250 protein-coding genes, 1 other RNA gene, 4 pseudogenes and 3 riboswitches (2 of these 258 only partly in view) are annotated in these 230,686 nt (G+C 40.1%); of the genes and pseudogenes, 44 read left to right on the top strand and 211 right to left on the bottom strand.

All coding sequences use genetic code 11. The features are described from left to right. The 16 genes from Q7A53_RS03020 to Q7A53_RS02945 all read right to left on the bottom strand — a co-directional run. Positions 1-315: the start of an aminotransferase class III-fold pyridoxal phosphate-dependent enzyme gene (locus Q7A53_RS03020; protein WP_411787625.1), read on the bottom strand. The gene continues 975 nt to the left of window position 1, outside the view; 315 of the gene's 1,290 nt are visible here — the first part of the coding sequence; its start codon is at positions 313-315; its stop codon lies beyond the left edge, outside the window. 18 nt (positions 316-333) lie between these two features. After that, positions 334-1,095 carry a cytidylyltransferase domain-containing protein gene (locus Q7A53_RS03015; RefSeq protein ID WP_411787624.1) on the bottom strand — a complete coding sequence of 254 codons (762 nt, stop codon included), beginning with the start codon at positions 1,093-1,095 and terminating at the stop codon, positions 334-336. A 3-nt stretch (positions 1,096-1,098) separates the two neighbouring features. Further along, positions 1,099-1,995 (bottom strand): aldo/keto reductase, encoded by an 897-nt coding sequence (locus Q7A53_RS03010; protein WP_411787623.1) that lies wholly within the window; start codon positions 1,993-1,995, stop codon positions 1,099-1,101. A 9-nt stretch (positions 1,996-2,004) separates the two neighbouring features. Continuing rightward, on the bottom strand, positions 2,005-2,526 hold the full coding sequence (locus tag Q7A53_RS03005; protein WP_411787622.1) for a GNAT family N-acetyltransferase: 522 nt from the start codon (positions 2,524-2,526) through the stop codon (positions 2,005-2,007). Positions 2,527-2,886: 360 nt separating this feature from the next. After that, positions 2,887-3,621, bottom strand: coding sequence for an amino acid ABC transporter ATP-binding protein (locus Q7A53_RS03000; protein WP_411787621.1), 735 nt, complete (start codon positions 3,619-3,621; stop codon positions 2,887-2,889). Positions 3,622-3,635: 14 nt separating this feature from the next. Continuing rightward, positions 3,636-4,334: an amino acid ABC transporter permease gene (locus tag Q7A53_RS02995; RefSeq protein ID WP_411787620.1), complete on the bottom strand. Its 699-nt coding sequence runs from the start codon at positions 4,332-4,334 to the stop codon at positions 3,636-3,638. Continuing rightward, positions 4,321-5,148: an amino acid ABC transporter substrate-binding protein gene (locus tag Q7A53_RS02990; protein WP_411787619.1), complete on the bottom strand. Its 828-nt coding sequence runs from the start codon at positions 5,146-5,148 to the stop codon at positions 4,321-4,323. The genes Q7A53_RS02995 and Q7A53_RS02990 overlap by 14 nt, the downstream gene beginning before the upstream one ends. Before the next feature lie 135 nt (positions 5,149-5,283). Further along, a complete protein-coding gene (locus Q7A53_RS02985) occupies positions 5,284-6,777 on the bottom strand; it encodes a carboxypeptidase M32 (protein ID WP_411787618.1) in 1,494 nt (497 codons plus the stop codon). Positions 6,778-7,013: 236 nt separating this feature from the next. Continuing rightward, on the bottom strand, positions 7,014-8,153 hold the full coding sequence (locus tag Q7A53_RS02980; protein ID WP_411787617.1) for a THUMP domain-containing class I SAM-dependent RNA methyltransferase: 1,140 nt from the start codon (positions 8,151-8,153) through the stop codon (positions 7,014-7,016). Between the two features lie 94 nt (positions 8,154-8,247). Then, an RNA gene (gene rnpB / locus Q7A53_RS02975) (RNase P RNA component class B) lies at positions 8,248-8,626 on the bottom strand. A gap of 90 nt (positions 8,627-8,716) precedes the next feature. Beyond that, positions 8,717-9,025: a cell division regulator GpsB gene (gpsB, locus tag Q7A53_RS02970; protein ID WP_411787616.1), complete on the bottom strand. Its 309-nt coding sequence runs from the start codon at positions 9,023-9,025 to the stop codon at positions 8,717-8,719. A 91-nt stretch (positions 9,026-9,116) separates the two neighbouring features. Beyond that, positions 9,117-9,674, bottom strand: coding sequence for an SLOG family protein (locus Q7A53_RS02965; protein WP_411787615.1), 558 nt, complete (start codon positions 9,672-9,674; stop codon positions 9,117-9,119). 97 nt (positions 9,675-9,771) lie between these two features. Continuing rightward, positions 9,772-10,359, bottom strand: coding sequence for a CotD family spore coat protein (locus Q7A53_RS02960; RefSeq protein WP_411787614.1), 588 nt, complete (start codon positions 10,357-10,359; stop codon positions 9,772-9,774). 460 nt (positions 10,360-10,819) lie between these two features. After that, a complete protein-coding gene (locus tag Q7A53_RS02955; protein ID WP_411787613.1) occupies positions 10,820-11,227 on the bottom strand; it encodes a cytidine deaminase in 408 nt (135 codons plus the stop codon). Positions 11,228-11,330: 103 nt separating this feature from the next. Further along, positions 11,331-11,696 (bottom strand): DUF1798 family protein, encoded by a 366-nt coding sequence (locus Q7A53_RS02950; RefSeq protein ID WP_411787612.1) that lies wholly within the window; start codon positions 11,694-11,696, stop codon positions 11,331-11,333. A gap of 53 nt (positions 11,697-11,749) precedes the next feature. Continuing rightward, a complete protein-coding gene (locus tag Q7A53_RS02945) occupies positions 11,750-12,016 on the bottom strand; it encodes a hypothetical protein (RefSeq protein ID WP_411787611.1) in 267 nt (88 codons plus the stop codon). 481 nt (positions 12,017-12,497) lie between these two features. Between Q7A53_RS02945 and recU the strand changes: the two genes are divergently transcribed. Beyond that, the gene (recU, locus tag Q7A53_RS02940) at positions 12,498-13,088 is read left to right on the top strand and encodes a Holliday junction resolvase RecU (RefSeq protein ID WP_411787610.1); all 591 of its coding nucleotides are present in this window, start codon (positions 12,498-12,500) and stop codon (positions 13,086-13,088) included. 16 nt (positions 13,089-13,104) lie between these two features. Beyond that, positions 13,105-15,792: a PBP1A family penicillin-binding protein gene (locus Q7A53_RS02935; protein ID WP_411787609.1), complete on the top strand. Its 2,688-nt coding sequence runs from the start codon at positions 13,105-13,107 to the stop codon at positions 15,790-15,792. Between the two features lie 98 nt (positions 15,793-15,890). Here Q7A53_RS02935 and nth read toward each other — a convergent pair whose 3' ends face one another. The 16 genes from nth to Q7A53_RS02855 all read right to left on the bottom strand — a co-directional run bounded on the left by nth (position 15,891) and on the right by Q7A53_RS02855 (position 30,527). Beyond that, positions 15,891-16,553: an endonuclease III gene (gene nth, locus Q7A53_RS02930; RefSeq protein WP_411787608.1), complete on the bottom strand. Its 663-nt coding sequence runs from the start codon at positions 16,551-16,553 to the stop codon at positions 15,891-15,893. Between the two features lie 17 nt (positions 16,554-16,570). Then, entirely contained in the window at positions 16,571-17,263 is a 693-nt protein-coding gene (locus Q7A53_RS02925) for a DnaD domain-containing protein (RefSeq protein ID WP_411787607.1), read from the bottom strand. Positions 17,264-17,366: 103 nt separating this feature from the next. Continuing rightward, positions 17,367-18,659: an asparagine--tRNA ligase gene (gene asnS / locus Q7A53_RS02920; RefSeq protein ID WP_411787606.1), complete on the bottom strand. Its 1,293-nt coding sequence runs from the start codon at positions 18,657-18,659 to the stop codon at positions 17,367-17,369. Positions 18,660-18,673: 14 nt separating this feature from the next. Further along, entirely contained in the window at positions 18,674-19,864 is a 1,191-nt protein-coding gene (locus Q7A53_RS02915) for a pyridoxal phosphate-dependent aminotransferase (RefSeq protein ID WP_411787605.1), read from the bottom strand. Positions 19,865-19,884: 20 nt separating this feature from the next. Then, positions 19,885-20,421, bottom strand: coding sequence for a cell wall elongation regulator TseB-like domain-containing protein (locus tag Q7A53_RS02910; protein ID WP_411787604.1), 537 nt, complete (start codon positions 20,419-20,421; stop codon positions 19,885-19,887). Beyond that, positions 20,375-20,545, bottom strand: coding sequence for a YpmA family protein (locus tag Q7A53_RS02905; RefSeq protein WP_411787603.1), 171 nt, complete (start codon positions 20,543-20,545; stop codon positions 20,375-20,377). Before Q7A53_RS02905 ends, Q7A53_RS02910 begins: the two co-directional genes overlap by 47 nt. A 115-nt stretch (positions 20,546-20,660) precedes the next feature. Further along, positions 20,661-23,456 (bottom strand): ATP-dependent DNA helicase DinG, encoded by a 2,796-nt coding sequence (gene dinG / locus Q7A53_RS02900; RefSeq protein ID WP_411787602.1) that lies wholly within the window; start codon positions 23,454-23,456, stop codon positions 20,661-20,663. Positions 23,457-23,552: 96 nt separating this feature from the next. After that, positions 23,553-23,942 carry an aspartate 1-decarboxylase gene (gene panD / locus Q7A53_RS02895; protein WP_411787601.1) on the bottom strand — a complete coding sequence of 130 codons (390 nt, stop codon included), beginning with the start codon at positions 23,940-23,942 and terminating at the stop codon, positions 23,553-23,555. 20 nt (positions 23,943-23,962) lie between these two features. Next, positions 23,963-24,829: a pantoate--beta-alanine ligase gene (panC, locus tag Q7A53_RS02890; RefSeq protein ID WP_411787600.1), complete on the bottom strand. Its 867-nt coding sequence runs from the start codon at positions 24,827-24,829 to the stop codon at positions 23,963-23,965. Between the two features lie 2 nt (positions 24,830-24,831). After that, positions 24,832-25,662 (bottom strand): 3-methyl-2-oxobutanoate hydroxymethyltransferase, encoded by an 831-nt coding sequence (panB, locus tag Q7A53_RS02885; protein ID WP_411787599.1) that lies wholly within the window; start codon positions 25,660-25,662, stop codon positions 24,832-24,834. Then, a complete protein-coding gene (locus Q7A53_RS02880) occupies positions 25,655-26,647 on the bottom strand; it encodes a biotin--[acetyl-CoA-carboxylase] ligase (RefSeq protein ID WP_411787598.1) in 993 nt (330 codons plus the stop codon). Before Q7A53_RS02880 ends, panB begins: the two co-directional genes overlap by 8 nt. Next, on the bottom strand, positions 26,623-27,834 hold the full coding sequence (locus Q7A53_RS02875; protein WP_411787597.1) for a CCA tRNA nucleotidyltransferase: 1,212 nt from the start codon (positions 27,832-27,834) through the stop codon (positions 26,623-26,625). Before Q7A53_RS02875 ends, Q7A53_RS02880 begins: the two co-directional genes overlap by 25 nt. After that, complete coding sequence (gene bshA / locus Q7A53_RS02870; protein WP_411787596.1) at positions 27,815-28,954, bottom strand: N-acetyl-alpha-D-glucosaminyl L-malate synthase BshA; 1,140 nt, start codon at positions 28,952-28,954, stop codon at positions 27,815-27,817. Before bshA ends, Q7A53_RS02875 begins: the two co-directional genes overlap by 20 nt. 4 nt (positions 28,955-28,958) lie before the next feature. Further along, positions 28,959-29,375 carry a methylglyoxal synthase gene (mgsA, locus tag Q7A53_RS02865; RefSeq protein ID WP_411787595.1) on the bottom strand — a complete coding sequence of 139 codons (417 nt, stop codon included), beginning with the start codon at positions 29,373-29,375 and terminating at the stop codon, positions 28,959-28,961. A gap of 14 nt (positions 29,376-29,389) precedes the next feature. Then, positions 29,390-30,190, bottom strand: a complete 801-nt coding sequence (dapB, locus tag Q7A53_RS02860; RefSeq protein ID WP_411787594.1) for a 4-hydroxy-tetrahydrodipicolinate reductase — start codon at positions 30,188-30,190, stop codon at positions 29,390-29,392. After that, positions 30,177-30,527, bottom strand: a complete 351-nt coding sequence (locus Q7A53_RS02855; RefSeq protein ID WP_411787593.1) for a nucleotide pyrophosphohydrolase — start codon at positions 30,525-30,527, stop codon at positions 30,177-30,179. Before Q7A53_RS02855 ends, dapB begins: the two co-directional genes overlap by 14 nt. Positions 30,528-30,680: 153 nt before the next feature. Between Q7A53_RS02855 and Q7A53_RS02850 the strand changes: the two genes are divergently transcribed. Continuing rightward, positions 30,681-31,556, top strand: coding sequence for a YitT family protein (locus tag Q7A53_RS02850; RefSeq protein ID WP_411787853.1), 876 nt, complete (start codon positions 30,681-30,683; stop codon positions 31,554-31,556). Between the two features lie 143 nt (positions 31,557-31,699). Here Q7A53_RS02850 and Q7A53_RS02845 read toward each other — a convergent pair whose 3' ends face one another. The 40 genes and pseudogenes from Q7A53_RS02845 to prsW all read right to left on the bottom strand — a co-directional run bounded on the left by Q7A53_RS02845 (position 31,700) and on the right by prsW (position 66,401). Then, the gene (locus Q7A53_RS02845; protein ID WP_411787592.1) at positions 31,700-32,374 is read right to left on the bottom strand and encodes a zinc metallopeptidase; all 675 of its coding nucleotides are present in this window, start codon (positions 32,372-32,374) and stop codon (positions 31,700-31,702) included. A 70-nt stretch (positions 32,375-32,444) separates the two neighbouring features. Beyond that, the gene (locus Q7A53_RS02840; RefSeq protein WP_411787591.1) at positions 32,445-33,158 is read right to left on the bottom strand and encodes a sporulation protein YpjB; all 714 of its coding nucleotides are present in this window, start codon (positions 33,156-33,158) and stop codon (positions 32,445-32,447) included. Positions 33,159-33,216: 58 nt separating this feature from the next. Continuing rightward, a complete protein-coding gene (gene lhaT, locus Q7A53_RS02835) occupies positions 33,217-33,804 on the bottom strand; it encodes a lipoprotein heptaprenylglyceryl N-acetyltransferase LhaT (protein WP_411787590.1) in 588 nt (195 codons plus the stop codon). Between the two features lie 209 nt (positions 33,805-34,013). After that, positions 34,014-34,772, bottom strand: a pseudogene (locus Q7A53_RS02830) (c-type cytochrome); the annotation flags it as partial. Positions 34,773-34,802: 30 nt separating this feature from the next. Beyond that, the gene (gene qcrB / locus Q7A53_RS02825) at positions 34,803-35,477 is read right to left on the bottom strand and encodes a menaquinol-cytochrome c reductase cytochrome b subunit (protein ID WP_411787589.1); all 675 of its coding nucleotides are present in this window, start codon (positions 35,475-35,477) and stop codon (positions 34,803-34,805) included. 3 nt (positions 35,478-35,480) lie between these two features. Then, positions 35,481-35,996, bottom strand: a complete 516-nt coding sequence (locus Q7A53_RS02820; RefSeq protein WP_411787588.1) for a QcrA and Rieske domain-containing protein — start codon at positions 35,994-35,996, stop codon at positions 35,481-35,483. A gap of 132 nt (positions 35,997-36,128) precedes the next feature. Beyond that, positions 36,129-36,584: a DUF2487 family protein gene (locus Q7A53_RS02815; RefSeq protein ID WP_411787587.1), complete on the bottom strand. Its 456-nt coding sequence runs from the start codon at positions 36,582-36,584 to the stop codon at positions 36,129-36,131. 88 nt (positions 36,585-36,672) lie between these two features. Then, on the bottom strand, positions 36,673-37,233 hold the full coding sequence (locus Q7A53_RS02810; RefSeq protein WP_411787586.1) for a ReoY family proteolytic degradation factor: 561 nt from the start codon (positions 37,231-37,233) through the stop codon (positions 36,673-36,675). Between the two features lie 30 nt (positions 37,234-37,263). Continuing rightward, positions 37,264-38,520, bottom strand: a complete 1,257-nt coding sequence (locus Q7A53_RS02805) for a tetratricopeptide repeat protein (protein ID WP_411787585.1) — start codon at positions 38,518-38,520, stop codon at positions 37,264-37,266. 19 nt (positions 38,521-38,539) lie between these two features. Continuing rightward, complete coding sequence (locus Q7A53_RS02800) at positions 38,540-39,412, bottom strand: hypothetical protein (protein WP_411787584.1); 873 nt, start codon at positions 39,410-39,412, stop codon at positions 38,540-38,542. 63 nt (positions 39,413-39,475) lie between these two features. Further along, on the bottom strand, positions 39,476-40,762 hold the full coding sequence (aroA, locus tag Q7A53_RS02795) for a 3-phosphoshikimate 1-carboxyvinyltransferase (protein ID WP_411787583.1): 1,287 nt from the start codon (positions 40,760-40,762) through the stop codon (positions 39,476-39,478). A gap of 18 nt (positions 40,763-40,780) precedes the next feature. Beyond that, positions 40,781-41,881, bottom strand: coding sequence for a prephenate dehydrogenase (locus tag Q7A53_RS02790; protein WP_411787582.1), 1,101 nt, complete (start codon positions 41,879-41,881; stop codon positions 40,781-40,783). Next, positions 41,881-42,984 carry a histidinol-phosphate transaminase gene (gene hisC, locus Q7A53_RS02785; RefSeq protein ID WP_411787581.1) on the bottom strand — a complete coding sequence of 368 codons (1,104 nt, stop codon included), beginning with the start codon at positions 42,982-42,984 and terminating at the stop codon, positions 41,881-41,883. Before hisC ends, Q7A53_RS02790 begins: the two co-directional genes overlap by 1 nt. 4 nt (positions 42,985-42,988) lie before the next feature. Next, positions 42,989-43,360 carry a chorismate mutase gene (aroH, locus tag Q7A53_RS02780; RefSeq protein WP_411787580.1) on the bottom strand — a complete coding sequence of 124 codons (372 nt, stop codon included), beginning with the start codon at positions 43,358-43,360 and terminating at the stop codon, positions 42,989-42,991. Next, positions 43,353-44,435 (bottom strand): 3-dehydroquinate synthase, encoded by a 1,083-nt coding sequence (aroB, locus tag Q7A53_RS02775; RefSeq protein ID WP_411787579.1) that lies wholly within the window; start codon positions 44,433-44,435, stop codon positions 43,353-43,355. The genes aroH and aroB overlap by 8 nt, the downstream gene beginning before the upstream one ends. Continuing rightward, complete coding sequence (aroC, locus tag Q7A53_RS02770; protein ID WP_411787578.1) at positions 44,435-45,601, bottom strand: chorismate synthase; 1,167 nt, start codon at positions 45,599-45,601, stop codon at positions 44,435-44,437. Before aroC ends, aroB begins: the two co-directional genes overlap by 1 nt. A gap of 98 nt (positions 45,602-45,699) precedes the next feature. Then, on the bottom strand, positions 45,700-46,476 hold the full coding sequence (locus Q7A53_RS02765) for a CheR family methyltransferase (RefSeq protein WP_411787577.1): 777 nt from the start codon (positions 46,474-46,476) through the stop codon (positions 45,700-45,702). 269 nt (positions 46,477-46,745) lie between these two features. Further along, positions 46,746-47,192, bottom strand: coding sequence for a nucleoside-diphosphate kinase (ndk, locus tag Q7A53_RS02760; RefSeq protein ID WP_411787576.1), 447 nt, complete (start codon positions 47,190-47,192; stop codon positions 46,746-46,748). 89 nt (positions 47,193-47,281) lie between these two features. After that, positions 47,282-48,253, bottom strand: coding sequence for a heptaprenyl diphosphate synthase component II (gene hepT / locus Q7A53_RS02755; protein ID WP_411787575.1), 972 nt, complete (start codon positions 48,251-48,253; stop codon positions 47,282-47,284). 16 nt (positions 48,254-48,269) lie between these two features. Further along, positions 48,270-48,977, bottom strand: a complete 708-nt coding sequence (locus tag Q7A53_RS02750) for a demethylmenaquinone methyltransferase (RefSeq protein ID WP_411787574.1) — start codon at positions 48,975-48,977, stop codon at positions 48,270-48,272. 3 nt (positions 48,978-48,980) lie between these two features. Next, entirely contained in the window at positions 48,981-49,784 is an 804-nt protein-coding gene (locus Q7A53_RS02745; protein WP_411787573.1) for a heptaprenyl diphosphate synthase component 1, read from the bottom strand. Positions 49,785-49,879: 95 nt separating this feature from the next. After that, on the bottom strand, positions 49,880-50,104 hold the full coding sequence (gene mtrB / locus Q7A53_RS02740; protein ID WP_411787572.1) for a trp RNA-binding attenuation protein MtrB: 225 nt from the start codon (positions 50,102-50,104) through the stop codon (positions 49,880-49,882). Positions 50,105-50,238: 134 nt separating this feature from the next. After that, entirely contained in the window at positions 50,239-50,511 is a 273-nt protein-coding gene (locus Q7A53_RS02735; protein WP_128539557.1) for an HU family DNA-binding protein, read from the bottom strand. 359 nt (positions 50,512-50,870) lie between these two features. Continuing rightward, positions 50,871-52,349, bottom strand: coding sequence for a stage IV sporulation protein A (spoIVA, locus tag Q7A53_RS02730; protein ID WP_411787571.1), 1,479 nt, complete (start codon positions 52,347-52,349; stop codon positions 50,871-50,873). A gap of 468 nt (positions 52,350-52,817) precedes the next feature. Beyond that, positions 52,818-53,540, bottom strand: a complete 723-nt coding sequence (locus Q7A53_RS02725) for a hypothetical protein (RefSeq protein WP_411787570.1) — start codon at positions 53,538-53,540, stop codon at positions 52,818-52,820. Positions 53,541-53,557: 17 nt separating this feature from the next. Continuing rightward, entirely contained in the window at positions 53,558-53,755 is a 198-nt protein-coding gene (locus Q7A53_RS02720) for a DUF2768 family protein (protein ID WP_411787569.1), read from the bottom strand. 201 nt (positions 53,756-53,956) lie between these two features. Continuing rightward, positions 53,957-54,217, bottom strand: a complete 261-nt coding sequence (locus Q7A53_RS02715; protein ID WP_411787568.1) for a stage VI sporulation protein F — start codon at positions 54,215-54,217, stop codon at positions 53,957-53,959. 59 nt (positions 54,218-54,276) lie between these two features. Continuing rightward, positions 54,277-55,317, bottom strand: coding sequence for an NAD(P)H-dependent glycerol-3-phosphate dehydrogenase (locus Q7A53_RS02710; protein WP_411787567.1), 1,041 nt, complete (start codon positions 55,315-55,317; stop codon positions 54,277-54,279). A 28-nt stretch (positions 55,318-55,345) separates the two neighbouring features. Further along, on the bottom strand, positions 55,346-56,656 hold the full coding sequence (gene der, locus Q7A53_RS02705; RefSeq protein WP_411787566.1) for a ribosome biogenesis GTPase Der: 1,311 nt from the start codon (positions 56,654-56,656) through the stop codon (positions 55,346-55,348). A gap of 190 nt (positions 56,657-56,846) precedes the next feature. Next, positions 56,847-57,032 (bottom strand): capping complex subunit for YIEGIA, encoded by a 186-nt coding sequence (locus tag Q7A53_RS02700; RefSeq protein ID WP_411787852.1) that lies wholly within the window; start codon positions 57,030-57,032, stop codon positions 56,847-56,849. Beyond that, positions 57,032-57,922 carry a YIEGIA family protein gene (locus Q7A53_RS02695; protein WP_411787565.1) on the bottom strand — a complete coding sequence of 297 codons (891 nt, stop codon included), beginning with the start codon at positions 57,920-57,922 and terminating at the stop codon, positions 57,032-57,034. Before Q7A53_RS02695 ends, Q7A53_RS02700 begins: the two co-directional genes overlap by 1 nt. After that, the gene (locus tag Q7A53_RS02690; protein WP_411787564.1) at positions 57,919-58,509 is read right to left on the bottom strand and encodes a YphA family membrane protein; all 591 of its coding nucleotides are present in this window, start codon (positions 58,507-58,509) and stop codon (positions 57,919-57,921) included. Before Q7A53_RS02690 ends, Q7A53_RS02695 begins: the two co-directional genes overlap by 4 nt. Before the next feature lie 359 nt (positions 58,510-58,868). Further along, positions 58,869-59,891, bottom strand: coding sequence for a type 2 isopentenyl-diphosphate Delta-isomerase (fni, locus tag Q7A53_RS02685; protein ID WP_411787563.1), 1,023 nt, complete (start codon positions 59,889-59,891; stop codon positions 58,869-58,871). A 15-nt stretch (positions 59,892-59,906) separates the two neighbouring features. Then, on the bottom strand, positions 59,907-61,049 hold the full coding sequence (gene rpsA / locus Q7A53_RS02680; RefSeq protein WP_411787562.1) for a 30S ribosomal protein S1: 1,143 nt from the start codon (positions 61,047-61,049) through the stop codon (positions 59,907-59,909). Positions 61,050-61,150: 101 nt separating this feature from the next. Next, a complete protein-coding gene (locus tag Q7A53_RS02675) occupies positions 61,151-61,732 on the bottom strand; it encodes a lysophospholipid acyltransferase family protein (RefSeq protein WP_411787561.1) in 582 nt (193 codons plus the stop codon). A 13-nt stretch (positions 61,733-61,745) separates the two neighbouring features. Beyond that, positions 61,746-62,423: a (d)CMP kinase gene (gene cmk, locus Q7A53_RS02670; RefSeq protein WP_411787560.1), complete on the bottom strand. Its 678-nt coding sequence runs from the start codon at positions 62,421-62,423 to the stop codon at positions 61,746-61,748. 152 nt (positions 62,424-62,575) lie between these two features. Then, positions 62,576-63,238 carry a flagellar brake protein gene (locus Q7A53_RS02665; protein ID WP_411787559.1) on the bottom strand — a complete coding sequence of 221 codons (663 nt, stop codon included), beginning with the start codon at positions 63,236-63,238 and terminating at the stop codon, positions 62,576-62,578. Between the two features lie 162 nt (positions 63,239-63,400). Then, a complete protein-coding gene (ypeB, locus tag Q7A53_RS02660) occupies positions 63,401-64,747 on the bottom strand; it encodes a germination protein YpeB (RefSeq protein ID WP_411787558.1) in 1,347 nt (448 codons plus the stop codon). A gap of 11 nt (positions 64,748-64,758) precedes the next feature. Further along, the gene (gene sleB / locus Q7A53_RS02655; protein ID WP_411787557.1) at positions 64,759-65,577 is read right to left on the bottom strand and encodes a spore cortex-lytic enzyme; all 819 of its coding nucleotides are present in this window, start codon (positions 65,575-65,577) and stop codon (positions 64,759-64,761) included. 173 nt (positions 65,578-65,750) lie between these two features. Further along, on the bottom strand, positions 65,751-66,401 hold the full coding sequence (gene prsW / locus Q7A53_RS02650; protein WP_411787556.1) for a glutamic-type intramembrane protease PrsW: 651 nt from the start codon (positions 66,399-66,401) through the stop codon (positions 65,751-65,753). A 95-nt stretch (positions 66,402-66,496) separates the two neighbouring features. Here prsW and Q7A53_RS02645 point away from each other — a divergent pair, with 95 nt between their 5' ends. Further along, the gene (locus tag Q7A53_RS02645; protein ID WP_411787555.1) at positions 66,497-67,468 is read left to right on the top strand and encodes an asparaginase; all 972 of its coding nucleotides are present in this window, start codon (positions 66,497-66,499) and stop codon (positions 67,466-67,468) included. 57 nt (positions 67,469-67,525) lie between these two features. Here the strand turns inward: Q7A53_RS02645 and Q7A53_RS02640 are convergent, their stop codons facing one another. The 7 genes from Q7A53_RS02640 to Q7A53_RS02610 all read right to left on the bottom strand — a co-directional run bounded on the left by Q7A53_RS02640 (position 67,526) and on the right by Q7A53_RS02610 (position 74,309). Then, positions 67,526-68,476, bottom strand: a complete 951-nt coding sequence (locus Q7A53_RS02640; RefSeq protein WP_411787851.1) for a YpdA family putative bacillithiol disulfide reductase — start codon at positions 68,474-68,476, stop codon at positions 67,526-67,528. A 141-nt stretch (positions 68,477-68,617) separates the two neighbouring features. After that, complete coding sequence (locus tag Q7A53_RS02635; RefSeq protein WP_411787554.1) at positions 68,618-69,898, bottom strand: Glu/Leu/Phe/Val family dehydrogenase; 1,281 nt, start codon at positions 69,896-69,898, stop codon at positions 68,618-68,620. A gap of 129 nt (positions 69,899-70,027) precedes the next feature. Then, positions 70,028-70,972 carry a D-alanine--D-alanine ligase gene (locus tag Q7A53_RS02630; RefSeq protein ID WP_411787553.1) on the bottom strand — a complete coding sequence of 315 codons (945 nt, stop codon included), beginning with the start codon at positions 70,970-70,972 and terminating at the stop codon, positions 70,028-70,030. A 135-nt stretch (positions 70,973-71,107) separates the two neighbouring features. Then, on the bottom strand, positions 71,108-71,692 hold the full coding sequence (locus Q7A53_RS02625; protein ID WP_411787552.1) for a genetic competence negative regulator: 585 nt from the start codon (positions 71,690-71,692) through the stop codon (positions 71,108-71,110). Positions 71,693-71,820: 128 nt separating this feature from the next. Then, complete coding sequence (locus Q7A53_RS02620) at positions 71,821-72,720, bottom strand: MerR family transcriptional regulator (protein WP_411787551.1); 900 nt, start codon at positions 72,718-72,720, stop codon at positions 71,821-71,823. A 99-nt stretch (positions 72,721-72,819) separates the two neighbouring features. Continuing rightward, on the bottom strand, positions 72,820-73,593 hold the full coding sequence (locus Q7A53_RS02615; protein WP_411787550.1) for a metallophosphoesterase: 774 nt from the start codon (positions 73,591-73,593) through the stop codon (positions 72,820-72,822). A gap of 83 nt (positions 73,594-73,676) precedes the next feature. After that, the gene (locus Q7A53_RS02610) at positions 73,677-74,309 is read right to left on the bottom strand and encodes a CBS domain-containing protein (RefSeq protein WP_411787549.1); all 633 of its coding nucleotides are present in this window, start codon (positions 74,307-74,309) and stop codon (positions 73,677-73,679) included. A 132-nt stretch (positions 74,310-74,441) separates the two neighbouring features. Between Q7A53_RS02610 and Q7A53_RS02605 the strand changes: the two genes are divergently transcribed. From Q7A53_RS02605 to Q7A53_RS02595, 3 genes are read left to right on the top strand one after another with little or no spacing between them, the layout of a single operon-like run. After that, the gene (locus Q7A53_RS02605; protein ID WP_411787548.1) at positions 74,442-74,654 is read left to right on the top strand and encodes a spore coat associated protein CotJA; all 213 of its coding nucleotides are present in this window, start codon (positions 74,442-74,444) and stop codon (positions 74,652-74,654) included. Next, the gene (locus tag Q7A53_RS02600) at positions 74,654-74,923 is read left to right on the top strand and encodes a spore coat protein CotJB (protein WP_411787547.1); all 270 of its coding nucleotides are present in this window, start codon (positions 74,654-74,656) and stop codon (positions 74,921-74,923) included. The genes Q7A53_RS02605 and Q7A53_RS02600 overlap by 1 nt, the downstream gene beginning before the upstream one ends. Positions 74,924-74,953: 30 nt before the next feature. Next, positions 74,954-75,523, top strand: a complete 570-nt coding sequence (locus Q7A53_RS02595; protein WP_411787546.1) for a manganese catalase family protein — start codon at positions 74,954-74,956, stop codon at positions 75,521-75,523. 98 nt (positions 75,524-75,621) lie between these two features. Here Q7A53_RS02595 and Q7A53_RS02590 read toward each other — a convergent pair whose 3' ends face one another. From Q7A53_RS02590 to Q7A53_RS02575, 4 genes are read right to left on the bottom strand one after another with little or no spacing between them, the layout of a single operon-like run. Continuing rightward, a complete protein-coding gene (locus Q7A53_RS02590; protein WP_411787545.1) occupies positions 75,622-75,876 on the bottom strand; it encodes a hypothetical protein in 255 nt (84 codons plus the stop codon). Positions 75,877-75,886: 10 nt separating this feature from the next. After that, entirely contained in the window at positions 75,887-76,465 is a 579-nt protein-coding gene (locus Q7A53_RS02585; protein WP_411787544.1) for a CPBP family intramembrane glutamic endopeptidase, read from the bottom strand. Continuing rightward, positions 76,452-77,987, bottom strand: a complete 1,536-nt coding sequence (locus Q7A53_RS02580) for a RecQ family ATP-dependent DNA helicase (RefSeq protein ID WP_411787543.1) — start codon at positions 77,985-77,987, stop codon at positions 76,452-76,454. Before Q7A53_RS02580 ends, Q7A53_RS02585 begins: the two co-directional genes overlap by 14 nt. Then, positions 77,974-79,044, bottom strand: a complete 1,071-nt coding sequence (locus tag Q7A53_RS02575) for a YpbB family protein (RefSeq protein ID WP_411787542.1) — start codon at positions 79,042-79,044, stop codon at positions 77,974-77,976. The genes Q7A53_RS02580 and Q7A53_RS02575 overlap by 14 nt, the downstream gene beginning before the upstream one ends. 138 nt (positions 79,045-79,182) lie before the next feature. Between Q7A53_RS02575 and Q7A53_RS02570 the strand changes: the two genes are divergently transcribed. After that, a complete protein-coding gene (locus Q7A53_RS02570; RefSeq protein WP_411787541.1) occupies positions 79,183-79,434 on the top strand; it encodes a ferredoxin in 252 nt (83 codons plus the stop codon). Positions 79,435-79,466: 32 nt separating this feature from the next. Here the strand turns inward: Q7A53_RS02570 and Q7A53_RS02565 are convergent, their stop codons facing one another. From Q7A53_RS02565 to Q7A53_RS02490, 16 genes are all read right to left on the bottom strand, one after another. Then, positions 79,467-79,919 (bottom strand): helix-turn-helix transcriptional regulator, encoded by a 453-nt coding sequence (locus Q7A53_RS02565; protein ID WP_411787850.1) that lies wholly within the window; start codon positions 79,917-79,919, stop codon positions 79,467-79,469. 102 nt (positions 79,920-80,021) lie between these two features. Further along, on the bottom strand, positions 80,022-81,185 hold the full coding sequence (locus Q7A53_RS02560; RefSeq protein ID WP_411787540.1) for a hypothetical protein: 1,164 nt from the start codon (positions 81,183-81,185) through the stop codon (positions 80,022-80,024). Beyond that, positions 81,175-81,714 carry an RNA polymerase sigma factor SigX gene (sigX, locus tag Q7A53_RS02555; protein ID WP_411787539.1) on the bottom strand — a complete coding sequence of 180 codons (540 nt, stop codon included), beginning with the start codon at positions 81,712-81,714 and terminating at the stop codon, positions 81,175-81,177. The genes Q7A53_RS02560 and sigX overlap by 11 nt, the downstream gene beginning before the upstream one ends. A 122-nt stretch (positions 81,715-81,836) precedes the next feature. Next, positions 81,837-82,346 carry an ECF transporter S component gene (locus tag Q7A53_RS02550; RefSeq protein WP_411787538.1) on the bottom strand — a complete coding sequence of 170 codons (510 nt, stop codon included), beginning with the start codon at positions 82,344-82,346 and terminating at the stop codon, positions 81,837-81,839. Between the two features lie 5 nt (positions 82,347-82,351). Continuing rightward, entirely contained in the window at positions 82,352-82,759 is a 408-nt protein-coding gene (locus Q7A53_RS02545; protein WP_411787537.1) for a DUF4430 domain-containing protein, read from the bottom strand. 195 nt (positions 82,760-82,954) lie between these two features. After that, a riboswitch (cobalamin riboswitch) is annotated at positions 82,955-83,135 on the bottom strand. Between the two features lie 42 nt (positions 83,136-83,177). After that, the gene (locus Q7A53_RS02540) at positions 83,178-84,956 is read right to left on the bottom strand and encodes an ATP-binding protein (RefSeq protein ID WP_411787536.1); all 1,779 of its coding nucleotides are present in this window, start codon (positions 84,954-84,956) and stop codon (positions 83,178-83,180) included. After that, positions 84,956-85,672 (bottom strand): response regulator transcription factor, encoded by a 717-nt coding sequence (locus Q7A53_RS02535; RefSeq protein ID WP_411787535.1) that lies wholly within the window; start codon positions 85,670-85,672, stop codon positions 84,956-84,958. Before Q7A53_RS02535 ends, Q7A53_RS02540 begins: the two co-directional genes overlap by 1 nt. 100 nt (positions 85,673-85,772) lie before the next feature. Next, positions 85,773-86,960, bottom strand: coding sequence for a c-type cytochrome biogenesis protein CcsB (gene ccsB, locus Q7A53_RS02530; RefSeq protein ID WP_411787534.1), 1,188 nt, complete (start codon positions 86,958-86,960; stop codon positions 85,773-85,775). Positions 86,961-86,986: 26 nt separating this feature from the next. Then, positions 86,987-88,615: a cytochrome c biogenesis protein ResB gene (resB, locus tag Q7A53_RS02525; RefSeq protein WP_411787533.1), complete on the bottom strand. Its 1,629-nt coding sequence runs from the start codon at positions 88,613-88,615 to the stop codon at positions 86,987-86,989. Between the two features lie 28 nt (positions 88,616-88,643). Further along, complete coding sequence (gene resA / locus Q7A53_RS02520) at positions 88,644-89,198, bottom strand: thiol-disulfide oxidoreductase ResA (RefSeq protein WP_411787532.1); 555 nt, start codon at positions 89,196-89,198, stop codon at positions 88,644-88,646. Positions 89,199-89,252: 54 nt separating this feature from the next. Continuing rightward, complete coding sequence (locus Q7A53_RS02515; protein ID WP_411787531.1) at positions 89,253-89,990, bottom strand: pseudouridine synthase; 738 nt, start codon at positions 89,988-89,990, stop codon at positions 89,253-89,255. 139 nt (positions 89,991-90,129) lie between these two features. After that, entirely contained in the window at positions 90,130-90,645 is a 516-nt protein-coding gene (locus tag Q7A53_RS02510; protein ID WP_411787530.1) for a spore maturation protein, read from the bottom strand. Further along, positions 90,642-91,232 (bottom strand): nucleoside recognition domain-containing protein, encoded by a 591-nt coding sequence (locus tag Q7A53_RS02505; RefSeq protein WP_411787529.1) that lies wholly within the window; start codon positions 91,230-91,232, stop codon positions 90,642-90,644. The genes Q7A53_RS02510 and Q7A53_RS02505 overlap by 4 nt, the downstream gene beginning before the upstream one ends. Further along, on the bottom strand, positions 91,220-92,296 hold the full coding sequence (locus Q7A53_RS02500) for a D-alanyl-D-alanine carboxypeptidase family protein (RefSeq protein ID WP_411787849.1): 1,077 nt from the start codon (positions 92,294-92,296) through the stop codon (positions 91,220-91,222). Before Q7A53_RS02500 ends, Q7A53_RS02505 begins: the two co-directional genes overlap by 13 nt. A gap of 284 nt (positions 92,297-92,580) precedes the next feature. After that, complete coding sequence (gene scpB, locus Q7A53_RS02495) at positions 92,581-93,189, bottom strand: SMC-Scp complex subunit ScpB (RefSeq protein WP_411787528.1); 609 nt, start codon at positions 93,187-93,189, stop codon at positions 92,581-92,583. Further along, positions 93,180-93,932 (bottom strand): segregation/condensation protein A, encoded by a 753-nt coding sequence (locus tag Q7A53_RS02490; RefSeq protein ID WP_411787527.1) that lies wholly within the window; start codon positions 93,930-93,932, stop codon positions 93,180-93,182. Before Q7A53_RS02490 ends, scpB begins: the two co-directional genes overlap by 10 nt. Positions 93,933-94,158: 226 nt before the next feature. Here Q7A53_RS02490 and Q7A53_RS02485 point away from each other — a divergent pair, with 226 nt between their 5' ends. Beyond that, positions 94,159-94,626 carry a DUF309 domain-containing protein gene (locus tag Q7A53_RS02485; protein WP_411787526.1) on the top strand — a complete coding sequence of 156 codons (468 nt, stop codon included), beginning with the start codon at positions 94,159-94,161 and terminating at the stop codon, positions 94,624-94,626. Between the two features lie 55 nt (positions 94,627-94,681). On the opposite strand, the gene Q7A53_RS02480 is transcribed toward Q7A53_RS02485, so the two are convergent. The 20 genes from Q7A53_RS02480 to Q7A53_RS02385 all read right to left on the bottom strand — a co-directional run bounded on the left by Q7A53_RS02480 (position 94,682) and on the right by Q7A53_RS02385 (position 110,291). Continuing rightward, complete coding sequence (locus Q7A53_RS02480) at positions 94,682-95,044, bottom strand: GNAT family N-acetyltransferase (protein ID WP_411787525.1); 363 nt, start codon at positions 95,042-95,044, stop codon at positions 94,682-94,684. 305 nt (positions 95,045-95,349) lie between these two features. Continuing rightward, a complete protein-coding gene (locus tag Q7A53_RS02475; RefSeq protein ID WP_411787524.1) occupies positions 95,350-95,796 on the bottom strand; it encodes a site-2 protease family protein in 447 nt (148 codons plus the stop codon). A gap of 10 nt (positions 95,797-95,806) precedes the next feature. Further along, on the bottom strand, positions 95,807-96,238 hold the full coding sequence (locus tag Q7A53_RS02470) for a peptidylprolyl isomerase (protein ID WP_411787523.1): 432 nt from the start codon (positions 96,236-96,238) through the stop codon (positions 95,807-95,809). Beyond that, positions 96,235-97,548: a diaminopimelate decarboxylase gene (gene lysA / locus Q7A53_RS02465; RefSeq protein ID WP_411787522.1), complete on the bottom strand. Its 1,314-nt coding sequence runs from the start codon at positions 97,546-97,548 to the stop codon at positions 96,235-96,237. The genes Q7A53_RS02470 and lysA overlap by 4 nt, the downstream gene beginning before the upstream one ends. Before the next feature lie 301 nt (positions 97,549-97,849). Beyond that, positions 97,850-99,286 carry a spore germination protein gene (locus Q7A53_RS02460; protein WP_411787848.1) on the bottom strand — a complete coding sequence of 479 codons (1,437 nt, stop codon included), beginning with the start codon at positions 99,284-99,286 and terminating at the stop codon, positions 97,850-97,852. 124 nt (positions 99,287-99,410) lie between these two features. Beyond that, a complete protein-coding gene (spoVAE, locus tag Q7A53_RS02455; RefSeq protein WP_411787521.1) occupies positions 99,411-99,761 on the bottom strand; it encodes a stage V sporulation protein AE in 351 nt (116 codons plus the stop codon). 2 nt (positions 99,762-99,763) lie between these two features. Beyond that, positions 99,764-100,774: a stage V sporulation protein AD gene (spoVAD, locus tag Q7A53_RS02450; RefSeq protein ID WP_411787520.1), complete on the bottom strand. Its 1,011-nt coding sequence runs from the start codon at positions 100,772-100,774 to the stop codon at positions 99,764-99,766. Between the two features lie 11 nt (positions 100,775-100,785). Then, positions 100,786-101,244: a stage V sporulation protein AC gene (spoVAC, locus tag Q7A53_RS02445; protein WP_411787519.1), complete on the bottom strand. Its 459-nt coding sequence runs from the start codon at positions 101,242-101,244 to the stop codon at positions 100,786-100,788. 12 nt (positions 101,245-101,256) lie between these two features. Beyond that, positions 101,257-101,667 (bottom strand): stage V sporulation protein AB, encoded by a 411-nt coding sequence (locus tag Q7A53_RS02440; RefSeq protein WP_411787518.1) that lies wholly within the window; start codon positions 101,665-101,667, stop codon positions 101,257-101,259. Beyond that, the gene (locus tag Q7A53_RS02435; RefSeq protein ID WP_411787517.1) at positions 101,654-102,271 is read right to left on the bottom strand and encodes a stage V sporulation protein AA; all 618 of its coding nucleotides are present in this window, start codon (positions 102,269-102,271) and stop codon (positions 101,654-101,656) included. Before Q7A53_RS02435 ends, Q7A53_RS02440 begins: the two co-directional genes overlap by 14 nt. A 98-nt stretch (positions 102,272-102,369) precedes the next feature. Next, complete coding sequence (gene sigF / locus Q7A53_RS02430; protein ID WP_411787516.1) at positions 102,370-103,119, bottom strand: RNA polymerase sporulation sigma factor SigF; 750 nt, start codon at positions 103,117-103,119, stop codon at positions 102,370-102,372. 10 nt (positions 103,120-103,129) lie between these two features. Next, a complete protein-coding gene (spoIIAB, locus tag Q7A53_RS02425) occupies positions 103,130-103,570 on the bottom strand; it encodes an anti-sigma F factor (RefSeq protein WP_411787515.1) in 441 nt (146 codons plus the stop codon). Then, entirely contained in the window at positions 103,555-103,920 is a 366-nt protein-coding gene (gene spoIIAA / locus Q7A53_RS02420) for an anti-sigma F factor antagonist (protein WP_411787514.1), read from the bottom strand. Before spoIIAA ends, spoIIAB begins: the two co-directional genes overlap by 16 nt. A 91-nt stretch (positions 103,921-104,011) precedes the next feature. Continuing rightward, positions 104,012-105,184 carry a D-alanyl-D-alanine carboxypeptidase family protein gene (locus Q7A53_RS02415; RefSeq protein WP_411787513.1) on the bottom strand — a complete coding sequence of 391 codons (1,173 nt, stop codon included), beginning with the start codon at positions 105,182-105,184 and terminating at the stop codon, positions 104,012-104,014. A gap of 109 nt (positions 105,185-105,293) precedes the next feature. Continuing rightward, on the bottom strand, positions 105,294-105,677 hold the full coding sequence (locus tag Q7A53_RS02410) for an HIT family protein (RefSeq protein ID WP_411787512.1): 384 nt from the start codon (positions 105,675-105,677) through the stop codon (positions 105,294-105,296). Positions 105,678-105,737: 60 nt separating this feature from the next. Beyond that, on the bottom strand, positions 105,738-107,039 hold the full coding sequence (locus Q7A53_RS02405) for a pyrimidine-nucleoside phosphorylase (protein WP_411787511.1): 1,302 nt from the start codon (positions 107,037-107,039) through the stop codon (positions 105,738-105,740). Between the two features lie 25 nt (positions 107,040-107,064). Then, positions 107,065-107,886, bottom strand: a complete 822-nt coding sequence (locus Q7A53_RS02400; RefSeq protein ID WP_411787510.1) for a purine-nucleoside phosphorylase — start codon at positions 107,884-107,886, stop codon at positions 107,065-107,067. Positions 107,887-107,904: 18 nt separating this feature from the next. Further along, positions 107,905-109,086 (bottom strand): phosphopentomutase, encoded by a 1,182-nt coding sequence (gene deoB / locus Q7A53_RS02395; protein WP_411787509.1) that lies wholly within the window; start codon positions 109,084-109,086, stop codon positions 107,905-107,907. A gap of 97 nt (positions 109,087-109,183) precedes the next feature. Then, positions 109,184-110,071 carry a site-specific tyrosine recombinase XerD gene (gene xerD, locus Q7A53_RS02390; RefSeq protein ID WP_411787847.1) on the bottom strand — a complete coding sequence of 296 codons (888 nt, stop codon included), beginning with the start codon at positions 110,069-110,071 and terminating at the stop codon, positions 109,184-109,186. Positions 110,072-110,078: 7 nt separating this feature from the next. Continuing rightward, a complete protein-coding gene (locus Q7A53_RS02385; RefSeq protein WP_411787508.1) occupies positions 110,079-110,291 on the bottom strand; it encodes a YqzK family protein in 213 nt (70 codons plus the stop codon). Between the two features lie 297 nt (positions 110,292-110,588). Between Q7A53_RS02385 and Q7A53_RS02380 the strand changes: the two genes are divergently transcribed. After that, a complete protein-coding gene (locus tag Q7A53_RS02380; RefSeq protein WP_411787507.1) occupies positions 110,589-111,311 on the top strand; it encodes a 3-ketoacyl-ACP reductase in 723 nt (240 codons plus the stop codon). Positions 111,312-111,476: 165 nt separating this feature from the next. On the opposite strand, the gene fur is transcribed toward Q7A53_RS02380, so the two are convergent. The 3 genes from fur to Q7A53_RS02365 all read right to left on the bottom strand — a co-directional run bounded on the left by fur (position 111,477) and on the right by Q7A53_RS02365 (position 113,425). Further along, positions 111,477-111,953, bottom strand: a complete 477-nt coding sequence (fur, locus tag Q7A53_RS02375; protein ID WP_411787506.1) for a ferric iron uptake transcriptional regulator — start codon at positions 111,951-111,953, stop codon at positions 111,477-111,479. A gap of 117 nt (positions 111,954-112,070) precedes the next feature. Then, positions 112,071-112,709, bottom strand: coding sequence for a stage II sporulation protein M (spoIIM, locus tag Q7A53_RS02370; RefSeq protein WP_411787505.1), 639 nt, complete (start codon positions 112,707-112,709; stop codon positions 112,071-112,073). Positions 112,710-112,876: 167 nt separating this feature from the next. Then, positions 112,877-113,425, bottom strand: a complete 549-nt coding sequence (locus Q7A53_RS02365; RefSeq protein ID WP_411787504.1) for an NUDIX domain-containing protein — start codon at positions 113,423-113,425, stop codon at positions 112,877-112,879. Between the two features lie 103 nt (positions 113,426-113,528). On the opposite strand from Q7A53_RS02365, the gene Q7A53_RS02360 reads away from it, so the two are divergent. After that, positions 113,529-114,449, top strand: coding sequence for an aldo/keto reductase (locus Q7A53_RS02360; protein ID WP_411787503.1), 921 nt, complete (start codon positions 113,529-113,531; stop codon positions 114,447-114,449). A 161-nt stretch (positions 114,450-114,610) separates the two neighbouring features. Here Q7A53_RS02360 and Q7A53_RS02355 read toward each other — a convergent pair whose 3' ends face one another. The 6 genes from Q7A53_RS02355 to Q7A53_RS02330 all read right to left on the bottom strand — a co-directional run bounded on the left by Q7A53_RS02355 (position 114,611) and on the right by Q7A53_RS02330 (position 120,780). Then, positions 114,611-114,835, bottom strand: coding sequence for a YqkE family protein (locus Q7A53_RS02355; RefSeq protein WP_411787502.1), 225 nt, complete (start codon positions 114,833-114,835; stop codon positions 114,611-114,613). Next, positions 114,835-115,167: an iron-sulfur cluster biosynthesis family protein gene (locus tag Q7A53_RS02350; protein ID WP_411787501.1), complete on the bottom strand. Its 333-nt coding sequence runs from the start codon at positions 115,165-115,167 to the stop codon at positions 114,835-114,837. Before Q7A53_RS02350 ends, Q7A53_RS02355 begins: the two co-directional genes overlap by 1 nt. Positions 115,168-115,256: 89 nt before the next feature. Then, entirely contained in the window at positions 115,257-116,852 is a 1,596-nt protein-coding gene (locus tag Q7A53_RS02345; RefSeq protein WP_411787500.1) for an FAD-dependent monooxygenase, read from the bottom strand. Positions 116,853-117,065: 213 nt separating this feature from the next. Then, complete coding sequence (locus Q7A53_RS02340) at positions 117,066-117,860, bottom strand: SDR family NAD(P)-dependent oxidoreductase (protein WP_411787499.1); 795 nt, start codon at positions 117,858-117,860, stop codon at positions 117,066-117,068. Further along, positions 117,857-118,834, bottom strand: coding sequence for an MBL fold metallo-hydrolase (locus Q7A53_RS02335; RefSeq protein WP_411787498.1), 978 nt, complete (start codon positions 118,832-118,834; stop codon positions 117,857-117,859). The genes Q7A53_RS02340 and Q7A53_RS02335 overlap by 4 nt, the downstream gene beginning before the upstream one ends. 329 nt (positions 118,835-119,163) lie before the next feature. Further along, a complete protein-coding gene (locus Q7A53_RS02330; RefSeq protein WP_411787497.1) occupies positions 119,164-120,780 on the bottom strand; it encodes a M20/M25/M40 family metallo-hydrolase in 1,617 nt (538 codons plus the stop codon). Positions 120,781-120,867: 87 nt separating this feature from the next. Here Q7A53_RS02330 and Q7A53_RS02325 point away from each other — a divergent pair, with 87 nt between their 5' ends. The 6 genes from Q7A53_RS02325 (at position 120,868) to Q7A53_RS02300 (ending at position 126,259) form a co-directional block, all read left to right on the top strand. Beyond that, on the top strand, positions 120,868-121,614 hold the full coding sequence (locus Q7A53_RS02325) for a glycerophosphodiester phosphodiesterase (protein ID WP_411787496.1): 747 nt from the start codon (positions 120,868-120,870) through the stop codon (positions 121,612-121,614). 4 nt (positions 121,615-121,618) lie between these two features. Next, positions 121,619-121,843 carry a glycosyltransferase family 2 protein gene (locus tag Q7A53_RS02320; RefSeq protein WP_411787495.1) on the top strand — a complete coding sequence of 75 codons (225 nt, stop codon included), beginning with the start codon at positions 121,619-121,621 and terminating at the stop codon, positions 121,841-121,843. Next, on the top strand, positions 121,789-122,775 hold the full coding sequence (locus Q7A53_RS02315) for a glycosyltransferase family 2 protein (protein WP_411787494.1): 987 nt from the start codon (positions 121,789-121,791) through the stop codon (positions 122,773-122,775). Before Q7A53_RS02320 ends, Q7A53_RS02315 begins: the two co-directional genes overlap by 55 nt. A gap of 3 nt (positions 122,776-122,778) precedes the next feature. Next, positions 122,779-123,795 (top strand): NADPH dehydrogenase NamA, encoded by a 1,017-nt coding sequence (gene namA, locus Q7A53_RS02310; protein ID WP_411787493.1) that lies wholly within the window; start codon positions 122,779-122,781, stop codon positions 123,793-123,795. A gap of 161 nt (positions 123,796-123,956) precedes the next feature. Next, positions 123,957-124,883 carry a ribonuclease Z gene (gene rnz / locus Q7A53_RS02305; RefSeq protein ID WP_411787492.1) on the top strand — a complete coding sequence of 309 codons (927 nt, stop codon included), beginning with the start codon at positions 123,957-123,959 and terminating at the stop codon, positions 124,881-124,883. A 14-nt stretch (positions 124,884-124,897) separates the two neighbouring features. After that, positions 124,898-126,259, top strand: coding sequence for an aldehyde dehydrogenase (locus Q7A53_RS02300; protein WP_411787491.1), 1,362 nt, complete (start codon positions 124,898-124,900; stop codon positions 126,257-126,259). A 48-nt stretch (positions 126,260-126,307) separates the two neighbouring features. Here the strand turns inward: Q7A53_RS02300 and Q7A53_RS02295 are convergent, their stop codons facing one another. From Q7A53_RS02295 to Q7A53_RS02280, 4 genes are all read right to left on the bottom strand, one after another. Further along, positions 126,308-128,560 (bottom strand): ABC transporter permease, encoded by a 2,253-nt coding sequence (locus tag Q7A53_RS02295; protein ID WP_411787490.1) that lies wholly within the window; start codon positions 128,558-128,560, stop codon positions 126,308-126,310. Continuing rightward, positions 128,557-129,258 (bottom strand): ABC transporter ATP-binding protein, encoded by a 702-nt coding sequence (locus tag Q7A53_RS02290; protein ID WP_411787489.1) that lies wholly within the window; start codon positions 129,256-129,258, stop codon positions 128,557-128,559. Before Q7A53_RS02290 ends, Q7A53_RS02295 begins: the two co-directional genes overlap by 4 nt. Positions 129,259-129,535: 277 nt before the next feature. Then, the gene (locus Q7A53_RS02285; protein WP_411787488.1) at positions 129,536-130,780 is read right to left on the bottom strand and encodes a DNA polymerase IV; all 1,245 of its coding nucleotides are present in this window, start codon (positions 130,778-130,780) and stop codon (positions 129,536-129,538) included. A 13-nt stretch (positions 130,781-130,793) separates the two neighbouring features. Next, complete coding sequence (locus Q7A53_RS02280; protein WP_411787487.1) at positions 130,794-131,597, bottom strand: alpha/beta hydrolase family protein; 804 nt, start codon at positions 131,595-131,597, stop codon at positions 130,794-130,796. A 434-nt stretch (positions 131,598-132,031) separates the two neighbouring features. Here Q7A53_RS02280 and Q7A53_RS02275 point away from each other — a divergent pair, with 434 nt between their 5' ends. Further along, positions 132,032-133,486 (top strand): MDR family MFS transporter, encoded by a 1,455-nt coding sequence (locus Q7A53_RS02275; protein WP_411787486.1) that lies wholly within the window; start codon positions 132,032-132,034, stop codon positions 133,484-133,486. 221 nt (positions 133,487-133,707) lie between these two features. Here the strand turns inward: Q7A53_RS02275 and Q7A53_RS02270 are convergent, their stop codons facing one another. The 4 genes from Q7A53_RS02270 to Q7A53_RS02255 form a co-directional block, all read right to left on the bottom strand. Next, positions 133,708-134,835, bottom strand: coding sequence for a M20/M25/M40 family metallo-hydrolase (locus Q7A53_RS02270; protein ID WP_411787485.1), 1,128 nt, complete (start codon positions 134,833-134,835; stop codon positions 133,708-133,710). Positions 134,836-134,907: 72 nt separating this feature from the next. Beyond that, positions 134,908-136,449 carry an acyl-CoA carboxylase subunit beta gene (locus Q7A53_RS02265; protein WP_411787484.1) on the bottom strand — a complete coding sequence of 514 codons (1,542 nt, stop codon included), beginning with the start codon at positions 136,447-136,449 and terminating at the stop codon, positions 134,908-134,910. 7 nt (positions 136,450-136,456) lie between these two features. Further along, on the bottom strand, positions 136,457-137,269 hold the full coding sequence (gene mce, locus Q7A53_RS02260) for a methylmalonyl-CoA epimerase (RefSeq protein ID WP_411787483.1): 813 nt from the start codon (positions 137,267-137,269) through the stop codon (positions 136,457-136,459). Between the two features lie 17 nt (positions 137,270-137,286). Beyond that, entirely contained in the window at positions 137,287-138,942 is a 1,656-nt protein-coding gene (locus Q7A53_RS02255; protein ID WP_411787482.1) for an acyl-CoA mutase large subunit family protein, read from the bottom strand. Positions 138,943-139,126: 184 nt separating this feature from the next. Between Q7A53_RS02255 and prli42 the strand changes: the two genes are divergently transcribed. After that, positions 139,127-139,270 (top strand): stressosome-associated protein Prli42, encoded by a 144-nt coding sequence (prli42, locus tag Q7A53_RS02250; protein ID WP_411787481.1) that lies wholly within the window; start codon positions 139,127-139,129, stop codon positions 139,268-139,270. Between the two features lie 54 nt (positions 139,271-139,324). Here prli42 and Q7A53_RS02245 read toward each other — a convergent pair whose 3' ends face one another. The 6 genes from Q7A53_RS02245 to Q7A53_RS02220 all read right to left on the bottom strand — a co-directional run bounded on the left by Q7A53_RS02245 (position 139,325) and on the right by Q7A53_RS02220 (position 144,649). Beyond that, a complete protein-coding gene (locus Q7A53_RS02245; RefSeq protein ID WP_411787480.1) occupies positions 139,325-139,840 on the bottom strand; it encodes a L,D-transpeptidase in 516 nt (171 codons plus the stop codon). 46 nt (positions 139,841-139,886) lie between these two features. Further along, the gene (locus Q7A53_RS02240; protein WP_411787479.1) at positions 139,887-140,837 is read right to left on the bottom strand and encodes an aromatic acid exporter family protein; all 951 of its coding nucleotides are present in this window, start codon (positions 140,835-140,837) and stop codon (positions 139,887-139,889) included. Between the two features lie 80 nt (positions 140,838-140,917). Further along, complete coding sequence (locus Q7A53_RS02235) at positions 140,918-141,349, bottom strand: BrxA/BrxB family bacilliredoxin (RefSeq protein ID WP_411787478.1); 432 nt, start codon at positions 141,347-141,349, stop codon at positions 140,918-140,920. 139 nt (positions 141,350-141,488) lie between these two features. Then, on the bottom strand, positions 141,489-141,899 hold the full coding sequence (locus Q7A53_RS02230; RefSeq protein ID WP_411787477.1) for a GNAT family N-acetyltransferase: 411 nt from the start codon (positions 141,897-141,899) through the stop codon (positions 141,489-141,491). Between the two features lie 11 nt (positions 141,900-141,910). Further along, the gene (locus Q7A53_RS02225; protein ID WP_411787476.1) at positions 141,911-142,978 is read right to left on the bottom strand and encodes an NAD(P)H-dependent flavin oxidoreductase; all 1,068 of its coding nucleotides are present in this window, start codon (positions 142,976-142,978) and stop codon (positions 141,911-141,913) included. A gap of 252 nt (positions 142,979-143,230) precedes the next feature. Next, on the bottom strand, positions 143,231-144,649 hold the full coding sequence (locus Q7A53_RS02220; protein WP_411787475.1) for a Na+/H+ antiporter NhaC family protein: 1,419 nt from the start codon (positions 144,647-144,649) through the stop codon (positions 143,231-143,233). A 217-nt stretch (positions 144,650-144,866) separates the two neighbouring features. Here Q7A53_RS02220 and Q7A53_RS02215 point away from each other — a divergent pair, with 217 nt between their 5' ends. Then, the gene (locus Q7A53_RS02215) at positions 144,867-145,820 is read left to right on the top strand and encodes a cation diffusion facilitator family transporter (protein WP_411787474.1); all 954 of its coding nucleotides are present in this window, start codon (positions 144,867-144,869) and stop codon (positions 145,818-145,820) included. A gap of 179 nt (positions 145,821-145,999) precedes the next feature. Here Q7A53_RS02215 and Q7A53_RS02210 read toward each other — a convergent pair whose 3' ends face one another. Both Q7A53_RS02210 and Q7A53_RS02205 read right to left on the bottom strand, forming a co-directional pair. Next, on the bottom strand, positions 146,000-146,404 hold the full coding sequence (locus Q7A53_RS02210) for a DUF1259 domain-containing protein (RefSeq protein ID WP_411787473.1): 405 nt from the start codon (positions 146,402-146,404) through the stop codon (positions 146,000-146,002). A gap of 237 nt (positions 146,405-146,641) precedes the next feature. Continuing rightward, positions 146,642-147,418 carry an alpha/beta hydrolase gene (locus Q7A53_RS02205; RefSeq protein WP_411787472.1) on the bottom strand — a complete coding sequence of 259 codons (777 nt, stop codon included), beginning with the start codon at positions 147,416-147,418 and terminating at the stop codon, positions 146,642-146,644. A gap of 181 nt (positions 147,419-147,599) precedes the next feature. Between Q7A53_RS02205 and Q7A53_RS02200 the strand changes: the two genes are divergently transcribed. Next, the gene (locus Q7A53_RS02200; RefSeq protein WP_411787471.1) at positions 147,600-148,583 is read left to right on the top strand and encodes a ring-cleaving dioxygenase; all 984 of its coding nucleotides are present in this window, start codon (positions 147,600-147,602) and stop codon (positions 148,581-148,583) included. A gap of 58 nt (positions 148,584-148,641) precedes the next feature. Here Q7A53_RS02200 and Q7A53_RS02195 read toward each other — a convergent pair whose 3' ends face one another. From Q7A53_RS02195 to Q7A53_RS02180, 4 genes are read right to left on the bottom strand one after another with little or no spacing between them, the layout of a single operon-like run. Beyond that, positions 148,642-149,154: a GrpB family protein gene (locus Q7A53_RS02195; protein ID WP_411787470.1), complete on the bottom strand. Its 513-nt coding sequence runs from the start codon at positions 149,152-149,154 to the stop codon at positions 148,642-148,644. A gap of 57 nt (positions 149,155-149,211) precedes the next feature. Further along, positions 149,212-150,423 carry a DUF4129 domain-containing protein gene (locus Q7A53_RS02190; RefSeq protein WP_411787469.1) on the bottom strand — a complete coding sequence of 404 codons (1,212 nt, stop codon included), beginning with the start codon at positions 150,421-150,423 and terminating at the stop codon, positions 149,212-149,214. Beyond that, on the bottom strand, positions 150,420-151,631 hold the full coding sequence (locus Q7A53_RS02185) for a DUF58 domain-containing protein (RefSeq protein WP_411787468.1): 1,212 nt from the start codon (positions 151,629-151,631) through the stop codon (positions 150,420-150,422). Before Q7A53_RS02185 ends, Q7A53_RS02190 begins: the two co-directional genes overlap by 4 nt. Further along, complete coding sequence (locus Q7A53_RS02180) at positions 151,628-152,584, bottom strand: AAA family ATPase (RefSeq protein WP_411787467.1); 957 nt, start codon at positions 152,582-152,584, stop codon at positions 151,628-151,630. Before Q7A53_RS02180 ends, Q7A53_RS02185 begins: the two co-directional genes overlap by 4 nt. A 383-nt stretch (positions 152,585-152,967) precedes the next feature. Here Q7A53_RS02180 and Q7A53_RS02175 point away from each other — a divergent pair, with 383 nt between their 5' ends. Both Q7A53_RS02175 and Q7A53_RS02170 read left to right on the top strand, forming a co-directional pair. After that, on the top strand, positions 152,968-153,447 hold the full coding sequence (locus tag Q7A53_RS02175; protein WP_411787466.1) for a site-2 protease family protein: 480 nt from the start codon (positions 152,968-152,970) through the stop codon (positions 153,445-153,447). A gap of 90 nt (positions 153,448-153,537) precedes the next feature. Continuing rightward, positions 153,538-154,416: an NAD(P)-dependent oxidoreductase gene (locus tag Q7A53_RS02170; RefSeq protein ID WP_411787465.1), complete on the top strand. Its 879-nt coding sequence runs from the start codon at positions 153,538-153,540 to the stop codon at positions 154,414-154,416. A 160-nt stretch (positions 154,417-154,576) separates the two neighbouring features. Here Q7A53_RS02170 and Q7A53_RS02165 read toward each other — a convergent pair whose 3' ends face one another. The 8 genes from Q7A53_RS02165 to Q7A53_RS02130 all read right to left on the bottom strand — a co-directional run bounded on the left by Q7A53_RS02165 (position 154,577) and on the right by Q7A53_RS02130 (position 164,671). Next, positions 154,577-155,905 carry a dihydrolipoamide acetyltransferase family protein gene (locus Q7A53_RS02165; protein ID WP_411787464.1) on the bottom strand — a complete coding sequence of 443 codons (1,329 nt, stop codon included), beginning with the start codon at positions 155,903-155,905 and terminating at the stop codon, positions 154,577-154,579. Positions 155,906-155,922: 17 nt separating this feature from the next. Further along, a complete protein-coding gene (locus tag Q7A53_RS02160) occupies positions 155,923-156,906 on the bottom strand; it encodes an alpha-ketoacid dehydrogenase subunit beta (protein ID WP_411787463.1) in 984 nt (327 codons plus the stop codon). 15 nt (positions 156,907-156,921) lie between these two features. Beyond that, a complete protein-coding gene (locus Q7A53_RS02155; protein WP_411787462.1) occupies positions 156,922-157,914 on the bottom strand; it encodes a thiamine pyrophosphate-dependent dehydrogenase E1 component subunit alpha in 993 nt (330 codons plus the stop codon). Positions 157,915-157,935: 21 nt separating this feature from the next. Beyond that, complete coding sequence (lpdA, locus tag Q7A53_RS02150) at positions 157,936-159,357, bottom strand: dihydrolipoyl dehydrogenase (protein ID WP_411787461.1); 1,422 nt, start codon at positions 159,355-159,357, stop codon at positions 157,936-157,938. Between the two features lie 14 nt (positions 159,358-159,371). Further along, entirely contained in the window at positions 159,372-160,457 is a 1,086-nt protein-coding gene (gene buk, locus Q7A53_RS02145; protein WP_411787460.1) for a butyrate kinase, read from the bottom strand. 25 nt (positions 160,458-160,482) lie between these two features. Next, positions 160,483-161,577 (bottom strand): branched-chain amino acid dehydrogenase, encoded by a 1,095-nt coding sequence (gene bcd / locus Q7A53_RS02140; RefSeq protein ID WP_411787459.1) that lies wholly within the window; start codon positions 161,575-161,577, stop codon positions 160,483-160,485. Between the two features lie 12 nt (positions 161,578-161,589). Beyond that, the gene (yqiS, locus tag Q7A53_RS02135) at positions 161,590-162,492 is read right to left on the bottom strand and encodes a phosphate butyryltransferase (RefSeq protein WP_411787458.1); all 903 of its coding nucleotides are present in this window, start codon (positions 162,490-162,492) and stop codon (positions 161,590-161,592) included. Positions 162,493-162,592: 100 nt separating this feature from the next. Next, positions 162,593-164,671 carry a sigma 54-interacting transcriptional regulator gene (locus Q7A53_RS02130; RefSeq protein WP_411787457.1) on the bottom strand — a complete coding sequence of 693 codons (2,079 nt, stop codon included), beginning with the start codon at positions 164,669-164,671 and terminating at the stop codon, positions 162,593-162,595. A gap of 137 nt (positions 164,672-164,808) precedes the next feature. On the opposite strand from Q7A53_RS02130, the gene Q7A53_RS02125 reads away from it, so the two are divergent. From Q7A53_RS02125 to Q7A53_RS02115, 3 genes are all read left to right on the top strand, one after another. Continuing rightward, on the top strand, positions 164,809-165,042 hold the full coding sequence (locus Q7A53_RS02125; RefSeq protein WP_411787456.1) for a DUF2627 domain-containing protein: 234 nt from the start codon (positions 164,809-164,811) through the stop codon (positions 165,040-165,042). A gap of 72 nt (positions 165,043-165,114) precedes the next feature. Then, positions 165,115-167,025, top strand: a complete 1,911-nt coding sequence (locus Q7A53_RS02120) for a DUF294 nucleotidyltransferase-like domain-containing protein (protein WP_411787455.1) — start codon at positions 165,115-165,117, stop codon at positions 167,023-167,025. Then, a complete protein-coding gene (locus Q7A53_RS02115; RefSeq protein ID WP_411787454.1) occupies positions 167,025-167,783 on the top strand; it encodes a 3'-5' exonuclease in 759 nt (252 codons plus the stop codon). The genes Q7A53_RS02120 and Q7A53_RS02115 overlap by 1 nt, the downstream gene beginning before the upstream one ends. 119 nt (positions 167,784-167,902) lie before the next feature. On the opposite strand, the gene Q7A53_RS02110 is transcribed toward Q7A53_RS02115, so the two are convergent. The 5 genes and pseudogenes from Q7A53_RS02110 to Q7A53_RS02090 form a co-directional block, all read right to left on the bottom strand. After that, positions 167,903-169,258, bottom strand: coding sequence for an aspartate kinase (locus Q7A53_RS02110; RefSeq protein WP_411787453.1), 1,356 nt, complete (start codon positions 169,256-169,258; stop codon positions 167,903-167,905). Between the two features lie 196 nt (positions 169,259-169,454). After that, positions 169,455-169,622 (bottom strand): annotated as a pseudogene (locus Q7A53_RS02105) (sporulation initiation factor Spo0A C-terminal domain-containing protein); the annotation flags it as partial. A gap of 160 nt (positions 169,623-169,782) precedes the next feature. Next, positions 169,783-170,085 carry a hypothetical protein gene (locus Q7A53_RS02100; RefSeq protein ID WP_411787452.1) on the bottom strand — a complete coding sequence of 101 codons (303 nt, stop codon included), beginning with the start codon at positions 170,083-170,085 and terminating at the stop codon, positions 169,783-169,785. Between the two features lie 37 nt (positions 170,086-170,122). Then, positions 170,123-171,301, bottom strand: a complete 1,179-nt coding sequence (locus Q7A53_RS02095) for a thermonuclease family protein (protein ID WP_411787451.1) — start codon at positions 171,299-171,301, stop codon at positions 170,123-170,125. Between the two features lie 12 nt (positions 171,302-171,313). After that, on the bottom strand, positions 171,314-172,021 hold the full coding sequence (locus tag Q7A53_RS02090) for an SHOCT domain-containing protein (protein WP_411787450.1): 708 nt from the start codon (positions 172,019-172,021) through the stop codon (positions 171,314-171,316). Between the two features lie 222 nt (positions 172,022-172,243). Between Q7A53_RS02090 and Q7A53_RS02085 the strand changes: the two genes are divergently transcribed. Beyond that, positions 172,244-172,879, top strand: coding sequence for a Fic family protein (locus tag Q7A53_RS02085; RefSeq protein ID WP_411787449.1), 636 nt, complete (start codon positions 172,244-172,246; stop codon positions 172,877-172,879). A gap of 69 nt (positions 172,880-172,948) precedes the next feature. Here Q7A53_RS02085 and Q7A53_RS02080 read toward each other — a convergent pair whose 3' ends face one another. From Q7A53_RS02080 to Q7A53_RS02045, 8 genes are all read right to left on the bottom strand, one after another. Then, positions 172,949-173,125, bottom strand: coding sequence for a hypothetical protein (locus Q7A53_RS02080; RefSeq protein WP_411787448.1), 177 nt, complete (start codon positions 173,123-173,125; stop codon positions 172,949-172,951). A 110-nt stretch (positions 173,126-173,235) separates the two neighbouring features. Beyond that, positions 173,236-173,631, bottom strand: a complete 396-nt coding sequence (locus tag Q7A53_RS02075; RefSeq protein ID WP_411787447.1) for an FxLYD domain-containing protein — start codon at positions 173,629-173,631, stop codon at positions 173,236-173,238. Between the two features lie 137 nt (positions 173,632-173,768). Next, positions 173,769-174,068, bottom strand: coding sequence for a hypothetical protein (locus Q7A53_RS02070; RefSeq protein WP_411787446.1), 300 nt, complete (start codon positions 174,066-174,068; stop codon positions 173,769-173,771). Positions 174,069-174,194: 126 nt separating this feature from the next. Further along, positions 174,195-174,929, bottom strand: coding sequence for a DUF4435 domain-containing protein (locus Q7A53_RS02065; RefSeq protein ID WP_411787445.1), 735 nt, complete (start codon positions 174,927-174,929; stop codon positions 174,195-174,197). Further along, positions 174,910-176,118: an AAA family ATPase gene (locus tag Q7A53_RS02060; protein WP_411787444.1), complete on the bottom strand. Its 1,209-nt coding sequence runs from the start codon at positions 176,116-176,118 to the stop codon at positions 174,910-174,912. The genes Q7A53_RS02065 and Q7A53_RS02060 overlap by 20 nt, the downstream gene beginning before the upstream one ends. Before the next feature lie 207 nt (positions 176,119-176,325). Further along, positions 176,326-176,841, bottom strand: a complete 516-nt coding sequence (locus Q7A53_RS02055) for a hypothetical protein (protein WP_411787443.1) — start codon at positions 176,839-176,841, stop codon at positions 176,326-176,328. Between the two features lie 45 nt (positions 176,842-176,886). Further along, positions 176,887-177,894 (bottom strand): hypothetical protein, encoded by a 1,008-nt coding sequence (locus tag Q7A53_RS02050; protein ID WP_411787442.1) that lies wholly within the window; start codon positions 177,892-177,894, stop codon positions 176,887-176,889. 362 nt (positions 177,895-178,256) lie between these two features. Then, a complete protein-coding gene (locus Q7A53_RS02045) occupies positions 178,257-178,763 on the bottom strand; it encodes a hypothetical protein (RefSeq protein WP_411787441.1) in 507 nt (168 codons plus the stop codon). A gap of 389 nt (positions 178,764-179,152) precedes the next feature. Here Q7A53_RS02045 and Q7A53_RS02040 point away from each other — a divergent pair, with 389 nt between their 5' ends. Continuing rightward, positions 179,153-179,377: a hypothetical protein gene (locus Q7A53_RS02040; protein WP_411787440.1), complete on the top strand. Its 225-nt coding sequence runs from the start codon at positions 179,153-179,155 to the stop codon at positions 179,375-179,377. Positions 179,378-179,733: 356 nt separating this feature from the next. Then, positions 179,734-180,795 (top strand): hypothetical protein, encoded by a 1,062-nt coding sequence (locus Q7A53_RS02035; protein WP_411787439.1) that lies wholly within the window; start codon positions 179,734-179,736, stop codon positions 180,793-180,795. A gap of 104 nt (positions 180,796-180,899) precedes the next feature. Here the strand turns inward: Q7A53_RS02035 and Q7A53_RS02030 are convergent, their stop codons facing one another. After that, positions 180,900-181,475, bottom strand: coding sequence for a recombinase family protein (locus tag Q7A53_RS02030; protein ID WP_411787438.1), 576 nt, complete (start codon positions 181,473-181,475; stop codon positions 180,900-180,902). Between the two features lie 217 nt (positions 181,476-181,692). Between Q7A53_RS02030 and Q7A53_RS02025 the strand changes: the two genes are divergently transcribed. From Q7A53_RS02025 to Q7A53_RS02015, 3 genes are read left to right on the top strand one after another with little or no spacing between them, the layout of a single operon-like run. Next, positions 181,693-182,379 carry a hypothetical protein gene (locus Q7A53_RS02025; protein WP_411787437.1) on the top strand — a complete coding sequence of 229 codons (687 nt, stop codon included), beginning with the start codon at positions 181,693-181,695 and terminating at the stop codon, positions 182,377-182,379. 9 nt (positions 182,380-182,388) lie between these two features. Beyond that, the gene (locus Q7A53_RS02020) at positions 182,389-183,360 is read left to right on the top strand and encodes a hypothetical protein (protein WP_411787436.1); all 972 of its coding nucleotides are present in this window, start codon (positions 182,389-182,391) and stop codon (positions 183,358-183,360) included. 1 nt (position 183,361) lies between these two features. Beyond that, the gene (locus tag Q7A53_RS02015; protein ID WP_411787435.1) at positions 183,362-184,444 is read left to right on the top strand and encodes a hypothetical protein; all 1,083 of its coding nucleotides are present in this window, start codon (positions 183,362-183,364) and stop codon (positions 184,442-184,444) included. 145 nt (positions 184,445-184,589) lie between these two features. On the opposite strand, the gene Q7A53_RS02010 is transcribed toward Q7A53_RS02015, so the two are convergent. The 27 genes from Q7A53_RS02010 to Q7A53_RS01880 form a co-directional block, all read right to left on the bottom strand. Further along, positions 184,590-185,561: a tyrosine-type recombinase/integrase gene (locus Q7A53_RS02010; RefSeq protein WP_411787434.1), complete on the bottom strand. Its 972-nt coding sequence runs from the start codon at positions 185,559-185,561 to the stop codon at positions 184,590-184,592. 169 nt (positions 185,562-185,730) lie between these two features. After that, positions 185,731-186,510, bottom strand: a complete 780-nt coding sequence (gene spo0A / locus Q7A53_RS02005) for a sporulation transcription factor Spo0A (protein WP_411787433.1) — start codon at positions 186,508-186,510, stop codon at positions 185,731-185,733. A gap of 304 nt (positions 186,511-186,814) precedes the next feature. Beyond that, entirely contained in the window at positions 186,815-188,071 is a 1,257-nt protein-coding gene (spoIVB, locus tag Q7A53_RS02000; RefSeq protein ID WP_411787432.1) for a SpoIVB peptidase, read from the bottom strand. A gap of 219 nt (positions 188,072-188,290) precedes the next feature. After that, on the bottom strand, positions 188,291-190,012 hold the full coding sequence (gene recN / locus Q7A53_RS01995) for a DNA repair protein RecN (protein ID WP_411787431.1): 1,722 nt from the start codon (positions 190,010-190,012) through the stop codon (positions 188,291-188,293). A gap of 17 nt (positions 190,013-190,029) precedes the next feature. Continuing rightward, positions 190,030-190,479, bottom strand: a complete 450-nt coding sequence (ahrC, locus tag Q7A53_RS01990; protein WP_411787430.1) for a transcriptional regulator AhrC/ArgR — start codon at positions 190,477-190,479, stop codon at positions 190,030-190,032. Positions 190,480-190,629: 150 nt separating this feature from the next. Then, a complete protein-coding gene (locus Q7A53_RS01985) occupies positions 190,630-191,454 on the bottom strand; it encodes a TlyA family RNA methyltransferase (protein WP_411787429.1) in 825 nt (274 codons plus the stop codon). A gap of 4 nt (positions 191,455-191,458) precedes the next feature. Beyond that, positions 191,459-193,351, bottom strand: a complete 1,893-nt coding sequence (gene dxs, locus Q7A53_RS01980; protein ID WP_411787428.1) for a 1-deoxy-D-xylulose-5-phosphate synthase — start codon at positions 193,349-193,351, stop codon at positions 191,459-191,461. Between the two features lie 18 nt (positions 193,352-193,369). Next, entirely contained in the window at positions 193,370-193,969 is a 600-nt protein-coding gene (locus Q7A53_RS01975) for a hypothetical protein (RefSeq protein ID WP_411787427.1), read from the bottom strand. Between the two features lie 709 nt (positions 193,970-194,678). Then, the gene (locus tag Q7A53_RS01970) at positions 194,679-195,560 is read right to left on the bottom strand and encodes a polyprenyl synthetase family protein (RefSeq protein WP_411787426.1); all 882 of its coding nucleotides are present in this window, start codon (positions 195,558-195,560) and stop codon (positions 194,679-194,681) included. Next, positions 195,560-195,796 carry an exodeoxyribonuclease VII small subunit gene (locus Q7A53_RS01965; RefSeq protein WP_411787425.1) on the bottom strand — a complete coding sequence of 79 codons (237 nt, stop codon included), beginning with the start codon at positions 195,794-195,796 and terminating at the stop codon, positions 195,560-195,562. The genes Q7A53_RS01970 and Q7A53_RS01965 overlap by 1 nt, the downstream gene beginning before the upstream one ends. After that, the gene (xseA, locus tag Q7A53_RS01960; protein ID WP_411787424.1) at positions 195,783-197,138 is read right to left on the bottom strand and encodes an exodeoxyribonuclease VII large subunit; all 1,356 of its coding nucleotides are present in this window, start codon (positions 197,136-197,138) and stop codon (positions 195,783-195,785) included. Before xseA ends, Q7A53_RS01965 begins: the two co-directional genes overlap by 14 nt. A 109-nt stretch (positions 197,139-197,247) precedes the next feature. Beyond that, a complete protein-coding gene (gene nusB, locus Q7A53_RS01955) occupies positions 197,248-197,625 on the bottom strand; it encodes a transcription antitermination factor NusB (RefSeq protein WP_411787423.1) in 378 nt (125 codons plus the stop codon). A 289-nt stretch (positions 197,626-197,914) separates the two neighbouring features. Next, a complete protein-coding gene (locus tag Q7A53_RS01950; RefSeq protein ID WP_411787422.1) occupies positions 197,915-198,316 on the bottom strand; it encodes an Asp23/Gls24 family envelope stress response protein in 402 nt (133 codons plus the stop codon). Between the two features lie 12 nt (positions 198,317-198,328). Beyond that, a complete protein-coding gene (gene accC / locus Q7A53_RS01945; protein WP_411787421.1) occupies positions 198,329-199,687 on the bottom strand; it encodes an acetyl-CoA carboxylase biotin carboxylase subunit in 1,359 nt (452 codons plus the stop codon). Between the two features lie 14 nt (positions 199,688-199,701). Continuing rightward, complete coding sequence (gene accB / locus Q7A53_RS01940) at positions 199,702-200,205, bottom strand: acetyl-CoA carboxylase biotin carboxyl carrier protein (RefSeq protein ID WP_411787420.1); 504 nt, start codon at positions 200,203-200,205, stop codon at positions 199,702-199,704. A gap of 368 nt (positions 200,206-200,573) precedes the next feature. After that, entirely contained in the window at positions 200,574-201,125 is a 552-nt protein-coding gene (locus Q7A53_RS01935; protein ID WP_411787419.1) for a SpoIIIAH-like family protein, read from the bottom strand. Positions 201,126-201,140: 15 nt separating this feature from the next. Beyond that, complete coding sequence (spoIIIAG, locus tag Q7A53_RS01930; protein ID WP_411787418.1) at positions 201,141-201,758, bottom strand: stage III sporulation protein AG; 618 nt, start codon at positions 201,756-201,758, stop codon at positions 201,141-201,143. Further along, positions 201,751-202,356: a stage III sporulation protein AF gene (gene spoIIIAF / locus Q7A53_RS01925; RefSeq protein ID WP_411787417.1), complete on the bottom strand. Its 606-nt coding sequence runs from the start codon at positions 202,354-202,356 to the stop codon at positions 201,751-201,753. Before spoIIIAF ends, spoIIIAG begins: the two co-directional genes overlap by 8 nt. An 11-nt stretch (positions 202,357-202,367) precedes the next feature. After that, complete coding sequence (spoIIIAE, locus tag Q7A53_RS01920; protein ID WP_411787416.1) at positions 202,368-203,531, bottom strand: stage III sporulation protein AE; 1,164 nt, start codon at positions 203,529-203,531, stop codon at positions 202,368-202,370. A 16-nt stretch (positions 203,532-203,547) separates the two neighbouring features. Then, positions 203,548-203,946, bottom strand: coding sequence for a stage III sporulation protein AD (spoIIIAD, locus tag Q7A53_RS01915; RefSeq protein WP_411787415.1), 399 nt, complete (start codon positions 203,944-203,946; stop codon positions 203,548-203,550). Between the two features lie 6 nt (positions 203,947-203,952). Next, positions 203,953-204,159, bottom strand: coding sequence for a stage III sporulation protein AC (gene spoIIIAC, locus Q7A53_RS01910; protein WP_411787414.1), 207 nt, complete (start codon positions 204,157-204,159; stop codon positions 203,953-203,955). A 17-nt stretch (positions 204,160-204,176) separates the two neighbouring features. Beyond that, positions 204,177-204,686, bottom strand: coding sequence for a stage III sporulation protein SpoIIIAB (gene spoIIIAB, locus Q7A53_RS01905; RefSeq protein WP_411787413.1), 510 nt, complete (start codon positions 204,684-204,686; stop codon positions 204,177-204,179). Further along, on the bottom strand, positions 204,631-205,608 hold the full coding sequence (gene spoIIIAA, locus Q7A53_RS01900; RefSeq protein ID WP_411787412.1) for a stage III sporulation protein AA: 978 nt from the start codon (positions 205,606-205,608) through the stop codon (positions 204,631-204,633). Before spoIIIAA ends, spoIIIAB begins: the two co-directional genes overlap by 56 nt. 437 nt (positions 205,609-206,045) lie before the next feature. Beyond that, a complete protein-coding gene (gene efp / locus Q7A53_RS01895; RefSeq protein WP_411787411.1) occupies positions 206,046-206,603 on the bottom strand; it encodes an elongation factor P in 558 nt (185 codons plus the stop codon). Positions 206,604-206,621: 18 nt separating this feature from the next. Beyond that, positions 206,622-207,683 (bottom strand): M24 family metallopeptidase, encoded by a 1,062-nt coding sequence (locus Q7A53_RS01890; protein ID WP_411787410.1) that lies wholly within the window; start codon positions 207,681-207,683, stop codon positions 206,622-206,624. Positions 207,684-207,687: 4 nt separating this feature from the next. Then, positions 207,688-208,134, bottom strand: coding sequence for a type II 3-dehydroquinate dehydratase (gene aroQ, locus Q7A53_RS01885; RefSeq protein ID WP_411787409.1), 447 nt, complete (start codon positions 208,132-208,134; stop codon positions 207,688-207,690). Positions 208,135-208,188: 54 nt separating this feature from the next. Next, positions 208,189-208,698, bottom strand: coding sequence for a YqhR family membrane protein (locus Q7A53_RS01880; protein WP_411787408.1), 510 nt, complete (start codon positions 208,696-208,698; stop codon positions 208,189-208,191). A gap of 510 nt (positions 208,699-209,208) precedes the next feature. Here Q7A53_RS01880 and Q7A53_RS01875 point away from each other — a divergent pair. After that, complete coding sequence (locus Q7A53_RS01875; RefSeq protein ID WP_411787407.1) at positions 209,209-209,607, top strand: SA1362 family protein; 399 nt, start codon at positions 209,209-209,211, stop codon at positions 209,605-209,607. Positions 209,608-209,622: 15 nt separating this feature from the next. Here Q7A53_RS01875 and Q7A53_RS01870 read toward each other — a convergent pair whose 3' ends face one another. From Q7A53_RS01870 to Q7A53_RS01855, 4 genes and pseudogenes are all read right to left on the bottom strand, one after another. Then, a complete protein-coding gene (locus tag Q7A53_RS01870) occupies positions 209,623-210,504 on the bottom strand; it encodes a patatin-like phospholipase family protein (protein WP_411787406.1) in 882 nt (293 codons plus the stop codon). 192 nt (positions 210,505-210,696) lie between these two features. Further along, a complete protein-coding gene (gene mntR / locus Q7A53_RS01865) occupies positions 210,697-211,128 on the bottom strand; it encodes a transcriptional regulator MntR (RefSeq protein ID WP_411787405.1) in 432 nt (143 codons plus the stop codon). A gap of 144 nt (positions 211,129-211,272) precedes the next feature. Continuing rightward, positions 211,273-213,051 (bottom strand): annotated as a pseudogene (locus Q7A53_RS01860) (vitamin B12-dependent ribonucleotide reductase); the annotation flags it as partial. Positions 213,052-213,406: 355 nt separating this feature from the next. Further along, positions 213,407-214,201: pseudogene (locus tag Q7A53_RS01855) on the bottom strand (ribonucleotide reductase N-terminal alpha domain-containing protein); the annotation flags it as partial. Between the two features lie 392 nt (positions 214,202-214,593). On the opposite strand from Q7A53_RS01855, the gene Q7A53_RS01850 reads away from it, so the two are divergent. After that, positions 214,594-214,980 (top strand): rhodanese-like domain-containing protein, encoded by a 387-nt coding sequence (locus Q7A53_RS01850; RefSeq protein WP_411787404.1) that lies wholly within the window; start codon positions 214,594-214,596, stop codon positions 214,978-214,980. A 151-nt stretch (positions 214,981-215,131) separates the two neighbouring features. Here the strand turns inward: Q7A53_RS01850 and gcvPB are convergent, their stop codons facing one another. From gcvPB to gcvT, 3 genes are read right to left on the bottom strand one after another with little or no spacing between them, the layout of a single operon-like run. Further along, complete coding sequence (gene gcvPB / locus Q7A53_RS01845) at positions 215,132-216,592, bottom strand: aminomethyl-transferring glycine dehydrogenase subunit GcvPB (protein ID WP_411787403.1); 1,461 nt, start codon at positions 216,590-216,592, stop codon at positions 215,132-215,134. Beyond that, positions 216,585-217,937, bottom strand: a complete 1,353-nt coding sequence (gene gcvPA / locus Q7A53_RS01840) for an aminomethyl-transferring glycine dehydrogenase subunit GcvPA (RefSeq protein WP_411787402.1) — start codon at positions 217,935-217,937, stop codon at positions 216,585-216,587. The genes gcvPB and gcvPA overlap by 8 nt, the downstream gene beginning before the upstream one ends. Positions 217,938-217,957: 20 nt before the next feature. Continuing rightward, positions 217,958-219,058, bottom strand: coding sequence for a glycine cleavage system aminomethyltransferase GcvT (gene gcvT / locus Q7A53_RS01835; RefSeq protein WP_411787401.1), 1,101 nt, complete (start codon positions 219,056-219,058; stop codon positions 217,958-217,960). 64 nt (positions 219,059-219,122) lie between these two features. Continuing rightward, a riboswitch (glycine riboswitch) is annotated at positions 219,123-219,215 on the bottom strand. 3 nt (positions 219,216-219,218) lie between these two features. After that, positions 219,219-219,307, bottom strand: a riboswitch (glycine riboswitch). Between the two features lie 166 nt (positions 219,308-219,473). On the opposite strand from gcvT, the gene Q7A53_RS01830 reads away from it, so the two are divergent. Beyond that, positions 219,474-221,117 (top strand): DEAD/DEAH box helicase, encoded by a 1,644-nt coding sequence (locus tag Q7A53_RS01830; protein WP_411787400.1) that lies wholly within the window; start codon positions 219,474-219,476, stop codon positions 221,115-221,117. Continuing rightward, the gene (locus Q7A53_RS01825) at positions 221,114-221,920 is read left to right on the top strand and encodes a YqhG family protein (RefSeq protein ID WP_411787399.1); all 807 of its coding nucleotides are present in this window, start codon (positions 221,114-221,116) and stop codon (positions 221,918-221,920) included. The genes Q7A53_RS01830 and Q7A53_RS01825 overlap by 4 nt, the downstream gene beginning before the upstream one ends. 32 nt (positions 221,921-221,952) lie before the next feature. Here the strand turns inward: Q7A53_RS01825 and Q7A53_RS01820 are convergent, their stop codons facing one another. Both Q7A53_RS01820 and Q7A53_RS01815 read right to left on the bottom strand, forming a co-directional pair. Next, the gene (locus Q7A53_RS01820) at positions 221,953-222,123 is read right to left on the bottom strand and encodes a YqzE family protein (protein WP_411787398.1); all 171 of its coding nucleotides are present in this window, start codon (positions 222,121-222,123) and stop codon (positions 221,953-221,955) included. A gap of 19 nt (positions 222,124-222,142) precedes the next feature. Next, positions 222,143-222,661 carry a shikimate kinase gene (locus Q7A53_RS01815; RefSeq protein ID WP_411787397.1) on the bottom strand — a complete coding sequence of 173 codons (519 nt, stop codon included), beginning with the start codon at positions 222,659-222,661 and terminating at the stop codon, positions 222,143-222,145. Between the two features lie 97 nt (positions 222,662-222,758). Here Q7A53_RS01815 and comGA point away from each other — a divergent pair, with 97 nt between their 5' ends. From comGA to Q7A53_RS01785, 6 genes are all read left to right on the top strand, one after another. Further along, positions 222,759-223,766 carry a competence type IV pilus ATPase ComGA gene (gene comGA, locus Q7A53_RS01810; protein WP_411787396.1) on the top strand — a complete coding sequence of 336 codons (1,008 nt, stop codon included), beginning with the start codon at positions 222,759-222,761 and terminating at the stop codon, positions 223,764-223,766. Then, positions 223,726-224,787: a type II secretion system F family protein gene (locus Q7A53_RS01805; protein WP_411787395.1), complete on the top strand. Its 1,062-nt coding sequence runs from the start codon at positions 223,726-223,728 to the stop codon at positions 224,785-224,787. Before comGA ends, Q7A53_RS01805 begins: the two co-directional genes overlap by 41 nt. Before the next feature lie 18 nt (positions 224,788-224,805). Continuing rightward, the gene (gene comGC, locus Q7A53_RS01800) at positions 224,806-225,123 is read left to right on the top strand and encodes a competence type IV pilus major pilin ComGC (protein WP_411787394.1); all 318 of its coding nucleotides are present in this window, start codon (positions 224,806-224,808) and stop codon (positions 225,121-225,123) included. Beyond that, positions 225,107-225,556 carry a competence type IV pilus minor pilin ComGD gene (gene comGD / locus Q7A53_RS01795; protein WP_411787393.1) on the top strand — a complete coding sequence of 150 codons (450 nt, stop codon included), beginning with the start codon at positions 225,107-225,109 and terminating at the stop codon, positions 225,554-225,556. The genes comGC and comGD overlap by 17 nt, the downstream gene beginning before the upstream one ends. A gap of 302 nt (positions 225,557-225,858) precedes the next feature. Next, positions 225,859-226,266, top strand: coding sequence for a competence type IV pilus minor pilin ComGF (locus Q7A53_RS01790; RefSeq protein WP_411787392.1), 408 nt, complete (start codon positions 225,859-225,861; stop codon positions 226,264-226,266). Beyond that, entirely contained in the window at positions 226,235-226,624 is a 390-nt protein-coding gene (locus Q7A53_RS01785; protein WP_411787391.1) for a hypothetical protein, read from the top strand. The genes Q7A53_RS01790 and Q7A53_RS01785 overlap by 32 nt, the downstream gene beginning before the upstream one ends. 165 nt (positions 226,625-226,789) lie before the next feature. Here the strand turns inward: Q7A53_RS01785 and Q7A53_RS01780 are convergent, their stop codons facing one another. Next, positions 226,790-227,173 carry a Spx/MgsR family RNA polymerase-binding regulatory protein gene (locus tag Q7A53_RS01780; protein WP_411787390.1) on the bottom strand — a complete coding sequence of 128 codons (384 nt, stop codon included), beginning with the start codon at positions 227,171-227,173 and terminating at the stop codon, positions 226,790-226,792. A 260-nt stretch (positions 227,174-227,433) separates the two neighbouring features. Here Q7A53_RS01780 and Q7A53_RS01775 point away from each other — a divergent pair, with 260 nt between their 5' ends. Next, positions 227,434-227,673, top strand: coding sequence for a DUF2626 domain-containing protein (locus Q7A53_RS01775; RefSeq protein WP_411787389.1), 240 nt, complete (start codon positions 227,434-227,436; stop codon positions 227,671-227,673). A 72-nt stretch (positions 227,674-227,745) separates the two neighbouring features. On the opposite strand, the gene Q7A53_RS01770 is transcribed toward Q7A53_RS01775, so the two are convergent. Continuing rightward, positions 227,746-228,369: an MBL fold metallo-hydrolase gene (locus Q7A53_RS01770; RefSeq protein ID WP_411787388.1), complete on the bottom strand. Its 624-nt coding sequence runs from the start codon at positions 228,367-228,369 to the stop codon at positions 227,746-227,748. A 158-nt stretch (positions 228,370-228,527) separates the two neighbouring features. On the opposite strand from Q7A53_RS01770, the gene Q7A53_RS01765 reads away from it, so the two are divergent. Next, positions 228,528-228,692, top strand: a complete 165-nt coding sequence (locus Q7A53_RS01765) for a DUF2759 domain-containing protein (RefSeq protein ID WP_411787387.1) — start codon at positions 228,528-228,530, stop codon at positions 228,690-228,692. A gap of 48 nt (positions 228,693-228,740) precedes the next feature. Here Q7A53_RS01765 and Q7A53_RS01760 read toward each other — a convergent pair whose 3' ends face one another. The 3 genes from Q7A53_RS01760 to Q7A53_RS01750 all read right to left on the bottom strand — a co-directional run. After that, positions 228,741-229,529 carry an ABC transporter permease gene (locus tag Q7A53_RS01760; RefSeq protein ID WP_411787386.1) on the bottom strand — a complete coding sequence of 263 codons (789 nt, stop codon included), beginning with the start codon at positions 229,527-229,529 and terminating at the stop codon, positions 228,741-228,743. A 13-nt stretch (positions 229,530-229,542) separates the two neighbouring features. Then, positions 229,543-230,235: an ABC transporter ATP-binding protein gene (locus Q7A53_RS01755; RefSeq protein ID WP_411787385.1), complete on the bottom strand. Its 693-nt coding sequence runs from the start codon at positions 230,233-230,235 to the stop codon at positions 229,543-229,545. 223 nt (positions 230,236-230,458) lie between these two features. Next, positions 230,459-230,686, bottom strand: the 3' portion of a protein-coding gene (locus tag Q7A53_RS01750; protein ID WP_411787384.1) for an LTA synthase family protein. Its footprint extends 1,647 nt past the window's final position; only the last 228 of its 1,875 coding nucleotides appear in the window; the start codon falls outside the window, past its right edge; its stop codon occupies positions 230,459-230,461.

The raw sequence follows: 230,686 nt of genomic DNA, 5'->3' as shown, positions 1-230,686 counted from the left end.
AATTTTTTCAGCTACTTTAATTTCTAATTCATGAGGCAAGGAAAAAATAGTTCCAAGTTCCAGCTGTTCCTTCACTGCACTTTTTACATCCGGATCATTATATCCTAACAATATAGCCAGGAGTGAATTTACAAAATCAATATATTCATTATTATCCGCATCCCAAACTCTGCTTCCCTGCCCTTTTTTTATAAAATAGGGCGACGCACCAAATGGATAATGTGTATAACTTTTACTATAGGTTTGACTTCCTAATGGGATGGATTTTAAAGCCCGTTCTAACAACTCTTCAGATTTGAAATATCGGTGGGACATTTATTTTAACCCCCCTTTCTAATTTTCAGAATCTTTGTCCTGCTCTAATGATTTTGCGTGCCCTTCATTACGAGTGTATTGATTGTTATATTCTAATAAATCTGGATGATCCCCTAAGAATCTCAGTATATCGGCCGTTGTGAATTTTTCATTGATTGGATGCAAGGCTTCATATATTTTCACAACAAGCTTCAAATCTTCTATTTGATCCACCGTCCACCGATAGTTAGATAAATCTTTGGCACCTTCAAAAGACCCGAGGTGAAACCTGTTGGGCTGTGAATGGATAAACGGCGTCACATGCTCCCTGTGTGAGGGGAGGCTAGCTTCAAAATGAGCGGTTGATAATGCAGAGAATGTAAACACCTCTACGTCTAACCCATCGGGGTAAGTAGGAACGAGGGTGTTACTGGTATAATCAAATTCATTCAGTTCATGATAAGTGACTATTTGATCGATTAGCTCTTCGTCGATTAACGGGCAATCCGCGGTCAGCCGAATAATATGACTCGGTTTGTAGAGAGCCGCACATTCATAAAATCTTAAAAGAACATCCTCTAAAGAACCCCGGAAATAGTCTACCTGGTATTTCTTGCACTCGTTTACTATTTGATCATCTGAAGGATTTACACTCGTGGCCACCACGATTTTGTCTAAAGTATTCGCTCTTTTCACTCTCTCCACTTGTCTAATGAACATGGGTTTTCCAAGAATGTCAGCCAAGACTTTTCCCGGCAGCCTGGTTGACGTGTAACGGGCTTGGATAATAGCTAAATTCATGTATCATTTCCCCCCTTTTAATGTCCATTTCGAAGGATTTAAATACCGCTCATCATCAACCGAAAAGTGTTTAAATGCATCCATCCCTTGAAAAGGAGACATCTCGGCAGTAAGCAGTTGATTAAACTGGGTAAGATTTTCAATACCAATGATTAAATGATCAACTTCTGCCACGTGTTGAACAAAACTCATCGCTGACTGCAGCGGTGTTAGTTTAATGGATTCAATATATTGATGATATTTTTTTAAAATCGGTCGAACAGGATTAAAAAAAGGATCTAATTCTTCAGGACTTTTTAATAAAAGTCCTTGTAGAAAAATAGACCTTGCATGAATTTCGATTTTTTTCTTTTTTAAGTCCTTCAAGGTGCCAGATGTTAAAAGACGCTGATCCAATACGTTTAAAGGTAATTGAATTAGATCAATATCAAATCCCATCGCGAAAACCTTTTCAATTTCATGGCTGTTGTACACGGAAACCCCAATTTTATCCACTAATTTATTCCTTTTAAATTCAGTTAAGACCTTCAAAATCCGCTCCCCATTTTCACAAAATAAATCCGCCGGTCTGTGGACCAATAATGCATAAATGGATGACTGTTTCAACTTTTTCAAGGAGGATGTAAAGGTCTTTTTTAACAGTAATATGTCCTCATTGGTTATTTTTTTAGTTTCAAATACAGGTGTCTTCGTAACAATTCGAAAAGAATGATCAGCAGGTAAGCTCAAGCCAATATTTTCTTCGCTATCCTTGTAGGCAGGAGCTGTGTCGAGAATCGCAACCCCTGCCTCTTCCGCTTGGGATAGAATTTTTTGGATCTCACTTAAGTCTGGCTGTCCATTTACGTTAAAATTTCCATATTCCATTCCAAATTGAACTGTACCTAAACCTAGTTTCATTTAGACACCTCAATTGTTAAATATCGCCATAAGCACCTTATTGGTAAATTTACCGTTATTATATAAATGATTTACTAATACTCCTTCTATTTGAAAACCTACATCCTGATAAGCTTTAATAGCCGGCTTATTCTCTTCTATCACACCTAAATGGATTTTATTTATATTAAGTTTGTTAAAAGCATATTTGGTAATCAGAGAGATGGTTTCCTTGGCGTATCCTTTACCCCAGCACTGCTTATCGCCGATCATAATCCCAAGTTCCGCTGTTCGGTGAATCCAATTAATATTGGAAAGCTTAACATTACCCATATGCAAGTTCTTCTTTATATCATAAATTGCGAGAAACAAATCATTGTTATCTTCCGTTGATCTCACGAATTCAAGCAATTGCTTCTCTGAGGTGGGAAAGAAACCTGTCTCCAAATACTTGGTAACCTCTTGATCATTAATCCAACCCAAATACTCCTGAGTGACCTCTAATTCTGTAACTTTTTTCAATCCGATCCGATCAGTGGTCAAAAAATACACGTTTACACCTCATCTTATAAAGAATTAAATCCCGGTTGAAAGCAAGAAACAAGCAGATACATCAGTCAAGCGTTCTAAATAGCATAATCTACCCCGATTCCATTTAGTAATCATGTGCGCTATTCCATTCACTACTCCAAAATTTCAGTATGTATTATCTATATGACAATTTCTAATGGAATTAGAACTTATTCCCTCTTTCGCTTGTACGGTAAAACAAATAGGACAATTATTAAGTAAAACCTGGAGATGGCGGACGAACCAGTCCTTAATAAAAATACAAAAAACCCGAACCTTGTAATAAACAAAGTTCGGGTTTCTAGTAGATCCAGACGCTATCTGGTATTGTTTTCTGAACCATTACCTCAGGCGGTTAAGAAATTGATTGGTTCGTTCCATCTTGGTGAATGTAAAAACTTGGTCTGGAGTACCTTGTTCAATGATTGTACCTTCATCCATAAAGATGACCTTATCAGCAGCTTCTTGTGCAAATGACATTTCATGAGTAACAACGACCATGGTCATTCCTTCATCCGCCAGTTCTTTCATAACATCCAGCACATCCCCTACAAGCTCAGGATCGAGTGCTGAGGTAGGCTCATCAAAAAGCATCACTTCTACCCCTGTCGCAAGCGCTCGAGCAATTCCTACCCGCTGCTGCTGTCCTCCGGATAACTGATGTGGATAAACATCCAGTTTATTTCCTAAACCGACTTTCTCCAGAATCGTAGTGGCTTGTTTCTTAGCTTTATCTTTTGGTATTTTTTGAACGGTTACAGGTCCTTCCATCACATTTTCCAATGCCGTTAAATGCGGAAAGAGGTTATGACTTTGAAACACCATTCCCGTTTGTTTTCTAAACTGAACTTTTTTCTTCTTTGTCAGTTTCTCATCAAAATTAATCGATTGATTGCCAATCGTAATTTCTCCTTTTTCGGGCTCTTCTAGTAAATTTAAAGTACGAAGCAGTGTAGTTTTCCCTGACCCTGAAGGGCCGATAACCACGACTACTTCTCCCTTATTTACAGCTAGATCTATTCCTTTTAGCACTTCTAAGTCTCCGAATCGTTTATGAAGATTAGTTACATGTATCATTGGTTCACCACTTCCTATGCCACGAATTGATCAAGTCTTGCTTCAACTTTACCTTGCAAGAAGGATAAAGCAATACAGATCACCCAGTATATGACCGCTGCTTCTGAGTAGACGAGCAGGAACTCATAATTCTGAGCAGCAATTTCCTGTGATTTTCTAAACATTTCAGTAAAGGTTATGGTTGAAGCAAGTGATGTATCTTTAATCAATCCGATAAAAGAATTTGCGAGTGGCGGGATAGAAACTCTTGAAGCCTGAGGCAGGATTACCCGCCTTAAGGCTTGAAGTTGTGTCATCCCAATGGATTGACCTGCTTCCCACTGCCCTTTTGGAATCGATAATATTGCCGCGCGAATAATTTCAGAATTATAGGCACCCATATTTAATGAAAAACCAATCCCAGCTGAGATGACAGGGTTAATCGTTACGCCAACGGACGGCAATCCATAGAAAATTATAAATAATTGTACGAGCAATGGTGTCCCTCTAATAATAGAAACGTAAAATCGTGCAAGTCCCTTTAAAATTTTCACCCCGGATAACCGCATCAAGGCGGTGATCACAGCAAGAATTAATCCAATAATAAAGGTCACAAGTGTTAATGGAATGGTATAATACAGTGCCCCTTTCAGCAAAGGCAGAAACGAATGGACCAAAATATCGAGATACCTCTCCTGCATGTCACTATTGGTTAATATATTACTTAGATACATCTTCACCAAACCATTTTTTAGCTATTTTTAAATAAGTGCCGTCATCTTTCATGTCCTTTAAGGCTTTGTTAGCTGCCTGGACAAGTTCTTCATTTCCCTGACGGAACAGGAGTCCGCTTTCAGAAGCTTCATCCTTACGAGCCGCAATTTTTACAGGTGCATCAGGACGCTGCTTTTTGTAATCTAATACAGAAAGACGATCATTGACTGTAGCTTCGATGCGGCCGGAGGCAAGCAGCTGCATAGCTGAATTAAAACCATCCACTTCCGTAATATCAGCACCATTCTCCCTGGCAATATCTGCATAGTTACTAGTCAAGGACTGAGCAGTTTTTACTCCTTTAAGATCGGAGAAATCTTTAATGGAAGAATTGTCTTTGTTGGTGACTACGACGGCAGAAGATTGAATATACGAATCAGAAAAAGCATATTTTTTCTTTCTGTCTTTCGTAATCCCTACTTCATTTGCCACCATGTCAAATCTTTTTGCGTTCAAACCAGCAAACATTGAATCCCATTTTGTTTCTTTAAAAACCGGCTTAACCCCGATACGATCTGCTACTTCACGGGCAATTTCAACATCAAACCCCGTCAAATCACCAGATTCATCATGGTAGGTATAGGGACGGTAAGTTCCCTCTGTTCCAATTAACAGCTTCCCGCTGTCTTTCACTTTTGCTAATGTGCTCTGCTCACTATTATCTGAGCTTGATGAATCACTGCTTCCGTCATTTTGGCTGGAAGAATCATCTCCACATGCAGATAAAAAGATTGCAATCATTAGTAATACAGCTAAACTTAACAGGCGTTTCATAAAGTCACGCTCCTTAATACATAGTAATTTGATGTGTTTTATTGCTTTTATGATATTAAAGCAGATGCATGGCTTTGTCAATTAAATGAATCTGTTCAAAAAACCACAGCTAGAAAAGCTGTGGTTTTAAACCTTCTAAAATTGATAGATTTTTTGATATTTTTCGGTAAGATAGTCAATTAAATATTGGGAATTCAATTCTTCACCTGTAACATCAGTTAAAATTTCTAATGGTTTTTTCATTTTACCAAATTGGTGAATGTTTTGAGTAAGCCATTCTTGTATTTGCTTGAAATCTCCAGCTTTAATGACTTCCTCCATAGAAATTTCTTCATTTAAGCGATTTGCAAATTGAGCTGCATACATATAACCGAGTGCATAAGAAGGAAAGTAGCCAAAATCTCCCCCCGCCCAATGAATATCCTGGAGGACTCCTTCCGCGTCGTTTTCCGGCTTAATCCCAAAATAGTCTTCCATCTTCTGATTCCATAAAGCTGGGAGATCTTTCACTTCTATTTCGCTATTGATCAAAGCCTTTTCCAATTCATAACGAACCATGATGTGCAGACAATAGGTTAATTCATCCGCTTCAATTCGAATAAAAGAAGGTTTAACTTCATTAACAGCTCTGTAAAATTCATCAAGAGGGAGTTCATTAAATCGATCAGGAGCATGGGATTTAAATAAATCATAGTGATTTTCCCAAAAAGATTCGCTTCTAGATACAAAGTTCTCCCAAAACAGCGATTGCGATTCATGGATCCCCATGGACGTTCCTGTGGCAAGGGGTGTAAAAGCAAGGTTTTCAGAAATGTTTTGTTCATACAGGGCATGGCCGCCTTCATGTATGGTTCCAAAAACTGCCGTCCTAAAATCTGCTTCATCGTATTTAGTAGTGACCCTGACATCATTCTTATTTAAGCCAATTGCAAACGGATGGACGGTTTCGTCTAGTCGCCCGGCATCAAAATCATATCCCATCCTTTTTAATATTTCTTCACTGAACGTTTCCTGTTGTGCCTTAGGAAAATGTCCCTGCAGGATGGTCGGATCCGGCTGGACGGGAGCCGTTTTAATTTTTTCCAAAAGTCCGGTGAGGGCTTTCCTAACTTTCGGAAAGACTTCATCTAGTTTGGCTACCGTTACACCTGGCTCGTAATTATGAAGAAGAGCGTCATAGATATTTCCTTCATATCCCCAGTACTTAGCAAATTTCTTATTGTACTCCACCAATTCTTCTAAATATGGACGGAAACTTTCAAAATCATTATTCGCTTTTGCTTCTCCCCACATTGCCTCGGCCTTTGACTGCAATGTCACATAAGCACGATATTCCTCTGTGGGAACCTTTGCTGTCCGCTCGTATTCTTCTTCAGCCTCTTCAACAGCTTTTGTAATAATGGGGTCGTCTGTATGGCCTTTTAGTGATTCTATGTAATGTTTCATCTCAGATGAAGTTTGAAGTTCATGAACCTTCTGAGAGAGGACTCCTAATACTTCTGATCGGTTGTCCATCCCTTTCTTTGGTGCTTTGGTTCTCATATCCCATGCCATTAAACCGATTGCTTCGCTATAGGAAGACTGTTCCTTAAGCAGATCCATAAATTTTTGCTCTATTGTCTTTTCCATAATCTCTCTCCTTTTAAGAAAGTAAGCAATTCTTATTTTCACTTTTTAGATTGCTCACCATTCAGTATATCATTTCCTCTGAAATCTAGTTGTACAAAGGAAAAATACACGTGACAGTGCACCATCCAATACCTTTATCTATCTACAGCGAAAACACAACAAGCCCGAACCCATATAAAGAAATGGTTCGGGCTTGTAGATATTACTATACTTTTTCCAGCTGATTCCTATAAAACTTACTTCTTCACATGCTTCCCGAAATATTGATAATAGTCGGTTTTAATAAATCCATTAAACAATTTACGCTTTTTCGTGGCTTTCTTCCCGTATAGCTCTTCAAACTTCTCATAGGAAGTTAAAATATAGACACTCCAAGACGGATAGTCTCTCATTATAGAGCCTAGATCACGGTAGAGCTGTTCAACTTCTTCCCTGTCTCCCATCCGTTCGCCGTAAGGAGGATTGGAGACGAGGTACCCATTGTCCTGCTTCGGTTTAAAGTCCGTCATCTGCATTTGTTTCCAAGTCACTAATTCTCCAAGACCAGCTTCGATGGCATTTTGTTTGGCTATATTAATGAGCTCAGGGTTTAAATCAGAACCGGTAATATTTAACGGCTGATCGTAGTTCGCTAAATCCTCTGCTTCCTGGAAGGCTTGATCCCAGTCGGTTTGCTGTATAAAACTCCATTCCTCTGAAGCAAAAGACCGGTTGAACCCAGGGGCAATGTTCTGACCGATTAATGCGGCTTCAATGGCGATGGTGCCAGAACCACAGAGTGGGTCAACAAATGGATGATCCGGGTGCCAGTTTGTCGTTTGAACAAGCGCTGCAGCTAAAGTTTCTTTTAAAGGGGCTTCCCCCTGGCCTACACGATAGCCTCTTTTATGAAGTCCGCTGCCAGATGTATCTATGGTTAAGAGCGCTTCATCTTTGTGGAGAGCGATTTCTACTCGATAAAACGCTCCTGTTTCTTTTAACCAGGACGCTATCCCATACTTTTTCTTTAACCGTTCCACAATGGCCTTTTTCACAATAGATTGGCAATCAGGAACACTATATAATTTCGATTTCACTGATTTTCCTACTACAGGGAATTCGCCCTCTTCTGTAATAAACTGCTCCCAAGGAAGTTCTTTCGTCTTTTCGAATAGTTCATCAAAGCTATATGCCTTAAACTTACCGACCAGAAGTTTTACACGATCCGCTGTTCTCAGCCATAAATTTGCCCGGGGAATGGCTGATGGTTCAGCTTTAAAGACAACTCTTCCATTTTCCACCTGAACATCTTCATATCCTAATGCTCGTACTTCTTTACCAACGATCGCTTCTAATCCCATCGCCGCAGTAGCAATGAGCGTTACTTTATTAGTCACTGTATGACCCTCCTTATGTATCAAAGAAAAAACCCTTCTAAAAAGCAACTGGCTTTTCAGAAGGGTGTTGAGTTTGTAAATAGACCTTTGAATACTCTGTAAGCCATGTTCTGTTCCATTGTACTGCAAACGGCGGTCAACCTCGTACTCCGGTGGTAATCATCTATCTGCCGTAAAAACGACCTCTAATCTGGTTGAATTCCCATTAAAGAGTGCCCCTACCTTAATTTGGGTTGCTCGCTCGCGGGGTTTACCTCGTTCCACCCAAAATATTTCTATTTTGGCTCCGTCACTGTGGCACTTTCAAAGTAGTCATACCTTATCCTCGAAAGGACGTAGGTACTTTTCCTGCCGTTAGCAATCAGCTACCCTGACTTATGATTTCGTCAGGCACGAACACTACAAACATCTCAGTTTGTGCGAGCATGGACTTTCCTCTGTATGATCTGGTCATACAGCGATTACCCGAGTATTCAAAAATAGATTTAATATCTCATCTGTACTACAAGCACAGACATTCATTCTACCAAAATAGAATTCATTTGTCACTGTAAACATTTGACTTACTCTACATATTTCTTTCCGAATACGGCTTTTTCTAAGTTAGATACGCGCTTCAAAATGTCATAATTAACTTGTCCATTTGAAGAAGCAGGCTGTTTAGGGCGGGAATTTGTATCTCGAACCGGCTGTTTTCTTAAGCGGTCATTCTCTTGCTGCAGTCTTTCCATTTCTTGTGTAAGAGTTTCATAATCCTGAATAATCAAATCCAAATATTCGTCAACTTCTTCTTGGTTATATCCGCGCATAGACGTTTTAAAATCTTTTTCAAGAATTTCTTTTCCCGTTAAATTTAAATTATTTTCACTCATTATCTCATCACCTCTGTTCACCACATTAGTTTTATTTTTTCAAAAGCTGGCGCAATTGTCAATTTTTCATTTAAAAAACGATAGAAAAGCTTTATTCACTCCAGTAATCAGGGTCCTGCATTCTCATCTCTTCTACGGTTTCCTCCAAATCCAGTGGAGTTATGTACAAGATCGAATAATGACGGCTGAGTTTCTTTGCCGCCTTCAGAAAGAAGTCCGGGCTGCCCTTGGTATCTTCATCGTATAATACTAAACAACCTTGGGAATGTTCAACTAAAAATTGGTCTTTAGCTTTAAATTGGTACGGCCCTTGATACTCCTTATTATAGACAGGCTGATAAAAATCGGCCATCATTGTTACTTCTTCATAGGCATGCTGCCATTCTTCCGGCCAGCGTTCCTGCTGATTTTCAAACGGTGGAATAACCCCTAATTGAATGAAATATTCTTCTTTCAGATCCATTATGACTTGGGCCGCCCATAATTCCACTCCCATCTGTCCTGAAATCAATACCCATTCCAATCCTTCTTCAATCATTGCGGCAACTCTCTTTTTTATCGCAGCTTTTACAAATACAATTTTCGGATCGTTATATTTAAATATTCCCATTTCAATCGGTTTATAACCTGTCACTACGATGGTCTTCATTTTCAAATCACTCTCCACTCTCTATTCTAAATGACTTCAAATCTTTTGGACAGAAAAAAAGAGCCGCTTCCTTATGTGAGCAGCTCTTTCTGTTCAATTAGAATTGAGGGCCCATCATCATTGACCCTTGACCTTGAGGAGCTTGCCCCGATCCGGGCATTTGCATTCCCTGAGGCATCTGCTGCATCCCTTGAGGCATTTGCATTCCCTGCGGCATCTGCTGCATTCCCTGAGGCATTTGCATTCCTTGTGGCATCTGCTGCATTCCCTGAGGCATTTGCATTCCTTGTGGCATCTGCTGCATTCCCTGAGGCATTTGCATTCCTTGTGGCATCTGCTGCATTCCCTGAGGCATTTGCATTCCTTGTGGCATCTGCTGCATTCCCTGAGGCATTTGCATTCCTTCAGGCATTTGCTGCATTCCCTGAGGCATGCCGCCCATCCAGTTAAATGGAGGCTCTTGCCCTTGAGGCATATTAAAATCCTGAACTTGATAGTTATCAGCCTGGGAAGCTGTAAAAGGGAACCAATGGATATTATTTAACTGATGATGATTTTGAAATAAGATATGAGTCGGGTGAACATAGTCCTGGTTTTCTACAAAGCAATTATCTACGACGCAATTCTGCGCTGGACAGATAATTGGGTCTCTGCGACACCCGCATGAGTCATTCATATGATGCATAAGAAACTTCCACTCCTTTTTTTTATTCCTTATCAGCCTATGTTAGGACAATAGTGGATGTACTAGGCGATATCATCAATCGAGGTAAATTCCCACTAAGGCAAAGGAGTGCAAGAACAAACCTAAAGGAGTCTCTGTAGCATTTTTATAGAAAATTGAAATTAGTAAGTTAGTTTCAGTCAAATTCTCTATTTAGATTAGATGAGTATAAAGAGAGAGACGATTAGTGTATTCCATTGGTTTAGTCACCTTTTGAACTTTCCCGCCCCGTCGTTTGCCATGAGAAATAGGATAAACTCAGGTAAATAAAGCGCCGTCTGTTCAAGTCCAATTATAACAATGCAGCGATTGAGTGTGAGTTTCCAGAGATTAAGAAGACCCGAACCAAAATATTGGTTCGGGTCTTCTTTTGTATGAAGTTCTTTCTCAGCACTTCTTAAGAATGAGTCCTATGTAGAAATCAGAGCTCTTCCTCAGGAAGATCAGAAGAAGTGAATGAAAATGGTAGAAGCTCCTCCATTGTTAAACTCTTCGTTTCCCCTTCTAAATTGGCAGTATGAATCATCATTTCCGGTTCGAAAAATTCACTCATAACCTGTCTGCATGATCCACAAGGAGGAACCGGCCGTTTAGTATCGGCAGCTACTGCAAGTACTTTAAACTGAGTATGACCATCAGAAATGGCTTTAAAAATTGCTACACGTTCAGCACAGCACGTAACAGGATAGGCCGCATTCTCAATATTACAACCCGTATATAATGTACCGTCTTCTGTGAGAAGGGCTGCACCTACGGGGAACTTTGAATAAGGGGTATAAGCTCGTTTTCTAATGTCTTTGGCTTGCTGGATTAACTGATCTATATTCATTCCTTAACCTCCCTTAGATTGGGAAGATAATTATAAAAGAATTATCTTTTTTTGTAAAGCGCTTTATAATGAATTCAGTGCCCACGAAGAAGGGGCTGATTACTTAATCATCAGCCCGATTTAAATCGTCGATTATCATATCCAGCACATAATGAGAGGATTGAAATAATTCTTTATATCTTTTCCTTTGTATATCCAAATAATAACTATGAAGAATAAGCATTTCTATATTTTCATGAGTGGATTTCACTTGATTGGGATGTACACGCGTTCCCCGATTCTTTACAAATATTTCTGCTTGCTCCATCCATCCATTATTTAATTCAAATAGGGGTGCTGTTTCCTTTTTAACTTTTTCAAAAAAACCAAGATCCTTCTTATCTACTGGTCCATCTGTAGTCAAATATAATTCGTGCAGACGATCAATCATTTGCTTGACTGCTACCGTTTCGTTCTTCAAAGTCATCATTACTCACACCTTTTTACCTAACCTTATCACGGAAGAATTATTCGGAGCAAAATTTAAACTAAACTTCTTCGTTTAGCTTGAAAAGCAGCTTTTTTCAAATATTCTTCCTGCTGATCCTTCTTCACTTTTTTCAATTCATCACGCAGATAAAAGACCTCATCCTTTAATTCATCAATTTCCTTCCGGTGGGAAACGGCCATAGTAAAGACAATCTCATCTGCTTTCAATGAAAGTCTTCGTTCTAATAATTGAAATTTCTCCTTCAAATGGAATAACTGTTCTTCAAATTCTTCGGGCTTGACGACTCGATTTTTCAACATCAAGATCCCCTCCTCAAGGTTGTTAATTATTCTTTCGTTGTTTCATGTATATCTCCTTCAAGCTTGACAAGACTAGAAGCAAAGTAACAAAACAAGTCAAAAAAATTCCACTTCGACAAAAGGAGAATAAATAATGCCTAAAAAGAAACAACCGAAAACAAAAAAACCAGCCCCAGCAAAAACCGATAATCCTAAATTAGCTGGTGAAGACCGTCCTGCCACTTAATTAAATGAAACCTGAAGCGAAGATTTAGACTTTGCTTCAGGTTTTTTTAATGACCCCCATAAATCTCTGTTAGGTACGAATAAATTAGGTAGTACTGGTATCCAACATAGAATTAAATATTGTTGTTCATTGGTAAACATACTATAATTAATTGAAACTTTCGCACCCTGATTTACGTTAATAAAAGGGATGATATATTATCCTTGGAGAGCTTTTTTTGATATGATACTCTCATGGCAATAGGGAGGAATGAAAGTGAATTACCCCAATGGGAAGCGGGCAGCCCGCGGGCAGGTCCATGCTAAAAAGAAAGCATCGCCAAATTTCAGCAACAGGGGCATGTCGCTTGAAGAAGATATTAACGTAACCAATGAATATTATTTAACGGCTGATATAGCTGTCGTCCACAAAAAGCCCACTCCCGTGCAAATCGTAAATGTTGATTATCCCAGGAGGAGTGCAGCAGTAATTAAAGAAGCTTATTTTAAACAGGCATCTACGACCGACTTTAATGGAGTTTTTCGAGGGCTGGCCATTGATTTTGAAGCGAAAGAAACGACTAGTAAAACTTCCTTTCCTTTAAGCAATGTCCATCAACACCAGATTGATCATATGAAAGCCATTCATCGTCACGGTGGAGTGTGCTTTATTATCATTAAATTTTCGCCGCTTGAAGAAGTGTATTATCTTCCGGGGCTGAAACTTTTTTCTTTCTGGGATGCCCAGGATCAAGGCGGCCGAAAATCAATCCCCTACGCTTATGTACGTGAAGAAGGTCACTTAATACCTTTCCACTATCAAGCACGAGTTGATTATGCCAGTGTCTTGGACAAGCTCTATTTCTGAATTGGAGGAAATGTAAATGGCAAATGATAGCCAGTCTCGTACAGCGAGAAGAAAACAAATGAAAAGTTCTAAAAAAGGAACGAAAAAACCAAAATTCAAGAAAATATTTATGACTCTGCTTACGATCGCCCTAGTACTCGTGATCGCAATTGGAGGACTATTCACTTACTATATTTCAACCGCTCCAAAGCTCGATGAATCGCAATTATCTACTCCTTATTCTTCCAAGGTTTATGACATGAATGACAAGCTGATTACTGACCTTGCAGGAGCAGAAAGGAGAACAAAAGTTTCTTATGACGACCTGCCTCCTGTTCTCGTTGATGCCGTTACGGCTACCGAGGATTCTCGATTCTTCAGTCATATTGGGATTGACTTCAGGAGAATTTTAGCAGCTATCTGGGCTAACGTTACCGGCGGTTTTGGAGCAGAAGGTGCCAGTACGATAACTCAGCAAGTAGTCAAGAAAACGTTTCTAACAGATAAGAAAACGTTAAAAAGAAAAGTTCAGGAGCAGTACCTGGCCATTAAATTGGACAAAGATTATTCAAAAGAACGTATTTTGGAAATGTATTTAAATAAAATCTATTACGGCTCAAGTGCTTACGGAGTAGCTGAAGCAGCAAAGACCTACTTCGGTGTTGAAGACTTAAGCAAACTGACGCTCCCACAGGCTGCCCTGCTTGCCGGCCTTCCCCAGCGTCCGTCCGGCTATGATCCGTTCCAGCACCCTGACTTAGCTAAAGATCGTATGAATACCGTATTAAGCCTGATGGTACAGCATAATAAAATTACTCAAGAAGAAGCAGATAAAGCACAAAAAACTAAAATTAAGGATATGCTCGTAAAACAGAAAAAAGAAAAAGACAATCCTTATCAAGCGTTTATAGATGAAGTAGAAAAAGAAGTAAAAGAAAAAATGGATGGTGCAGATATCTATAAAGACGGTTTGAAAATCTATACCACCCTTGACCCTAAAGCTCAGGAAACGGTTCAACAAGCTTTAAGCAGTAATAGTACAGTTGCCTGGCCTGACGATAAGTTACAATCTGCCATCGCTGTTACTGATACGCAGACAGGTGCTGTTCGTGCTATTGGAGGTCGCAGAAATTATAAAAAAGGGGATTATAATTTAGCTACAGACTTAAAAGGCAGACAGCCAGGCTCTACATTTAAGCCACTGACAGCTTACGGTCCTGCCATACAAAATGAAAAATGGTCTACGTATCACCAAATCAAAGACGAACCTATCGACATCAGCGGCTACCAGCCGGAAAACTACAACGGTCAATATTACGGCTGGGTCAGTGCAAGATACGCATTAAGCCGTTCGCTTAATATACCAGCGATCAAAACGTTGAATGAAAACGGCTTAGATAAAGCTCAGAAATTTGCTGAAGGATTAGGAATTAAATTTTCCAATGATAAAATAATGCTGTCTGACGCTATTGGCGGTTCCTCTACGAGCGTAACTCCAATGCAAATGTCAGCTGCATACGCTGCCTTTGGCAATGAAGGGGTATATAATAAGCCTTATACCGTGCGTAAAGTGGAAACTAACGGAGAAACTACGAATTTCAAGCCAAAACCTCATTCGGCAATGAACAGCTATACGGCATACATGATTACTTCCATGCTCAAGACTGTTATGTCAGAGGGTACGGGTACAAGAGCTAACATCTCCGGTCTCCCTGTAGCAGGAAAAACAGGGACGACAAACAGCGGGAAAGATATTACACCAGATTCCTGGTTTGATGGCTACACAACTAATTATTCCGTTTCCATTTGGACCGGTTATCCGGAAAATAACACGACAAACTTGTCAACTGAATCGCAGCATATCCCTCAGTTCTTGTTTAAGTCAATTATGAGCCAAATTTCTTCTGGGAAAGAAACGAAGGACTTTTCTAAACCAGATACCGTGAAATGGGTAGGAGTAGAAAAAGGCTCACAGCCTGCTAAATTACCTAGCAAATATACGCCGGACAGCCAAATCGTAACCGAGTTGTTCCATGTGGATAATATGCCTAGTAAAGTTTCCGAACAATTTCAGAAACTCGATCCTGTACAATCCTTATCCGCAAGTTATAGTGAAGAATCTAAATCCATCAATGTGAAATGGGACTATGGAGATACCAGTAAAGTTTCCTTTAAGGTTTCCGTTTCAGTAGATGGAAAAGAATCCAGAGATTTAACTACAACCAAGGATAAGAGTTTAGACGTTTCCAGTGTGGAACCGGGATCTAAGTACGAATTCACGGTTACAGCTGTAAGTGATGACGATTCAGCTCAAAGCAGTGATCCTTCCTCAACTGCAGTAGAGACACCAGCTGCTGCTGATGAGAAACCAGATAAGGATAACAATCCTGACGGTGATAACAATGATCAGCCTGGTGATAATGGAAATGAAAATAGTGATGGAGATCAGTCAGGTAATAACGATGGTGGTAATCAAAATGATAATCCATCTAATGATGACTCCACTAACGGTGATCAATCCGACAATTCTGATAACGGGTCCAGCAGTGATCAGGGCAATACAAATGAAAATAGCCCTCCTCCAGATGATGGAAGTTCAACCGATGGCTCGGGCACGGACTCTGGAACTGACAATGGCAGCAGTTCAGATAAAAAGCCGGCCAGTAACGATGGATCCACTGGTACTCAAGATACTCAGGAAAAGAATAAAGACAAGGCCGCTTAATTTAATTAATACGGATTGGTTTCAGGATTTATAAAAAGAGCCGCAAAAGGGAAATCCCTTTTGCGGCTCTTTTACTTAGTATCATGACGATTTCGCTATTATTTACTTTGCACCTCTGCCTTTTTCATTCTCTTTTTGCCTTCTCTGCATAAAGACAACAACGGACACTCGGGACATTGAGGACGTTGTGATTTACAATGATAACGCCCGAAAAAAATCATCCGATGATGAGATACACTCCACTCTTCTTCAGGAATTTTCTTCATCAAGGTCCGTTCTACTTCAAGTACTGAATCTTTCCATCTGCAGATTCCAAGTCGTTTTGAAACTCTCTCTACGTGCGTATCAACTGCTATGGCTGGAACTCCAAATGCTACGGAAGCCACTACATTTGCAGTCTTGCGCCCAACCCCTGCCAGACTTTCAAGTTCCTTCTTGGTCTCAGGCACTACACCATTAAATTTCTCTAAAAGAGTCGCTGAAAGTTTTTTAATATTTTTAGCTTTACTTCGATATAATCCAATTGATTTGATGTCTTGTTCCAGTTCTGCGGTTGAAACTGCAGTATAATCCTCCGGCCGTTTATATTTCTCAAACAACTGAGGGGTTACTTTATTAACCAGGACATCCGTTGCCTGGGCCGATAACACCACAGCCACTAGAAGCTCAAAGGGATTAGAATGGGTAAGTTCGCATTCTGCATCAGGAAACATTTCCTCAAATGCATCCAGACAGTAACGTATTTGTTTATTATTCAACATAGCTTTCCCCCTCTCTTCTAAGAGTCCTCCTCCAGCCAGTTATAATAAAGCGAAAGATCTCTTTTCTGCGAGGATTCTTCCTGGGGTGCCCGATTGCCCTTGCCCTGGCGGAATTGTTTCCCGTGCTGTCTTGCCTGATCCACGGTGTGAATTCCTTTACGCTTCCACTCTCTTAGAATTCGATCAATGTATTTAAAATTAAGTTTCCCCATCAGAACGGCTTCTCTTAACGCTGCTTTAATTAATGCCGGGGATTGATTTTCTTCATCTAGCCAAATATTAATATTCTCTATTTCAAAAGGAGAGAGCGGGCGCCCGAATTCCTGTTCAAACAGTGGAAAGATATTCTCATTAAATTCTTGTCCTTCTGGTTGAATGACAGGAGTATAGGTGAATAGTTTTTCCCAGAGAGGCTCTAAAGAATAACATTCCTTAAGAACCCCCTCCTCCTTATGCTCCTCTATCTTTAACAATTGCTTCTGCATTAAACTTCTTAAAGATTTAGAGCACTCCTGACTTGAGAATGATAAATACTGGGAAAGTTCCTCTGGAGTCGGAAAAGCGTTTCCTTCCAGGTAAAACCGATAGATCTGCATCGTAACCACTAGCTCTTTCTCCTCTATACCGAGTCTAAGATAATTCGTAAGAAGCTGCTTAGGAAATGTTATTTGATCAGATAAAATACTTTGAAAGCTTTGATACTTTGCCATTTGTGCTTCACCTCACTTATGAACATCTTGCTGTATTCGCACGTTGAACCTAAAAACACCGGCATCGTTCCAGCAGAACGAGCGGTGTTAATAGTCTAGCCTCTTATGGATATAAACGGTTAAGAAGACGAGGGAACGGAATAGTTTCACGTACGTGCTCTACCCCAGACAGCCAGGCAACCGTTCTTTCTAATCCTAGTCCAAAACCGGAATGCGGGACACTTCCGTATTCTCTAAGCTGTAAATACCATTGGTAAGCATCGCCCGTTAATCCGTGTGTCTCATAACGTTCTCTCATAAGCTCTAGATCATCTATCCGCTGAGAACCACCAATAATTTCTCCATATCCTTCTGGAGCAATTAAATCGGCACAAAGGACAACTTCCGGACGATTAGGATCCGGTTTCATATAGAATGCTTTAATATCAGCTGGATAATTAGTAATAAACACAGGTTTATCATAGCTTTCTGCAATTGCCGTTTCATGAGGAGCTCCAAAGTCTTCGCCCCATTCAATATCATCAAACCCCTTGTCCTTCAAAAGCTGAATAGCTTCATCATAACTGACTCTCGGGAAAGGAGCTTGAATTTTCTCAAGCTGTGTAGTGTCCCGTTCTAGTGTATCCAGTTCAATTTTACAATTTTTCAAAACGGACTGGGCAATATGGGAAACATATTGCTCCTGTACTTCCAAGCTTTCCTCATGATTCAGGAATGCCATTTCAGGTTCAATCATCCAAAACTCTATTAAATGACGACGAGTTTTAGATTTTTCTGCACGGAATGTAGGACCAAAGCTGAATACTTTACCAAAAGCCATAGCAGCGGCTTCCATATAAAGCTGTCCGCTTTGAGACAAATAAGCATCTTCTTCGAAATACTTCGTATGGAACAGCTCGGTAGTCCCTTCTGCTGAAGACCCTGTCAAAATAGGAGGATCAATTTTAACGTACCCTTTTTCATTGAAAAATTCGTAAGTCGCTCGAATGATTTCATTTCTTATTTTCATAACTGAATGCTGGCGTTTTGATCTCAGCCATAGATGGCGATGATCCATTAAGAACTCAGTTCCATGATTTTTAGGAGTGATTGGATAGTCTACAGCTTCGTGAATGAGTTCAAAATCACTTACTTGCATTTCAAATCCCAGTGGAGAACGTTCATCCTTAACGATTTCTCCAGTAACATAAAGGGAAGATTCCTGTGTGAGTGCTTTCGCCTGCTGAAATTTTTCCTCATCGATGTCTGCTTTAACGACAACCCCTTGCATAAACCCTGTTCCATCACGTAATTGAAGAAAAGCAATTTTACCACTGGAACGTTTATTAGCCAGCCAAGCCCCAATGGTCACTTCTTCCCCTACATGCTTTGATACTTCCGCAATCGTTGTTTTCACAATAATACCTCCAGCTATTCTTTTAATTGATGTTTATTTACGAACGTATGAATACGTTTAGCAGCTTCTTCTAATTGATCGAGCGATGTAGCGTAGGAAAGTCTTACATTATCCGGTGCTCCAAATCCTGCACCAGGCACTAAAGCAACTTTCTCTTCATCCAGAAGAGCTTCAACCCACGCTGTTACATTTTTAAATCCACACTGCTCAGATGCTTCTTTAACATTAGGAAACAGATAGAAAGCTCCGGACGGTTTTACACACTTCACTCCTGGAATTTCTGTTAACCACCCATACAATGCATTCAAACGTTCTTTAAAGGCTTCACGCATTTGAAATACTTGTTCTTCAGAAGATGTATAGGCAGCAAGAGCTGCGTATTGGGCAATAGATGTTGGATTTGATGTAGAATGAGAGGCCATATTTGTCATGGCCTTTATAATTTCTTTATTCCCAAGAGCGTAGCCAATCCTCCATCCCGTCATGGAATGAGATTTGGAAACTCCGTTAATGATCATTGTATTAGCGTAAAGCTCGTCGGACAGTTGCGCCATAGACACATGATCTTCTTCAGAGTAAATCAATTTCTCATAGATCTCATCTGATATAATCAGCAGATCATTCTCAAGACAGACCTCCCCTATTGCTTGAAGTTCTTCTCTAGAGTACATCATCCCTGTAGGATTGCTAGGTGAATTTATAATAACGGCTTTAGTTTTTGAAGTAATGGCTTGCTTCAAATCCCCGGGAGTGATTTTAAAATTATTTTCTTCACTTGCGGGTACAACCACCGGATTTCCTTCAGCGAGCTTAATTTGTTCCGGATAGCTGACCCAGTAGGGAGCAGGCACGATCACTTCGTCCCCTTTGTTCAAGAGCACTTGAAACAAAGTGAATAGCGCATGTTTGGCCCCTGTCGTCACAATTACCTGTTCGTTAGAGTAAGTTAAACCTTGATCTCTCTTCATTTTAGCCGTAATTGCGTTCTTTAATTCAGGTACACCGCCTGAAGGAGTGTATTTTGTCAGTCCTTCATCCATTGCACGTTTCGCTGCTTCTAGAATATTCTCTGGAGTATTAAAGTCAGGTTCTCCCGCTCCAAGTCCTATAACATCGTGACCCTCAGCTTTTAATGCTTTTGCCTTTGCCGTAATCGCAAGCGTACTGGATGGAGTAAGAGATTGTACACGTTTTGCTAATTCCATTATAGTCAGCACTCCTCTAATTAGTTTGATTGTTTAAATGCAAATCGCTGCTGAAATTTTTCACCATCAGGTAAATAATAATCAAACACATACCTATTCTTATCATCAATAAAAGTAAGCTCATAAACGGCTTGTTCTTCCTCATAGCCCATGCGGATGTCTTTAAAAGTACAAGAGCTGCAAGAAGCCAGCCACTCTTTTTTCAATTGATCTTTTGAAATCCTTTCTTTATCCGGTATCGAGGCAAGAATTTTTTTGCTTTTTACGTTTACTAACACTGTAAGTCCCTGGCTTTGACTGGTGCTGCCATGAACAATATGTACCGTCTCAGCGCCATTATAGAGCTCGACATTTTCAACACTAGCTAGATCTGTCTGCTGTATAGCGATCTTTGATGCTTGATCAAATTGACTTGTTTTATCATTTTCAATATGAACATACATCCAAATAATGAATGCACAAATGATCAGACCAATCACCATGACTATTAATAGCAGCCACTTAAGCCAGTTAGGTACGGTAGATTGTGAAGACTGCTGTATCATTGTCATCTTCATCCAACGCCAATCCAAACATAAGATTTTGTTCTTTCAATGTACGGTTCAGTGTATCCACTACTTTATATAAATCATCTGAGTGCTGGATACGTACCGTTGATAAAGTTTCAATTTTGTTAGTCATTCCCGAGTCCTCCAATGTGTTTCATATCCATGATGTGACTTTATATTCGTAGTTCATTATAACAGTTTCTGTCCGTTTTTTTACAGCCGCAATTGAATTTATAAAATTCCCGCTATTAGAGCCAAGTTTCTATTTGTTTAATAAGGGTTGAAGTCGATTGGTAAAAGACCGGCACGTCTGGTATCGAGGATATAAAATACTTTCCATACCTCGCTTCCATCAAGCGCTGGTCACACACAAATACGATCCCTCTGTCCTGACTGGATCGAATGAGCCGTCCAAACCCTTGTTTAAAACGGATAATCGCATTGGGTAGAGATCTTTCCATAAAGGAATTCACTCCCTGTTCTTTCATAAGATCATCACGGACGGATTGGACGGGCTGATCCGGCGGCTGAAAAGGCAGCCGGACAATCATCAGACAGGATAGATCATCACCAGGAATATCTACCCCTTCCCAGAACGAACTAGTTCCGAGTAAGATTGATTGATCAAAAGCTTGAAAATTCTTTTTTAAACGATCACGGCTGCCGCTTGAAACCCCTTGAGCAAATACCATAAACTCTTCGGGATCAATCACTTCTTTAAGCAGGAAATAGGTTTTCCTTAACATGTCATAAGAAGTAAACAGAACGAGCATTCTTCCTTTCGTCACGTGAGCAATGGAATAAATCGCTTCGCTGACTGAGAAAATAAACTCTTCGGGACTTGATTTAATACTAGGAAAGTCATCAGGTACCATCAGTTGGACTTGCTCCTTAAAGGGGTAAGGGGATGGAATAAGGGTTTCCTTCACTTCTCCTAGTTGTTCCAGTCCTAACGTTTCCCTAATGTAGTTGAATTGACCATCCGTGGTCAAAGTTGCACTCGTCAGAACCACACTCGCTTTCGCTGCAAATAGCTCGGTCTTAAGTAGTGCCGCAATATCCAGAGGTTCACTATACAGGTAGACGACGTTTGCCGTACCCTCGCTCTCAATTTCGATCCACTTCACTTGTTCTTCTGCCATTTTGAAAAAAGGCAGTAATTGATCAATCATTTGCTGACTGGCTGCTTTCTGCTTGTCCAATCGGGAAAGGACAATAGCTACGGAGGAGCTGTCATCCATATGAATCAGGGGGTTTAAATGCTCTGCCATTTGATCCATCCCACGGATTAAACGCTTTATACATGCTAAGAACCGATTGACCATTTCTTTCGCTGTTTTTACAAAACCCGGCAGAGGATTCTGATTGATTAAATACTGAACCCTGCCTATGTCACTTCTCGTCTTGTGCTTTCTATGGTGCTGTTTTACTTCTTGAAATAGATAACGTGAAAAAGTATTCAATTCATCCTTCGCCTCATCTATCCATTGTTTACATTTACTAGCTTGTGTGTAAAGCAACGGATCACTTACTGGAAGGTCCAGTCCCTGAATATGGAACAGTTCGTTAAACTGACTAAGTTGACGCTGCAATTCCATATAATTAAATTGCAAACCAAAATGTCTGCTGGCAACTGCTTCCAGATGATGAGCTTCATCTACCACGACTCGGTCATAAATTGGAAGGCGGTCCTCCGTACTCATAAGATCCATGCAGAACAAGGCATGGTTGGTAATGATAATATCTGCATGCTTCGCTTTTTCTTGAGCTAAATGGAAATAAGAAGAGTTCCCTGTATCTAATTGTACAGCTTTATTTGACTGCTCCGAAGAAACTTTATGCCAAAATTGGTCACCGCTTGAAGGCAGCTGTATTTCATCACCGTCTCCAGTTAGCGTTTCTGTTAACCAGACAAGAACCATAGCTTTAGTTAAAGATATATCATAATTATCCTGATCGGATCTGTCTAATTCATAGCTGAAATGAATCAAGCTGATATAATGACTTTTTCCTTTGTACAGTACAGCTCGCAGCTTCCTGCTGAAGAGCTGTTCCACTTTAGGAATTTCATCCTCTATCAGCTGCTTTTGCAAGCTGGTTGTGTGAGTAGTAATGACTACTTTTTCCTGGCGGCTGATCGCATAATAGGCCGCCCCGATCAAGTAAGCTGCAGATTTTCCTGTTCCTGCCCCTGCTTCTACAAGAGCATGCTCACTTCGATTGAAAGATTCATAAACAATTCTCGACATTTGTTCCTGCCCGGATCTAATTTCGTACTTCTCGAAAACTTGACTTAAACCTTCTTTATCATGATAAACACGTTCCAGCCATGGATCAAAATCCAGCATTTTTTCTTCCTGAACCAGCTCTACAGGAGGGATTTTTCTTACCGGAATACCATGCCATATTTGATAGTTCTCTTCAGAGTCTGCCGTATATCTATGATACTCAATGCTTTCTTCAATGAAAAAGCGCAGGTTGCTCTTTAACTTTGCTTCCACCTTTAATAGATGGGTAAGGGTACGCTCGGGAAGAAGCTTCATTTTATTAAGTAACAGCTCAAGCAAGTCGCTCGTGACTTGAGCGTCAGAAAGTGCGCGGTGAGGCTTGTCATGCCCAATATTAAACTGCTGGGCAAGCTGGCCAAGTTTAAAACTGGCGGCAGTTGGAAGCATCACTCTTGCAAGCTCGACGGTGTCAATCACTGGGTTATGTAATTTGGGTAAGCCGCAGCGGATAAATTCAGCATTAAGAAAACCCAAGTCAAATTCTATATTATGGGCTACCACAAAAGCATTATGAAATAATCGATGAACATCCTCAGCAATTTCTGAAAAAAGCGGAGCATTCAATACGTCTTCTTCTTCAATCCCTGTTAAAGATTGGATAAAAGGCGGAATGTCCCTCTCCGGATAAACTAAGGAGGAAAATTCTTCCACCACTTTTCCCGCGTTCATCACGACCACGCCGATCTCAATAATTCGATCCCCTTTGACCGAGGCGTTCCCGGTAGTTTCTAAATCTACAATTGCATAGGTAGTCATCTTCATCCCTCTTTCACACGGCACACTTTATAGCAAAAAGGAAGGACCTTGCCAGAAGACGGCTAAGATCCTTACTTCTACCGCTAAGCTATCCTCTTATAGAGGTAAAGCGGTTAATGGCGGCTCTTCCTCTACAATTTCTTGTACCTGGTTATGTTCACCCATAATGGCAATTTTCGGTTTGAAATCTGCAAGTTCTTCTTCCGTTAACATGGCGTAAGAAACAATAATGACCACATCATCCGGCTGAACGAGACGAGCAGCGGCACCATTTAAACACACAACACCGCTCCCTCTTTCTCCTGCAATAACGTAGGTCTCCAGTCTTGCCCCATTGTTATTATTTACAATTTGAACCTTTTCATGTGGGAGAATCCCCACCTGATCCAGCAGGTTCTGATCTATAGTAATACTTCCTACATAATTAAGATTGGCTTCTGTAACCGTTGCTCGGTGGATTTTTGCCTTCATCATGGTACGAAACATATGATATCCTCCTTGAACACTTATCCTTTTGAAATCGCACCCGTTTCATCAAATACAACATTATCAATCAGTCTTGCGTGTTGGAATTGAACTGCTGCCGCAAGAATAACCTGTCGATCTATTTTGTCTACTGGCTCGAGCTCTGGATAAGATAATAACTCAACGTAGTCTATTTTACCATGAGTTTTACTTTCTATAAACTTCATTGTTTCCTTTACAATGACGTCAATATCGTTCTCGCCTTCTTCAGCCAGCATTCTTCCTTTCTGAAGAGCTTGCTGAATAAAGGGAGCTTCTTCTCTCTCAAGGGCAGATAAATTTACATTTCTGCTGCTTTTGGCAAGACCATCCTTCTCTCTGACTGTCGACACGCTTTTTAATTCTACCGGAAAGTTAAAATCTTCGATAAGAGCATCGACTACAGCAACTTGCTGAGCATCCTTCATCCCGAAATATACACGATCCGGCCGGCATAAATTAAATAATTTTGCCAGAATGGTAACTACACCGTCAAAATGTCCCGGGCGGCTTCTCCCACATAAGACATCTGCTCGATTTACTACAGAAAGCTTTAAGGAGAGGGGGTGAGGATACATCGTTTCTTCAACAGGAAGAAAAACAATATCCACACCGTTCTCTTCGGCAATGGTCAGGTCTCTTTGCTCGTCCCGAGGGTACGCATCCAAATCTTCATCCGGACCGAATTGCAGCGGGTTCACAAATATACTAAGAATCACCTTATCATTCTGCTGGCGTGCTTGTTGTAATAAACTTAAGTGACCTTCGTGAAGATAACCCATGGTTGGTACAAAACCAATAGACTTACCTTCCTTTATTAATTCTGCAGCTAGCGCCTGCATTTCTGCGGTTTCTTTAATCACTTCCATAATTACTCTCCTCGTAAATCAGCCAGTACACTAGCATCCATAGTGAACGAATGCTTTTCTTCTGGAAATGCTCCTGACTTCACTTCATTCACATACGATTGAACTGCTTCTCCCATCCATCGATCGCCATCAAAGTATGGCTTCACAAACTTGGGAAGCCGCTCTGAACCGTACTTAAGGACATCATGATAGACTAGAACTTGTCCGTCACAGGCTTGGCCGGCCCCAATCCCTATTGTAGGAATCGTCAGCTGTTTAGTAATAAGCTCAGCTAATTCTTTTGGAATACATTCTAATACGAGAGCAACGGCTCCAGCGGCTTCTGCAGCTTTTGCGTCTGCTAAGAGTTTTTCTGCGGTTTGTCTATCTTTTCCTTGTACGCGATAGCCGCCAAGGACATTTACCGATTGGGGAGTTAACCCTAAATGACCTACTACTGGGATACCGGCGTGAGTGAGCCGGTTCATCACTTCAAATACTTCTCCGCTGCCTTCAAGTTTCAGCGCTTCAGCCCCTGATTCCTGATACAGGCGTTTAGCATTAGATAACGAATCATCCATAGAAATATGATAAGACATAAAAGGCATATCCACTACAGTAAATGTGTCAGGCGCACCTCTCCTTACAGCTTTGCTATGGTGAATCATATCCGCGATGGTTACTGGGATCGTAGAATCATAACCAAGAACAACCATACCTAAACTGTCACCAACTAAGATCATATCTGCCCCGGACTTCTCTGCCATTAGAGCAGATGGATAGTCATAGCTTGTAATCATAGCAATCTTATTATTGTCTTCCTTCATTTTCCTTACTTGATTTCTATTAAGCATGGTATCCTCCCTCTCCCCAGTGAATCTCTGCAGAGTACAGTTTCTCTTCAACGCCGTTTGCCTTCTTTGCCCGCAAAGCCCCATCTGGTTCGATGCCGATTAATTCTGCTCTCCATGAATGTTTCATAGTAGAAATAGTTACTTCTTCTCCAATTCGATAACCATAATGCTCCCAGTTTTCTTTAACCGAACTAAATCCAGAAGATAAATATTGATCAAAACGCTTTTCAAATATTCGCAGAATTTGCTGGACGGTTTCTTGAATGCTCCATTCCTGTCCAGATTCAATCTTCAGGGAAGAAGCTTTATGATGAAGATCTGCCGGAATATCCTGTAAACCTTGATTTACATTTATCCCGATCCCAATAACGACGTATTGAATTTGATCCTGTTCCGCTTGCATTTCTGTTAGGATACCTGATATTTTTTTATGATTTACCAGGATATCATTTGGCCATTTAATCTGCGGCTGCAAATCAGATCGTTCGTCAATCAGCTCTGCCAGCACAGTAGCAGCTAATAAAGTAAGCTGCGGGGCTTGAATGGGTGCTAATTCAGGACGCAGCAAAATGCTCATCCAAATTCCTTTCCCTTTAGGTGAATGCCACTCTCTGGACATTCTTCCTTTTCCCTTTACTTGCTCATCCGCTACAATCACTGTGCCATGCGGTTTTCCCTGCTTCGCCATTTCATGTCCGATCGCCTGAGTGGATTCTACTTGTTCAAAATGATGCATCTGACTTCCCAGCCAGTTCGTATCCAATCCCCATTGAAGCGTGTTGCCGCTTATTTTATTCGGGTAGGAAATGATCTTATACCCTTTGCGCTGGACGGCCTCGATGTCATAGCCGTCTTTTTTCAGTTCTTTCATATGCTTCCATACGGCTGTTCTCGAAATATCAAGCTGATCTGACAGCTCTTGTCCAGATATATGTCCTCGTTTATTTTCCAACAGCTCAATTAATTGTTTGCGGGTGGATTCCATTGTTCGGCCCACTCCTTTATTTTGCTATATTGATTTGTCAATTGCTTGTTTACAACTAAATATTCTATTTGTGTGAGACCCTCTTTAATCCATGGCCCCTTCTGAAGATCTGATTTCAATTCTATCAAATCCTTTGCTCCAAATTCCAAATCTTTTTCAGAATGGATAGGTAATTGACTAGCCTGCTCTTCCAGCATGTCCTTTACCGTGAGTTCCTCTAAACCCAAACTAGCCAGTACTCTGGCAAACGAAGGATAAAGAGTCTCGTCCAGATTGTAAACAAGCCATTCAGTTACCTTATGAGAAGTTTTATATTCCTCCAGGGACCTCAGCAGAATATCGGTTCGATTCCTTGTCAGATTGGATAGCTTCCATGCTCTTTTCCACTCCTTGATCGTCCAGTGAGAGACTTTAAACTGGTAAAAAGCAATAACTTCTGAAAAATGAAGGAGAGGAGATTTAGGTATAAGAGAGAGTGTTGATGGATGCTCTTTAAAAATAGGCAGGTAGTTTACAACCTCAGTCTTTACACAAAAATTAATTCCTGCCTTATAGCCTGGACCCTGATACATTTTCTCAAATTCTGCTGCCAGTCGTTCGACAGCAATGTGTGAAAGTAGATGAGCGTACGTTTGAATAGCTTTAATCGTTTGATCCTCAATCGTAAACTCCAGCTGGCTCGCAAATCTTAGAGCACGCATGATCCGTAGAGGATCCTCTTGAAACCTCAGAGCAGGATCCCCCACAGATTGTATCCGCCTGTTCTTTAGGGCATCTGCTCCACCATATGGATCGATAATTTTCCCGAACTGGTCCATCGCTATGGCATTCATAGTAAAGTCTCTGCGTGCCAGATCCTCTTCTATTTGATTAACAAACTTTACCTCATCAGGATGCCGAAAGTCCTTATATCCGCTTTCTGTACGATAAGTAGTGACCTCAAACGAAGCAGATTCATACCGAACCAGTACCGTTCCATGCTCCATTCCAATTGGGATTACTTTATCAAATATCTCAATAATCCTTTCAGGCAGTAAGGACGTAGCAATATCAATGTCTCCTACTTCACGTTCTGCTAAAAAGTCGCGGACCGCTCCGCCTACTATATAAGCTTCACCGCCACTATTTTCAATGTGTTGAATAATTTCAATAGCTTTACGAAAATCTTTATGACTCTCTAGATTCATTTGCTAACACCCGTTCATAAAGCTCTTCATATTGACGAACTATGGTGGCTGATTCAAACTTTTCTCTTACCACTTGTTTGGACTGGTTTGCAAATGTTTCTAAAAGAGCCGGATTATTCAGCAACTGAATGGCCAGTTCGGAAATTTGTGCAATGTTACCAAGCTCAGTAATATAACCCGTTTCTCCGTGATCAATAACTTCTGGTATTCCCCCGATATTGGTACCGATGCAAGGCACGCCGCAAGCCATCGCTTCAAGCAGGACCAGCCCAAAGCTTTCTTTTTCAGATAATAATATTTTCAAATCGGATATAGACAAAAGATCACTCACATTTTCTTGTTTCCCTAAAAACAGCACATCTTCTTCCAGCCCTAGATCCTCTACAAGCTGGTAGCAAAAGGCATATTCAGGTCCATCTCCAACGAGTAGTAATTTTGCCGGGACCTCTTTCTTAATTTCGGCGAATGACCGGATAACATCCGGCACGCGTTTCACTTTTCGGAAATTAGAAACGTGAATAATCACTTTTTCTTCGGGCTTAATACAGTAATCTTTCTTGAGTTCTTCATTATCTTTTCTATAATACTCGCGTTCATCAACAAAGTTATAAATGACTTCCATCTCTTTATTCGTATCCAAACGGTCCCTCGTTTGTTCAACCAGACTCCTCGACACCGCGGTTACTTGATCGGATTGTTCTATTCCAAATTTAATCATTTGTTTTAACCCTGGATCAATCCCAAGCACAGTAATGTCCGTTCCGTGCAGCGTAGTAATGATTTTTACTTCCCTGTTACACATCTGCTTTGCGAGTATCGCACAAATAGCATGCGGCATCGCATAGTGCACGTGGAGGATATCTAATTTCTCCCGGTTAATGACTTCAGCCATCTTGCTTGCCAGAGATAAATCGTATGGAGGGTGTTGAAATACAGGATAATTGCTGACTTCCACTTCATGAAAATAAATATTGGGATAAACTCGGTTTAAGCGGAAGGGGACTTGAGAAGTAATGAAATGGATCTCATGCCCTTTTTCTGAAAGTAACTTACCGAGTTCTGTTGCAATCACTCCTGATCCCCCAACTGTGGGATAGCAGGTAATACCTATCTTAGCCATATGTTCACTCCTGATCTGTCTTCTCTTCTTTTAAAATGGTACGCCATTTAAAATCACCTCGGTCTAATGCCCTGATAAGGATTTCAGCTCCAGCAAGGTTTGTTGCTAAAGGAATTTGATGAACATCGCATAATCGAAGCAGCGCACTGATATCAGGTTCATGCGGCTGGGCAGTTAAGGGATCGCGAAAGAATATAACAACATCCATCTCATTTTCTGCAATTTTTGCCCCGATTTGCTGATCGCCGCCAACGGGACCGGAAAGGAATCGGGTAATCTCAAGTCCAGTTGCTTCAGAAATTTTCTGACCGGTAGTGCCGGTAGCAAAGAGGTTATGTTTAGCGAGAATAACTTGGTAAGCCGTGGCAAACTGGATCATGTCTTCTTTCTTTTTGTCATGAGCAATCAAAGCTACGTTCATTCGTGTCTCCTCCTTCAGTCAAGTAAGTGTTCCAGACCGTACACAAGAGTATCCAGGTTCATGACTTGTTCAGCAGCTAACTTAACTCCAGTCATAAATGATTCACGGTGGTGCGAGTCATGTTTAATGGTCAAGGTCTGTCCTAGACCGCCAAAGACAACTTCCTGGTGGGCAACTAAGCCTGGCAGGCGCATGCTGTGAATTTTAATGCCGTCCACATCTGCCCCTCTTGCTCCTTGAATCGTTTCTTTCTCTTCTGGATGCCCCTGGTGATGAGGTTCTCTTACTTCTTGAATTAATTCTGCTGTTTTTGCTGCTGTACCTGAAGGAGCATCAAGTTTCTGATCATGATGCTTCTCAATAATTTCCACATCAGGAAAGTGTTTTGCTGCCCACTTCGAAAATTGCATCATGAGTACGGCCCCCACTGCGAAATTCGGCGCAATCACAGCCCCTAATTGTTTGTCTTCCGCAAGCTGAGTCACTTCATCTAATTGTTCCTTCGTGTATCCTGTTGTACCCACTACCGGACGTACACCATTCTCTAAAGCCAATTTCGTGTGCTTATAAGCGTAATCTGGCGTAGTAAGGTCTACAAGTACATCTGCACCAACATCACGAAGGCAGGCTTCTGCGTCCGTATAAATTAGGGCTTCTAAATTAGGCAGTCCTTCGATGTCCCTTACTAATGCTCCATCATGTTTTCGATCAATACATCCGACCAGCTCAAAACCTTCTTCTTTTTCAATCATTCTCAAAGCTTCTTGTCCCATTCTCCCTCGAGGGCCAGCAACGATCACTTTAATTTGATTCATGGGTATCCGTCCTTTCATCTTTTCGAGTCCACCGGTCCCGGTCTCTCGTTTCAATTTTACTCATGGATTGTTCAAAAGCATCTGAAAGATCTATATCCAAAGAATTTGCAAAGCATGTAAGAACAAATATAACGTCGCCCATCTCTTCGGAAAGAGCCTTATTCTCTTCTGTGGGCTTCTTTGGTTTTTCCCCATATCTATGGTTGATTTCCCGTGCTAATTCTCCTACCTCTTCTGTTAATCTTGCTTGAAGACTTAAAGGGGAGAAATAACCTTCTTTAAATTGGGATATGTAGTCATCGACTCTTTTCTGTATTTCTTGAGTACGATAATTCATGGACTGCCTCCTTTACCCTGCGTTTATGTCTCTTTAAATGGTAGCCAAAAGGTGACGATTTGACAAATTTTTTAGTTTAGAAAACTATTCATTGCCGGTTTTCACTGAATTCACTATAATGAAAAGCGTTGCAACTAATTGGAGGTGAGCATGATGAAATTCTATGGTTTAAAATTTAAAAACATTATCGGAATTATTATAGGTTCCGCCATTTTTTCATTTGGACTCGTGCACTTTAATATTCAAAATGAATTAGGAGAAGGCGGGTTTACGGGAATAACCCTGCTATTATTGTACTTATTTCATTGGGATCCCGCTATTATGAATATTGTCCTAAACATACCAGTACTAATCGTAGGCTGGAAAATACTCGGCCGGAATACGTTCTTTTACTCACTTATTGGAATCCTTGCCGTCTCTCTCTTTATCCACCTATCTCAAAAATACATGATTCAAATTGACTTGGCGAATGATTTAACTCTTGCCGCCTTATTTGCTGGTGTATTTATCGGGGTTGGCTTAGGGATTATTTTCAGATATGGCGGAACCACAGGTGGAGTAGATATTATCGCTCGTCTGCTCTACAAGTATTTAGGCTGGAGCATGGGCCGTGCCATGTTTACATTTGATGCTGTAGTCATTTTCGTGTCTATCATTACTTACTTAAATCCTATTAAAGGGATGTATACTCTCGTCGCCGTATTTGTAGGGGCAAGGGTCATTGATTTTATTCAAGAAGGGGCTTACGCGGCTCGAGGAACTACTATTATATCTGAAAAAAGTGAATTACTTTCCAAGCAGATTATGAAAGAGATGGACCGGGGAGTTACCGTTTTACAAGGACGCGGTTCTTTCTCTGGCGACAGTCGTGATGTTCTCTACTGTGTGATCGCGAAGAATGAAATCGTGCGATTAAAAACGATCATAAATAGTATCGATCCACATGCGTTTGTTGCCGTCAGCCACGTACATGACGTCATCGGCGAAGGCTTCACTCTCGATGAAAATAAAAATCCGATTGAAGACTAAACGAAAACGGCAGCGCTCTGGGAGATCCGACTAGGATAAGACAAGCGGCGAGGACCGTTCCTCGTTCTCATCCAAATAATTGTCTAGTTCCCTAAACTAAATAAAACCCTCGATTCGCAAGGAATCGAGGGTTTTTTGGCATTTTAATCTTCGCCCATACCGACAAATATAAATACGAATCTTAGTAATTCAGCTACGGCTACCAGTGCGCCGGCAACGTAGGTCATAGCAGCAGCATTTAATACTTTCTTGGTCTTGCGCTCTTCGTCATTGCGAATGATTCCGGTAGAAACCAGCTGATCCATCGCCCGGCTTGATGCATCAAATTCAACAGGCAGGGTCACGAGCTGGAACAGCACTGCTGCTGCAAAGAAAACGATGCCTGCAAGGGCAAGTCCTGTCATTTGGAGCAGCATCCCTCCGATAATTAAAAAGATCGATATATTTGATCCAAAACTCGCCACGGGAACTAGAGCACTTCTGAAACGCAGAAAAGCATATTCCTGAGCATCCTGGATCGCATGTCCAACCTCGTGGGCAGCAACTGCCGCTCCTGCAGCTGAACGGCCGTGAAAGTTACCTGTAGAAAGACGAACGACTTTTGAACGAGGATCATAATGATCTGATAACGTCCCTTTCACTTCTTCCACACCCACATTAAATAGTCCATTTTCATTTAAAATCTTTCTTGCCACCTCTGCTCCGCTCATAGCAGAAGAGGTAGGAACTTTTGAATATTTTTTAAACGTACTCTTGACCTTTGACTGCGCCCAGAGCGGGATGATTAAAATTAGAGCAAAATATAAAATAAAGCTCATGATGGTCATTCCTCCGTCTTGGATGTATGTTCAATTCTTAAATTAATTTTATTCAAAACGAAGCTAAAAATCAACTATTAGATTTTCTCCTTACAGTAATTTCTGACTTTTCTGCTTTGAACTTTCGAAGTCCTACATAGGAGAGAGTTAAAAGGATGGAACACCCGATGATCATAGCAGTCATGATAAAGGCATCATTGGAAAGTGCCAGGGGATGTTCTGCCGTCAGCTTCTGTAACGATTCGATAACTTGTTCCTTTTCTCCCGCCTCTTGTTTCTGCCATTCATCTATATGCCGTGAAAGCTGTGAGACACCTTGCCTGGAATAGAATACTTGAATGGCAGGCTCATAAACATTCCATACTGACAGTAGCTGTTCACTGTTCATCTCATGTTTGCTAATCCTTTCACTCCAGTCGTTTAACTGACTATTTAAAGCAGCTTCAGGATTATCCATACTGATGGTTTCCATATAAAAAAGAAATGGTTCCGCATCCGCCGGTTTTACAATCGTATTTCCAGACTGGTTAAGCAGTGGCTGAACTAATATCTTCCATTCTTTTTGCTGCAGATTTGGAAGTGTTTCTATATATTGTTCCATTTCTGGCAGCCGATTATTCAGCATCCTTTCCGCGAGCTCAAACTTTCCATCATTTATTAAATAACGATATTGAGTAGTAAAGGAATCCCATTCAGCCTGCTTGCTAGCCATTTGTCCATAAGTAATAAGCGGCATGAGCAAAAACACAACGGTTACCATAGTAAGTAAGACAGCCCGTCCCAATGCGCTTCTCTCCCCTCGCCTTCTGTCTTATGGAAAGTCTATGAGAGAAAAGCAGGAATTAGACCGTCTCGTTTTGATTGGGCCGTGTCGTCAAATAAGTAATCCAGATCGCTGCAATGCTCAGCCAGAAAGTAAAATAGCCAATGACTTTCATGTGTTCTATCAATGCCGGATAAATAGGCATCTGCCCGAACACATAATCAATAATATCATTATGCACCGTCCAGATCGCTGCCACCATAATGTGCCTCAGCTTAATTTTATAATAAGGAGCATAAAGGAGCCCTTGAATTGCCATGGCACCGTGAGAAATAACGAGCATATATCCTGTCCACGGAAGATGGCCAATCTCTACTAAAGTCAACCCGTTCATGACCACAGCCCACACCCCGTATTTGAATAATGTCATGATCGCGAGTGCCTCTATGTAAGGGGCGTTCTTTTTGAAAATGAAAAAACCCAAAAAGATTGTAAAAAATAAACTTGCTGTAGGACTATCAGGGACAAATATTAGAAAGATAGGATCCGTCATGGAGAGCTGATATCCATACCAATAGTATCCGTATATGGTTCCAAGTAAATTAACAATAAATAATAAGATGAGAAAAGTTCGATCAGTTAATATGTAGGATAGAGCTTGTTTCATATTTCCGGCCTCCTGGAATAGATAAACCGCGCTCAAAAGGAGCGCGGTTAGATTCACCTATGTTTTTATTCTTCAGAACTCTTATCCGATTTATCGGACCCGCTTTCTGATTTAGAGCTTTCGTCAGACCCCGGGGCAGGACCTTCCCCACCTTTGGAATCTTTCTCACCGGAAGCAGAGGATTTAGAATCACCGCCGCCACCAGCGCCTGATACAAATTCAGCTAGCTGCTTCAGTTCTTTGTCAGAACCTTTAAAAACCCCAGAAGGCATTTCGCCTATCCCATTTTTAGCAATGTCTTTAATTTCATCTACTGATTTCTCAGTAGCTACTAAAGAAGGATAATTTCCCTGACCTTGTAAAGAATCCCCATGGCAATTTATACAGCCATTATCTTTATAAATTTTATATCCAGGAGCTTCTTTATCAATATCAGACTCTACCGCTTCGACGTTCACTCCGTACTTCTCTGCACGGGATGCGAAGTCTGCGTGGTGTGCAGCTTCAAGTGTCAGCCAGAAGGTAGCAATAAACGCAAGCATCATCAAAGTTACAGTAATAGGACGTTTCAGCGGGTGTCTGTCTGGACCGCGGTCAAGGAATGGTGCAAGTAGTAAAGCTCCAAATGCCAGACCCGGTACAACCACGGCTCCTATGACAATGTAAGAGCCCCCCGCATATTGATATTTCAAAAATTGGTATAAAAATAAGAAATACCAGTCAGGTAACGGTATATACCCTGCGTTTGTCGGGTCAGCCTGCTGCTCAAGCGCAGCCGGGTGAGCAGCCGTAAGGATTAAAAATCCGATTAAAAACACGGCACCAACCAGCCATTCTTTAAGAAGGAAGTTTGGCCAAAACGCTTCCGTACGTCCAGGGTATTCTGAATAGTCTTTAGGTAAATTGGGTTTTTGATCGGCGCTGATTCTGGAATCACCGACGAACTTCATACCTTTTCCCCTATGCACAGCTTTCCCTCCTTTTTGTTCCCATTGGAATTATAGTGGACCGGAAATTCCCTGTTTACGAATTAATATAAAGTGAACAGCCATTAATGCAAATAAGGCTCCCGGCAAGAAGAATACATGTATTGCAAAGAATCGAGTTAACGTTTGCGCTCCTACAATTGAAGGGTCTCCCGCTAACAGAGTTCGAATGCCGTCTCCTATAAATGGAGCAGCCCCTGCTATTTCGAGACCAACTTGAGTCGCAAAATAAGCTTTGTTATCCCACGGAAGCAGGTAGCCAGTAAACCCTAGTCCCAGCATTACGAAAAACAAAAGCACACCTACAACCCAGTTAAGCTCACGAGGTTTCTTGTAAGCTCCCTGGAAGAAAACCCGTAATGTATGTAGAAATAACATTACGATCACTAAACTTGCTCCCCAGTGGTGCATGCCACGGACGATTTGACCATATGCTACTTCTTTCTGCAAATAGTAAACGGATTTCCAGGCATTCTCGATATCTGGTACATAATACATGGTTAGGAACATCCCAGATAAAATCTGGATTACAGTAATAAAGAAAGTCAATCCGCCAAAACAATAGACGAATGCGGAAAAGTGGTGGGCGGGGTTAACATGTTCAGGCACCTCGTGATCAGCGATATCACGCCATAACGGGGTAACATCCACGCGCTCATCCACCCAGTCATAAATTTTCTGAAGCATGAATTACGCCCCCTTTCTAGGCTCTCTAGGTATTGCATCCCCAAGATATAGCATGCCATCCTTAACCTTGTGTTCATATAAGGCTAGTGGTGCTGTTGGCGGTGTACCTTGGATGTTCACACCTGCTTTTGTATAGCGTCCTCCATGACAAGGACAATGGAACTGATGCGGATGGGATTTATCAGATGCCCAATCCACTGTACAGCCTAGATGAGTACAAATAGGTGATAGCGGTACTATGTCACCGTTTTCATCTTTGTACACCCAGGCAGTCTTTTGCACTTGAGACTCATACCATGCATCAACCTGATCGACCTTCCACTCAAATCGCTGCGGCTCATTCGTAAGTTCATCAACTGAAACTACGGAGTGATATGTACCTTTTTCCGTCGGTTCAAGCAGAGGATCGATCGCAAATCTTACCATCGGTGCAAGCATACCAGCAGCCATAAAACCTCCTACACCTGTCAGCGTGTAGTTTAAAAATTGGCGGCGGGATACTCGTTTTCTATCGCTCATTCTTTTCCCCCCTCTATGCAGTTATCCATTGGACATGGAAGTAGTACACACAGTTTACTAGGACATTCTCATGATAGCGCAATCTCAGGGCTTGGTCAATAAAATCTGGAAGCAACTCTTAAGATTTCATTCTTACCAATATCCCTGAATTAATTCAGTGATTTGGTCTGCCTGTTCTTTAACGAAGGATTGAATTTCCGTTGATTGGATGTTTCCATCTTTCATACCCGGAATCCAGATAAGATTTCCATTTAATTCCCGTTCAATCTTCTTCCATTTCGGATCAAAGGTGAATAAGAATATGTATTGATAGGGCTGTTCTGAGAAACGGTCCACCCATTCGTTTACTCTCTCTAATTCTTCTTCAATCCCGCCATGTAAATAATAGTAATCTGGTGACAGAAAAATCCTTCCTCGGAACTCTTTTTCAATAACATTCATAAATATCTGATTAAGTTCACGCTGAAATGCTTGATGGACCATTTGTTCTTCTGCGGCTGGATTAAACGGAATTAATGGAATCAGCAGCGTATCTACATAACTCTTTTCCGGAAGATATTGAATGACATCACTTTTTGTCCATTGCATTTAGTATTTCCCTCCTTTCACTATTGTATTAATTGTACTAAAAATCTAAAAAAAGAAAAGTCAAGGGAGCTTAACGTCCCTTGACTTGCTACATAAATGTTTTCAATTCCTGATTTACCTGATTCAAATTTTCACAGAGGTGTCTGAAGGAATCGCGATCACCAGTTATAAGTGCGGAGTCAATCTTCTGTTCCAGCTGTTTCTTTCTATGCTGAAGCAGACTGTGAGAAAGAAATCTTCCTGCCTCATTCTTGTCACGATCATTCAAATAATAATCTTTTGGAAGAAATGGATTTTCCTCCAGCACCAGGGCGTACTTTGAGCATAACTGCGACTTTTCAAAATTCATTTGAATATATACGGCTTCCTTTTGATTCATTCTAAGGTCGTGAAAAGATTTTTCCGCGTCATTAGTCATCACTTGTCCTTTATAAAACCGAAACGGAGGATCCGAGACACCCTGGGCACTAATTTCCATACCTCGTGGGCAGAACTTAACTTCCTGAACGAAATGGACACAAGACAATAAGGTTTCATGATTCATTAAATAGTTAAGAATCCAAACACTTTCCCTTTTCTTTAATTGATAGTGATTGAGAAACCAGCGGACAAAATCTTTCTTTTCATCAATGGAAATAGGTGTGTGCATATGCGCCCCTCCTGCGCCGTATTATTCAGCTCAATCTTCTTCCTCTAAACGAGCAACGAAATCTTCAATTACAGTATCTGTAGGATCAATAGCGAGATATTCATTAAAAATCTGTTTAGCTTCTTTCATGTGTCCTTCCTCCACTAGGAAGTAGCCATATTCTTTAAGGAAATCACTATCGTCTTTAAGAGAAGGATAAGCATTCTTATAGTGCTCATAAGCTTCTTTAAAGTCTTCTAATTCTTCATAGGCATTCGCAAGCTCCCATAAGTAATTGGGATCCTCTTCTCCGAGGGCAATCAACTGTTGAATGAGTTCTGCAATAGCTTCGTAGTCCTCATCTTTCTTATAATTTTCGATAAGAAACAGAACAGCTTCTTTATATCCTGGATCAAGGGCGACAGCTTCTCTCATTAAGCGATAACCTTCCTCTTTATTCCCTTGATGATGAGAAAGAGTACCTGCCAAATGATAAAGCTCTTTATTAAATTCATCTTTAGCAAGACCCTGATTTGCCATTTCCAACGCCTGGGCAGGCATACCTTCCGCCTCATAAGCTTTGGCTAAGTGTGGATAAACGGAATGGAAGTAGGGATCTTTATCAATAAGGTTCTCCCAGACATGAATGGCAATATCATTTCTTAATGCCTGGAAAGCTACGAAACCATATCGGAACAATACATCCGGGTTTTCTTCTTCGACTTTCTGGAAATATTCTATCGACTCTTCAAACGCCCCCGTCGCTGCATAAGCTTCTGCCAGGCGGGCCGCAACCTCGATATCCGCAATGATCGGCTGATGATGCATAGCATTTTCATAAAATGGGATACTTTTGTTGTATTCTCCGTTGGAAAATGACAATTCGCCTAAAGCAAAATCGATCACTGCTTCATTGGGCTCCGCTTGTTTGGCTTCAAGAAGCTTTTGTTCAGCTACTTCAAAAAGTCCTTGTGCCTGGTATAAATCTGCTAACTGAATAAGTGCTTGCAAATAGTCTTCATCTTCCGGACCAAATTCATTTAATAACTCGATCGCTTCATCATCTTCACCTAAATCAATATGAATCTCTGCCATCATGACTTTCAGTTCCTGCTCTTTAGGATAGCGCTGAATTAATTCATGAAGGACCATTTTTGCTTCTTCAAGCATCCCCCATTGAATATACAGCTCGGCTATAGTAAACCGCTCTTCTTCATCCGCTTCCGGCAAGTATTGCTGCAATGTATGAATAGCATCTTCCGTCTTATGGTCTTCCATTTGACGGACAGCTTTTTGTATTTCCTCCATGATGACATCCTTTCTAGTCTTACACAAAATGCTTATAAATCGATACTTTCTGCTGCTTTCCTTGATAGTTGGCCGTTACTTCCTGATTTACCTGGAGCACCATTCCGCGCATAACGGTAATATCAGGAACAGCCCCATGATAAATGAATTGGTCTTGTCCATCAACTATCTGATCTTCCTCCTGCCAAAACAGGTTATAGTCTGCATACCCGCCTGGCTTAAATCCGCCCTTATTAGGAAAAATTCCTGTATCCCTCAAATTCTGGGGAGTAACTCTTTCTTCCAATTGAGGATCTGTTAATTTAATCATACCATATTGCGCACATTTTTTAGGCCATAAATGATTGATAATATACTCGGAATTTTCCTCTTTTTTGACAACAATTGAGAAAGGAATTCGCAGTAAAGACTGAGCTTGGACTAACCACTCCCACGCAACCTCTTCCAGATCGACAGCCGTATCTAATTCGATTTGGATGAATGGACAGCGTTCCCTTGCAAAGAACCGAATCATATCAGGCGTCACGAGAGAAGAGGTTATAACGGGAACGATCATGTAATCTACTGGAAGCTGACCAAGTTCTGCTAAAAAACTGTGATAAATTGTTCGATAGCGGCGTATGCTGTTAACTGGATGTTGAATCAGCAGCTGAGTACATCCTCTTCTAATATAATCTTCACATGCGGTAATTCTAGAAGAGGATGTAGATATGGGAGCAGCATAATCTACCATCACATATCCAGGGGCAGCAATAAAACCATCACTATTCATCTTACGCAGGTGACCCTGACCAATAGCATCTCTAATAAAATGATCTTCATGTACTATCAATTCTCCAAACCTAAACTGCTCGCCTTCATCCATAAAAGAACTGAACCAATAAGCTCCCATACTCAAAACCTCCAACAGGTTTTTTATATCGTATGAGAGCAACTGAGAATCTATGAAATTATTTTAAAGAACCTGGTACAGATGATCAAAGAAATTGGGATAGGATATGTTGATACAATCTTTATCTTTAATCGTAACAGGTGCTGTTGAAATGAGAGAAGCAATCGCTCCCATCATGCCTATCCGGTGATCACCATAGGAATCTACTTCCCCTCCATGTAAAGGGGTTGGACCATGAATAACCAGACCGTCTTCTCTTGTTTCTACCTTCGCTCCCAGCTGGTTTAAATTATACGCCACTGCTTCAACGCGGTCTGTCTCTTTGACACGGAGTTCCTTCGCATCCTTAACTACCGTGGTCCCTTCCGCTTGAGTTGCTGCTAAAGCAATAATAGGTATTTCATCAATCAGATTAGCAATTAAATCGCCTTCAAGAGTGATGGCATTTAAAATGCTGTAAGAAACCTTTATATCACCGACAGGCTCTTTCCCAATATAAGTATGGGGAACTGCTTCGATTTCTGCTCCCATCAATTCCAACGCCTGAATCACTCCATTGCGTGTGGGATTCAACCCGACGTTCTTAATGATTAATTCACTATCAGGTGTAATAGCTGCAGCTGTTAAGAAAAAAGCAGCAGAAGAAATATCCCCCGGAACTCGTAACTCTGAAGCTTGCGGCTGTTGTCCGCCTTCAATATGGATCTCGCTGCCTTCAATGCTTACTTCCACTCCAAACTGCGGCAAAAGCATTTCCGTGTGATTTCTTGTCCTGCCATTTTCGATAACAGTAGTGGTTCCTTCAGCTAATAAACCAGCGAGTAATAAGGCTGATTTCACTTGCGCGCTCTTTATGGTCATATGATGAACTTTACCAGTTAAAGTAGTACCAGCAAATGCAAGAGGCAGGTATGATGCTTCCTGTCTGCCGCTTATTTCCGCTCCCATTTCCTTGAGAGGCATAACGACTCGATCCATGGGTCTTTTAGACAATGAAGCATCTCCATATGCCGTGGAGAAATAAGGAAGACCTGCCAGCACCCCACTCATTAACCTGGCTGTAGTGCCAGAATTCCCAAAGTTTAAAGGCGAGATAGGCTCCTTTAAGGAAGCTATTCCTTTTCCATGTACAACTAAAGTATCCTCTTCCCGTTCAATCTCTACGCCAAAGTTTCTAAACACTTCTACAGTTCTTAAGCAATCTTCCCCGGTTAGAAAATTTGTGATTTTTGAAGTTCCCTCACTAAGAGAGGCGAAAATGACGGATCTATGAGAAATGGACTTATCTCCAGGAACCTCTATAACTCCCTGAAGTCCTTTGGTAACTGGCACAAGTTCTACTGAAGACATGAATACACCCTCCTCGTTTTACTGCTCTACCATTACTTCATATTGTCTGTCTTCTAATAAATGTTTACTTTCTAGTTGTTCCTCACTAGTAGAAAAGCTGATACGGAGAACCCCGGTAATCCCTTCTCTAATCTCAAGGATTTGAATATTTTTAATACTAATTGAATCTTTCGCAAGCAGTCCGATCACGTCATGTATCGCCCCTGGCTGGTCATGAATATCAACATAGAGATCGTGGAAGGCAGGGATCGCTCCCTTTTCCCTGACTGGTAAACCATCTCGATACTGCTTGGCTTTTAGTAAATAGTCATACGTATGTTCACTCTGCTCTTCTTCCAAATAAGATTGCACTTTTCTCATCTCACCTATCCAGTCATCAAGCATAGAAATCATTAAGGTGCGGTTCTGAAAGAAAATATCCTGCCATAGTTTAGGGTTACTAGAGGCAATCCGGGTAATATCTTTAAAACCTCCGGCAGCTAACTGCTCAAGATAAGGATGTGTCTCCTGCCAGCTTCTGGCTTGATGTACTAAGGAGGAAGCAATAATGTGAGGAAAATGAGAAATAACAGCCGTCATTTCATCATGTTCTTTCGTAGAGAAAATTAGAAACCGAGCCCCAGTTTCGGAAAATAATTCTTTCAAAAAGTTTGCTTCTTCCTCTCCAGCATGTTGAGCGGGTGTAAGTACATAGATGGCATTCTCAAACAAATGCGGCTTGGCTGCCGTATATCCCTGTTTATGCGATCCAGCCATCGGGTGCCCGCCAACGAAGGAGACAAGAGGATCAGAAAGCTTGTCTGCAGTTTTTAATACGTTATTTTTCACGGAAGATACATCTGTAACAATCAGCTTTTTTTTCAAAACTAGTTCACTTAATGCGTTTAAGTAATCGATCGTAATAGAAATAGGAGTGGCAAGTACTAAGACATCTGCTTGCTGTACCCCTTGTTCAAAGCTCTCTGCGATCTCCTGAATAACCCCCTGCTTTTTCGCCATCTGCTGGGTATCCGAGTCATGATCCATTCCAATCAGCCATACATCCTGCTTTTTGGCAAGATTCATCGCTAAAGAGCCGCCTATTAGACCTAAACCGACAATAAATACTTGCTGCTTCATTAACGCTCACCGGATACTTGAGCCGCAATCTTTTGCAGCATCGCCTCTTGAATTTGTTCCATATCTTCCGCTTTCCCAATCGTAAGGCGAATCGTGTCAGGAAGACCTAATGCCTCTCCAGAGCGGACTATAAATCCTTTAGAAAGCAGATGCTCGAACATTTCGTCGCCGCTCATCGGCAAATGTATTAATAGAAAATTTGCCTGAGTATCATAATAGCCGATCCCATTTGCATCACAAAATTCCATTAAAGCGCGTTTATTCTTATGGTTTTCGTTTACGGATTTTTGAATAAAGTCCTGATCATCAATGGCCAATATGGCAGCCGCCTGAGCAATGGTCGAAGTGTTAAAAGGTTCTCTGGCAGGTTCAAGGATTTGGATAATTTCTTTACTTGCCACTCCGTAACCAATTCTAAGACCTGCAAGACCGTAAGCTTTAGAGAATGTTCGCAATACAACTAGATTTGCATATTCATCTAACGCAGACAAGCTGTTAAAAGCATCGTCGGCTTCCAAGTATTCATAATAAGCTTCGTCTATGACTACTAACACATGATCAGGACACTCTTCCATAAAGGCAGTAAGGTTTTGATGGTTAATATGAACCCCTGTTGGGTTATTTGGTGTACACAACCACAGCACTCTTGTTTGATCATCGATCTGGGCAAGCATTTCATCTAAGTCATGATGCCCGTCCTGCAGTGGGACTTGACGCACTTCCGCCCCTTCAATTAATGCATTATGCCGGTATTGCGGAAAGGTCGGCGCCGCCATCACTGTATTCGATCCTGTTTCAAGAAACGCTCGGCAGATAATTTGGACAATTTCATCTGAACCATTACCAAAAATCAGCTGGTCAGGATCTACGCTGATGAATCCTGCTACTTTCTTGCGGAGCGAAGCTGCATATCCATCAGGATAGATTTCGAGGCTGGAAATTAATTTCGGCAATTCTTTCTTTACGGTTGAAGAAAAACCATTAGGATTTTCATTAGAAGCGAGTTTAACGATGCGATCTAACCCATATTCCTGTTTCACCTCTTCAATTTGCTTTCCAGGCTTATAGGGGGTCATTTGTTTAAGTATATCCTTCGCTTTCATAAGACTACTCCTCTCCACTCTGTAAATCAGGTCTCAGTTGTTTAGCTTCATGATGATAAATATGCTGTATTTCTTTTTGATTTTTATCTGTCTGAACAGTTATCATGACGCGTATACACCGCGGCAGACTGTTAGGAACATTGATTTCCCGCATACACATTACGGGAACATGGGTCCAACCTTCCAGTCTACGGAGGGATTTAGCAGGAAAGGCATCATTCAAATCTTCTGTTGCTGTAAAATAGACACTAACTACATGTTCTGGCTTAATATGATTTACGTTAACGATCTCTTTCACTAAATGAAAGGAGCGTTCGACTATTTCTTCTGCTTGATTAGCCCGAACTGATGTGGCTCCTCTTACTCCTCTAATCATGACGCCTCACCTCTTTTAGAAAATCATTCAGCTCCTGCAATAATTCTTCGTCCTGTAACGGTTCGATACAAGGAAAACCCGTATCTGTAAGCAATACATAATTAATAACCTCGTGCACGGTTTTTTTATCCCGTTTCATACGGTTGATTAATGAGTTGCAGTCTAGTTTATTGAGTTTATCTACTGGAAAATGGTTTCGAATAATCCAGTTAACATAATCTTTTACTGGTAAATCTGTTTGAAATTTCTTTTTACTCAACTTTAAAGCAAACCAAATTCCAATGGCGACGGCTTCCCCGTGAGTGATATCTCCATAACCCAATTCAGCCTCGATTGAATGAGCTAAAGTATGCCCGAGATTTAAATATTTTCTTACTCCCGCTTCCCGCTCATCCTGTTCTACAAGGTTCGCTTTTACTCGAATCCCCTTTGCAAGATCTTTCGCAATCTGGTCTTTCGATAGTTGAGTTAAATCCTGCTGGAGCAGTTCATCCAGCCACTTCGGATCACTTAAGAGTCCATGCTTCACCACTTCGCCATAACCTGATCTAACTTCTGCTGGTGATAAGCTGGATAACGTCTCCATATCATAAATAACATGAACAGGGTTATAGAAACTTCCTATTAAATTCTTCCCCTGTGGGTGATTAATAGCCACTTTTCCTCCTACGCTGCTGTCGTGGGCAAGAATCGTAGTAGGCATTTGGACAAAATCAATGCCTCTTAGATACGTGGAAGCAGCAAAACCCGCCAAATCTCCGATCATTCCTCCCCCAAGAGCGATAATAAGAGATTTTCGGTCAAGCCTCTCTTCCACACATACGTCTAGTAAATACTGATACTGTTCCATACTTTTAGACGCTTCTCCAGCAGGTACAACTGCTGTTCCCACTTGACCTTTAGGGGAAAAGCCTTCTATTACTTGCTGCAAATATAGATCCGCAACTTGACTATCAGTAATAATTAACACCTTTTGATAATCTTTATCGAGAATTTCTTCTACACGGCCTCTAATGCCTGATCCAATAGCAACTTCATAATCATGGGTGCTTGATTGAATGAGTAAAGAAGACATTAAAATGCACGAACTTCCTTGCGATAGTCATCCACGGTTCGTTTAAGCCTTGGGAAATAGTCTGCTGGGAATTCTTCTGTAATCGCGCGAGCCAATTCAAATGCTACAATGTGTTCCATAACTACAGAAGCAGCAGGAACCGCACATGAATCGGACCTTTCAATGCTGGCCTGGAACGGTTCTTTAGAATCAATATCTACACTCTGCAGCGGCTTGTACAGGGTCGGTATCGGTTTCATTACCCCCTTGACAACAATTGGCATCCCAGTCGTCATGCCACCTTCAAATCCTCCTAAGTTATTGGTCCGGCGGTAATATCCACGTTCTTCACTCCATAATATTTCATCGTGGACCTCACTCCCATGGCGTCTGGCGGCCTCAAATCCAAGTCCGAACTCTACCCCTTTGAATGCATTGATACTCATCACACTGCCCGCAATTCGGCCATCGAGTTTACGATCATAGTGCACATAGGATCCTAACCCCGGCGGCATTCCCTCTACATAGACTTCACATACTCCACCGATGGAATCTCCATCTTTCTTTGCCGCATCAATGGCTTCCATCATTTTTGCCGCTGCCTCTTCATCAAATGTTCTTACTGGAGACGCTTCAGAAATGTCCCGGCGTTCTTTCAAGGACAAGGTTTCATCTACATCACTGACAATTCCTGCTATCTCTCTTACGTAGCCGGCAACTTCTATTCCCAGCTCACTGAGTAGGACTTTTGCTACGGCACCCGCTCCAACACGTGCAGCGGTTTCTCTTGCAGAAGATCTCTCCAGAACATTTCTCATGTCACGATGTCCATATTTCAAACCACCATTTAAATCTGCATGGCCAGGGCGAGGTCTTGAAATCGTTCTCTTAACCTCAGCATCATCCTCCAGAGGTTCCTCTCCCATAATGTTTACCCAATGTTTGAAATCATCATTATGTACCACTAGAGAAATGGGTGAACCTAATGTATATCCATGACGAACCCCACTAGTAATATCTACAAGATCCTTCTCAATCTGCATACGGCGTCCACGGCCATAGCCGCCTTGACGACGGATAAGAGATTCATTAATTTGCTCTTTGAAAAGCGGTAAATGGGAAGGTACCCCTTCAATAATTGTTGTTAGTTGTTTACCATGTGATTCGCCCGCGGTTAAATAGCGCATGAACAAAAGACCTCCTGTAATAAATTTTACGTACTACTATATCATAAGCATCGTCGTTTGTGTTCTTTAATTATTTAATTTTCTAAAAATCATTTCTCTTATTCCTTTTTATAGAAAAAAGTATCAAAAACCTGGAAGCCAAATTTTGAGGGAGAGAAGATCTGCTCTGTACTTCCAACAAAGAAGATTCCGCCTTTCGATAGAGATTTACTAAAATTAGAATAGATCATCTTTTTCGCTTCCTCTGTAAAATAGATCAGAACATTTCGGCAAACGATCAAATCACAGTTCTTTTCATAGCGGTCAGCAAGTAAATTATGCTTTTTGAAAGTGACACAGCGCCTGATTTCCTTACTAACTTCGTAAGAGGAAGAACCTATTCTTGCAAAATATTTGGTTTTAATTTCAGTCGGTACTTCAGTTAAAGACCGTTCCGGATAGACCCCTCTTTCCGCCTTTTCAATAGCTAGAGGATCTAAATCTGAAGCAATGATTTCTATATGGCTAAGAGGGATAAATTGATTAAGAATTATTGCAAGCGTGTAAGGTTCTTCTCCTGTTGAACAAGCTGCACTCCATATTTTCAACTTTCGATTTCTTGTCAGTAAGTAAGGATAAACTTTCTTCTCTAATACTTCCCACCTTTTTTTGTTACGGTAAAACTCCGATACATTAATAGTCATGCGGTCTAAAAGTTCTTCTAGTAAAATAGAATCCTTTCCTAGTGCCTCAAAATAAGAAAAAAATTCAGCATGCCCCCGTTTATTTCGAAGAGAAGTCAGTCGCCTCTTCATCTGGGCTTCTTTGTATAAAGAAAGATCGATTCCTGTTTTTTTATAAATCCCAGATATAAATTGTACGTAATCGTTAGTCATTTAACCGTAGCTCCTTACCTATTCTCGTCCATTTAAGCCTACTTCATGATTGAACCGTTGTAAATGTATTACAAGGGCCTTTTGTTTCCTTTCACACCATTCAGAACAAGTTCACGAGAGCGATTTAATAGACCCACTCCGTTTATTATTGCAAACAAACCTAATTAGGTATAAGACCTCTTCCAACTTCCTTATCTAAAGCCCTTCCTTCATCTTTTCCAGGACAATAAAAAGAACCGTCTGATTAACAGACGGTTCCACGTAAGGGATTAATATACCCAGTTTAATTGATCTTTTTGATAATTTACGATTTCGTTCTCATCAAAAAACAAGCCAATTTCTCTTTCGGCGCTTTCTGGGGAATCAGAACCGTGAATAATGTTCTTTCCTACGATAACCCCGTACTCTCCACGAATCGTTCCAGGTGCAGCGTCCTTGGGATTTGTAGCGCCCATCATCAATCTGGCAGTAGCAATTACATCTTCTCCTTCCCAAACCATTGCAAAAACCGGTCCGGAAGTAATGAATTCTACCAATTCACCGAAGAAAGGCCTTTCTTTATGTTCCCCATAATGCTTCTCAGCTAGTTCGTTAGGAATCACCATTAGCTTTGCCGCAGCTAATTTAAACCCTTTCTTTTCAAAACGACTGGTAATTTCTCCGACCAGACTACGTTGTACTCCATCAGGCTTAATCATTAAAAATGTCTTTTCCATGTGTACACCTCATTTTATGTATAGAGTGAAAGCGCTTTTAACAAGTGCCAAGATTGATTCTATCATGGAAAAGACAGAGTAGCAACGCTTTATGCTTTTCTTTTTCCAATATATTTAGCAATCCCTTTTAGCGTCTGCTTGGCACGATGTGAAGGCAGTTGATCCAGGGACTCGTAAGCTTTCTTTAAATAGCGATCGCTAATTGCTAGAGACCTGCCGATTGAACCATTGGTTTTGATCTCTTCAATTAAAGGCTTAAGATCCTCAGGATTTAATGTTTCGCTGCTTTTGAAGTAGTTCTGTAATTGGTGATTAAATTCCGGATTTTCCAGCGAATAAAGCACGGGAAGAGTAATATTCCCTTGTAGGAGATCACTTCCTGCCGGCTTGCCTAACTCCTCTTCAGAAGCAGTGAAATCCAGTACATCGTCAATGATTTGATAGGACATTCCCACATAGTAGCCATAATAATAAAGGGCCTTTTCTTCTGATGGAGAAACGTTCGAAGCGATTCCTCCCAATTGGCAGCTGGCTGCAATCAGCAATGCTGTTTTTCGCTTAATTCTCCGTAAATAAGTACGAAGATTTTGATCTAAATTATATTTATCCTTTATCTGCTCTATCTCTCCTAAACATAACTCGACCATCGTTTTAGCAAGAATCTGATGAGCTCTAGGGTTATCAAGTTTAGAAAGATTTTCAAGAGAACGGGCAAAAATATAGTCCCCGGTGTACATTGCAATTCTATTATCCCAGCGAGATTTGATCGTCGGCTCTCCGCGTCTAAGTTCTGCTTCATCAATCACATCATCATGGACAAGAGAAGCCGTATGTATAAGCTCGAGAGATACGGCAACGGCTTTCATACGCTCGATATCATAGTCTCCAAATTTACCTGCTAATAAAACAAATACAGGCCGAATTCTTTTCCCCCCTGCCTGGAGCAATTGACTGGATGCCTCTCTAAGGACAGGGTTCTCTGATTGAATGGTTTCATTCACAGCGTCTTCTATTTTTGCGAGATCTTGTTTTAAAAAAGAATAGATCATTGCTAGCTTCATGATAGTTCATCCTCAATTATTGCTTTTCACCCATATGCATAGCTGCCACGCCGCCTGTATAGGATTTCACTGCGATATTAGTTAAACCGGCCTCTTTAAACATGGCTTTCAATTCATCTTTTCCTGGAAAATCTTTAGCGGACTCATGAAGCCAATTATATTCTTGATAGCTTTTCGCAAACAAGCGGCCAAATAAAGGCATAATATTTTTGAAATAAAAGTAGTATAACGGTTTAAAGAAGGGGTTTGTTGGCTGAGAGGTTTCAAGACAGACCACTTTCCCGCCGGGTCTAACCACTCGGCGCATTTCCTTCAGAACTTGAAGGTAATCCGGAACATTTCTTAATCCAAATCCAATCGTAACAAAATCAAATGAATCGTCAGAATAAGGTAGTTCCATAGCGTTGCCATGTTCAAATTCCACCTGAGATACCCGGTTTTCAAGCTTTTTCTTTATCCCAATGGAAAGCATATTCACGCTGAAATCCAAGCCGGTCACTTTACCTGAGGGACCAACCTCTTTAGCAAGTGCCATTGTCCAATCCCCGGTACCGCAGCAAACATCCAAAGTATGGTCACCTGGAGCTACTTTCATACGTTTCATAACATCTTTCCGCCACAGCCGATGCTGCTGGAAGGAAATGATAGAATTCATTCGATCATATCTGCTGTATATTTTTTCAAAAACGTGGTGCACACGTTCTTCTTTCGTCTGCTGCTGCATGAATTACCCTTCCTCTGCGATTTTTCTATCATAAAACTTATGATGGATAGCTGAATGTATATAAGACTTAAGCCAGTTAAAGTGAATAGGCAGTTGGGAAACCGTGGTCTCTACATGACTGATATGTTTCTGAATCATCTGCTCTATATTAATAATTACCTGCCCGCTGTTTTCCAAAGCACCCGGATGCTTAAAAAGAACATCCATAAGCGGAGAGAACTTTCCTTCCAAGTAACTCTTCTTCTCATCCAGCAGCTTCTTAGTCAACAGCCACTCTCCGGCCATATCATTGATCGTCGTTCTCTGAACATAAGAGGCGACCTTTTGAATTAATAAGGATTCAATCTTCTTAAGAGAACTGAGAAATTCCTGAAAGGACTCCACATCTTTATAGTAAAGTTCCATCTTTAATTCATTAATTTCTTTAATGGCTCCTGCCAAAGTGTGAATCATGGGGATATCATCTAATTGGGACAACAAATAATAGTACAGCCCGCTGTAGTAGTCTCCCGCAAGAACAGTTAATTGCCGGTTTCTGACGGTGTCCCCATCCTCTTCTTCTTCACTAAGAGTAACTAGATCATGCGTATCAAGTGCAATCTGCACAAGCATAGTTGTAATAATGTATTGTTCCTTCTTAACGGTCTCTAAAGTCGTGTGATCCATAATGGATGCTAAAATGACAAGCTTGTCCTCATCGATAAGTGGTTCTGGAATAAACTTTGCCAAAAAAGGATGGCGAACTTGAGAAGCTATTTTCTGTTTTAGCTGGTTAATATCTGTGTCTGATGGATTCAACTTGATCACCTGGTCCCTTTCTTAACAATGCTAAACCAAACTTATTATAGCATAAATCAACTGCCGCCGCTTTATGTACGCACTTGCAAAATAAGCAGAGCGTACTACTCTGCTTCATTTGTCATTTCACCATGACTCGTTTGGATAACAGCTTTGCCTCTCACCTTCACAGCAGAAGTATGTTCCGTGAATTGAGCAATCATGACTTCACCTTTATCCAGCTTCTCAGAGTGGTGAAACCGTGTATCTGTTCCCCGCGTCAAACCAATAACATTTACGCCGTCTTCCAGTGCTTTTATTACAAAAAAATCATTATTTGCTGTGGACATGTTCGTGCCTCCTTCTTGTAACTATCTCTTACAAATGGTCCAATGTCAAAGAATCTATATACTTCAATATGCTGATTAATCATAAGAAAAAGGGTGCTTAAGGCAGCACCCTTTTTCAAGCCCTATGTAGCTTATTATTTCACAGCGTCTTTAAGGGCTTTACCAGGTTTGAAAGCTGGAACTTTGCTTGCAGAGATTTCAATCTCTTCACCAGTCTGCGGGTTACGGCCTTTACGTGCCGCACGTTCGCGAACTTCAAAGTTTCCAAATCCAATAAGTTGGACTTTCTCACCATCTTTAAGTGAATCCATGATCGATTCGAATACAGAATCGACAGCCTGAGTTGCGTCTTTTTTAGAAAGATCAGCTTTCTCAGATACAGCGTTAATTAGATCTGTTTTATTCATGACATTCACCTCCTCCCACGAAGGTTGGTCTCATTCAAGCGGCTATACCGCATTAAATGTACATTTTGCCGTCATCAAAGGATGACAAGCCTTATACTAAACGAGTTTTCGAGGAAATTCAATAGACAATCACTGAAAAAACGCGTTACCAAGCGATTTGTCTTAGTGAATAACCCTTCATCACAAGGGAATCTTACCATATAGCTTGACAGGATGCAAGATTGGTTAAACCCTTGGTATAATAGGTTTTATCCTCTGTTTCCACCTTCACTTCGTTACTTACGACACCTCCTGGTAAAAACCCTTTTATTTTTTATGTTTTTTTTCAAAAAAAATTAAAAACGGCCCCAACGGAGCCGCTATAGAATGATTGCTATCATGCCTCCAGAGCCTTCATTAATAATCCGCTCCAGGGTCTCTTGTAATTTATATCTTGCATTTTCAGGCATTAAGGCAAGCTTTGCCGAGATTCCTTCTCGAACAATTGAGCTTAGTGATCTGCCAAATATATCTGAATTCCAAATGGATAGTGGATCTTCTTCAAAATCCTGCATGAGGTATCGCACCAATTCTTCACTTTGTTTCTCTGTACCAATAATCGGTGAAAATTCTGACTGCACGTCAACCTTCACCATATGAATGGACGGGGCGACAGCTTTAAGCCTAACTCCAAACCTTGAACCTTGACGTATGATTTCAGGCTCATCCAGTGCCATATCTTCAAGCGTAGGGGCAGCAATACCATACCCGGTTTTTTTTACCATCTGTAATGCATCAGCGACTTGATCATACTCGCGTTTTGCATGCGAAAAGTCCTGCATAATTTCAAGTAAATGATCTTTTCCACGTATCTCTTCTCCAACGATTTCCTTTAAAACATGATCATATAAATGTTCCGGAGCCTGGAGGTCAATTTCAGCAACTCCTTCTCCAAGATCCATGCCAGAAATATGGGCACCTGTTATATACTCATATCCATCAAAGTTCCCCACTACACCATCTACGTCTCTCAGCCGTTTAATGTCTTTCACAGTATCTTCTATGGCATTCTGTAAATTACTTCTTAACCAATGTCTTGAATCCAAAACCATAACCCAGCTCGGGAGGTTTACATTGACTTCTAATACAGGGAATTCAAACAAAGCTTCTCTTAGTACATTCTGAACATCTTGCTCACGCATACTTTCAACAGAAAGGGCTAAAACAGGAATATCATATTTCTCAGTGAGCTGCTGACGCAGCCTCTCTGTATTCTCCTGATGAGGCTGTGCAGAGTTGATTACCATAATAAATGGTTTTCCTACTTCCCTAAGCTCGCTGACGATCTTTTCTTCAGCTTCTACATAATCAGCTCTCGGTATTTCACCAATTGTTCCATCAGTCGTCACGACAATCCCAATAGTGGAATGCTCTTGGATGACCTTCTGAGTTCCAATTTCAGCGGCTTCATGGAAAGGTATCGCCTCTTCATACCATGGCGTATGAATCATTCTTGGGCCATGCTCATCTTCATAGCCAACCGCTCCGTTTACGGCATATCCTACACAATCTACCATCCGCACTCGTATATCCAAGTGGCCATCAATATTTATAGTCGCCGCCTGGTTAGGCACAAATTTTGGTTCCGTTGTCATGATCGTTTTACCAGCAGCACTTTGCGGAAGTTCATCTAAAGCGCGCTCACGCTCCGACTGATCTTCCATATTAGGAAGCACCACTAATTCCATAAACTTTTTAATGAACGTAGATTTCCCCGTCCTAACTGCTCCAACAACGCCTAAATAAATATCTCCATTCGTCCGTTTGGAAATATCACTAAAGATATCTACCTTTTCCAAAGGATCCCCTCCCAAATGTAATTTCCATCATACAAGCCTAGACAATCTAATTCTATGACGTTGTCCTAGTCAAATATGCCAGATATTCAGAAGTTTCTTTTATAAATCAAAAGCGGATGGGTCCGTTTTGCCTCGTCACTCAGGAGTCACAGGCCCAGGGGAAGGGTCCTTCCTATATGGAGGACCTAAAGCTGGACGAATCAAAATCGGAAGAACCAACAAAGTATTTCTGCATGTCATTTCTTTTCCTCATACACGGATAGCACATGAATTACAGCTGCTGCTATTGTAGCATTGAACTTTTCCACATCCTCTTAAAACATGAAAAATAAATCATAGAACCAATTTCAGATAATAACAGCTTGCTATATTCATATTCGTTTCTAATTAAAATTACTCACTAAAAAACCCGAAACAATACGATCAATTGGTTCGGGTTTCCTAATGAATGCAGGGCTTGCCTGCTTTTTATGAAGAACTATTCATGAATACCGGTTCTCCATTCTCCAAAGTATACGGAGGGGAATAAGCCGGAACTAGAGGGGAGTGATCCGTAAGTAAATAACGAATGTCATCACCGTTCTTATATGAATTTTTCTTATTACGCAAATAATTATAAAGGTCTTTTCTGTAATCGATCAGCAGTTCGCCTTGATCACTGATATAGATAGGGAGACTTTGGTCAGAATAAGGACTATCAACCACGGGCTGATGGTCCAAACCAAGTTTTTCATAGTTTAATTTATAAACCCCTTTAGCAACCTGACTGCCAAAAGGAGGATACTTATTCTTCTCTTTGTAAAACTTTATCTTCACTTGCAGAGCTCTTAAAGTTTCGCTGGTGCGCAAGTCAAGAACTTTTACAGTAGGATTTGTTTCCGGCTTAATAATTACGTATTGATAATGACCACCGTTCTCAAACGAGCTTCCTGGCGCTTCCCCGATCAATCCTTTTTCTCTAAGCTTGGAAAAATCGATCGGATATTTTATAAAGATAGGAGTGTCTTGAGGTTTTGTTTTAATTGGCAATAAGCCATTAGTTTGATCTTGAAAGGAATCTACTGCTTTTTGAATTTGTTCCAGCTGAATTTGATTTGGGGTCTGGTTCTTCTGTAATTGCGACTGTGGGTATAGACACCCGCTAAGTAATAAAGTAAATAACGGGATTAGTAATAGTTTAGCCCATCTCACGCGGCCATCCTCCTTTTCTATGCTGTAGGTCCGCTCATTACGATATAAAAAATAATCAAGCCACCGAGAATCATAAATACATAAGCAAAAATAGCGGTGATAACGGAAAACACACCCGTAAGCTTGTGACGACTAAGTAATATAAGAACGATAGAGAGAATTAAGAATAAGATTCCGGCAAAAGATATGTACATATTGAGCATTCCGATCGACATTCTGTTAAATCCTCCTCTTACCAATAAACTGTACGTATTATATCATAGGTTGTCTCAAAGTATTAAACTAAAAAAACCCGGAGCATAATTAGTGCCCCGGCTGACTAAATAATTCCCGATCGTAGCTCATGCAAAATAATTGCTGCGTGTTATTGTATGCATAATTTTGAAGGACCGCCTCATCAGGCGCCCACTTTTAAATTAACCTTTAAAAAATTTCCCAAGAGTACTCATATCAAGAGGCATGTTTTGTTTCACAATCGCTTCAACTATTTTATCTTCTTTTTGCTTGGAAACGGGTTTGTTGGCAATTTTAGCTAATTGCTGAACTAACCGGCGAATTGTTTTCTCATCAGAGAAATCTGCATTTTGGACGGATTCTGCCACCTTATAGACATCCTCAGGATTGATATTCGCCTTCTTCTTTAAATGATCGAAAATATTCTTTTCAAAACCACTCATTACTTTGACCTCCTCGTGCGTTGGGTTCTGGATAGTATATGCACGAGGAGATTTATGTGTCAGTCCTTCATTTTTTCATCAAGAATATTCGTTAGGTCTTCCATTTCATGACGCCTGATTCTAGTCATTAATTGATCCACTACATCTCCAGGATTTGCTTCTTCAAAAAGAACACTGTAAATACCAGCTGTAATCGGCATTTCTACCCCTTCTGCTTTAGAGAGCTGGTAAGCGGCTTTTGTAGTGCGTACCCCTTCGACAACCATCCCCATATCTTCAAGGACTTCTTCCAAATCGGCCCCTTGACCCAATTTATAACCAGCACGCCAATTACGGCTGTGAGAGCTGGTACAGGTGACGATTAGATCACCAACGCCCGTTAAACCGGAAAATGTTAAAGGATTGGCTCCCATAGAGGTCCCAAGCCTCGCTATCTCTGCTAAACCACGGGTGATAAGAGCGGCCTTTGCATTATCTCCATAGCCTAGACCATCCGAAATTCCTGCACCAAGAGCAATAATATTCTTCAGGGAACCTCCAAGTTCCACACCGACTAAATCTGGGGAAGTGTAAACCCTGAATTGCCGGTTAATAAATAGATCCTGAACACTTTTAGCTATTTCAAGATTTTCAGACGACACCGTGACGGTTGTCGGCTGTCTAAGGCTGACTTCTTCGGCGTGGCTAGGCCCTGAGAGTACTACAATTGCATTGTAAAGTTCTTCAGGAATTTCTTCCTTGATCACTTCAGACACCCGTTTGTACGTTTCTGGTTCAATTCCCTTGGAAGCATGAGTAATTGTAACTTTGGTATCAATCACGTCCACCAGTTGTCTACAAACATCTCTAATTGCCTTTGTAGGTACTACTAAAACAATTTCCTTCGAACCTGATACTGCTTGTTTCAGATTTGAAGTTGCCTTTACATTAGCTGGGATGGAAACTCCCTTTAAATATTTTTCATTGGTATGATGCTCATTAATCTCTTTTACATAGGATTCACGATGTGACCAAAGCCGGACGTCGTGACCATTATCTGCCAGTACAATAGCTAGAGCAGTGCCCCAGCTCCCTGCACCTAATACAGTTACTTGTCCCATTTAACATTCTCCCTTCATTGGCAGTCAATCAACTACGCTTTCTGGCGAATATTTTAATTGGGGTTCCCTCGAACCCAAAGGCTTCACGTATACGGTTTTCTAAGAAACGTTGATAAGTAAAATGCATAAGTTCAGGCTGATTCACAAAAACTACGAAACTAGGCGGTTTAACGGCTACCTGAGCTGCATAAAAGATTTTTAACTTCTGCCCTTTAATAGATGGGGACGGATTCATGGCAAGAGCATCCATAATAACTTCATTGAGAACGTTAGTCTGCACTCGCTTTGCATGATTTTCACTAGCTTCAAGAACCTTTGGAATCAAAGTGTGAATGCGTTTTTTCGTCTTTGCAGACAGAAATACGATAGGAGCGTAGTCAAGATAGCGAAAATTAGATCTGACTTTATCCTCATATTCTTTCATAGTCTTTTCTTCTGATTTCACCGTATCCCACTTATTTACGACAATGATCACAGCTTTGCCTGCCTCATGGGCATATCCGGCAATTTTTTTATCTTGTTCCTGAATCCCAGTTTCTGCATCTATTAAGGCAAGCACAACATCAGAGCGCTCAATGGCTTTTAAAGCTCTCATAATACTGTATCTTTCGGTTGCCTCATAAACTTTGCCTCGTTTTCTCATTCCAGCCGTATCTATAATCACGAAATCCTGGTCATCTTTTTGGAAAGGGGTATCGATCGCGTCTCTAGTAGTCCCAGCAATTTCACTAACAATCACTCGTTCCTGACCAAGCAGACTATTCACTAATGAAGACTTTCCAACATTAGGACGGCCGATTAAACTAAAACGGATGGTATCATCATCTTCCTCCACAACTTCACGTTCAGGAAAGTGATGGACGACTTCATCCAGCAGATCACCAAGACCGAGACCATGAGTCCCTGAAATAGGAAATGGCTCTCCAAATCCTAAAGAATAAAATTCGTAAATATCCTCGCGCATTTCTGGATTATCTACTTTATTCACAGCAAGTACGACAGGTTTATTAGACTTAAATAAGAGCTTAGCGACTTCTTCATCGGCGCCGGTGATCCCATCACGTCCATTCACCATAAAGATGATTACATCAGCTTCGTCAATCGCCACTTGCGCCTGGGCTCTCATTTGGACTAATAAAGGTTCATCTCCAAGCTCTATCCCTCCTGTGTCGATCACATTAAATAATGTGGTCAGCCATTCGGCTTGGGCATAGATCCGGTCTCTAGTTACTCCAGGTGTGTCTTCTACTATTGAAATACGATCTCCAACTAAGCGGTTAAAAATCGTGGATTTACCTACATTAGGTCTTCCAACGATGGCCACAACAGATTTTCTCATGAAAGGGTCATCCTTTCTTATTTCTTAATTTCATGTTCAATCATTACGGAAAAGCAAAAAAATACTGCTCATCTAAGGAAGAAGCTGCTGGCAGCTGGATTCCAATAGAACAGCAGAGATCCATGTACTTAACTTTTTTATTTTAGCAAAGTATGCAGGAACTTACAACGTCCATTCTCTCAATTTCTACTCAATGCTTAACAATAATATAGAGATGATCACTTAGAGCATGAGCAATACCATCCAGGATCGCTTCAAGGTTTGCAGCTACTTTATCCATTTCTTCTTTAGTCGAACAGTGAAAAACAGCCGCACCTCCGCTTACCTTTTCCGTATGAGTGGTAATTACAGCAAGAATGAACTTCTCCATCTTCATCATCTTTTCCTCCTGCCTTGCTTCTGCTTTCTTGATGGCATTTGGATTGCATTTTCAAGGACTGGTACAGAAGCAATAATCTCTTTGGCCGTTTCTAAATCCTGCTCCTGGGGTAAAATAAATACTCCGATTCTTCCATCATTTAAATCTCTTTTGATTAACGGCACCAGTGCAGGGGTACCAGAATCGCGAAATACTCCCAGCATCACAGATACATCGTGGAGAATGGCCTGCCTTTGCCCTAAATTAGCAATTGTCGATCGCATACTGAACGATTTAGGGGTCAGGATAAATCCCATCCCGTACTTGAGAAGTTCTTCCTGACGCTCAGGTAAGCCAATATTCATAATATAAATATTATCCACATACAGGCCTGCTCCTTCAAAATAAGGCTCGGAATAATCAATGGTTACAATATCCGACAATTTTGAACCACTCATAAGCATACCGCTTAAAGCGAAACTAATTATACTCGCAAGTATAGCTGCCCAGATATTTAAAGCAAGATAACAAAGTGTGACTGAAAACGAAGTAAAGATAACTAAGTAATTTCTGCTCTCGAATGAGATTGCGATTCCTTCAATGTAAGTCTTTCCTCTGGGAACTAATTCATAAGAATCCATTTCAGTAAGTGTATTTCGTTCCATATTTCTAACTTCTCTAAATTGAGAAGCTGCCAACGTTAGAAAAGTCACTGCCGTGAATTCTTTCTCCATAATAGATGGAACTGCAATGGTACCTAAAGATGCTGCAATAAACCCCAGTGATAAGTGAATTATTTTACCATGAAGGTAGGTAGGATATTGCCGGTAGTCTGTGCGCAGCATAAAGATCCTCACCGCGGTGCCGACTGCCACTCCGAAAATAATAGGATAAGTGTATTCGTTCACACGTATGCAGCTCCCTTATTCCGGGATTTTCTTCCTCGACGGACCGCTTTCTTTAAGCGTGATATTCCATGGAGAATAAAGATAATGACCAGCCCTTTAAATGTTGTGACGATGACCTGTTCACTTGTGAGAAACTGCTCAACTCCATAGACTGAAAAAACATACATCGTCAAAAAAGCTCCACAGCTATTTAATATAAACCATAATCCGATCAGGCTTGAGAAAGACAGATCAAACCAATCAAGCAGTATAATGGCAAGAATCCATCCTAAATGAAAACCTGGAAATAGCGTCCACACGGGATGGACTACTAAAAACATTTGTATAGAGGTATAAACCATACTTAAAATGAACGGCCAAAAGTGGTCAACGAATGAGCGACGATCAATCAGCCAAAAGCTTAATCCAAAGCAATATAGCAATCCCAATTGCAAGTAATCATGTATTATAGGATCATTGATAAAAGAATAAGTGTTTAACACGATAAAGCAGAAAAAAAGGATTCTATTACGTACTTTACTGGGAGGCAGAAAAAAATAAGCAATCATGATAATTACCCAGCCATACCAATAATATTGTGCGGTCATGTTTCATCCCCCTCTCGTACCTATTATGTCTGCCTGCCATAATTTCTAAACGATACAATAGAGAATAATCATGTAAACATAAGGATTAGTACTTAATCGCTGATTCATTTCCAAATTAACCAAATTCGCATCTGCCAATGCTAGTTACATATAAGCTGATAACTCCTTGCGGCCAACTAATGTAACCATATCGCTATGATAATGAACCAGATCTACCTCGAAAATCGGAGAAAAGGAAAATTTGTTTACCATAACTTCCAGTAAAAAGAATCAAAAAACCCGAACCATTTATGTAATATGGTCCGGGTTGGGGGAAAGATTATTGATTTTTTGCATACTTTAAGAATTTTAACAAATCGTTACATCCTTTGTTCCTGCCACTCTCTCGTTTTACCAGACAAAACATAGGGCTGACGATGTAGTTCCTTAGTAGATCGAGCGTTCATCAGCATCAACGCCATTTTAACTTCGTGAAGAATATGTTCCACTTCTGAGATTAAAGCTTGACGGCCATCCTGAAGCAGCACCCGTAGCAGAGTTCCCGCCATTCCAAAAGCTTCTCCTCCTAAAACCATGGCTTTCACCCCATCAACGCCATGTCGAATTCCCCCTGAAGCAATGATGTGCAGGTCTTTATGAATAGACTTCGCTTCAAGTACTGATATAGGAGTAGGAATACCCCAATTTTCAAAAGAGGAGAATGGCTTTTCACGCCGAAGATTTTCCACCTTCGAGAAATTCGTTCCGCCGCGTCCCCCTATATCGACATAGCGAACACCGAGGTTCCAAAGACATTCAACTGATTCTTTAGACATCCCAAATCCAACCTCTTTCACGATGACAGGTTGGGAGACCCCTTCTACAATCCGCTGAATATTTTCCATTCTGGTTTTAAAATTACGATCACCTTCAGGCATAATTAGTTCCTGAAGTGTATTTACATGAATTTGCAATCCATCTGCTTCAATCATTTCTATAGCTTCATTCGCCTGAGAAACGCTGGCTTCACTCCCAACATTTGCGAAGATAATACCATCCGGGTTATTTTTTCGTACAATTTCATAACTGTTCCGTTCTGCTGGATCCTTCAGAGCTGACATTTGAGATCCCACTGCCATTCCAATCCCTGTTTCACTTGCCGCTAAAGCAATCTCTCCGTTTATTTGTTCTGTTCGTTCTCCACCACCGCCGGTCATCGCATTAATAAAAAGGGGGGAACTTAGTTTAAGTTCCCCCGCTTCTACAGATAATGAAAGTTCATCGAAATTTAGTTTTGCTAAACTTTGGTGAACAATATCTATATCATCGAAATGATTATAATAATCCCGATCATGTTCCAGCGCATGGTGAATATGCTCGATCTTTCTTTTTGCTCTCGACATATTCATCACCATCATTTAGTTTTTGTATTTATCCAGTTTGTCTCCAATCATATCACTTAGAGAGAAGCCTGAACTATCATCTTCTTTTTCATACTGTTTAATTTCAGAACGGGTCTGTTCACGTTCAAGTTCTTTCATACTTAACGATAAACGCTTTGCTGATTCGTCTACGTCTAATACTTTCACCTGGATGTCCTGACCTTCTTCCAGAACTTCACCCGGTGTTCCAATATGACGATTAGAAATCTGGGAAATATGAACAAGACCTTCAACGCCAGGAAGTACTTCTACGAAAGCACCAAAGCTGACAAGACGGCGCACTTTCCCTTCAAGTACTTCTCCCTGTTTCACTTTATTTTCTATATCATGCCAAGGTCCCGGCTGGGTTGCTTTTAAGGACAGGGAAATTCTTTCATTGTCACGATCAACAGAAAGAACTTTTACTTTAATCGTTTGACCTTCTTCTACAACATCTGCCGCTTTCTCAACATGCTCGTGAGAGAGCTGGGAGATATGTACAAGACCGTCAATTCCGCCAAGATTTACAAAGGCACCAAAATCAGTAAGTCTCTGAACCGTTCCTTCAACAACTTGTCCCTCTTCTAATGATTGAAGAACTTCTTGTTTCTTGGAAGATTCTTCTTCCTCAACTACTGCACGATGGGATAGAATTACACGATTCTGCTCCCGGTCAAGCTCGACTACTTTAAGTGTCAGAGATTTGCCTTTATAATCTTCAAAATCTTCTACATAATACGTTTCAACTAAGGAAGCAGGAATAAATCCGCGTAAACCGATATCAACTACCAGTCCGCCTTTCACTACATCTTTAACTTCTGCTTCGAAAATTTCACTATCTTCAAATTTTTGTTCCAGGTCTTCCCAAGCTTTATCAGCATCTACTGCTCTCTTAGACAATACAATTTCATCATCTTCCACTTTTTTAACCTGAAGTGTCAGCTCGTCACCTTCGCTGACCGCATCGGAAGCTTTTTCTACATGAAGGCTGGATAATTCACTAATGGGTACAATCCCCTCAACTTTATATCCAACATCTACAAGGACTTGTTTGTCTTCAATTTTCACAACTTTACCAGTCACAATATCCCCTGCAGAGAATTCTTTCATTCCTGATACTTCTTGATTCATTTCATCCATACCAAGCTACCTCCTTCAATTTCCGACACAACCTAAATACAGAAATGCCCTTTTTTCTAACTTCTAATATTTGAGGCTTTTTGTCAAGTGATTACGCTTGTTTAGCTGTGAATTTTATGCAATTGTCTGATTTCTTCCATAATTCGATCTGTAACCACTTGAGCAGAAGCTTTTTGCTCCCTGAACTCCTTCATATCAACAGGCTCACCGTATACTACTTTTAACGGTTTAAACTTTTTGTAAGGACCAATAATGGCGCAGGGAACAATAACTGCATTGGATCGTAAAGCAAAAAAACCAGCCCCGGCAAGACCTTTGCCTACCTCTCCATTCTTCTGTCGGGATCCTTCTGGAAACAGACCCAGGGCGTGATTGCTTTTAAGTACATCCAGACCTTTCCTTAAAGCATTACGATCCCTCATACCTCGTTTTATAGGAAAAGCGTGTACTCTAGTTAAAATACCCCCTATTACCTTGTTCTTAAACAATTCTTCCTTAGCTAAGAAGTAAATATTTCGTTTACTAGTAATGCCTACGACTGGTGGATCAGCATTCGAGATATGATTCGAACAAATAATTACCGGTCCGTCACTGGGAATATTATTCCTGCCGACTACCTTAATTCGGTATAGTGGATAAAAAATAATACTGCAAATGAATTTCCCGAGTTTATATAAATTCACTGCCGCACCCCTCCTAAGACTTTTTCTCCGCTATCTCTATAATCTTCTGAACAACTTCTTCAATGGAAAGAGACGTTGTATCCAGCTCAATCGCATCATCAGCCTTAACGAGCGGAGCAGTTTCACGCTGAGAATCGATTTCATCTCGTCTTCGAATCTCGTCCTGCAGCTGCTTAAGGTCAGAGTGGTACCCTTTTTCCTGGTTCTCCATATGTCTCCTAAGAGCACGTTCTTCCACACTTGCTATCATAAAAATTTTCACTTCAGCATGAGGCAGTACATGGGTGCCGATATCTCTTCCATCCATAACTACACCCTGGTCTTTAACGAGATCCCGCTGTCTCTCCACCATAACTGTTCTAACGCTGGGATGCTTAGCAACATAAGATACTTGATTGGTTACTTCTTGAGATCTTACTTCTTCAGAAACATCTACCCCATTTAAGATCACATGCTGCCCTTCTCCCGATTCACTTTGAGTGAGCGAGATTTTAGTATGCGCAAGCAGTACACTTAAAGATTCTTCATCTTCAAGGTCAATCCCTTCTTGTAAAGCTTTCCAAGTTAATGCCCGGTACATTGCCCCTGTATCTACATAAATAAACGACAGCTGTTGAGCTACCTTTTTTGCTACCGTGCTTTTGCCAGCTGCTGCCGGCCCATCAATGGCAATTGTCAAATTAGTCTTCATAAACAAGTTCCTCCATCATTCCAATCATACAAATAAAAAGCGCACCTGCTTTAAAAAAGCGCGCTTTGCTGATCTCTATTAAAATAAAATTATGATTACTTTCCAATGTAAAGAATAACATAAAATTTAGTAAAAAATCCACGAAAATTATCTTACATCAATTCCCGCTGCCTTCTTTCCATTTGCTGTTCAAAGCAATATTTAATGATCATCTGTCTATGTTTATCTGTTAAATCCATGAATTCTATAGAAGCTAGTTCTCTGGAGCCTTCCTTATTCAAAACTCTAATAATACTTCCTTTCACGTCAATGTAGACATAATCTCCAGAATTCATAGGAAGTACAATGGTTAATTGAACTTCCTGGTTCTCAATCAAATGATGAGTTGGAGGAAGGTGCAGAGCTGCCCCACCTCCGCTGATATCCTGTGTTACAGCTGTGAATAACACGTGGTTGCGTTGAAGGTCTCTGACGGAAACATCTATGGAAGTCTCCACCCTTACATACTTTCTCCGCTGGATACGCACTAACTGATTCATTCCAGGAAAGGTCAGGACTAGAACAGGAATTTGTAATTTTTTTCTTGCGACAACTTCCGATTCAAACCAATAAACAGACCCGTCTTGACCGATGAAGCTTACTTGAAATTGTGTGCCCTCAAAGAAAAAAGAAGTTTTCCTTGTGGTCGTTTTTATAGGATAATCAATATAAATGAACCCTTTCGATTGGTCCTGAAGCGAACATGTATATTTTTCAGGCTTTTTTTGGTTTTGTTTGTATAATTCAAGGGTCATTGTTGTTCCAATTTTCATCATATACTCATCCCTCTTTCACAGTGCAATACATGACTTTAGACTTAATTTAATTATCGCATGGGAGGGTAAAAAAGGAAAGAGATCATTACTAATTACTCAAAATAGATGTAGTTCTTTTTTATCAGCAAAAAAATAAGCCGCTGATAATCAGCGGCCGCTTCTTCACGTATTTGGATTGAATTTAACTTCTGCAGCCCGCATAGTTTCTACTTGTTCTTCTTCTCCGTTCCAAGCGTTGATAAAGATGCGGAAAGTTTGTTTACCTTTTGTTGCTAAATATTCATAACATAGTACTTGTTCATTTAAATCATTTTCAATTACAGCCATATGCTGCTCCTGAATCTTGAGCTGCGGATTTACTTTCGTTCTAGCTTCTTTTTCAGATACACTGAAAGGTTTCAAGTTCCGCTTGTAGTGATGACTGTAATAATCCAGTGAAGTCATTCCTAAGAGTTCCCCATTATCCAGGGCAATTTTCATTTCAATGGAATCTGGATAATACCGGACACCATCTTGATTATAAACAAACCTGAATACCCCAATTCTTTCATACTGGCTGCTTTCCACTAACTCAAATTCAGCATCTTTCACATCAAGACCTTTTAAATATTTTTCTGCTTTTGAATACGCTTCATGCAGACTAATCTTTGGTTCATTTACTGGTCTGCTAACCATGATAGTTAATGGGTGTCCCCCTTTTACAGACAAATCAATATATCCATTCACTTTATTCTTCTGGTAGGCTGCAGTGAAAGTCTGAACATCCGCCCCTTTTCCGGACTTTGTGATTTTAAGATCAGATGGATTCACATTTTTCAGCCATTTTGCTGCGCGGTCTCTTGCTTGACTCTTAGTAATTTCCTTTCCTTCCAGGTGTTTGAAATTTTCTTCTGTACCTGCTACAGAAACCCCCGCTTCTATATTCGCATCTCTGTACCCATCCACCGATTTTTCCACCGTCTTAAAACCATCAACTATAGTATTATCCCCCGCCTCATTATTAGTAGCTAAGGCAAGTTCCACGTCCATCCACCGTAAATTGTCTTTAAGTACAACGTTTTGTACTCGGCGCAATTCATTTTTTATATCACCCGATTGATCCTGAAGGTTCTCAAGAGCCTTAACTTCTTTGTCACTTAACGGTTTCTTTGATAAGTCGCGCACCGCTGTCCGATAGGCGAAATCACCTATATCGTGAAGAAACTCTTCCGTTTTGTTAAATGGCATTAATGATAAAGGAAGCTGCCCTACATCTGCATTGGCATCTGAAGTAATTCTCCAGATCTCCGCTAACTGAGGTGAAAGCTGTTCTCTAGAATTCATAGCAAGCGTCGTGCCAATCTTGTCATTTAACAGATCTACATAATAGGTTAATTCATGAAACGCTCGCTGATAGTTGTTTTCCGTTTGGATAAGAATAGCATTCTTATCTTGGTGTTCCTTATAGCCCCATACACCAGCAGCAGCGGTTGTTAAGCTCAATACTACAATAGTAATCCAGCGTATCATTCTACCACCTCCTATTTACAGAATATATGCTTGCCTATTTGCTTTACTTGAGGCCGTGACCAGATCCAGCTTGATGTAGCTGTATTCGGGTTAAAATAATAAACGGCTTGTCCAGAAGGGTCCCAGCCATTCATTGCATCAAGGACTGCCTCTTCAGATTGAGAGTCGGGCTCAAGCCATATCTGCCCATCACTTACTGCAGTAAAGGCACGGGGTTCAAATATCACTCCGGATACTGTATTAGGAAACGAAGCACTATCTACACGATTTAAAATTACTGCCGCAACAGCTACTTGACCTGCATAAGGTTCTCCACGGGCTTCTCCGTGTACAGCATTGGCCATGAGCTTAATGTCGTTTTGAGAATAACCGCTTGGCACATTTACAGCAGTCTGCTTCTTAGCTTGATTTTTTTTCGGCTGCTTTTTCGTCTGCTTCGTCTGCTGTTTTTTTGGTACGCCGCCATAATAGGTAAAGTCGTTCCCTTTTTCAATCTGGCTCTTTACATAACTCTTATCATACTTACTTGCTTTAGTTAGCTTTTGTTTCACTTTAGAACCTACAAGACCATCTATTTTCAATCCAAATTCATATTGAAAATTTCGAACAGCCCAATACGTTCCCCAGCCAAAAACTCCATCAATATCCCCGTTATAAAATCCTAAGTACTGTAATCTGGATTGGAGCTCTATTACATCATCACCCGTTGCTCCATGCTGTATGATTTGATTTGAAAATGCATGAACTTGCTTGTGCTGAGCCCATTCAGAACAAGGGAAAATAATTAGGGCAAATCCTAAACAAACGATTATTGTTTTCTTCCACACCATTTATTTTCGCACCCCTGACTACTACATATTTTTGTAGTAGTAGTGTTTTACTAAATCATCACTTTATACATTCAGACATAGAACAGAAGCTTATCTGTCTTTTATCCACACCTAGCCTAATCCAACAAAAAAACCTCCCCTGGAAAGAGGGAGGTTTAGAATTAAATTCTATGTTAGATCTGTTTTGGCTGTTGATTAGCAAGTCGAATTTTCCTTACACTAATAATCCATAAAACAATCATGAAAGGAGTAATCCAATACATCCAGGAGTGCTGCTTTACGGATAAAATATAATCATACACACTATGTAACATAAATGGAATCAACAAAGAAATAGAAAGATATAGCCTTCTTGAAGCTCTGGTAAACTTTGCTTTACCCATATAATACCCCATCAAAATACCAAATAAAGCGTGTGAAGAAACAGGAAAGATAGCACGCATCATTGCAATTTGAATGCCATTAGCAAATAAGTAAATGATATTTTCAACCGTTGCAAAGCCTAAACTGACGGAAACTCCATAGATTATTCCGTCATACGGATGGTCAAAGTTAGCATGCCTGTAGGCAACAAAGAGAAGGAAAAACCATTTAAAAAACTCTTCTAATAACCCTGCTAAAAACAGTGAACGTAGGAAGTGCGATTGAAAAAAGCCTTCACTTTCAAAAGCATATTGAATAAACATGAGCGGGAAAACTAAGATTGCACCGATAATAAACATTCTAATAATAAGCGGCAATGGCTCAAGTGCAATTCGCTTTGTCAAATATATAAAAGTCATAATAGCTATGGCAGGAGCAATGGCCGCCGTCAAAATGGCCATAATTCATCAGCCCTCTCTCTTTCTTTCCCATACATTTCATCGTATCATGAAGAAAGAGGAAAAGGAACAAACGAAATGGAAGCAGGTGTAAATTCATGAAGAAAATTCTAATCATTCATACTGGTGGAACGATTTCTATGAAAGAAGATAAAGCAACTGGAGAAGTCAATACTTCAGATAATCATCCTTTACAGGAAATCTCTTCGACCCTTGAAAACGAGGTACAAATAGAAGATGATATTCTCTTTTATTTACCTTCTCCCCACATTCGTCCGGATCATATGTTAAAACTCGGACAGTCGATCCACGAAAAAATGGCCATTAAAAATTATGATGGTATAGTGATTACCCATGGTACGGATACGCTTGAAGAAACTGCCTATTTTCTCGACTTATTTCTTCAGACTCGAAAACCCGTAGTGGTTACTGGTGCCATGAGATCAAGCAATGAAATCGGCTCGGATGGATTGTACAATTTACTTAGCGCCATTCGAGTCGCCTGCTGTGATGAGGCACAAGATAAAGGCGTACTCGTAGTGATGAATGATGAAATTCACACAGCTAAGAATGTTACAAAGACTTCAACCAGCAACGTTGCAACTTTCCAAAGTCCACAGTATGGTCCTATTGGTATTACTACTAAACAGGAAGTTTTCTTTCATCACAAAATGACCGGGCATGATTCCTACCCAATTCAAAAAATAAACAAAAAGGTTTCTTTAATCAAAGCATATGCCGGCATGGATGGTTTACTGATAGATGCCGTAAGAGAAAGCGGCGTGGATGGAATTGTAATCGAAGCATTAGGTCAGGGGAACCTTCCCCCGGAAACAGTGGAGGCTCTCAAACGTGTCATCGAGGACCATATTCCGGTAGTCTTAGTTTCCCGCTGCTACCAAGGAATCGTTCAAGCTACATATGGATATCCTGGCGGCGGCCGGCAGTTGAAAGAAATGGGAATTATATTTGCTAATGGTCTGACAGGACCAAAAGCAAGAATCAAACTCATGGTCGCACTGGAAATGACCTCTAACCCTATTGAATTATCTCCTATGTTCAGTTATTAATCCTGATTTCAATCTACAATTACTTGGACGTAAAGAAAGGTCATGGCAGAGGAAACTCTACACATGACCTTTCTTTTTAATATGATCAGCAATGGAAGCAGCAATCTTCCCTCCGTGATAACGGCCGTTCTCAATGAAAATTTCATTATTATTGTAACCAGCAGCGATTACTCCTGCAATATAAATTCCAGAAACATTGGTTTCCATCGTATGTTCACTAAAAGCCGGCCGGCCAGTTTCGCTGTCGAGTTCTACACCCATTTCAGTTAGAAAGTTATGATCTGGACGGTACCCAGTCATAGCGAATACAAAATCATTTTTTATCCGTTTCTGCTGACCTTTACATTCATAGACTACTTCATCTTCTGTAATTTCCTCAATGTGTGCACAAAACTCCATTTGTACAATGTCTTTATTTACAAGAGCTTCAAATTGAGGCAGAATCCACGGTTTGATACTTTTCGAGTATTCTTCTCCACGGTAAAGAACAGTTACTCTCGCTCCTGATTTCACCAACTCCAAGGTGGCATCTGCCGCAGAATTTTTTCCTCCGATGACTACTACATCTTTATTATAATAAGGGTGAGCTTCCTTAAAGTAATGCATAACCTTTGGCAGATTTTCCCCTTTAACTCCTAAATAATTAGGCTGATCATAGTAGCCTGTTGCGACAATGATATGTTGTGCCGCATATTGACAGGACTGCTTATCTTTTCTTTCTGTATACACCATAAATCCTTCACCAGTTTTTTCTACATGGGATACTTTTTCAAACGCATGAATATTTAAACTTTCCCGTTCTGCGACAGAACGATAATAAGCGAGCGCCTCATTTCTCACCGGCTTTTGTCTTTCCGTAATAAAAGGGATATTTCCAATTTCAAGCTTTTCACTAGAGCTGAAAAAGGTCTGATGGGTAGGATAGTTATAAATGGAATTTACCACATTTCCTTTTTCAATTAACAGGGGTTCTATCCCTTGCCTTTTTAATTCTATTGCCGCACTCATCCCGCACGGTCCTGCTCCTATAATGATTACCTGTTGTTGTCGTTGCAACTACTTCACTCCTCTTTCAAAAAAGCTTGAACATATAAACATAATAAATCTCCTACCATGTAAATGATAGGAGATTTAGAATAAGGAATCAACTTATATCCATCCGCGGAATCTTGAAGCTTCTGCCATTTTTCGAACACCGACCATATAAGCAGCAAGTCTCATGTCGACTCTTCTTGTTTCAGCGGTCTTGTATACGTTATCAAAGCCTTTAATAATCACCTTATGGAGTTTCTCTTCTACTTCTTCTTCAGTCCAATAATATCCCTGTTTATTCTGAACCCACTCAAAGTAAGAGACCGTTACTCCACCTGCAGATGCCAGAACGTCTGGAACAAGTAAAATTCCTCTCTCCGATAAAATTCTCGTTGCATCTAATGTCGTTGGCCCGTTGGCTGCTTCAACAACGATAGATGCTTTCACATTATAAGCATTTTCTTCAGTAATTTGATTCTCAATCGCTGCCGGTACAAGGATATCGCAATCCAGTTCCAACAGTTCCTGGTTTGTTATGGTGTTTTTGAACAAGTTAGTGACCGTTCCAAAACTATCACGACGATCGAGTAAGTAATCAATATCTAACCCTTCAGGATCATGCAATCCACCGTAAGCATCAGATATTCCAATAACTTTAGCACCGCGATCATGCATAAACTTAGCAAGAAAGCTACCAGCGTTTCCGAAGCCTTGAACAACGATTCTTGCTCCTTCTAAATTAATTGCCTTTTTCTTAGCAGCTTCTTCGATGCAGATCGTCACACCTTTGGCTGTGGCCGTTTCGCGTCCATGTGAACCGCCAAGCACCAGTGGTTTCCCAGTAATAAATCCAGGATTATTAAATTCATCTATACGACTGTATTCATCCATCATCCAAGCCATGATTTGCGAGTTAGTAAATACATCCGGTGCCGGTATATCTTTAGTTGGTCCGACAATTTGACTGATTGCACGTACATACCCACGGCTGACTCCCTCCAATTCACGGAAGGACATTTCACGAGGGTCACAAACTATGCCCCCTTTACCTCCGCCGTAAGGTAGATCTACAATTCCAGCTTTTAAACTCATCCAGATAGAGAGTGCTTTAACCTCTTTTTCAGAGACATTTGGATGGAAACGCACTCCGCCCTTTGTTGGTCCTACTGCGTCATTATGCTGGGCGCGATATCCTGTAAATATTTTCACAGAGTCATTATCCATTCTTACAGGTATGCGAACCGTCATCATACGAACTGGTTCTTTAAGTAATTCATAAACTTCATCAGGGTACCCCAATTTATCTAAGGCTTTTTTGACTACCGTTTGAGTAGATTTTAACACGTCAAGTTTGTCATTTTTCTCGTTAGCAGTATCTGCTGGCTTATCGGCTACCATCAATTTACCTCCTATATCAAATCCATTCGCTTCGGGTCATCTTTCAGTCAATAGTATACACTTTCCTTCGTACGAAAGAAAGCAGTAATCACTTATTTCCCTAGCAATTTTACGACTTTTTGTAAGCGATTACAACACTTGTTTCTTTTCGACCGCAGAAAGTTCGACAAATTTCTGAATCAGGTCGTCATAACTCCACCCTATCACCTTAGCTGAATCTGGAAACAAACTGGTAGGTGTCATTCCTGGAAGAGTGTTTACTTCAAGTATGATAGGTTCGTTTCCTTCGTTAATAATAAAATCCACCCTTGAATATACACTACATCCCAGTAATTGATGAGCTTGAACGGCTTCATTCTGCAGCTGTTGCGTCAGCCTGCCTTCCAACTCAGCAGGTACAATATGTTCACTGCCTCCTGGCTGATACTTGGAATCAAAATCATAATACTCATTTTTCGGAATAATTTCTATGACAGGAAGGGCACGTTCTTCCCCTTGCCTTCCTACGACCGGAACCGTTACCTCTTTCCCTTTTACGTAGTCTTCTACTAGTATAACGGAATCAGATTTGGATGCAGTAATAAGTGCCTGCTCTAGCTGCTCCTCCTGCTTCACAATTGTTAACCCCAATGTAGAGCCTTCTTGGTTGGGCTTCACTACAAATGGCAGGGTAAACGATGCCAGGATATCCTTTGAAGTCTCTTCAACACTAAAATCCGAATGAACTTCATAGGTCTTGCTTTTGGCCGTTTGAAGCCCATTTAATTGAAAGATTTGCTTTGATTTCGCTTTATCCATAGCAAGAGCAGATGCTAGAACTCCAGAACCAACGTAAGGTATTTCAAGCATGTCTAATAGACCTTGAATCTTGCCATCTTCGCCAAATTTACCATGTAAGCCTATGAATACTAGGTCTACCTGCAAAGAAATAATTTCATCTAATTTATGAGGCTGAAAATCAATTCCTATGACTTCATGGCCCTTATTCTCTAATGCTTTAACTATACCTTTACCTGTGGAAAGTGAAACTTCCCTCTCACCTGAAGTTCCCCCATATAATACCGCAATCTTCATTTATTACACTCCATTCCGTGTTTACCTCTATCAATCATAATTCTGTACTTTTATATCTTAACATGATCAATCCAGTGCTTCTATTTAAAAATAAAAAAGAACGAAGCTTCTCTTCAGCATCGTTCTGGACAGTTATTAATTAGAAAAATATTCAAAAATAGTTTTACAAGCCTGCCCATCCATAATTGTATTTCCATACTCTTTCAAACGGTAGGATGTAGCAGCAGATGCTGAGGCAAACTCAGACAATAAAGCGATTACTTGTTCTGGATCAAGGTGGATAATATCTTCATCCTCGAACAGCATATAATAATCATCATTGTAGGAAAACACACTGCCTCCGCTTACACCTAATTGATTTAAATGAACACCTGCCTGAATAACATCTTCAAAGTCATTAAAAATAAACATCATTTCTTTACTTTCATCAAGCGTGACTTTCATTTCCATATAATCTTCATCTTCATCTAAGTCATCTGCTTCTGTCCTCGTAACTACTACTAACATTCCTTGCGCTTGTAATAGATATACTTGGACAAGGAGAACACCATTCAGCTCGACTCCAAGCTCAATTCCCGCATCATACATCATATCACTGAAGATACGATGCACTCTTGGAAGATCATTCCACAGCTCATCTCGAGTGAGTCCCCTATCCATTAAGTCATCGAAAGTGAGAAATATTTTAAACTTCTCGTTCGTAAGTCTTTCTACTCGCACATGATCGCCCCCTGTCTCAATTATGTGTTATCTATATCTTATGATGAGAAGTGCGATAATGGCACCCTTTTTCAAATTATATCTGACAAAATAGATGGGGGACAACAATTTAGTCAAAGTCCTAGCTTTTATTGCTTATTCAGCCATAAATCCCAATCTTTCATATTGTTGCCAACCACGTATGGCGCCATTCTTTTTTTATCAAATTCTGATAACTGGTCATAAGCATAACCACCAAGTCCGATTTGTAATTTCGGGAACTTCTTATGCAGAGACTCGGCCAGCCTCAGTGAAATCGAAATATTCTTAAGTAAGGTACACGACATAAACAAATATGCCGGACTGATTTCATCGATGACGAGGTCAATATCCCCTCCGGCAATGCTTTGTCCTAAATACACCACATCATAGCCTTGACGTTTTAAATATAATGCAAAAATCATTAAACCCAGTTCGTGTTTCTCATTCGGTCCGCATACGAGCAGAGCTTTGGGATGAATAGCAGCCGTTGGAATTGAAAGCAGCATCATACCTATCCTTGATTTTAAAAAGTGGCTGGAAAAATGTTCGTGAGCACTTGTTATCTTGTTAGCCTCCCAAAGGTCGCCTGTTTTCACGAGGATCGGTCCAATGATTTCAATCGCGACAGTCTCAGGGGAAAAAAGACTAAATGCCTGATCCAGGTACTGCTGGGCCTTTTTCTCATTAAAAGACAGCAGCGCGTCCATAAGCTGCTCTTCAATATTATCCATCTCGCTTCGATTCTCAGCTTGATGAGAATCATGAAGGGTATCTTTATTATTTTCTAACAAGGCGACAGCCTGGGAAATGGTAAATCCTTTATTAACTTTTTCCTTCAGCCACTCCAGAATCCTTATATGATCGTCCGTATATAAACGGTGCCCAGCTTCATTTCGTACTGGACAAATCATTTGGTAGCGCCGCTCCCATGCCCTTAACGTGCCAGGCTGAATTCCAATCATTCTTGATACTGCCTTAATATTATATTTAGGTTGAGTGGTACCCATCAGCTGTTCCTCCACATCATTCATTTACTTCTATTATAATTGAAAAGAAATCTATGTGTAAAATTTGTATATATTTTATACAACTTATGATTAAGCTCTTTATTCAGGTAAGATCTCAATGACATGGCACTCTGCTCTCGTCCCTAGTCTTAGAGGCATTAGCGATGTACCATAACCTTCACTTATGAGTAATGAATACCCCTTATGTTCAAACCAACCGCCTCTTGTAAACGGTCCAAAACCTAGAAATCTAATTTGGCCGCCGTGAGTGTGCCCAGTAAGTATTAATTCAAACCTGCCTTTGTCTTCCTCATTCATGTGTTGAAATACCATTGGATCATGGACGGTAAGAATTTGGAAATTGGCTGCGTCTTTCACGTAGGAGGAGTGTCTTCTTGGGACGAGATAGTAAGGATCCATACCGCTGAGAGTACAGGAAAGACGCCCATCGATCGAGAGGTGAACATCTCTATTGGACAGAACATGGACCCCTTCCTGGTACAAAAGGTCTACCATATTTGCTTCGATTAATTCGTGGTCGTTATTTCCAGGAATAAAATAAATTGGACTCCCCCATCTTTGTAACCGATGAATATTTTCAAGTAATTTCATAATCGAGACCCGCTTATCAGCTAAATCTCCACCAATAATGACAACGTCGATCTCGTGATCCACTTTTGCCAGCATTTTATCTTGTATATAGCGATTGTGTATATCTGAAATAAAGAAGATGGTTAATTTCTTTCCATCCTCTTTCGATAGAAATATTTTATGTACATCAATGGCATTTCGGCGGGCTAATCCGTACATGATGGCGAGCAGGATTAACCCAGCTAAAAGGATACCACTGATCCAGATTGTAATGTTAGACACTCCCATTTTATCCCCTTTACTTTGCAGCTTTTTGAAATAAAAAAACCGCTAAAACTTGGAATCAAAGTCTTAGCGGCTGCAATTTATACCTCTTTCACACTTAAGATTCTAAATCCATTCTTCTCCAGCTTATTCGTAAACTGTTTAATATTATTTCTGCTCTCAACTTTCAGTACAATTCTTCTTGCTAATTTATCCGTTTCATCAAAGGTAGCAAGAGAAATCACGTTTTCATGATAATTCCTGATAATATCCCCTAAACGTTCGATTCTTCCTACTGATTCTTCAGATGTAAAGGCAATTCTAATTCCTTTTTTCTTTGATCCAAATGCACTCTCAAATTGTTCGATAACATCAAACCTGGTAACTAATCCTAAAAATTTTTTATCAGGATCTACAACCGCAAGAACAGGGAATCCTTTAAAGGCAGGGAGCGTCTGTTCAAAGACTTCTTCATTATGAATGTGGTAGTCTTCTTTCTCAACTATTTCTCTGACAGGTGTTTCATTCAGGAAAGTTTCTTTTGACTTATCACTATTGAAATAAGCTCTGTAAATAATTTCCTTAGAAACCATCCCTATAAATCTGGTCCCTTCAAGAACAGGCATTGCTTGAATGTCGTGTCGATTGAGTACGTCTAAAACCTCGGCCAGCGAATCAAATTCTTTAGCTGTATGAGATTTGTGAGGTGGTTTCATAATGCTTTTTACAAACATGCGCAAGATCTTCCCCTTTCATTTCGTCTTCTATTACTTCTTATTACCCTAACCAAACTCCTGCTAATCCATTCGCATAGTACAAGTTTCCCCTGCATAAATTTTGTTGATGAGTAAAGAAAGGTGATGGTTATGTACACTCCAATAAAATGCTTCCAGCCTTATCACAGTCCTTTGGATCCTTGTCCCCCAAAGGGACCGATCTGCTATTCCACTCCTCCCCAGCTGTATGTAGGCTTCCAGCAGCCTGGGCTTCGCCAATTTTCTTTGTCCGAAGCTCTATGCAAAGGAACATTGTGGCCGTGCTTCTATGATCCTTATCCTGTTGTGAAAGGAGAACACTAATGAACCAGCAAGCAAACTCGTCTCCTAACCGTTATCGGATGATGGAAAGTATTCAGCAGGTAGATTTTGCATTAGTGGAATTGACCCTTTACCTGGATACTCATCCTCAGGATACTCAGGCCATACAGCAATTTAACCTGTTAGCTGCGCAAAGCCATGAACTAAAGAATCAGTACGAACAGTGTTTTGGCCCCCTCAGACAATATGGAGCAAGTTTCTCAGGTACCCCCTGGAATTGGAAGGACGCTCCTTGGCCTTGGCAGCTATAAGCAAAGGACTTCATATGAAGGAGGATTGTTATGTGGTATTACGAAAAAAAACTGCAATACCCTGTAAAGGTAAGTGAATGTAATCCTCGGCTTGCCAAATATTTAGTGGAGCAATATGGAGGGGCAGATGGTGAGTTATCAGCGGCCCTTAGATACTTAAATCAGAGATATACGATCCCCGATGAGGTGATCGGCTTGTTAACCGATATTGGAACAGAAGAATTTGCTCATTTAGAAATGATTGCTACCATGATCTATAAATTAACAAAAGATGCGACACCAGAGCAAATGAAAGCCGCCGGACTTGGAGCTCATTATGCTGTACATGACCAGGCACTTTTCTATAATGATGCTTCGGGTAACCCCTGGACTGCTACTTATATCCAAGCAAAAGGTGATCCAATTGCAGATTTATATGAAGACATTGCCGCCGAAGAAAAAGCCAGGGCGACGTATCAGTGGATTATTAATATGTCGGATGATCCTGATTTAAACGACGGTCTTAAATTTTTACGAGAACGGGAAATTATACATTCACAACGTTTTCGAGAAGCTGTAGAAATATTAAAATATGAAAGAGACCGCAAGAAGATATTTTAAGATAGCACTCCTTCTTCTCTAAGCTTTTTATTCAATTGCATTCATTAAAAACCCGATCCATTAGATTCGGGTTTTTTGCTTTTTGCAATTAAACAATCTTATTGAAAAACAGGCCCTCCTCCTAGCCAAACATGCCAATCACGATAAGATAATGCAACAATGATCAGCATTATGAAAATTAGAAGCATCACACGCAGAAATATACGTCCAACCTTTACATTGTTTTTTGCATCTTCTTTTCTATGGACTTCTTTTCTTGGAGGTAAATGTAAAACCTCCATTTCAATTTCTTCTTCCCAATCAGAAAGTTCGCCTTCTTTCGGCTTTTCATGAGCCCTTTCTTTTATGTGCATTTGAAACACCTCATTTCCCGTACCGTATCCATAAAGCTAAAACAGCATCCACTAAAAAATGAGTCGTAATTGTAATGATTAAACTGCCGGTCTCCCAAAATAAATAGCCTATATAAAAACTAACAAATATCACTGAAAGTAATAAGATTGGTTTGACTAAATAACGAAAGTGCAAAAGAGCAAAGAGACCGCTGGCAAAGAGATAACCAAATTCCTTTTGGACAACTCCTCGAAATAACATTTCTTCACTTACTGCCACGAGTAGAGTAAGACCGATAATATTTAAAAATGACTGGTTTTGAAAAACTTTTTGATTAATTCCTCCGTCATCATAGTACTTCTTCGGGAGAAACTTCATGAGTATATAGTCAATAAACAAAATGATCAAAGCAGAAGAAATGCCGTAAAAGAACCAATAATTCCACTTACTCTCAAATAGTTCTTTCCACTCCCCTCCAAAGGATTCGAATAAAAAAGCGCTGCTTATGATTGCAAGGATAAGTAGTATCAGCTGAGTCATAATCAGTTGAATTGTTATTTGTTTGGTAGTCATTTGATTTATGATTTTCGCTTGATCAGAAAATTTCATGGTTGGTCCCTTGCTGAAAGATTAAATTCAATCGCTCTTGCCATGAACCTGTAAAGACTTCTTTTTTATATGAGGGAATATGAAAGTTCATGATGTCAAAACCGCAATCATCACAGCACGGCACTGCTGGTGTCCGGGTAAAGGATTGAAAAGGCAGATAAAGTTGATCTCTTCTGCAACCATCATGATGTACCCACTGCATCATTTCATTCAACTTATTCTGTTTATAAGTCCATCTTTCTTCTAGAAAAACTGCCACTTCTTCTTCCCCCTGATACCAATCTTCTCCTGTTCCTGTAAAGGTCCCGGACGATAATAAATTCTGCCGCTCAAGCTGATATTTTATAAAGTTCCATTGTGATTCTGACAGCTGTAAATGTTCCATCAATTCATCCTCACGAAGGGAACGATTCTGTTGTTTATAGTTAAACAGAACTCTAAAAATCCTATGTAAATCTTCCGTTTCAGGAAGTTCACTGTGAATCAGCATCTGGGGTAATTGGTAGTCCTTAGGTGTGAACAGCACAAGGCTGGCACATGGCTCACCGTCGCGTCCTGCTCTTCCTGCTTCCTGGATAAAAGATTCAATTTGAGTGGGGACGTGAAAATGGATCACCAGCCGTATATCAGATTTATCAACTCCCATGCCGAATGCACTGGTGCAACAAATGACATCTAATTGGTTATTCATGAATTGCTGCTGGATAAGAAGCCGGTCCGTTTGATCCATTCCTCCATGATAAAAAGCAATTCTGTGAGGAAGTTCTTTCTGCAATTCAAAGCTAACTTTTTCCGCCCATTGTCTGCTTGAAAAATAAATCATAGCAGGTGCCTGGTTGTTTCTTAAAACTTCTATGATTCGCTTTGTCTTTTCCTCCGGGAGCTTATAATGTTCGACGGAAAAGCTGATGTTCTGCTTATCCATTGGATAAACCATCTTTTCCATACCCGGTTTTTCAAGCTGAGCAGCAATATCGGCCTGAACCTCCGGGGTAGCGGTAGCACTTAACGCAAGTACTGAAGGGCTGCCCAGTTCTTTAATACTATTGCTTAGTTTTAAATAATCCGTTCGAAACTCATGTCCCCACTGAGAAATACAGTGAGCTTCATCGATAACAAAGAGAGAGATGTTAAGTCTGCTTAGCTGCTTACGAATAGGAGCATACTGGAGCATTTCCGGTGAAAGATAAACCAGTTTATACTTCTCCAAATGATGAAAAACGTCTTGTCTTTCCTGACGGTCCATAAAACTATTTAAGGCGACCACCGAATTATAACCAGTGGCTTTTAACTGTTTCACTTGGTCTACCATTAAAGAAATCAGCGGAGATACCACTAAGGTCGTTCCAGGTAAAATTTTAGCAGGCAATTGATAACAGAGAGATTTTCCAGTTCCTGTTGGTAATATGCCGAGTACATCCTCACCAGCCAAAACCTTCTCTATGATGGGTTTCTGACCTTCTCTAAACTCCGTATACCCAAAATAGAATTCCAAATAATGGGCCAGGTTATGGTTTAGCATAATTGCCCCTCCTCTCCTCAGAACTTTGCTGGACGCTTGCTAAGACAAGACGCAGTGTGAAATAACTATATTGACCTTCTAATGCCTCGTATATGGTCTTAAGTTTCATGGTCTTTAATTGTTTCAATTGGTCCACAATGAACCGTTGATCCTGAACGTCTATAAACCGGTCAATAGAAAAATCCGGTATTACCAAAGCAGCTTCTACGACGTGATCTTGAATTGTACTTTCTTTCAAATTCCGCTTGGCAGAAATTTCTTTAATAGAATCCCCCTGCTCTAACAATTCATATGTACGCTTTGCTGAATGAGTAATCAGTGTCGATGGTTTGAGATCAGCTATACATTGATACAACAAAGGATAGCGCTCTCTTTGTGAATCAATTTGATGATAAAAGTAATAAAAGAGGTGATGAATCTTGATATCCACTTCTTCTTTTTCTACTGCGAATTTTTTTGCAAGCTGATCTCTCGTTAATCCGATAACAGGACCACCTGTTAATCGATAGGTAAATAATTCTGCCTCTAGTACGGGCCGGTGAGATAACAGCCCATCTATTTCTTCATACAACTTACGAACATATAAAGTAAGGTCTTTTTGGTGTCTAAAATACGCTTTTTTCACCCAGTTCTGAATCTTCTTATGATCCGTCACGGGGAGAAAGGTATAATTATTTATATGAATATTCGTGGTTGTCTGGATTAAAAGAAACACCCGCTCTTCAAACATTTGAATAGACTGATGCTTTTTCATACCATCAAAGTAAAAATTATGATCTTTATATTGCTGGACCACGACCTTCCCCTTTTCCGTAATAACTGGGTACTGATTATTATTGATAACAATGAATCCTTCTCTTTCAGCCTTCTCAAAATACTGTTGAAAACGCTCCCTGTTTAAAGATGGGTAAACTCCAAAGAATTGATCCAGCCGGTAAGAGCGGGAATCCTGCAAGGACTGGGAGGAACGTTTTCCTGTCAGCAGATGGTAAATGCCTGACACAGTCCGCTCCCCTCTTAGGCGAGTCACACAGATGAACAAGATATATTGAAACATGAACAGACCTCCCTCTTGGCTGCTAAATGTTGAAAAGTTTCGATTAGCGATTTACAATAACATTGTAGTTATTTTACTCTGTGATCCTCTTTATTTAAGTCTAGCTTCAGAGGTGAAACATATAGGAGGTTCATTTACATGGCGAAGTTTACCATTGTAGATAAAGATACGTGCATAGCTTGTGGAGCTTGCGGTGCCGCTGCACCTGACATATATGATTATGATGATGAAGGTCTGGCCTACGTCGTGCTCGATGAAAACGAAGGAACGGAGGAGGTTCCCGATATTTTGGAGGATGATATGGAGGACGCTTTTGAAGGATGTCCGACAGACTCCATTAAAATCGCGGATTTGCCTTTTGATGGAGACCCTTTAAAAAATGAATCATAATCTTTCCCCCTTCTATTTAAAGAAGGGGATTTTTAATCTTTTATTAATTGTTTAAAGCGTGCTTCAGCTTCCTGTACATCAAAACTTGAAAACCAGCGGTTGTATTCCTGATCAATGATACGATAATGCTTGCTAATCACGTTCTGCTGAAGTGTAAATGATTGATCTTCTGCTATATTCGTCCACCAGACTTTTCCACCCATGGTTCTGCCAGAAGGCCGGTCTATTTGCTGATGAGCGATTGTTTCAGTAATTTCAAGCGGGGCATCGCCCAAGAGATTCTTTAATACATCACTATCTTGAAATAAAGCACAAACAGCAACGACCGTTGTCCATCCGGCATTTGTCCGCTCTTTTTCAATCTGGACTAACGTTTTTTTAGATAAACCGAGTACCTCAGCCATACGATTTTGTGTATAACCAAATTCTACACGAATCAGTTTCATTTTTTTAGAAACCTCTTGAATTAAATCGTCTTTATCCATCACGAATCGTCCCCTTCACTGCTTCCTCTTAATTTTAACATGACCATTTGAAGGATTCTATTAAATATTCTCGGGAAAGTGATTCAGCTTCAATCCTCTCAGTTACTTGTCAGGATCAACTTCTAAGGGATTAAAATCGTCAGGAATTTGTATCGGGTTCGTCATATCGTACGGTCCTAATTGCTGATAGCCAGAATGAAGTATAGTGACTTCAGAAAAATGATACTGTTTAGAGGTTAACAGAATAGCTTCGATGGCCGTTATCGCCTCCTGTTGGTCTGTCCACTTCCCAGGTTGCATTTCTACAATTAATCCTTGCCCTTTACTCTTCACTTTCTTAATCTCTGCATGAGCAGGAAGAGCTGGTACCAGCGCGGGGTGGTCTTTAACCCGGCCGAGCATTTGAATCGACTGTCTGATGGTCAAGTTATCATCTACAGGTATAGGCACTAGAAATTTCAGCTTATTTAGATTGGATTGATAAAGGTAAAATACATAGTGACGGTGAGAGACGGGTACCAGAGTATGGCTATCTTTCGTGTTCGCTAACTTCATTGCACTCCCGTCTTTCTTCTTCAATTGAATGTTTTCTGGATGGTAAGGCTCAGCAAGCCAGCGGATGGCTTCTTCCATTTGAGCAGGTTGAATATTTCCGGGTAGTTGATATTCATTTGGAAAGACGGCCACTGCTGTTTTACTCTTCTGCTCATAGTTAATTTGGATTTCAGACACTAAATTAATAGATAGTCCCGCTGGTTGGTAATCCTCTAGACTCCCCCTGGCGGCCTTCTCATCTCCATTTTCAGACACGAAGGTTACAGGCACAACTACATGATCTTCTTTACCGGCATAAACAGAGCGAATCATGGTTGGGCTGCTCCTTTGAATAAGTAAAGACTTATCCGCTGCGTGCATTTGAAGTGTTGAATCCTCGGTAGGAGCAGAGAATTGCTTCTTCTCCACTGCACTTTGTTCTCTTGCTGCTTCATTAGCTTGATGACCAGAGGAATCACTGCTAGACTCACTCGTGCCCTGCTTATTGACAGAATGGTTAAAAAGAGGAACTAAAAGCAGAAGTAGAACAACCATCCCTGTTACAGTGCCTAGAACAGGAATAGTCCACTTGTTTCGTTTTGGCTTCTTCGATTTTTGATGCTTTTCAGATAACTGCATGTTCCACTCTTGTTTACTCTTTGGATCATTGAATGATGGGAGCTCTTTTAATAATTTCTCGATTTTGTCATTGTCATAGGATTTACGAGTCATGTTGTACTCCCCCCTCCACCTTGTTTTCAAGTTTATCTTTTATCGCTTTAATGGCTCTGTGCTGAGTAGTTTTTATTTTACTTTCACTAAACCCCAGTATAGACGCCGTTTCTTTGATAGACATTCCTTGGATATATCGCAATATTATTACCGTTTTCTGATCGACGGTGCATTGGTCTAGCGTCTGGTACACTTCCCGCAGCTCGTCATTCTGTATCGCAAGCTCTTCTGGTAAAGGCTGATGATCCTGAATCGTTTCTTGTTTCTCTCCCCAGTCAAACCAATCGAAAATTCGTGCCCTTTTCCTTTTTTGTTTTCTAAAATAATCAATGGTTACATGTCGGGCAATTGAAAATAACCAGGTCTTTTCACTGCTTCTATTGTCATATGTATGGTAGGACCGAAGAATTTTTATATAAGTTTCCTGTACTAAGTCTTCGGCAATATCTCGATCTTTAACCATATACATAATAAATTGATATAAATCTTGATGATATTGTTCATATATTCGTTCAAAGACCGGATTCACTATAGTTACCCCCTGCTATAGTATTTAGTCGCTTATGTAATGAAAAAGTTACATTCATCATAATATGGAACTTAAAGTTTGCAAAGAAGAGTATTAAAAAAAGCTGCCCAATTGGCAGCCTTTCATATATTAGATAATAAATGCTTTTGCTGGTATTGTTGAAACAAACGCCCTAATACGGGAGAAAGCACAAGGATAAATACGACATTGGATGCGGCATGATTAATATCAAAGGGCAGCCCCGAAAGATAATAGGCTAAAAAGGGCTGACCTGCTGCTCTCATAGTTAAGGAAATAATGACACCATATAAAATCCCACTAATAAAACCAAATACAGAAAGTGCCCAGACTGGGATGCCTCTCCAATACTTACCTATTAATCCTGCAAGCATTCCTATTAATGACCATGCGGCAATCTGCCAAATCGTCCAATATCCCATTCCAAGTAATATATTCGATACCAGAGTCGTTAACACCGCAATGACCACTCCGGATAAAGGGCCGAGCCAAAAGCCAGACAAAATGATAACTGCAGTGACCGGTTGAACATTAGGAATGTTAGCAAGGGCTAATCGGCCGGCAACAGAAAGCGCAGCAAGCATAGCTATTAATGTAAGTTTATAAGTATTCATTTAAATCATTCCCACTTATGCATATCAAATACGACTTTGTCTCCTTCTTTCAACTCATATTGGTTCGCACCGACACTTGCTTCTTTTCCATTGATGGTATACATCCACGCTTGCTTCTTGCTTTCATCAGCTTTTACACCTTCAATACTGGTAATGTAACCATCATTTTCTTTCACATTAAAATTTTCTTTCAGCGCTTCCATTAACATCGTACCTTTTTCCACCGATAAATCCTTGTCGGAAAGCGATTTTTCACCGTTATTCTGGGAAATTGCAAGGTGCACACTAACTTCCTGCTTCTCCTCTTGACTTGCATTAGCACTTTCTTGTTCAGAATCTTTCTGACTTTGGCAACCGGTTAACAAGGCAAACGCTACCAGTAATGAAGCAAATAAAGCATAAAACTTTCTCATACTGTTCCTTCCCTTCTGCTGAATCATTATGTTTTTACTTGGAGAAGGAGAATAGATGGACAACAGATTCAAATCATAGATAGTCATTGATAACCAAAAAAAGCCTGCTCTAATTAGGGCAGGCTTAAGACATACCAGCTTGGTATCATAGTTTACAGATCCGACCGGTTGTCTCAAACGCTCAATCCCCGAAGCTTTGAAACGGCGGACAAGGCAGGTCTACTGACTCATGCTTCTTCCTAGTAAGGCTCCTTCCCATACATATCGTACAGTGGAAATACCCGTTCGTCGGCAATTACAGTTGCGAGGACAGTTCTGGCTTCTAACCAGATTCCCTATTAAGCTGCAAAGAGCACCTTGATCCAACATTCAATTAATAACTAGATTACATGAAAACCAAAATGTTAGCAAGCTATTTCTATGCTTTCTTGTCTATCGGAAGTTTAAATAAGAAGGTGGTCCCTTCCTCTCTCTTGCTATGAACATGAATCGTGCCGCCATGAGCTTCCACAAGATTCTTAGCTATGGCTAAGCCAAGTCCCACGCCCTTTTTCTTCTGATCAGGATTTCTCTTTCTTGATTTATCGGCTTTATAAAACCGTTCAAAAACAAAAGGCAAGTCTTCCTCGTCTATCCCTGAACCAGAATCCTTAACCGCAACTTCCCATTCTTGGTCAGAGGCTTCGACGATAACTTGAACGTTCCCGCCTGGATTCGTATGCCTGATCGCATTGTCAATTAGATTCGTCAGGACTTGTTCAATTCTATCTGGATCAAAGTCTACCCATTCCGGACAATCGTTGGGCTGTAATTCTAATAATACTTCTCTTTCCTGAGCCACTCCCTGAAATTTACGAACGATTTTCTCCAAGTAAGGCTTTACTTGGACGGATTCTACAGAAAGTGAGATGTGTCCCGCTTCCATTCTTGCCAGGTCAAGAAGCTCATTAACCAGACGACCAATACGTAAAGACTCATCATGAATTATTTTGGCTAATTCATTTTTATCTTCTTTCGTTTCTGCAATATCATCTACAATAGCTTCACTATAGCCTTGCAGCATGGAAATTGGCGTCCGCAGCTCGTGAGATACATTTGCAATGAAATCTTTTCTGAGTTTGTCCAACCGGCGTTCATCGGTCATGTCTCTTAGAACCGCTACAGCCCCACGTACGTAATCATTATCATATAAAGGAGTCATAATAATAACCCACGTTCGTCCCTGTACGGTAATTTCAGTCATGGAAGCTTTTTCGTTTTCAATGACTTTGCTAAACAGTTCATTGATGGGAGCGGGAAGCTTAAATGCTGGTTCGTCAGAGTCAACGCTTTCACTATCAAAAGTAGAGGCATCTAAATATTGATCTGCAGGTGGATTGGTTATTAATATTTTTCCTTTACGGTTAATTGTAATAACTCCATCTGCCATGGACCTTAATATCCCTGATAACTGTTCTTTTTCCTGACTTAGGGCGTTAATGTGGTATTTAAGTTGTCTGCCCATTCTATTAAACGCCATGGCCAGTTCACCAATTTCATCGTGAGTAACAATGGGGATTTTTGTATTAAACTCTCCCCGGGCAAGCTCTAATGCCCCCTCCCGCATTTTTATGAGCGGGGAAGTAATTCGAGTAGACAAGAAAAAAGCAAAAATAGTTGTTAATATAATCGCTATTCCTGCCCCTAGGAAAATGATTTTGGTCGTATGCTGAGACGTTTCCTCAACCGTAACGAGCGATTGATACACGAATACAGCGCCTTTTTTGTTTTCCAGTTGAGTACCTACGATCATGACTCCTGACTGCGAATCATCCATATTGGAAATTTTCTTTAGATCTTCTCCATTATCCATTACTTTGGAAAGGTCTTGATCCGTTAATGACCAATTTTTCTTAAGTTTTGGCAATTGGTCTGAATCACTGTCAGCCACTAATGCATCGTCCTTAGAAAAAGCAATAACCACCCGGCTAGTAGGGTCCTTCACTAGATTTGTCGTGGAAAGAACCAGATCCCGATCATTATACTGATCTACCACTTCAGAGACTTTAGAAGCGGTCTGAAGCAATGCTTTCTCAGCTTCAATCACGTGATAATTTTCAAAGAACTTTAACAGCAGAATGGTAAGGATAAATAAGACGAAGCAAACTAAGAAAAGAATCGTAAACCACAGTTTTCCGACTACGCTCCGCCAGAACATCAGTCCCCATTCACCTCAAATTTGTAACCTACACCCCAAACAGTGACAATCATCCCTGCTGCGCTGGCAGAGACTTTACTTAGTTTTTCCCTTAACCTTTTCACATGAGTATCTACTGTGCGCAAATCACCAAAAAATTCATATTGCCATACCTCTTTCAGAAGCTGAGCACGGTCAAATACTTTATCAGGGGATTGAGCCATGTAATTCAGCAATTCATATTCCTTAGGGGTTAATGCAACCTCGTGACCATCTGCAGTAATACGGTGAGCATCATTATCAATCGTCATATGAGGAAACACAAGTACGTTCTTTGCAGCTGTACTAGTTTCTAGGAATTTAGTGGAAGATGACCTCCTTAATAAGGCTTTAACCCGAAGAACCACTTCTCTTGGACTAAATGGCTTTACGATGTAATCATCTGTACCCACTTCAAACCCCTGCACCCGGTTTGATTCTTCCCCTTTCGCTGTAAGCATGATCACAGGAGTCGCTTTAGTTTCTCGTAAAGCTTTACAAACTTCAATCCCATCCTTCCCAGGAAGCATTAAGTCAAGAACGATTAAATCGTAATCTTCCTGAACAGCTTTCTGCAGAGCAGCATCTCCATCTTCTGCTTCTTCCACTTCATACTCTTCTCTCTCCAAATACATTCGAATCAAGCGCCGGATTCTCTCTTCATCATCGACGACTAAAATGCGTGCTTGTTTATCCATTTTCTCTCCCTCCAAACTATTGACTCCGTTTGATCTATCATTTTCAGGTAGATATACAAATGGGCAGGCCGGGAGTTACCCCTTCCTGCCATCCATTTTCTTATGCATAAGAATGCAATCCTGCAATAATTAAATTAACAGCGATTAAATTAAACATTATTATCGCAAAACCGCCTACGGCAAGCCAGGCAGATTTAGTCCCCTGCCAGCCGCGCGACAATCGTAAGTGAAGATAGGCCGCATAGAAAAAGAAGGTTATTAATGCCCACACTTCTTTAGGATCCCATCCCCAGAAACGGTCCCAGGCTTGCTGTGCCCATATCATCGCAAATATGATAGCTCCTAGCGTAAAGACAGGAAATCCGATCGCCACCGAACGATAAGCTACTTCATCCACTAGCTCTGGATTAACCTTTCGTAAAAGAGGCTGAATAGCAGCTGCTATTCTTTTTCGTAAAATAAGGCGTGCCAGAATATATAAGACTATGCCTGCCAGTACGGACCAAAGCACGGTATTAAACTTTTTGGCAGCATCCCTTCCCCGCATCCAGGAAGGAATATCAAACATCGGTGACATGGACGCCTTCGTTACTTGTTCACTGTCAGTTGGTCCTGCAATAGCAGGAATTTCATAAGAGATTTCTGTCATTTGACCTTCCACGGGCGCTTTGAATACGGATTCGTAATTCATCCCATGAAAGGTGCTCGATACAATAATAAAACCTAAGGTAGAACAAATCATAAACATAACGAATTCCAGCCAAAAGGTCTGCTTGGAGCGTTTAGACTGATCGATCTGGCGAATTAAGAAGATCAGTCCTGCTGCAAAACTTACGGACAAAATAGCTTGACCAGTTGCAGCGGTGGTTACATGTATGTACAGCCAGTAAGACTGTAAGGATGGAACTAGCGGTGAAACTTCGGTTGGAAACATACTTGCAAAAGCAATGACAAGCAAGGCGACCGGCATAGCAAAAAGTCCTAAAATATTCAGTCGATAAATAAAATAGATAATCACAAATGCAACTACCAGCATCATTCCAAAAAAGGTAGTGAATTCAAACAAATTACTTACGGGAGCATGCTGACTGGCAATCCACCTTGTAATAAAGTAGCCGATCTGAGTCAGAAGTCCAAGAATTGTAATTGAAATAGCTATGTTGCCGATCGTTCTGCTGTTTCCTTTTTTCTTATCACGAATAGTCGCCGCAAAGAAAAAAATCGAAATTAGATAGATGATAAATGCAGCAAACAGTAGGTTGCTGCTTATAGCACTTAAATCTCCCATATTCATCCTCCTTACTAGACTTACAGCTAGGTTTGCATTTCCTGTTGATCTTTTGGCTCATTTATTCGTGTACCATCGATCGATTTACTGATTTCACGACGAAGAGCAAACCAATTCTTGTTTGTGTGTCCAGCAATCCAAACCCCATTATCTTTTGGCTGCAGCCAAATACGACGGTGGTTCCAGTACATTCCCATGATGACCCCTATCATAAATATTAATCCTCCCAGACCTAGAAAAGGAAGAGTATAATCTTTTTTAACCGTCAGGCCAGTCACATCTCTCATATCAAAATTCACTAAACCCAGTTTATAGTCATTATCATTGGTTGGGTCAATATTTGCACCGATTCCGATAAAACTGACTTCTGGATCTGACTTTCCAGGAGGATACACCTTAAACACGAACGCGGGATTTTTCGGGTATTTAGACACGCTCACAGGAGCTCCATCTTCCATTTTATACTCTGGGAAATATTGGTCAATAGCCACCTTAAATCCACTATCCAATTTATACTCAGATTTCGGATCGCTTAAATCAACCGTAAACTGACCGAACTCTTTATCTTCATCATTTTTACTGTGAACTTTCAACGTAATATCTTTAAATTCATTCAATTGATAACTAGTTTGATATAATGCATACCCATCAAACTTGATGGGGTGGTTAACTTCTGCTTTCGTATCCTTAATCTTCTCAAGCTCGGGCTCTTTTCCCACCACGATTGGATCGGTTCGTTTATAAATGACCGCATTCGTTTGGAATTTCTTCGGAACTTGTGTTTTATTTTCTATTAGCGCCTGCTGAAATCGAGTATCCTTATCCTTATCATACGTTTCTAAAATAAAATCCTTGTTTTTAATATAATATTTTCCATGAGTCCCATTGATTACGGCTGTTTCGCCTTCACGAACCCAAACGAAGTCATCCGTATACATCGACGGTAAAAACCTAAGCAATGCTCCTATTAAGAAGATAATCAGTCCAATATGGTTTACATATGGACCCCAGCGAGCAAAACGGTTCTTTTCAGCTAGAATATGCCCATTCTCTTCCTTAATTTTAAATCTTTGTTTCTTTAAATTCTTTTTAAACAACTCCACATCCACGTTCGTGTCTTCCGTTTGTCCGTACACTCGCTGTTTCTTCATAAATAATTCGTGACGGACTGGTCTTTGGAGTTTTAGTGTTTTATAAAGCGGTACAAAGCGGTCAATGCTGGCAATGATAATTGAAATTCCGATCATTGCAAGAAGAATCATGTACCACCAGGAACTGTAGAGATTATGAAAACCTAATTGGTAATAAATTTTTCCTAGTATGCCATATTGATCAGCGTAGTGAGTTGCAGGGTCCACGTTTGGCGGTATGTACATCTGCTGCGGAAAGATCGTCCCTACCGCTGAAGCAATTAAGGTTATCACGATTAGCCAGACACCTACTCTTACCGAGGAAAAGAAGTTCCACACCTTATCAATGATGGTCCGATTGTAGGTTTGAGACCGTCTCGCACTCCCATCATAACGCATGTTCAACAGCTTTTCCCCATCATTTCCATTTAAGTGCTGATTATGCTCAACCGGCTTCCCGCACGCTTCACAAAGCACCGTACCTTCAGCGTTGACATGGCCACACTCACAAGTAATTTTGCCCATAATTAAAACCTCACTATTTCAAGTAGACTCAATCCTCAGGTGTAATTTTATTTAAGTTTGTCTCTAGCTGACTCTTAGATAATTCTCCAATAACCTGATCTACAATCTCCCCGTCCTCATTAATAAACAAAGTAGAAGGCAGATTATCTACGTTATACAAATCCATTACTTGCCCCTTCTGATCGTTTAAAATAGGGAAAGAGAGGTTGTATTTATTCACAAACTTCTGTACGACCAAATCTGTCGAATCAAGATTCACCGCCAAAAATTCTACTCCTTTGGCTTTATATTCAGGGTAAACCTCCTCGAACGCCGGCATTTCTTCTTTGCAAGGAGGACAGTAGGTTGCCCAGAAATTAACCATAACCCCTTTACCTTTAAGATCACTGAGAGAAATGGACTTACCATCACTGCCAAATTCCTTAAGCATAAAGTCCGGCGCTTTTTCACCTTTTGCGATAACTTCTTTATCTTGTTTATGGCTGGATAACAACGCAAAAACAACTAAGCCCGCCATCACTGTAAGCAATACGGAACGAAAAATTAAGCGTTTTCGTTTTTTCTTTAGCGTAGTCTCTTTCATAAAAGTTCACTCCCAAGTCATTATAACATTGATTGGAAACTGAAAATTTGAACATTATTTAACATTTTTCTCCGCCTGCTCGCGAAGCAGTTTTACTTCATGGGGTTTTAATGGACGGGAGTCCCCTGCATTCATCCCTTTCAAATCTAAAGAACCGTATTTCTCACGCTTAAGTTTATCTACGGGAATGCCTAATGAATCGAACATCCGGCGTATTTGCCGGTTTTTACCTTCATGAAGAGTAATTTGAACAATGGCTGTATTTTTCTTGCCATCAGTGGACATAATCTTCGCATGAACAGCTTTCAAAGACTCACCATCTACTTTTACTCCTTGTTTTAACTGCTGAATCTGTTCTTTTGTTGGAATGCCTTTAGTTTTCACTACATAGAGCTTGTCCACCTCATGCTTTGGGTGCATAAGCAAATTGGCAAATTCTCCATCATTAGTCATAAGCAGAATACCAGAAGTATCGTAATCTAACCGGCCGATTGGAAAAATTCTTTCTTTAACTTCAGGTAAGTAGTCGGTCACTACTTTTCTATTTTTCTCATCCTTTACACTCGAGATTACTCCCCGCGGTTTATAAAGTAAATAGTAGACAGGTGCTTCCTTAACTAATGGGACCCCTTCCACTTCCACATCATCATTGGAAGATACTTTCGTGCCTAATTCCTTAACGACTTCTCCATTCACTTTCACTTTCCCATCAACAATTAATTTCTCTGCTTTTCTCCTGGATGCAACTCCAGCATGGGCAATAACCTTCTGTAATCTTTCTAATTCTGCCATAGGGCAAGTCACCTGCTTTCTAAGTTCTCTATTCTATCGGCTGCACAGCATGAAGCCACGCTAAGATGAACTCAGCGCGGCTCGTAAGCTCTTATACATTATACACGTTCAGCCAGGTATTAAACAAAAGCTTCTTTAATTATCCAAATAGAATCGTAACAATAATTACTGAAGCTATTATACCAGCTAAATCTGCTAATAGTCCAACCTTTAAAGCATCTCCCATTCTTTTAATTCCTACTGCACCAAAATAAACAGTAATGATATACAGCGTTGTATCCGTACTTCCTTGCATGGTTGAGGCCAATTGACCAATAAAGGAGTCGGGGCCAAAAGTTCGGATAATCTCTGTAGTCATGCTCAGCGCTGCAGTTCCAGAGATTGGCCGGATAAGCGCAAGAGGAAGAACTTCCTTTGGAAATCCAAACAGACCAGTAACCGGTTCAATCATTTGCAGAACAGCATTCATGGCGCCAGAAGCTTGAAAGATTGCGATAGAAACCATCATTCCTAGTAAAAAAGGTAAGAGGGAAATAGCGATTTGAATTCCTTCTTTACTCCCTTCAACAAACACCTCATAAGCCGGAACTCTTTTCAAGGTAGCGGTTACGAGCACGAGCAGAATTACCCCAGGGATTAACCAAACACTAATCATAATCTCATCGCTCGGTTTCTGCGATAATAAAAATACCGATCTATAATTAAAGCGGCTGCTGTAGAAATAATGGTGGCAATAATAGTCGCCCCTACTATACTGGTGGGATCATGTGAGCCGTACTTCATCCTAATTGCAATTACAGTCGTAGGAATTAGTGTAAGGGATGACGTATTAATAGCTAGAAAAGTGATCATTGATCTACTTGCCTGATCTGAGTTTGACAATCTTTTCAATTCTTTCATGGCCTTAAGACCCATGGGAGTTGCGGCGTTGCCAAGTCCAAATATGTTTGCGGTCATATTGGAGAGAATATAGCCGAGCGCCGGATCATCTTTTGGAATATCCGGAAATATCTTCCTTACAAAGGGGCGAAAGAGTCTTGCCAGTCCTTCTAACAGACCCGCTTCTTCTGCAATTTTCATCAGACCCAGCCAGAAGACAAGCACTCCCATTAAACTGAGTGTAATCATAACGCTGTCATCCAGTGTTTTAAAAATAGCTAGGTTCACTTCGCTCATCGTGCCATTGAAGCCGGCATAAACAATCCCGCTAACAGCGAGAAATACCCAGATTAGGTTGACCACGGGGACACCCCCAGCAAATGCCCTAAAAAGTTCTTGTATTCTGTAAAAACAGATCCTGCTGGACGTTTATATAGTACAGCCGTTTTTAGGAGCGGAGTCTGCCCAACCATAAATTCACGCACCCCTGCCAGATTCTGTTCAATGGGTGGAGAAGAATAGCGATAAAATGTAGATTGAAGGTCTGACCGTTCTTCATCCGTTAACGGAAAGAAGACGTCCCGCGGAAGGTAGTAACGCTGCCCATTTGCTTCCACAGCCCCTTGCTTCTGAAGCTGGACGGTCTTAAAATGATCAAATCCCCATTCAAACATCCGCTGATGATCATTCCAATCATCAGGAGCATTCAATGTTACAGCCACTAATTCCATCCCGTTCTTTTCAGCACTGCTGACGAGGCTGCGACCCGCCTTTTTGGTATATCCTGTCTTCCCCCCCGTAGCAGGGTCATAATACATCGTTAACAATTTATTTTTGTTTCTCCAGGGATAATCTCGGTTTTGCGATTGATAGCTTTCGCTCCCGGTAACTTCACGAAAAGTCTTATTTTTCATTGCATAAGACATAAGCAAAGCTAAATCATAAGCGCTAGAATAATGAGTCTCTCCATCTAAACCGTGGGGATTTTCAAAATGAGAAGCATTCATCCCTAACCATTCAGCTTTTTGATTCATTAAGTAAGTAAATCCTTCTAGACTGCCTCCTACATGTTCTGCAATTGCTACAGCTGAATCATTTCCTGATCTAAGCATTAAGCCATAAACGAGGTCCTTGAGAGGGATTTTTTCTTTTTCTGTTAAATATATGGAAGACCCCTCTGTTCTTACTGCTCGCTCGCTAACTTTGACTTTCTCATCAAGCTTGCCTGACTCTATTGCGATAATAGCAGTCATGATTTTGGTGGTACTAGCTATTAATGAGGGATCATACGCTTTCTTTTCATATAATACTCGTCCTGATTTAGCATCCATTAAAACAGCATGCTCCGCTGATACGGAAATATCAGGTGCTGCCTGGATCGAAGGAGTAAATGAAAGTTGAAAGATAACAATCACAAGAAATACCATCATAAGACACTTTCTCAAGAGGTGTCCCTCCTTATTCTAGTCATTTGGTTAACTTTATGCAGGAAGGTACAAGCTTATGAGAATCCCTCGTCCATTTCCTAAAGAGAATGTGACAAGCAGGAAGAGTCCTTATCTAGGAGCTGACAAAACGTAGTGAATTGAAGGTCAGTTAGAAGGATGATGAGGCAAAAGAATATGAACCATAAAAAAACCCGAACCCTAGCTGGATTCAGGTTTGCTGATTCAGTTATGTGCCCATGACAGGTAACCCTATCTTTAGCTCTTTATTGCTCCTCATTACTCCCATTAGGACTTGCTTCCAAATCTTGAAAGCGCTCAAAAAATAATTCAGCTTCTTCTTCCACTTCCTCCTCTTCATTGAGTTCAGACAACGGAGGTAAATCCTCTATAGAAGTGAGTCCAAAGTATATTAGAAAATCCTTAGTGGTACCAAAAAGCATCGGACGTCCGACAGCTTCTTTTCGGCCCTTTTCATCAATGAGACCCCTGTTCATCAGTGTTTGCACAGCGCGGTCGCTTTTCACACCTCTTAAATCATCAATTTCAACTCGGGTAATTGGCTGCTGATATGCAACAATCGCCAATGTTTCTAAAGCAGCTTGCGATAAACGAGTAGTACCTGGTGCGTTTAAAAACTTTTTATAATAAGAAGCATGTTCAGGTTTAGTAGTTAGATGGAGCGTGTCATTAGAGGTCATAATTCTTATACCACGCTCTTCATCTTCGTAGTCGTTTACCATTTCTGCTACGACTTCCTCAATTGTCTGCTTGTCTGTTTCTAATAGCTGGGCAAGCTTATTCCACGTAACCCCTTCTTCGCCAGAAGCAAAGAGTAATCCTTCTATAATTGCTTTATATTTCTTTAATTCCATGGGGCATCCTCCATCTTAAACACGACTAATTCTTCGAAATGCTGCTGTTGTACGCAAATGACATCATTACTCTTCATAAGCTCCAGTAATGCCATAAATGTAACAACTATATGGGGGCGGGTACGATCTTTAAAAAGCTGGAAGAATGCTGTTCCATCTTTACTGCTCTGCACGTTCGAGAGAATTTCATCCATTCTTGTCTGGATAGAAACCTCATCTCGTTTGATTTTAGTCTCTTGCGATTGTGTTTCTTTATCTTTAGAGAGCAATTTCCCCATCGCTTGGATCATATCGTATATGGAAGCTTCCCCGGGTCTTATGTCAGGCTTGTCTTCCGGTTCTGTTTCGTCACTCATCTGAGGTCTAGTATAGATCCGATTTGCCTGTACTTCTTTTTCCTTTAAATTTTCTGCAGCTTGTTTATATTTACGATATTCAATGAGCCGGCGCATTAATTCATCACGGGGATCCTCTTCCATTTCTTCTTCCATTTCGTCTTCTATTGAGGAGTTAGGAAGAAGCATCTGACTTTTTATTGCAAGTAAACTCGCTGCCATCACGAGGTATTCACTAGCAATGTCCAGTTCTAACTTTTGCATGGTATGAATATAGTTCATATATTGTTCTGTAATTTCAGAAACGGGGATATCATAAATTTCTATTTCATATCTATTGATTAAATGGAGTAAGAGATCTAGAGGTCCTTCAAATGCATCAACTTTAACTTTGTAACTATGGGCCATATCATTCTTCCTTTTCTAATGGTTCTAAAAACATTTATTTAAAGAAAATGTTACATTTTATCAGGTTTAATCTGCACAACTTCATACCAAGTTTCAGATACGGCAGACCTATAAGGAGTCTACCCCTGAACCTATCCCCATTTTATCAGAGAAATCCTTAATTAAAAATCAGTCGCTTGTCCTTCCTTTATTCACCTTATACAATAACCGTAGGGAGGGAAAGCCTATGTATCCTCAAGCCTATATCGAATACTTAGCCCATTTCCATGGGACGAGAGACTACTTCGAGTGTCATGAAGTGCTTGAAGACTATTGGAAAGCTACAGAACCTAGACAACGTGATTCTGTGTGGGTTCTGTTGATTCAAATAGCCGTTAGTATGTACCATTACCGCCGCGGAAATAACAAGGGAGCAGCTATCCTCATGAAGAGATCCATCGATAGGCTAAGCAGTCAAACAGAGGTCACCTTGAACTTAGGAATTGATCCAGATGCACTGACTCAGCAGTTGAACGAAGAATATACACGTATTCAATCCGATGCTCCTTATCAAAGTCTTATGCTGCCCATTAAAGATCCAGAATTATTAAACCTAGTTCTGCAGCAATGCGAAATGTGGAAGGTTGATTACGCAAGCAAGAGCGATCTTACAGACATCTATTTAATCGAGAAACATAAACGAAGAAACAGATAAACTAGAGTACTGGCGGCAAAGGAAAAGGAGGTGTCAGTTGACACCCCCCTGCCTGCTATATTTGTGATGATGCGCCTTCTTCACATTTTTCTACAAATGACTCAGTAGCCGCATCCGCACAAACATAATATTGGTTTTCGAAATTGTCACGTGCCTTCTGGATCATTTTTTTGCCAATCCCCATATTTCGATGGGAAGGGTTAACGGAAACATGCTGTATGATCGCATTATTTCCTTCCAGACGAACCCCGACAGTTCCTAAAATGTCCTCTTCTTTCCATAAAAACAAATGCCAATTTTCGTTGGTCTCATATTCTTTTATTGTTTCCTGAAGTCTTTTCACATCTTTCTCTTCAGGCATGAAGGATAGAAGTCCCATTGCAATCTTTTCTAATGATTTCTTATATCTAATTAACATAGTTACCCCTCAATTACGAAAATAACTTGCCAAGCAACGACAATAGAAAAATGATGGCTACGATCATCATTAGCCAAAACAGTCGTTTCTCATGGTTGTTACTCTCATTCAATGTCATCACCCTTTATAGTTGTTCACAGCCTAGAGGATCCAAATAATCTGGATTAAACCCCATACTAAACTCAGCGTTACCAAAATAACGAGTAATGTCAAATTTTTCTTTTGCATCCAGTTCCTCCGTTTGCAGTCTTTAACACCTAGGCATTAGCATATATGAATTTTAAAGAAGATTCAACCTGGCCGTTTTATTTTGGTTTTATAAAGCATTTCACAATTCGATAGCCATCAGATTTTCGCCCTTTAATACTGATCGGCACCAAATTAACGACGGCTAAATAAAGATTAAATAAAAAGAGCCAGTGGAGCAGGACAGATAGTTGAGAAATTCCTGTAAAATAAAGAGCAGCGGATAAACAAACATTCATCACTGGACCTCCCATGCTGATGAGGGCCTGCTGGGAATTAGTGAAGGATTGCTTATTTTCATTTAATGAATAAGCACCATGGAAAAGAAAAAGGTGGATACGGAAATCAAGTTTCCCTATCCTCCCTTTTAAAATTTCCTGTCCGCTTCCTAATGATATAAGCGAATTCTCCGCACCTAAGAAAAGAGCCACCGTCACGTGGCCCAGTTCATGGATGAGTAAACTGACAGGCGCAGCAATGAAAATAAGCGTGATTAAAGAAATCATAACTCAATGGTTATTCAGAAACTCTTACTTTCTGCATGACATCTCCTGGACGTACACGATCCACAATTTCTACTCCGTCAATAACCTTACCAAACACAGTATGGCGGCCATCTAAATGCGGCTGAGGAGAATGGCATACGAAAAACTGACTCCCCCCTGTATCTTTACCTGCATGCGCCATGGAAAGACTTCCGCGCTCATGTTTATGGGGATTTCCTTCTGTTTCACATTTAATTGTATAGCCTGGACCTCCAGTCCCATTTCCCTTTGGACATCCGCCTTGAATAACGAAATCTGGAATGACTCTGTGGAAAGTCAGACCATCATAAAATTCATCATTTGCCAATTTTTCAAAGTTTGCTACTGTATTTGGCGCAGCTTCCTCGTAAAGTTCTATTTCCATTCGTTCCCCGTTTTCAAATTGAATTACAGCTTGTTTCATGCTTGTTTCCCCTCTCTCTTTTCATAAGATAAATCTAAACGAGTCATTTCTCGATAATCTTCCCGGCGAACAACTAAACTGTGCTCCCCGCCCTCTGCAAAGACAACGGCGGATTTTTGAAACCGATTGTAATTATTAGCCATAGCATAACCATACGCTCCGGTACTAAACATTGCAAGAAGATCTTTATGGTCCGCTTTAGGAAGTTCTACTTCCCATATTAGCATATCTCCTGATTCACAGCACTTACCAGCTATTGTATATTCCTGCTCCATTGGCTGATTCATTTTACTGGCAAGAACAGCTTCATACTTTGCTTGATAAAGGGCCGGTCTAATATTATCAGTCATTCCGCCATCCACAGACAGGTAGGTGCGTACCCCTGGAATGTTTTTAATAGAGCCCACCGTATATAAAGTAACTCCTGCATCTCCAGCGATTGCCCGGCCGGGTTCAATCCAAATCTCGGGCATTGGATAGCTGAGCATGCTGGATTGCTCTTTCACTTCCTTAATAAGAGCATGGGCATATTGGTTCAAATCTAAAGGATCATCTTCACTAGTGTACTGGATACCAAATCCACCACCTAGATTTAGTACTTCTGCTAAGAATCCATGCCTTTTTCTCCAGTCTTGCATCGCCTGGAATAATTTACGAGTGGCCATTGTAAAACCGCTCGTTTCAAATATCTGCGACCCAATATGACAATGCAAACCTTTTAGTTTCAACCGCTTCTGCTGGCTTATTTTAAGAAACGCTTCTTCAGCTTGTCCACTCGATAAATCAAAGCCGAATTTGGAATCCTCTTGCCCAGTAAGAATGTAGTCGTGGGTATGCGCTTCTATTCCAGGTGTAACTCTTAGGAGCACTTCCATAGTGGTCTGCTTTTGTTCTAGAATGGACGATAAAAGTTCAATTTCATAAAAATTGTCTACGACTATACACCCAATTTTGTGATCAACGGCCATCTCTAATTCTTTTAAACTTTTATTATTTCCATGCATATGGATTTTTTCAACAGGGAATTCTGCTTCTAAGGCAGTATAAAGTTCTCCTTCCGAGACCACATCTAAACTTAGCTCTTCCTGCTTAGCCACCTGCAGCATAGCAATTGAGGAGAAGGCTTTACTTGCATAAGCGACTTGGGCTCTGACCTCGTAGTCTTTGAAAGTTTGAATAAATGCTCTTGCATTTTGTCGTATTCGTTCGACATCATATACGTAGAGGGGTGTTCCATACTGCTCCGCTAGTTCCTTTGCTGGTATTCCTGCTATTAATAATTCGCCTTGTTCATTTACTTCACGATTCATACATATCCGCCTTTCTAACCATTTCATACAAGGCGCTTCCGCCGATAGTTCTTATCATGTGGATCTTTGATTATTTCACTAAATGAGCCAGTTGCTGAAAGTGCCTCTTCCACGTCACTTGCTGGAACTGGCTGATATAAGGAATTACTGTACATTTAAAAATTAGTTTGAAATTGTGCCTTTAAGTAAAGTCCAGGATTGCGGAAGACTATATTCCGATAAAAAGAAAATGCTCCTTAGGTATAAGGAACATTATAAATTATATTTAATTTATCACACCGTATAGGAACCGGCAATGGATTTAAGGCTGACGATCATTATTTTGCGGATGAACAATACTCGGCCGGACTTTAGAGAGCGGCACGGATAGACGAAATAAGATCTGTGTAATTGCCTTAGCGTTAAAAGGAAGAAACGGCCATAAATAGGGAGTATTCAGTGATTTAGTACGTGCGAGGAAGATAACATACGCGGTAAACCCAATCACCAATCCCTTCAACCCTGTAACTGCTGTAAGAATTACCAACCCTACCCTGACCATTTTATTAGCGACAGATAACTCATAACTAGGAGTTGAATAAGATCCGATGGCACTAACGGCGACGTATAAAATGACCTCTGGCTGAAACATCCCTACATCGATCGCAATCTGACCGATTAACACGGCGGCAATTAAACCCATAGCTGTAGACAGCGGCGTGGGAGTATGAATTGCCGCTATCCTCAGCATTTCCAATCCTAAATCAGCAATTAGCAATTGATAAACAATAGGAATGCTGCTTTCTTCATTCGGCCCGATAAACGAGAGAGAATCAGGGAGTAATGATGGATCGATATTAAAAAGCATCCATAAAGGAAGTAGAAATACTGAAGACAGGATCCCAAAGAAGCGGATCCACCGTACAAAAGACCCAACTGCCGGCGATTGCCGGTATTCTTCTGCATGCTGCACATGATGGAAGAAAGTCGTCGGTGTAATAATGACGCTTGGAGAAGTATCCACCATAATTAATACGTGTCCTTCAAACAAGTGAGCGGCTGCCACATCCGGCCGCTCCGTATATCTTACTAGCGGAAAGGGATTCCTGCCCTGCTGCACTAAAAACTCCTCCAAGGTTTTATCCGCCATGGAAAGTCCATCAATATCTATATTCTGCAGTTCTTCTTTTATTAAGCGAACTAACCCAGGATCTGCTACATCTTCAATATATGAGATGCATACATCAGTTTTTGACCGAACTCCAACCTGCATAATTTCGTGTCTGAGCCGTTCATCTCGTATTCTTCTCCTTGTGAGCGCTGTGTTTTCTATGATATTTTCCGTATATCCATCTCTTGAGCCGCGAATAACTTTCTCCGTATCTGGCTCTTCAGGGGTTCTACCCGGATACGAACGTACGTCCACAATTAATGCTTCTGTTTCCCCTTCAATAAAAATAACAATTAATCCTGAAAGCATTTGGGTAATACATTTCTCAATCGTTTGAACCGTTTCCACTTGCTGGTGCGGAATATCGTTTTTAATCCTCTGGAAGATTGTTCGTTTTTTATCGCTCGTTTCGTTCAGCTCAAAGAGCTGTCTGAGTAATTCGACAATGACTGGTGTATCACACAATCCAGTTACGTAATAAAGGTTGATCTCGCGGCCATAAACGTGGACAGTCCTAAATCCAAGGTCAAAGGATTGCTGAATTCCCACTCTGTCATCCATAACTTTGCGATTTTGTTCTAATTTCATTACAATAGGTGTGTCATGTTGAACATCTTTCTTTGTTTCTTCCGTTTTTTTATCTGGGGCTTGCGGTTTATCATCCGCCTTCTTACCTTTATCTGTTGATGTCACCATTCATCGACTCCTTTCCTCATCCTTTAGGTTTAAAGATTACGGCAGCAATAAACCCAAATAATATGGCGGAAGCAATTCCCGCTGAGGTTAACTGAAATATTCCAATAGCAATTCCTATAATCCCGTGTTCATTAGATTGACTCATCGCGCCATGAAGCAAGGAATGACCAAAACTTGTGATGGGAACCGTAGCTCCCGCCCCTGCGAACGCGATCAGTTTGTCATATAAATCAAAAGAATCAAGGACCGCTCCCGCCACTACAAAAGAGGACATGACATGGGCAGGGGTTAACTTACCAAAGTCCAATAAAAGCTGACCAATGACACAAATCGATCCGCCGACCACGAAAGCCCACACAAAATCCATCGTCAACCATCTCCTTTCATGAGAACGACTCCGTGAGCTATTCCAGGTATGGACTCCTTCTGCTGAATCATCATCGGACTCATCAGTGCTCCGGTAGCTACCACTAAAATTTTGTTGTATATGCCTTTTTTCAAGTCTTCAATTAATTTTCCATAAGTTACAACGGCTGAACAGGCACAACCACTTCCTCCACTGAAAACGGGCTGATCACTATGATAAATCAATAACCCACAATCTTCGTGCATTTCTGAGATATCAAACCCATCCTGCTTCAGCAAGTCTCTAACGATTGGCGTCCCTACTCCCGAAAGATCGCCCGTTGCAATCAGGTCATAATCTTCAGGAACCCTGCCCATATCCTGCAAATGGACCTTAATCGTATCCCAAGCTGCCGGTGCCATTGCTGAACCCATGTCAAATGGATCGGTAATGTTATAATCTTTCACTTTCCCAATCGTGGCAGATTCAATACGAACAGGGGATGGGACAGTGGAAATGAGTGCGGCACCGCTGCCAGTTACCGTAAATGTGGCCGTTTTCGGTTTTTGGCCGCCATACTCCGTTGGATATCTGAATTGGCGCTCTGCCGTGGCGTTATGAGAGCTAACCGCTGCGATAGCTTGTTTAGCGTAGCCAGCCTCAATTAAAGCTGCTCCAGTAGCTAATGTCTCCATTGAAGTGGAACACGCCCCAAACATACCAAGTAACGGGATCCCTAATTGTCTCGCCACATAGTTCCCTGTGACGTTTTGATTAAGGAGGTCTCCAGCTAGAAATAGATCAATGTTCGTTTGATCCACTCCTGATTTTTGCAAGCATGTATGAACGGCTTTATTCATGAGGGTTCTTTCTGCAAGTTCCCAATTTTCTTCTCCACAGTGCAGATCATCGAAAATATAATCAAACGTATCTTTAAGTGGACCTTCTCCTTCAAGAGGTCCGACTACAGTTCCTGTCGACTGCAAGTAAACAGGTTTGGTAAAACTCCATGTTTGCTTCCCTGTCTTTCCCATGCTGATTCCTCCTAAAATAGCGCTTGTAAAATATACCGTAAAATCCCTAATACGTACGCAGATACGACGCCAAAAACGATAACAGAGCCCGCCAGTTTAAATAGGTTTGTAGCCACACCAAGCACCAGTCCTTCGCTTTTGTGTTCAAGAGCAGCGGAAGTTACTGAATTGGCAAACCCTGTTACGGGTACAGCAGAACCTGCCCCGGCAAATTGACCAAGTTTATCGTAAACTCCGAGTCCTGTAGCCAATGAGGATAATAAGATCAAAGTTGCCACCGTTGGATTTCCTGCTTCTGTTTCACTAAAACCAAACCAGTGAACATACATATTTGTAAGTACTTCTCCGAACAAGCAAATAAGTCCGCCTACGACAAAAGCTTTTATGATATTAAGTAAATAAGGGGGCTTAGGATGATAAGTCTTACTTTCTTCCTTATAATTCTTTTCATTCAACATTTTCTTCTCCATTGAGCTTCTCTCCTATCGCGCAAAAATGATCCATTGAAACAAAGAGCCTGCAACCTTTCCTAAGGCAATCGCCATCATTAAAGGAAACAAAAATCCATCTACACCAATCCTTTTAAATAACAAAGGGAAAACGTTCAAAACCTCAGTTAAGGCGGCAGCAAGCATTCCTACAAAGATACCGTGCAGCAGCCCCCATACGATGAGACCTACTGTTGAAACTTGAATAGCTTTATCTCCAAAGGATAAATAAATCCCTGCAAAAACTCCGAGCATGATCGCTGATTCATAAAATCTTAATTTCGATTCTGATTTACTGAGCTGCATCAGTCTTGGAACTACACCTAGAACGGTAAGAAAGGCTACAAATCCTGTTCCTACAGCAATACCAGATGCTAATCCAATGATGACTTCAATGATCTTCATCTTGTTTTTCCACCTTGTTTTCTTTTACCGCGACATAATGATCAAGTGATTCCTGGTAATTAAAAACTTCAACCTCCATGGGACTTGGTTCTTCATTAAATTTCTTTCGGAACCAGTGGTTAAAAAATAAGATCATACCTAGTCCTAAACCGATGGAATAGGGAATTTGGAGCCATAAAGGGTGTTCCTCTTCTTTTCCTGTCAGCATGAAATGCAGCTTCTGCTGAACAGGCTGCATACTGACGTCATAATGAAAGTTCATAATCGCCATTGCGGCCCCGATAAAAAGCAGCAGCCAGATGACACAAATAAGAATTAAGGACGGTTTTGTCTTTTTTTTCGTAATGTGCACGACACACACATTTGGTCCAATCAGTTCTATCTGTTCCTGTGGAAACATCGTAATAATTTGTTCGACCAAGTTAAAACCATCAATAACTACTCGATTGCGGTCCTGCTTCGTCACTTGGTGAATGATGAGTTCTTGTAACGTTTCTTTTATCTGTTCAGGCCCTGTAACTTTCGCTACATCCTTGAGCCTGATTTTCATTTGAGGATCTACCCCTATAGATTGTTTTAAGCGAATATAAACAGGAGCAGCCAATACAATCGCCTCCCCTGACAAATAGAATCTTGCTGTTATTATGCGTGTATAAGAAAAATCCATGCACACAAAAAAGCTGCGCATCCATTGCGCAGCTTTTAACTACTATCACTCATAGCTTCTTTCATTTGTTCTAAGATCTTTTTCTCTAATCGAGAAACCTGAACCTGAGATATGCCTAACCGTTCGGCAACTTCGGTTTGAGTTTGATCTTTGAAATACCTTAAATAGATAATCAGGCGTCCTCGCTTATCAAGCTTGTTCATCATATCCTGAATGGTCAAATGGTCAAACCAGCCATTATCTTCTTCAGCAATTTGATCTACTAATGTGATCGGGTCTCCTTCATTCTCATAAACGGTTTCATAGATCGACTGCGGGGTTCTCCCTGCTTCCTCCGCCTGCACAACTTCTTCTCTTGTTAGCTCTAGAGCCTCTGCCAGTTCATTAATAGTAGGAGACCTTCCTTGCTGTTTCATTAATTCTTCTTTCTTCACTCGTACTTTATGATTCAGTTCCTTTAAACTTCTGCTTACCTTAACCGTTCCGTCATCCCTGATAAAGCGCTGAATTTCACCGATTATCATAGGAACAGCATACGTTGAAAACCTTACATCATAGCTTAAATCAAATTTATCAACTGATTTCAGCAGCCCTATACAGCCGATTTGGTATAGATCATCAGGGTCATAACCTCGTCTTAAATAGCGTTGAACCACAGACCAGACTAATCTTGTATTGCTTTCGACAAGAAAATGCCTTGCTTCCTGATCCCCTTTTTGGCTGCGCTTGATTAATTCCTTGACATCATGGTCGGATAGTCGCTCTTTCGTTACATCTCCACTCATCGGCCCACCCCTAATTACACAAAGCTCGAATAGAAGTCAGTTGCTTCATCATTCGAATCGTTGTGCCTTCGCCAGGCTTCGATGTAATATCCACCTTATCCATAAAATTCTCCATGATTGTAAATCCCATTCCAGAGCGTTCCCACTCTGGCTTAGAAGTATAGAGAGGTTCTCTTGCTGTTTCAATATTTTCGATTCCTTTTCCCTTATCTTGAATAATAATCTCGATTTGTTCGTCTTCCATTACACAGGAGAGCAGAACTTTTTGATCTGGTTCATCATCATATCCATGAATAATCGCATTAGTCACGGCCTCAGATACCACGGTCTTAATATCAGTCAATTCTTCCATTGTCGGGTTCATTTGACTAATAAATGCTGCCACTGCCACCCTCGCTAAAGACTCATTCTCACTCACACTTAAAATTTCCAAGCTCATCTCATTTCGCATGATGCCACCCCCAGCATTTGCAGAGCAAACGTTTCATTATCCACAAGCTTCACAATTTTGAACATACCCGATAGTTCAAACAGACGGCGAACCTCAGGTGAAATCGCACAGATCACCATTTCTCCACCGAATGCCTGGACTTCTTTGTATCTTCCCAGCATTACTCCTAAACCGGAGCTATCCATAAATGTCAGTCTTTCCAAATTTACAATCACATGTTCTACACCATTTCTTTGTAGCTGGGACTGCCACTCTGCACGAAGCTGATTTGTTTCATGATGATCTAATTCACCATCCATACGGACAAGAAGTACATTTTCTCTTATTTCAAATTCCACATGAAGACTCAAGTTCTCTTCCTCCTCAATCATTTAGAGTCCTTAAGTCTTTCGCAGAATTTATGCCACTTTCCTGCCTGAAAACAATACTAGTGAGAAAATGCTAAAACTTCTGATAGCTCGTCAAATTCCTCCATGAACGCTCCCAGAGTGTGAAGAATCCAGCGCGGTCAATCTTCCCACTGGCCGTCAGTCTTACTTTCGCTACTTCTTCACCTTTCTTTTTGACGATCAGCCATCCCAGCTGGTCTCCTTTTTCAATCGGTAATTTAGATACATTTGCTAATTTCATGGTTGTTTGATAGGAATCTTTAGGTTGAGATTTCTTTTTCAAAATAACGACATCTTTTTCAGGAGAAATTTTCACGTATCTAGGTTCTCCGCGGGTAATTTTCATTTTCTTTAACGTATCTGTTTTGGAAAACAGTTTGACTCCCTCGTATTGACCAAAACCGTAATCAAGCATGCTTGCTACATCTGCATTCCTTTTCTTGGGTGTTTCCGCTCCCATAACCACAGCAATCATATGCATGTTGTTTCGTTTAGCAGACGCCGTTAGACAATACTTCGCTTCAGAAGTGAAGCCTGTTTTCAGCCCATCCATTCCAGGGTAAGATTTAATCATTTTATTGGTATTTACTAGCCAGAACTCATTATCCTGACCCTTACGCAAATAATCTTCATAAATTGTCGTGTATTTGGTAATTTCATCATGCATGAGAAGCTCTCTTGCCATAACTGCCATATCATGGGCGGTACTATAGTGGCCTTTCGCCGGAAGTCCTGTAGGATTCTCGAAATGTGTATTCTCCAGCCCTAAATCCTTTGCTTTCGCATTCATTCTTTGGACAAATGCTTTCTCAGTGCCGGCAATACGTTCAGCCATTGTTACACTAGCGTCATTTCCTGAAGCCACAGCAATTCCTTTAAGCAAGTCTTTAACCGTCATTTCTTCTCCAGGTTCTAGAAAGATTTGAGAACCGCCCATAGAAGCGGCATGTTCACTTACTCTTACTTTCTCATCAAGTCGAATATGCTTTTTATCAAGCTCTTCCATAATTAATAAAAGCGTCATAATCTTAGTCATACTTGCCGGCGGCAATTTCTCGTTCGCCTGCTTTTCATAAAGGGTCATTCCACTATTTTTCTCAATTAAAATAGCTGATTTAGCAGAATTCACAATTTCATCCTGCTTTTCTTCAGCCCTCGTTAGAGAAGGTTGTATAAAAGACACCATTAAACAAAGTGTTAGAGTAAATCCAATCAATTTTTTCATTTTTTTGCCCTCCTATTGCTGTAAGTGTTCCTATTTTCCCCCGTGATTGGGCTTCTATACCAAAATAAGGACAACAAAAAGACGCCATATCATTTTATGGCGTCTCTAGTTATGTACGTTTATTGTTTGATTGCTTTAACCAGTGTCTAATCCCTTTTCCTGCGTGGGGCTCATCAGAAAACCGAGGAATAACATGCATGTGAGCATGAAAGATATGCTGTCCCCCAGTCTGACCGCAGTTATAGCCCACATTATATCCATCGGGATTTAAACGGTCTTGTTGGTACTGTTTCACTTGTTCCAGCAACCTTTTACTATCCACCCACTCTTCCTCAGTCATATCAAAGACCGTTTCACGGTGTGCTTTCGGCACAATTAAGCCAGATCCTATCAGAACTCTCTGCTCTTTTTGCAAAAAGACACACGTATCGTTCTGTAAAATAATCTTTTGTGTTGAATCAAGTGAAGGGTGACAAAAAATACAGAAATCCATAAAAATCCCCCATAGAATAATTCCCCCACAATCGATTGTGAGGGAATTTATTATATCATATTATTTTATGACTTTATGGATCAGTTCAGGCGCCAGCACTTCTTCTTCAGAAATAGTATAGGCTTCTTTCACTTTTTGAATAGAGGCATCTGGGCTTTGTTCATCACTGTGCAAGACCACCAATGGTTCTGATGCACGTACTTTATCTCCGATTTTTTTCTTTAAAGTAATTCCGACTCCATGATTTATCTGATCTTCCTTCGTTGCGCGTCCAGCTCCTAAATACATAGCTGCTACTCCGATAGATTCTGCATCGATTGCAGATACATAACCATCTTTTTCCGCTTTTACTTCTACGTCAAACTTCGCTTGCGGAAGCAGATCCAAATTGTCAATCATATTTACATCTCCGCCCTGAGCCTGCACTAAAGTACGAAGCGCCTGAAATGCTTTTCCGTTTTCCAGATTTTGCTCAAGTGCTTCGTAGGCTTCTTCATAGGTGTCAAATACTTCAGCCAGTAAAGTCATATGAGAAGCTATTTCAAGGGAAAGGTTACGTAAGTCCATCACTTTTTTACCTTGTAAGATCTCTGCTGCTTCTTTAATCTCGTTAGCATTTCCTACTTCAAATCCCAACGGCTGATTCATGTCACTTATGACCGCCACAGTATTCCGTCCTAAGTTGCTGCCAATGCTAACCATTTCTTTAGCAAGTGCTTCTGAGTCTTCAAGTGTTTTCATAAAAGCACCTGACCCTGTTTTCACATCAAGGACAATACTGTCAGCGCCAGAGGCTAATTTCTTACTCATAATTGATCCGGCAATTAACGGCATTGAATCTACTGTACCCGTCACATCGCGAAGAGCATATAGCTTTTTATCGGCTGGTGCAAGGTTTCCTGTTTGACCGGCCACTGCCAGCTTATGTTCATTTACATTTTGAATGAACTTTTCTTTTGACATTTCTATCTCAAGACCTTTGATGGACTCTAGTTTATCAAGAGTCCCTCCCGTGTGACCGAGACCTCTTCCGGACATTTTAGCTACAGGAACTCCTACAGATGCAACCAATGGACCTACGATAAAGGTAACTTTGTCTCCCACTCCTCCAGTGGAATGTTTGTCTACTTTATGGCCTTCAATTCCTGACAAGTCTATCGTTTCTCCTGAGTCAACCATAGCCTGAGTCAATGTAGCTGTTTCTTCCGCAGTCATCCCTTGAAAATAAATGGCCATAGTAAGAGCCGATGCTTGATAGTCAGGAATTTCCCCCTTCGTGTAACCTTCAATGAAGAAGTAAATTTCCTCTTTGTTTAGTACTTCTCCGTCTCTCTTTTTAACAATAATGTCATACATTCTCATCTCTATTCACCTATTTCTCTGAAGTTTATGCCGGTAACGTTTTCAGCATATCTTTAACAAATCCTAAAAAGTCTTCTCTAACTTTGGCGGTAGTATCTATCACTTCGTCGTGAGTCAAGGGCTGGTCCAAAATCCCCGCAGCCATATTTGATATGCACGAGATGCCCAATACGCGCAGGCCAGCGTGACTTGCTACAGTTACTTCCGGGACCGTAGACATACCAACGGCATCTCCTCCCAGCGTTCTCAGCATTCGGATTTCCGCAGCCGTTTCATAAGCAGGTCCAGTATTCCCTATATAAACCCCTTCGCGCACCTGTAATTCCACTCGTTCAGCACTTTGTTTTGCATGGCTGATCAAATCTCGATCATAGGCTTCTGACATATCAGGAAAACGAGGACCAAGCTGTTCATCATTCGGCCCAATAAGTGGACTATCACCCATGTTATTAATGTGATCAGTTATAATCATTAAATCTCCAGGGTGAAAGGACTCATTAATTCCTCCTGCTGCATTCGTTACAAATAATGTTTCTACACCGATTTCTTTCATAACCCGAACAGGAAAAGTCACTTGCTCCATGCTGTATCCCTCGTAGTAGTGAAAGCGACCTTGCATGGCTACTACTTGACGGCCTTCTAATTCTCCTATAACCAATTGTCCCTTATGTCCGGAAACGGTCGACTCGGGGAAGTGTGGGATATCTTTATACTTAATGACAGTTGGATTCTCTATTTCTTCTGCAAGTACACCTAATCCTGAACCTAAAATTAAACCTACGGATGGTGCTGTGTTCACTTTTTTTTGGATGAAATTTGCGGCATCTCTCAAATACATTTTATTCATTATTCTCCACTCCTCTGCCTATTCAATATCTTTTAAGAAGCTTGTTCCATGTGCGGGCATCTTAATTGAAAAGTTATCAGCAATTGTAGCACCGATATCTGCAAATGTCTGACGCTGCTTTAACTCTTTTCCTTCCTTAATCCCTTTATGGTAAGCAAGTAATGGAACTAACTCACGAGTATGATCCGTTCCGTGGTGGGTAGGATCATTACCGTGATCCGCTGTAATAAGCAGCAGATCATCTTCTGATAAATTCTCCAATACCTCTGGAAGTCTTTGGTCATAATCCTGCAGAGCTTCCCCATAACCCTTTGGATCACGGCGGTGACCAAATTTAGCATCAAAGTCTACCAAGTTTAGAAAGGAAATGCCGGTGAAATCCTTTTCTAAGGACGCTGCAAGCTGATCCATGCCGTCCATATTATCCTTAGTACGAACCGCATCAGTAACGCCTTCTCCATCATAAATATCTGAGATTTTACCTATGGCTAAAACATCTAAGTCTGCTTCTGCCATTTCATTCATGACCGTACGGCCGAATGGTTTCAAGGCATAATCATGACGGTTCGTCGTTCTTTCAAACGCTCCCGGTTTACCTTCGAATGGACGGGCAATCACACGACCCACCATATACTTTTCATCCAGCGTCAGTTCACGGCAAATTTCACAAATCTCTAATAATTCTTCAGGGGGGATAATATCCTCATGAGCGGCAATTTGTAAAACAGAATCTGCAGAAGTGTAAATAATCAGATCCCCTGTTTCCATATGCTGCTCTCCCAGTTCTTCAATAATCTCTGTTCCAGAAGCGGGCTTGTTTCCTAAGATTCCTCTTCCTGTTTTCTCCTTTATTTCGGCTAAAAGCTCATCAGGAAAACCATCTGGAAATGTTCGAAATGGTTTATCAATGTAAAGACCCATAATTTCCCAATGGCCAGTCATTGTATCTTTACCATTTGATGCTTCCACCATCGTTGTATAGTGAGCTTTCGGATGTTCACTCTTTTCAATTCCTTTAATAGGTCGAATGTTACTTAGACCTAGTTCACCCATATGAGGCATTTTTAATCCGCCTTCCATATGCTCAGCAATATGACCAAGAGTATCAGCACCTGAATCATTAAATTCCTCAGCATCCGGTGCTTCTCCAATCCCTACTGAATCCATTACTACTAGAAATATTCGTTTAAACGATTTCATATAATTTCCCTCCTAAAGTTTACTTTCCCAAAGTTGTGTAAAATTACGCTCTTCTTGCAGATGTAGGATGTCAGACCTCTTTCAAGCAAAAAAAGTCCTACGCTCGTGGATGGTACGAGCGATAAACATCTTTTAGTCTTGATTTAGTTACGTGGGTATAAATTTGTGTGGTAGAAATATCAGCATGTCCCAGCATTTCCTGTACAGCCCTTAGATCGGCTCCATTCTCTAATAGATGCGTAGCGAATGAATGCCTGAGTGTATGAGGTGTGATTTCTTTTTCAATTCCTACTTCTTTGGCAACCGCTTTCAGAATCTTCCAAAATCCCTGCCTTGACAAAGAATTACCATGGTGATTCACAAAAAGCTCTTCTGTAGGCTTATGCTTAACTAAGGTCTCACGATATTCCTTAATATAGGTCTCTGCAGCTTCTTTAGCGAGATCTCCTAATGGTACAATACGCTCTTTGGAGCCTTTACCTAGACATCTTACGAATCCCATCATTAGGTGAAGGTCGCTCACTTTTAAGGAAACCAGCTCTGTCACACGCAATCCTGTTGCATAAAGCATCTCCAGCATGGCTTTATTTCTCGCCGATAATGGATCCTGCGGCTGGATATTTAATAATTTGTCTACATCCGTAGAAGACAGGACCTTAGGTAACTTCCTTTCTTTCTTTGGGGTTTCTATATGTAGACTTGGATCTTCACTAGTTACTTTCTCTCTTATCAGAAACTGGTGAAAAAGCCGTATAGATGACAAGAGCCGGGCTATTGTTGCCGCTGACCTTCCCTTATCATTTAAATCATATAGATACTTCATAATATGGGCACGTGATACTGACTCCCAATCTGAGAGATTCTGCGAATGCTCCAAGAATATCTGATACTGTTTTAAATCTCGTTGATAGGATTGAATAGTATTCGGCGACAACCCACGTTCAACGGTTAAATAATGAAAAAAATCATCGAGTGCATATTGCATAACCACTCTACTCTCCTAGTCGAAAGAATATCGATAACCGATCCGTCCATTCTTGTCCCACTGGTTCAAACACTTTTACTGCAGAACCTCCGGGCGGGTCGTATCGATGCTGCCTCTCATACTCTTCATGCACCATTCTCAGGGCAAAATAAAAGACACAAGTGCAGATAGTGAAAACGATAAGAACTTTTAACAGATCTTGTAAAGTACGGCTGATCATCGTTTTCAATGGCCTCCTTTAAGGGATGATACTTAAAGGATATGCCTAAAAAACACCTAATTATACATGGAAGTCCCATCTAAGTTTAACGTACACGATTTTAATATATTTGTAAATAGTAATCCTTGTTCTGATCATAATCCATATTTTCAGAATTTAATTGGGTTGATGGCTTTATTTTCAGCTATCCAGCAATCATCGCTTCTAAAAAACCTAGATGGAAGACCTAACTTTTGATTAACTAGTTAGAAGCTCGTACACTTGCTTTAGATAAATGATAGAAAGGGATGATCACTCATGGGACAAGATCTAACAGGCAAAGTTGCCTATGTTACGGGTGCGGGCCGTGGAATCGGCCGCGCAACAGCGCTGGAATTAGCTAAGAATGGAGTTCATGTAGGTTTAATAGCACGTACGCAATCTTCTTTAGAAGAAGTAGCTGAGGAAGCCAGACAATTCGGAGTAAATGCCAGTATTGGTGTGGCCGATATTTCCAATGCAGAGGAAGTAGAACGTGCCGTGGATAGTCTTATCCAAGAGCTCGGTGCAGCAGATATACTGATTAATAACGCTGGAATGAGTACACGTGGCTCATTTCTCGAAATTGAACCAGAAGATTGGAGAAAGACGATCGAAGTTAATGTGTTTGGAACGTATTACGTTACTCGGGCAGTGCTCCCTAAAATGATAGAAAAGAATCAAGGGGACATTATTAATATTTCCTCAAGCAATGGGCTTAAAGGAACAGCCGGCGCTACCGCCTATAGTGCATCCAAGTTTGCAGTACAGGGGATGACAGAGGCGTTAATGCAGGAAGTCAGAAGAAATAATATTCGCGTTAGTACACTCAACCCTAGTTTAGTTGCTACAGAGCTAGTATTCGGGGATGAATTGGAAGATACAGATAAAGAAAAATACATGCAGCCAGAAGATCTTGCGGAGTACATGGTAGCTCAGCTAAAGCTGCATCCACGTATTTTCATCAAATCCTCCCTGCAATGGGCGACGAATCCGTTTTAATAAAAAACAAAAGAAGCGACACCAACGTTTATCTTTAACTATAGAAAACCCGAACCATTTAATTTTAAAGGTTCGGGTTTTCTGATCGTTTACTGATATTTTCGCTACTCATAACTAAACAACATAGATTCATAGATATCATTACTAAAATTCTAAGTATGAGGGCTAATTGTGAGACGATGTATTTGATCCGCTAGATACTGCTGCTTTCTGGCAGACACGGCAAATCCCATGAAAGGTTAACCGGTGATCTTTTACTTGGAAACCCCATTCCCCTTCAATCAGCTTCTCCACGTCACCTAATAAATCCTCTTCTATTTCTTCTACAGAACCACATTCTATACAGACGAGGTGGTGGTGAAAGTGTTCCGCACCTTCTTTTCTTAAATCGTAGCGGGATACTCCATCTCCAAAATTAATTTTATCAACGATTTTTAACTCTGATAATAATTCTAAAGTACGGTACACGGTGGCGAGACCTATTTCTGGTGCTTTCTCTTTTACGAGGAGGTATACATCTTCTGCACTTAAATGGTCTTCTTCGTTTTCTAAAAGTACTCGTACTGTTGCTTCCCTTTGCGGTGTCAGCTTATAACTCTGGGAATGCAGGTGCTTTTTAATACGCTCGATACGATGTTCCATTTCATTCGTCCCTCCCTCGTAATTCCAATTTTATTATAATCAGTGAAAGAGAGAGTGTCAAATTATAATAATTACAATAAATTATCGATATTTAATGCTATGTGATAACTATTATAATTAATGATACAGCCATTTTAATATAACTTCTAGAATAGGGTCAGAAAAGAACACTTCGATAGTAGAAGCGGCAAGCAAGATGATCAGCAAGCCTAAAAATAAAGTACTGTACCGGGCAAAAACCTGAAGAATGGGCTGATGAACGCGTTTAATAAAAAGTTGTTTGCATAGAGTCAGTGAAAACATTAGAGCAAGGGCTCCTCCCGCTAAGTATACAGGAATGATCAGCAAATTCTGTGGAGCGATCGCAGCGGAGGATAACAGCAGACCGTACCAGCCCATTTGATTCACTAGAAAACCAACAGAAAAGCCCACAACCAGACCTTTAATAAACAGTAAGACTGTTATAATAGGCATCCCTACAATTGAAATTCCAAGCAGAAATAGCAAAAGCATATATTTAATATGATAGAGCATGGTATCTTTCCAAAGGGTGGCTTTGGTCATTCCATCCACATCCATAACATTCTCAAAAAACTTCTTTAAATAAAAAAACAGATCCTGTTTCTGCACAAAGTTCATACTATTAACAATCACTGCTCCAAAGACCATCCCCATAATAAACAGGATAAATATAAACACAAAGATATTTAAGTGGCTCTGAATATCCTTTCTTGCCAACCGGACTCCTTGCTGCATGGATCCCTCACCCTTTCTCATAAACGGTCTATGACCAATCTATGAGTTCAAAGTGAGAAATAGACCTTGCCCAGCGTTTTACTACTCTTTTAAAATTAAGCTGGCGTTCCTTAGCTGAGCTTACTTGATAACCAAAGTCCACTCCTCAAAAAACCGATTCCCTCTATTTAAATATTCTTGTTCTTAAGCTTTAAAAAGAGAAGCGCATAAGAAGTTTTTACGTCATGAACTCTTTGTTCTTTCTCCAGCTGCTCCGTTTCCTCTAGAGTTAACTCCAAAAGTTCAACAAATTCATCTTCATCTGTGCCAATGGCTTCTTTAAGAGGGCGAATATTATCCGTAAAATAGATGTGGACGAGTTCATCCGCAAACCCAGGAGAGGTATAGAAGGAATTCACCCACGTTAATTCATCAGTGGTGTAACCAGTTTCTTCTTCAAGCTCACGCCTGGCGGTAACTTCTGGTTTTTCCCCTTCTTCAAGTTTACCGGCAGGAATTTCTACTATGCTTTTCTCCAGTGGCTTTCGGTACTGCTCTACGAGAAGCAATTTTCCCTCCTTCGTGAGGGCAATCACTGCTACCGCACCAGGATGGCGAACCAATTCTCGTTTAGAAGTATGTCCATTGGGTAAAGAAACAGTGTCTACGTCTAATTGAATAATTCTTCCTTGAAAAATATTTTCAGTACTTATTGTTTTTTCTTCAAATTTTTTCACTTTCCGTCATCCTCTCTCTTTTTTCCTAAAGTTATTTTACCATAGGAGTAGATGGAAACCCGAGTTATTCGATATGATAGACCAGAAAGGATGTTGATAGATCATGAGTAAACGCAAATTAGGAAGCTCCGAGCTTTATATTTCTGAAATCAGCCTGGGAGGCATGTCTCTGGGTAAAGATATAGGAAAAGCCAAATCTATAATTGACCGTGCAATTGATGCAGGAATAAATTATGTTGACACAGCTGATCTCTATGATTTTGGCATGAACGAACAAATTGTCGGGGAAGCAATTAAAGGAAGACGAGAAGAAATCATTCTCGGGACTAAAGTTGGAAATCATTTCACCCCCGGTAAGGAAGGATGGTCGTGGGACCCTTCCAAGACTCATATCAAACGTGGAGTCAAAGATAGTCTACAGCGTCTGGGAACAGATTATATCGATCTCTATCAGCTGCACGGCGGTACAATCGATGATCCGATCGAGGAAGCCATTGAGGCATTTGAAGAGCTAAGAAAAGAAGGCTATATAAGAGAATACGGTATTTCTTCTATTCGACCAAATGTGATTAAAGAGTATGTAGAGAAATCAAATATAGTAAGTGTGATGATGCAATATAATGCACTGGACCGCAGACCTGAGGAAGAAATCCTGGACTTACTAGAACAACATGACATTAGTGTACTGGCAAGAGGACCTCTTGCTAAAGGAATGTTATCTTCCAAAGGAGAAACCATAGTAAATAAAAAAGCAGAAGAAGGATTTCTTGAGTATAGTTATGAAGAAGTTCTTTCCCTGGTGAAAAAGTGGCAGGATTATAAGAGTGATTCCCGTACACTTACGGCACTTGCTCTGCAATATGTGCTCCATCATTCAGCGGTCGCTTCTGCCGTATTCGGTGCCAGTTCTTTGGAGCAGCTGGAAGATAATCTCAGTTACTTCCGATCCGAGCCGATAACGGAACAAATTTTCGGTGAAATTCAAGCCATGACCAATCCAATCACTTATCAAAAACATAAATAAAGACTTTGATATGAAAAGGTTGTGCACCAAAAAAACCCGAACCAGCATACTCTGGTTCGGGTTTTTCATCTAGGAAGATGCCCTTCGACTCTCTGTCCATATTCTTGTGCTTTCTAGATACTGGCCTCTTTATCGAAGGATTATTGATTGGTTCTTGCCTCTTAATGCTTGAAAGATTTCCAATCCAAATCACTTTCATTCAATAGTTCTTCAAAGCTTTTATTTGCTTCTCGCTTTTGTTTTTCTTCTATCCTTTTCAACCGCTCAAGCTCCTGCTGCTTGTCAGCCTGCTGCTTTAACGCTGCTTTCTTTACCTGCAGCTGACTTACAACATCTTGGTTAAGCTGTTCACTGAGTGAGCCTTGCTTTTCTTTTTTTCTACCCATTAGATTGTTGCCCCTTCCTTAACATCTTTAATAGAAATGATAGGATTCAACATGCCTTCCGGGCTGGATAAACGAAAGCTACCTTTTACAAAGTCCAGTTTCATCTCATTCTTAAAGAATATGGCCTGTTGATTATCAATAATTGTGGAGAAGGAAGTACTTTGCACCTCTAAATCGGTTTCTCTGCGCTCACTCTCCTGGCGAATAGAGGGCAGACCATTCACCCCGCAGCCGCACCCTTCCGTATCGTAAAACAGACGAAGTAACGGTTTCGCAGGATCTTTTATTCTTTGCAGCTCCTCTTCTGCCTGATGAGTAATAGTAAGTTTCATTACTGATCACCTCTTTTTTTAATCATAAGAAAATAAGCTCTTCAACGCAATATTTTTGGATCGAAAAAGTTTGACATCCGTTTACAATTTCAGCCAAATTGAGCTTGTAAACATGCCGCCAGTTTCTTTAAGCGGAACCGACTTAAATGGGTGAGTACGTGGGCATCTGGCCGGATCACTATTACTTCCCCTTTTTTAAGGCCGAGTTTATGTGAAATCTCTTTATTCCTATCTATTATCAAAAAGGAACGATGCTTGTCAGGAAGCCAGCTCTCGGCATTCACGATGAAGTAAGGACTGATAATACCGCCTACCCTTTCATTAAAATCCTCTATAGCTGGAAGTACTTTTTCACAGAATATATCAGGATCATCGTCTTCAATGTTCATAAGCAGCAAGCATTTCCCGGCCCTCAGCTTCTCATAAAGATGGAACTCTTCATTGTGATGATTAGGGACTCGATCTCCTGCTTGCCTGCCTCTCCTTGTATGAGGCATGAATTTAGATAGATCCGTAAATCGATAATCAACGCTGATCTGAGACATATTTTTTGAAATCATTTTTTTCATAATTAGACTCCTGGAAAGTCTTTTCAATACGAAGTTCCTCGTTGATATTCCTAGTTTACTTTGAAGCGTGATTCCTCGAATCATTCGATTGGTTTTTTTAATAACATCCTCTGCCACTTTTTTTCTTTCTTCTTCATAAGTAGCTAGAAGGTTAACGGATAGTTGATATTTCAGCACGTAAGCAAGCTTCCAAGCAAGATTGCTTGCATCCTGAATCCCTACATTCATTCCTTGACCTCCTGCTGGATTATGAATGTGAGCTGCATCTCCTACAAAAAAGACCCCATCTTTAAAATAGTGATCTACTTGGCGATGAGAAGCAGTGAAATTGGATAACCAGTAAGGATCACTTATTCTTAAGGGATCGGGAGAAATTTTGTTTACTGATTCCTGCAATCCAACTAAATCTACCTCTCCATCCATATCTTGCTTCTGATAATCTATCGCAATGACCCGTGTGTACCCATTTTTGAAGGGAGCTAAAAACATCATCCCAGCATCACTGCTAATAAGTCTTAATTTATTCTTCTCCTGCAGGTTATTTAATTTCACATCGCCTAACATAACGTGGACATCTTCAGATTTCCCTTTGAAGTTCATGTTCAACTCTTTTCTTACCCTGCTATGGGCCCCGTCACATGCTGCCATGTATTTTCCTTTGATGGTGGTAATCCGACCGTCTTCCTTTTCAATTGACGCAATTGTGCCATTATCCGTAGTGTGGAGGGAAAGAAGTTTATTTCCCCGCAGAACCTTTGTCGGCGGGAGGTTTCTTTCTAAAATCGCTTCCGTGTCGCTTTGAGGAAATATACAAAGATAAGGATGATCTGTATCGTCATGAAGAAGCGAAAAATCATTTTCCAGAATTCTTTCCTTCTTATAATACAATTCGATATTTTTAATTAAAAGACCCCGTGTGGTAAACTTATCTGCCAAACCTAACATATCTAGCATTTCCATAGACCTCGAGTGTACGACTAATGCTTTCGAATAGTGCGATCTTTCTAAAGATTGATCAATGATTTGATAATCCACTTGATGTTTTTCAAATTCGTTGGCAAGCATTAACCCTGACGGTCCAGCTCCTATAATTAATACGTCTGTATCAAATCCCATGTGAACACCCTCTCTCCCTTGTTATTGTTCCTTCAGCGAATACGCACAAAATTTTATTTTTCAAGCGTCATCTTATCTGAAAATGCCATGTGCAAAAGCAGCTGAATCTCATTAATTCTTCCTTTAAGAAATGACCGGAAGTTTACCTTACCTATACAAAATGGCCTGCGTCAGTTGCCTGCAAGCCATTGTATCTGGAAATGAAAAGAATCCTCATTTTTTATTAAACTGATTTTGCATCAATTTCTCCATCATCACCGGGAGCATTTGATAAATTTTGCTGCCTGAATCCATCCATAATGGTAAATTGATTTCTCGCCGATTTGTAAAGAGGGATTGAGTAATAGTAAAAGCTACTTTATTTGGCTCTAGCATAAAACGATCGACTGCCCGCTCATAACTGCCGCTGGGATCCGCTTGTCGAAAGAAGTTCGTCCTTACAGGTCCCAAGTTAACGGAAGTTACGTAAACCCCTTCCTTTTCTACTTCCATCCGCAGGGCATTGGTAAAGCCGATAACCGCATGTTTTGATGCAGAGTAGACAGCAGATTTTGGAGTAGCGATTTTACCGGCTTGTGAAGCGACGTTAATAATGTGCCCCTCTCCTTGTTTTAAAAAGTGAGGCAGTAATTGATGAACTGCGCGAATGAGTGATTTAACATTCACATCGAGCATATTTTCAATATCCTTCCACTGAGCTTCTACCACTAAATCGAACACGGCCATCCCCGCATTATTAATCAGGGCATCGATCGATCCATGATCGTAGCAGATTTGATCTATGATATCTTTCCAGTCTATGTCATTGGACAAATCTGCTTTATACCAGTAACAGTCTACTCCGAAACGTTCTTTAACTATGTTCGCTATGATTTCTAAACGGTCTTCCGATCTAGCTATCAGAATGGGTATGCCTCCCGACCTGGCGATATGTATCGCTAAATACATGCCGATACCACTTGACGCTCCTGTAATTAATACTTTTTTATCTTTTACATTCCTATTCATTTCCATCCCCCTTTGTTTACATAATAATATTTCCGTTTACCCTCCATTACATAGTCCACTTGTCCAGAAGCTTCTAAGTAATCGAGCTGGCCGACAGTTTCTGACATCGTTAAACCAAACTGAGTTTCAATCTGCTTAGGAAACAGCTGCTGACATACTTGATAGATTGTTGCCTTTCCAACACCGATCATATCTTTTACTTTTTGAGCCCTTTCTTCTTGTCGTTCCAGCCGTCTTGTAATAAGCGGTTGGACGTCTTCAAATATTTTTCCATGACCGGGATAGACGGTGCCAATTGGATAATCCCTAAGTTTAATCATAGAATCCCGATACTGAAGTAATGGCGCCGGTCTAGCTTCACCCGGAATATATGGCGGTTCTAGTAACGGATTGGATGAAATGTGAGGAAGAAGATGATCTCCTCCTAAAAGGGCTCCATCCGAATTTCTAAAAAAAGAGAGGTGGCTTTGAGCATGACCAGGAGTTTCAATGGTTATCCATTCCTCGTGACCAGGCAGAAGATCTCCTTCTGACAACACTTGAGTAAGCTCACCACGGGCAGTCCATTTCAATGGCTTGCGTAACGATTTTAATAACTTAAAGTATGAAGCTGGAACACCTGCCTCCTCATACATTTCCTGATAGAACCATTCATACCTTTGGAAGAAATCTTCATCTCGTTCCAGCCACGGCTTCAGTTTCTCATGCGCCGCCACCATCGAAACATTCTCAAAAGGTTCCAAGAGTCCCATGTGGTCAGGGTGGTGGTGTGTGTAGATGATTTGCTCAATATCCTTTGGCAGATACCCAAGATCGCTCAGCTGTTTCTTTAAACCATTCCACGCTTCTTCCGTTTTTACACCTGTATCTACGAGGGTTAATTTTTCTCCTTTTAACAGATAACAATGAACATCGCCAACAGCATAAGGCGTGGGCAGGGTGATTTGATAAATGGTATCGCGTAAAGTTTTCATCTAACTTCCTCCATGAAATGAATACTTATTCATTATTTTCTGTTATTGTAGCATGAGAGAAGAAAGAATTCTAAGTATTTATCTTTCCTGCCTAACTCATCCTCTGCCTATGGTTATTGTCTTGGTCATATTTAACTCTAAAGTGTAATTATACTTACCATGCGCATTCTTACAACCTTGTTTTATTTGGCGGAAACACAGAAAACCCGACCAATGATTTCGGGTTTTCAAACAAATAGAATATTGATAGTAGCGCCACTGAACGATTGATTGAGATCAGGGAAGGAAAATGATCTAGTTGATCACTTATTCTTCCAAAGATTAATTGTCTACGCTTTAAAAAAATAATCGATCGTCTCCATTAAAATATGTGGAAGTTTCTCAAAACTATAGGAAAGCTCCAGGCGTTCTGTCCACTGATGAGCATCTTTACCCAACGGACCTATATTAATAATAGGCATCGTAACGGCTTCCATGACATCAGAAGATATTTCAAACCCCTTCCCTTGAATAGGCATTTGATCGATTAAGTCATCGATAGGGGATCTCGTGGAGACTGGACCAATAAAGCTGGAGTCTGATAATCCAGTAAAATACTCCACTTCATTCACCTTCACCCCATATTCCTTCTTTGCGAATTCAATGGCTGTCTTTGCCCCACCTTGAATCATTTCATCGTGGTGGGAGGAAACAGCCGGATAGAAAGGCGGGCTGTAAAAAAGGACGATCATAGGACCGAGATCTTTACATAGTGCCGCTAAATTCTGTACGAGTATCGTAGAAAAATCACGATCTCCATGTTCCCGCTGATTGATCAATAAATTCTGCCGGCGATCTACTTCTATTTTTCCAAATTTATTAACTGCCTCCTGATAAAGCTCTTTGTAGGTTAAAATTCTGATAGAAGGCACAAAGGAAGATTTCTGATCATCTTTCAAATAGTAGCTCGCCTGTTTATGATAATGCTTGAGGATCTTCGGTTTCGCCCGCTCACAGGCTTGCAGTAATTTGTTATTCATTTCTGCTATGGTTTGTTTCATATAGAGCACATTGTACATAGCTACTGCTGCCTGAGGGGTCTGGACGGAATATTCGTGTTTCAAATCACGCTGCATTAAGCTTAGTGGAGGTGGAGTTCGTTCCTCCCCCACTTGTTCAATAAAAGCTTCATTTAATTCCATTTCCTGAGCTACGTAACTTAACATTAAGTTAGCATTTAGTCCCCCAAATGGCTCACCTGCATGGGTTTCCTTTCCATAACATAGAAATCCAGGTAATGTCTTCCCTATTGATCCCGTGTATAAATAATAAGCCGGATCTCCAGGGTATTTGCTGAACATAGGTTCCCCATTGATTGTTAGCTTATAATTTAAATTTTCTTTTTCTTTCATTTTTTTAAGAACTGGTAAAGCAGCAAGCATGCCTTCAGAATTTACCTCTTCATCCGGCACGGCCAGCAGCAAAAGATTACCATCAAACCGCCCTTCCATGGCTCTCTCCAAAAGGGAAAGATGAACGGTTAATCCAGCTTTCATATCCATTGTACCTCTTCCAAACAGCCAATCGCCGCTTTTCAAATCATCAGCAGCATCTGGAGGAAGCTGATCCACGTGTTTCAATAATTCTTGGGTGAATTCTTTAGGGTAAAAAGCAAGATTTTCCCAAGATCCATAATCCTGAACACCTACTACGTCAGCATGAGCAATTAAGACAATCGTTTCTCGCGCTCCTTCTTTTTTAACTAGAGCAGAAAGCAGCTGCCTACCGTCTTTCAGCGGATGAAGACTTACATGATCCGGGTGGTTTTTATAATATTTTTGATCGGCTAAAATATAATATAAGTATTCAATAATTGCAATTTCAGCATTACTCCCGGTAATACTAGGGTACTCAACTAAAGAACAAAGTAAATCGGTTAATTGCTGTTTCGTTTTCCATTGACTCATCATTCTTCACTCCTCATATATTGACTTTTAATTAAGAATCGCACACAATCAAATCGAGTCAAACCTTAAAGTAAGAGGTGAACTTTTTTGACGAAAACCTTAATTTATGCCCACCGAGGTGCCAGTAAATTAGCACCTGAAAATACAATGCCCGCTTTCGAATTAGCAAAGGCTGCTGGAGCAGAAGGGATCGAGACAGATGTCCAGCTGACGAAAGATCATATCCCCATTCTTATCCATGATGAAAACTTAAGAAGAACCACAAATGGGACTGGCTTTGTACAAGATTATACATATGCAGAGCTTCGTCATTTAGATGCTGGAAGCTGGTTTTCTTCAAAATATTCAGATAGCTATATTGTAACACTTGAAGAATTTCTCCGCTGGTTTCGTCATCAGCCCATGGTATTGAATGTGGAATTAAAAACAAATGTGATTGAATACCGAAATATAGAAAGAATTGTTTATGATTGTCTAAAGCGACATCAAGTACTGGAACGAACTGTTATTTCCAGCTTTAATGCTGAGACTCTCTGCCGAATGAAGAAAATTAATCCTTCCGTAGAAACAGCTTTCCTTACGTCTACAAAGATGAGAAATCTTCCCGGCTATGCGAAATCAATTGATGCAGATGCCCTCCATGTCAAACATCGATTACTGGACAAGAAGCTGGTCAAACATTGCCAGAAAAATCGTTTGAACCTGAGAATATACACGGTTAACAGACCGTCAATGATGAAAAAGTGTTTTCAGTTAGGCTGTAATGGTATTTTTACAGATGTTCCCCACCAAGCGATCGAGTATCGCGATCAATGGCTGAAACGAAAAGGTTGAGGGTATGTTTCTAATTTATTCATTATTCTTGCTCTTCTGGTCAGCGGTATTCATCGATTTTCTGCTGGGATTTAAAACAATCTTGTCAATCGATACTGTGAAGCCTGATGTTTCACATTCTGAATTCATCACGGTAATCCTGGCTGCTAAAAATGAAGAAAAATCGATACAGCATTGTTTGGATTCGCTGCTGGCACAAAAAAATGTAAGAGTAGAAATTATCCGGTAAACGACCGTTCGAATGATAATACCGCGGCCATTATGGAAGAAACAGCCCGTCTGAATCCGTCTATCCATACTATTCATATTGATTCGCTGCCAGAGGGTTGGCTTGGGAAAAATCATGCCTTGGCAAAAGGAGTTGAACAGGCAAAAGGGAATTATTTTCTGTTTACCGATGCCGACATCCTCTTCACCCCTAACGCCTGCAGCAAAGCTCTGACTTATTTAAAGAAAGAACAGGCAGATCACCTGACCGTTTCTCCAGATCTTCGCGCCAACTCATTACTCCTTAGGGGGTTTATTTCTTACTTTTTGTTCGGTTTTAGTGTACTAAAACGTCCCTGGACAGCTAATCGCTCAAAAACTGCTGGAGGAATGGGAATTGGAGCTTTTCAACTGATCAAACGGTCCTGTTATCAGGGAATCGGGGGACATGAAAAGTTAAAATTCAGACCTGACGATGACTTGGCGCTGGGTGAAAGAGTAAAGCGCTTTGGCTACAAGCAGCGGCTCGCCACTGGCCTTCATTCTTTATCAGTTGAATGGTACCCCAGCCTTTCTCTTGCTTTTAAAGGGTTTGAAAAAAATGCCTTCGCCGGATTAAATTACTCTGTGTGGCGAGGGTTGTTTGCTGTAATCTGTTTAATCATGACCCAGCTCCTTCCTTATGTGTTCCTATTCTCCTCTCTTCATTCGGTTCAAATTATTAGCGCTCTGAACCTCCTTTTGTTATTTTGTTTATATGCGATTGCAATAAAATCCCTCACTCGCTGCTCCGTATTTATCATTGCCGGGCAGCCGATTTACGCCTTATTGTTTGTATATATGCTTATGAGAGCTTTAATTCTCACTTGGATAAGAGGCGGAATTGAATGGAGAGGGAATCGATATCCCTTACATGAATTGAAGCAGTATTATAAGAATTCAAAGGAGGATTAACCGTTGAAGAACCAACTCTTCTCTTCCTATACGGTAAAAGGTGTCACACTTAAAAACAGAATAGTTATGTCACCTATGTGTATGTATTCCAGCTATGATCAGGACGGTAAAGCTCAGCCCTTTCACCTTGCCCATTACGAAAGTCGTGCAGCTGGACAAGTTGGTCTAGTGATGACTGAGGCCTCCGCTGTTCAACCTGAAGGCCGAATTTCCCATGAAGATCTTGGTATTTGGGATGACGAACACATAGAAGGACTTTCTAAGATTACTAAAGGCGTGCATAGTCACGATGCTAAAGCAGGTATTCAGCTTGCTCATGCCGGCAGAAAAGCTAATTTAAACGGAAACATCTATGCTCCTAGTCCTATAGCCTTTAATGAATCATTCAAAGAACCTTTAAAAATGAGTACAGAAGACATCAAAGACACCGTCAGTGCTTTCCAAAAAGCAGCAGAACGCGCAAAAAAAGCAAACTTTGATGTTATAGAACTTCATGCTGCGCACGGTTACTTAATTAACCAATTTTTGTCACCGCTCACCAATAAAAGAACGGATGCCTATGGCGGAACTCGTGAAAATCGCTTCCAACTCTTGAAGGAAGTAATCGAAGCCGTACAACAAGTATGGAACGGCCCCCTTTTTGTAAGAGTTTCTGGAAATGAATACCATGAAGATGGTAATACGATGGATGATTTTATATACTTCTCTAAAGAGATGAAACAGATGGGGATAGATTTAATTGATGTGAGTTCCGGAGGCGTGGTACCTGCAAGCATTGAACCTTATCCTGGATATCAAATCCGTTATGCTGAAGAAATTAAGCGTGGTGCCGCTATTGACACGGGTGCTGTCGGACTCATCACCACAGGAAACCAGGCGGAGGAAATATTGCAAAATGATCGTGCAGATCTTATTTTTATAGCAAGAGCTCTATTAAGAAATCCTTATTGGCCAAAACAAGCGGCTGATGAAATGGGCTATCACATAGAAGGACCAAGGCAATATACAAGAGCGTGGTAAACTTAGTCATCGATGTCTTAGCAGCTTCTGCTTCTAAGGCATCTTTTTTTTGGCTGCTAGAACGGGATCATGGATGGTACATATTCGTTTGATGCATTCTTAAGCTTTGAAGTGAAAACAAGGAAATCTGGTGGTATGATAATGGGAAAGGAGTGTGGCTTATGGAACTATTCTTTTTAGGAACAGGTTCAGGTGTCCCTTCCAAGGATCGAAATGTATCTTCCCTGGTACTTCGCTTACTAGAAGAAAGAGGCACGACCTGGGTTTTTGATTGTGGAGAGGCAACCCAGCACCAAATTTTACATACGAATGTGCGGCCGAGACGAATAGAAAAAATATTCATTACCCATTTGCACGGCGATCATATTTACGGACTTCCCGGACTATTGAGCAGCCGATCCTTTCAGGGAGGACAAACCCCTGTAACCGTTTACGGACCTAAAGGATTAAAAGAATATATAGAAGTCAGTCTTAGAGTTAGCGGCACGAGGCTTAAATATCCCATAACCATAAAAGAAATAACAGAAGGCATGCTGTTTGAAGATGAGCAATTTCGTGTAGAAGCTATTAAATTAGCCCATGGGCTCGACAGCTTCGGCTACGTCATCCAGGAAAAGGATAAACTCGGGGAACTTCTGCCCGCCAAGTTGAAGGAACTAGGTATACAGCCCGGACCTTTATATCAGATTATAAAAAGCCAGAATGAAACAACGCTCGATGACGGTAGAACGATATATCGTGAAGAGGTAACTGGTCCTTCTAAAAAAGGCCGAAAACTCGCTATATTAGGTGATACAAGGTACCTTCCTGCTTTGAATTCTAAGATTAAAGAAGCGGATGTACTCGTCCACGAAGCTACGTTCGCCGGAGAAGAAGAAGCGATGGCCCATGATTACTTTCACTCTACGATTACCCAGGCTGCAACTTTAGCCAAAAATGCGAATGTCAGTACACTGCTTTTAAATCATTTATCTGCTAGATATCATGGAGAAGAATTAGAGCGTCTGCAACGGGAAGCACAGGAAATTTTCCCTAATACAACTCTTGCTTACGACTTTTATCTTCACCCTATTCCATCCAGACCATAAGGGGAGCTGCAGTTATGGAAGAATTAATTCGGAGTCAGAAACAATACTTTAATGAAGGATTTACTCGCAGTTATTCATTTCGTATGGAACAATTAAAAAAAATAAAGAAAATGCTTGAAACGTTTGAAGATCCCATTCTCCGTGCTCTTCAATTTGACTTAAATAAGTCAGAGTTTGAAGCGTATTCAAGCGAAATTGGCTTTCTTAAAAGTGAAATTAGGGAACAAATGAAACATTTAAAACAATGGATGCACCCTGAAAAGGTGAAGACGCCGATCACCCATTTCGGTTCAACCAATTACATTATGAAAGAACCATTAGGAACGGTATTAGTTATTGCCCCTTGGAATTATCCCATTCAGCTTTCGCTTGCTCCGTTAATAGGAGCGGTCGCCGCTGGCAATACGGTCATTTTGAAGCCTTCAGAATTAACTCCTATGGTATCCTGGGTAATCAAAAAGATGATCCAGCACTATTTCCCTGAACAATATATCGCCGTAGTGGAAGGGGATAAACATATTACTCAGCAATTACTAGCTCAGCCTCTTGATTACATTTTTTTCACAGGTAGTACTTCTGTCGGCAGAAGCATTATGGAACAGGCAAGTAAGCAGCTGATCCCCGTCACTCTCGAACTCGGAGGAAAAAGCCCTGCCATCGTTCATAAAGATGCTGATCTGGACTTAGCTGCCAAAAGAATTGTTTGGGGTAAGTTCACTAATGCGGGCCAGACTTGTATTGCTCCTGATTATTTATTCGTCCACGAAGAAGTGAAGGATCTTTTGCTTTCTAAAATGAAAGTGTATATTCAACATTTTTATGGTCTTCACCCTTTAGAGAATAACCAGTATGTAAAAATAGTGAACCAGCAGCATTTTCTGCGCGTGAAAAGGTATTTAAGTGAGGGGAACATACTGTTCGGAGGAAATTTTGATGAAAGAAACACTAAAATAGAGCCCACGGTCATGGACGGGGTCAACTGGGAAAATAAAGTTATGCAAGAAGAAATATTCGGTCCTGTTCTTCCTATTCTTACGTATAGCAGACTGAACGAACCGATCTCCCGGGTGAATAAGCTGCCTAAACCCCTTGCTCTGTATTATTTTGGTGAAAACGAGAACGATCAGCATTTAGTTACTGATTCCATCTCCTTTGGCGGCGGATGCATTAATGATACGCTTTACCATATTATTAATCCCTACCTTCCATTTGGCGGTGTCGGGGCAAGCGGCATGGGCAGTTATCATGGCCGGGCAAGCTTTGATACCTTTACCCATAAAAAAAGCATTACCAGTCAGTCGACTAAATTTGATCAGAAGTTCCGTTATCCAGGTACAAAATACGGCCTTGTCATCGTTAAAAGGATGTTAGGTTAAACAGGATGCCTGAAATTCCAGGCATCCTGCTAATATACCGATCAGCCACTAATCCTGTTGCTTCTTTAATGCTTCTTGAAGAGAAACCTGCTTTAACTTTCTCTTGGATAAACTTAATGATATCCAGTAAGTTATCCAGATAATCGCCAAACCTAAGATGACCATCCACCAAGTAATCTCAGTTGGGAATAAAAAGCCTGTTTGCTCTGCCATAGAATTAAAGATTTGATTCAGACCAAACAGAGCTAAAGGAATCGATAGAAAGTATGAAAGAAATACAATAGGTGTGTAAACATTTAAGACTAACTTTGAAATTTCTTTATCATGGAAGCCCATTACTTTAAAGAGCGAAATCGAGGGAGAGTTTTCCTCGACAATTAAATTCGTTAATAAAGTTAATACAAGTACTCCAATGACTATAGCAAAACCCGCCATTCCAAATACGGAATATCTTGTTGCCCCTGATGAAGCTTCAAAGCTGTCAATTACCTTCTGTTTATCCTCGACCAAAAATACATCATCCGTAACCCTGGGCTTTTCATTCTGCCACACCCCTGTATAAGAACCCTTTGGATAGCCCAAAAATTCATTTTCCTCATATAAGGGCAAATAAATAGACTTCCCAATATAAATATCAGTAATTCCTGTTACCTTGGTTTTTAATTTCTGTTCATTAATCGTATTCTCAATCGTCAAAGGATCTCCGACATGTAAATTTAAAATAGCTGCGAGCGGCTGACTAACTACTGCTCCGTCCTTCAGCTGGTCATTAAGTCGCTGACTGCCGTTAAGCAGCTTGATATACTCAGTCGTTGGTTTTATGCCATAGCTCGTTGCCTTAACCTGGTCCTTTTCATTATGAACAGTTATTTCGGATGTAACAAAAGGACTTTGAGAGTCGGAAAGTTTTTCGGTTTGCAACGATTTAAAATGAACGGCATAGTTATAAGTTTGGATATCCTGATAAGTGGAATCTACTAGTTGGTCCATCGATCGGAAACTAATAAAACCAAAGAAAAGTAAGAGGGTAGAAAACATCACTCCTAAAAATATATAAAAACTTCTTGATTTACTGCGCACTAACAATCTCAATCGAAATCGTCGAATAAAAGACCCAGAATTTAAAAATGGAAGTTTCTCCAGCCACGATTTTTTACCTGTGGTCATTTCTTTTGGTCTTAGTAATGTCAGAGGATCCTTATTAAGAGCACGGTATATCACAATACTGGTTAAGAGTACTAGTAATACGACTGGAATAATGAAACCCACGATGAGTACAGCCGGGCTCCAGTCAAACAAAGAAATACGCGGCAAGTTAAAATAATTCGAATAAAGATTTGAAAAGGGTACAGATAGTCCCGCTCCAGCTAATATTCCCAATATACTTCCTGTAAGCCCAATAAACCACGCATAACCTAGATAATGAAGCTGCAGTTCTTTTTTTCGGTAACCTAAAGCTAATAAGGTCCCTATTTCTTTTCTCTGCATATCTAACCGCCGTTTCATCAGCATCAGAATCATGGCCACAGAAAGAGCTAAAATAAATAAAGAGAGAGAGGAAATTGTCGTGCTTGCCCCGTTAATTTCTGATTCTACAAACTGGATTCTTGAATTATCCTCCCTTGCAACAAACTGCAGTATCGGGGTATTATTCTGAACCTCTTGAGTGAAACCTGAAGGTATCTTATCCTCTTTATTCCATCCCAATACTTCTGTATGAGCAGAACCAGACAGATGCTGAAAAGTTTCTTCACTGGCTACTCCTATTCCAAACTCATTCGCGTTACTAAGGAGGTCGTACTGCTGTTTAATCATATAAATATAATCTGGAAGATACACATATCCAGTTACTTTTCCTTTTACTCCATTCATTTCAATGGAGTCGCCAATTTCGTACCCATTCTTCTGAGCAAACATCTTAGCCAAAGCAACTTCTCCCCGCTTCTTCGGCATACTTCCTTCCGATATATAGGGAATGTTAATCGATTGTGTTTCACTTAAAATTCGCAGTGTAGTATCCTTTCCAAGCGAAATGTCCTGATACTTCCTTGCTTCGAGTGTTAAGGAATATTGATCTTCCAGCCTTTGTAATTGGACTTGAGATAGTGGAGATCCCGTTAAAAAATGAAAGCTTTCCTGGTTATATTTTTCTGAGAACTGCTGATTTCTTTTGTCCAAAGTTGTAATTGCCATGGACATCGAAACATACAACATTACCGCAAGGACGAGAAGTATAGTAACTCCGACATATTGAAATTTCTTTTCTTTAATTGTTCTGGGTATTGTTTTACGGAGTATCATGCCCAAGTCACCCTCTCTGGGTCGATAGGTGTTTCATTTTCATCAGTTTCAATGATCTCTCCACTTTTCATGCGGATTACTCGATGAGCCATCTCCCCTATTCCCTGATTATGAGTAATGATCAGTACCGTTCGCCCAAAAGTTTGATTAACAAATTTTAACAAATGGAGAATATTCTTCCCTGTATCTTCATCCAAAGCACCAGTTGGTTCATCACACAATAAGAACTCAGGGTTTTTAATTAGGGCACGTGCAATGGCTGCTCTTTGCTGCTCCCCCCCGCTCAGCTGGTAAGGAAATTTATCCTTTTTGTCAAGCATCCCTACTTTTTCCAGTATCTCTTTCATATCAAGCGGACTAGTACTTAATTCCTTGCCTACCTCTATATTTTCTTCTACAGTAAGCGCAGGAATTAAGTTATACTGCTGAAAAATAAACCCAATGTGCTTTCTTCTAAACTCCGTTAATTGATGATTGTTTAATTCCTCAAGTTTACTTCCAGCAATCTCAATTGATCCTTTGTCGAAGCCATCAATACCACCGATCACATTTAGTAGAGTAGATTTTCCAGAACCGGACGGACCGAGTATCGTTACAATTTCACGATCTGGTATGGTTAAGGAGGCATTCCTTAAGGCATGAATCGCTACCTCACCGCTCTGATAAGTTTTTTGGACGTTGGACACTTTAATAGCCATAACCATCATCTCCAGTCGAAGTTTTGAAATATTATAATAAAATTATTTCATTTCTTACTTTATCTTACTATAACCCCGAGGGATGCACAATATTTTTTGAAATATTTCCATTTAAATATTTCATTTCTCATCATATGGAATCCTGCTACCAGATGAAAACTCTGCTGCAATTTTCCATTTATAGTCAAACACAGAAAACCCGAACCAATGGTAATGGTCCGGGTTTTCTGATAATTTTTCCCTGCCGTTTTAAACAGAATACAGCAAACAAGAGGAGTTATTTCTTAAAATCATCTAAGAAATCCTTCTGAAAACTGGTAGTTACTTGACTGTCTCCGGGGAGATTTATCTTTTGAAATGGATTATGACCGTATTTCTCTGTTAGATCATCAATCGCTTTGTACAACTTCTCCTTACCTGCATATTCTTCATAATTAAATAAATCAAGCTGCTGGGTAATTTCTGATTTTTCCGCAAGATCCTGTGCCGTTATACCAAGCAGTCTTACTGGTTCTTGGTTCCAGTGGGTATCAAACTGAAGAAGGGCAGCATTATATAACTCATCAGCCGTAGCAATAAAATCGTGCAGCTGCTTACTTCTTGTCACTGTTTTACGATCGTAATACCGTATCATTAATTGGATATTACGGCTTAGCACCTTCTTATTATTCATCCGGCTCTCTACTTTCCGTGAAAGTCTGCGCAGAACCTGGCGAATCTCTGTTTCATCTGTTGTATCATGAGGCAGGGTGGTGGACGTGCCGATACTTTTAAATTCATGGACAGCATCAGGGTCTACTTCTCTATTATCGATTCCATTTGAACGATTTTGCAGTCTTTCCCCATTTATCCCCAGTACTTGTTTTAATTCTAATACAGAATGATGGGCAAGATCTCCAATTGTTTTCACTCCTAATTTTCTTAGTTTAAGAGCAGTTTTTTCACCCACGCCATACATTTCTTCGATAGGAAGCGGCCAAAGCTTTTTGTCTAAATCCCTTTTTCTTAGAATTGTAATCCCCATCGGTTTCTTCATATCTGAAGCCATCTTGGCTAAAAATTTATTTGGAGCAATTCCTATACTGCAAGGCAAGTCCAGTTCTGTGAATATTTTCTGTTGAATTCTTTCAGCTATTTCTGGCGGAGCTCCTTGTTCGGCGCATCCTGTAATGTCCATATACCCTTCATCAATGGAAACAGGCTGCACTAACTCCGTGACTTCTGAAAGAATCTTAAACATTTCTTTAGAGGCAGTTCGGTATCTTTCAAATGTTGGTTTCAAGACAAGCAGGTTGGGACAAAGCCTCCTGGCTTCCCCGACTGGCATTGTTGTTTTTACTCCAAACTTTCTTGCTTCATAACTGCTCGTCACCACAATTCCCCGGCGTTCTTCCGGATTACCGGCGATTGCCAGCGGTTTTCCTTTTAATTCAGGATTAAAAGCCATCTCTACTGAAGCATAAAAGCTGTTCATATCGACATGAAAAATAACCCTGCCGTTTTTAGGGTACCATTTTGACACTAGAATCCTTCCTTTATTCGAACGGTTGTTCCTTTATTATACCATGATTATTGAACAGCCACTCCGTCCATATTTCTGTAGTTGCCTTTCTTAAACCATTTCCATGGCCCTTGCCCTCTACTATCTTCAGTTCAGCAGCACATGAGCCTGCTTCTGTAAGTTTATGAAAGAAATCTATCGTATGGTGTGGAAGGATACTCGTATCACTTGCTCCGTGGATGAACAGGATCGGTTCGTCTTTCAACTGCTCAATATATTGACTCGGATTGGCCTGATGGTTCCCGTCCATAAAACTCCCCCACTCCTGCTCATTAAAGCCCCTGTAATCTGCGGAATGTTCTTTAGTTATAAAGGAATAAAGAGAATGAAGGTCTTCCTCATTCTTATGGACATTTTGTAAATGAGGCTCTAGTAAAGGACAAAAACAAACAGCCCCTTCTGCTAAACTGGTGTTTGCCAGGGCAGAGAGTGCTATAGCTCCACCATAACTATTTCCTGCAATGAATATACGATCAATATTCCATTGAACATCCTTCTTCTCAAGTTGATCGCAACTTTCCCCGCTTGCTAATAATTCCAGTCCTTGTATGGCGCCTTCTAATGAGGTGGAAGGACCAAAAGTTCCCTTGCTCTCCCAATTACCTGGATAGCGCAATTGAAGAATTGTAAATCCTAAGTCAGCAAGTGGCTGTCCCATGTCTTCCACGCTGGGTTTGTTAGGCAGCCCAGGCAGCCAGAGAATGGCCGCTTTATTATTTTTGTGTGGTGCTGGAATAAATAAGTCACCACAAATATCTTTAAATTTTACAAATGCCACCTTTTTATCCCCCTTTCTAGTAAAAGATTATAGAAAGTCATCTTCAACTCTCACGCTCAGATACTAGGTTTATTCTTTGGGTACGTGACAAGAGGCTTCTTGTTCAGCAAATCGACTCATTTTTTCAAACCCTAGGCATTATGTTTGTAAGCGTAACTGCCTCCACGTATAATCTTATAAATGGTAAAGCAAGTGTGTTATATTTTATTTTCATCCAGCACGTCAGCACGGTTGATCTACCAGTTAAAATTGAGAAGCTTCACTTCTGCTAACAGCTATCAAACGTGTAAAGAAAAACTGAAATAAGTGAATGCTTGTTTATATAACTTTAAAACCTTCGCTACCCACGTGTCCATGTAAATGGATTGAAACATAAACGAAACTTTATTGTTCAAGTCTGACTAGATTCAGAAGAAGTAAGGAGGTAATTTTAGATGACTAACGGCACCCAGTCCTATAGCAAAGTTTTAATTGCTTCCTTGCTGCTTGCAGGAGCATTTATTACCATATTAAACCAAACCCTAATGATTACAGCAATCCCGCCTATAATGAAAGAAATGCATATTTCAGCGAACACCGCTCAATGGCTGACCACCGTATTTATGCTGGTCAACGGGATTATGATCCCAATAAGTGCCTTTCTGATCGAAAGATTTACTACTAGACAACTGTTTATTTCAGCCATGAGTATTTTCGTCATTGGGACGGTTATAGGAGCCATAGCTCCAAATTTTCAAATTTTATTATTAGGAAGAATTATACAATCCAGCGGGGCAGGAATTATGCTTCCGCTCATGCAAACTGTATTTTTATTAATCTTTCCAGTAAATAAACGTGGAGCTGCCATGGGGTTGATTGGCCTAGTCATTTCTTTTGCTCCTGCAATCGGGCCGGCTTTATCTGGATGGGTTACGGCCAATTACTCTTGGAGAGTATTATTCCTGATTATTTTACCCATCGCTATTATAGATATTATAATTGCCTGGTTTGTCTTACGTAATGTAACAGAACTCACGTATCCGAAAGTAGATATTCCCTCTATCATCATGTCTACTCTTGGATTTGGCGGATTACTTTATGGTTTTACTTGTGCAGGTAATTTTGGCTGGGAGAATATCCGGACCTTGCTGTCGATTGGGGTAGGTATTCTCGGTTTGGTTCTATTCATCTTCCGTCAATTAAAAATGTCCCATCCAATGCTCGAGTTCCGAGTATTTAAAAATGCTGTCTTTTCTATCACAACGGTTCTTGGGATGATTTGCTTTATGGGTCTAATTGGCTCTGAAACATTAATCCCGCTTTATATGCAGAATATGAGGGACTTTACAGCAATGGAATCAGGACTGGCGATTTTGCCCGGTGCCTTAGTTAGCGGATTTATGTCTCCGATTACTGGAAGAATCTTTGATAAAATTGGAGCTAGGTGGCTCGCGATTATTGGATTAACCCTGATTACTGGCACATCGCTAGTCTTTTCCAACCTAAATCCTACCACCACCTTTACGTTTATAACCGTTTTATATGGTATTCGGATGCTGGGATTGTCTATGGTCATGATGCCGGTTACTACTGCAGGATTAAATCAATTGCCGAACAAGCTCATTCCTCACGGGGCGGCTATGAGTAATACAATGCGTCAAGTCGCAGCTTCGATAGGCACGGCCATTTTAGTAACGGTCATGACCACTACTACGGAACAAGCCACCCATGATTCATCCATAGACTACCCTGGAATTCATGGAGTTAATGTCGCATTTTTTGTCATTACCGTGTTGTCGTTTATAGGAATTATCCTTTCCTTTTTCATTAAGAAAACCTCGCCTCCACTGGAGGAAGAAGAGGAAAGATCAGATAGAGAACAGCCGTACAAGAAGGCAGAAAATTTATAAGTATCAGCTTTAAAGTTTTTAATTAGCAAAGCTATTTCTAAATAACGGCACGTGAATCATCCTAATATTAAATAAAAAGAATTCAGACTCGTTGTTCATAAATCCACCTATGGTTTTGAGGAGATTAAATTAGAAAATTAAGCCAACCAGTACTCCCTTTACCAAAAAGTAAAACCCGAACCTGGTTTACTCCAGATTCGGGTTTTATGCTTCTCGTTCCTTTATTGATTAGCTGCTTCTTCTATAATCGCGGCAACAAATTCTGCTATTTTTTCCAGTTCTGCTACAGAGATACGTTCATTTGTTGTATGGATTTCTTCATATCCTACAGACAGATTTACTGTTGGAATACCATGACCAGCGATTACATTAGCGTCACTTCCGCCGCCGCTCGTTAACAGTTCACTTTCTCTGCCAATTCTTTTAGCAGCTGCACGAGCTATTTCTACCACCTGGTCCCCGGCTTTTTGTTTAAAGCCTGGATACATAATATCCACTTGAATATCGACTTCTCCGCCCATTTCCTCTGCCGTATCATAAAAAGCTTTTTTCATTTTTTCTACTTGAGCTTCCATTTTTTCTGGAACGAGCGAGCGCGCTTCTGCAAGAATTTCAACATGGTCACAAACAATATTTGTTTGTTTTCCGCCTTCAAAACGCCCAATGTTAGCAGTAGTTTCATCATCTATACGACCTAAAGGCATTTTAGCAATCGCTTTTGAAGCCAGTGTAATTGCTGAAACACCCTTTTCAGGGGCCACTCCAGCATGAGCAGTTTTTCCTTTAACGACAGCATTCAGTTTCGCCTGAGTTGGTGCAGCAATAATGATGTTCCCTACTTGTCCATCACTATCAATGGCGTATCCATATTTGGCTTTCAAGTCTTCAGGATTTAAAGCTTTTGCCCCTACAAGTCCGCTTTCTTCTCCAACTGTAATGATAAATTGCAAATCACCATGTTCGAGCTTTTGTTCCTGAATCGAACGAATCGCTTCCAAAATGGCAGCTACACCCGCTTTATCATCTGCTCCAAGGATCGTTGTACCGTCTGTAACAATATATCCATCTTTGATAGAAGGAGTTATCCCATTACCTGGTACTACTGTATCCATATGAGAAGTAAAGTAAATAGGATCTGCTGAGTCTTTGGTGCCTTTAAGGCTGCAAATTAAATTATTTGCCCCATGCCCAGTAATCTCTTTGGCATTATCCTCGGATACCTCTACTCCAAGACTAGTAAATTTATCTTTTAAAACTTCTGAAATATTTGCTTCATTTTTAGTTTCAGAATCCACTTTAACGAGCTCGATAAATTCTTCAATGAGACGATCTTTATTAATTGTAACCATGAATCTTCTTCCTCCTTTAACTGTCAGTACCTTTCCTCTTAGTACGTTAGCTGAACTAGCTTGACGTGTCAATTAGAGTGGTATATTTCCATGCTTTTTGTATGGTCGGTCCTCTGTTTTATTTTTCAGCATATCTAACGCTTTTATTAGCGTCGCCCTCGTTTCTCTTGGATCAATGACGTCATCTACCATTCCAAGCCCCGCAGCCACATAAGGGTTGGCAAACTTTTCACGGTATTCATCAATCTTCCCTTTTCTTACTTCTTCAGGGTGGTCACTTTCTTTTATTTCTTTAGCAAAAATGATATTAGCTGCACCTTCTGGACCCATGACGGCTATTTCCGCATTCGGCCAAGCATAAACGAGATCCGCACCTATCGATTTACTGTTTAATGCCACATAAGCCCCACCGTAGGCTTTACGAGTAATTACTGTCAGCTTAGGTACGGTTGCTTCCGAATAAGCGTAGAGGATCTTTGCCCCATGCCGGATGATTCCTCCATGCTCTTGTTTAACTCCCGGGAAGAATCCTGTCACATCTTCAAAAGTAATAATAGGAATATTAAATGAATCACAGAAGCGGATAAAACGGGCGGCTTTATCGCTGGAGTCGATATCTAATCCCCCTGCCATATATTTCGGCTGGTTACAAACAAGGCCGATCGTCTTTCCTTTAAGACGAGCAAAACCAACCACAATATTTTTTGCAAAGTCTTTATGTATTTCAAAGAATGACTCTGCATCAACTACTTCATCGATAATAGACCTGACATCATAAGGTCGAATCGGATCGAATGGGATTTTGTCGGTTAGATCAGGGCGATAATCATCTGAATCTTCCGTTTCTAAATGAGGAGCCTTATCGCGACTGCTTGAAGGCAGGTAACTGACTAGATCTTTAACTGCATCCAGCGCAGAAGCTTCATCTTTCGTTTTTAAATGTGCATTCCCGCTCAACGTATTATGAACAGCTGCTCCTCCTAAATCCTCGGAAGAAATTTGTTCTCCTGTCACGGTTTCGATCACTTTCGGACCCGTTATGAACATTTGAGAAGATTCTTCTACCATAATTACAAAGTCAGTAATCGCCGGTGAATAAACGGCACCGCCAGCACAAGGCCCCATAATAACTGAAATTTGCGGGATAACTCCTGAATAAATGGAATTACGGTAAAACACTTGCCCGTAACCATCCAGCGAAGAAACTCCTTCTTGAATCCTTGCTCCCCCAGAGTCATTCAGTCCAATAAATGGTGTCCCGTTTTTAGCGGCTAAATCCATAACGGCGGCAATTTTTTTGCCATGCATTTCACCTAGTGCCCCTCCAAATACAGTGAAGTCCTGAGCAAACAAGTAAATATCCCGTCCATTTATTTTACCGAAACCTGTGACTACTCCTTCACCTGGAGCTTCCTTAACACCAAGGTCTTCATGACGATGCTCAATAAACGGATTTAATTCGATAAAACTTCCTTCATCAACTAAATAATCAATTCGCTCCCGAGCTGTCCATTTTCCTTTCTCATGTTGTTTATCAATTCTCTCGTCTCCGCCTCCAAGCTGAACTCTGCGGCGTTTATCGTATAATTCACTGATTTTATCGTAAATATCCATAACTAGATTACTCCTTTTTTTCCGGCTGGCACAGTTCATAAAGTACGCCGTTGGATGATTTAGGGTGAATGAAAGCGATAAGGCTATTGTGTGCCCCTTGTTTTGGCTGATCATGGATCATCGTTATTTCCTGCTGATGATATTGCTTAACTCTTGTATCAATATCATCCACTTCTAAGGCAATGTGATGAATCCCTTCTCCTCGTTTATTCATAAACTTACGGATGGCCGATTCTTCACTTGTAGGCTCCAGCAGCTCGATTCTAGTCTCGCCAATTTTAAGAAAAGCCACTCTTACTTGTTCAGAATCCACTTCTTCCACAGCATCAATGGTTAATCCTAATGCATGCTGGTAAAAAGGAAGTGCCAATTCAATATTCTCTACTGCGATTCCAATATGATTGATTTTCTTAGGAGGTGTGATCGTTTCTTTATTCATCATCTGCTTAATGTAAATGGCGATGGCATCAGTAGGAGAACCACTGGTGAATATTTTCTTAACCCCTTTTCCCTCGAGAAATGGAATATCCTCTGCCGGGATTACTCCTCCTCCAATTACGGGTATGTCATCTGCACCCTTACTTGCCAGTGCTTCCACTACTTTAGGAAATAGAGATTTATGGGCACCAGACAGCGAGGATAAACCTACAACGTCTACATCTTCTTGGATAGCTGCTGCAGCTATTTGAACTGCTGATTGGCGCAGCCCCGTATATATAACTTCCATACCATGATCTCTTAATGCTTGTGCAATAATGAGAGCTCCTCGATCATGGCCATCTAATCCTGGTTTAGCGATCAGTACACGAATCGGTTTCATCTTGGTCACAATCCTTTCTACATTCCGCTGTATTCTCCAAATTCATCACGGAGCACATTAGCAATTTCTCCTACTGTTGCATAGGCTTTCACTGCTGTTACTATATGAGGCATAAGATTTTCTGAACCTTTGGCCGCTTCTCTTAATCGGGATAATATTTGATCCACTTCACTTTGATCCCTTGCGGCACGAACATCTTTCACTTTTCTTATTTGACCTGCCTCCAGGGCCTCATCGACCCGTAATAAATCAGGATTTATTTCTTCCTCTGCTTTAAATTCATTTAATCCTACCACTACATCTTCATTTGCTTCGAGTCTCTTTTGAGCTTCATAAGCAGCTTGATGAATTTCTCTTTGCATATAGCCTTCTTCTACAGCCTGCACTGCTCCTCCCAGCTTTTTAATGCTATCCAAATATACGTTTGCTTCCTCTTCGATTTTATCTGTCAGGGCTTCTACATAATAGGAGCCTCCAAGTGGGTCAATCGTGTCAGCCACTCCGCTCTCATGAGCGATGATCTGCTGAGTACGAAGTGCAATACGAGCAGATTCTTCAGTGGGCAGGGCCAGCGCTTCATCGCGGGAATTGGTATGTAAGCTTTGGGTGCCCCCCATTACAGCAGCAAGTGCCTGCAGGGTTACTCGTACAATATTATTGTCAGGCTGCTGAGCGGTCAAAGTACTTCCGCCGGTTTGAGTGTGGAACCTTAATTTCCAGCTTTTTGGATTTTGAGCATGATAATGGTCCTTCATAATTTTTGCCCAAATCCTCCGGGCAGCTCGGAACTTCGCAGCTTCCTCAAAAAATTGATTATGCGCATTAAAGAAGAAAGCAAGTCTTGGGGCAAATTGATCAATTTCAAGTCCGGATGCTAAAGCTGCATCTACATAAGCCATACCGTTTGCAATGGTAAAAGCCACTTCCTGGACGGCTGTAGAACCTGCTTCTCTAATGTGGTACCCGGATATACTAATGGTGTTGAATTTAGGTAGATGAGATTGACAATAACTAAAAATGTCCGTAATGATTCTCATGGAAGGTTTAGGGGGATAAATATAAGTGCCCCGAGCAATATACTCTTTTAGAATATCGTTTTGAATGGTACCCGTCAGCTTTTCAGCCTCTACTCCCTGCTTTTCGCCTACAGCAATATACATAGCCAGGAGTATTGAAGCAGGAGCATTAATGGTCATAGATGTACTGACCTGATCCAATGGTATTTCATCAAACAGCTGTTCCATATCCTTTAGAGAATCAATCGCAACTCCTACCTTTCCAACTTCCCCTTCCGCCATAGCATCATCTGAATCATAGCCGATCTGAGTAGGTAAATCGAAGGCTACAGATAATCCTGTCTGACCTTGATCTAATAAATACCTGAACCTTCTATTTGTTTCCTCTGCTGATCCAAATCCAGCATACTGGCGCATTGTCCAGTAACGGCTGCGATACATGGTGGGCTGAATGCCGCGTGTATAAGGAAACTGCCCAGGGAACCCTTGATTAGTACTATAAGTTTCTTCTTCCTGGTTAGGATAATATAAACGGTCGATCGAGAGATTAGAGCTCGTAGTGAACGGTTCTTTTCTCTCGGGAAACCTGTTCATCGTTTTCTCAACATCTTTTTCCCATGCTTGCTTAGAATTTTTATAATTCGATGAATGAGTCATATTCTGGTCCTCCTCTTCTCAATAAAAAAAACTGCCAACTCTAGCATACCAGAAATTAAAGCGCTTACCATTTTAAAAATTATTAGAATTCACAATTATATTGTAATTCATTTCCTGCCCTTGTCCAAATGGTTATTTCCGTGTAAAATATCAATAGGATTTAGTGAGAAGGAGGTAATTAACCTTGACTACAAAAAATGATCATAAACAACCACCCGCCCGAAAGAAGAAATCCAAACGTGAACGCCGTATGCGCGCGATCGTCATTGTGATGATTGCTGCCATGGTGGTTTCTTCTCTGCTGACTGGCGCGTCTTTCTTTATGTAACTATATAGAAAATAAGTAAGCCGAAGGTTCTCTAATCGAGACCTTCGGCTTTTTTTAATGAGTAATCATAGAGTGTAATTCCTTCTTTTCCCATTCATTGTAAATCTCTTCTAGACTTTTCTGTTGATTTGTAATAATAATCTTGTCTCCAACACTCACAAGATCATAAAGCTTTTCTACATTTTCCTTTTTCATTCGGATACAGCCGGCAGATACAGATTTCCCAATAGAACCTGGACGATTTGTGCCATGTACACCAAATATCCTTCCATCTGTACCATTCGCATCAAATCCAATCCAGCGGCTTCCCAAAGGGTTCTTTGGATCTCCGCCTGGAATATTTTTCTTCCTGTAATAAGGATTAACTGCTTTTACTTTAATTGTAAATACTCCCTCAGGCGTTAATTCCTTCGTTTTTCCTGTGGCGACCGGTGCATGGAATATTTCTTTTCCACCCTTAAACACTGCTAATTCATGTGATGCCTTGTTGACTACGATAACAGGATCAGCGGAAACTGAAGGGGTAATAAATGATCCGATAACAAAGAATAAAATGGTGATGAGTTTCATGAGCAAGCCATTCCTTTTACCTAGAGTTTCCCCTTAGTAAACGGCCTTATACATCACTTTTCTTAAAGGAACGTTTGATAATCAAATATTGCTCGATTTCATTTAAGAGCTGAAAAAGGCTTGCCCTTACTTCAAATTCTTCCCGGGTAGCGGGCAATTCTTCTTCTTTAAAATGGTCACGAATGGCTTTTAACTGGTTGAGATAAATAACTGCTGTGTTTCCTGGATGTACCGCACCTGCAAGTTCTTCAAAAAACTCTGCGATCTTACGAGAATGATCGTATTCTCCAGAAATGCGGCTGACAAGAGGAAGCATTCGTTCGAGCAATTCAAATTGCTTCGTACGCATATGAAAGTAATGATAATAACGATTATGGGTGCGAAGCAAGTGATTCTCCACATCACGAAATGAAAGGGACTTAGCTTTTTCAAGAAGCAGAGCTGTTTCGGTCAGCTCTTTGCCTGCCCACCCATCATTGCCTTCCTTCAGAAATTTGACGACTTCTTTTAAAATGGTAGAGAAATTTTGTTCAATTGTAGTTTGATACTCACGTAAATCCTTCTCTAAACTTGGCATATACAAATTTAAAACAAGCGCCATTCCTATTCCCACAGTAATTAAAAGGACTTCATTCCAAACCGTAGAAAATTGGATATGGCCGGAGCCATACAAATGGAGAATGATCACTGAACTCGTAACTATCCCAGGGGTGAGTTTCAACCACACGGTTATAGGAATAAAGGCAAACAGCATGAGCCCTATGGCCAGAGGATTATAACCAATGATTTCAAAAAACACGTACGAGAAAACCATGGCAAGTAAACAGGCAGCAAATCTGTGCCAGGCCGTTAGAAACGATCTTTTTCTAGTAATTTGAATACACAATATGGTTAGAATTCCCGCAGAAGCAAAATGATTAAGATGGATGATCTGAGCGATCCAAATCGCAAGAGGTGCGCCGAGGGCGGTCTTTATCGTTCGGTATCCTATTTTCACATTGTACCTCCCTCTATCTTGTAATTAACGTAAAAAAGGATCTTTGCTGAACACAAAGATCCTAGTCATGCTGCAAACTTTTACACTTCTTCACAATATTCATCGAAATTGCGCTGAAGCTTACCAATGACTTCCATAGGTTCAAATCCTTCAATATCATGACGCTCCACCATGGTCTGGATCTTGCCATCTTTCAGAAGAGCAAAAGATGGAGAAGATGGCGGATACCCTTCAAAGTATTCACGGGCACGTTCTGTAGCTTCTCGATCTTGACCAGCAAATACGGTCACAAGCTGATCTGGACGCTTATCGTAATGAATGGCATGGGATGCTGCTGGACGCGCAATACCGCCTGCACAGCCGCACACAGAATTAATCATAACTAGTGTCGTTCCTTTTTGCTGAAGAGCTTCATCTACCTGCTCAGCTGATGTCAGCTCTTTATACCCTGCTTTGGTAATTTCGTCACGCGCTTGAGTGACTACATCATTCATATAAATATTAAAATCCATAAAACATGGCTCCTTTATAAATAAGTACTATCAACATTTTACCAAGATAAGTGCGACCTTTCAAACAACTGCTCCCCGTATGAGACAAAATCTTTGTTTATCAAATTCCAAAAAGAAGGCGTTCTTTCTAAACTCAGCTTCATTTCAGAAGTTTTGTGCATTTAAATCGCTCTACGCCTGGATACTTTTCTCCCAAACTCTCCATCGTAAAACCGAGTTTTCGGTAGAATTGAACGGCAGTACGATCTGTTTCTGCCGTAATTAGCTGGATGAACGGCCAAGAGTAGAGAAAAGAAACCATTTGTCTGCCCGCTCCTTGATTTCTGTAATCAGGAGATACGGCAATATGTTTAATTTCACATTCCATTAATCTATTCAATTCCACACCCATACATCCTATAGCAATCCCCTGCTTTTCTAATCCAAATAGTTTACGGTGAGGTGAATTCTTATATTTATTACATTCACTGTCTACATTATGTTCTGAAGCGGCATATCCCAGTAATTGTTTTACGACCGGATCCATGTCAACCCTAAGAACTTGTTTCATCTCCATCCTCTTTACCACTTTTCTTGGATCAATCCCTCGACTTGCCTCACTATACCATCGATAAGTTCTGTTGCGGATTTGCGAGTGCTGAGCCTGGGAGCCTGTCCCGACCAAAGCGACATCCATTCCGGCTTATTCTGCTTAGCTGCCTCTTTTCGTATAGGCTTAGTTAATGAATTTTGATCTGGATATCCTGGAAGTTCACTTTCAAATTCCTTCAAATCCGAGATAAACTGATTTCGAATTCCTCGTGCAGGTTTTCCACTGAACACAGAAGTGACTACGGTCTCCGATTCTGTTGTTTTTAATATGGCTTCTTTGTGCTGAACCTTTGCCCCGCTTTCTTGGCTCGTTACAAAAGCCGTACCCATCTGAACTCCTTGAGCTCCTAAAGCGAGTGAAGCTAATACACCGCGGCCATCCATGATACCACCTGCCGCAATCACAGGGATACGCACTTGATCCACGGCTTGCGGAACTAATGCAATGGTTCCTACCATACCTTTGGAAAAATCTCCCGTAAAGCTGCCGCGATGTCCTCCTGCTTCACTGCCTTGGACTACTACTGCGTCTACCCCTCTGTCCTCATTGATAACTGCTTCTTCCACAGTTGTCGCCGTTCCGATAGTGATAACATTGTTCTTCTTAAGTTCTTTCACCGTTTCTCTTGAAGGTACACCAAATGTAAAGCTTACGATTGGGACGTTTAGTTCCAAGATGCTTTCCAACTGTGCATCATATGGGAATGGAGTGGAGGTAAATGGTTCTTTTTTTATTTGTAAGTCTCTGCGGTAGGAGTCGAGCAGTCGATCTGCTCTTGCCACTCTCTCACTGGACAAGTTATTGTCTTCAGGTATAAATACATTGACAGCAAACATATGATTGGTCAGCTGTTTGATTCTTATAATAGATTCAGTCATGTCTTCCGCTGTCATATAACCCGCCCCGAGAGTGCCTAGTGCTCCAGCAATTGAAACGGATGAAACTAATTCTGGAGTCGTCACACCTCCCGCCATTCCTGCTTGAATAATTGGGTAAGTTAAGCCAAGCTGTTCACAAAATTTATTAGTATTCCACATTGATTTAATACTTCTCCTTTCTTAATAGGAAGTCTATTTAAACTTAGAATTTAAAGCCATTTAAAGCCTCTCCTGCTTTACTTACATCGAGATGCTTATCGTGACCCAGTAGGTTATATTTAAGTTCTGGCTCTACTATAAATCTTTCTATGTAAATCTGTAAAAACCTTTTCGATGTTACTATCCGTTAATAAAAAACACCCTGGCCATATAAAAAATAGGCAGGGTGTTTGACTGCGTTAGATTTAAGTATTAGTGATAAAATTTATCAAAATAAGCGAATCCCCAATAAAGAACAGCTGATAAAACAAATGGTACGATCACATGTTTAAATTTATATTTCGCATATAGGATGGTATCCAGTTCCATGATCTTTGCCATTGTGACAGTCGTACCGCTCAGCGGCGAGATCAGTCCGCCTAAGGTCCCGCTTGCGAAAACGATTCCTATAAAAACTTCCAGCGGCAGAGATGAGGCAGATGCAAGAGAAACTCCGACCGGCATTAATAATCCCCAGGATCCCCAGGCAGACCCGATAAAGTAAGCAATCAATGATCCAAGCACAAAGGTTACAGGTGGAATAATAGAAGCAGGGATTTCACCTAAAGTACTGGTAACGAATTCGGCTAATCCCAGATCTTTTGCAGCTGAAGAGAGCGCCCATACGAGTGCAAAAAGAAAAAAAGCAGGAATCAGCTTATTTCCCCCTTCAAAGAAATCATCAAGAAGACCTTTCATATCATGTTTTTCTATTAAGAGCATTACAAAAGTGACCAGCAAGGTAATTAAGATCGCCACAAACATAGAATGGGTGACGTCCGCTTTTACAAATGCCTGGGAAAAACTAGACGACTTCTGATAACCGTCCAACCAGGAAAGCAATACAGACAATCCTAACGCCAGACTTAATGGAATAACTAAATTAAATACATTTGCTTCAATCTGGCCAGATGCTGAATCCTCAGAGTCTTTCTCAGAAGAATCTTCTTTCCTATCTTCTTTATGATCCATATATCGATTAAAAATAGCGGGATGAGGATAGATACTGTATAAAATCGCCAGCACTATTGTAACGATTGAAAAAAAATTGAAAGGGATACTCTTAAGAAAATATATATAAGCATCTCCAGGAATTGCAGCGTTGTCTAAAGCTAAATCAATTGTAGAAGTCATGTATCCAATGAATGCAGTGGCAAGGGGAATTAAAGCGATAACCGGTAATGCACTCGCTTCAATAACGAAGCTTATTCTTTCTTTATTAAGCTGAAGCGGTCCTTGCAATGATTTCATAATAGGAGCTACGGTTACAATTCTCAAATTGGGAGAAATAAAAGTCCCTATTAACGTAAGCCATACTAATAAAACTGCCTGCTTTTTGGAATGAATTTTTTTTGATACTAGCTCGATAAAGCCTGATATTCCACCCGTCTTCTTCGAAAGGTGAATGATTCCCGTAAATATATATAAGAACCCAATCACCTGTAATTTAGGCGGTTTGGCCAGATTAGTAACGAGATAATCAGCCATCTTTTCTATCCCTCCCAAGAGAGATCCCTGTACTAAATAAGAGGCAGCCATTAAGCCTATAAATAAACCGGGAATCACTTGTTTGGTCCAAAGAGCAATAATAATGATAATCATAAACGGAACAACCGACTCCCAATGTGCCATAAACTTCCCTCCACTACTAGAGTAGTCATCTGACTTTACTATGTCCTATAGTCGTTATTTCATGATAAGTAAAACCTCTTGAATACGAATTTAGCTTCAGTTAAATAATGTAGGTAGGTCGAGTTATCAAAGACTGAACTCTTCTAAACACCCAGCAAATGGTTATGTGACGAAGTTTCCTGTAAAGATGTTACCTTTTAGAAGGAGAATCAGCTTAATGACGCATAATGATCACCCTAACCATGGCCACAACCATACTCATGGAGGAAATAAAAAAGCATTAATAATCAGCTTCATTCTTACAACCGTCTATATGCTTATTGAAGCTGCTGGCGGACTAATTACAAATAGTTTAGCCTTGCTGTCTGATGCCGGACATATGCTTAGCGACTCTGTATCTTTAGGGGTGGCTGTTCTTGCCTTTATTATTGGTGAAAAAGCTGCAAATTACAGTAAAACTTATGGCTACCAACGCTTTGAGATTCTTGCTGCGTTATTCAATGGGGCAGCTCTGATCGTCATCGCCGTTTATATTATTTTTGAAGCCTATCACCGTTTCAAAAATCCCCCGGATGTCGCCTCTACTGGCATGCTTCTGATCGCTTCCGTAGGATTCCTAATGAATATTGCCGTCGCCTGGATTCTTATGAAAGGAGATACGAAAGAAAACCTCAATCTCCGAGCAGCCTTTTATCATGTGCTAGGGGATTTACTAGGTTCAGTAGGTGCGATTGCTGCCGCCCTGCTTATTATGTTTCTGGGCTGGGGTTTTGCTGATCCGCTGGCAAGTGTAGTGGTTGCTATACTCGTATTAATCAGCGGATATAAAGTAGCCAAAGAAGCCGTTCATATCTTAATGGAGGGTAAACCGAAAGATGTAGAAGTAAATAAAATCATTCGTTACTTACTTGAGTCAAATCAAATCGCCAGCCTGCATGACTTGCATATTTGGAGCATAACTAGTGGGAAAAATGCGTTATCTGGACACGTTGTCGTAAAGGATGACATGACATTCGCTGAATCTCAGCAGCTGCTAAGAGAAATCGAATCCAAGCTGCTACAGTACAATATAGGACACGTGACCATCCAGATAGAAGATGAGAGGCACCCTCACAAAGATTCGATTACGTGTGAAAATGATAGAGCGGATAAAACGGCCCCGGTGGATTAACAAATCAGATGCGCAAACTTTTAGTAAACAAAAAAACCGAACCTCTTATGACCCAGGTTCGGTATAACATGATTAGACCGCCGCTTCTTCTTCGACTTTCTTAAATTTCCCTCTAGGTATGTGGGGTTCGCTTTGTGATCAGCTAAAACCATCTTTATTTTATGAAATATCAGGTACCACTACTTCTCACTTACAGGGTAACTCGTTAAATAGGAAAAAGAACGGGCAAGTTTACTCGCAAAATTCAAGGGAGGTTCAACGGATTGAATATGCACATACATGATGATTGGACTCATAAAGATCCAGTGATTGTGTAAGGCGCTTACAGTTAACCCCTGCTGAGTTATCGATTGCAGGAAAGGAGGAATTTCCTCTTGCAGGACCGCAATTTCTGCCAGATTTAAGGCATTCCCATTCTTATCCAAACCCTCAAACGAGACACCGGCAGGGACTACATTTGTACTCGGTCTCCCTTGTACAAAGACATTGATTCTCCGCTTAAACGATACGGAGCACACCCCTTCATGAAAACTGCTTTTTCCATTAAGAATTTCTCCAAATCGTTCACAGTAATTTTTCACCATTAATTTCTCCCCCTCAAATTTTGTCTAATCTATGAGAGTTCAGCGGATAATATGAGGAGAATGATAAACCTTAGGTAATATACGGCCATCATCAGGAAGCAGTAAAAATATAATGGCTACATAGGAATGGCCTTGCTGATTAAAATTAATTTCTCAATAGCTGCGTGCAAGCGAGATAAGTTACAAGTCATCCATTTACAGTTGCTTTTAAACCGAATACGTCGAACCGCTCGATTATTATGCCAAATCTGAAAATAAGAAGGCAAGCATGTCCGGTGCCCGATCCTTAAAATCTTCGTACGTATGAGTTCCATGAGGAATAACCCTTAATTTGGAGTTAGAAACCTTTTCGTTTAATAACCGGTATACTTTCTTATTTGAAGCAAGGAATTCATCACTGATGGCTTGATCTGTTCCAGCTTCCAAAGTTCCACAATCCAAATAAAAGGCTTCAATGTTCTGAAGGGAAGCATGGAAGATCATATTCTCTATTTCTTCCTGGTTACGAAAAAAAGCCGATGAAACCCCTCCAGCTTTCTTAAATACCTGCGGGTAGCAGCACATTATATAACAAGAGATCAATCCACCTAAAGAAATGCCAGCGACAGCTGAGTCCTCAGGCAATGTGGGGTAATTCCTATCTATCCATGGCTTCAATTCTTTAACGAGGAATTCCGTGTAATCTTTTCCACCTCCCCCTAACGTACTTCTGCCACCAGTAATCTTCGCACTGTACTCTCCATTCTCCCAGGGACAGAGCTCATTAATTCTTTCTTCCCCTTCCTTTCCATCGATTGCAATTACTATAAGTTGTAATCCACTTTTTTCTAAATACTCCTTCAACTGAAGAGACTGCTCTGCGTTAGTACCATCCTCACCAAAGACATTTTGCCCGTCATGCATATACAAAACAGGATACCTTTTTGCTTCTCCCTTGCAAGGTTCAGGCAGGTACGCTCTGATCTTACGTTTCTCTTTTAGATACTCGGATGAAATTTGAAAACTCTTAATCATACCCTACTTCCTCTCTATGTCATTCAGTTCTTATTTCGGTGCCGCTTCTGATTCGTGCTTCAACCCAATCGATTATAGAGATAATGCTTTTATCTTGAATTAAAGATAATTTCAATTTAGTATAAAATGAGAAGATCTTAACCAACGGTATTCTTCATTTATTTTTCGAGGAGGCATCATCATGAATAAATTAAAAGGTATTCATCACGTGACCGCTATAACTAGCAGTGCGGAAAAAAACTATGAATTTTTCACTTATACACTAGGTATGCGATTAGTTAAAAAAACAGTGAACCAAGACGACATCCAAACGTATCATTTATTTTTTGCTGATGATGAGGGCAGCCCGGGTACCGATATGACCTTTTTTGATTTCCCAGGTATTCCTAAAGGAACTCATGGAACGAACGAAATTGCAAAAACCTCCTTCAGAGTTCCCAGTGATGAGGCATTGAAGTATTGGGAGAAGAGATTTAACCGGTTAGAAGTTACACATTCTGGCATCCAGGAGCGCTTTAATAAGCAAGTCCTGCCCTTTTTTGATTTCGATGACCAGGCTTACGAACTCGTTTCTGATGAAAGGAATACAGGTGTTTCAGCTGGTATTCCGTGGAAAAACGGCCCCATTCCGGTTGAATATGCCATTACAGGGCTAGGTCCTTTGTTTGTACGGATTGAAAATTATCAATATTTCAAGGAGATGATGGAAAAAGTTCTGCTGTTTGAAGAAATTGATTCCAAAGATACCTTGCATTTATTTGAAACTGGCGAAGGTGGAAACGGTGCCCAAGTGATTGTAGAGCACAACACCGAATTACCACCTGCCCGCCAAGGCTTTGGTACGGTTCACCACTCCGCTTTTCGTGTTCATGACCAGCAGGAATTGGAGCAATGGATCGAACGGATGCCGAGTTTTGGATTCCGTACTTCAGGTTTCGTAGACCGGCATTACTTTGCTTCTTTATATGTGAACGTCGCTCCGCAAATTTTATTTGAATTTGCGACAGACGGTCCTGGATTTATGGGAGACGAGCCTTATGAGACGCTGGGAGAAAATTTATCCTTGCCTCCCCTTTTAGAACCAAAACGACAAGCGATCGAGAACCATGTAAGACCGATTAACACAAAGAGAAGCGATAAAAATATTCAAAAAGAATATGAATAATTCAACTCCATTTATGGCTCCCCGGTCATCTTTCCATCAAAGAAGACTGGGGAGCATTTTATCTATACCAACGTAGTGCTTTTTTCTCTATTTCTGTAATTAATTCTTTTTTCCCTTCCATATAAGCTTCTATGTTATAAGGATGCTGCTCTGCTAATTGCTCCTTTAACCTACGATATCGTAAGGCTTCTTCTGTGTGACTTCTCAAGTAGTCTCTAAAGGCTAGATGGCGGACAATTTCAACACTACCTTGTTGAAAGATATGTAAATGATGACTTCTACTATTTCCCCCCTTTTGAAAAAAACGTCTTCCCGGAATTCCAAATTCGCCCTTCGATTCATAACCCATCGTTTGTAATTCAAGCATGAATGGATCAATCTCTTCTATTCTTTTTATACTCCCCATTATATCTATAACCGGCTTGGCGCTCATTTCAGGTATCGCAGTACTGCCTATATGATAGAACGAGGCTTCAGAGTTACCCAGCACGTTTTTAAGATTAGAGCACTCCCGAATGTAATCTGCCTCCCACTGTTGACGATAAGGGACAACTTGCACTTTCCTTCTCATTTACCGGCTTCTCCCCCTATCCTGTTAGCCACTTCTCTTTTAGAAAAAATGGCGTAGTTACTTTTCAATCGAGCTATCATTCATGAAGTCCTTCAGTTGTTTTACTGCCTCGGTAAAAACTTTCAGCTCCTGGCTGGTGAGTCGTTGTTCACCATATCGCACTTTCTCGTATAATTCGATTACTTCTTCGTTCACCCGTAATCGTCTCAGCCAGTTCTGCAACGTTTCAGAAGATTTCCTCCCCTTCCCTTTTACCCGTGCCAATGATTCAAGCTGAAAAACTTCTTTTCGAACATACGGTACTGGTGGACGATGATAAAAGGAATTTGAACGGTCTGGCATTTCTTTTATGGGGTGATAAGCTACTGTCCCCGTCTCGCTGCGAATGCTCTCTTGTTGTTCGAAACTTTCTTGACTCTTGAACTTTCTCCTGAATAATATAATGACCGTCAGTAACACGACTATACAAAGGAGAATGATCCAGACCATCTGATGACTGGAGGAGGACTTCATTGTTTCAGAAAGGAGATCTTTTACCGACTTCTTATCTGTTAAGGTTAGGGGAGGAGTATCCATCGAAAATGCGGATCGGCTGGAAATTCCTTCGTTCGTAAACGAGCTGCGAATCCCGACCAGATATAATAATGCACTAATTAAAAATACGACCCCTTTAGTTCCCCATGACCATAGCCCGAATAAACTTAACCTCACTCCTGAGTACATGAACCAAAACAGCAGTCCTGCACCTACAGACAAGCTTAAATAAAGAGCAAGTACACTAAATTCAATCAGCTTAACCGGCCGCATCTGAGCCGTTAACTGGCTCATCCAGTAACCGCCAGTAAAAACTACTATTTGAATGATGGCCATCCAAATAATGATCTCGTCATAAGTAAAAACCACTTCGACTAAAACCAACGTAAAACTTATACTCAGTAACGTTATATCATAATGTTTGTCTGCCTCTTTCTGATGCTCTGCTATCCTCCAGTAGAAGATAACGGCAGACAGACAGGCTAAGAAAATTGGAAATCCCAGCCAGGAATATGCTGCAAAGCCGGCCGCAGGAACGACAAGCAGGAAGCTGAGATAAGATTCCATGACAAGTCTAAGCAAGGAAAACAAAATATAGACAAGTGCTGCAACAATAAAATACTTACCAAAAGGAAGGAAATGATAGTAAATGAATACAGGTACAAGCAAGAAATAGACCACTATTACTTCCGCGGTGTACTGATATACCCTGGTTATCAAAAGATGGAGGTTCATATTCTTCCTCCTTTTTGTCCAAATGGTAAGAGAACAGCTACCTCTTCTTCCTCCCATACCCGGTATAAGTTCTCATTATCAGCGGACCACCTGAACACTTGTTCTTTAGTAGATTCATTCTCGCAATCTCCTAAAAGTATGCTTACCTTTTGATTCCTATCCTTCGATAGGGAGTAAAGGAGTTCAGAAAATGGGAGGATTTTACCCTGATTATTTATGTGAGCCAGTAATTCTAGCGCTTCCTTCAAATCCTCCTGAGCTGTCCCGCTGCTATAACTTCTCACATGATATCGATTTGCACGTTTAAGATTCAGATGGACTTCAACTGGGAAGCCCTGTTCCGCTGCATAATAAGCGATAAATGCAGCATGTGATAATAGCTTTTCAAGCCGTGGGGTGAAGTAATAGTTTCCAAGACGGCTGGACTCACTTATATTGATAACAATACTTATCGTCGTATCCTGCATCCGCTCAAATACTTTCGTTTGTAAAGCGCCCTTCTTTACTGAAGCATTCCAATGAATATGCCGGAAATCGTCCGTAGGTAAATAATCTCTTATACTGCGCACACTCTGAAGATCTTCATAAGGCGAATTCGCCGCATAATTATTTCCAATTACCTGGTTCATAAAACTACCCAACCCATATACTTCTAAGGGTTTAGGATAAATAATCAGCATCGTTTGATACTTCTTACGATAATTCAATAGTGCATGATGCATCCGGAACAATGGAAACTTATAATCAATCTTATTGATCCTGCCGATTCCCCTGGAGACTGCCCTGCATGGAAAAGAGACGGATGCTGTATTTTTCCCTGGTATGGAAAACGGGATCTGATAGGCAGCTGTACCTGTAGTCCGCCCAACTTTGTGCGATTGACAGGACATTGATTCGCTCATTTGCAATGAAAGAGTGCCATTGATTATGGAAAGCTTCGAATGGTTATGTAGAATAAATGAAATATCTGTATCTTCCCCTTCAAACAAACGGATGGTTTTTACAGGATTATCAAGTTCTAATAACTTTCCCATATATTGATCCCAGTACTTCCCAAGAACTATGAATGTCACAATCATACCAGTCAGAATAAAAATCAACACCTGGCCGGATACCATACAGACGATAAGCAGACCAAGTGTTACGGCGGAAAGCAAGTCTATTTGAACGCCTACACTGCTTTGATCTTTTCGCTCCCATTCCCTCACCGCTGTCCACTGCTCAATTCCACTGGTACTTCGACGGATTGAATAATTTCCTGCGTAACTTCTTGCGTAGTTTTTCTTATCATGCCTTCCATAGAAAGGATGATCCGATGTTCAATAACATAAGGGGCGAGTTCTTTCACATCATGCGGAGTCAAATAGTTTCTCTGCTGAAGCAAGGCATTAGCCTGAGCTGCCCTCATTAATGCAAGAGCTGCTCGCGTACTGGCTCCTAATTGAACTTCAGGATGTTCTCTCGATCCCCGAATTAGAGCCAGAAGATAATCTTTCACCGGTTCAGAGACCCTAATCTTTTTTACGCTGGCTTGTAATTCAGTAATCGTTTCTATTGTTAAAGCAAGCGATAAATCTTGAAAAGGATCCTCGACCTGATAAAAGGACAATATCTCTTTTTCTGATGCCAGGTCTGGATAATCTAGAGGTATTTTTAATAAAAACCGATCCAGCTGCGCTTCTGGCAGCGGAAACGTTCCTTGATTTTTCTCTACTGGATTTTGAGTTGCCATTACTAAAAAAGGAGCAGGGACGGAGATGGTATCCCCATCTATCGTTAACTGGTGCTCTTCCATTACTTCTAATAAACTAGACTGTGTCTTAGGGGTGGCCCGGTTAATTTCATCTGCTAATAAAAAATTAGTGAATGCAGGACCAGTTCTCATTTCAAATTCCTGTGTTTTAGGATTAAGGAATTGAATTCCCGTCACGTCGCTCGGCAGAACATCAGGAGTAAATTGAACTCTTCGAAATTTTGCATCCATTACTTTTGCGAAACTCTTGGCTAATTTAGTTTTTCCTGATCCTGGTACACTCTCTAAAATTACATGACCATCTGCCAGCAGAGCAATGAACATTAACTCAATCACTCGGTCCTGTCCAATAATGACTCGCCGCATGACTTTTTGTGCTTCAAATACCTGGTTGATTAAAATTCCCATAACGACCATCCTTTATTTAACTGAATGAATATAGTTTTATAGCTAGTATTTGGTTTGATTTTAGGTCTTATTTAATACTTCGATATAATCAGCTTAATCCCTCTTATTATTCAAATATTTACAAAAAATGACTTTATTTTCATAGAAAAACACCCTCCACCTGTTATTCGCTTACTAAAATCCGCCATTATTTTCTAGTTTTATCAAATCATCAACAGGCTAGATATAAAAGATCAATTAGCTTTATATCTAGCCTGTTGGTGAGTAAGAGGGCATTTTATCCTGACTTTAGCTATTTTTAAAATTATCGTTATAAAATGATTTAAACGGGGAAAGGTTTGTTTCAGCAAAACCAATTTCAATGATATATGGAGGTAATCCTAATGTTTACGTTAAGTGACATCCCTATGTTTTTCATAAACTTCTTTATTATTTTACCAATTGTTACCCTAGTCCATGAAGCAGGACATGTATGTGTAGCCAGACTATTCGGAGGGAAAGTAAAGTTTTGTATAGGGACTGGAGAAACTCTGTTTCACATTGGCCCCCTCGAAATAAAGCGAAAGTATTTCATGGAGGGATGGTGTCAATATGAAGCTCTTACTTACAATAAAACCTGGGCTCATGTTGCCATCTATCTTGCCGGAAGTGGATTTAATCTGCTTGTGATTCTTATTTTAAATTCATTAATGAGCGCGAACATCCTTCCGGTCACTTTATTTTTCTATCAATATGCTTACTTCTCCATTTACTTTATATTCTTTTCGCTCTTTCCCTATAGAAATGGAGAAGGGAAACCAAGTGATGGTATGGCAGTTTTTGATGTCATTCGCTACGGTAAAGCAGTGGATCCTATCGATTAGACAAAAAGCTTTTTTCCTATATTTGAAAAGAGTATACAATAAAGAAGCAAATTGAAAATTAAAGTTTATTTTAGTTAGAGGAGGAGTATTATGAATGTGACGTTTATTGGACTTGGCGTGATGGGACATGCCATGGCAGCAAATTTACTAAAAAACAAGGTCGATCTTATTGTCTTTAATCGAACTAAAGAGAAAGCTGATCCACTCATTGAGATGGGAGCTCAGTTTAAACCTACGATCCACGAAGCGGTTGAAAAAGCAGACTTAGTATTTACGATGCTGACCGGTCCAGAAGCAGTCGAATCCACTGCCTTAAGCGATGATGGTTTCGTCCAGTCCATGAAACCTGGTTCCCTCTGGGTCGATTCCAGCACAGTCAACCCAGAGTTTTCCAGAAAAGCAAGTGAGCATGCAATGAAACTTGATGTCAGGTTTGCGGATGCTCCCGTCGCAGGCTCAAAAGGTCCCGCAGAGCAGGGACAACTTGTGTTTCTTGCGGGTGGTGAGGAACAAGATATATCTGTACTATCTCCCTATACGGAAATCATGGGAAAGAAAACCATGCATGTTGGCCCGGTGAGTCACGGAACCTCCTTTAAAATGGTGGTTAATTTAATGCTTGCATCGAACATGGCGACTTTTGCTGAAGGGATGGTGCTTGGAGAACAATTGGGGCTCTCGAAAGATTTTCTGCTGGATACGCTGCCAAATATGCCTGTTTCCGCTCCGTTTCTTAAAATGAAAGCTGATAAATTAAGAGACAATCACTATGAAGAAGAGTTCGCTTTAAAGAATATGTATAAAGATCTTCATCTAGCTTCATTATCAGGAAATGAAGAAGAAAAGGAATTGAAAATAACCAACGTAATGAAAGAATTATACGCAGAGGCAAATGGTAATGGGTACGGAAACGTTGATTTCTCTGCCATTTATGATTTCTATAAATCGCTTCATAGCAGCAAGTCATAGGAAATTGCTCTCGCTAAAATAAATATTGCACACGTCCGCATTATTGAAAATTAAGATCATTCCGTCAGAATATTTAAAGGAAGGTATTTCACTATAGAGCTGGACAAAAAAAACCCGAATGGCGCATTAAACATACCGCCATTCGGGTTGTCTTATGGATTTAATAAATCGAAGTCGTTTCTTCAGACATTTTCTCTAAGATTTCTTTCACTCGTGCAAGGAAATTCCCCGCCACAAGCCCGTCCAGCACACGATGGTCTAGAGATAAACATAAGTTCACCATGTCTCTCGGACCAAACATGCCATTTTGGTAGACAGGCTTTTTCACGATAGATTCTACTTGCAGTATAGCCGCTTGCGGATGGTTAATCACACCCATAGATTGTACAGAACCAAATGAACCCGTATTATTTACGGTAAAGGTTCCGCCTTCCATATCTTTAGATGTTAATTTACCTTGACGAGCTTTTCCAGCTAATTCAGTAATATCTTTGGCGATTCCTTTAATGCTTTTTTCATCTGCATCGCGGATGACTGGAACAAACAGTTGATCCTCTTTGGCAACAGCTATATTTAAATTTATCGCTTTCCGCTGGATAATCTTATCTCCAGCCCACGAGCTGTTTAATTGAGGGTATTCTTTCAACGCCTGCGCTACAGCTTTAACGAAGAATGCAAAGTAAGTAAGACTGTATCCTTCATTTTCTTTAAATTGGGTTTTCTTAGCATTTCGCAGATTAACAAGGTTCGTTACATCTACTTCTACCATCATCCAAGCATGAGGAATCTCTGAAGTCGATTTCACCATGTTAGAAGCTATGGCTTTACGTACACCTGTAACAGGAATTTCTTTATCTCCTTCACCAGCCTGTACATTTGGGACAGATGTTTGCGGAGCAGCAGGAGCTTGATTTGCAGACTGAGCAGGCTGTTCATCAACAACTGCTTGCTCTGTTGGTTGATTTTGCCCAGCTTTTGGAATGTCTCCGCTCTCGATAATCTTTTCAATATCCTTACGAGTAATTCGGCCGCCTCTCCCTGATCCATCCACTTGATTCAAGTCGATTTCGTGGTCCTGGGCAAGAGTCATCACTGCAGGAGAGTACCTTTTCTTATTCGCCTTGTTCCCCGATTGCTTTGCTGCTGAGGATTCAGGTTTTTCCTTCGACTGCTCTTTACCGGCTGTTTCCTGTTGAGCCTTCTCCTTTGGTTCAGAAGTTGGTTCGGAAGGTGATGCTGCCCCTCCGCCTTCCACTTCAATATGACACATAAGGTCCCCTACAGCTATTGTATCTCCTTCACTTGCCACTAAATCTTTAATGACACCGGTAAAAGACGAAGGAACTTCAGCATTTACTTTATCTGTCATAACTTCAGCTATCGGATCATACTTATTAATCTTGTCCCCTGGCTGGACAAGCCAAGTGCTGATCGTGCCTTCTGTGACACTTTCACCAAGCTGAGGCATGTTTATTTTCTCTAATCCCACAGGAATTCCTCCTTATATTAAAATTCAGCTAGATCTCGCATCGCTTTTTCAACTTTGTCAGGATTCATCATAAAGTATTTTTCCATAGTCGGGGCATAAGGCATGGAAGGAATATCAGGACCAGCTAAACGTTTTATTGGAGAGTCCAGATCGAACAGACAGTTTTCACTAATGATCGCAGATACCTCTGAAATAATTCCGCCTTCTTTATTATCTTCCGTTACTAATAACACCTTACCTGTTTTCTTCGCTGCCTCTATAATCCCTTCCTGATCTAACGGATAGACCGTTCTTAAGTCAAGAATATGAGCATCAATTCCTTCTTCAGCAAGCTTTTCTGCTGCCTGCAGGGCAAAATGCACACATAGGCCATAGGTAATAACAGTAATATCAGAACCCTCTCGTTTTACATCGGCCTTCCCAATTGGAAGTGTGTATTCTTCATCAGGAACTTCTCCCTTTATTAAACGGTATGCTCGTTTATGCTCAAAGAATAAAACAGGATCATTATCACGTATGGAAGCTTTTAATAACCCTTTTACGTCATAGGGTGTAGATGGCATGACTATTTTCAACCCAGGCTGATTGGCAAATACCGCTTCAACTGATTGAGAATGGTAAAGCGCACCATGAACTCCTCCGCCATAAGGAGCACGGATGGTCATAGGTACACTCCAATCATTGTTCGAACGATACCTGGTTTTGGCTGCCTCTGAAATGATTTGGTTCACAGCAGGCATAATAAAGTCTGCGAACTGCATTTCAGCTACTGGGCGCATTCCATACATTGCAGCACCAATTCCGACGCCTGCGATTGCTGACTCGGCCAGTGGTGTATCAAGGACTCTATCTTCGCCGAATTCATCATAAAGTCCATCAGTTGCGCGAAATACTCCTCCGCGTTTCCCAACATCTTCTCCCAGCACAAATACCTTCTCATCTCGCTGCATTTCTTCTCTCAAAGCTTGAGTGACGGCTTGAATATAAGAAATAACTGCCATAATTACTCCCCCTCCTTACTCTTCATATACAAAGTTCAATGCGGATTCGGCATCAGCATACTCTGCATTCTCAGCATATTCTGTTGCCTCATTGACCAAATGATTGATTTCTTCATTTAATTCGGTTTCTTTCTCTTCTGTTAAAATATTCTGTTCACGTAAGTAGTTCGCAAACGTAACAATTGAGTCTTTTTTCTTCGCTTCATCTACTTCATCTTTTTCGCGATAGGTACGATCATCATCATCGCTGGAGTGTGGAGTCAGTCGGTAAGAGACAGCTTCGACCAAAGTCGGGCCTTCTCCTCTTCGTCCTCGCTCTGCAGCTTCTTTAACCACTTCATATACAGCGAGCGGATCATTTCCATCAACGGTATGCCCAGGCATTCCGTAGCCAATGGCCCGATCCGATACCTTTTCACAGGCAAGCTGTTTAGATACAGGCACAGATATGGCATATTTATTATTCTCCACCATGAAGATAACCGGCAATTTATGAACCCCAGCAAAGTTAGCCCCTTCATGGAAATCTCCTTGGTTAGAAGATCCTTCCCCAAACGTGACGAGGGAAACAATATCTTTTTTCTCCATTTTCGCGGCTAAGGCGATGCCAACAGCGTGCGGCACTTGAGTGGTGACCGGTGAAGAACCCGTTACGATGCGATTTTTCTTTTGTCCAAAGTGGCCAGGCATTTGACGTCCGCCTGAATTTGGATCTTCCGCTTTAGCAAAACCGGATAACATTAAATCTTGCACCGTCATCCCAAAGGATAAGACCACACCCATATCGCGGTAGTAAGGCAGGGCGTAATCCTTATCCCTATCAAGCGCATAAGATGCCCCTACTTGAGCAGCTTCCTGCCCTTGACATGAAATCACAAATGGAATCTTCCCTGCACGGTTGAGCAGCCACATCCGTTCGTCAATCTTTCTAGCAAGTAACATTGTACGGAACATATCTAATACTTGGTCGTCACTTAAACCTAGTGACTTATGGCGATTTTTAGCCATGTGAATCCCTCCTTTAGTTGCTTAGCCATGTATCTGGTTTCCATCTACAGCCATTGCCGCTTCGCCAATAGCTTCAGCGAGCGTTGGGTGAGGATGTATGCTTTCTGCAATTTCCCAAGGTGTGGCATCTAAAACTTTTGCAAGTCCGGCTTCTGAAATCATATCCGTGACATGCGGACCCACCATATGAACGCCAAGCAAATCATCCGAGTGCTTGTCAGCAATAATTTTCACAAAACCGTCAGTCTCTCCATAAACTAGGGCTTTCCCTATTGCTTGAAAAGAAAATTTGCCGGTTTTAATTTCATATCCCTGTTCCTCAGCTTGCTGCTCCGTTAAGCCTACACTAGCCACTTCAGGGCTTGAGTAAATACAAGTGGGAATATGGTCTGGATTTAAAGGATGAGGCAGTTGATCTGCCATATGCTCTACTGCAATCATGCCTTCGTGTGAGGCTACGTGCGCTAACTGCATTCCGCCTATTACATCTCCTATCGCATAGATGTGGCTTTCTTTCGTTTGGTAATACTTATTGGTTTGGATAAAACCGTCTTCAACTTCAATCGTAGTGTTTTCCAGACCAATATTTTTAACATTAGCAGCACGTCCCACAGAAACAAGCATTCGATCTGCTTGATACGTTTCCGTTGTTCCAGCAACTTCAGCTTGAATGGAAACGCCTTCACTTTTCTCTACAGAATCAGCCAGCACTTTCGCACCAGTTACAATGTTGACCCCTTTTTTCTTCATTTGCTTTGTCAGCTCTTTAGAAACGTCTTGGTCTTCCGTTGGCAGAATATGAGGCAAATATTCTAAAACTGTTACTTCTACTCCGAAATCAGCCAGCATAGATGCCCACTCAATTCCAATAACTCCGCCGCCGATAATAATTATGGATGCAGGGAGTTCCTTCATATTAAGAGCTTCATCGGAAGTCATGACGTACTGTTCGTCAATATCAAGCCCCGGCAGTGATTTAGGGCTTGAACCGGTTGCCACAAGAACGTTTTTTGGGATGAGCATTTCATTCTCTTCACCATTGTTCATTTCCACTGAAATAGTGCCTGCCGTTGGCGAAAATATGGAGGGACCTAATATCCGGCCAAACCCCTCAAAAACATCAATTTTACCTTTCTTCATTAACCCTTGAACACCTTTATGTAATGTGTCCACAATCGACTGCTTTCTTTCCTGTACTTTTGGAAAATTCAGCGTTGGTGTTTGTGTTGAAACTCCGAATTGGTCCGCTTCTTTAGTCTGGCGGAAAACTTCTGCACTGCGCAGCAAAGCCTTAGATGGTATACATCCTCGGTGGAGGCATGTACCGCCTAACTCCCTTGCTTCAACGATTGCTACTTTTAAACCTAATTTAGAAGCACGAATGGCCGCTACATAACCACCGGTCCCTCCGCCTAATACGACTAAATCATATTCTTGAGCCATACTTAATCTCCTTTCTATTCAGCAAAATTAGGATATTGCTTCGGTATTTCTTCTTTATTTAATACCCGCAGCGTTCCCTCATTTAAAGCTTCTAACTCATTTTCACCCGGATAAATAAGAACATCGGCAATCCATTGAACCCGCTTGGAGATTTCTTGTGTAAATGACTTACCGTAAGCGAGTCCTCCTGTCAGAACAATGGCATCAACTTTGCCTTCTAAGGCTGTACTCATACTGCCAATCTCTTTGGCAATTTGATAAGCCATGGCATCAAACACCAACTTTGCCTTCTTGTCTCCGTGAGAAATCATCTTTTCTACTTCTCGCGCATCATTTGTATCCAAATAAGCCATTAAGCCGCCTTGACCTACCAGCTTCTTCATAATCTCATCTCTATAGTATTGTCCTGAAAAACAGAGCGATACAAGATCACCAGCAGGGACCGTTCCTGCGCGTTCAGGGGAAAATGGTCCATCTCCATGCAAACCGTTATTCACATCAATTACTTTCCCTCCTGCATGCGCCCCTACAGTAATGCCTCCACCCATATGAGTGATAATTAGCCGGGACTGATTATAAGACTGATGTAAATCCTGTGCAGCTCTTCTGGCTACGGCCTTTTGATTCAGGGCATGAAAAATACTTTTTCTTGGGATTTCCGGGACTCCGGAGACCCTGGCAATTTCAGCTAATTCATCTACGACTACAGGGTCAACAATATAGGCACCTATATTCAGTCCCTTTGCGATTTCATGGGCAATAATTCCTCCCAGGTTAGAAGCGTGTTCTCCGTTATAGCCGATTTTCAAATCCTCAAGCATAGCCTGATTCACTTCATAAGTGCCGCCCTCGATAGGACGAAGCAGTCCGCCCCGTCCGCAGACAGCACTTAATTTACTAATATTAATCCCCTCTTGATCAAGCACGTTTAATATTACCTGTTTTCGAAATTCGTATTGGTCAATAACACGCTTAAATTGATTAACTTCTTCCGGCTTATGACGAATCGTTTTCTCAAATACAGCCTCTTCATTGTCAAAGACTCCGATCTTCGTAGATGTAGAGCCTGGATTGATTACTAGAATTCGATGGGTTTGCACAGTCTTTGACCTCCGTTGTTCTCCCTTATTTTCTGCTTAGAATATGATGACCATTCTGCAAAAACTGGCTGCGAGAATTGCGTAAACGATCAATACGTTCTTCCGCCATCCGGTCAGCCGCTTTATAGGTAGGTATGTTGTCCCTGCGAGAAATTTCAAAGACTCTAGACACATTGTCGTAGATAGTTTCCACGCGCTTCATTGCACGGTCTTTGTTATATCCATGAAGTTCATCAGCTACATTAATGACACCGCCCGCATTAATTACGTAATCGGGAGTATAGACAATTCCTTTTTCATGAAGAATATCCCCATGAAGAGTATCCTTCAGTTGGTTATTAGCAGCTCCTGCAATTACTTTCGCCTTCAACTGAGGGATCGTGTCGTCATTAATCGTGGCTCCCAGCGCACAAGGTGCATAAATGTCACAATCGACACCGTAAATTTCTTCGGTACCTACTGCTTCTGCTCCAAACTCTTCCACCGCTCTTTGAACAGCTTCTTCATTAATGTCTGTAACAATAAGTTTGGCCCCTTCTTCATGAAGATGACGGCATAATGTAAAGGCAACATTTCCTACACCTTGAACAGCTACTGTTTTACCTTCAAGGGAATCGGACCCAAAGCCTTCTTTCGCAGCAGCTTTCATACCACGGTACACACCATAAGCGGTAACTGGAGATGGGTTACCGGATGAACCGAAGGCAGGAGAAATTCCTGTAACGAAATCTGTCTCTTCATGAATTAAATCCATATCCTGTACAGTCGTTCCTACATCTTCCGCTGTGATGTAACGTCCATTCAGCCCTTGGATGAACCGTCCAAAAGCACGGAACATGGCTTCGTTTTTATCTTTCTTAGGATCCCCAATGATCACCGTTTTACCTCCGCCTAGGTTTAAACCGGCCGCTGCATTTTTATAGGTCATTCCTTTGGCAAGACGAAGAGCATCCTCAATGGCCGCTTCTTCAGAAGCATAGGTCCACATCCGCGTTCCTCCTAAAGCAGGTCCAAGCGTGGTGTCATGAATGGCAATAATCGCCTTTAGTCCAGATTGTTCATCCTGGCAGAATACTAACTGCTCGTAATCATATTGGTTCATATACTTGAATATTTCCATTGTAAATTCCTCCTATTTGTTGGTTGAATGTAGGGCCAGTGCTAAAGAATATAGTTTACTTTCTGCTGTGTCTGCTCTTGATGTCAGTACAATAGGAGCTTTTGCCCCGCTAATCACAGCGGCAACTTTTGCATTGGCAAAATACATAAATGATTTATATAAAGCATTTGCTGCTTCAATCGATGGAACTAGTAAAATATCGGCCGCTCCAGCAACCTCTGATTGGATTCCTTTTTCTTCCGCCGCGCGAAGATCGACGGCGTTGTCAAAAGCAAGCGGTCCATCAATCAGACAATTCTTAATTTGCCCTCTGCGATTCATTTGAGTAAGAATGGCTGCATCCATAGTCGCAGGCATGGATGGATTCACAACTTCCACAGCCGCTAAAGGGGCAACTTTAGGGTTTTCCCATCCCGCTTGTCTGGCTACGGCAACAGAATTTTCAATGATCTGGACCTTTTCCTCAAGACTAGGGGCAATGTTCATCCCAGCGTCCGTTAAAAAAATCAACCGATCATAGTTGGGGATTTCAAAAAGCGAAACATGAGATAAAATCCCTCCGCCACGTAACCCATACTCTTTATGAAGCACCTGCTTCAGCAGTGACTTCGTGTCAATATGACCTTTCATGACAACATCAGCTTTCTGATTATGAACGGCCTTTACCGCTTGCGCCGCCGCTTCTTCTACAGAACAGTCCTGAACACTTATACCAGACTGGTTTAAGTCCAGGCCGGTTGTTTCAGCTTTTTTTTCGATATCTTCGGCGCTGCCAGTTAAAATAAATTCGGCAATACCTGCTTCAGCAGCAAGTTTTACTGCCTTTAATACTTCCTGGCTTCCAGCCTGAGCTACAGAGACCGTTTGAGGTTTCTTTTTATTGAGCTGGTCAATCATTTCATCTAAGCTTCTCATTAGTTCACCTCTTCATTCTAGACAAGTGCAAAAATCGTGCCGGAATACATGAATTTGAAAACACTTTATTCCCAACTTCCTGCACTATGCATTTCTTGCATTATGAAAAATTTTGCATGCTGGTTTTATCCAGTGAGTATTTTTCTAATTTATAGTAAAGATTTCGGATAGATATCCCTAAAGCCTTCGCTGTCTGAGTTTTGTTAAAATCATGCGCCCTGAAAGCATCAGCTAACAACCTTTTTTCATATTCATCTACTGCCTGCTGAAGGGTCTCGCCCAGCCATGAACCATCAGGTTGACTTTCTTCCTGTAAAGAAGGGGACTCTTTAGTAAGAGAGTGAATATGTTCAAGGCGGATCACTTCTTGCTGATTCTCCATATAAATCATGGCCCGCCCGATCATATTTTCCAGTTCCCTCACGTTTCCCGGCCATTGATAGTCCATCAATTTTCCAAGGGCTTCTTGATCTATGGAAGTTACATTTCTTCCGTAATCATCATTCAATTTTTGGATTAAGTGTTTAGATAATAAGTCAATATCTTCTTTTCTCTCTCTAAGAGGCGGAATATAAATAGGCAGCCGGTTCAGCCGATAATATAAGTCTTCTCGGAAAGTCTTATTCATGATCGCTTTCTCTAAATTCTTATTGGTAGCTGCAATGACCCGCACATCAATTTGAACAGGCTTCGTACCACCTACTCGAAGAATTTCATTTTCCTGCAGGACGCGTAATAATTTCGCCTGCATGGGAAGCGTCAATTCACCTATTTCATCAAGAAAGATGCTTCCGTAATTGGCTTCTTCAAATAAACCTTTCTTGCCCCCGCGTTTTGCTCCAGAGAATGCACCATCTTCATATCCAAATAATTCACTTTCCAATAAGGATTCTGCAATAGCAGCACAATTCACACGGATAAATTTATGATGACGCCGTTTACTTTCATTATGGATAGCGTGGGCAAACAATTCTTTGCCTGTTCCAGACTCTCCCCTCAGTAGAACAGTAGCAGGAGTTCTGGCACCCACTCTTGCTTGTTCAAGCGCAAGGGTCATTTCTTGGGATTCACCAATAATGTCATCAAATGTATATTTCGCTTCCAAACTCCGTATAATCTGCCTCGCTCGACGAAGCTCGCTGGTTAGTGACTGGATCTCTGATACATCGTGGAGCACCCCTACACTGCCTTTCAGTTTACCGTCCACAATCACAGGGGCGACATTGACAAGTACGTCTTTTTCTCCTGGCCCTACTTTCATCCGGACTCCTCGAACAGGACGACGAGTTTTAAGCACCTTCATATGCATGCTTTCCCCTTCTGATATATCTACTGTCGCAGGTCTTCCAACAATTTCCTCTTTAGATAATCCAGTTATCCTCGTATAAGCTGGATTCACCATTAAACCGTTTCCATTTTCATCTACCACAGATATCGCTTCGTCAGAAGATTGAATAATGGCTTCCAGCATCGTTTTTACTTCCTTTAAATCGGTAAGTTCTTCAGCAAGATCGACAATTTCAGTTATATCCTTAAAGACTGCATAGGCACCAATGATTCTGTCTTCGGCACCAATCATAGGAATTCTCGTTGTAATTACTTTTTTTCCATTCTCAAGAACAAGCTTTTGATTGACTTCTTTGCGTCTAGTCTTTAGTAGATGAGGCAGGCGTGATGCTGGAATTATCTCCTTTACAGGCCGTCCGATAACATCGTCCTTCAGCTTATTAAGAATCCTTTCACCGCTGCGATTCATAAAGGTAATCTTCTCATCATCCGAAATGACTATCATTCCATCATGAATACTGTTTAAAATAAGTTTCTGATTGTCCGTTTGCTGCTTCATCTCATGCAGAAGTGTCTCTTTCTCTTCTAGAAGTTCAGAGGTGATATAGGCAACGGAGCCTGGAATGACTACCGTGCTGTTGTCCCGTTCAGCCCGAATTTCTTCAAAAACCTGATCACTCCCTGTTGCTTCTATCACAATATCGATCTGGTTATGTATCCATTCCTGCCAATCTGGCCCTGTAGGTATATTATACTTTCTGGCCACATCAAGACCTGCAGCCTGCTGATTCACATCTGTGATGGCAGCAATTTGCATTCGATCCGTTTCATTTAACAATTTTAACAGGGCGGTTCCACCTTTACCTGCCCCTACAATTAAGACACGTTTCATTTCATCACACCCTGCAAAATTTTGCGCATCTTTATCCTATCGTACTCTGCATAATTTGGCAAGCATTCTGGTATTTTCAGAATTATGTTAATTTGATATACTAAATGTGGATTGTAAGACATAAAGGAGATATGGTCATGCGCTTAATCGCTTTACTCACATTAGTCATTCCGGGTATTATTGCCGTTGTTGGTATTAAGCTCATGAGAGACGCTCTTTTCGGGGAGCTTCACTCTCTCTTTTTTCATGTGGCCCTGCAAGGAATAATTGGTTTACTATTCGTTATATTAGGTATAGGATTTATCGGTGGTTTTATTTTGCACCGAGATCGTAAAAGAAATCTTACAAAAGGGCAATTCAAGCAAAAGTAGAGCTATAGGCTCTGCTTTTTTTGATATACTATGAACAGTTGAACGATCTATCGTCAGAAGGAGTTTTGCAGTGTGACAGATCAATTTGAATTATTCAGGAACCAGTATCCTTTCGACTTATTATCAGAGGATGAATACAATGAACTAATTAGCAACGCATCAGAAAAGAATTACAGTACGAATGAATTTATCATTCATGAAGATCAGAAAGATGACTCCATTGATATCCACTTTCTAGTTTCCGGTTTAGCTAAAAACATTATGCACAGATCTAATGGAAAACAATTATCTGTAAGATTTTATTATCCAGGAGACTTAATTGGATTGATGATTCTGCTTACAAGCGGGGAAATGAGGTTTTCAGTCCAAGCGTTAGAGCCAATCAGCACCCTGCGCTTTGAACGTGAATCCTTTATGAAAATCTTGGCAAAAAACTCTCAATTTTCTAAAGTTGTCATGGACGGTATCAGTCACTTAATGAAAAGCCTTTATGATGAAATTAAGTATAAGAGCTCGACCACAGATGAACAGGATGACCGGGAGCTTTACAAAAAGCGTGCTGATGCTTATATGGAAACTCCTCGATTTATCCATCCGGACGACCCTATTGAAAAAGCTGCACGGCTGCTTCAAAAACAGAAGGTTGAGGCATTGATCGTCAGTGAAGATAGAAAAACAATGCTGGGGATGATCAATTACGGGGATTTGCTTAGAGCGTATTTCGAAAATGATCACAATAATCCTGTCAAAGCCTATATGTCAGAAGAAGCCTATTCCATAAGTGATCAAGAATTTATTTATGATGCACTTAGTTACTTAAAACATCACCCGACGGAAATCATTCCAGTCCTGCACAGGGACAAAATTGTCGGGATTTTAAGGCAATCCTCATTTTTTACAATTAAGAATTCGGTTTATTTTGATTTAACTTACAGAATCTCCAATGCGGCATCTATCGAAGAAATTCAACAATTGTCCCCTGTTTATAATCGCAGGTTTCACCAATTTGTGGAGAGCTTAATTCATGAGGGCATGTTTGCCTATGATATTGCTGAACTAATGACAAATTACAATGATCGTATACACAAGCAGGTCGTTCAGATTGCTGAAGATGAAATGATTCAGGAAGGTCATGGAGCGCCTCCCGTTAATTACTGCTTTTTAGTCATGGGCAGTGAAGGGAGAAAAGAACAGGCCTTTTCCACTGATCAGGATAATGGAATGATCCTATCTAATTATGACCATTCCAAAAATAAGAAACAGATTGATGACTATTTCCTGCTCTTCTCCCAAAAAATCAATGCCATGTTGGACGAATGCGGTTACCCTTACTGTAAAGGCGGGATTATGGCTAAGGAAGATAAATGGCGCAAGCAGACAGCAGAGTGGGAAAGAAGCGTAAACCAGTGGATTGAGAAGATGGATGCTGAGGAAATACGTGATTTCACCATCTTCATGGATTTCCGGCCGATATTTGGTGATTATTCGCTTGCATATGAACTGAAAAAATTTGTCACTGCCCGAGTAAAACGCTCCCTGAGTCTGCATCAGCTATTAATGAAAGACACCTTGAGATTCCGAGTTCCTGTACAGCCTTTCGGGAGAATATCTGGAGCAGGGAAAAAACGGACCCTTAATATTAAAAAATCAGCTATAATGCAAATAGTAAACGCCATCCGAATTTACAGTATGAAATATGGTGTAGAAGACATCAATACGATTAACCGCTTAAAGTCACTGGAAGAGCAAGAGCGATTCCATCCAAGAGACGTGGAAAATGCTAAACTTGCGCTTCATCGATTAATGCTCTTCCGGTTAAAAGAAAACTTAAGGCAGCTGGAGCAAGGAGAACCTTTATCCAATGACCTTAAACTTACACAAATAAAGAAAGATGAGCGCCGATCTCTGCGCGAAGCCCTCATTATAGCCAAACGCCTGCAGCAGGTACTAGAACTCAGCTATAATCGAAATCGGGTGGTTTAATGATACCAACTGACTTACAAATTCTAAAGTATATATTTTTCGAAAAACCGATGTACTATTTCAAAATTAAACCATATTTAAAGTGGTATTCGTATCAGAAGCTGGAAGATCAACTTAAAAAACACCAAGAGAACACTTCCAGCCGCAGTGTTGTTCTCAATCAGCCATTAGAAGAATTGGACTACACGATTTTCGATCTAGAAACAACTGGATTTATTCCTGAAATCGGCCATGAGATCATTTCGATTGGAGCGATTCGCATTCATGGGTTAGATTCCTGTCACAGGAAAACGTTTCATCATTTAATTAATCCTATTCGATACGTGAATCGTCAAACTCTCCAGCTTACCGGCCTCACTCGTGAGCAATTGAGTAATGCCAGCCCCTTCTTTGAAGGATTTCGTGAATTCATGGAATTTAGTGAAGGCAGTGTATTGGTTGCTCATCCTGCAAAGTTTGACATGCGCTTTTTACAAGCGATGCTGAAACGTTGGAAATTACCTGAATACAAACCAGTAGTAATCGACTCACAGACGATGGCCCAATGGTTAGTCCCTTCCGTAAGGTACCAGTTGGACCCCTTACTTAATCATTTTCAAATTCAGAAGAAGGAACGCCATCATGCCTTGAATGATGCGATGATGACGGCTGAACTATTTCATAAACTACTGACACAAACCATAGAAGCTAATGTAAGCACCCTTAAGGGATTAAAATCAATTCTTTATAAGCAAAAAAAAGCGAAGATCCCCAAATAAGGGGCTTCGCTTTTTTTATGCCGTAGAATAACCAGTCCTAACACCTTACATGATCTTCAAATCTCTATCTAAAATAAACAAGAGATGGATGATATACTTCTTGAATACCCATGCCTCTATTAACTCACCTCAAAAAATGCTTTGTAAAGAGATTGAACAGCAGTTGAGAGCTGATCAGATTTAACACCGAACATCATGGATACTTCTGAAGAACCTTGGTTAATCATTTCGATATTTACATTGGCGTCACGAAATGCTGCTGCTGCTTTACTAGCAATACCAACCGTTTGATTCATCCCTTCGCCCACTAACATGATCATCGCCATGTTACGTTCAATATCTAACATATCCACCTTGAGCTCTCGCTTAATTCGGTCAACGACCATTGCTTCTTTGTCTTTCGGTAATTGATGATCACGAATGATCACTGACATGTCATCGATTCCAGATGGAGCGTGCTCAAAGGAAATTTCCTCATCCTCCAGGATCTGCAGAAGTTTGCGGCCAAATCCGATCTCCCTGTTCATCAAGTATTTACTTACATACAAGTTAAGGAATCCCGTATCACTAGCGATCCCAACCACGTGGTCGTTGCCCTCTGCCCGTTCAGAAACAATCATTGTACCCTTTCCATCGGGATTATTTGTATTTTTGATACAAACTGGAATTTTATTTTTAAACGCTGGAATTAAAGCTTCATCATGAAAAACAGAAAATCCTGCATAGGATAATTCACGCATTTCTCGATAGGTAAGTGAAGTTAGTTGTTTTGGTTGATGAACAATAGCTGGGTTTACACAAAACACCGAGTCCACATCGGTGAAATTTTCGTATAACTCTGCTTTTAAACCAGCTGCAACGATGGAACCTGAAATATCCGAACCGCCGCGAGAAAAAGTCACCAGTTTTCCTTCCGGTGTGTAACCAAAGAAACCAGGTATGACAAGGATTTCCTCTCGTTCCCGCAGTTGATATAGTTTCTCAAAGCTCTCATTGAGCACAAGTGCACCACCGGGTTGTTCACTCACAAGAATGCCCGCCTGCTTTGGATTTACGTATGAAGAAGCATGACCCTGGTTTTGGAGGTAGGCGCTTAACACATGCGCGGTTCCATCTTCCCCACAAGCTTTAAGTGTATCCATTCCATTATCTTCTCGTGCGCTTACCTTACTTATTGCTTCCTCTATAGTAGACTTGATTTGACTAAGAACAACTTTTTGAAGTCCTAAATCCTCAACCATCAAGGAAAATCGTTCGATGACTTGATGGTAGATGGCCGTATAACTTTCCTGTTTCTGTACCAATTCCCCTAAGCGGATTAATAAATCAGTCGTTTTTGTGTCATCTGGAAATCTTTTTCCTGGGGCTGAAACGACGATGACCTTTCTTTTCTTATCTGCTTCAATAATATTCGTAATTTTTTTAATTTGAGTGGCATCAGCCACTGAGCTTCCGCCAAATTTGACTACCTTCATATGTACAACTCCCCATTACTTCACTAAAGTGATTAATAATTAAGAATTGTACCACAAATCACAGGAAGAATTGAACCCGGAGGATTGAATTCTTTCTTCCAATTCTTTATTCCTTAATTGAAAAGACATAAATAAAACACCTCTCTTCTCACGTAAAGTCATAGCATGAGAAAAGAGGTGTATTTCCAATTCTATATTAGGAAGCTTTATGCTCCAGACGTAAACGATCAGCAACCATCGCAATGAATTCACTGTTCGTCGGTTTAGCTTTTGTATTTGAAATTGTATAGCCGAATAAAGAGGAAATCGCGTCAATATTTCCACGGTCTGCTTTATAGGCAGTTGTATTAAATTTTGAAGCAATTGACGAGTTTCTTCCATATAATACTGACTCATAAAATTGGTCTTATTCATTGGGGTATTGGTTGGCACAGTAACAATGTATTTATTGGTCAATAGCATCACTACTACCTATAACTATAAACTACCACTAATGTCGGGTGCAACAATCAACACTCTTTTTTCTAATCTTCATCCAGTTTGTATTTTGAAATCTCATGTATATGTCGATCTTTTAGTTTTTGCATAGCACTCATGACTTTATCCAAGTCTGATAGCTCATTTTCATTATTTGAAGTAGTAAGAACATGAGCCACCATTCTATAATTAGGTTTTCCACCATAAACCATCAGCACATAGATTGACAGATTGGGTTTTTTACCATTCTGCCAGTCTACATATCCAAACACTACTCTGTATTCAGCATCTTCACTATGTTGTGGGGCAGGAATTGTAATGTAATCAATTGGAGCTTTATGGATTGTCATAAGAAACCTCTCCTTTTATTAATTCAATCGATCTGATCTAAGGCAAACTCTCACAAGCAATACCGTCTTTGTCATTACCATCTAGACGGTGTGGATCACTCTGTGGTCCGCCAGCCGCTTCAAAGAACGCTTGTGCATCTGCGTGTGTATCAAAGTCTCCACAGTCTCTATCTGGACCATTAGGATCGTATTTCAAGCCAGTAGAAGCTGATTTCTGACTGCTAGAATTAGAGCTAGAAGTATCTGATGAAGAAGAGCTATTGCTTGAAGCGGTCGCTGTTTTCTTCTGCTCTTTAAAGCCTTCACTTGTTACATAACCATTAATGCTCCATATCCCTTTATTTTGACTCTTCGCCCTGTTTTGAGCTTTCATATACTCTTTTGAATGTGTGTATGGAGGATCATAGACATAAGCATACCTTGCCAATCCTTGCTCCAAAAGCATTTGATTAAACATCTTGCCATCCACCCACATATAGGCTAGTAGACGGTCGTATTTATCTCTTTTAGGACCATCATACTCAAGCTTCACTTCCGCTCCTGAGAGCTTCTCCTTAGCGTACTGAGAGGCTTCAGGTCCAAATTTCTGAACTGGCTTGCTAGGATGTTTAGTCTCTGGTGTGTCTACTAATAGAAGCCGTACTGTGTCTTCCTTGCCATCAACATTCACTTCCATCGTATCTCCATCTACAACCCTAGTTACTGTTGCTGAGACCTTGTTACTATCATTTGATTGAGAGTTGCTTGTGTCAGTCGTTTTAATAGTTTCTTCACTCTCAACATCAGAATCATTGTTAGAAGTTGCTTCAGTTGTCTGTTGTTCTTCGAGCTCTTTTGAATCAGTTTCGGCAGTTTCATTGGTCTTATCAGTCTGATCCTTGTCCTTAGCTTTACTTTCTGAAGCTTCATTTTGAGTATCTTCATTATCATTTTGCTTACTAGAATCTGGTGTGGTTTTTTCAGCATCGTCACCAGAGTTCTCATCTTTCACACTAGTTTCTGTGGTTGCTTTACTTTCAGACGAACCTTCCTCATCTAAGTTGGTTGGTAGTATGACAATAATGATAAAACAAATCACCAGATAAATTATTGCCGATTTCCTGTTATGTATTGGAAACACTTTAAAAAGATTTAAATAGCCTCTGAATAAGGCAATTATTGAACCGAAAAAAATGCATAGGATGATCATTTGAAATATCGTGTATAATGCAGACAATCATATGCCCCCTTAATTGTTTAAGATCTTGTTTTTTTCCATTTGGAATTCTTCCTCTGAAAGAATACCTTTTTCTTTCAAATCAGCCACCTTTTCTAACATTTTATATTTTTCATTGTTATCAATTGGTTTTTGATTATTGCTTTTCTTGTTTCCAGAACCAGTCCCTGAAGGTTTACTAACGCTTTTATTTAAAACATTTTTAACTGTATAAACAAAAAACTGAGCATCGTTGCTATCTATTACTTTGTCAAAATTAAACGTAGTAGAGTTGTCATACTTGATGACAATAGATAAAGACGCAGTACCTTTGTCCGCTATTACAATATCTCTCATTCTGCTAAAAGAAAATTCTTCAATCAATTGATTGCCTCTCACCCTATGAATGAATAGAAGCCTTAGTTTAGTACACAACAACAGACCTTTTGGTTGTAAATTCATTGTCTTGTTATATCTGACTTCAATGACGTTAATAACACTTTCGCCCTCACTCAGGAGCTGATGTTCAATGTAATCAAAAGTCTCTTTATATAATGAAAATGTATTCTTCTGTGTAAAGGATGGATTTTCACCAAACCATTTACTCATTTCAAAAGATTTCTTCTTTTTTGCTATGTTTCTTTTCTGTTTTCTTTCTTGATCCTTTTTCTGTATCTCTTGTTGGGCCTCATTGTATGCAGTCTTGGCTTTGTTAAAAAAGCCTTTCATACCTTCTCTCATTTCCCCCATCCTTTCAAAAAAATTGCTGAATTGGTTTCTTTATAAACTCAACCACTTGCTTTAAGATATTGTTTAACACACCTGTCATTGAATTTTAAATCAAACAGGGACCGCCATTTTCACCAGTTCCTTTTTTTACCTATTGTACACTTAATTGTAGATCTTTTGTAGGACATTTCACATTATCTCTTAAAAATCCACACTATAAAGGAGACGAGAGAATTGAATTTTAATCAGAACCTCAGCCTTGCTAAAGCAGAGCAAGCGACTTTTATATACAATTTAGCAAGGTTGGAACAAGTACCAGTTACTAATGAACAAGTTGAAACTATTGTGGCAGGAAAGTCCGTTTCTAATTTACGAATTGACGACCTTCAGAAAGTTTTAAACCTGTATTATGCTTGGAATTATATGATTAATAATATCCATGCACCTTTCAGCTTAGAATTTACGAAGAAGATCAATGGCTATGTAGCCTACAATGAGAGTGTTGAGTGGGGAGTTATAAGAAGTGGCACCGTTGGTATTACAGGAGTCAATTATCGCCCCTCTGTGCCTGTAGAACAGGACATATGGTCATCCATTAACGATGTCATAAATAATCAAAATTCATCCAGAAGTGTTTTAAAATTTATGTTATGGACAATGAGAAGCCAATTGTTTTGGGACGGCAACAAGCGTACAAGCATTATTAGTGTTAATAAACTGCTAATCCAGCATGGAAACGGACTATTATCAGTACCTGAAAGTTCCTTAACTGATTTCCATTTAATGTTGACTAATTATTATGAAACAGCAGACGATAGTAAACTCATCACTTATTTGTACGACAATTGCATTCATTTGTACGACAATTAATTCTCCCTGAGATTATAACAACTAATATTTGGTGATTTATTGCGAATAAAAATAGGGGTGAACGGCTTCTCAACGTCCCTCCCCCTTAATAAATGGCTTTCGTTTGATCTTCCCTTCATTAACATATTCTTCTGTGCCGTTTTCATGGATAATGCTTTCTAACTTGCCTTCACACTCTACATAGTCATGAATAGGGATCTCAATGCCATGCACTACACAGAAATATTTCCATCCAATAAATACCATGTCACTTCACATACGCTTTAGTTTCTTGATGATCAATCATAGGAACACCTTCGTCTGGAAATGGAGGATCAAACAATTCAAAACCAACACTTTTCCCTTGGGCTGGGACGTTAACACTCCCCCCCATCAACAATGCCTAACAAGTTACCGTTTTTATCAAATATAGCTGAAGCTATACCAATGCTTTCTATGTCTTTGTCAGTATTGTTCATCACTCTACCTGTTACCTTTGGCTCTTCTTGAATGGTCACACTGTCTGGAGGCAACTCTTCTAAAGTTTCCACCTCAGGATTAAGTTGTGGTGACAGTTCAGCCCCTTTAAAATCATCTGGTTTGTTGTCTCCTAACGGCTCATACACACTTACATAGGCAGTTTCTCCAGAAGGTACTATAGAAGGGGTAACTGTGATGCCCATACTGGTCACTGTGATAACTTCTTCTTTCTTGTTGTAATATGTAACAGAGGACCCATTTAAATTAAAAGGGGTGTCTCCTGTATTTTTCACAATTCCATAGTAAGCTAGAATGCCAATCCCCGTTGCTTTTTGTATGGCTGCATTAGAAGGACTGTTTACTAACTCAATTTCAAGGCTTGTTCCATTAACTAATTTATTGAAGTGAATCTAATGTAGTTGTTAAAACGTTAATTAAGAACATATGATGGTGAAAATGACTTACGCTCCTTAAAAGTGATCTTTACAATCTCTGAATCTATAACATGCATTTGATGGCCATTAAAATTTGAAATGCGTAATGGTTTATTGTCGTAATCAAAATATTGGATCAAGTACATGTCATGATGGACTTGTCTTACATGATTGAATTGTATGTAGCTGACATTTTCACTGTTTTCAATTCTAAAATGAAGAAAGTATGAAAAACCAATTTGTTTTTCGGTTGCAAAGTTATCTAAGAAACTGATTGCTGACTTGTTATCTCTCAATTTGTTCACTCCTTAGAGGAAAAAGAAACTTGAATTTAAAAATTAATCTATTAAAAGCACCATCTATAAAATAATTTATGGTTAAAGAAAGCCTACCTACTAAAACAACAGGCTTTCTTTAATAGTTTATGAAGCTACTTGACTGTTAAATGCTTCTCTTACATCCTCTAAAATTCTAGTTAAATATTCATGATCATCAATAAAAGCTACTATAGACTCGAAAAGTTGATTCTTATTGAAATTGGTATAAATTTCTAATATTGAGGAGAAAGTTTTTCCTCTTAACTTTAAAGGATAATCGCTTAACAGATCATTTAAGATGGCTTGAGAAGGTGTGGAGAAGTCTTTTTTTTCTAGAAATTTTCCACATAAATTTAAACACTTTTTGTCTAACACTTCCCTAATATGATGATCTATTGAAAAGTTATCACCATTTAAGAACCTTTCAACCTCAAAACTATACCATTTACACACTTCCTGAATACAATGGTCATACATGTCTTTTTTTTGAACCAATGCCTCAACTTTCTCCAATGCTCCTGCTAGTAAATCATTTTCTATGCTATATCCGGTGGTAAATACTATATCTTTATATTGGTCTTTGTCACTAGTAAAGATCCATAAGTCTTGGTCAGCTATAAAAGCTGTTTTTAAATTTGAAAATTCTCCTCTTCTCTCATAGATTTCTAACAACTTATTTCTACCTCCACATTGGAGAAAGTCAACATCAAGATCAGACAATTTCTCATTCATGTACCTATAGATGATTGCATCATCTTTTCCCTCTACAAAAACAGTAGGAAGAGACGACCTTTTTAAAGTTTCTACTAATTCGTCTACGTTAATTGAGGGTAACGGCACTACTATCACCCCTGTCTACATTTAAAATAATCTCTTTGTCCACATATTTTGTGTAAATGAAAGGCGAATGGGTGGCAATAATGAACTGGTTATTAGATTTTTGAGACATTAATGTTGGTAATAAAGTTCTTTGCCAGTCTACATGTAAACTAATTTCTGGTTCGTCTATGAAAATGGTGTTCTCTTTAAAAAATGCATTATAAGTGATAAAGCTTAACATCTGTTTTTCTCCGGCAGATAGTAAATCCGAAAACATAGCTTCCTTAGTTTCACTCAATTCACCTAAAGTTACGTTATCAGTTACTTTAATGCTTTTATGTTGGAAAATTTTATTAATCATCTCATTCAATACAGTAAATGGCTTGAATAGCTCTTCTCTACTAAGTGTATTATTTCTAATTTCTCTTTTAATATCGCCTAAAATCATATTAGCTTTATCAAGTTTGCTCTCACTGCTGTCTCTAGTGTCAATGGTATGAGAATTTATTAACTGTTCAATTTCCCGGGAGACTCTGATGTTATTTTCATTTGCTTCCTCAGAAATATTTGCATATTCCTTTGTTATTAAATCCACTATATCTACTGTAGAAATTGATGTAATAAATTTATGGTGTTTATTTGTAAGTTTGTTTGCTACTCTTCTAATTGAATGTTGCAACCGTTCTTCATCTACATATAAATTATCGTAGCCATATTTTGAGTTCGATGTAGAAAACCCACCTTCAATTCTTCTAAAGGTAGGAAAGAATATGGTGGGACTTGTAATGGAACTCACCAAGTCACCTACATCTCCTCCAAGCGATTCATTATCTTCCTTAACTGTATCCAATATTACCTTTTTATCAATTAATCTTGTAATCGTAACATCACAGTTTGGATAGAACCTTATCAATCTATTATGCTTTTTTATGTAACTGTTTGATCGATTCACCCTATCCATAGCAATATTTTTTTCAGTTTCTTCTTTAAAAAATTCTATTAAATGCTTTTCATCTGTAATGGAAATATAATCAAAATTTATTTCATCAATTGCATTCATAATATTCCCACTAAGTGTATACCACAAAAGTTTCAATAATGTTGTTTTCCCAGCACCATTACGACCAGTAATAATGTTTATATCCTCATTAAAATTTACAGAGAATGATTTATCTCCATTTAAACCTTTTACTGTAACATTTTTTATCATAGTTTCCCCCCTAGAATTTTGATTCTAAATTCATTTTATACCAAAGATTGGTAAATATCCATTTAAATAAAAACCACTTAACTTCAGTTGGAAAATTTAATAAAATTTATGTTTCATTCGGACAGTATGAGTTGGTAGCGTTCACTGTATAATTATATTCATAAAAGAACCTACAGACTATTTGTCTGTAGGTTTTAGATTTATTTATTATGGTCTATTATCATTAAATATCTGCTGATATGAAGCATTTGTAATTTCAATAACTGAAAAATCCTGAAACCAAATTCCTCTAGAAATCAACTTTTTAAAAGTTTCAATGTAAAATTCGTCAGTAAATATCTTGGATAATGGTAGATTTTCAAATTGGCTCCGTTCTAACTTGTTGAGATACTCTTTTGCCAATTTTGGTTTGTCTTCCCAAAATACCTTTATGTTTTCTGTAACATTATCCAAGATACTTGTCAAAATATCTATATCTTTTATATCAAACTCTTCTGGTGCCACAGTAATATTATCACTAAGTTTCCTTAAATATTTACCATTTTTGTCATAATAAAACAAATTCAATAAACCATAGTTGTAATCAGTAGAATGAATATATTTTCTGAAACTATCTAGATTTATATTTTCTACTGCGTAATTGTGCACTGCTTTTTTCTCTGAAGTAGCAGTCACAATTGCCAAAGGTTTATCTACATCTAATAGTAAAAATTGTTTTTTCATTGGTTCCTCCATCTAGCACTGTATTTTACATCTTTAAATTTATCATTAAGAAAGATCTACAAAATCGTCGTCATCACCATAATCATCTATTCTAGAAAAACCAACTAATTTTTCATATGATTCAGGTGAATAAACTTTTCTCACTTCAACCTTTAACATTTCGGACTCATTTTTAATAAAGTTGCTATAACCAAATGTTGAATAGGAATTAGCTAAAATGGTTTTGTCGGTGTAATCTCTTAGACCCACAACATATGGGCTATGAGAGTTAAAAATCATATTGTGTTCCTCTAACGATTTCATTTTTCTTTTTATGGTGTCGATTTTCATACCAAACGCCTCTGGTAGTTTGTCTAAAGGACAATTCCATTTTCCACCAAAATAGCTACTATAGTACTTTAGAATTGAATATATATAGAACGCTTCAATACCCAATGCTTCTCTCGTAACACAGAAAATAAAAACATCTATAGGAATCATTGTAGTATCGTCAATTTCATCTTTTGTTGGATTTATATACTCGTCGTATCCATCACCAGTGTCCACCTTATAGCCATTTGTTAAATGGATAGGTTCACTGATAGTATAGTTTCGATAATTTGTTTCGTAGTCCGATGATAAGCCTTCTTCTTTTAATTCACTAATATATCTAAAAATAACCTCTTGATCACCTTGATAAAATTCATGCATTACAGGAAAATCCTTTGTTTTCCTTATATATCCTATCTTTTCTAGTAGACCACCTCTTTTACTGATATAATTCACTCCATTTTTTCCTTTACTATGTGGTGACACTGTTAACATTTTTTTAATTGTGTCTTCTGTAAGTGAATACTCTGTCTGCTTACCGTAAACTGTATACCGATATAGATATGTGATCAAGTAGTAATATGAATAACCAAATGCTATATGCTTACTACTTTTTTTGTCTTCATCAACGTCTATTACTTCCAACCAATCAGAAAAAAATTCATTTGGTACAAACACTTTTCTTTCAAAAGAATTATGCTCTAATATCGATTCATAATCTTTCTCACTAAAATAAATAGGCAAAGTACATCTTCTCCATCTTCAAATTTTCAACAACAAAATTAGAGTTATTAAAACGCTAAACTGAAAAGGTGTGTTTGAGCACGTATATATAATATTTGCTTTATCCATGTGTAATTTTTTAAGTAAATATTATATATACGTGCTACATCACACCTTTTAGTTTTTAGAATTTTTTCAGTCTCGCTCGTTTAATGAAAAGTTGATCGCTATTAAAGAGGGTGTCACTAAATTAAATGACACTGCCAACTAGTCACTAAACTACTGCCATCAACTAAAACTTACAAGAAAATAAACAATGTGCCACTATCAAATGGAAAAAATCATTAGGATAGGACATAATTAACCGCTTCTATTTGACTCTTTTATTCAGAAATTAACTGATACTCATTATTTGTTAATTCATGTATGGAGACTTCCTCGAACCATTTAGTTCTTTTTACTACATCAGCATAAAATGCATCAGAGAACTTACCACAAGAATTATAGGAATCATGACCATTACCACTAATTTTTCTCCATTCAGCGATATATTCATCAGCTAGTTGTGGCTTATCATCCCAGAATTCTCTAATATTTGATTCTATCTTTTCATTCATATATTTTTCTTTCTGGACTTCACTCATACTGTTGAATCTTGCATGGTAAGTTATAATGAGCTGGTCCTCATCCTCATTAAAAAAACTTCCGTGTTCATCACAAGCAAACAAACCCAATAGTCCTTTCTCTGGAGAGAATGAATTCACTAGTTTTCTGAATTTTTCATCATGACTATAATGCCTTGCAAATACATCGAATGCTTCTTCTTTAGTAGTTGCTCTTACTGTAGCAGTTAAAAACAATGGTTCTTGAATAATAAAAGTCTTTTTCATTGCAATTCCTCCAATATGTTTATGTTACTTTTACGAAACCCTTGATGAAACTATCTCATCAACATGAGTAATGGTAAATCAAAATCAAATATCAGTAAAGTCTTTTTGACTACATTTTTAACAAATATTTTTAACAAATACTTAATTAAATAGTATTTTGTAACTACAACAAATACTAAATTAAATAGTATAATTAATTTTATTTTGTTTTGTGTTGATTATTAAATGTTTGACTGGTAAGATATATGATGTAGGGATGGTCAGTGAACTGTTTTTGTTAGCAGTTTTATGAGCATGATTATCAAGTTTACTAAGGCAATGGTTGCTGAATAGTCACTACCTACATTAGGAGCGGGCAACCGCTCCTAACTAAATACATGGAGGTAATGATGGATAAAAAACGTAAGCTTGTTCATGATTTAGTGGATGATGTATTTGAAGTAGATTTAGACGATTTAATCGATGTCTTGATAAGTTTTATTGATGAAAAGGACACTGAAGTGACTGAAGAAGAACTAAAGGATATAAGAAATGGTGCGGAAGAGATCAATCGTGGTGACTATTCCACACATGATGAAGTCTTTAAAGATCTTAATAAAGAAAATGGTGGTTGAGATGTAGATGACAATAAGGTCATACTACATCTTTTTTGTGTTAATCCTTTCGTTCGCATTGCTTTGAACACTTACTGTCGGAGTTGTAGGGTTGCAGGCCCTTCAATATAAATGGACTTATCAACTACTGTAAACCTACCCCCCCACCCGTTTTTTGGGACAGTGGATATTACACAAAATTCATTTTGTCGTAGAATTATTACGTAGAACTGTAATTCAATACAAATTGAATGGTAATATAGTGAAAATAACACCTTATTTTTACATTTTAATCATGGTGATCTTTGCGTAGAATGATCTAAATGAAGATATTCTTTGATCTTGAATAATGTGATTAATACAAAAGGAGAGCTCTCATGTCTTTGACCACAATGCTAAACGGTAAAAAGAAAGCGGATCTTGAGTTCCAAACGATCTTAAGAAACACAATACCTTCCAAGAAGGAGTTTAGTACATATTCAGGAAAGAAAGCCTTCACTGCTGAATACCAGCTTTCTGTTCCATACATATTGACTACCTCCTATCAAGCCTCAGTAGTTGGAACTGCATTTGATCTTATGGCTAGATTCATTATTTCTCAAACCATTAAAAATAATAAGGACACTGTACTGTCACTACGGCCAGCAAGAGAGGGCTTAGAACTAATCAAAAGGTTTTGCAATGAAAACACAAGTGAATCGTTAAATAAAAAATATATAGAAGGAACAACTCTGGCTGAAAATTTCATTAAAAACAGAGATGTAACTTACCATGACTTACTACCATATGCTACGTTCATGGCTAGATTAGAGCACACCTATAGATCAGGAATGCCCTCAAAGAATATAAAAGCAGATTTAATAGGAGAAGAAGAAAGTGAAATTTTAGTTGATTTGGAACAATTATGTGAAGTCTTTAAACAAAATTTTATGACTCCTCAAGTAATCAATCATGAAAGTGTAGTTGTCTTTAATCCACATTTCGGTTTTGCATCAAGAAGTTGTGGGGGAGCAGATGCGGATGTTTATATAGACGGAACTTTGTATGATTTTAAAACAACTAAGATAACGGGGTATAGATGGAAAGAAATTGCTCAAGTCTTTGGCTATTACTTCTTAGATTGTGTAGAAAACCGTTTTGAGAACAATAGTTCTCAATTGCAGAGTTGTCAAATTAACAGATTGGCATTCTACAAAGCTAGGTACGGTGAGGTTGAATACATAGACATCTCTACAATGAACAAAGAAAAACTTTGTGAAACGACCAACAAACTACATGCCTTATTATCACCAAGAATTAGTCTCATGAGAGAACAAGAAACTTTAATTTCGCAAAAAAGATCTGATCTAAACGTGCCGGCTAATAGAGATAGCTATTTTGGACCAGTTATATTTCTTCTGGTGATAATGCTTGTTCTAATGATTTTTATATTTATTTAACAGATATACTAAGACAAATGCCCCACACAGTTTGATGAAAAAAAGCGTTGTGATAAAGAACTATTGAAGATCTTAACTCTTCTCTCTCACTTTAAATGAAGGTTTTAACCTCTGGCTTCTCTATAGATAGTTGCTCTACTAATTTTTGTTATTTCTGAAATTTCATTGACAGTTAGACCGTTTTCACTTCTGTTCTTAAACAGCTCCAGAGCGTGTTGTAGACCTCGATTACGCTCAGTGTACTTCTTAGGTCTACCTCTGTACACACCTCTCTGTTTAGCTTCTGAGATCCCCTCAAGCTGACGTTCTTTAATCATGTCTGCTTCAAATTCTGCAATCCCTGAAAGCACTGTTATCATTAACTTCCCCACTGCCGTAGAAGTGTTTACTTTGTCTCCACCCATGTTAAGAATAATGAGACCAACACCCTTTTGATTTAGAATATCAATAGTGTGGAGTGCATCCTTTGTGCTTCTAGCGAACCTATCCAGCTTCGTTACTACTATTGCATCATCCACTTCAACTGTTTCCAACAATTGATTAAATTGTTCTCTGTCTTCCTTTTTTCTACCTGACACCTTTTCTTTAAATATTCTCTCGCACCCATGCACTTTTAATTGATTAATTTGTGAATCTAAGTTCTGACCTCGTGAAGAAACTCTCGCATACCCATAAATCACACTAAAACCCCCTATTTTTTGATACATGTAAATGATACACTGTAAACCCAATCATATCAGTAAACTGGTTTTGTATCAAATGGGTGTACTCAATTGATACAAAAACAATTGAGATGTTAAAAAACCTTTATATAGTTTTTTTACACAAAAAGGTTAAATAATGGTAGAATTTTCATATACATATATTTATATCCAATTAAGAAAGGATGGTGATATTTTGATTAGTATTGAGCCTTTTGTCTATTTTAAAAAAATTTCAATCATTAATCTTGAAGAAATGATTGAATATTTTAAACAACTAGAGTCCAATACCACCAACCATACAGAAGTTTTTTATGACTTTGAAAGCTCAATGGAATCCATGAAAGTTAGCTACTTCAGGAAAGTAAATAGTCTGGACTTATCTGTAGATAGTTCAACACAAGAAATTATCCCAGAACACTCCCCCAACATTTTAAGATCGGAAATTATTATAAATTTTAGTAACGAAACCTTGATAGTTTGGGGACGCCCAAATATAGTAAAATTCTTAAATGTTCATCTCAACAATAATCCATACTACAAAATTTTTGACAAGACCATAGATTTTTATAGCTATTTTGATAATTTCAACATATTTGATCCTGAAATTACTGAAGTTTCTTTTAATGATATAAATGTCATAGGTAAGTATATATCTACAGCTAGCTTAACTATTTCTAACACCACTGACGCTCTATTTTTAATAAACAACTTGGGAGCGAAGGTTTCTAAGGTAAGGGTTAAATTATATTCAAAGCAAAATGACTTTGTAGAGTTAAATACTGATTTGGAGAAAGGAATCATTAAATTAAACCTTCCGATTGCAAATAAAGTTTTTATTGAAGATATTAAGTCAGAAATTAATAATTTGAAACTTGGGTGAGGTGTTATTATGTCAGAGCAACAACAATTTGAAGGGGATAGATGGACAAAACAAACAATAAAAATATTGAGTGAACTAGGTTGGGTCCAAATTGGTTCATCTAATTTTGATATCCCATGTGTAAACAAAGCCCTTCATAGTACTGGAGAAAGAGAAAGAAAAAATGACCATGGTATTGACTCATTTTTTAATTATCATGATCCCTACCTAAATACAGAAGAAAACATTATTGTGGAATCTAAGAAGAGAAAGTGGAGTGGCATCACTAAGACAAATGTTCAAAAATTTACCACACAGTTATTAAACACTCTAGAATGTGCAAACTTATCACCTAAGCTACAAGAGTTAGGTTATCCTCCAACAAATGTAGGACTCTTAATGATTTGGTGTGATGAAGTAAATGAATATGACTATGAAAAAATAAAAGAATACTTATCAGAAGTAAAAACACCTAATAAGAAAACTCCTATAACAATTTTCATCGCCACTAACCACGAAATATTAAGGTGGTGTTCATTAATTGAGCAGAAGAATGAATTATTACAAAATAGTGAAGACTTTAATTTCTTCTATCCTAGCGAATATTACAGAAACGGAAGAAGTATGAGCTCTCAAAAAAAACATGTAAATCTAATCCAAATGTATTCGAGTTATATATTTGCTAAAAGTAGAAGAAAGATATTGATTGATGAGGACACTACTAAGACAATTGATATACACCATGTGTTCTTTTTTGCTGAAGCAACCAAGGAAGAGCTTGACTTCTTATATGAACTTCTAGGTGACTTTCAATTTGAAGATGCACATGAGCTACATATTCATTTTTACGGGGAACAAACCAAATACAGAGAAAATATTGAGGAGTTTCTACGAAGAAAAAAAGAAAAGGTTAAGTCCAATAAGCATCAACTCAAGATAAAGATTAAGTACATGGATGTACTTAATACTGTTCCAGAAAAATATAACGTATTGGAGGACTGACATGATTAAACGTTACCCAAAAAAGTCCAGTATAAGGAGAGTTATTAAAGAACACCTTACAGCCAAAGACTCAAAAGATTTTTTAAAAGAGAGAGGGATTCTGGTACATTGCGTTAAAAAGTCTGACCTGTCTAAAATAGGCGGAGATTTTTATTTTAATAAATCCGATTTTATTGACTTAAAAAAAAGAATGGACGTGGATCACAATTTTAAAAAATCAGGTAGAATTACTCTTCCAAAGAGTCAGAGGGAGGAATTTCAAGATTCTTTAATTTCTCTAAATAATAAAGTTATTAATGAAGCTGATAATACCAAAATATCTGTTTCAAGAGATACGCAAGGCAATACAAATATATTATTAACATATGATGAATATAAGCCTAGCCTTATTGACCTGCTAGATCGTACAACAAGGCAAGTTGAAATTAATTTAAATACAATAGATGAACAAGATAAGTTTGGCATCGACTTTAATATGCAATCATCTAATGATTACAAAAAAGTAAAAGAGTTAGTTAAATACATGTCTTCTACAGATGAAGAAGTTCAATTTGAATTTGAGGAAATTTCTTTAAGTAAATTAACCAAAACAGGTAGAATTAAGCTGTTTGAGGATTTCTTTAAAAAAGATAATTCCCCATGGGAATTGATCGAAATTAGAAAACTTAAAGTTAAAAGAGATAAAAAAGAAGCCAATATAGAAGGTAATCAACTACAGGGAATAAACTCAGCAATTCTTGATGGCGACAATTTATCTGAAAATGAATTTGTAAAGAGTACGATTGATAAAGGCTTCTATTTCTCAATGGCATCAATGAGGTTAGATCATATGAGCCAACCTACATTTATAGACCTAGTAATTGACTTTAAGTCAAGACCAGAGATGTGTGAAGTTAAAATAGCAAATTCCGGATCATATGAAGAAGATGAAGAAACCTCAGAAATGAAAGAAGTTAAAAGTGTATTGGATAGTATTGAACAAGACAATCTGCTAGTAGAATTTAAAAATACACTTTATGAAGTATTTATCGAGTTAACAGATGAAGATATTACACCTGTTGAAATGATTCCTAATAATAATTAGTTTTATTTTAATTAAAAGTAGCACTTAAACCAGTGCTACTTTTAATTTTTGTGTTTTTTAGACATATCAACATTTTGATACATATATTTTAACGTTAGAATCATTTTAATATTTTACTTAATTCTTTCTCCTTACTCAATCATCTTCAAATATCCAATCCCTGAATTGGGGAGTGATCATTATATTTAATTCTGATTTCATCTTCAGTAAAATCCAGATAATGTTTCTGAGTGACTTCGGCACTACTATGTCCAAGAATTCTTGAAAGACTTACCCAATCTCCACCATTTAATAAATAAAATTTTGCAAAATTGTTTCTCAGTTGATGTGGATGCACACGGACTCCCACACGCTCTCCAGACTTCCTCAGAGCTCGTTCAAAGTTCCTTATGTCTTGCTTAGTCCCCCTTATGGTCGGAAACACATACTCACTGTCTGAGAAGCGGTCTCTGTACTTCAACCACCGCTTCAATTCTCTTCCTAATTTAAATGAAAAGTACACGTACCGTTCTTTCTTGTTTTTAGGATTTGTCACTAGAATGGAATTATACTTGAAATCAATATCTTCAGGCTTTACATTGCAACATTCACCAATTCTAAGCCCTGTGTCTAAAATCAATCTTGTCTGCATCCATAATCGATACTCATGAAAGGTAGATGTATCCATCTGCTTTAACATTCTGATGATCTCTTCTCTTTTCAACAACGGCTTCTTTTTTCGATTTGGTTTAATGTTTTCAAGTTTCTGGACAGGATTATTTTGAATTTCACGTTCCGTGTAAAGAAAGTTGAAGAAAACCTTTATGTTCCGAATATAGTTGCTTATGGTTGTGTCTGATATGTCTTTACCTGTATCAGTTCTCCGATCAGGGTAATTTACATTTAGGCTCCTTTCATTGCTAACAACAGTGTATTTGCCACGGTCTCTCAAATATTTAATGTACATCCTAACGTGTCCACTTCTAACATCACTAACTTCTGTAATGGAATGTTCCCGCTCCATATAGAATTGAAAAAGCTTTAGGGTCTGCTCATAACTGCTCAGTGTTTTTCTACTCAAATTCTTTGATTCACAATACAGCATAAAATTGTCTAAATGAAATTCAAAATTCTCCACAAAAAAACCTCCTATTATTTGGTGCATTTTTTCAATACGCCCAATGAATAAGAGGTTAGTATTTGTTGGTGTAAGCACTGGTTGTTTATTGGTACCAAAAGGTTGTTTATTGGTCACCAGTGTCAACAAATTAAAATTTATAAGTCAGTTAAAAGCCATCATAGAGCCATTAGGAAGCTTTATGCTCCAGACGTAAACGATCAGCAACCATCGCAATGAATTCACTGTTCGTCGGTTTAGCTTTTGTATTTGAAATTGTATAGCCGAATAAAGAGGAAATCGCGTCAATATTTCCACGGTTCCAGGCAACTTCAATTGCATGTCGAATGGCACGTTCTACTCGGGAGGCCGTTGTATTAAATTTTGTCGCAATATCCGGGTAGAGGACTTTTGTAATGGAACCAAGCAGTTCAAGGTCGTTATACACCATCGTAATTGCTTCACGTAAATATAAGTATCCTTTAATGTGAGCGGGTACACCGACTTCATGAATAATATGAGTAATACTAGTATCCAGATCAGGTTTTTTGGTTTTTGCAGCAGAGTAACTGCTGCCAAGTGCGCGATTAATCGGATCACCAGAATGTTTAATTTGGCGTACTTGTTCAGCTAAATGGTCCAGATCAAAAGGCTTCATCATAAAATAAGCGGCTCCGAGATCAACAGCTTTCTTTGTCACTTCTTCCTGACCAAATGCCGTTAACATGATGACGTCTGGATGCTTGTCCATTTCTTTTAGTTTACTTAAGACCGCCAGTCCATCTAAGTGCGGCATAATAATATCTAAAATTAAGACATCTGGCTGTTTATTTTGAATCTGCTCCAAGCATTCTTTGCCATTATAAGAAACGCCTACAACGTCAATATCGCGTGTATCTGCGAAATATTCCTCAAGAAGCTTCACCAGCTCACGATTATCATCTGCTAAACAAACCTGAATCTTTTCCATTCAATCTTCCTCCTTAGGAAATTGTCCTCTTATTGTGCTAAGTTACATATTCGACATGAGATGTTTTATCCCTTTTTTATTATAACAAAAAAAATAAAAATATATAAGGTTTTCTTACAAATGCTTCAATATGCTTTCGAATTCGTGTGTATTCGATAAAATATTACATTTAAGATACTACATTTGTCGATTTTTGTCGAATTAATTTTGGGTTTTCAGAATTTTAAGTAACATCAATTACAATACGAACAAAAAACAGAAAACCCGAACTATAATAGTTCGGGTTACCAATAAAACGTCTATATTATCCTGCCTTTTTTGCTTGTTTCTGATAAATATTGATCCCCGCTTCATGCAGCATCCATTCAATATGAACTCCATAGCCACTCGTTGGGTCATTGACAAACACATGAGTAACAGCTCCAATAATATGTCCATCCTGTATAATAGGACTTCCACTCATCCCTTGGACAATACCGCCCGTTTTCTTCAATAACTCTGGATCAGTGATTTTTATAATCATTCCTTTAGTGACAGGGGTCTTTTTCGGCATATTACTCACAATTTCAATATCAAATTCTTGAAGTTTGTCACCATCTAAAACGGTTAAAATTTTTGCAGGTCCTTCTTTAACTTGATCTGAATATCCCACTGGTAACCCTTTTGGATATTCTGTATTCGCAATATCACCGTCTAAATTGCCGAATATCCCAAAGGGGGTATTTTTCGTAATGTTTCCAAGACGATCATCATGAACGGAGAAATTTGCTTTTTTCTCTCCAGGAAGCCCTTCGCTGCCTTTTTCTATGGCCGTAACGTGAGATTTTAAAATCGTGCCTTTATGGATTTCGATTGGTTTTCTTGTATCCATATCTGCAATGACGTGTCCTAATGCTCCATACTTACCGCTATCTGGGTCATAAAAGGTCATCGTTCCTATGCCAGCAGCTGAATCACGAATATAAAGACCAATTTGGTATTCATTTTCCTGCTTATTAAACGTAGGGTTTAGGGAAGCAGTTAGAATTTCTTCGTCTCTTTTAATCGTAAGCTTGATGGCTTTCCCTTGTTTTCCTGCTTCTTTTACAATGGAAGAAAGGTCCTCCATACTATTTAATTCCTTGCCATTACCTTTTAATAAAATATCTCCAATTTGCACATTCGCTTTCTCTCCTGGTGAAGCCTGCTCCTCTTTCCTGCTATCAACGAGATGGTGCCCAACCACCAGCACACCTTTCGTATGCAGTTCAACGCCAACAGATTGACCGCCCGGTATTAACTGAATATCTCTCATCGTCTTTATATCGGTCTTTTTTAATGGAATGCCAGCAAATTCATAAAAGACTTGACTGGAACCCTTTAGATCATCTGATGAGAAAGCAGTCCTTGCTTCACCTTCACCTTTGAATACAGGTGCCGCTTCCACAGAATCCGATGCACTTACTTTTAACTCCGTTGGAATGGATAAATAATTCTTTATGGGGGTGAATAAAGGCAAAACGAGCATCAACAGCAGGAGGATAGAACCACAAATATATTTCATTTTCTCATGCTTTTTCATGGGTTCAACACTCCTTCTTACTCCTGACCAACTAAATGGCTTACTTATAATGTGGTCGTAGAAGGACTTTTTTAAACGAGCATAATCTGAGTAAATATAGTACCGATTCCCTTCCCTTGAAACATTCACCATAAGAAAACGTGTATAGTGGCATTAGCAGTAAGTTCTTCACCCATAAACTAACAAAAAGCACATGAACATTTTCATGTGCTTTCCAAATTATGATTTATGCCGGGAAGCTAAAGTTAAGAGCTCTTTTGCATGTTCTAAGGTAGTATCTGTTAATTCAGCTCCAGTAATCATTCTAGAAATTTCATCAGCTTTTTCTTCATGAGATAATTCCTTTGCAAGGGTAGAAGTTCTGTCGTCATTTACATGCTTTTCAATTCTTATATGAGTATCCGCCATAGCGGCTACTTGAGGCAAGTGTGAAATGCAAAGGACTTGAGACCCTTTAGAAATTCCATATATCTTTTCAGCAATCGCCTGTGCAACTCGTCCGCTGACTCCTGTATCTACTTCATCAAAAATTACACTGGTCACTCCTTGATGTCTTGAAAAAATACGTTTTAAAGCCAGCATAATTCTTGAAAGTTCTCCACCTGAAGCCACCTTATGTATTTCTTTTAAAGGTTCCCCCGGGTTCGTCGTAATGAGAAACTTAACCAAGTCAAATCCACTTTTTTGAAGTCGCACGTGGTTTCCTTCAAATAATGGGTCTGCCTGCCCGCCTTCTCTTTTTTGAATATCGACAGCGAAAGCGGCTTTTTCTAAGTACAAATCTTTTAATTCGTCTTGTATATACGAAGAGAGCGTTTTTGAAACGGATTCACGGATATCATGAATGTTTTTCGCTTCTAGTACAGCGTCTTGACCTAATTCATTAATCTGCTGCTCAAGTCTGTGCAAATGAGAATCTTTATTTTTAATTTCATCGATTTCCTCTTCAATTCGTGAAGCATATTCCAGCATACTTTCAACGCTCTGCCCATATTTTTTCTTCAATCGGTTCAATTCATTCAGACGCGCTTCAATTTGATTAAGCCGTTCCGGATCAAACTCCAGCTCTGCCATTTGACTGCTTAATTGGAATGTCATCTCTTCAATCAGATAATAGGAATTCGTCAATTCTTCCGTCATTTTTGCCAATTGATTATCGAAATCGGAGGCACTTTCAAGAGAAGTCATAGCATGACTTAACCAATCTAAACCCTTTTGCTCACCATACAAAGAATTATAAGCATCGTGAATCCCTTGATATATTTTTTCGTAATTCAGCAGTTTGCTTCGTTCATCTGTCAGTTCATCATCTTCGTTTGGCACTAATTCTGATTCTTGAAGTTCGTTCAGCTGAAATTCCAATAAATCCAGTCTCTGAGCCATCTCCTGCTCATTTTCACTTAATTCTTTGTGCCGTCTTTTTAACATTTGGTATTTCTCGAATACAGACTGATATTCTTCCATAGATATGGTTAAATCCCGGCTTGCAAATAGATCAAGCAATTCAATGTGCCTGTCGGGATCCATTAAAGACTGGGTTTCATGCTGACTATGGATATCAATTAATGTTTGACCAAATTCCTTTAATATACCCAATGTAACCAATTTACCATTGACTCGGCAGATACTTTTTCCTTGATGGGTGATTGTTCTCTGGAGTACGACCATTCCATCTTCGCCAATCTCAACTCCAAATTGTTCTCCCCGTTTGAAAACAGGATGGCTGGCATCTACTGTGAATAATCCTTCAATTTCTGCTTTTTTCATTCCATGACGAACAAATTCAACCGATCCTCGTCCACCCGAGAGCAAATGAATGGCATCAATAATGATTGACTTTCCTGCCCCGGTCTCACCGGTCAGTACAGTCAGACCCTCTTTAAAGGTTATGGAAACTTCGTCGATGATAGCAAAATCGCGTATAGATAATTCTGTTAACATGAAACAATCCACCTCGGTTATAACATATTTAACAATTGCTCACTGATCGTTTCCGTCTGGTCCTTACTGCGGCAAATAATAAGGCAGGTGTCGTCTCCACAAATGGTGCCCATAATTTCTTCCCAATCCAAATTATCAATAAGTGCCCCTACGGCATTAGCATTGCCCGGCAGTGTTTTTAAAATAATAAAATGTCCTGCCCGATCAATGCTGACAAAGGCATCCATCATCAGCCTTTTTAACTTTTCAAAAGGATTAAAACGCTGATCTGCAGGCAGGCTGTATTTATATCTTCCGTCCATCATGGGCACCTTAACTAAGTGCAGCTCTTTTATATCCCGGGACACTGTTGCCTGAGTTACATTATATCCCATCCCTTTGAGTCTGCCGACCAGCTCATCCTGGGTTTCAATGTCGTCGTTAGTAATAAGTTCTCTAATTTTTATATGTCGCTGACCTTTATTCATTGCTATCCTCCATTCCAAAGCAGAGGTCTAAACAGAGTAAGCTGCAGAATTGCTGTGTGAGCATTTGAATCTCAGGAAAACGAATTCACAATCCTTACTCTCCAAAAAAAGACCTAAGAAAAGGGCTATTTTCAGCCCTGTCTATCTTTTTTATGAACGTTTACTGTGTGCATGATGGGCTTGCTCGACGACACTTTCCGTTTTCACATCATGCATAATCTTTCCTTCTTGTTCTTCTGCGATTTTCAGATGGACGAGGAATTCGATATTTCCATCTCCCCCTGTTATAGGAGAAAAAGTAAGTCCATAGACAGAATACCCATGAGCTAATGCGAAATTCAAAATATTGTCCACAACTTGAGCGTGGATTTTAGCATCTCGGATAATTCCCTTTTTTCCTACTTGTTCCCTTCCAGCTTCAAATTGCGGTTTTATTAAAGCTACCACTTCTCCGCCTTCTGCCATCAGGTTGGCAAGTACTGGAAGGATAATACGCAAAGAAATGAACGACACATCAATCGAAGCAAATTGAGGTTTACCATGAGCGAGGTCGTCTTCTGTCACATACCGAAAATTAGTTCGTTCCATAACAACTACCTGCGGATGATTTCGTAATTTCCAATCGAGCTGATTGTATCCAACATCGATTGCATAGCTGAGCTCTGCTCCATTCTGAAGAGCACAATCAGTAAATCCTCCCGTAGAAGAACCAATGTCAATCATGACTTTTCCAGCCAGGTCTATCGAGAATTCCTTAATAGCTTTTTCGAGTTTTAAACCGCCTCTGCTGACATAAGGAATCGCTTTACCTTTTACCAAAATCTCTTTATCTTCATCAACTTTTTGACCAGGTTTATCAATGCGTGTCTGGTCGACGAAAACAAGACCGGCCATAATAGTCCGCTTAGCTTTTTCACGTGTTTCCATATATCCTTTTTCAACTAACAACAAATCAAGCCTGATTTTTTTTCCCATTTTCTTATGCCCTCTGCTGTTTATCCGGAATCATTTCTTTTAAGTTTTGAATGACTGATTCAGTAGTCAAACCGATTTCTTCCCAAAGTTCAGGAACACTGCCATGCTCGATAAAACGGTCAGGAATTCCCATTCTTTTCATGTATTGTAAGGTGTAATTGTGTTCTTCAGCAAACTCCAGAACACTTGATCCAAACCCTCCACTAAGGACAGCTTCTTCAATAGTTAATATCGGCAGCTGTTCTTTCATGATGTCATGCAGCATAGCTTCATCCATAGGTTTAAGAAAACGTGCATTCACTACTCGAATGGATTTCCCTTCCTGCTTCATTTGCTTGCTGGCTTGCAGTGCCATATCGATAGTAGTACCAAACGTCAGGATAACTCCATCGCTGCCTTCTTCTATGACTTCCCAGCTTCCTATAGGGAGAGAGTCAAGCTCCTCATCCATGGATATGCCTTTACCGTTTCCTCTCGGATAACGTACAGCAAATGGACCGTCATCATAAGTCATTGCAGTGTGTACTAAATGCTGAGCTTCATTTTCATCTTTCGGCATACTGATAATCATATTGGGTACTGATCTTAAAAAGGCGATATCAAATACCCCTTGATGAGTTTCGCCATCAGCACCTACCAAACCGGCGCGGTCAATGCCGAACACTACGTTTAAATTCTGTCTCGCTACGTCATGTATGACTTGATCATAGCCCCGTTGTAAAAAGGTAGAGTAAATAGCCAAAAATGGTTTCATTCCCTGTGTAGCTAAGCCGGCAGATACAGTCGTTGCGTGCTGCTCTGCGATCCCGACGTCAAATAATCGGTCAGGAAACTCTTCACCAAATTTTTCTAATTTTGATCCCAATATCATAGCCGGCGTGATGGCAACGATGCGTTTATCTTTTCTTGCTTCTTTTCGCAGCGTCTCACTAATAACGGAACTCCAGGCAGGAGGAGCATCCACGGGCTTAATCTTTTCTCCGGATTCGATCTTATAAGGGCCAACACCATGCCATTTATCCTTTTTATCGGACTCAGCAGGATGGTATCCCTTTCCCTTCTGGGTCATCACGTGAACGATCACTGGACCGTTCGTTTTCTTAGCGTAATTCAAGTTTTCAAACAGATCATTAAAATCATGACCATCTACAGGGCCATAATACGTAAAACCGAGCTCTTCAAAAAACATGCCAGGGACAACAAAATATTTCATACTGTCCTTCAATCTTTCAGCAGCCTGAGCTAACTTGCCTCCCACGGCAGGGATTTTTTTCAAGAGCCATTCCAGGTCGTCTTTCGCCCGGTTATACTTCCCAGCACTGCGCATACGTCCAAGTGCCCCATGCAAGGCACCGACATTTTTAGCAATAGACATCTCGTTATCATTCAGGATAACGGTTACATTCTTTTTCTCATGTCCAATATGATTCAGGGCCTCTAAAGCCATACCGCCTGTAAGAGCACCGTCACCTATAATCGGAACGATAGAATGGTCTTCATTCTTTAAATCCCGTGCGATGGCCATGCCCATTGCCGCCGACAAAGAGGTAGAACTATGACCAGTTTCCCAAATATCGTGTTCGCTCTCATTTCTTTTTGGGAAGCCACAAAGTCCTTGATACTTACGTAATGTATCAAACTGACCGGCTCTACCTGTTAGGATTTTATGAATGTAAGACTGATGGCCGACGTCAAATAAAAATCGATCATCAGGGCTTTTAAACACTTTGTGAAGAGCTAAAGTAAGCTCCACTACCCCTAAATTGGCTCCTAAATGGCCGCCTGTGGTGGATAAATTTTCAATTAAGAATTTACTTACATCCTTAGCGAGTTCTTCTAGTTGACTGGATGACATTTCCTTCAAAAATGAAGGGTCTTTAACCTTGTACAGATCCATTAAAGGACCCCCTTGTAGTTATCTTGTTTTTTTTGTGGATTTCTCTGAAGCAGTAACGATATTTATTTTAAACTTTTGTTCCATCCATGCTATCACTTTTGCCGCAAAAAAAATAATCTTGGTGGAAGAATTAATCGCAAAAAACTTGCCAAGTGCTTTGCCCCCAACAGTTAAGGCTGCGACCACACTGGTTAAAGCAACAGAAATAATTATTTGAATTTTCGATCCATCGTGGGATCCTATTGTATTTACTAACTGCAGAACAACTACGGCAGATGCCGTCCCGCTGACTATACCAGATATATCCCCTATAACGTCATTACAGAAACTTGCAAAGCGGTCTGCGTTTCTTACAATAGCTATTGCCTGCTTTGCTCCTGTAACTTTCTCTGAAGCCATAGCGTGAAAGGGTGACTCTTTAGCAGCGGTCGCAGCTATCCCTAGCATATCAAACACTACTCCGATAAATACGATAATAAAAACGATAATTAAACCGATCACCCATATGACTCCGCTAAGAACGGAAGAAGATATAACTGAAAAAATAGCCGCTAACACAAAAGTGATAACGGCAATACTTAAGCTAAATTTTAAGGATTTTTTAAATTTATTGTCCATTCTCAACCTCTATATTTCTTATAAATTAATTTCCTATGTAGCGAAAGGAATGGTCATGAACCAAGTAAAAATTGCGGCTTAGGTCTAGTAGGTTTTCCCAGCCGGATACCGAGTGTCACCACTCTGGCGGTTCCCCTTTAAATCCGACTCAGCTACGTTTCCGTAAAACTGGACTAGATTGCCACTTAGTCCGCACTATAATTCTTGGTTCATGTCCATAATCGAACAGCCTAGGGGCTTTCCCCGGCAGCCTTTAACCGTACCTTAGCCTCTTTTGCAGTTCAGATTTCATACAGTTACAGCATCTCCACTTCATTGGCCATCTGAAGTTGGAAGATGTTCACATGACTGTAATCCCCTCAGGACCACTCAAGGCAGGCTACGCTGCCCACATAGACGTTACTCCATGTGAAGCAGGTTCATACCCCATTTCATAAGAGAATCTGGCTCAGATTCTCTTACAAGAATGGGCCTCCGCGGAAGCAGGGTCAACGCCCACATGCCTTTGTGGATCGCCCTGCAACCTTAACTCCCAGCATCGACCCAAGGCTGGGCGCCTCAAGCCAACACAAGGAACTTCATCGATGTGCCCTTCGGCGGATTTTTAGGCCCGCCTTCAGGTACGGAGGGCCGACTAGGATACTGCACCATTCCTTCTGTAATCCTAATATATCATACTCACTATTGTTCCACAATGAATAATGATTGTTCAGCGGTCTCTCGAGCTCAAGTAGTGAATCAATTCAGATAGAAGGGTGCCATCTACTCCTGCAGATCGAAGAGCGTTTTGAGCAGAATCAACATAATTTGCTTTCTGCTGTATGGCTCCATCAAGGCCGAGAAGTTTAGGGTACGTGCTTTTCAAATTATTTTCATCACTGCCTGTCGGTTTACCTAGTACGTCAGCATCACCAGTAACATCCAGGATATCATCCTGAATTTGAAAGATGAGTCCCAGTGCATCCCCCATCACTTTCATTTGATCCATACTTTCCTCTGATGCTTGTCCCAAGTAAGCACCGGCCAAAATAGCAAACCTGATCAATTTACCGGTTTTGTTCTTATGAATCGTTTCAAGTTCGTGAAGGGGAATATGCCGATCCTCACTCTGCATGTCGTGCATTTGCCCTGCCACCATCCCACGGGCACCACTTGCAGAAGCAAGCTCACGAAGGAGATAAACTTTTTCTCCATCTTCCAAATTAGGATCCTCAGATATTACCTGAAAGCTTAAAGTTAGAAGTGCATCTCCCGCTAATGTTGCCGTCGCTTCATCAAACATAATATGACTCGTGGGTTTTCCACGTCTTAAATCGTCATTATCCATGGACGGCAAATCATCATGAATAAGAGAATAGGTATGAATCATTTCTAATGCACAGGCTGCCGCTAGCGTCCGCTTTTCCTCCGCTCCAAAAGCTTCAGCTGTGGACATTAGAAGAATCGGACGAAGCCTTTTCCCGCCTGCTTCGATGGAATAAAGCATAGCATCTTGTAAGCGGCCAGGATCCGTGTATTCATACACATACTGAATTAATTTATCGTTGATATAGAGCTTCTGTTGAGAAAAATAATCCTTTAATGATTCCACTATTCTTCCTCCTGGACACTAAAAGGTTCAAATTCACCATGTTCGTTCATAATTTTCTGCATTTGACCTTCAACATGGACAAGCTTTTCATTACAAATCTTTGAAAGCTTCATCCCTTCCTGGTAATACTGGATTGCTTTCTCCAACGGGACGTCTCCTGCTTCAAGCTTTTCAACCAATTCTTCCAAGTTTTTCATTGCTTCTTCAAAGCTTACTTCTTCTTTACTCTCCGCCATATTCATCCTCCTCGATTTCCTCAACTCGGCAGTGCAAACGGCCATTATGCATTTTTAAAGAGAGAGGCGCTCCCTTATGAACCTTATTAGCGTCTTTAATGACTTTACCATCCTCCGAAAATGGAATGGCGTAGCCCCTTTTCATAATATCTAATGGATTTAACAGGGTAAGTTTATCTAAACTGAATCGAAATCTTTCTTGCTTTCTCTCAAGCTGATGCTGAAAATTTAAGTGAAGCTGTTTTGTATCGCTCTGCAGCTGTGTTTTATTTTCTTTCACTTGTGCTTCCGGATGCTTCTGCATAAGCCTTTTTTGCAACTGAATCAGCTGATCCTCTTTATAGCGATAAAGATTCTTCATTTGTTTAGACAGCTGTTCGAGCGTTCTATCCAAATCCTGCTCTTTTTGCCGCAATAATTGGACAGGATATTTAAAAGCATAGGATTTCCGTAAACGAGTAAGGTGCTGTTCGGCATCCGATTTCCTTGCATGCATAGCTCTTTGCAGCCGGTTATTAAAGGACAGAATTCTTTCCGTTAACTCGACTATTGAAGGCACCGCCAATTCCCCAGCACCTGTAGGGGTTGCTGCTCGTACATCAGAAACAAAATCACTTATGGTCGTATCAGTTTCATGTCCTACAGCTGAAATAATCGGTATTTTCGACTGGAAGATACTCCGGACCACTCTCTCCTCATTAAATCCCCAAAGATCTTCTATAGATCCACCACCTCTTCCAACAATTAACAAATCACAATCTAAATGTTCATTGGCATATTGGATGGCATTGGATACTGACTGAGCTGTCCGCTCTCCCTGAACAAGAACGGGAAGAATCGTAAGAGGTACAATCGGATATCTTCGGGAAATGGTGGTAATAATATCCCGAACAGCAGCTCCTGTAGGAGAAGTAATGACCCCAATGTGTTTAGGGTATGGAGGGATACTCTTCTTATGTTCCTGCTTGAATAAACCTTCGTTCTCAAGCTTTTCTTTCAATTGCTCAAAAGCAAGGTGCAAATCTCCAATTCCATCTGGTTGCATTTCCTGTATGTAGAGCTGATATTGTCCCATCGGCTCATAAACATTAATTTCTCCGCGGATTAATACATTCATACCATTTTCAGGTCTGAACTTCAGACTTTTATTATTTCCAGCAAACATAACCGATTGAATACGCGCTCCGTTATCCTTTAAGGACATATACATATGTCCCCGGCTATGGTGCTTAAAGTTCGAGATTTCCCCTCTAAGCCAGACTTCTTTTAAATGAGGATCACCTGATAGCTTTCTTTTTATATACTTAGTTAACGCTGTTACCGTTAAGTATCGATCATTCACAATAAAATCTCCTTATTTTCGATAACCGTTTATCATTTCAAAAGAATAAGCTTGCGTTCAAGCCAAGCTTAAATCACTAACTATTCTCCCCATATATAACCCATAGGGGTTATACCATTTTAGATAAAACCCCGTTAACAAATTTACCCGATTCCTCTTCTCCAAAGGTCTTGGCCAATTCTACCGCTTCATTAATTGCCACTTGAGAAGGGACATCTTCGGCGAATTTTATTTCATATGCCGCCATCCGCAAGGCTGTTTTTTCTACTTTCGGCAAACGGGAAAAGCTCCAGTTAACCAAATGACTGCCAATCCACTCGTCCAATTCTTCCTGGCAGCTTGTTACTCCATGCACGAGCTGATCAAGAAAAGCATCGTGGACTGAATCTTCCACTACATGCTCAATCGCCTCTTCCACATCAATCTCGCTATTGTCTATTTGAAATAAAGCTTGAAAAGCTTTTTCGCGTGCTAATCGTCGTTTCATATCTTATTCTCCTTTTCGATCATATCCGTTAGAATAATAACATTTTACCTGATGAAAAGCTATGACACTTCCCTAATCCTTTTCTTTTCATCTTTCGCAGACCCAAAAGGAGTTAAGCATCTCTACTGTGCTTATAGCTATACCCAAGCTCCGGTCGACCCTAAGCATAGTCAAGCTAATCGGGTCTAATGGATTTCAAGACGAGATCTGGTCACTCCCATAAAGTTAACCCTCTCATCAACTGAATAACAAAGAAAGACCAGAAGGGATTCCCCCGCTGGCCTGAATTTTAAAGCTCTTCGCTCTCAAACTCTTCTTCTCTTACTTCCATTTGAACCCCGACAATATGAACATTGATTTCTTTAATTTCCAATGCTGTCATGTTCTTCAGGGCTTGCCTAGTATTATCTTGAATTTTCTTCGCTGTGTCTGGAATGGAAATTCCATACTCCATCACCACAAAGGCATCGATCAGTATTCCTTCTTCAGTCAGTTCTACTTTTACGCCTTTACCGTGATTTTTCTTTCCCAATCGTTCCACAACACCGGAAGCAAAGTTACCTCTCATAGATGCTACACCAGCAACTTCCGACACGGCAATCCCAGCTATTACTTCAATTACTTCAGGAGCTATCTCTACATTGCCAAGCGTTGAACCATCTGTCACGTTTAACAATTGCTTTTCAGTCATTTGACCACTCCTTTAATCTTCGTCTTTCATTATAGTATATTTCTCCAAAAATTTTGTATTAAAGTCCCCACCAACAAAAACTTCATGCTCCATCATTCGTTGATGGAAAGGAATAGTGGTGTGCACTCCTTCGATGACATATTCATCGAGTGCGCGTTTCATACGTTTAATGGCCTCATTACGGTCTCTGCCATAAGTGATTAATTTCGCCACCATGGAATCGTAATAGGGAGGAATCATATACCCTGGATAAGCTGCGGAATCGACTCTTACTCCAAATCCGCCTGGCGGAAGATACATATCTATGCGACCAGCAGAAGGAAGGAAGTTCTTAAAAGGATCCTCAGCATTAATGCGGCATTCCATCGCCCAGCCTTCAAATTCAATTTCCTCTTGCTTAAAAGAAAGTTTTTCATTATTAGCAATTAAAATTTGTTCTTTAATCAAATCGACTCCAGTTACGAGTTCCGTAACGGGGTGTTCTACTTGAATTCGAGTGTTCATCTCCATAAAGTAAAATGTGTTTTCTTCTTTATCAAAGATAAACTCAACGGTTCCCGCTCCTGAATAATTCACAGCCAATGCTGCTTTGACTGCAGCATCGCCCATCGTTTTACGCATTTCCTCAGATATGGCAGGAGAAGGTGTTTCTTCGATTAACTTTTGTAGTCTGCGCTGAATAGTGCAGTCCCGCTCACCTAAGTGGACAGCATTACCATGGTTATCAGCAAGTACTTGGATCTCAACGTGACGGAAATCTTCGATGAATTTTTCAATATAGACTCCCGGGTTGCCAAAAGCTGTTTCAGCTTCCTGTTGAGTGACACGAATGCCTTTGACTAAATCTTCTTCATCTCTTGCAACACGGATGCCTTTTCCTCCTCCGCCTGCTGTCGCTTTGATGATTACTGGATAGCCGATTTTTTCAGCAATTTCAAGTCCTGCTTCTTCATTTTCAATAATTCCTTCAGATCCAGGAACCACCGGTACTCCTGCAGCCCTCATTGTTTCACGAGCCACGTCTTTAGTTCCCATCTTTTGAATAGCATACGAAGACGGACCAATAAAAGTGATATTGCACTCCTCGCACATTTCAGCGAATTCGGCATTTTCGGATAAAAAGCCATACCCCGGGTGAATCGCATCGATTTCCGTGAGGGTAGCCAAACTCATAATATTGGTGTAATTTAAATAGCTGTCTTTACTTAAAGTCGGTCCTACGCAATAGGATTCATCAGCCAGTTGTACATGAAGTGCTTCTTTATCTGCTTCAGAATAAATGGCAACTGTTTCTATATCCATTTCTTTGCATGCGCGAATAACTCGGACAGCAATTTCTCCTCGATTCGCAATTAATATCTTTTTAATCACTACCTCACCCCCCGTTAGGACTTCACACGGAATAGTGGTTGGCCATATTCGACTAACTCACCGTCTTCAACTAGGATCTCTACAATTTCCCCAGAAACTTCCGCTTCTATTTCGTTAAACAGCTTCATTGCTTCCACAATACAGACTACACTGTCAGGCTGGACTTGATCGCCTTCCTTAACATAAATATCTTCATCAGGCGATGGAGATTGATAGAAAGTCCCGACCATTGGAGAAGTAATTTCCACATCATAACTCTTAGACGATGTGTCTTCTTTTGATTCTTCCTCCTGTTTTGGAGCTGGAGCCTCCTGTTGAGTTGCTTGGACAGCTTCCTGTTTTGGCTCAGCGCTAGACTGAACAGGCGTTGATGGAGTTGATTGTGGAGCTTCAGCCACTATCTGTCCTTGCTGCTTCTTCATGGAAACTTTAGTTCCATTCGTTTCATAGCAGAATTCGTCAATGTTTGATTGATCAATAAGTTTAATTAGTTCGCGGATTTCTTGTACCTTTAACATGTTGGGCACCCCTTTATGTAGAATTTCTTTTAAATTTGGTACTGCTCACTCCTTCTAACATTCTACGACAGAATGACACTAACCTGCAACTTCCGCCAAAAAAGCGCTTGCAGTTCTCTCTAAATGTAAGCGGAAAATCAAAAAGGATGCGACCTTCCATTCCATGGATGTTTTCGCTTATGGCGCTTGTGCGTGGGAGCTGGAACTGGATGTTCAAAAAGGGATACACCACTTGTATTAGCCAAGCATCCGATAAGGGGATATATTTTTCTCCACAATGATAATCTACTGTACCTTCTCCCTTTCATTATTTCTATGCTTATCAAAAAAACCTCTGATCAGATTACTGATCAGAGGTTTTATATCCATTATCCTTGAGGCTGGAACTTTACATCTACTCTTGTTTGACCGAATTCATCTGACACCATTTTCATTATTTCGTTTGTAGCAGATTTAGATAATTCATTTGCTTTGACTGTTACGTGAACAATATCATCATCAGAACGTACAAGCACATCATCATAAGGAGCACTCGCTTTAATGGTATTTTCTAAAATAGACTCTTTAGATTTAGTTGCCTGTAGAGTTTCAAGTTTAGTCATAGCTTCATTTTTTTCTTCAGCGGTAAAGTTGCTTGAAGCTAGCATATCTGAAAGCTGCTCTTCTAATTGGTCACGCTCATTTTCCCTGTCCAAACGAATCGCTGCAAATAGTTCGTCCGGAGAAAGCTGTGAAATGACTGTTCCATCTCCTGAAACTTCTTTGTTAGCTTGATCTTGTGCCTCTCCACTCTTATCTGTTAATTGACTATCTTGAATAAATGCCATTTCCCCATTATCAGGTGAGGTCATATAATACACACTCAATACAATTAATAAACTCAGCATTGTTAATAGCCAGACTGTCTGTTTTTTTATCATTAAAATCCCTCCTTATTATTTAGGCAGCACAGAAACACGGTGACTAGGTACATCTAAGACTCTGGAAATTGCTTCCACCACCCATCCTCTTACCGTCATTTGATCAACTCCTTTGGCAGTAACGAAGACCCCGCTGACTTGTGGTTTTTCTGTTTTTGTTAACAACGGAACTTCACGATCGCCTTGACGGACGAGTACGAGCTGTTCTTCTTTTGAATAATCCTCTATTTCTCTTTCCCCTCCATTCTTATCCGTTTCTTTTGTTGTCTGCTTCCCAATGATCAAGTTCTTGTCGTAAACTTTCTCTTGTGTGGCCGATAAATTAATCATGATGTCCACATCACTAACCCCTTCTATGTTTTCTAAAAGTGGTTTCAATTGTTTCTCATACTCAGATTCCAGCTGGCTTATTGAGTCAGTCGTTTCCGATGCTTGAACAGCATTGGATTGAGACTGACTTTCCACCGCTGCATTATTGGGGACAGGTTTATCATTATTTGGTTTAAACATACTGCTTGTTAAAATGAGCAGTACACCAATTAGGCCCAGTCCAATAATATATTTTGTTTTATTTATTTTTCTCCCTTCTTTAGAAGACAATGGGTTAAAAAGCTTATTCCACCATTTATTCATCCTCTTCCTCCCAGCGGATTTCAATTTGATCTTGGTTAAGATCCAAGTGCTTCTGCAGCCAGCTGTTTACTTCCTCACTTTCTCTCTCTAAATCTGGTTTTTGAGATTTTTCAGTTACCGAAATATCAATATCTTCTACAGTATTTTTATCTTGGGCAGGAGCTAAGGTAAGAATGAGCTTGTCCAGAGTGTCTAACTGATAAGGTTCCTTTAGGAAAGTCATGTCTATATCTTTTAGGTTTAGCTTCCATTCATTCTTTAATGGCTTCTTTATTTCTTGGGACAAAGCTTGTTTAACCTGTTCTAATTTATATGCATCTTGTCCCTCAAGTATTTCATTTTTCTTAGATTCAATGGTTTGATCTAATTCTTCTTCATTCACTTGCTGCTTCATTTTATTCTCTGCCTGTTGAATCATCTGATTAGGATCCACTTTCAGAATCTGCAGTAAAGGCCCAATAAAAATTAGCAGAAGCAGGATAGACATGACTAAACGCGCGTATTTCTTCATCGTGCCTGAAGGCAATAGTGCATCTGATACCATAGCCAACAATAAATACAAGACTATTCGTGTAATATATTCAGTGAAAAAATTCATCTTTCACACCCTTATCGAACCATCATCGTTATGTTACTAGCGGCTACCATAATTACGATTACTAGAAAAAACATCATAGAAACCATTAATAGTGCTGCAAAGATATACATGATGTGACGGCTGATTACACCCATGGCATGAATGATCGGACCGTCGCCCAGAGGCTGCAGGAGGGCAGCTGCCAGCTTATAGATAATTGCTATAGCAAAGACCTTTATTGCAGGGAAAATAGCAATTCCAAGAAGAATCACTACCCCTGCAATCCCCAGAGTGTTTTTTAGAACGAGTGACGCTCCAAGAATGGTATCTGTAGCGTCTGTAAATAAGCGTCCGACGACTGGAACGAAATTCCCCGTCACAAATCTGGCAGTTTTCATAGTTACCCCATCCTGCACAGCTGTTACTGTCCCTTGAACAGAAATCACCCCAAGAAATATAGTCAAAAAAATTCCCATTACTGCTAACCCGGTTTTTCTTAACAGATCCGCCAATTGATCGACTTTATAGGAACTGTTTAGCGATCCGACTATAAGTAAAAGGGCTGATGCTGAGAATAGCGGGATTAAAAGATATTTCACAAGCAAGCCACTTGATTGAACAAGAGCTACGATAATCGGGTGAAAAAATGAGATGGACATTAAGTGACTAAAAGAAGCCATGATTCCTAGAAGTAAAGGCAGCAGGCCGATCATGAAGCTGCTCATACGATCTATAGTATCCATCGTATAATTAATCACCTGGTGGAAACTTTCTAAGGCGAGTGTGAGCAGAACCAGGTAGATAACCATATAAGCAATTTTGCTCACTACTGTATTTTCAAATGATGATTGAATGGATTGAAGCAATGTACTGAACAAAGTGAGAAATAGCAAGGACGCTAATAACTTTCCATTTAAGAGAAGCTCATGAAAGAAAAATTTTGTGATTCCTGAAAGCCAGTCGGAGGATTCCAACGGGGTTTCGGAAGTGATGAAATCCCTGAAATTATTCATATTAAATGTTGGGAGATAGTCCCCATATTGACTATTTAATTGATCCCAGCTCTGCTCTAATTCCTGAGTAGAGACATGATCCATCAGGGAAGGAGCTGGGCTCATTTCAGTGGACGCTGATACAAGAATAGGGAAACAAAGAATTCCAATACATATACAGATAAGAAAGGTTATAGATTTCATTAGATACCTCACTATCTTATCCCGCGTGGCCAGGTATAAAGTTTAGGATGGTTTCGATAACTGCTGTAAAGATAGGGATCGCCAACATTAAGATAAATAATTTACCAGCCAGTTCAACTTTCGAAGCAAGTGAACCAAGGCCGGCATCTCGAATTAATTGAGCCCCAAATTCTGCAATGTAGGCGATGCCGATAATTTTCAAAATGGTTTTGAAATAGACAGGTTCAATATTTGCCTTTTCCGCCATGTAAGATAAAAGCGTAAAAATATGTTTCACTTGATCCAATATGGTCATAAATATAATAATCACTGTGAAGATCAACAGCAGAAAAGCAGCTGAAGACTTTTGTTCCTTCAACAAAATGATGAGTAATGCTGCAACCAGCCCAAGAGAAACAATTTGAATAATATTCATTAGCGGCTATCCTTGATAGAGGAAAACGGATTTTATTTGAGAAAATAGCTCTGCCAGCCTGTGCAGAACAATAAACAGGACGATGATAAAACCTGTTAAAGTTACCACTTGGGCAATTTCTTCTTTTCCCATCTGCTTTAAAATACTGTGAATCATCGCTACTATAATTCCGATACCGGCAATTTGAAATAAAATGGATGCATCCTCAAGCACAATGTTCCTTCCTCCTTCTACATAATTAGAATGATCACCAGCAAACCGCTCAACACCCCGATCCCTCTGGCTAATCGCTGATACTGATCACAAACGTCCATAGCTTCACTCAACTCTCGATCCAAGTGGTGAAGCGTTAATTGTATTTGCTTTTGCTGCTGAACCAAGTCATGCTGGCCGAGAGTACTACCAAATTGCTGAAGAATTTCAAGTTCATTTTTTGTTAGAGCATTCTGCGGCCAATGCTTATTTAATTGGGTGGACCACAACACCGAAAAGTCTGCACACGGCTGTTTGTCCTCCACCAAATTTAAGAAAAAATTTCTGATAGGTGCTGGGAGGTTTTTGGAAATACTTTCGCAGACTTCTTTAAGTGAAGATTGACCATAAACCATCTCGGCCTCTATCATTTGAAGAGCATTTTTCCATTGTCTAATATGCCCTGGCCTGTTTTTAAATTTGGCAGCCGCATCAAAACCTGCCCACGTTGTTACCGTTAAAATGATAATGGCTCCGATCCATTGCACGACTAGACCTCCCTTTCAAATGGGCGATGGTTTGTCCCATTTCATCCAAAACAAGTGCTGAACCTTTTTTATCTGGGCGCAGTCTTTCTAAAACGATGTAACGATTAAAAATACGCTCCTCGATTAAAGTTTTTGCTGAAGGACGGTTCATGACTGAGGATAAGTTATGTCCGTGAATCGTACAGATAATTTGAACTCCCGTGAAAATAGCTTCTCTCACTGCATCCGCGTCCTTCATCCCCCCTATTTCATCTACTACTAAAACTTCTGGAGACATGGAGCGAATCATCATCATCATCCCCTCAGCTTTTGGACAAGCATCCATAACATCTGTCCGCTCACCAACTTCAAGCTGTGGAATTCCTTGGAGGCTGGCAGCAATTTCAGAACGTTCGTCCACGAGGGCTACCTTTGATGCGCTGCTCTGCGGATTGTCAGTTGCGATCCATTTCGTTATTTCTCGGAGTAGCGTAGTCTTACCAGAATGAGGCGGCCCGATAATCAGGGTATTCGACCATTGATCGTGATCATAAAGATAAGGAATGAATTGTTCTGCTTGCCCCGGTGCGGATCTGGCAACCCTTATATTCATAAAAGAGATATGCTTCAATGTTTCTATCTCGTTGTCGACGGTATTTGCTTTTCCCGCTAACCCAATTCTATGGCCGCCTTCAATGGTAATAAATCCTTCTTTTAATTCGTCCTTAAATCGATAGAGTGAGAACTGGCTGATTTGATTGAGCACATAGGATAAGTCTTTTTGGGACATCTCCTGACCTTTAATTCTCTGCATTCCCTGTGCATCTAGCACCTCAATGGCCTGATGCACTCGGAGCCGGAGTTCCTGGACAGACTTCCAATTGACATTCTTAGTTAAGAGAAGTTGAAAGTGTTCAGGAAACAGCCTGATAATCTCTTTCATTCGTTTATACTCCTTTAACTTGGTTTACTGTATATGTATGTGCTTTGTTTCTACTTATGACATATCAAATGATATAAAATAGAACAGTTTGAGAGAGGAGTCTATGAAATGAAGATTCGTAAGAGAGAAATACGAAGTGAAGTGAAGGATTCATTATTTCTACGCTTTTAACATTCCCGTTCTCCTCCTTACACACGGGAAGGCGGAAACTTGCGTGATGCACAGGCAAACTCCGTTTAGGTTGCAGGAATGATTGATCTTTTCCCAAGAGGAAGAAGGTCCGAAACAATAAAGCCGCGGGAAACAAGAGGAACTCCGCCTGGAAATCACAGGGAATTAACCTTTCCAAGTGAGATGCGAATTAGATAAAACCATACTAGAAGTAAAAATGCTCACAAAAAAAGCTGACCCTTTTAAGGATCAGCTTTTATGGTTATTTATGCTCGTGATACGTATTTCCCGTCACTCGTATTAATAAGAAGATGTTCTCCTTCATTTATGAAGAATGGAACTTGAACGATTAATCCTGTTTCTAGCGTGGCAGGCTTAGTACCGCCGCTCGCTGTATCTCCTTTGATGCCCGGTTCGGTTTCTGTGACCTTTAATGTCACGTTATTCGGAAGTTCAACTCCAATGGTTTCTCCCTGATACGTTTGAATATGAACTTCCATATTTTCCGTTATATAGTTCAACTGGGATTTAATATTCGCTGTCGGAAGTTCCAATTGCTCATAGGTCTCAGTATCCATGAAAGCATGCATGTCACCATTAGCATACAAGTATTGCATTTTACGGTTTTCAATATGAGCACGCTCTACTTTTTCGCCGCCTCGGAACGTTTTCTCTTGAATGTTTCCATTTCGTAGATTACGAAGCTTGGACCGGACAAAGGCCGCTCCTTTTCCCGGCTTCACATGCTGGAAGTCCAAAACCTGCCATATATCGTTGTCTACCTCTATTGTAAGACCTGTCTTGAAATCATTAACCGAAATCATGTTATTTCCTCCCTTTACTTAAAGCGTGATTAATTCTTTTTTAGAAAAGCTCAACCGTTCATTACCATTATCAGTAATAACCGCGTCATCCTCGATTCGGCAGCCGCCGACATTAGGAACATAAATTCCTGGTTCCACAGTAACCACCATGCCTGGTTCAAGCACTTCATTCGATCTGAATGATAAGCCTGGTCCTTCATGTACATCTAATCCGACACCATGTCCGGTGGAATGACCAAAATATTGCCCATATCCTTGTTCTTTAATATAATCACGAGTTAGAGCATCTGCTTCAACCCCTGTTATACCTGCCTTTAATCCTTCCATCCCCTTTAACTGAGCTTCTAAAACGGTATGATAAATCTTATGGAGTTCATCACTGATCTCTCCTACCGCTACGGTTCTCGTAATATCAGAACAATACCCTTTATATAAAGCACCAAAGTCCAAGGTTACAAGCTCCCCTGACTGTATTTCCTTCTCAGAAGCTACTCCATGAGGGAGAGCTGACCGATAACCGGAAGCCACAATAATATCAAAGCTTGAAGAAGTGGCCCCTTGCTTTCTCATAAAGAATTCCAGTTCATTGGACACATCAATTTCTTTGACGCCAGGTTTAATAAACCCTAATATGTGCTCAAAAGCATCATCTGCAATTTTAGCAGCATCTTTTAATATAGTAAGCTCCTCTTCCGTCTTAATCAAGCGTAATTTTTCTACAAGACCGGAAACGGGGACGAGTTCTGCCTCGATTTTACTTTTATACTGCTCGTAAACACTATATGTAACATGACTTTTTTCAAAACCGAGTTTATTGATTCCTAGTTTTTTCACCTGGTTAGCTATTTCTTCTGTCATAGGAACTTTATGCTCTACCATAGTAAACTGGCCGGCCTGCTCAGCTGCCTGCTCGGTGTAACGAAAATCAGTGATAATGATTGCTTCATCAGCAGTGATCAGTAAAACACCTGAAGAACCTGTAAAGTCTGACATGTACCTTCTATTTTTACTGCTGTCAATTAAAAGACCATCCAGTTCTTTCTCTAATAAAAGTTTGCGTAATTTCTCTAGTTTATTCATCCTTTTATCTCCCTTCACTTTCTATCTTTTTTATAATACCTAGAACAGCTAACCGATAACCGTCGATTCCAAAACCGATCACCTGACCGGCCGATACTGGGGCAATCATTGAATGGCGGCGAAATTCTTCCCTGTTATGAACATTTGAAATATGCACTTCAATGACGGGCACTGAGATAGCGCTCACCGCATCTCTGATAGCTACGCTGGTATGTGTATAAGCTGCCGGGTTGAAGATGATACCGGATACATTTCCTTCCGCATTCTGAATTTGATCAATTAGCTCACCTTCATGATTAGATTGAAAGGCGGTTAGCTCATAGTTCAGTTCATCGGCAGTATCTGTGACTAACTGTACGATGTCCTCCAACGTCTGGCTCCCATAAGTTTCTGGCTCTCTCTGCCCAAGCAGATTTAAGTTCGGACCATTCAAGAGCAGTAAACGCTTCATCATCCTCCCCCTATCCCTCTAAAAAAATAGTCATACAAGTGTAGTTTATCATAGTTATGATTCATTTGAATAATCATTCGCTGGCTCGTTAAACTGATGAAATTCATAAGAAATGGAATAGCCAATAAACACACCATACAATAAATAAAGACATGCTGTGGTTACTAAAGTATCACTTGATAGTTTAGTGAGGCTTGGAATTGCCGGGAATAAAGGATCCAGAACAACAAAGATGAGCAGGAAAAGAACAGCCGCCAAAATTACCCCCGGCCACATGCCATTTTTTGATTTAAATAACATATAATAAAGGAGAGCTGTAACTATTGAAAGAATGGCTACAACCAACACTGCTAAGACCTCCCCTAATAAGCTGCCTGTCCATTCAGTCTGCCAGAAAGAACGAAATACGAACGACGCAGCTGACACTTCTGTAAAATGAAAATAATATGCTACGACGCCCAGACCACCCCAAAGGCTCCCTGCCACAAATCCAATAAGTAATGATTTCGATAATACGCTCTGTGCTGGCTCTTTCTTATTTTGTTCTTTTTGTTTATCAGCCATATGATCACCTCGCTTTTTATCATTTCCAGTCGAATGAATTTCATGCTTGTCTTTCTGTGCAAAAGGGTAGTGATTCCAGCAATTTTACTGTAAAATAGAGGTAGAAAGTTTAGTATACTCACCGGTTGAACGTTATTTAAAATCTATAGAGGATCATCACGGTTAAACAGCTGATTTAAAATAGTGCTCAGCTTATAAGAACGAGGAATAATCAAACACATACTTATCAATTCATTGAATATTTTCATCATGATAGGAAACAATTTAAATAGCGATGCCGCACGTAAGTTCCTTATTCTGTATGAACAGATTGAGAGAGACCTTAAAGAGAGGATCCCGTCATTATTAATTCCAGACTTTATTCAAACTGCCTTTTCTCATAGATTGAGCAAAGTAGTAGAGATATAGCGCCAATGGCCCAGGACATGATGAATAACCCATCCTATGTGGTATACATCATAGTAAGGTAATCTTTAAGGTGGTTTAATCCAGAAGGGGGGAAGATAGATTATGAATCGTAAGTGGATAACACCGGTTATTTATGCTTTGATCGCTTTAGCAGTATTTTATGTGGGAATCAAGTTGACTACAGATACTTCCGCTTTTCTAAAGATGATCATCATGACCATTGGAATGGCAGCAGTGCTGTACGGTGCGATTTACTTTTTTTTCCTTCGAAACCGTACAGGATCTTTAGGAAGCCGCAACGAAATGAAGAAATATAAACAAGCCGTAAAACAGTCAAAACAGAAATATAAAGCACCGCCTGTGATTAAGAAAAGCACATCCATTAAATCTCAGGCGAAACCTTCACCGTTTAATCAGAAAAAGCGCAAACGCCCTAACGTCCCTCACCTACGGGTCATTGAAGGTAGTAAAAATAAAGGAAAAAATCGAGCCTCCTTTTAGGAGAGCTCGATTTTTTTATCGTTTCCACCTTTTTAAGAAAAGCAATGCATGGGTCCTTCCCAATTCCAACAGCTTCTCTTTCTGTTCATTGGTCATTAAAAAATCAGTGGTATTCACATCTTTAACTGGAATGAAAATAACATCTCTGCTGGTAGCTGGAGAAATATACCTGGCATCATGAGCTTGTTTCATCGTGCGAAAAAGCGCATGAAACATCTGTATCGCATTTCTTATTTTCCTTTCAGGTAGCTGGTCAGGCGGATCACTCAATTGCATTCCCAATATAGGACGTTTTCGTTTACCTTCTTCATTTTCCCATATCCAGATAGGAAAGTTGCTAAGCACTCCCCCATCGACTATTAATGATTTCCCTTTCTTCCCATGAAGCTTGACAGGCATGAAGAAATAAGGGAGTCCAGCACTCATCCTTACCGCTTTAGCTACAGAGAAAGTTGCAGGATCAATTCCATAAAGAAGTTTTAAGTCATCCGGAATGACCACCATTTTTCCTAGTGTTAAATCAGAACAGACAACCTTCAAACTCCCCTTAGGTAGATCTGAAAAAGTTCGGACTCCTTTTTCCTCAAGCCATCCTTCAATTAGCTTTTCTAAACGGTTCCCTTTAAATAAACCCATTCTGAAGTAGAGCATCAGCCATTTAGAAAATGGAAAATAGCGCTCGGGCACAGGAGCGTCAATAAGGTTTTCAAATGATAACTTGGTAAGAATCGGCTGTAAATCTTCAGCTGAATATCCAGCTGAAATTAAGGATGCCATAATTGCTCCAGCAGAGGTTCCTGCTACTCGCTTATACTCATACCCATGCTGATTCAGAACTTCCAACGCTCCTACAAAGGCGAGCGCTTTTACACCGCCACCTGAAAAAACTCCGTCCACTTTCAAGGCACCACCCCGCTTATTTCATATATAAACGGGGAAAGTCTTAATTAGAACTAGGAGCAGGAAAGAATTCATTACACAGCGATTCGCTGAAGATTACTAAACAAAGAACGATGGGCCATCACAAGAAACTGATCTATCGCCTGCAGATTCAGCCAATAAAAAAAGGCGCTTAGTAAGCGCCTTTTTCTACTCCTGATTTTGTGCTTCATTATTACGCTGAACTTCTCTCAAGTCATCCACGCGGCTGGTATTTTCATCAAAGTACTGGACGAGATCTCCAATGCGATCGATAGAATTCCAGCTTAAATGGTGCTCGATCCCCTCTACATCTTCATAGATATTTTCAGCATCTACGCCGATAATTTCCAGAAACTGCTCCAGCAGCTCGTGCCGGTAAACTAATCTTTTCCCAACTTTCTTACCTTTTGGTGTCAAGATTAATCCGCGGTATTTTTCATAATTTAAATATTGATCACGATCCAGCTTCTGAACCATTTTTGTAACTGAAGAAGGGTGAACCTGGAGATTTTCAGCAATATCGGACACCCGTGCATATCCTTTATCTTCAATAAGCATATAGATTTGTTCAATATAGTCTTCCATGCTTGGTGTTGGCATGATAAACCCCCAATGTCGCCTGGTTTGTATGTACATTCTTCATAAAAATGATACACTTTTTTTGGCTTGGTGACAAGCAACCCTCGTCCATTAGTGAAATAAAACACCGGACACGAATGTGCCCGGTGACGGTTCATCATTGACTTACAGCCCGCATTTCAGCTGGGCATTACAATTTGTACACGTATTACATCCGCCGATATCTTCCACTGTACCTTTTCGGCACACGGGACATGTATCGCCAACTTCTGAGCCTATTGTAACTTTCGTCTTCTTTAATTCATGAACCGTATCCATTAATACGACTCGCGGTTTCTTGTCTTCATCAAATTCAAACTCTGCTTGTTCGCCCGCGAAATCATTTTCTTCCGCTTTCAGTGTGAGAACCTGACTGTCCCGGCTTCCATCTACATAAACCGTACCGCCTTTTGCGCCACCGCGATATAAACGCTGATACACATTTTCTACTTGATCCACAGCGTAACCCTTCGGAGCATTTACCGTTTTTGAAATCGAACTGTCCACCCACCGCTGAATGATACATTGAGTATCGGCGTGAGCTTCAGGGGTCATGGTCATAGCTGTAATGAACCAATGAGGAAGATCTTCATCTTTTTGATCTGGATGATCTTGCAAGTATTCCTGGACAATATCAGCTTTCACCTCGATAAATTTGCCTAACCTTCCACTTCTGTAATAAGAGAAGGAGAAATAAGGTTCAAGCCCTGTACTTACTCCTACCATAGTTCCTGTACTTCCCGTTGGAGCTACGGTCAGCAAGTGAGAATTGCGAATTCCATAGGTCAGCACATCTTCTCGGATGTCTTCAGGCATAGATTTCATGTAACCTGTATTAATAAATTTCTCACGCAAGCTTCTAGTTTCTGCTTCGTTCTCCCCTTCTAGAAAAGGGAAACTGCCTTTTTCTTTGGCCAGGTTAATGGAGGAACGATAAGCCGTCGTTGCAATGGTTTCAAAGATTTCATCTACTAGTTTGTTTCCTGCTTCAGATCCATACTCTGTTTCACAATAGATGAGCAAGTCATGCAGCCCCATCACTCCAAGACCCACCCGGCGCTCTCCTAAAGCTTGAACTTTATTGTCTTCTAAGAAGTAAGGTGTAGCATCGATCACGTTATCCTGCATACGAACACCAGTTTCGACCGTACGTTTCAATTTTTCAAAGTCTACTTTCTTTTCTTCTTTATTTGCAACAGAGGCAAGATTAACAGCAGCAAGGTTACAAACTGAATAAGGCGCAAGCGGCTGCTCTCCACATGGATTGGTAGCCACAACTTTCTGTCCGTATGCACTTGCGTTTGTTTTTTCATTTGCGTTGTCAATAAAGAAGATCCCTGGTTCTGCCGAATAAGTTGCACAGATATTAATTAGATTCCATAGTTCTTTTGCTTTAAGCGTGCGGTATGTTCGAACTGCAAATCCCTTCTCTTCCCATTCTCGTACATCTCCACTTGCCTGCCATTCTTCATTGTACCTGTCCATTTCGGATTTTGAATAAGACTCTACATCCGGGAATCTTAGCGTATATTCCTCATCTCTTTCTACGGCATCCATAAACTCTTTAGTTATACAGACGGAAATATTCGCTCCTGTTAAGAAATCAGAGCCGTGAACGTCGTAGGTTCCTCCCGTGTTAAGTTTATCCTCAGCTTCCATTAAGCTCTGTTCAGTAAACCCGCCTTGTCCAGGCATCGTTTTATAATTTAATACACTCTGGTATAAATCTTTTTCTGTTTCAGTAAGGGGAGTGAATTTAAGTTTGTCTTTCGCCAGCTGCTTAATCTGTTCATCTTCTGTATTCTCGATAAGAAAGCGCAGAATCCTCGGGTTCTGCATTTTCGAAATAATAAATTCCAGAATATCCGGATGCCAGTCTGCTAGCATAATCATTTGTGCGCCACGCGTTTTGTTACTCTTCCTTTGTTGGAAGGGCCTGGTCATTTCTGCCAGGCTCTCACACTTTCATGTAAGATCAGACTATATCATCAAAGCAACATGCTCTGTCTCGCGCCTCATAGAGCGTTTCCGTTTCTATGATTTACTTTTTCCGTGATCCTCTTCCTTCTGAGAAAGGGATTGTAGGAAATTTCAATAGTCGTTGAACTTTTATCTTAGTTTCCCAAGATACTTAGCTGCTGATTGCCCAATCCTAATTATTTTCAAACCTTCATGCTCACTGTCACCAGTCACATTGTGGTTAATCAGGCTCTAAGGGTGTTCCAGCAATTCACGAGATTTTATTCCCGCCATGGTGTTAACGGGAGCCGCCCTGCTCGACCAAATGAGTTAATTTCGCAATATCATCCAGCCAGGAAACAGATCCAGAAGATTTCCCATTCACCCCTCTGGCTAATGTGTTTCGAGGTCTGAGCGTAGAACCATTCGTCCCTACTCCTCCGCCCCGGGACATAATTTCCATCACCTGTTTTCGATGATCTGATATTCCTTCACGTGAGTCCTGGATATAAGGCATGACGTAGCAATTAAAATAAGTAACGTCGGTGTTTGATCCTGCCCCATATAATACTCTTCCAGCAGGAATAAAGTTTAAGCTCGAAAGTTCTTTGTAAAACTGTTCAAAACTTTCCTGTTTCTTCTCTGGCGAAGTTTCCACTTCTGCAAGGCCAGTGGCATTCCTTTTGGCGATTTGCTCATAATAGACTTCGAGCGGCTTATCAATCGTATCCAGGTTCCTTTTAATGAGCCCTGTTTTCCGTTCTTCTTCGTGATCTAATACATTAACAAATTCATCCTCTACTTTGACAACCGCTTCGTGTGCTTCCCAGTTAATGGAATGCACAAAACCGAACCCTCTGGCTGGAAATTTAGGGTCATCTTTAACCGTTAAGACGACAAAGTCACCTTCGGCCAGCGTTAATTTCTCGGTGTCTTTAAAAGCATATCGATCGAGCATAACCAGACGTGAGACCCCTTTATGTGTTAAATGCATCTCCGGAGTAATTTCATGGACTTGAGAAAATTGGCGGATATCCGCATTTAACCGCTCCAGGTTAATCTTAGTGCGGGTTTCTCCTTTAGTGGTGGTGTTCATCTATTCATCTCTCCCTTACTGAGATTGTGCTAATGTAAGTCAGTTGTGTCATCTGTAGTTTTTTCTTCTATCATTAACATACCACATAGAGAAAAAAATAATCAATATATTGTGTTCGATTCTGACATTTTTTCTATATATAGTGTTATTGAACGAATATCTTGAATTTTGTCAATCAAAAAAATGGCCGAAATCAGCCGTAAGACTAAGGAAGAAAGAGCAAATATTCTATTTTATCTCTTCCTTGACCTTTTTCATTCATTGCAAAATAGCAGAATACACAAACTCTATTATGAACATCCTTTAGACCTGTTTGTAAAGAAAAAACTTTGAAAAGAAACCGATTCCCTCCTATAATAGAGAAGGGAAAAGAGAAACGGGGGGATAATAGAATGGACACTAACTTATGGATTTTAATAGCAGCAGCTGTAGTACTCATTGCTTTTGGTTTATATAGATTTCTAAAGGCAAGAAAAATCATAACCACTCTTACTGAAGATGAATTTCGAAATGGTTATAGAAAAGCCCAATTAATAGATGTTAGAGAACCCAATGAGTTTGACGGGGGACATATTCTTGGAGCTAGGAATATCCCACTTTCGCAAATGAGAAACCGTTTGACGGAAATTCGTAAGGATAAACCTGTCTACCTATATTGCCAAAATAGTACAAGATCTACGCGTGCCGCAATGATGCTTGATAAAAAAGGGTACCAGGACTTGAACATCCTTCAAGGTGGATTTAAGAAATGGTCTGGAAAAATTAAGCAAAAAAAATAAACGGGTAATACAATAACCTCCAGAAAGATGGAAAAGGCGAATACCATCTTTTTAGGAGGTTTTTTGTTATGTAAGTGTTATACTCACTACCCTCTTCTGCTTTCAAAATATGAAAAAGCCGGAGTCAGCATTGCTGATCTCCGGCATTCCATTATTCTTTGGTATAGCTTAATACAGGCTTTCTAGCAGCTAAGGTTTCATCCATTCTGCTTACAATTGTTGTATGCGGAGCATCCTGAACTTTTTCAGGATCCTCTTTCGCCTCATTTGAGATTTGAATCATCGCATCTATGAATGCATCCAGCGTTTCTTTCGACTCTGTTTCTGTCGGCTCTACCATCAATGCCTCTTCTACATTGATTGGGAAATAAATCGTAGGTGGGTGGTAGCCGAAGTCCAGTAACCGTTTAGCAATATCAAGGGTACGCACCCCTAGTTTCTTTTGACGCTTGCCCGATAATACAAACTCATGTTTACAGTGCTGATCAAACGGCAAGTCAAACTCATCCTGTAAACGGCGCATCATATAATTCGCATTTAACACAGCATACTCACTGACTTTTTTAAGCCCCTCCGGACCCATAGTCCGTATATAAGTATACGCTCGCACATTGATCCCAAAGTTTCCATAATAAGGTTTTACACGACCGATGGAATCTGGCCGATCATCATCAAATACATATTGCCCCTTCTCCTTCACCAGCAACGGTGCTGGCAAGTATGGAGCAAACTCTTCGGTTACGCCTACTGGACCAGATCCCGGTCCTCCACCGCCATGAGGACCAGTAAAAGTTTTGTGCAGGTTTAAGTGCACAACATCAAATCCCATATCCCCAGGTCGTGCGTATCCCAATATAGCATTAAGATTGGCCCCGTCATAATACAGTTTACCGCCCGCTTCGTGAATGATCGCTGCCATCTCCAGGATGTTTTCCTCAAAGAGTCCCAGTGTATTAGGATTTGTCAGCATTAATGCAGCAGTCTGATGATCTACCACTCGTTTTAAGTCTTCCAGATCCACAAGGCCGCGTTCGTCAGATTTTACAGTGACAGCTTCAAATCCTGCTACTGTAGCAGAAGCGGGGTTGGTCCCATGAGCAGAGTCCGGTACGATGACTTTTGTTCTGTCGAAATCACCATTCGCTTCATGGAAAGCCCGAATCATCATCAAGCCAGTCCATTCACCGTGTGCGCCTGCTGCCGGCTGAAGGGTTACCGTATTCATACCAGTAATATTAACTAACGATTCTTGCAAATCATACATTAAGCCAAGAGCACCTTGTATCGTTTCGGGAGCTTGATAAGGATGGATATGACTGAATCCTGTAAGCCGTGCTACATCTTCGTTCATTTTTGGATTGTATTTCATCGTACAAGAACCAAGCGGATAAAATCCGGAATCTACTCCGTGGTTACGCTTGGATAAAGCTGTATAGTGGCGCATAATTTGCAGCTCACTCACCTCTGGCAGCTCAGCATCCTTTGTACGAACAAATTCATCGCCTATCATATCGTCTACGTCACTTTCAGGTATGTCAAATTCAGGTAAACTAAAACCCGTTCTGCTCTCTTGACTTAGTTCAAAGATTAAAGGAAAGTCTTGATTAGTCATGATGAATGTCCCCCAATACCTTTACAAATTCGTCAATCTCGTCTTTTGAACGAACCTCTGTCACAGCAATCAGCATATGCTGATCCAGCTCTTCATCCATCTCTCCAAGGTCGTAACCGCCAATAAACCCTTTATCAAGCAGTCGGGCATTCACTTCTTTAATATCCTTGCCTGTGTCCACAACTATTTCATTAAAGAAGGCTCCATCAAATACCACAGGCATCCCGGCACTTGCTAATTCGTTTTTCATATAAGCTGCCTTCTGGAGATTCATCCACGACATTTTCTTAAGCCCTTGTTTCCCTAGTGAAGACATGGCAACTGAAGCTGCAAGCGCATTGAGTGCCTGATTTGAACAAATATTAGAAGTAGCTTTATCCCGGCGAATGTGCTGCTCTCTCGCTTGTAATGTCAGCACAAATCCACGCCGGCCCTCTTCGTCCTTCGTCTGTCCAACCAGACGTCCTGGAACTTTTCTCATTAACTTTTTGGTAGTCGCAAAATATCCGCAATGAGGACCGCCAAACTGGGCAGGAATCCCAAATACTTGTGCATCACCAACCACAATGTCCGCACCAAATTCACCAGGAGGAGTTAAATATCCAAGTGCAAGAGGATTACTGGATGTGATCATCATCGTTTTCTTTTGGGTATCAACAATCTTACGAACCTTGTTCAATGGTTCAATTTGACCGAAAAAGTTAGGATACTGGACCACTACACTAGCTGTATCTTCATCCAACTCATTCTCTAACTGTTCAAGATCTGTCAGTCCATTTTTATGGTCAATTTCTACAATTTCCAGTCCCGGTCCTTTTACATAGGAATGGATGACCGCTAAAGACTCAGGATGAATGGCTTTTGAAACGAGCACTTTTTTCTTTTTCGTGTGACCGGCCGATACGTTTACCGCTTCAGCCAAAGCTGTGCCGCCATCATACATGGATGAATTGGCTACATCCATTCCTGTCAGTTCACAGATCATCGTCTGGAATTCAAAAATGGCCTGCAATTCGCCTTGAGAGATTTCGGGCTGGTAAGGAGTATAAGCCGTGTAAAACTCTGACCTTGAAATCACATGGTCGACGATTGAAGGGATGTAATGATCATACACGCCAGCCCCTAAGAATGAAGTATGAGATTTCAGGTTAACGTTCTGGTCAGCCATTTGAGTTAGTTCTTTCATCAAAGCAAATTCATTTTTCGGTGGCTTAATATTCAGATCACCATTAAACCTTACATTTTCAGGAATATCAGCAAACAATTCATCAGTCGATTTAATTCCCACTTTTTCCATCATCTGGTGTTTATCTTGTTCAGTCATAGGTAAATAACGGAATTCCATTATGAATCCTCCTTGAAGTCTTATCGTTTATAGAACGGAGTCGGGATAACCTTTGCTTTTAAACGGCGTTTTCTTACTTGTACCATTACTTCTGTTCCTACGGCTGTAAAGTTTTGGTCAAGCAAAGCCAGCCCTACATTTTTACCTAGTGTCGGGGACTGTGTGCCTGTAGTTACAAATCCGATCGTTTCATCATCAGCAAACACTTCGTAATGGGTACGCGGGATACCCTTATCAATCATTTCAATTCCCACTAACTTGCGATCTGTTCCATTCTCTTTTTGTTCTTTCAAGCGGTCCTTGCCAATAAAGTCGGCCTCCTTATTAACTTTTACCGCAAAGGAAAGGCCAGCTTCCAGAGGAGTAATTTCCGGGCTTAGTTCCTGGCCATATAAAGCAAGGTTTGCTTCAAATCTTAGAGTATCTCTAGCACCCAGCCCAATCGGCTGTACCCCCTCTTTCTTTCCAGCTGCAAGAATCGCCTGCCATAATTCTGGACCTGAAGCCTGAGGAAGATAAATTTCAAATCCGTCTTCCCCTGTATAGCCTGTTCTTGATACAATCGCCGGGTCTGTAACCCCGGATATCGTTACCTCTTGCTCAAAACGGAAGAATTTAATAGCGCTTAAATCGGTTTTCGTCAGCTTTTGGAGAACCTCTTCTGCTTTCGGCCCTTGAAGAGCGAGCTGAACAAATTCATCGGAAACATCTTCAATGGTTACCCCATCAGTACGATGTTCTTTTAACCAAGCTGTATCTTTATCTCGGTTAGCGGCATTCACAACTAATAAGTATTGGTTTTCATCGAGCATGTATACAATTAAATCATCAACGGTTCCCCCGTCTTCATAACACATGATCGTATACTGGGCTTTCCCAGGTGACAATTTGGAAACATCATTTGTTAACATACGCTGTAGAAAAGAAAGACTGTTCTCTCCTTCTACTCTTACTTCTCCCATATGGGATACATCAAATAATCCTGCTCTCGTCCGTGTTGCTTCATGTTCTTCCTTTATACTGCTAAATTGGACTGGTAAATCCCAGCCGCCAAAATCAATCGTCTTTGCCCCTGCTTTCTGGTACTCAGAATATAACGGTGTTCGTTTCAATTCAGCCATCTAATCGCTCCTTCAGTTCAATTTTTATCCATAAAAAAAGAAACTCCTCTGGTGTTACGGGAGTCTCTGTCCGTTAACCAGAAAGTTTCACGCTATGAAAACGTATTCATATCCGCTTGCTTCTTGGGTGGTTTACCATAGTAAACGCTCTCCAGAGCTGCGTCGTACAGGGGTCTTTTTGCCTGAGAGATTCACATACTATGCTTGCTCCTTCGGCGCTACAAAAGTAGTCTCTCCCCCTGCAGTCATTCGCTTTAGTATTTTATTAGATTGCATTGGCCATACTAACCTGTAAAGCTTCTATCAGTTTTTTTGTATATTTCAGATTTATTATAACATAGCCTTGTTTCAGATTAACAAGGTTTTTTACGAATTATTTTTCATTTTTTTAAAAGAATGTTCGGAGGAAGGCCCTATGTTTAAGATTAATCATGATGAAACATTCATATCTACGCTAAAAACAAACTTAGATCAACCTGAAAAGCTTTCATCCTGGAATGGATTTAAGCTTGCCTACCAGGCAGCTGAAAATAAAACAGTTCCCGGTTTTGAGGGCCTGCTTGCCTTAAAGCATCTCCCGCATGTCGAATTTCTTGATCATCAGGTGGAAGCAGCCAGTAAAGTCATCCACGAAATGAGCGGACGTGCCATTCTTGCGGATGAAGTTGGACTTGGAAAAACTTTGGAAGCCGGGCTGATTTTAAAAGAATTGTTAATCAGAGGAATGGCGAAGAAAATCCTTATCCTTACTCCCGCTTCCCTTGTCAATCAGTGGATCCAGGAATTAAATGAAAAATTTTATATTCAAGCAGCTTCACCACGGAAAAAGAATACTGCTTGGCAGGACTGGGATATAACCGTCACCTCTATCGACATGGCTAAAAGAGAAGCTCATAAGGAAAGTATTCTTTCCATTGATTATGATTTAATTATTATTGATGAGGCTCACAAACTGAAGAATCATCAGACAAAAAATTATCAATTTGTTCAGTCCTTAAAGAAAACCTACTGCCTGCTTTTGACCGCTACTCCTATCCAAAATAATTTAAGTGATTTATTTAACCTGGTGTCCATACTTAAACCAGGATATCTAGGAAATTTAACTGATTTTAAGAAGAAGTATAATAAAGAAGCCAAGCAATCAGCTGATCAGGAGCATATTCATTCGTTACTCAGCAAACTCATGATTAGAAATCGCAGGAAGGATACCGGGCTTGATTCCTCTAAACGGATTGTGACTAATGAGCGTTTGGATTTTTCATCAGAAGAGAAGCATTTATATCAGCAGCTAGATGCACTGAGAACTGCCTATCCTTCCTTTACCTGGTTAACTTTAGCTAAAGAATTATGTTCTTCGAGAGAAGCCTGTTTTATGTCACTCAAACAGCTGGCGGCCAATGCTAATACAGAAACTGCGGCATTACTCAATGACTTCATGACTCAATTAGGAACACTGCCTCACCACGTCAAGGCAAAGCGTATGGTGGAAATTATTCAACAATCAGAAGAAAAATTTATTGTATTCACAGAATATCGAGCTACTCAGTTTTATCTGCAATGGTATTTGCAGCAGCATGGAATTTCTTCTGTTCCATTTAGTGGGAAGTTCAATAAAGGGAAAAGAGACTGGATGAAGCAATTGTTTAAGACCAAGGCTCAAGTCCTTGTCGCTACTGAAGCAGGAGGAGAAGGAATCAACTTACAATTTTGCAGTAAAATGATAAATTATGATCTTCCCTGGAACCCAATGAGACTAGAACAGCGAATTGGAAGAATTCACAGGTTTGGCCAAGAGCAAAATGTTCACATTTATAATTTCGCCATTAAGGACACAATTGAAGATCATATCATGAAGCTGCTGTATGAGAAGATAGAAATCTTTAGGCATGCAGTCGGAGATCTGGATGAAATTTTAGAAAAGATCCCCGGGGGCTCATTTGATAGACAAATCCAATCCATAATGAGTGAATCAGAAAGTCAGGGAGAAATAGATATTAAGCTGAACAATCTGGTCAGTTATGTAGAATACTCGGTTAATGAAAGGAAGGAATTAAGTTGAAAATAAACCCCTATTACGAATTTGTGAAAAACTTTTTTCTTTCCTATAATTGTTCCATTAGCGACCAAGGTCCTTACCATATGACCATCCAGTTATCAGCGGATATGGATGAAGAATTAATGAATCGTCCATTTTACTGGCATTATATGAAAAAGATGAACAGGCAGGGCGAACCAATGCAGTTAACCTTCACCCATACAAACGGTTCAGAAATAGAAGGAATATACTTACATGCAGGAAGTCCTATGCTGCAGAGGATTTATGGTATCGCGATGAAAAAAGGTCAATCTGCACGGCTCTATGAATCCATTAAGGAACCTGTAGATCAAAAGGCTATGAACCCTTGGCTTATATTGAATGCTCTAATTCAATATCGAGGAAAACAAGCGAGAGATGAACAGCTCTCAGTAGGCATCAACCTTATTCATGGAACAATCTTAACGAATATGATGGACAGTCTCTGGAATATATCCTTCGACTCTCAAGTGTCTGATTATACTTTCCCAATGACGCCGGTTATCAGCCTTATAAGCGGATATAAAAGAATCCATAATTATTTAGACACCTACATTCAGGCAGCCGACGATTCCTGGGCAAAGGATTCAATCTTACAATTAGAGAAAGAGCAGCATTTACTGCAGAGATTCTTTGAAACCGAAGATGTATCCAAAGATGACTTCTTAAAGGAGCAAGCCCAGATTGAAACCAGATATCAGCCGCGAGTTACCATAAGCATTGTGAACGGCGGTTTATTTTATATTTCCCAGCAGACGAGTCAAGGACTGCTCATGAAAACAACCTAGACTATAGATATTAAGTCTAGGTTGTTTTTCATCTATAGTTTTCTTTTGAACATTCGTAAAGCGACGGGTAACAGTCCAAACCAATAATAGGTAGACTTCTTAGTCGGTTTTTGTGCTTTTCTCTCTCTTTTTTCTGCTTTAGTTAATTGCATATATTTAACCATTTCTTCCGTTAAAAACTTCACATAGTCATTACTATTCATAAATAATCCCCACTTTGCACTATTCTTTATGATTAGTATGTCCTCTATGCTCCTGTTTTAATCGTCCTGCAATTTCCCGGGCAATTTGCTGTGGTGTTTTAGTATCCGCATGGATAATGGTATCGGCCGCACTTTTATACAAGGGCAGTCTTATTTCGTAGCGTTTTTTCTTTTCTGAATCTTCCCCTCTCCATAATGGCCGATCCGTGTCATTTTCCAGCCGGGAACAAATTTCTTCCCAGGAGACATCTAAAAAGACTACAAATCCTTTTTTTAAATGAGAAATATTTTCAGTTTTAACAACTACCCCACCCCCAGTGGAGATAATGGCGTCCTCTTTCAGTGTTTCCAGAAATTTCGTTTCCATTTCCCGGAAATACTTTTCTCCAAATTGTTCAAACATGGCAGAGATTTTCATCCCTTCTCTTTCTTCTATCTGCTGATCCATTTCTATGTATGGAAGGTTTATTTCTTTGCTTAAGTGACCTGCTACCGTAGATTTCCCGCTGCCCATAAACCCAATTAAAAAAATCTTCATAAGTTACCTCCAAAATTTTTTTGTAAAAGAAGGATAATCGCAAAAACTGTCGAAATAAGTAAAAGTAAAATTAACGAAATGAGGTGATCTACTCCCAGTGAAGTCTATTGCTAATCAGGCAAGAGAAGTGATTGTTGCTGCCCTCCAGCAAACAGCATCGGATATTCACTTTTCTGCTTACTCAGAAAATGCCACCATCCACTTTCGGATCCACGGTAAACGTATTTTCCACTCCACATTATCTCTTCCATCTTATCAGAAAATCCTTGCATATTTTAAATTTGCTTCTGGAATGGATATTGGTGAAAGAACCCGTCCTCAAAATGGAACCATTCAGCATCGTTCAGGACAAGCAGTGTATGATCTCCGCCTCTCTACTTTGCCCATTGTTGGTACAGAAAGTCTCGCTATCCGTATTTTATCCCCTATGGAAAACCTTAATTTAGAGAAATTATTCCTTTTCCCTGCTCAGCTCAAACGTTTAGAGAGCTGGTTAACCAAATCATCCGGAATGATTCTTTTAACCGGTGCGACCGGCAGTGGAAAGACTACCACTCTTTACGCTCTGCTTCAATCCATGATGAACCATCAATCTTACCAAGCGATAACTTTAGAGGATCCTATTGAAAAGAACCTTAATCATATTATTCAGGTTCAAGTGAATGAAAGGGCAGGAATTACTTATGATACTGGATTGAAGGCAGCTCTTCGCCACGATCCTGACTTAATCATGGTAGGAGAAATACGGGATAAAGAAACGGCTCAATTCGCTTTTCGTGCCGCGCTTAGCGGTCACCTCGTGATCAGTACGATTCACGCGAAAGATGCCTACGGGACGTTAAATCGATTGAAAGAAATGCAGATTAAAGTTAGCGACCTTGAACAGACTCTCATAGCCATAGCAGCCCAGGAACTGCTGTCCCTTTCCTGTGAAGACCACTTGCCAAAAAGAGCAGCGATTCTTGAGCTGCTGGAAGGACCTATGCTTCAAGAGGCTATCCACGACACTTCCCCCTATCTTCGTAAGAGCTTCCAATCTTTTCTATATTTAAGGAGCAAAGCCTATGCACTTGGATTTACAAATCAAGAAGAAGCAGAAACATAAATCCTTTCCCAAAAAAATACCTCTGGGAAAACAAATTACTTTCTTCCACAGGATGGCTGCTCTTTTGGATAAAGGATACCCCTTAGTAGATGCTTTGAAAATGACAAGCTGGGACCACTCTTTAAAGCCTATAACTGTTTCTTTGATTCATCACCTTACCCAGGGGGATCCGATTGATGTTGCATTTCAAAAAGTGAACTTCACTAAAAGTGCCGTCAATTTCCTTTATTTTGGACGAATCCACCACGATCTGCCTTCCCTATTTCACCAATGCGAAGATCTACTGCAGGTACAAAAACAATACACCAGTAAATTAAAACAAGTGCTTCGCTACCCCTTACTCCTTCTCTGTTTTCTCGTCATTGCTTTTTCCATTATTAAGCAGAAAGTGCTACCCAATTTTATCATTTTATTTCAAAATAATGATACCAAGCCCATCACATTTATTCTCATCCATTTCATTAATTATATTATTAATGGAATGGGCTTGATAATTGTTGCGTCGCTGGTTCTTTATCTTCTATGGAAAGTCATGAAACCTAGACTTACGGTTGAACAGTGCTTAACTCTTTATCAGAAAGTCAACATCTGGCGCTGGGTTAAAACCTATTCGTTTACTTTTTTATTAGCGACCCACCTCAGTTCACTGCTGTCTGCAGGATTAACTCTGCAGGCCGCTTTGGAAATGATTAAGAGTCAGACTAAATACACAGAGCTGTCTCACTACTGTAATCTGATTCTCTCTTCCCTCAGCGAAGGTGTAACACTTGGTCAAGCCATCCACCAATGTCCCTTACTCAAGGAAGAATTAACTTCCATTTTCCATCAAGTTAATGATTTACAAGCCTTGAGCCAAGAACTCACTGTACTTTCCGAGTTTCTAATGGAACAAATTCAAGATAAGATTATGAATTTAATTCAGCTGGTTCAACCCGTATTCTTTATCATTATTGCCGTGATCATTGTGACAATCTATGCTGCAATTATGCTTCCTCTCTATGAATGGATGGGACAAATATAAGTATTAGGAGACAAATAGATGACTAATGAAAAAGGATTTACATTAATCGAAATGCTGATCGTTTTATTAATAATTTCTGTCCTGTTAATCCTCACTATCCCAAATATAACGAAAAACAATACTATGATCAGAGATAAAGGCTGTGAAGCACTAGTCCTCACAGCGGATGCTCAAGTTCAAGCCTATTTTCTGGATAATGGATCCTACCCTGCAAGCTTAAATGAACTTGTTTCTGAAGGATATTTAAAGCAGGACACATGTCCTGACGGGAACTCTCTGCGCTATGATTCTGCTTCTGGTAAAGTAACATCGCCTGCTGATGAACCGCAGTCATAGGAATTATAATGGATTTTCCCTGGCTGAGGTCTTATTAGTACTGCTTGCCTGGAGTGTGCTGTTATTATGTATTGCCCCTTTCCACAGCCAAGCCGTTATAAACATGGAAAGGAAAGAATATATCCGCCAGTTGGAATCCGATGTGCTTCTCGCTCAGCAATTAACGATGGAGAACCATCCCTATTACCTTCTCTACATCCGGCCCGAGTTGAAAGAGTACTATCTATATGACTATAAACAAAAAGAAGTGGTTTACGAAAGAAAATTTCCAAAGAATTGGAGAATTGATATGTTAACCCTCACTTCCCCTATCCAATTTACTGCGGATGGAACGATTAAAAAGCCAGGGACAATGCTTATTTATACAAAAGACCAAAACTATCGAGTTGTCTTCCCATTTGGAAAAAGCCGGGTGAACATCATTGAACAGTAAAGGCTTCACGCTTGTAGAAGTCCTATGCGCCTTCACTCTGCTTCTTATGGTCATTTTTTCTATCCTGCCTGCCTTGCTTCTCCTGAAAGAGAACCAGAAACATCTTCAAGAAGATAGACAAGGACTTCTCCTGCTACACAACCAGCTCCTACAATTAAGAAAGCAGACATTAGAAGAACCCTTCAGCTTCACAAATGGAAACATTGTGTATCATTTTCGTAACGTGGAAGGATTGATTGAAGGCTGCGAACAAAGAATAAACGAGGAAAGACACTCACATCGTACGTGTCTCTACACTAATAATGAATAGTCATGGCTTTACATTAGCGGAAACGTTAATAAGTCTAATGATTACTTTGCTTATCCTCAGCCTTTCCTTTCCGCTTCTTACTTTTCTTCACTACCATTCTGCAGATGATGAACTGGCAGTATTACAGTGTTTTACATTTGTACAGGAAGAACTTAACGATGCGGAAGATGTTCGTGTTCAATCACATTTTATAGATGTGATCAATCAAAGCAGTGAGAATATCCGATTAGAGCTTTATGCGGACTCACTCAGACGCAGGGTAAACAATAAAGGAAATGAGTTTTTGATTAAAAATGTGAAGACGCTTCAATTTGAAAAAAAGAACCGTCTTGTAGTATTGACGATCCAATTGAAGGGAGGAGATCAATTTGAAAAAGAATTATTTCTTCCTTCTGAATAATGAGAGAGGAGTCATCTTTCCTTTTGTATGTGCAATCGTGTCACTTCTTATTGTCTTTACAATTTTCGCTTCCCGGCACTATAAAAATGAGATATATTTTACGGATACTTATCGCCAGGGACTAGTCTTTCAATCGCTGTTTGAAGTTGCTCATGAGAAACTATCATTGATGATCGGATCTGAACACCCCCAATCCTTAGCTTTTTCCTATCATGTTGAAACCCCAAGCGGGAATGCCGATGCCACCTGTACAAAAGTTAAGGGAAATTTTTACAGCTGCAAGTGGGACCTTGTATTGACTAATAAAAAATCTAAGATCCTTACCAGAGGCTACCCGGCGGCAAGCTCAACAGAATGAATCCTATCCTCCTTGTTGGTGACTCTCTTAGGCTGAATACTGCCTGTCACTTTAAAAATTCTTCCGCTCTAAACCATAATAAAAAATCATCATCGTATCCCTTCCGAATCAGGACGATGATGATTGTCTATGTTTTAAGCATGAAATATCTTCCCTTGCTATTCCTTATGAGATCTTCTCAGTGAATACTGACTTTTGGTTAGTAATACTTCTTAATCCTTCTTCGTTGTAACCCACGACCAATTTTTCGCCATTCGTTAAGATTGGCCGCCGAAGGAGTTTCGGCTTTTCTATAACGAGATCTAAAAATTCATTAACTGTTAACTCTTCAACATTAAGATTTAAGGATTTATATTCCTTGCTTCTTTTTGCTAAAATTTCATCTATTCCTTCAGTAGTCAAAGATAAAATTGCCCGAAGCTCTTCTACAGTAGGGGTTTCTCGAAATAAATGCTGTTCTTTAAAAACCACTCCCTGACTTTTTAACCAGGATTTGGTTCTTCGGCAGGAAGTACAACTGGGATAGCTGAAAAATTTTAAGTCGCTCATACTTTTCTCTCCTTCTGTGTATGGGATTATTCATATTGTATAATCATTGTATAACCTTTGTACAATTTTTTAAACGCTTTTTGCAATAAAATTTAATTCTAAAATTACCCAAATGTTCTATTCATCATTTATGGGTCAGAATGAACGATATAGGGTATAATAAAGAAAATGACTGCCTGGTTTCAGACTTATTTACATTCCTTCAGGGGTCGTTTATAATATGTATGATAGTCTATCCATTTAAAGGAGGGGGAAGAAGCATGGACCGTATGTTTCGCGTGCTGGCCTTTTGGACTGGGATATTTACTGTTATGTTCTATGCAGGGGGCATGATGGAAGCATCTATTTTATCTTTAGTTCAAACAGCATTTTTCCTTACTGTCGGTTTCCTTAAACTGTCAGAACGTATGTATATTTACATATTCTTCTCATACTTGACAGTGTTTATGATTGGCTTTACTTATTACTCTTCATTTATTTTAGTTCCAGGATTCGAGTAAATGAAAAAAACTGCTATCCCTTGCGGATAGCAGTTTTTTATTATACACATTTTTAAATAAGTTTAGAAAAGCCTAGAAAAAAAAGGGGTTTTCAGCTTTTTCTTCACCAATCGTAGTGGGTTTTCCATGGCCCGGATAAATCCTCATATCATTGCGCAAACTAAAGAGGTGGTCATGAATACTTTGCTCAAGTTCTTCACGGCTCCCGCCCGGCAAATCTGTTCGGCCCATTCCTCTTTGGAAAAGCGTATCTCCTGCCACAGTAAACCTTTGATTGCTAAATACTAAGGATATACTGCCCGGGGAGTGACCAGGAGTATGACGGACTTCAAAGCTAAAGTCTCCAATTTGGTTTTCTCCCAATGTAAAGTAATGATCAGCAGGAGCAGCCGTTATCTCACCTACTTGAAAGAGACCAGACCCGTTTAGCTCTGGGTTCATCAGCCAGTCTTTCTCTGCTTCATGTAGGTAAACAGGAGCATGGTACATTTTTCTTGTTTCATCCACCGCACCTATATGATCAAAGTGAGCATGAGTTAGTAAAATAGCTTCCACTTGGAGTTCTTTATCAGTTAGAAATTGATGTAATTTAGCAAAGTCTCCGCCAGGATCTATTACCAGAGCTTTCTTGTTCTCGTAAATAATGTAAGCGTTTGTAGCCATTGGCCCTAAAGGCAAACGGGAAATTTTTATCAAAGGGTAGACACCTCACTTGTAATTATATAAAATACTTTATAGAGCAACTCGACAAATTCCATATTATCCATTAGAATAAGTAGGAATCTAATGAGTTACATACAGTATAACATCCTTAAATGATAAGAATAAGAAATGATTTCTAGGAGGTGCTGAATTTGGTAACAGGTGTCATTCTTCTTATAGTAGCCATTCTTTGTGTTCTCGCTGTTTTCCGTGAAGCTAAATCAAAAAATTTCTTCGCTGTATTATTTGCCGGTGCTTCAGCATTAGTATTTGGCTGGTTTTCTGTGATGACTATTTACTCTAATCTTTTCAGCTAAAACTAAATGGACAGTAAAAAAACCAGCTGCGTTATAACAGCTGGTTTTTTATTGATATTGATTCTTAATTTCTTCTGTGGACTCTAATAATTGTTTGTTTTTGTTAAAGAAATATCGATACATGAACAAGGTTACGAACATAGCGCTGATGGAAACGGAAGAGAATATACTTAATGAAATAACAAGTTGATATTTAATAGCCATAACCGGTTCCACACCGCCAAGAATCAACCCTGTCATCATCCCGGGCAGTTGTACAAGCCCAATCGTCTTTAATCGGTCAACGTTCGGAATAAGGGAAGCATTTAAAGTCTTCTGGACGATCAAATGGGAAGCTTGCTTAGGCTCTGCTCCTAAAGATAGTGCAGCGAGCAGTCTGCCACGGTTTTCAGTGAATTCATTCTTCATACGTTCAAGTGCGAGTCCCATTGCAACCATACTATTTCCTATCACCATACCGCTCATTGGAATAACTTGAGAAGGAACAAAATCAACGAGTCCAAATAGGAGCCATAATGCTAGTACACTTCCTTCAACAAGGATCAGACCAGTAAAAATTACAAGCAAAACATTCGGCAGCTCTTTACCCTTCTTTCTGGCATGGAAGGCCGCTACTATGATCATGATCCCTACCATTAAAGGAATTCCAATCACAGCTTTTAAATCAAATAGGTAAGTTAAAATGTAGCCAATCGCAAATAACTGTACCGCACCTCTAATAGATGACCATAATATGCTTTTGTTTAAACCCAGTTGATAAAAGTAGGAGAGACTAAGCGGAACGATGACAAAAATAATTAGAAATAATAAAGATTGATTCGATACTTCTGGATTCATTCCATCATCCCCCCTATTCCTCTAAATACTTTCCAAGAATAGCGGTTTTCGGCTTCTCCAGCATCTCAGGAATCTTTCCATCCTCCTGAAGCTTTCCATCCTTTATAAATAACCCACGGGTGCCCAGACGCCTTACTTGGGCCAAATCGTGGGTAACCATGACCATCGTTAGATCTTGTTCTTTAATTAACTCTAATAATACTCCTTCAATCTCTTCAGCAGTTCGGTAATCTAATGCGCTGGTAGGTTCGTCAAGTAGGAGAATTTCTGGAGAATTGGCTAAGGTTCTGGCAAGAGATACTCGCTGTTTTTCCCCTCCCGATAATTGATCCACTGTTCTAGTCAAGTACGACTGAGGCAGCTGCACATACTCCAATAATTTCGTTCCTTGTTTCTCGTCCCACTCCTTAAATAAAGCAGGACCGAACTTCACGTTATCCAGCACTGTGCCTGGAAATAAATTAGAGTCCTGAAGCACTAGACCCACTCTCTTCCTTAACCTCGTAATCGAGTGCTCTTCAATCGCTTTATCGTCAAAATAAATCTTCCCGCTTTCCGGATCCTTCAATCGATTGAATAAAAACAAAAGAGTACTCTTTCCCGCTCCCGAAGGGCCAAATAACATGACTCGTTCATTTTTCTCAATGGTAAAATTCAAGTCGTGCAAAGGTTCTTGGTTTACTTGTTCAAATCGAAACACGGCCATTTTCCTTTCTGCTGCATACTATTCGTGCGAATGGTTCAATTATCCTGTATCTTTCCTATGTATGAATTCACCGAAACCCTCAATAGTATTTTATCCTTCTTTTTCCTTGGATACTCACTCAATAAATTCTTACCTACGTCCATTCCCCTCCGGAACTGTAAATAATCATAAAAATAAGCTGGACCCGAATTCGCTCTGATTCAGGTCCAGCTTTCCAATTCCCTTAATTAAGTTTACTGTGAAAATCGTAAAATCGAAACAAATCTCCATAAATAATGGAATCTGAATATTCTAGTTCCTTTTTGGCTTTATCTTTATACGATTCACAGCTAGATTCCTTGCCCTCTGCCACAGGTTTCCCAGTATCTCGATGATAACAGGTACTATCCGCATAAATGTAGTCGTCACTGACCACAGTTCCATCTCTTAACGCTAGAAAATCTTTGCGATT

This window comes from Halobacillus rhizosphaerae (genome assembly GCF_046719735.1).
Taxonomy (GTDB): domain Bacteria; phylum Bacillota; class Bacilli; order Bacillales; family Halobacillaceae; genus Halobacillus_B; species Halobacillus_B rhizosphaerae.
This window is presented reverse-complemented; position numbering and strand designations above follow the sequence as displayed.

What these genes read in the sequence shown, in the direction of transcription:
- Q7A53_RS03015 (WP_411787624.1), bottom strand. Translation starts at nt 1,095, where the DNA reads ATGAATTTAGCTATTATCCAAGCCCGTTACACGTCAACCAGGCTGCCG.
- Q7A53_RS03010 (WP_411787623.1), bottom strand. Translation starts at nt 1,995, where the DNA reads ATGAAACTAGGTTTAGGTACAGTTCAATTTGGAATGGAATATGGAAAT.
- Q7A53_RS03000 (WP_411787621.1), bottom strand. Translation starts at nt 3,621, where the DNA reads ATGATACATGTAACTAATCTTCATAAACGATTCGGAGACTTAGAAGTG.
- Q7A53_RS02995 (WP_411787620.1), bottom strand. Translation starts at nt 4,334, where the DNA reads ATGTATCTAAGTAATATATTAACCAATAGTGACATGCAGGAGAGGTAT.
- Q7A53_RS02990 (WP_411787619.1), bottom strand. Translation starts at nt 5,148, where the DNA reads ATGAAACGCCTGTTAAGTTTAGCTGTATTACTAATGATTGCAATCTTT.
- Q7A53_RS02985 (WP_411787618.1), bottom strand. Translation starts at nt 6,777, where the DNA reads ATGGAAAAGACAATAGAGCAAAAATTTATGGATCTGCTTAAGGAACAG.
- gpsB (WP_411787616.1), bottom strand. Translation starts at nt 9,025, where the DNA reads ATGAGTGAAAATAATTTAAATTTAACGGGAAAAGAAATTCTTGAAAAA.
- Q7A53_RS02965 (WP_411787615.1), bottom strand. Translation starts at nt 9,674, where the DNA reads ATGAAGACCATCGTAGTGACAGGTTATAAACCGATTGAAATGGGAATA.
- Q7A53_RS02960 (WP_411787614.1), bottom strand. Translation starts at nt 10,359, where the DNA reads ATGCATCATATGAATGACTCATGCGGGTGTCGCAGAGACCCAATTATC.
- Q7A53_RS02955 (WP_411787613.1), bottom strand. Translation starts at nt 11,227, where the DNA reads ATGAATATAGATCAGTTAATCCAGCAAGCCAAAGACATTAGAAAACGA.
- Q7A53_RS02950 (WP_411787612.1), bottom strand. Translation starts at nt 11,696, where the DNA reads ATGATGACTTTGAAGAACGAAACGGTAGCAGTCAAGCAAATGATTGAT.
- Q7A53_RS02945 (WP_411787611.1), bottom strand. Translation starts at nt 12,016, where the DNA reads ATGTTGAAAAATCGAGTCGTCAAGCCCGAAGAATTTGAAGAACAGTTA.
- Q7A53_RS02935 (WP_411787609.1), top strand. Translation starts at nt 13,105, where the DNA reads ATGGCAAATGATAGCCAGTCTCGTACAGCGAGAAGAAAACAAATGAAA.
- nth (WP_411787608.1), bottom strand. Translation starts at nt 16,553, where the DNA reads ATGTTGAATAATAAACAAATACGTTACTGTCTGGATGCATTTGAGGAA.
- Q7A53_RS02925 (WP_411787607.1), bottom strand. Translation starts at nt 17,263, where the DNA reads ATGGCAAAGTATCAAAGCTTTCAAAGTATTTTATCTGATCAAATAACA.
- Q7A53_RS02915 (WP_411787605.1), bottom strand. Translation starts at nt 19,864, where the DNA reads ATGGAATTAGCAAAACGTGTACAATCTCTTACTCCATCCAGTACGCTT.
- Q7A53_RS02910 (WP_411787604.1), bottom strand. Translation starts at nt 20,421, where the DNA reads ATGAAGATGACAATGATACAGCAGTCTTCACAATCTACCGTACCTAAC.
- Q7A53_RS02905 (WP_411787603.1), bottom strand. Translation starts at nt 20,545, where the DNA reads ATGACTAACAAAATTGAAACTTTATCAACGGTACGTATCCAGCACTCA.
- dinG (WP_411787602.1), bottom strand. Translation starts at nt 23,456, where the DNA reads ATGACTACCTATGCAATTGTAGATTTAGAAACTACCGGGAACGCCTCG.
- panD (WP_411787601.1), bottom strand. Translation starts at nt 23,942, where the DNA reads ATGTTTCGTACCATGATGAAGGCAAAAATCCACCGAGCAACGGTTACA.
- panC (WP_411787600.1), bottom strand. Translation starts at nt 24,829, where the DNA reads ATGGAAGTGATTAAAGAAACCGCAGAAATGCAGGCGCTAGCTGCAGAA.
- panB (WP_411787599.1), bottom strand. Translation starts at nt 25,662, where the DNA reads ATGCTTAATAGAAATCAAGTAAGGAAAATGAAGGAAGACAATAATAAG.
- Q7A53_RS02880 (WP_411787598.1), bottom strand. Translation starts at nt 26,647, where the DNA reads ATGGAATCCACCCGCAAACAATTAATTGAGCTGTTGGAAAATAAACGA.
- Q7A53_RS02875 (WP_411787597.1), bottom strand. Translation starts at nt 27,834, where the DNA reads ATGAATCTAGAGAGTCATAAAGATTTTCGTAAAGCTATTGAAATTATT.
- bshA (WP_411787596.1), bottom strand. Translation starts at nt 28,954, where the DNA reads ATGGCTAAGATAGGTATTACCTGCTATCCCACAGTTGGGGGATCAGGA.
- mgsA (WP_411787595.1), bottom strand. Translation starts at nt 29,375, where the DNA reads ATGAACGTAGCTTTGATTGCTCATGACAAAAAGAAAGAAGACATGATC.
- dapB (WP_411787594.1), bottom strand. Translation starts at nt 30,190, where the DNA reads ATGAATCAAATTAAAGTGATCGTTGCTGGCCCTCGAGGGAGAATGGGA.
- Q7A53_RS02855 (WP_411787593.1), bottom strand. Translation starts at nt 30,527, where the DNA reads ATGAATTATCGTACTCAAGAAATACAGAAAAGAGTCGATGACTACATA.
- Q7A53_RS02850 (WP_411787853.1), top strand. Translation starts at nt 30,681, where the DNA reads ATGAAATTCTATGGTTTAAAATTTAAAAACATTATCGGAATTATTATA.
- Q7A53_RS02845 (WP_411787592.1), bottom strand. Translation starts at nt 32,374, where the DNA reads ATGAGCTTTATTTTATATTTTGCTCTAATTTTAATCATCCCGCTCTGG.
- lhaT (WP_411787590.1), bottom strand. Translation starts at nt 33,804, where the DNA reads ATGAAACAAGCTCTATCCTACATATTAACTGATCGAACTTTTCTCATC.
- qcrB (WP_411787589.1), bottom strand. Translation starts at nt 35,477, where the DNA reads ATGCTTCAGAAAATTTATGACTGGGTGGATGAGCGCGTGGATGTTACC.
- Q7A53_RS02820 (WP_411787588.1), bottom strand. Translation starts at nt 35,996, where the DNA reads ATGAGCGATAGAAAACGAGTATCCCGCCGCCAATTTTTAAACTACACG.
- Q7A53_RS02815 (WP_411787587.1), bottom strand. Translation starts at nt 36,584, where the DNA reads ATGCAATGGACAAAAAGTGATGTCATTCAATATCTTCCGGAAAAGAGT.
- Q7A53_RS02810 (WP_411787586.1), bottom strand. Translation starts at nt 37,233, where the DNA reads ATGCACACACCTATTTCCATTGATGAAAAGAAAGATTTTGTCCGCTGG.
- Q7A53_RS02805 (WP_411787585.1), bottom strand. Translation starts at nt 38,520, where the DNA reads ATGGAGGAAATACAAAAAGCTGTCCGTCAAATGGAAGACCATAAGACG.
- Q7A53_RS02800 (WP_411787584.1), bottom strand. Translation starts at nt 39,412, where the DNA reads ATGGGAGCTTATTGGTTCAGTTCTTTTATGGATGAAGGCGAGCAGTTT.
- aroA (WP_411787583.1), bottom strand. Translation starts at nt 40,762, where the DNA reads ATGTCTTCAGTAGAACTTGTGCCAGTTACCAAAGGACTTCAGGGAGTT.
- Q7A53_RS02790 (WP_411787582.1), bottom strand. Translation starts at nt 41,881, where the DNA reads ATGAAGCAGCAAGTATTTATTGTCGGTTTAGGTCTAATAGGCGGCTCT.
- hisC (WP_411787581.1), bottom strand. Translation starts at nt 42,984, where the DNA reads ATGAAAGCGAAGGATATACTTAAACAAATGACCCCCTATAAGCCTGGA.
- aroH (WP_411787580.1), bottom strand. Translation starts at nt 43,360, where the DNA reads ATGATTAGAGGAGTAAGAGGAGCCACATCAGTTCGGGCTAATCAAGCA.
- aroB (WP_411787579.1), bottom strand. Translation starts at nt 44,435, where the DNA reads ATGTCTTCTTTACTCATTCAATCAAGCACCCATGATTATGAAGTTGCT.
- aroC (WP_411787578.1), bottom strand. Translation starts at nt 45,601, where the DNA reads ATGCGCTATTTAACCGCGGGCGAATCACATGGTAAACAACTAACAACA.
- Q7A53_RS02765 (WP_411787577.1), bottom strand. Translation starts at nt 46,476, where the DNA reads ATGACTAACGATTACGTACAATTTATATCTGGGATTTATAAAAAAACA.
- ndk (WP_411787576.1), bottom strand. Translation starts at nt 47,192, where the DNA reads ATGGAAAAGACATTTTTAATGATTAAGCCTGATGGAGTACAACGTAGT.
- hepT (WP_411787575.1), bottom strand. Translation starts at nt 48,253, where the DNA reads ATGAAGCTAGCAATGATCTATTCTTTTTTAAAACAAGATCTCGCAAAA.
- Q7A53_RS02750 (WP_411787574.1), bottom strand. Translation starts at nt 48,977, where the DNA reads ATGCAGCAGCAGACGAAAGAAGAACGTGTGCACCACGTTTTTGAAAAA.
- mtrB (WP_411787572.1), bottom strand. Translation starts at nt 50,104, where the DNA reads ATGTCCACAGCAAATAATGATTTTTTTGTAATAAAAGCACTGGAAGAC.
- Q7A53_RS02735 (WP_128539557.1), bottom strand. Translation starts at nt 50,511, where the DNA reads ATGAATAAAACAGATCTAATTAACGCTGTATCTGAGAAAGCTGATCTT.
- Q7A53_RS02720 (WP_411787569.1), bottom strand. Translation starts at nt 53,755, where the DNA reads ATGTCGATCGGAATGCTCAATATGTACATATCTTTTGCCGGAATCTTA.
- Q7A53_RS02715 (WP_411787568.1), bottom strand. Translation starts at nt 54,217, where the DNA reads ATGAGTGGTTTTGAAAAGAATATTTTCGATCATTTAAAGAAGAAGGCG.
- Q7A53_RS02710 (WP_411787567.1), bottom strand. Translation starts at nt 55,317, where the DNA reads ATGGGACAAGTAACTGTATTAGGTGCAGGGAGCTGGGGCACTGCTCTA.
- der (WP_411787566.1), bottom strand. Translation starts at nt 56,656, where the DNA reads ATGAGAAAATCTGTTGTGGCCATCGTTGGAAGACCTAATGTAGGTAAA.
- Q7A53_RS02700 (WP_411787852.1), bottom strand. Translation starts at nt 57,032, where the DNA reads ATGAAGATGGAGAAGTTCATTCTTGCTGTAATTACCACTCATACGGAA.
- Q7A53_RS02690 (WP_411787564.1), bottom strand. Translation starts at nt 58,509, where the DNA reads ATGACCGCACAATATTATTGGTATGGCTGGGTAATTATCATGATTGCT.
- fni (WP_411787563.1), bottom strand. Translation starts at nt 59,891, where the DNA reads ATGTCGAGAGCAAAAAGAAAGATCGAGCATATTCACCATGCGCTGGAA.
- rpsA (WP_411787562.1), bottom strand. Translation starts at nt 61,049, where the DNA reads ATGGATGAAATGAATCAAGAAGTATCAGGAATGAAAGAATTCTCTGCA.
- cmk (WP_411787560.1), bottom strand. Translation starts at nt 62,423, where the DNA reads ATGAAGACTAATTTGACAATTGCCATTGATGGGCCGGCAGCAGCTGGC.
- Q7A53_RS02665 (WP_411787559.1), bottom strand. Translation starts at nt 63,238, where the DNA reads ATGATGAAAATTGGAACAACAATGACCCTTGAATTATACAAACAAAAC.
- ypeB (WP_411787558.1), bottom strand. Translation starts at nt 64,747, where the DNA reads ATGATACGCTGGATTACTATTGTAGTATTGAGCTTAACAACCGCTGCT.
- sleB (WP_411787557.1), bottom strand. Translation starts at nt 65,577, where the DNA reads ATGGTGTGGAAGAAAACAATAATCGTTTGTTTAGGATTTGCCCTAATT.
- prsW (WP_411787556.1), bottom strand. Translation starts at nt 66,401, where the DNA reads ATGGCCATTTTGACGGCGGCCATTGCTCCTGCCATAGCTATTATGACT.
- Q7A53_RS02645 (WP_411787555.1), top strand. Translation starts at nt 66,497, where the DNA reads ATGAAGAAAATTCTAATCATTCATACTGGTGGAACGATTTCTATGAAA.
- Q7A53_RS02640 (WP_411787851.1), bottom strand. Translation starts at nt 68,476, where the DNA reads ATGAGTGCGGCAATAGAATTAAAAAGGCAAGGGATAGAACCCCTGTTA.
- Q7A53_RS02635 (WP_411787554.1), bottom strand. Translation starts at nt 69,898, where the DNA reads ATGGTAGCCGATAAGCCAGCAGATACTGCTAACGAGAAAAATGACAAA.
- Q7A53_RS02630 (WP_411787553.1), bottom strand. Translation starts at nt 70,972, where the DNA reads ATGAAGATTGCGGTATTATATGGGGGAACTTCAGGTGAGAGGGAAGTT.
- Q7A53_RS02620 (WP_411787551.1), bottom strand. Translation starts at nt 72,720, where the DNA reads ATGGGTACCACTCAACCTAAATATAATATTAAGGCAGTATCAAGAATG.
- Q7A53_RS02610 (WP_411787549.1), bottom strand. Translation starts at nt 74,309, where the DNA reads ATGTTTGTAAAAAGCATTATGAAACCACCTCACAAATCTCATACAGCT.
- Q7A53_RS02605 (WP_411787548.1), top strand. Translation starts at nt 74,442, where the DNA reads ATGTACACTCCAATAAAATGCTTCCAGCCTTATCACAGTCCTTTGGAT.
- Q7A53_RS02600 (WP_411787547.1), top strand. Translation starts at nt 74,654, where the DNA reads ATGAACCAGCAAGCAAACTCGTCTCCTAACCGTTATCGGATGATGGAA.
- Q7A53_RS02595 (WP_411787546.1), top strand. Translation starts at nt 74,954, where the DNA reads ATGTGGTATTACGAAAAAAAACTGCAATACCCTGTAAAGGTAAGTGAA.
- Q7A53_RS02590 (WP_411787545.1), bottom strand. Translation starts at nt 75,876, where the DNA reads ATGCACATAAAAGAAAGGGCTCATGAAAAGCCGAAAGAAGGCGAACTT.
- Q7A53_RS02585 (WP_411787544.1), bottom strand. Translation starts at nt 76,465, where the DNA reads ATGAAATTTTCTGATCAAGCGAAAATCATAAATCAAATGACTACCAAA.
- Q7A53_RS02580 (WP_411787543.1), bottom strand. Translation starts at nt 77,987, where the DNA reads ATGCTAAACCATAACCTGGCCCATTATTTGGAATTCTATTTTGGGTAT.
- Q7A53_RS02575 (WP_411787542.1), bottom strand. Translation starts at nt 79,044, where the DNA reads ATGTTTCAATATATCTTGTTCATCTGTGTGACTCGCCTAAGAGGGGAG.
- Q7A53_RS02570 (WP_411787541.1), top strand. Translation starts at nt 79,183, where the DNA reads ATGGCGAAGTTTACCATTGTAGATAAAGATACGTGCATAGCTTGTGGA.
- Q7A53_RS02565 (WP_411787850.1), bottom strand. Translation starts at nt 79,919, where the DNA reads ATGGATAAAGACGATTTAATTCAAGAGGTTTCTAAAAAAATGAAACTG.
- Q7A53_RS02560 (WP_411787540.1), bottom strand. Translation starts at nt 81,185, where the DNA reads ATGACTCGTAAATCCTATGACAATGACAAAATCGAGAAATTATTAAAA.
- Q7A53_RS02550 (WP_411787538.1), bottom strand. Translation starts at nt 82,346, where the DNA reads ATGAATACTTATAAACTTACATTAATAGCTATGCTTGCTGCGCTTTCT.
- Q7A53_RS02545 (WP_411787537.1), bottom strand. Translation starts at nt 82,759, where the DNA reads ATGAGAAAGTTTTATGCTTTATTTGCTTCATTACTGGTAGCGTTTGCC.
- Q7A53_RS02540 (WP_411787536.1), bottom strand. Translation starts at nt 84,956, where the DNA reads ATGTTCTGGCGGAGCGTAGTCGGAAAACTGTGGTTTACGATTCTTTTC.
- Q7A53_RS02535 (WP_411787535.1), bottom strand. Translation starts at nt 85,672, where the DNA reads ATGGATAAACAAGCACGCATTTTAGTCGTCGATGATGAAGAGAGAATC.
- ccsB (WP_411787534.1), bottom strand. Translation starts at nt 86,960, where the DNA reads ATGGGAGATTTAAGTGCTATAAGCAGCAACCTACTGTTTGCTGCATTT.
- resB (WP_411787533.1), bottom strand. Translation starts at nt 88,615, where the DNA reads ATGGGCAAAATTACTTGTGAGTGTGGCCATGTCAACGCTGAAGGTACG.
- resA (WP_411787532.1), bottom strand. Translation starts at nt 89,198, where the DNA reads ATGAAAGAGACTACGCTAAAGAAAAAACGAAAACGCTTAATTTTTCGT.
- Q7A53_RS02515 (WP_411787531.1), bottom strand. Translation starts at nt 89,990, where the DNA reads ATGGCAGAATTAGAAAGATTACAGAAGGTTATTGCCCATGCTGGAGTT.
- Q7A53_RS02510 (WP_411787530.1), bottom strand. Translation starts at nt 90,645, where the DNA reads ATGATTAGTGTTTGGTTAATCCCTGGGGTAATTCTGCTCGTGCTCGTA.
- Q7A53_RS02500 (WP_411787849.1), bottom strand. Translation starts at nt 92,296, where the DNA reads ATGGTATTTCTTGTGATTGTTATCTTTCAACTTTCATTTACTCCTTCG.
- scpB (WP_411787528.1), bottom strand. Translation starts at nt 93,189, where the DNA reads ATGGAATTAAAGAAATATAAAGCAATTATAGAAGGATTACTCTTTGCT.
- Q7A53_RS02490 (WP_411787527.1), bottom strand. Translation starts at nt 93,932, where the DNA reads ATGGCCCATAGTTACAAAGTTAAAGTTGATGCATTTGAAGGACCTCTA.
- Q7A53_RS02485 (WP_411787526.1), top strand. Translation starts at nt 94,159, where the DNA reads ATGTATCCTCAAGCCTATATCGAATACTTAGCCCATTTCCATGGGACG.
- Q7A53_RS02480 (WP_411787525.1), bottom strand. Translation starts at nt 95,044, where the DNA reads ATGTTAATTAGATATAAGAAATCATTAGAAAAGATTGCAATGGGACTT.
- Q7A53_RS02475 (WP_411787524.1), bottom strand. Translation starts at nt 95,796, where the DNA reads ATGATTTCTTTAATCACGCTTATTTTCATTGCTGCGCCTGTCAGTTTA.
- Q7A53_RS02470 (WP_411787523.1), bottom strand. Translation starts at nt 96,238, where the DNA reads ATGAAACAAGCTGTAATTCAATTTGAAAACGGGGAACGAATGGAAATA.
- lysA (WP_411787522.1), bottom strand. Translation starts at nt 97,548, where the DNA reads ATGAATCGTGAAGTAAATGAACAAGGCGAATTATTAATAGCAGGAATA.
- Q7A53_RS02460 (WP_411787848.1), bottom strand. Translation starts at nt 99,286, where the DNA reads ATGAAATTAGAACAAAATCGCAAAGTTATGGATGACAGAGTGGGAATT.
- spoVAE (WP_411787521.1), bottom strand. Translation starts at nt 99,761, where the DNA reads ATGGATTTTGTGTGGGCTTTCGTGGTCGGCGGATCGATTTGTGTCATT.
- spoVAD (WP_411787520.1), bottom strand. Translation starts at nt 100,774, where the DNA reads ATGGGAAAGACAGGGAAGCAAACATGGAGTTTTACCAAACCTGTTTAC.
- spoVAC (WP_411787519.1), bottom strand. Translation starts at nt 101,244, where the DNA reads ATGGAGAAGAAAATGTTGAATGAAAAGAATTATAAGGAAGAAAGTAAG.
- Q7A53_RS02440 (WP_411787518.1), bottom strand. Translation starts at nt 101,667, where the DNA reads ATGAAGATCATTGAAGTCATCATTGGATTAGCATCTGGTATTGCTGTA.
- sigF (WP_411787516.1), bottom strand. Translation starts at nt 103,119, where the DNA reads ATGAGTGGAGATGTAACGAAAGAGCGACTATCCGACCATGATGTCAAG.
- spoIIAB (WP_411787515.1), bottom strand. Translation starts at nt 103,570, where the DNA reads ATGCGAAATGAGATGAGCTTGGAAATTTTAAGTGTGAGTGAGAATGAG.
- Q7A53_RS02415 (WP_411787513.1), bottom strand. Translation starts at nt 105,184, where the DNA reads ATGAAAAAATTGATTGGATTTACTCTAACACTTTGTTTAATGGTGTCT.
- Q7A53_RS02410 (WP_411787512.1), bottom strand. Translation starts at nt 105,677, where the DNA reads ATGGATTTCTGTATTTTTTGTCACCCTTCACTTGATTCAACACAAAAG.
- Q7A53_RS02405 (WP_411787511.1), bottom strand. Translation starts at nt 107,039, where the DNA reads ATGAGAATGTATGACATTATTGTTAAAAAGAGAGACGGAGAAGTACTA.
- Q7A53_RS02400 (WP_411787510.1), bottom strand. Translation starts at nt 107,886, where the DNA reads ATGAATAAAATGTATTTGAGAGATGCCGCAAATTTCATCCAAAAAAAA.
- deoB (WP_411787509.1), bottom strand. Translation starts at nt 109,086, where the DNA reads ATGAAATCGTTTAAACGAATATTTCTAGTAGTAATGGATTCAGTAGGG.
- xerD (WP_411787847.1), bottom strand. Translation starts at nt 110,071, where the DNA reads ATGCAATATGCACTCGATGATTTTTTTCATTATTTAACCGTTGAACGT.
- Q7A53_RS02385 (WP_411787508.1), bottom strand. Translation starts at nt 110,291, where the DNA reads ATGATCAGCCGTACTTTACAAGATCTGTTAAAAGTTCTTATCGTTTTC.
- Q7A53_RS02380 (WP_411787507.1), top strand. Translation starts at nt 110,589, where the DNA reads ATGGGACAAGATCTAACAGGCAAAGTTGCCTATGTTACGGGTGCGGGC.
- fur (WP_411787506.1), bottom strand. Translation starts at nt 111,953, where the DNA reads ATGGAACATCGTATCGAGCGTATTAAAAAGCACCTGCATTCCCAGAGT.
- spoIIM (WP_411787505.1), bottom strand. Translation starts at nt 112,709, where the DNA reads ATGCAGCAAGGAGTCCGGTTGGCAAGAAAGGATATTCAGAGCCACTTA.
- Q7A53_RS02360 (WP_411787503.1), top strand. Translation starts at nt 113,529, where the DNA reads ATGAGTAAACGCAAATTAGGAAGCTCCGAGCTTTATATTTCTGAAATC.
- Q7A53_RS02355 (WP_411787502.1), bottom strand. Translation starts at nt 114,835, where the DNA reads ATGGGTAGAAAAAAAGAAAAGCAAGGCTCACTCAGTGAACAGCTTAAC.
- Q7A53_RS02350 (WP_411787501.1), bottom strand. Translation starts at nt 115,167, where the DNA reads ATGAAACTTACTATTACTCATCAGGCAGAAGAGGAGCTGCAAAGAATA.
- Q7A53_RS02345 (WP_411787500.1), bottom strand. Translation starts at nt 116,852, where the DNA reads ATGGGATTTGATACAGACGTATTAATTATAGGAGCTGGACCGTCAGGG.
- Q7A53_RS02340 (WP_411787499.1), bottom strand. Translation starts at nt 117,860, where the DNA reads ATGAATAGGAATGTAAAAGATAAAAAAGTATTAATTACAGGAGCGTCA.
- Q7A53_RS02335 (WP_411787498.1), bottom strand. Translation starts at nt 118,834, where the DNA reads ATGAAAACTTTACGCGATACCATTTATCAAATCACCCTGCCCACGCCT.
- Q7A53_RS02330 (WP_411787497.1), bottom strand. Translation starts at nt 120,780, where the DNA reads ATGAGTCAATGGAAAACGAAACAGCAATTAACCGATTTACTTTGTTCT.
- Q7A53_RS02320 (WP_411787495.1), top strand. Translation starts at nt 121,619, where the DNA reads ATGTTTCTAATTTATTCATTATTCTTGCTCTTCTGGTCAGCGGTATTC.
- rnz (WP_411787492.1), top strand. Translation starts at nt 123,957, where the DNA reads ATGGAACTATTCTTTTTAGGAACAGGTTCAGGTGTCCCTTCCAAGGAT.
- Q7A53_RS02300 (WP_411787491.1), top strand. Translation starts at nt 124,898, where the DNA reads ATGGAAGAATTAATTCGGAGTCAGAAACAATACTTTAATGAAGGATTT.
- Q7A53_RS02295 (WP_411787490.1), bottom strand. Translation starts at nt 128,560, where the DNA reads ATGATACTCCGTAAAACAATACCCAGAACAATTAAAGAAAAGAAATTT.
- Q7A53_RS02290 (WP_411787489.1), bottom strand. Translation starts at nt 129,258, where the DNA reads ATGGCTATTAAAGTGTCCAACGTCCAAAAAACTTATCAGAGCGGTGAG.
- Q7A53_RS02275 (WP_411787486.1), top strand. Translation starts at nt 132,032, where the DNA reads ATGACTAACGGCACCCAGTCCTATAGCAAAGTTTTAATTGCTTCCTTG.
- Q7A53_RS02270 (WP_411787485.1), bottom strand. Translation starts at nt 134,835, where the DNA reads ATGGTTACAATTAATAAAGATCGTCTCATTGAAGAATTTATCGAGCTC.
- Q7A53_RS02265 (WP_411787484.1), bottom strand. Translation starts at nt 136,449, where the DNA reads ATGGATATTTACGATAAAATCAGTGAATTATACGATAAACGCCGCAGA.
- mce (WP_411787483.1), bottom strand. Translation starts at nt 137,269, where the DNA reads ATGAAACCGATTCGTGTACTGATCGCTAAACCAGGATTAGATGGCCAT.
- Q7A53_RS02255 (WP_411787482.1), bottom strand. Translation starts at nt 138,942, where the DNA reads ATGACTCATTCATCGAATTATAAAAATTCTAAGCAAGCATGGGAAAAA.
- Q7A53_RS02245 (WP_411787480.1), bottom strand. Translation starts at nt 139,840, where the DNA reads ATGAAACTCATCACCATTTTATTCTTTGTTATCGGATCATTTATTACC.
- Q7A53_RS02235 (WP_411787478.1), bottom strand. Translation starts at nt 141,349, where the DNA reads ATGGATTTTAATATTTATATGAATGATGTAGTCACTCAAGCGCGTGAC.
- Q7A53_RS02230 (WP_411787477.1), bottom strand. Translation starts at nt 141,899, where the DNA reads ATGAAACAAGTTCTTAGGGTTGACATGGATCCGGTCGTAAAACAATTA.
- Q7A53_RS02225 (WP_411787476.1), bottom strand. Translation starts at nt 142,978, where the DNA reads ATGTGGAATACTAATAAATTTTGTGAACAGCTTGGCTTAACTTACCCA.
- Q7A53_RS02220 (WP_411787475.1), bottom strand. Translation starts at nt 144,649, where the DNA reads ATGGCACATTGGGAGTCGGTTGTTCCGTTTATGATTATCATTATTATT.
- Q7A53_RS02215 (WP_411787474.1), top strand. Translation starts at nt 144,867, where the DNA reads ATGACGCATAATGATCACCCTAACCATGGCCACAACCATACTCATGGA.
- Q7A53_RS02210 (WP_411787473.1), bottom strand. Translation starts at nt 146,404, where the DNA reads ATGGTGAAAAATTACTGTGAACGATTTGGAGAAATTCTTAATGGAAAA.
- Q7A53_RS02205 (WP_411787472.1), bottom strand. Translation starts at nt 147,418, where the DNA reads ATGATTAAGAGTTTTCAAATTTCATCCGAGTATCTAAAAGAGAAACGT.
- Q7A53_RS02200 (WP_411787471.1), top strand. Translation starts at nt 147,600, where the DNA reads ATGAATAAATTAAAAGGTATTCATCACGTGACCGCTATAACTAGCAGT.
- Q7A53_RS02195 (WP_411787470.1), bottom strand. Translation starts at nt 149,154, where the DNA reads ATGAGAAGGAAAGTGCAAGTTGTCCCTTATCGTCAACAGTGGGAGGCA.
- Q7A53_RS02190 (WP_411787469.1), bottom strand. Translation starts at nt 150,423, where the DNA reads ATGAACCTCCATCTTTTGATAACCAGGGTATATCAGTACACCGCGGAA.
- Q7A53_RS02180 (WP_411787467.1), bottom strand. Translation starts at nt 152,584, where the DNA reads ATGGGAATTTTAATCAACCAGGTATTTGAAGCACAAAAAGTCATGCGG.
- Q7A53_RS02175 (WP_411787466.1), top strand. Translation starts at nt 152,968, where the DNA reads ATGTTTACGTTAAGTGACATCCCTATGTTTTTCATAAACTTCTTTATT.
- Q7A53_RS02170 (WP_411787465.1), top strand. Translation starts at nt 153,538, where the DNA reads ATGAATGTGACGTTTATTGGACTTGGCGTGATGGGACATGCCATGGCA.
- Q7A53_RS02160 (WP_411787463.1), bottom strand. Translation starts at nt 156,906, where the DNA reads ATGGCAGTTATTTCTTATATTCAAGCCGTCACTCAAGCTTTGAGAGAA.
- Q7A53_RS02155 (WP_411787462.1), bottom strand. Translation starts at nt 157,914, where the DNA reads ATGGCTAAAAATCGCCATAAGTCACTAGGTTTAAGTGACGACCAAGTA.
- lpdA (WP_411787461.1), bottom strand. Translation starts at nt 159,357, where the DNA reads ATGGCTCAAGAATATGATTTAGTCGTATTAGGCGGAGGGACCGGTGGT.
- bcd (WP_411787459.1), bottom strand. Translation starts at nt 161,577, where the DNA reads ATGGAAATATTCAAGTATATGAACCAATATGATTACGAGCAGTTAGTA.
- yqiS (WP_411787458.1), bottom strand. Translation starts at nt 162,492, where the DNA reads ATGAGAAGCTTAGATGAAATGATTGACCAGCTCAATAAAAAGAAACCT.
- Q7A53_RS02130 (WP_411787457.1), bottom strand. Translation starts at nt 164,671, where the DNA reads ATGAAACGTGTCTTAATTGTAGGGGCAGGTAAAGGTGGAACCGCCCTG.
- Q7A53_RS02125 (WP_411787456.1), top strand. Translation starts at nt 164,809, where the DNA reads ATGCGCTTAATCGCTTTACTCACATTAGTCATTCCGGGTATTATTGCC.
- Q7A53_RS02115 (WP_411787454.1), top strand. Translation starts at nt 167,025, where the DNA reads ATGATACCAACTGACTTACAAATTCTAAAGTATATATTTTTCGAAAAA.
- Q7A53_RS02110 (WP_411787453.1), bottom strand. Translation starts at nt 169,258, where the DNA reads ATGAAGGTAGTCAAATTTGGCGGAAGCTCAGTGGCTGATGCCACTCAA.
- Q7A53_RS02100 (WP_411787452.1), bottom strand. Translation starts at nt 170,085, where the DNA reads ATGACAATCCATAAAGCTCCAATTGATTACATTACAATTCCTGCCCCA.
- Q7A53_RS02090 (WP_411787450.1), bottom strand. Translation starts at nt 172,021, where the DNA reads ATGAGAGAAGGTATGAAAGGCTTTTTTAACAAAGCCAAGACTGCATAC.
- Q7A53_RS02080 (WP_411787448.1), bottom strand. Translation starts at nt 173,125, where the DNA reads ATGGTATTTATTGGATGGAAATATTTCTGTGTAGTGCATGGCATTGAG.
- Q7A53_RS02060 (WP_411787444.1), bottom strand. Translation starts at nt 176,118, where the DNA reads ATGATAAAAAATGTTACAGTAAAAGGTTTAAATGGAGATAAATCATTC.
- Q7A53_RS02055 (WP_411787443.1), bottom strand. Translation starts at nt 176,841, where the DNA reads ATGAAAAAACAATTTTTACTATTAGATGTAGATAAACCTTTGGCAATT.
- Q7A53_RS02045 (WP_411787441.1), bottom strand. Translation starts at nt 178,763, where the DNA reads ATGAAAAAGACTTTTATTATTCAAGAACCATTGTTTTTAACTGCTACA.
- Q7A53_RS02040 (WP_411787440.1), top strand. Translation starts at nt 179,153, where the DNA reads ATGGATAAAAAACGTAAGCTTGTTCATGATTTAGTGGATGATGTATTT.
- Q7A53_RS02035 (WP_411787439.1), top strand. Translation starts at nt 179,734, where the DNA reads ATGTCTTTGACCACAATGCTAAACGGTAAAAAGAAAGCGGATCTTGAG.
- Q7A53_RS02020 (WP_411787436.1), top strand. Translation starts at nt 182,389, where the DNA reads ATGTCAGAGCAACAACAATTTGAAGGGGATAGATGGACAAAACAAACA.
- Q7A53_RS02015 (WP_411787435.1), top strand. Translation starts at nt 183,362, where the DNA reads ATGATTAAACGTTACCCAAAAAAGTCCAGTATAAGGAGAGTTATTAAA.
- spo0A (WP_411787433.1), bottom strand. Translation starts at nt 186,510, where the DNA reads ATGGAAAAGATTCAGGTTTGTTTAGCAGATGATAATCGTGAGCTGGTG.
- spoIVB (WP_411787432.1), bottom strand. Translation starts at nt 188,071, where the DNA reads ATGAAAAAGCATGAGAAAATGAAATATATTTGTGGTTCTATCCTCCTG.
- recN (WP_411787431.1), bottom strand. Translation starts at nt 190,012, where the DNA reads ATGTTAACAGAATTATCTATACGCGATTTTGCTATCATCGACGAAGTT.
- ahrC (WP_411787430.1), bottom strand. Translation starts at nt 190,479, where the DNA reads ATGAATAAAGGTCAGCGACATATAAAAATTAGAGAACTTATTACTAAC.
- Q7A53_RS01985 (WP_411787429.1), bottom strand. Translation starts at nt 191,454, where the DNA reads ATGGGAAAAAAAATCAGGCTTGATTTGTTGTTAGTTGAAAAAGGATAT.
- dxs (WP_411787428.1), bottom strand. Translation starts at nt 193,351, where the DNA reads ATGGATCTGTACAAGGTTAAAGACCCTTCATTTTTGAAGGAAATGTCA.
- Q7A53_RS01975 (WP_411787427.1), bottom strand. Translation starts at nt 193,969, where the DNA reads ATGGACAATAAATTTAAAAAATCCTTAAAATTTAGCTTAAGTATTGCC.
- Q7A53_RS01965 (WP_411787425.1), bottom strand. Translation starts at nt 195,796, where the DNA reads ATGGCGGAGAGTAAAGAAGAAGTAAGCTTTGAAGAAGCAATGAAAAAC.
- nusB (WP_411787423.1), bottom strand. Translation starts at nt 197,625, where the DNA reads ATGAAACGACGATTAGCACGCGAAAAAGCTTTTCAAGCTTTATTTCAA.
- Q7A53_RS01950 (WP_411787422.1), bottom strand. Translation starts at nt 198,316, where the DNA reads ATGACTGAAAAGCAATTGTTAAACGTGACAGATGGTTCAACGCTTGGC.
- accB (WP_411787420.1), bottom strand. Translation starts at nt 200,205, where the DNA reads ATGTTAAAGGTACAAGAAATCCGCGAACTAATTAAACTTATTGATCAA.
- Q7A53_RS01935 (WP_411787419.1), bottom strand. Translation starts at nt 201,125, where the DNA reads ATGATAAAAAAACAGACAGTCTGGCTATTAACAATGCTGAGTTTATTA.
- spoIIIAG (WP_411787418.1), bottom strand. Translation starts at nt 201,758, where the DNA reads ATGAATAAATGGTGGAATAAGCTTTTTAACCCATTGTCTTCTAAAGAA.
- spoIIIAF (WP_411787417.1), bottom strand. Translation starts at nt 202,356, where the DNA reads ATGAATTTTTTCACTGAATATATTACACGAATAGTCTTGTATTTATTG.
- spoIIIAE (WP_411787416.1), bottom strand. Translation starts at nt 203,531, where the DNA reads ATGAAATCTATAACCTTTCTTATCTGTATATGTATTGGAATTCTTTGT.
- spoIIIAD (WP_411787415.1), bottom strand. Translation starts at nt 203,946, where the DNA reads ATGAATATTATTCAAATTGTTTCTCTTGGGCTGGTTGCAGCATTACTC.
- spoIIIAA (WP_411787412.1), bottom strand. Translation starts at nt 205,608, where the DNA reads ATGAAAGAGATTATCAGGCTGTTTCCTGAACACTTTCAACTTCTCTTA.
- efp (WP_411787411.1), bottom strand. Translation starts at nt 206,603, where the DNA reads ATGATTTCGGTTAATGATTTCAAGACAGGTCTTACAATAGAGGTAGAC.
- Q7A53_RS01890 (WP_411787410.1), bottom strand. Translation starts at nt 207,683, where the DNA reads ATGAATAAACTAGAGAAATTACGCAAACTTTTATTAGAGAAAGAACTG.
- aroQ (WP_411787409.1), bottom strand. Translation starts at nt 208,134, where the DNA reads ATGAAGCGTTTACTGCTCTTGAATGGTCCGAACTTAAATCTGCTTGGG.
- Q7A53_RS01880 (WP_411787408.1), bottom strand. Translation starts at nt 208,698, where the DNA reads ATGGCTGATAAACAAAAAGAACAAAATAAGAAAGAGCCAGCACAGAGC.
- Q7A53_RS01875 (WP_411787407.1), top strand. Translation starts at nt 209,209, where the DNA reads ATGAATCGTAAGTGGATAACACCGGTTATTTATGCTTTGATCGCTTTA.
- mntR (WP_411787405.1), bottom strand. Translation starts at nt 211,128, where the DNA reads ATGCCAACACCAAGCATGGAAGACTATATTGAACAAATCTATATGCTT.
- Q7A53_RS01850 (WP_411787404.1), top strand. Translation starts at nt 214,594, where the DNA reads ATGGACACTAACTTATGGATTTTAATAGCAGCAGCTGTAGTACTCATT.
- gcvPB (WP_411787403.1), bottom strand. Translation starts at nt 216,592, where the DNA reads ATGACTAATCAAGACTTTCCTTTAATCTTTGAACTAAGTCAAGAGAGC.
- gcvPA (WP_411787402.1), bottom strand. Translation starts at nt 217,937, where the DNA reads ATGGAATTCCGTTATTTACCTATGACTGAACAAGATAAACACCAGATG.
- gcvT (WP_411787401.1), bottom strand. Translation starts at nt 219,058, where the DNA reads ATGGCTGAATTGAAACGAACACCGTTATATTCTGAGTACCAGAAAGCA.
- Q7A53_RS01830 (WP_411787400.1), top strand. Translation starts at nt 219,474, where the DNA reads ATGTTTAAGATTAATCATGATGAAACATTCATATCTACGCTAAAAACA.
- Q7A53_RS01820 (WP_411787398.1), bottom strand. Translation starts at nt 222,123, where the DNA reads ATGAATAGTAATGACTATGTGAAGTTTTTAACGGAAGAAATGGTTAAA.
- Q7A53_RS01815 (WP_411787397.1), bottom strand. Translation starts at nt 222,661, where the DNA reads ATGAAGATTTTTTTAATTGGGTTTATGGGCAGCGGGAAATCTACGGTA.
- Q7A53_RS01805 (WP_411787395.1), top strand. Translation starts at nt 223,726, where the DNA reads ATGCACTTGGATTTACAAATCAAGAAGAAGCAGAAACATAAATCCTTT.
- comGC (WP_411787394.1), top strand. Translation starts at nt 224,806, where the DNA reads ATGACTAATGAAAAAGGATTTACATTAATCGAAATGCTGATCGTTTTA.
- comGD (WP_411787393.1), top strand. Translation starts at nt 225,107, where the DNA reads ATGAACCGCAGTCATAGGAATTATAATGGATTTTCCCTGGCTGAGGTC.
- Q7A53_RS01790 (WP_411787392.1), top strand. Translation starts at nt 225,859, where the DNA reads ATGAATAGTCATGGCTTTACATTAGCGGAAACGTTAATAAGTCTAATG.
- Q7A53_RS01780 (WP_411787390.1), bottom strand. Translation starts at nt 227,173, where the DNA reads ATGAGCGACTTAAAATTTTTCAGCTATCCCAGTTGTACTTCCTGCCGA.
- Q7A53_RS01775 (WP_411787389.1), top strand. Translation starts at nt 227,434, where the DNA reads ATGGACCGTATGTTTCGCGTGCTGGCCTTTTGGACTGGGATATTTACT.
- Q7A53_RS01760 (WP_411787386.1), bottom strand. Translation starts at nt 229,529, where the DNA reads ATGAATCCAGAAGTATCGAATCAATCTTTATTATTTCTAATTATTTTT.
- Q7A53_RS01755 (WP_411787385.1), bottom strand. Translation starts at nt 230,235, where the DNA reads ATGGCCGTGTTTCGATTTGAACAAGTAAACCAAGAACCTTTGCACGAC.